195 protein-coding genes and 4 pseudogenes (2 of these 199 running past the window's edge) are annotated in these 230,686 nt (G+C 70.8%); 118 read left to right on the top strand and 81 right to left on the bottom strand.

Annotation, left to right across the window (positions count from 1 at the left end; all coding sequences use genetic code 11):
• The 4 genes in view from OG595_RS38595 to OG595_RS38580 are tightly spaced (at most 29 nt apart) and all read right to left on the bottom strand, a layout consistent with a single transcriptional unit that may run on beyond the window.
• Positions 1–256, bottom strand: the 5' end (the start) of a protein-coding gene (locus tag OG595_RS38595) for a DegT/DnrJ/EryC1/StrS family aminotransferase (RefSeq protein ID WP_329280425.1). 884 nt of this gene lie to the left of the window's left edge; 256 of the gene's 1,140 nt are visible here — the first part of the coding sequence; its start codon is at positions 254–256; its stop codon lies beyond the left edge, outside the window.
• Positions 253–1,248, bottom strand: coding sequence for an NAD-dependent epimerase/dehydratase family protein (locus OG595_RS38590; RefSeq protein WP_329280423.1), 996 nt, complete (start codon positions 1,246–1,248; stop codon positions 253–255). Before OG595_RS38590 ends, OG595_RS38595 begins: the two co-directional genes overlap by 4 nt.
• Before the next feature lie 29 nt (positions 1,249–1,277).
• A complete protein-coding gene (locus OG595_RS38585) occupies positions 1,278–2,333 on the bottom strand; it encodes a Gfo/Idh/MocA family protein (protein WP_329280421.1) in 1,056 nt (351 codons plus the stop codon).
• A gap of 23 nt (positions 2,334–2,356) precedes the next feature.
• On the bottom strand, positions 2,357–3,796 hold the full coding sequence (locus OG595_RS38580) for a sugar transferase (RefSeq protein WP_329280419.1): 1,440 nt from the start codon (positions 3,794–3,796) through the stop codon (positions 2,357–2,359).
• Positions 3,797–4,082: 286 nt separating this feature from the next.
• Here OG595_RS38580 and OG595_RS38575 point away from each other — a divergent pair, with 286 nt between their 5' ends.
• Genes OG595_RS38575 through OG595_RS38565 form a run of 3 tightly spaced genes read left to right on the top strand, consistent with a single transcriptional unit; the run spans position 4,083 to position 7,286 of the window.
• Complete coding sequence (locus OG595_RS38575; RefSeq protein ID WP_329280417.1) at positions 4,083–4,931, top strand: glycosyltransferase; 849 nt, start codon at positions 4,083–4,085, stop codon at positions 4,929–4,931.
• A 26-nt stretch (positions 4,932–4,957) separates the two neighbouring features.
• Positions 4,958–6,229: an MFS transporter gene (locus OG595_RS38570; protein ID WP_329280415.1), complete on the top strand. Its 1,272-nt coding sequence runs from the start codon at positions 4,958–4,960 to the stop codon at positions 6,227–6,229.
• A 34-nt stretch (positions 6,230–6,263) separates the two neighbouring features.
• A complete protein-coding gene (locus OG595_RS38565; RefSeq protein ID WP_329280413.1) occupies positions 6,264–7,286 on the top strand; it encodes a TolB-like translocation protein in 1,023 nt (340 codons plus the stop codon).
• A 55-nt stretch (positions 7,287–7,341) separates the two neighbouring features.
• Here the strand turns inward: OG595_RS38565 and OG595_RS38560 are convergent, their stop codons facing one another.
• The 5 genes from OG595_RS38560 to OG595_RS38540 form a co-directional block, all read right to left on the bottom strand.
• Positions 7,342–8,562, bottom strand: a complete 1,221-nt coding sequence (locus tag OG595_RS38560; protein ID WP_443073382.1) for an SGNH/GDSL hydrolase family protein — start codon at positions 8,560–8,562, stop codon at positions 7,342–7,344.
• Positions 8,563–8,596: 34 nt separating this feature from the next.
• The gene (locus OG595_RS38555; RefSeq protein WP_329280411.1) at positions 8,597–11,014 is read right to left on the bottom strand and encodes a glycoside hydrolase family 95 protein; all 2,418 of its coding nucleotides are present in this window, start codon (positions 11,012–11,014) and stop codon (positions 8,597–8,599) included.
• A 26-nt stretch (positions 11,015–11,040) separates the two neighbouring features.
• Positions 11,041–12,840, bottom strand: coding sequence for an alpha-galactosidase D (locus OG595_RS38550; RefSeq protein ID WP_329280409.1), 1,800 nt, complete (start codon positions 12,838–12,840; stop codon positions 11,041–11,043).
• 127 nt (positions 12,841–12,967) lie between these two features.
• Positions 12,968–14,176: an ROK family transcriptional regulator gene (locus OG595_RS38545; protein WP_329280407.1), complete on the bottom strand. Its 1,209-nt coding sequence runs from the start codon at positions 14,174–14,176 to the stop codon at positions 12,968–12,970.
• A gap of 93 nt (positions 14,177–14,269) precedes the next feature.
• Positions 14,270–15,757, bottom strand: coding sequence for an eCIS core domain-containing protein (locus OG595_RS38540; protein ID WP_329280405.1), 1,488 nt, complete (start codon positions 15,755–15,757; stop codon positions 14,270–14,272).
• A gap of 222 nt (positions 15,758–15,979) precedes the next feature.
• Between OG595_RS38540 and OG595_RS38535 the strand changes: the two genes are divergently transcribed.
• From OG595_RS38535 to OG595_RS38455, 17 genes are read left to right on the top strand one after another with little or no spacing between them, the layout of a single operon-like run.
• A complete protein-coding gene (locus tag OG595_RS38535; RefSeq protein ID WP_329280403.1) occupies positions 15,980–17,494 on the top strand; it encodes a phage tail sheath family protein in 1,515 nt (504 codons plus the stop codon).
• Between the two features lies 1 nt (position 17,495).
• Entirely contained in the window at positions 17,496–18,026 is a 531-nt protein-coding gene (locus OG595_RS38530) for a phage tail protein (RefSeq protein WP_329280401.1), read from the top strand.
• A 40-nt stretch (positions 18,027–18,066) separates the two neighbouring features.
• Entirely contained in the window at positions 18,067–18,771 is a 705-nt protein-coding gene (locus OG595_RS38525) for a hypothetical protein (protein WP_329280399.1), read from the top strand.
• Positions 18,768–19,577, top strand: coding sequence for a hypothetical protein (locus OG595_RS38520; protein ID WP_329280397.1), 810 nt, complete (start codon positions 18,768–18,770; stop codon positions 19,575–19,577). Before OG595_RS38525 ends, OG595_RS38520 begins: the two co-directional genes overlap by 4 nt.
• Positions 19,574–20,764, top strand: a complete 1,191-nt coding sequence (locus tag OG595_RS38515; protein ID WP_329280395.1) for a DUF4255 domain-containing protein — start codon at positions 19,574–19,576, stop codon at positions 20,762–20,764. The genes OG595_RS38520 and OG595_RS38515 overlap by 4 nt, the downstream gene beginning before the upstream one ends.
• Positions 20,761–22,851, top strand: a complete 2,091-nt coding sequence (locus tag OG595_RS38510) for an ATP-binding protein (RefSeq protein ID WP_329280393.1) — start codon at positions 20,761–20,763, stop codon at positions 22,849–22,851. The genes OG595_RS38515 and OG595_RS38510 overlap by 4 nt, the downstream gene beginning before the upstream one ends.
• Positions 22,848–23,174 (top strand): hypothetical protein, encoded by a 327-nt coding sequence (locus tag OG595_RS38505; RefSeq protein WP_329280391.1) that lies wholly within the window; start codon positions 22,848–22,850, stop codon positions 23,172–23,174. The genes OG595_RS38510 and OG595_RS38505 overlap by 4 nt, the downstream gene beginning before the upstream one ends.
• Positions 23,171–23,851 (top strand): hypothetical protein, encoded by a 681-nt coding sequence (locus OG595_RS38500; protein ID WP_329280389.1) that lies wholly within the window; start codon positions 23,171–23,173, stop codon positions 23,849–23,851. The genes OG595_RS38505 and OG595_RS38500 overlap by 4 nt, the downstream gene beginning before the upstream one ends.
• Positions 23,851–24,168 (top strand): LysM domain-containing protein, encoded by a 318-nt coding sequence (locus tag OG595_RS38495; RefSeq protein WP_329280388.1) that lies wholly within the window; start codon positions 23,851–23,853, stop codon positions 24,166–24,168. Before OG595_RS38500 ends, OG595_RS38495 begins: the two co-directional genes overlap by 1 nt.
• Positions 24,158–25,264 (top strand): hypothetical protein, encoded by a 1,107-nt coding sequence (locus OG595_RS38490; protein ID WP_329280386.1) that lies wholly within the window; start codon positions 24,158–24,160, stop codon positions 25,262–25,264. Before OG595_RS38495 ends, OG595_RS38490 begins: the two co-directional genes overlap by 11 nt.
• A gap of 40 nt (positions 25,265–25,304) precedes the next feature.
• Positions 25,305–25,895: a phage baseplate assembly protein V gene (locus OG595_RS38485; protein ID WP_329280384.1), complete on the top strand. Its 591-nt coding sequence runs from the start codon at positions 25,305–25,307 to the stop codon at positions 25,893–25,895.
• A gap of 10 nt (positions 25,896–25,905) precedes the next feature.
• Positions 25,906–26,253, top strand: coding sequence for a hypothetical protein (locus tag OG595_RS38480; protein ID WP_329280381.1), 348 nt, complete (start codon positions 25,906–25,908; stop codon positions 26,251–26,253).
• Positions 26,250–26,639, top strand: a complete 390-nt coding sequence (locus OG595_RS38475; protein WP_329280378.1) for a GPW/gp25 family protein — start codon at positions 26,250–26,252, stop codon at positions 26,637–26,639. The genes OG595_RS38480 and OG595_RS38475 overlap by 4 nt, the downstream gene beginning before the upstream one ends.
• The gene (locus OG595_RS38470) at positions 26,636–29,455 is read left to right on the top strand and encodes a putative baseplate assembly protein (protein ID WP_329280375.1); all 2,820 of its coding nucleotides are present in this window, start codon (positions 26,636–26,638) and stop codon (positions 29,453–29,455) included. Before OG595_RS38475 ends, OG595_RS38470 begins: the two co-directional genes overlap by 4 nt.
• Positions 29,456–29,461: 6 nt before the next feature.
• The gene (locus tag OG595_RS38465) at positions 29,462–32,068 is read left to right on the top strand and encodes a putative baseplate assembly protein (protein ID WP_329280373.1); all 2,607 of its coding nucleotides are present in this window, start codon (positions 29,462–29,464) and stop codon (positions 32,066–32,068) included.
• Positions 32,065–34,170: a hypothetical protein gene (locus tag OG595_RS38460; protein WP_329280371.1), complete on the top strand. Its 2,106-nt coding sequence runs from the start codon at positions 32,065–32,067 to the stop codon at positions 34,168–34,170. Before OG595_RS38465 ends, OG595_RS38460 begins: the two co-directional genes overlap by 4 nt.
• A gap of 9 nt (positions 34,171–34,179) precedes the next feature.
• Positions 34,180–35,472 (top strand): DUF6519 domain-containing protein, encoded by a 1,293-nt coding sequence (locus OG595_RS38455; protein WP_329280368.1) that lies wholly within the window; start codon positions 34,180–34,182, stop codon positions 35,470–35,472.
• 46 nt (positions 35,473–35,518) lie between these two features.
• Here OG595_RS38455 and OG595_RS38450 read toward each other — a convergent pair whose 3' ends face one another.
• The 3 genes from OG595_RS38450 to OG595_RS38440 form a co-directional block, all read right to left on the bottom strand.
• A complete protein-coding gene (locus tag OG595_RS38450; RefSeq protein WP_329280366.1) occupies positions 35,519–37,057 on the bottom strand; it encodes an eCIS core domain-containing protein in 1,539 nt (512 codons plus the stop codon).
• Entirely contained in the window at positions 37,054–37,266 is a 213-nt protein-coding gene (locus OG595_RS38445) for a hypothetical protein (protein WP_329280364.1), read from the bottom strand. The genes OG595_RS38450 and OG595_RS38445 overlap by 4 nt, the downstream gene beginning before the upstream one ends.
• A 61-nt stretch (positions 37,267–37,327) precedes the next feature.
• Positions 37,328–38,062, bottom strand: a complete 735-nt coding sequence (locus OG595_RS38440) for an AfsR/SARP family transcriptional regulator (RefSeq protein ID WP_329280362.1) — start codon at positions 38,060–38,062, stop codon at positions 37,328–37,330.
• A gap of 201 nt (positions 38,063–38,263) precedes the next feature.
• On the opposite strand from OG595_RS38440, the gene OG595_RS38435 reads away from it, so the two are divergent.
• From OG595_RS38435 to OG595_RS38425, 3 genes are all read left to right on the top strand, one after another.
• Entirely contained in the window at positions 38,264–41,110 is a 2,847-nt protein-coding gene (locus OG595_RS38435) for an AAA family ATPase (protein WP_329280360.1), read from the top strand.
• 392 nt (positions 41,111–41,502) lie between these two features.
• Positions 41,503–42,174, top strand: a complete 672-nt coding sequence (locus OG595_RS38430) for a response regulator transcription factor (RefSeq protein WP_329280358.1) — start codon at positions 41,503–41,505, stop codon at positions 42,172–42,174.
• Positions 42,171–43,280, top strand: coding sequence for a sensor histidine kinase (locus OG595_RS38425; protein WP_329280356.1), 1,110 nt, complete (start codon positions 42,171–42,173; stop codon positions 43,278–43,280). The genes OG595_RS38430 and OG595_RS38425 overlap by 4 nt, the downstream gene beginning before the upstream one ends.
• A gap of 105 nt (positions 43,281–43,385) precedes the next feature.
• Here OG595_RS38425 and OG595_RS38420 read toward each other — a convergent pair whose 3' ends face one another.
• The gene (locus OG595_RS38420; RefSeq protein ID WP_329280354.1) at positions 43,386–45,182 is read right to left on the bottom strand and encodes an ABC transporter ATP-binding protein; all 1,797 of its coding nucleotides are present in this window, start codon (positions 45,180–45,182) and stop codon (positions 43,386–43,388) included.
• A 104-nt stretch (positions 45,183–45,286) separates the two neighbouring features.
• Positions 45,287–45,475, bottom strand: a complete 189-nt coding sequence (locus tag OG595_RS38415; protein ID WP_329280351.1) for a hypothetical protein — start codon at positions 45,473–45,475, stop codon at positions 45,287–45,289.
• Between the two features lie 217 nt (positions 45,476–45,692).
• On the opposite strand from OG595_RS38415, the gene OG595_RS38410 reads away from it, so the two are divergent.
• Positions 45,693–46,961 (top strand): DUF418 domain-containing protein, encoded by a 1,269-nt coding sequence (locus OG595_RS38410; protein WP_329280349.1) that lies wholly within the window; start codon positions 45,693–45,695, stop codon positions 46,959–46,961.
• A gap of 231 nt (positions 46,962–47,192) precedes the next feature.
• Here OG595_RS38410 and OG595_RS38405 read toward each other — a convergent pair whose 3' ends face one another.
• From OG595_RS38405 to OG595_RS38395, 3 genes are all read right to left on the bottom strand, one after another.
• On the bottom strand, positions 47,193–47,951 hold the full coding sequence (locus tag OG595_RS38405; RefSeq protein ID WP_329280346.1) for an SDR family NAD(P)-dependent oxidoreductase: 759 nt from the start codon (positions 47,949–47,951) through the stop codon (positions 47,193–47,195).
• Positions 47,952–48,058: 107 nt separating this feature from the next.
• The gene (locus tag OG595_RS38400) at positions 48,059–49,030 is read right to left on the bottom strand and encodes an alpha/beta hydrolase (protein ID WP_329280344.1); all 972 of its coding nucleotides are present in this window, start codon (positions 49,028–49,030) and stop codon (positions 48,059–48,061) included.
• Positions 49,031–49,080: 50 nt separating this feature from the next.
• Positions 49,081–49,398 carry a putative quinol monooxygenase gene (locus OG595_RS38395; protein ID WP_329280342.1) on the bottom strand — a complete coding sequence of 106 codons (318 nt, stop codon included), beginning with the start codon at positions 49,396–49,398 and terminating at the stop codon, positions 49,081–49,083.
• Positions 49,399–49,560: 162 nt separating this feature from the next.
• On the opposite strand from OG595_RS38395, the gene OG595_RS38390 reads away from it, so the two are divergent.
• The 6 genes from OG595_RS38390 (at position 49,561) to OG595_RS38365 (ending at position 55,739) form a co-directional block, all read left to right on the top strand.
• On the top strand, positions 49,561–50,466 hold the full coding sequence (locus OG595_RS38390) for an AraC family transcriptional regulator (protein ID WP_329283521.1): 906 nt from the start codon (positions 49,561–49,563) through the stop codon (positions 50,464–50,466).
• Positions 50,467–50,966: 500 nt separating this feature from the next.
• Entirely contained in the window at positions 50,967–51,653 is a 687-nt protein-coding gene (locus tag OG595_RS38385) for an amidohydrolase family protein (protein ID WP_329280340.1), read from the top strand.
• Positions 51,654–52,197: 544 nt separating this feature from the next.
• A complete protein-coding gene (locus OG595_RS38380; protein WP_329280338.1) occupies positions 52,198–53,103 on the top strand; it encodes an NADP-dependent oxidoreductase in 906 nt (301 codons plus the stop codon).
• A gap of 82 nt (positions 53,104–53,185) precedes the next feature.
• Positions 53,186–54,247, top strand: a complete 1,062-nt coding sequence (locus tag OG595_RS38375; RefSeq protein ID WP_329280336.1) for an alkene reductase — start codon at positions 53,186–53,188, stop codon at positions 54,245–54,247.
• Positions 54,248–54,258: 11 nt separating this feature from the next.
• Positions 54,259–54,738 (top strand): MarR family winged helix-turn-helix transcriptional regulator, encoded by a 480-nt coding sequence (locus OG595_RS38370; RefSeq protein WP_329280334.1) that lies wholly within the window; start codon positions 54,259–54,261, stop codon positions 54,736–54,738.
• A gap of 311 nt (positions 54,739–55,049) precedes the next feature.
• The gene (locus OG595_RS38365) at positions 55,050–55,739 is read left to right on the top strand and encodes an SDR family oxidoreductase (protein WP_329280332.1); all 690 of its coding nucleotides are present in this window, start codon (positions 55,050–55,052) and stop codon (positions 55,737–55,739) included.
• Between the two features lie 302 nt (positions 55,740–56,041).
• Here the strand turns inward: OG595_RS38365 and OG595_RS38360 are convergent, their stop codons facing one another.
• Entirely contained in the window at positions 56,042–56,686 is a 645-nt protein-coding gene (locus OG595_RS38360) for a hypothetical protein (RefSeq protein ID WP_329280331.1), read from the bottom strand.
• A gap of 119 nt (positions 56,687–56,805) precedes the next feature.
• Between OG595_RS38360 and OG595_RS38355 the strand changes: the two are divergent.
• Positions 56,806–57,891 (top strand): annotated as a pseudogene (locus OG595_RS38355) (barstar family protein).
• Between the two features lie 149 nt (positions 57,892–58,040).
• Here OG595_RS38355 and OG595_RS38350 read toward each other — a convergent pair.
• From OG595_RS38350 to OG595_RS38340, 3 genes are all read right to left on the bottom strand, one after another.
• Positions 58,041–58,592 carry a hypothetical protein gene (locus OG595_RS38350; protein ID WP_329280328.1) on the bottom strand — a complete coding sequence of 184 codons (552 nt, stop codon included), beginning with the start codon at positions 58,590–58,592 and terminating at the stop codon, positions 58,041–58,043.
• Positions 58,593–59,293: 701 nt separating this feature from the next.
• The gene (locus OG595_RS38345; protein WP_329283519.1) at positions 59,294–59,806 is read right to left on the bottom strand and encodes a Fic family protein; all 513 of its coding nucleotides are present in this window, start codon (positions 59,804–59,806) and stop codon (positions 59,294–59,296) included.
• Between the two features lie 112 nt (positions 59,807–59,918).
• Complete coding sequence (locus OG595_RS38340) at positions 59,919–60,575, bottom strand: hypothetical protein (RefSeq protein ID WP_329280326.1); 657 nt, start codon at positions 60,573–60,575, stop codon at positions 59,919–59,921.
• 569 nt (positions 60,576–61,144) lie between these two features.
• Here OG595_RS38340 and OG595_RS38335 point away from each other — a divergent pair.
• On the top strand, positions 61,145–61,276 hold the full coding sequence (locus tag OG595_RS38335; protein ID WP_329280324.1) for a hypothetical protein: 132 nt from the start codon (positions 61,145–61,147) through the stop codon (positions 61,274–61,276).
• Between the two features lie 70 nt (positions 61,277–61,346).
• Here OG595_RS38335 and OG595_RS38330 read toward each other — a convergent pair whose 3' ends face one another.
• Positions 61,347–61,922, bottom strand: a complete 576-nt coding sequence (locus OG595_RS38330; RefSeq protein WP_329280322.1) for a PadR family transcriptional regulator — start codon at positions 61,920–61,922, stop codon at positions 61,347–61,349.
• 125 nt (positions 61,923–62,047) lie between these two features.
• On the opposite strand from OG595_RS38330, the gene OG595_RS38325 reads away from it, so the two are divergent.
• The gene (locus OG595_RS38325) at positions 62,048–62,440 is read left to right on the top strand and encodes a nuclear transport factor 2 family protein (RefSeq protein WP_057616073.1); all 393 of its coding nucleotides are present in this window, start codon (positions 62,048–62,050) and stop codon (positions 62,438–62,440) included.
• On the opposite strand, the pseudogene OG595_RS38320 reads toward OG595_RS38325, so the two are convergent.
• Positions 62,373–62,808, bottom strand: a pseudogene (locus OG595_RS38320) (ISL3 family transposase); the annotation flags it as partial. The gene OG595_RS38325 and the pseudogene OG595_RS38320 overlap by 68 nt on opposite strands.
• A gap of 201 nt (positions 62,809–63,009) precedes the next feature.
• On the opposite strand from OG595_RS38320, the gene OG595_RS38315 reads away from it, so the two are divergent.
• Positions 63,010–63,252 carry a hypothetical protein gene (locus OG595_RS38315; RefSeq protein ID WP_329280318.1) on the top strand — a complete coding sequence of 81 codons (243 nt, stop codon included), beginning with the start codon at positions 63,010–63,012 and terminating at the stop codon, positions 63,250–63,252.
• A 115-nt stretch (positions 63,253–63,367) separates the two neighbouring features.
• Here the strand turns inward: OG595_RS38315 and OG595_RS38310 are convergent, their stop codons facing one another.
• Both OG595_RS38310 and OG595_RS38305 read right to left on the bottom strand, forming a co-directional pair.
• Positions 63,368–65,044, bottom strand: coding sequence for a CocE/NonD family hydrolase (locus tag OG595_RS38310; RefSeq protein ID WP_329280316.1), 1,677 nt, complete (start codon positions 65,042–65,044; stop codon positions 63,368–63,370).
• A gap of 476 nt (positions 65,045–65,520) precedes the next feature.
• Positions 65,521–65,943 (bottom strand): YjbQ family protein, encoded by a 423-nt coding sequence (locus tag OG595_RS38305; RefSeq protein WP_329280315.1) that lies wholly within the window; start codon positions 65,941–65,943, stop codon positions 65,521–65,523.
• Between the two features lie 123 nt (positions 65,944–66,066).
• Between OG595_RS38305 and OG595_RS45495 the strand changes: the two genes are divergently transcribed.
• From OG595_RS45495 to OG595_RS38280, 6 genes and pseudogenes are all read left to right on the top strand, one after another.
• On the top strand, positions 66,067–66,150 hold the full coding sequence (locus OG595_RS45495) for a putative leader peptide (RefSeq protein ID WP_351276907.1): 84 nt from the start codon (positions 66,067–66,069) through the stop codon (positions 66,148–66,150).
• Between the two features lie 133 nt (positions 66,151–66,283).
• Positions 66,284–67,201 carry an ABC transporter permease gene (locus OG595_RS38300; protein ID WP_329280313.1) on the top strand — a complete coding sequence of 306 codons (918 nt, stop codon included), beginning with the start codon at positions 66,284–66,286 and terminating at the stop codon, positions 67,199–67,201.
• Positions 67,174–67,911, top strand: a complete 738-nt coding sequence (locus OG595_RS38295; protein WP_329280311.1) for an ABC transporter ATP-binding protein — start codon at positions 67,174–67,176, stop codon at positions 67,909–67,911. The genes OG595_RS38300 and OG595_RS38295 overlap by 28 nt, the downstream gene beginning before the upstream one ends.
• Before the next feature lie 79 nt (positions 67,912–67,990).
• Positions 67,991–69,028, top strand: a complete 1,038-nt coding sequence (locus OG595_RS38290; protein ID WP_329280309.1) for an ABC transporter substrate-binding protein — start codon at positions 67,991–67,993, stop codon at positions 69,026–69,028.
• Between the two features lie 116 nt (positions 69,029–69,144).
• Positions 69,145–69,675 (top strand): annotated as a pseudogene (locus OG595_RS38285) (LLM class flavin-dependent oxidoreductase); the annotation flags it as partial.
• 7 nt (positions 69,676–69,682) lie between these two features.
• Positions 69,683–70,780 carry an NAD(P)-binding domain-containing protein gene (locus tag OG595_RS38280; RefSeq protein ID WP_329280307.1) on the top strand — a complete coding sequence of 366 codons (1,098 nt, stop codon included), beginning with the start codon at positions 69,683–69,685 and terminating at the stop codon, positions 70,778–70,780.
• Positions 70,781–70,809: 29 nt separating this feature from the next.
• On the opposite strand, the gene mltG is transcribed toward OG595_RS38280, so the two are convergent.
• Together mltG and OG595_RS38270 are read right to left on the bottom strand one after the other, a co-directional pair.
• A complete protein-coding gene (mltG, locus tag OG595_RS38275) occupies positions 70,810–71,679 on the bottom strand; it encodes an endolytic transglycosylase MltG (protein WP_329280305.1) in 870 nt (289 codons plus the stop codon).
• Between the two features lie 65 nt (positions 71,680–71,744).
• A complete protein-coding gene (locus tag OG595_RS38270; protein ID WP_329280303.1) occupies positions 71,745–73,547 on the bottom strand; it encodes an ABC transporter ATP-binding protein in 1,803 nt (600 codons plus the stop codon).
• A gap of 94 nt (positions 73,548–73,641) precedes the next feature.
• Between OG595_RS38270 and OG595_RS38265 the strand changes: the two genes are divergently transcribed.
• Complete coding sequence (locus tag OG595_RS38265; protein WP_329280301.1) at positions 73,642–74,112, top strand: MarR family winged helix-turn-helix transcriptional regulator; 471 nt, start codon at positions 73,642–73,644, stop codon at positions 74,110–74,112.
• A gap of 104 nt (positions 74,113–74,216) precedes the next feature.
• Here the strand turns inward: OG595_RS38265 and OG595_RS38260 are convergent, their stop codons facing one another.
• Positions 74,217–75,650 carry a cation:dicarboxylate symporter family transporter gene (locus OG595_RS38260; RefSeq protein WP_329280299.1) on the bottom strand — a complete coding sequence of 478 codons (1,434 nt, stop codon included), beginning with the start codon at positions 75,648–75,650 and terminating at the stop codon, positions 74,217–74,219.
• 140 nt (positions 75,651–75,790) lie between these two features.
• The gene (locus tag OG595_RS38255; protein WP_329280297.1) at positions 75,791–77,428 is read right to left on the bottom strand and encodes a peptide-N4-asparagine amidase; all 1,638 of its coding nucleotides are present in this window, start codon (positions 77,426–77,428) and stop codon (positions 75,791–75,793) included.
• A 205-nt stretch (positions 77,429–77,633) separates the two neighbouring features.
• Between OG595_RS38255 and OG595_RS38250 the strand changes: the two genes are divergently transcribed.
• The 4 genes from OG595_RS38250 (at position 77,634) to OG595_RS38235 (ending at position 82,153) form a co-directional block, all read left to right on the top strand.
• Positions 77,634–79,448 carry an ABC transporter ATP-binding protein gene (locus OG595_RS38250; RefSeq protein ID WP_329280295.1) on the top strand — a complete coding sequence of 605 codons (1,815 nt, stop codon included), beginning with the start codon at positions 77,634–77,636 and terminating at the stop codon, positions 79,446–79,448.
• Positions 79,445–81,226, top strand: coding sequence for an ABC transporter ATP-binding protein (locus OG595_RS38245; RefSeq protein ID WP_329280293.1), 1,782 nt, complete (start codon positions 79,445–79,447; stop codon positions 81,224–81,226). Before OG595_RS38250 ends, OG595_RS38245 begins: the two co-directional genes overlap by 4 nt.
• Before the next feature lie 141 nt (positions 81,227–81,367).
• Positions 81,368–81,838, top strand: coding sequence for a DUF5709 domain-containing protein (locus OG595_RS38240; protein ID WP_329280292.1), 471 nt, complete (start codon positions 81,368–81,370; stop codon positions 81,836–81,838).
• 57 nt (positions 81,839–81,895) lie between these two features.
• On the top strand, positions 81,896–82,153 hold the full coding sequence (locus OG595_RS38235) for a type B 50S ribosomal protein L31 (protein WP_329280290.1): 258 nt from the start codon (positions 81,896–81,898) through the stop codon (positions 82,151–82,153).
• A 23-nt stretch (positions 82,154–82,176) separates the two neighbouring features.
• Here the strand turns inward: OG595_RS38235 and OG595_RS38230 are convergent, their stop codons facing one another.
• On the bottom strand, positions 82,177–82,971 hold the full coding sequence (locus OG595_RS38230; protein WP_164316531.1) for a metal-dependent hydrolase: 795 nt from the start codon (positions 82,969–82,971) through the stop codon (positions 82,177–82,179).
• Between the two features lie 145 nt (positions 82,972–83,116).
• Between OG595_RS38230 and OG595_RS38225 the strand changes: the two genes are divergently transcribed.
• Both OG595_RS38225 and OG595_RS38220 read left to right on the top strand, forming a co-directional pair.
• Positions 83,117–85,630: a DEAD/DEAH box helicase gene (locus tag OG595_RS38225; protein ID WP_329280285.1), complete on the top strand. Its 2,514-nt coding sequence runs from the start codon at positions 83,117–83,119 to the stop codon at positions 85,628–85,630.
• Between the two features lie 19 nt (positions 85,631–85,649).
• Complete coding sequence (locus OG595_RS38220; RefSeq protein ID WP_329280283.1) at positions 85,650–86,519, top strand: acyl-CoA thioesterase; 870 nt, start codon at positions 85,650–85,652, stop codon at positions 86,517–86,519.
• A 14-nt stretch (positions 86,520–86,533) separates the two neighbouring features.
• Here the strand turns inward: OG595_RS38220 and OG595_RS38215 are convergent, their stop codons facing one another.
• Together OG595_RS38215 and OG595_RS38210 are read right to left on the bottom strand one after the other, a co-directional pair.
• Positions 86,534–87,532, bottom strand: a complete 999-nt coding sequence (locus tag OG595_RS38215) for a DUF6397 family protein (RefSeq protein WP_329280281.1) — start codon at positions 87,530–87,532, stop codon at positions 86,534–86,536.
• Between the two features lie 127 nt (positions 87,533–87,659).
• Positions 87,660–88,073, bottom strand: coding sequence for a roadblock/LC7 domain-containing protein (locus OG595_RS38210; protein ID WP_329280279.1), 414 nt, complete (start codon positions 88,071–88,073; stop codon positions 87,660–87,662).
• 95 nt (positions 88,074–88,168) lie between these two features.
• Here OG595_RS38210 and OG595_RS38205 point away from each other — a divergent pair, with 95 nt between their 5' ends.
• Entirely contained in the window at positions 88,169–88,597 is a 429-nt protein-coding gene (locus OG595_RS38205) for a PPOX class F420-dependent oxidoreductase (RefSeq protein ID WP_329280278.1), read from the top strand.
• A 33-nt stretch (positions 88,598–88,630) separates the two neighbouring features.
• Here OG595_RS38205 and OG595_RS38200 read toward each other — a convergent pair whose 3' ends face one another.
• From OG595_RS38200 to OG595_RS38180, 5 genes are all read right to left on the bottom strand, one after another.
• A complete protein-coding gene (locus OG595_RS38200) occupies positions 88,631–89,236 on the bottom strand; it encodes a GTP-binding protein (RefSeq protein WP_329280276.1) in 606 nt (201 codons plus the stop codon).
• A gap of 234 nt (positions 89,237–89,470) precedes the next feature.
• On the bottom strand, positions 89,471–89,884 hold the full coding sequence (locus tag OG595_RS38195) for a DUF742 domain-containing protein (protein WP_329280274.1): 414 nt from the start codon (positions 89,882–89,884) through the stop codon (positions 89,471–89,473).
• 22 nt (positions 89,885–89,906) lie between these two features.
• On the bottom strand, positions 89,907–90,344 hold the full coding sequence (locus OG595_RS38190; RefSeq protein WP_329280272.1) for a roadblock/LC7 domain-containing protein: 438 nt from the start codon (positions 90,342–90,344) through the stop codon (positions 89,907–89,909).
• Positions 90,341–92,869, bottom strand: coding sequence for a sensor histidine kinase (locus tag OG595_RS38185; protein ID WP_329280270.1), 2,529 nt, complete (start codon positions 92,867–92,869; stop codon positions 90,341–90,343). The genes OG595_RS38190 and OG595_RS38185 overlap by 4 nt, the downstream gene beginning before the upstream one ends.
• Positions 92,870–92,931: 62 nt before the next feature.
• A complete protein-coding gene (locus tag OG595_RS38180) occupies positions 92,932–93,708 on the bottom strand; it encodes an MHYT domain-containing protein (protein ID WP_329280269.1) in 777 nt (258 codons plus the stop codon).
• A 144-nt stretch (positions 93,709–93,852) separates the two neighbouring features.
• On the opposite strand from OG595_RS38180, the gene OG595_RS38175 reads away from it, so the two are divergent.
• From OG595_RS38175 to OG595_RS38165, 3 genes are all read left to right on the top strand, one after another.
• Positions 93,853–94,461, top strand: coding sequence for a class I SAM-dependent methyltransferase (locus OG595_RS38175; RefSeq protein ID WP_329280267.1), 609 nt, complete (start codon positions 93,853–93,855; stop codon positions 94,459–94,461).
• A 132-nt stretch (positions 94,462–94,593) separates the two neighbouring features.
• Entirely contained in the window at positions 94,594–94,890 is a 297-nt protein-coding gene (locus tag OG595_RS38170) for a hypothetical protein (protein WP_329280265.1), read from the top strand.
• A gap of 135 nt (positions 94,891–95,025) precedes the next feature.
• On the top strand, positions 95,026–95,931 hold the full coding sequence (locus OG595_RS38165) for a hypothetical protein (RefSeq protein ID WP_329280263.1): 906 nt from the start codon (positions 95,026–95,028) through the stop codon (positions 95,929–95,931).
• 116 nt (positions 95,932–96,047) lie between these two features.
• Here the strand turns inward: OG595_RS38165 and OG595_RS38160 are convergent, their stop codons facing one another.
• Positions 96,048–96,230: a hypothetical protein gene (locus tag OG595_RS38160; RefSeq protein WP_329280261.1), complete on the bottom strand. Its 183-nt coding sequence runs from the start codon at positions 96,228–96,230 to the stop codon at positions 96,048–96,050.
• A 494-nt stretch (positions 96,231–96,724) separates the two neighbouring features.
• Here OG595_RS38160 and OG595_RS38150 point away from each other — a divergent pair, with 494 nt between their 5' ends.
• Complete coding sequence (locus OG595_RS38150; RefSeq protein WP_329280259.1) at positions 96,725–99,589, top strand: DEAD/DEAH box helicase; 2,865 nt, start codon at positions 96,725–96,727, stop codon at positions 99,587–99,589.
• Positions 99,586–100,938: an SWIM zinc finger family protein gene (locus OG595_RS38145; protein WP_329280257.1), complete on the top strand. Its 1,353-nt coding sequence runs from the start codon at positions 99,586–99,588 to the stop codon at positions 100,936–100,938. The genes OG595_RS38150 and OG595_RS38145 overlap by 4 nt, the downstream gene beginning before the upstream one ends.
• Before the next feature lie 64 nt (positions 100,939–101,002).
• On the opposite strand, the gene OG595_RS38140 is transcribed toward OG595_RS38145, so the two are convergent.
• Together OG595_RS38140 and xylA are read right to left on the bottom strand one after the other, a co-directional pair.
• Complete coding sequence (locus OG595_RS38140) at positions 101,003–101,707, bottom strand: hypothetical protein (protein WP_329280256.1); 705 nt, start codon at positions 101,705–101,707, stop codon at positions 101,003–101,005.
• A 386-nt stretch (positions 101,708–102,093) separates the two neighbouring features.
• Positions 102,094–103,260: a xylose isomerase gene (xylA, locus tag OG595_RS38135; protein ID WP_329280254.1), complete on the bottom strand. Its 1,167-nt coding sequence runs from the start codon at positions 103,258–103,260 to the stop codon at positions 102,094–102,096.
• Between the two features lie 202 nt (positions 103,261–103,462).
• On the opposite strand from xylA, the gene xylB reads away from it, so the two are divergent.
• From xylB to exaC, 6 genes are all read left to right on the top strand, one after another.
• Positions 103,463–104,908: a xylulokinase gene (xylB, locus tag OG595_RS38130; protein WP_329280251.1), complete on the top strand. Its 1,446-nt coding sequence runs from the start codon at positions 103,463–103,465 to the stop codon at positions 104,906–104,908.
• Positions 104,909–105,025: 117 nt separating this feature from the next.
• A complete protein-coding gene (locus OG595_RS38125) occupies positions 105,026–106,234 on the top strand; it encodes an ROK family transcriptional regulator (protein WP_329280249.1) in 1,209 nt (402 codons plus the stop codon).
• 217 nt (positions 106,235–106,451) lie between these two features.
• Complete coding sequence (locus OG595_RS38120; RefSeq protein WP_329280247.1) at positions 106,452–107,465, top strand: acetamidase/formamidase family protein; 1,014 nt, start codon at positions 106,452–106,454, stop codon at positions 107,463–107,465.
• Positions 107,466–107,564: 99 nt separating this feature from the next.
• Positions 107,565–108,164, top strand: a complete 600-nt coding sequence (locus tag OG595_RS38115) for an N-acetylmuramoyl-L-alanine amidase (RefSeq protein WP_329280245.1) — start codon at positions 107,565–107,567, stop codon at positions 108,162–108,164.
• A 106-nt stretch (positions 108,165–108,270) separates the two neighbouring features.
• Positions 108,271–109,551, top strand: coding sequence for a GAF domain-containing protein (locus OG595_RS38110; protein WP_329280243.1), 1,281 nt, complete (start codon positions 108,271–108,273; stop codon positions 109,549–109,551).
• Positions 109,552–109,794: 243 nt separating this feature from the next.
• Positions 109,795–111,318: an acetaldehyde dehydrogenase ExaC gene (exaC, locus tag OG595_RS38105; RefSeq protein WP_329280240.1), complete on the top strand. Its 1,524-nt coding sequence runs from the start codon at positions 109,795–109,797 to the stop codon at positions 111,316–111,318.
• Positions 111,319–112,181: 863 nt separating this feature from the next.
• On the opposite strand, the gene OG595_RS38100 is transcribed toward exaC, so the two are convergent.
• The 4 genes from OG595_RS38100 to OG595_RS38085 all read right to left on the bottom strand — a co-directional run bounded on the left by OG595_RS38100 (position 112,182) and on the right by OG595_RS38085 (position 115,821).
• Positions 112,182–113,129, bottom strand: coding sequence for a nuclear transport factor 2 family protein (locus OG595_RS38100; protein ID WP_329280238.1), 948 nt, complete (start codon positions 113,127–113,129; stop codon positions 112,182–112,184).
• Between the two features lie 63 nt (positions 113,130–113,192).
• Positions 113,193–113,906 (bottom strand): YceI family protein, encoded by a 714-nt coding sequence (locus tag OG595_RS38095; protein ID WP_329280236.1) that lies wholly within the window; start codon positions 113,904–113,906, stop codon positions 113,193–113,195.
• 91 nt (positions 113,907–113,997) lie between these two features.
• A complete protein-coding gene (locus OG595_RS38090) occupies positions 113,998–114,813 on the bottom strand; it encodes an SDR family oxidoreductase (RefSeq protein ID WP_329280234.1) in 816 nt (271 codons plus the stop codon).
• Positions 114,814–114,855: 42 nt separating this feature from the next.
• Positions 114,856–115,821 (bottom strand): SDR family NAD(P)-dependent oxidoreductase, encoded by a 966-nt coding sequence (locus tag OG595_RS38085; RefSeq protein WP_329280232.1) that lies wholly within the window; start codon positions 115,819–115,821, stop codon positions 114,856–114,858.
• A 106-nt stretch (positions 115,822–115,927) separates the two neighbouring features.
• Here OG595_RS38085 and OG595_RS38080 point away from each other — a divergent pair, with 106 nt between their 5' ends.
• The 3 genes from OG595_RS38080 to OG595_RS38070 all read left to right on the top strand — a co-directional run bounded on the left by OG595_RS38080 (position 115,928) and on the right by OG595_RS38070 (position 119,833).
• Positions 115,928–116,503: a TetR/AcrR family transcriptional regulator gene (locus OG595_RS38080; RefSeq protein ID WP_329280230.1), complete on the top strand. Its 576-nt coding sequence runs from the start codon at positions 115,928–115,930 to the stop codon at positions 116,501–116,503.
• A 1,155-nt stretch (positions 116,504–117,658) separates the two neighbouring features.
• A complete protein-coding gene (locus tag OG595_RS38075) occupies positions 117,659–118,465 on the top strand; it encodes an SGNH/GDSL hydrolase family protein (protein ID WP_329280227.1) in 807 nt (268 codons plus the stop codon).
• Between the two features lie 69 nt (positions 118,466–118,534).
• Positions 118,535–119,833, top strand: coding sequence for a DUF3533 domain-containing protein (locus OG595_RS38070; RefSeq protein WP_329280225.1), 1,299 nt, complete (start codon positions 118,535–118,537; stop codon positions 119,831–119,833).
• Positions 119,834–119,919: 86 nt separating this feature from the next.
• Here OG595_RS38070 and OG595_RS38065 read toward each other — a convergent pair whose 3' ends face one another.
• Positions 119,920–120,495, bottom strand: a complete 576-nt coding sequence (locus tag OG595_RS38065) for a PadR family transcriptional regulator (protein WP_329280223.1) — start codon at positions 120,493–120,495, stop codon at positions 119,920–119,922.
• Positions 120,496–120,917: 422 nt separating this feature from the next.
• On the opposite strand from OG595_RS38065, the gene OG595_RS38060 reads away from it, so the two are divergent.
• Positions 120,918–121,796 (top strand): alpha/beta fold hydrolase, encoded by an 879-nt coding sequence (locus tag OG595_RS38060; protein ID WP_329280220.1) that lies wholly within the window; start codon positions 120,918–120,920, stop codon positions 121,794–121,796.
• A 107-nt stretch (positions 121,797–121,903) separates the two neighbouring features.
• Here OG595_RS38060 and OG595_RS38055 read toward each other — a convergent pair whose 3' ends face one another.
• Positions 121,904–122,284, bottom strand: coding sequence for a nuclear transport factor 2 family protein (locus tag OG595_RS38055; protein ID WP_329280218.1), 381 nt, complete (start codon positions 122,282–122,284; stop codon positions 121,904–121,906).
• Positions 122,285–122,475: 191 nt separating this feature from the next.
• On the opposite strand from OG595_RS38055, the gene OG595_RS38050 reads away from it, so the two are divergent.
• The 3 genes and pseudogenes from OG595_RS38050 (at position 122,476) to OG595_RS38040 (ending at position 123,985) form a co-directional block, all read left to right on the top strand.
• Positions 122,476–122,949 carry an MOSC domain-containing protein gene (locus OG595_RS38050; protein WP_329283517.1) on the top strand — a complete coding sequence of 158 codons (474 nt, stop codon included), beginning with the start codon at positions 122,476–122,478 and terminating at the stop codon, positions 122,947–122,949.
• Between the two features lie 54 nt (positions 122,950–123,003).
• Positions 123,004–123,273, top strand: a pseudogene (locus OG595_RS38045) (transposase family protein); the annotation flags it as partial.
• Positions 123,274–123,736: 463 nt separating this feature from the next.
• Positions 123,737–123,985 carry a hypothetical protein gene (locus tag OG595_RS38040; protein WP_329280215.1) on the top strand — a complete coding sequence of 83 codons (249 nt, stop codon included), beginning with the start codon at positions 123,737–123,739 and terminating at the stop codon, positions 123,983–123,985.
• A 236-nt stretch (positions 123,986–124,221) separates the two neighbouring features.
• On the opposite strand, the gene OG595_RS38035 is transcribed toward OG595_RS38040, so the two are convergent.
• Positions 124,222–124,818, bottom strand: a complete 597-nt coding sequence (locus OG595_RS38035) for a TetR/AcrR family transcriptional regulator (protein WP_329280213.1) — start codon at positions 124,816–124,818, stop codon at positions 124,222–124,224.
• A 181-nt stretch (positions 124,819–124,999) separates the two neighbouring features.
• Here OG595_RS38035 and OG595_RS38030 point away from each other — a divergent pair, with 181 nt between their 5' ends.
• The 6 genes from OG595_RS38030 (at position 125,000) to OG595_RS38005 (ending at position 130,223) form a co-directional block, all read left to right on the top strand.
• Positions 125,000–125,524 (top strand): RNA polymerase sigma factor, encoded by a 525-nt coding sequence (locus OG595_RS38030; protein ID WP_329280210.1) that lies wholly within the window; start codon positions 125,000–125,002, stop codon positions 125,522–125,524.
• Between the two features lie 184 nt (positions 125,525–125,708).
• The gene (locus OG595_RS38025) at positions 125,709–126,131 is read left to right on the top strand and encodes a hypothetical protein (protein ID WP_329280208.1); all 423 of its coding nucleotides are present in this window, start codon (positions 125,709–125,711) and stop codon (positions 126,129–126,131) included.
• Between the two features lie 627 nt (positions 126,132–126,758).
• Positions 126,759–126,893 carry a hypothetical protein gene (locus OG595_RS38020; RefSeq protein WP_329280206.1) on the top strand — a complete coding sequence of 45 codons (135 nt, stop codon included), beginning with the start codon at positions 126,759–126,761 and terminating at the stop codon, positions 126,891–126,893.
• Between the two features lie 682 nt (positions 126,894–127,575).
• The gene (locus OG595_RS38015; RefSeq protein WP_329280204.1) at positions 127,576–129,018 is read left to right on the top strand and encodes a DUF1996 domain-containing protein; all 1,443 of its coding nucleotides are present in this window, start codon (positions 127,576–127,578) and stop codon (positions 129,016–129,018) included.
• A 183-nt stretch (positions 129,019–129,201) separates the two neighbouring features.
• Positions 129,202–129,810 (top strand): hypothetical protein, encoded by a 609-nt coding sequence (locus tag OG595_RS38010; protein WP_329280202.1) that lies wholly within the window; start codon positions 129,202–129,204, stop codon positions 129,808–129,810.
• Positions 129,811–130,100: 290 nt separating this feature from the next.
• The gene (locus tag OG595_RS38005) at positions 130,101–130,223 is read left to right on the top strand and encodes a hypothetical protein (RefSeq protein WP_329280199.1); all 123 of its coding nucleotides are present in this window, start codon (positions 130,101–130,103) and stop codon (positions 130,221–130,223) included.
• A gap of 243 nt (positions 130,224–130,466) precedes the next feature.
• On the opposite strand, the gene OG595_RS38000 is transcribed toward OG595_RS38005, so the two are convergent.
• Together OG595_RS38000 and OG595_RS37995 are read right to left on the bottom strand one after the other, a co-directional pair.
• The gene (locus OG595_RS38000; RefSeq protein WP_329283515.1) at positions 130,467–130,814 is read right to left on the bottom strand and encodes a DUF1330 domain-containing protein; all 348 of its coding nucleotides are present in this window, start codon (positions 130,812–130,814) and stop codon (positions 130,467–130,469) included.
• Positions 130,815–131,051: 237 nt separating this feature from the next.
• Positions 131,052–132,338, bottom strand: a complete 1,287-nt coding sequence (locus OG595_RS37995; protein ID WP_443073287.1) for a ferredoxin reductase family protein — start codon at positions 132,336–132,338, stop codon at positions 131,052–131,054.
• 300 nt (positions 132,339–132,638) lie between these two features.
• Here OG595_RS37995 and OG595_RS37990 point away from each other — a divergent pair, with 300 nt between their 5' ends.
• The 3 genes from OG595_RS37990 (at position 132,639) to OG595_RS37980 (ending at position 136,437) form a co-directional block, all read left to right on the top strand.
• Positions 132,639–132,881: a hypothetical protein gene (locus OG595_RS37990; RefSeq protein ID WP_329280194.1), complete on the top strand. Its 243-nt coding sequence runs from the start codon at positions 132,639–132,641 to the stop codon at positions 132,879–132,881.
• A gap of 141 nt (positions 132,882–133,022) precedes the next feature.
• The gene (locus tag OG595_RS37985; RefSeq protein ID WP_443073286.1) at positions 133,023–134,804 is read left to right on the top strand and encodes a serine/threonine-protein kinase; all 1,782 of its coding nucleotides are present in this window, start codon (positions 133,023–133,025) and stop codon (positions 134,802–134,804) included.
• A 445-nt stretch (positions 134,805–135,249) separates the two neighbouring features.
• On the top strand, positions 135,250–136,437 hold the full coding sequence (locus tag OG595_RS37980; protein WP_329280189.1) for an outer membrane protein assembly factor BamB family protein: 1,188 nt from the start codon (positions 135,250–135,252) through the stop codon (positions 136,435–136,437).
• A gap of 366 nt (positions 136,438–136,803) precedes the next feature.
• Here OG595_RS37980 and OG595_RS37975 read toward each other — a convergent pair whose 3' ends face one another.
• From OG595_RS37975 to OG595_RS37960, 4 genes are all read right to left on the bottom strand, one after another.
• A complete protein-coding gene (locus OG595_RS37975) occupies positions 136,804–137,736 on the bottom strand; it encodes a hypothetical protein (protein WP_329280188.1) in 933 nt (310 codons plus the stop codon).
• A 443-nt stretch (positions 137,737–138,179) separates the two neighbouring features.
• The gene (locus tag OG595_RS37970) at positions 138,180–139,517 is read right to left on the bottom strand and encodes a DUF4872 domain-containing protein (protein ID WP_443073285.1); all 1,338 of its coding nucleotides are present in this window, start codon (positions 139,515–139,517) and stop codon (positions 138,180–138,182) included.
• Entirely contained in the window at positions 139,451–139,600 is a 150-nt protein-coding gene (locus OG595_RS45490; RefSeq protein WP_443073381.1) for a carbamoyltransferase C-terminal domain-containing protein, read from the bottom strand. The genes OG595_RS37970 and OG595_RS45490 overlap by 67 nt, the downstream gene beginning before the upstream one ends.
• A 75-nt stretch (positions 139,601–139,675) precedes the next feature.
• Positions 139,676–139,873 (bottom strand): hypothetical protein, encoded by a 198-nt coding sequence (locus OG595_RS37960; protein ID WP_329280183.1) that lies wholly within the window; start codon positions 139,871–139,873, stop codon positions 139,676–139,678.
• A gap of 88 nt (positions 139,874–139,961) precedes the next feature.
• Between OG595_RS37960 and OG595_RS37955 the strand changes: the two genes are divergently transcribed.
• The 4 genes from OG595_RS37955 to OG595_RS37940 all read left to right on the top strand — a co-directional run bounded on the left by OG595_RS37955 (position 139,962) and on the right by OG595_RS37940 (position 144,261).
• Positions 139,962–140,366 (top strand): type II toxin-antitoxin system PemK/MazF family toxin, encoded by a 405-nt coding sequence (locus OG595_RS37955; RefSeq protein ID WP_329280181.1) that lies wholly within the window; start codon positions 139,962–139,964, stop codon positions 140,364–140,366.
• A 407-nt stretch (positions 140,367–140,773) separates the two neighbouring features.
• Complete coding sequence (locus OG595_RS37950) at positions 140,774–142,024, top strand: hypothetical protein (RefSeq protein ID WP_329280179.1); 1,251 nt, start codon at positions 140,774–140,776, stop codon at positions 142,022–142,024.
• 85 nt (positions 142,025–142,109) lie between these two features.
• Positions 142,110–143,603, top strand: a complete 1,494-nt coding sequence (locus OG595_RS37945) for a histidine kinase (RefSeq protein WP_329280177.1) — start codon at positions 142,110–142,112, stop codon at positions 143,601–143,603.
• Positions 143,604–143,607: 4 nt separating this feature from the next.
• Complete coding sequence (locus OG595_RS37940; protein WP_329280174.1) at positions 143,608–144,261, top strand: response regulator transcription factor; 654 nt, start codon at positions 143,608–143,610, stop codon at positions 144,259–144,261.
• Positions 144,262–144,440: 179 nt separating this feature from the next.
• On the opposite strand, the gene OG595_RS37935 is transcribed toward OG595_RS37940, so the two are convergent.
• Positions 144,441–145,397 (bottom strand): NAD(P)-dependent alcohol dehydrogenase, encoded by a 957-nt coding sequence (locus tag OG595_RS37935; RefSeq protein WP_329280172.1) that lies wholly within the window; start codon positions 145,395–145,397, stop codon positions 144,441–144,443.
• A 131-nt stretch (positions 145,398–145,528) separates the two neighbouring features.
• Here OG595_RS37935 and OG595_RS37930 point away from each other — a divergent pair, with 131 nt between their 5' ends.
• The gene (locus tag OG595_RS37930) at positions 145,529–146,446 is read left to right on the top strand and encodes a helix-turn-helix transcriptional regulator (RefSeq protein WP_329280171.1); all 918 of its coding nucleotides are present in this window, start codon (positions 145,529–145,531) and stop codon (positions 146,444–146,446) included.
• Between the two features lie 82 nt (positions 146,447–146,528).
• Here the strand turns inward: OG595_RS37930 and OG595_RS37925 are convergent, their stop codons facing one another.
• Positions 146,529–148,268 (bottom strand): pyruvate dehydrogenase, encoded by a 1,740-nt coding sequence (locus OG595_RS37925; protein ID WP_329280170.1) that lies wholly within the window; start codon positions 148,266–148,268, stop codon positions 146,529–146,531.
• A gap of 393 nt (positions 148,269–148,661) precedes the next feature.
• Here OG595_RS37925 and OG595_RS37920 point away from each other — a divergent pair, with 393 nt between their 5' ends.
• The 9 genes from OG595_RS37920 (at position 148,662) to OG595_RS37880 (ending at position 162,046) form a co-directional block, all read left to right on the top strand.
• Complete coding sequence (locus tag OG595_RS37920) at positions 148,662–149,597, top strand: metal ABC transporter solute-binding protein, Zn/Mn family (RefSeq protein WP_329280168.1); 936 nt, start codon at positions 148,662–148,664, stop codon at positions 149,595–149,597.
• Between the two features lie 20 nt (positions 149,598–149,617).
• On the top strand, positions 149,618–150,517 hold the full coding sequence (locus tag OG595_RS37915) for a metal ABC transporter ATP-binding protein (protein WP_443073380.1): 900 nt from the start codon (positions 149,618–149,620) through the stop codon (positions 150,515–150,517).
• Positions 150,514–151,395 carry a metal ABC transporter permease gene (locus tag OG595_RS37910; RefSeq protein ID WP_329280166.1) on the top strand — a complete coding sequence of 294 codons (882 nt, stop codon included), beginning with the start codon at positions 150,514–150,516 and terminating at the stop codon, positions 151,393–151,395. The genes OG595_RS37915 and OG595_RS37910 overlap by 4 nt, the downstream gene beginning before the upstream one ends.
• Positions 151,396–151,548: 153 nt before the next feature.
• Positions 151,549–153,111, top strand: coding sequence for an acyl-CoA carboxylase subunit beta (locus OG595_RS37905; protein WP_329283511.1), 1,563 nt, complete (start codon positions 151,549–151,551; stop codon positions 153,109–153,111).
• A gap of 118 nt (positions 153,112–153,229) precedes the next feature.
• Entirely contained in the window at positions 153,230–154,993 is a 1,764-nt protein-coding gene (locus OG595_RS37900; protein ID WP_329280165.1) for a fatty acyl-AMP ligase, read from the top strand.
• Entirely contained in the window at positions 154,990–159,006 is a 4,017-nt protein-coding gene (locus OG595_RS37895) for a type I polyketide synthase (RefSeq protein WP_329280162.1), read from the top strand. Before OG595_RS37900 ends, OG595_RS37895 begins: the two co-directional genes overlap by 4 nt.
• Positions 159,007–159,028: 22 nt before the next feature.
• A complete protein-coding gene (locus OG595_RS37890) occupies positions 159,029–159,967 on the top strand; it encodes an alpha/beta hydrolase (RefSeq protein ID WP_329280160.1) in 939 nt (312 codons plus the stop codon).
• A gap of 122 nt (positions 159,968–160,089) precedes the next feature.
• Positions 160,090–161,322 carry a PucR family transcriptional regulator gene (locus OG595_RS37885; protein ID WP_329280158.1) on the top strand — a complete coding sequence of 411 codons (1,233 nt, stop codon included), beginning with the start codon at positions 160,090–160,092 and terminating at the stop codon, positions 161,320–161,322.
• Positions 161,323–161,404: 82 nt separating this feature from the next.
• Entirely contained in the window at positions 161,405–162,046 is a 642-nt protein-coding gene (locus tag OG595_RS37880; RefSeq protein WP_329280155.1) for a cutinase family protein, read from the top strand.
• A gap of 116 nt (positions 162,047–162,162) precedes the next feature.
• On the opposite strand, the gene OG595_RS37875 is transcribed toward OG595_RS37880, so the two are convergent.
• The gene (locus tag OG595_RS37875) at positions 162,163–163,905 is read right to left on the bottom strand and encodes a hypothetical protein (RefSeq protein ID WP_329280152.1); all 1,743 of its coding nucleotides are present in this window, start codon (positions 163,903–163,905) and stop codon (positions 162,163–162,165) included.
• 107 nt (positions 163,906–164,012) lie between these two features.
• Positions 164,013–164,627, bottom strand: coding sequence for a hypothetical protein (locus OG595_RS37870; protein WP_329280149.1), 615 nt, complete (start codon positions 164,625–164,627; stop codon positions 164,013–164,015).
• Positions 164,628–164,868: 241 nt separating this feature from the next.
• On the opposite strand from OG595_RS37870, the gene OG595_RS37865 reads away from it, so the two are divergent.
• The gene (locus OG595_RS37865) at positions 164,869–168,069 is read left to right on the top strand and encodes a glycoside hydrolase (protein WP_329280148.1); all 3,201 of its coding nucleotides are present in this window, start codon (positions 164,869–164,871) and stop codon (positions 168,067–168,069) included.
• Positions 168,070–168,122: 53 nt separating this feature from the next.
• Here OG595_RS37865 and OG595_RS37860 read toward each other — a convergent pair whose 3' ends face one another.
• The 5 genes from OG595_RS37860 to OG595_RS37840 all read right to left on the bottom strand — a co-directional run bounded on the left by OG595_RS37860 (position 168,123) and on the right by OG595_RS37840 (position 175,599).
• A complete protein-coding gene (locus OG595_RS37860; RefSeq protein ID WP_329280146.1) occupies positions 168,123–170,270 on the bottom strand; it encodes a beta-L-arabinofuranosidase domain-containing protein in 2,148 nt (715 codons plus the stop codon).
• A 49-nt stretch (positions 170,271–170,319) separates the two neighbouring features.
• On the bottom strand, positions 170,320–172,266 hold the full coding sequence (locus tag OG595_RS37855; RefSeq protein ID WP_329280144.1) for a glycoside hydrolase family 127 protein: 1,947 nt from the start codon (positions 172,264–172,266) through the stop codon (positions 170,320–170,322).
• A 25-nt stretch (positions 172,267–172,291) separates the two neighbouring features.
• Complete coding sequence (locus tag OG595_RS37850; protein WP_329280142.1) at positions 172,292–173,113, bottom strand: carbohydrate ABC transporter permease; 822 nt, start codon at positions 173,111–173,113, stop codon at positions 172,292–172,294.
• 61 nt (positions 173,114–173,174) lie between these two features.
• Complete coding sequence (locus OG595_RS37845) at positions 173,175–174,137, bottom strand: carbohydrate ABC transporter permease (protein ID WP_329280141.1); 963 nt, start codon at positions 174,135–174,137, stop codon at positions 173,175–173,177.
• 130 nt (positions 174,138–174,267) lie between these two features.
• Complete coding sequence (locus tag OG595_RS37840) at positions 174,268–175,599, bottom strand: ABC transporter substrate-binding protein (RefSeq protein ID WP_329280139.1); 1,332 nt, start codon at positions 175,597–175,599, stop codon at positions 174,268–174,270.
• Between the two features lie 228 nt (positions 175,600–175,827).
• Between OG595_RS37840 and OG595_RS37835 the strand changes: the two genes are divergently transcribed.
• The 3 genes from OG595_RS37835 (at position 175,828) to OG595_RS37825 (ending at position 181,858) form a co-directional block, all read left to right on the top strand.
• The gene (locus tag OG595_RS37835) at positions 175,828–176,856 is read left to right on the top strand and encodes a LacI family DNA-binding transcriptional regulator (RefSeq protein ID WP_329280137.1); all 1,029 of its coding nucleotides are present in this window, start codon (positions 175,828–175,830) and stop codon (positions 176,854–176,856) included.
• A 175-nt stretch (positions 176,857–177,031) separates the two neighbouring features.
• The gene (locus tag OG595_RS37830; RefSeq protein WP_329280134.1) at positions 177,032–180,331 is read left to right on the top strand and encodes a discoidin domain-containing protein; all 3,300 of its coding nucleotides are present in this window, start codon (positions 177,032–177,034) and stop codon (positions 180,329–180,331) included.
• Between the two features lie 69 nt (positions 180,332–180,400).
• Positions 180,401–181,858, top strand: a complete 1,458-nt coding sequence (locus tag OG595_RS37825) for a family 43 glycosylhydrolase (protein WP_329283509.1) — start codon at positions 180,401–180,403, stop codon at positions 181,856–181,858.
• On the opposite strand, the gene OG595_RS37820 is transcribed toward OG595_RS37825, so the two are convergent.
• The 3 genes from OG595_RS37820 to OG595_RS37810 form a co-directional block, all read right to left on the bottom strand.
• Positions 181,830–183,026 carry a PP2C family protein-serine/threonine phosphatase gene (locus tag OG595_RS37820; RefSeq protein ID WP_443073284.1) on the bottom strand — a complete coding sequence of 399 codons (1,197 nt, stop codon included), beginning with the start codon at positions 183,024–183,026 and terminating at the stop codon, positions 181,830–181,832. The two genes, OG595_RS37825 and OG595_RS37820, sit on opposite strands and share 29 nt — an antisense overlap.
• Before the next feature lie 108 nt (positions 183,027–183,134).
• Positions 183,135–183,893, bottom strand: coding sequence for an IclR family transcriptional regulator (locus tag OG595_RS37815; protein WP_329280130.1), 759 nt, complete (start codon positions 183,891–183,893; stop codon positions 183,135–183,137).
• A gap of 72 nt (positions 183,894–183,965) precedes the next feature.
• Positions 183,966–185,039 carry a LacI family DNA-binding transcriptional regulator gene (locus tag OG595_RS37810; RefSeq protein WP_443073283.1) on the bottom strand — a complete coding sequence of 358 codons (1,074 nt, stop codon included), beginning with the start codon at positions 185,037–185,039 and terminating at the stop codon, positions 183,966–183,968.
• A gap of 211 nt (positions 185,040–185,250) precedes the next feature.
• Here OG595_RS37810 and OG595_RS37805 point away from each other — a divergent pair, with 211 nt between their 5' ends.
• The 7 genes from OG595_RS37805 (at position 185,251) to OG595_RS37775 (ending at position 194,703) form a co-directional block, all read left to right on the top strand.
• On the top strand, positions 185,251–186,177 hold the full coding sequence (locus tag OG595_RS37805) for a carbohydrate ABC transporter permease (RefSeq protein WP_329280128.1): 927 nt from the start codon (positions 185,251–185,253) through the stop codon (positions 186,175–186,177).
• Positions 186,178–186,180: 3 nt separating this feature from the next.
• Positions 186,181–187,128 carry a carbohydrate ABC transporter permease gene (locus OG595_RS37800; RefSeq protein WP_329280126.1) on the top strand — a complete coding sequence of 316 codons (948 nt, stop codon included), beginning with the start codon at positions 186,181–186,183 and terminating at the stop codon, positions 187,126–187,128.
• 102 nt (positions 187,129–187,230) lie between these two features.
• A complete protein-coding gene (locus OG595_RS37795; RefSeq protein ID WP_329280124.1) occupies positions 187,231–188,571 on the top strand; it encodes an ABC transporter substrate-binding protein in 1,341 nt (446 codons plus the stop codon).
• Positions 188,572–188,656: 85 nt separating this feature from the next.
• Positions 188,657–190,702, top strand: coding sequence for a beta-galactosidase (locus OG595_RS37790; RefSeq protein WP_329280123.1), 2,046 nt, complete (start codon positions 188,657–188,659; stop codon positions 190,700–190,702).
• 144 nt (positions 190,703–190,846) lie between these two features.
• Positions 190,847–192,898: an RICIN domain-containing protein gene (locus OG595_RS37785; protein ID WP_329280120.1), complete on the top strand. Its 2,052-nt coding sequence runs from the start codon at positions 190,847–190,849 to the stop codon at positions 192,896–192,898.
• Positions 192,899–193,013: 115 nt separating this feature from the next.
• A complete protein-coding gene (locus OG595_RS37780) occupies positions 193,014–193,379 on the top strand; it encodes a DUF779 domain-containing protein (RefSeq protein WP_329280119.1) in 366 nt (121 codons plus the stop codon).
• Positions 193,380–193,467: 88 nt separating this feature from the next.
• Positions 193,468–194,703: a phosphodiester glycosidase family protein gene (locus OG595_RS37775; protein WP_329280117.1), complete on the top strand. Its 1,236-nt coding sequence runs from the start codon at positions 193,468–193,470 to the stop codon at positions 194,701–194,703.
• 133 nt (positions 194,704–194,836) lie between these two features.
• Here the strand turns inward: OG595_RS37775 and OG595_RS37770 are convergent, their stop codons facing one another.
• From OG595_RS37770 to OG595_RS37750, 5 genes are all read right to left on the bottom strand, one after another.
• Positions 194,837–195,700, bottom strand: a complete 864-nt coding sequence (locus OG595_RS37770; protein WP_329280114.1) for a phosphatidylinositol-specific phospholipase C/glycerophosphodiester phosphodiesterase family protein — start codon at positions 195,698–195,700, stop codon at positions 194,837–194,839.
• Positions 195,701–195,937: 237 nt separating this feature from the next.
• Positions 195,938–197,056: an acyl-CoA dehydrogenase family protein gene (locus tag OG595_RS37765; protein ID WP_329280112.1), complete on the bottom strand. Its 1,119-nt coding sequence runs from the start codon at positions 197,054–197,056 to the stop codon at positions 195,938–195,940.
• On the bottom strand, positions 197,053–198,234 hold the full coding sequence (locus OG595_RS37760; protein WP_329280110.1) for an acyl-CoA dehydrogenase family protein: 1,182 nt from the start codon (positions 198,232–198,234) through the stop codon (positions 197,053–197,055). Before OG595_RS37760 ends, OG595_RS37765 begins: the two co-directional genes overlap by 4 nt.
• Positions 198,231–199,208, bottom strand: a complete 978-nt coding sequence (locus OG595_RS37755; RefSeq protein ID WP_329280108.1) for an NADPH:quinone oxidoreductase family protein — start codon at positions 199,206–199,208, stop codon at positions 198,231–198,233. The genes OG595_RS37760 and OG595_RS37755 overlap by 4 nt, the downstream gene beginning before the upstream one ends.
• Positions 199,209–199,337: 129 nt before the next feature.
• Positions 199,338–199,979, bottom strand: a complete 642-nt coding sequence (locus OG595_RS37750) for a helix-turn-helix domain-containing protein (RefSeq protein ID WP_329280106.1) — start codon at positions 199,977–199,979, stop codon at positions 199,338–199,340.
• 77 nt (positions 199,980–200,056) lie between these two features.
• On the opposite strand from OG595_RS37750, the gene OG595_RS37745 reads away from it, so the two are divergent.
• The 5 genes from OG595_RS37745 to OG595_RS37725 all read left to right on the top strand — a co-directional run bounded on the left by OG595_RS37745 (position 200,057) and on the right by OG595_RS37725 (position 204,841).
• Positions 200,057–201,010, top strand: a complete 954-nt coding sequence (locus OG595_RS37745) for an NAD(P)/FAD-dependent oxidoreductase (protein ID WP_329280104.1) — start codon at positions 200,057–200,059, stop codon at positions 201,008–201,010.
• A 55-nt stretch (positions 201,011–201,065) separates the two neighbouring features.
• Entirely contained in the window at positions 201,066–202,604 is a 1,539-nt protein-coding gene (locus tag OG595_RS37740) for an ATP-dependent DNA ligase (RefSeq protein WP_329280102.1), read from the top strand.
• Positions 202,601–203,095 carry an NUDIX domain-containing protein gene (locus OG595_RS37735; RefSeq protein WP_329280099.1) on the top strand — a complete coding sequence of 165 codons (495 nt, stop codon included), beginning with the start codon at positions 202,601–202,603 and terminating at the stop codon, positions 203,093–203,095. Before OG595_RS37740 ends, OG595_RS37735 begins: the two co-directional genes overlap by 4 nt.
• 86 nt (positions 203,096–203,181) lie before the next feature.
• Positions 203,182–204,576 carry an NADP-dependent succinic semialdehyde dehydrogenase gene (locus OG595_RS37730; protein ID WP_329280098.1) on the top strand — a complete coding sequence of 465 codons (1,395 nt, stop codon included), beginning with the start codon at positions 203,182–203,184 and terminating at the stop codon, positions 204,574–204,576.
• A 25-nt stretch (positions 204,577–204,601) separates the two neighbouring features.
• Positions 204,602–204,841: a DUF6213 family protein gene (locus OG595_RS37725; protein ID WP_189149781.1), complete on the top strand. Its 240-nt coding sequence runs from the start codon at positions 204,602–204,604 to the stop codon at positions 204,839–204,841.
• Between the two features lie 192 nt (positions 204,842–205,033).
• Here the strand turns inward: OG595_RS37725 and OG595_RS37720 are convergent, their stop codons facing one another.
• On the bottom strand, positions 205,034–206,260 hold the full coding sequence (locus OG595_RS37720; RefSeq protein ID WP_329280097.1) for an acyl-CoA dehydrogenase family protein: 1,227 nt from the start codon (positions 206,258–206,260) through the stop codon (positions 205,034–205,036).
• A gap of 170 nt (positions 206,261–206,430) precedes the next feature.
• On the opposite strand from OG595_RS37720, the gene OG595_RS37715 reads away from it, so the two are divergent.
• Positions 206,431–207,075, top strand: coding sequence for a TetR family transcriptional regulator (locus OG595_RS37715; protein WP_329280095.1), 645 nt, complete (start codon positions 206,431–206,433; stop codon positions 207,073–207,075).
• Positions 207,076–207,156: 81 nt separating this feature from the next.
• Here OG595_RS37715 and def read toward each other — a convergent pair whose 3' ends face one another.
• A complete protein-coding gene (gene def, locus OG595_RS37710; protein WP_329280092.1) occupies positions 207,157–207,702 on the bottom strand; it encodes a peptide deformylase in 546 nt (181 codons plus the stop codon).
• Positions 207,703–207,849: 147 nt separating this feature from the next.
• Between def and OG595_RS37705 the strand changes: the two genes are divergently transcribed.
• The 7 genes from OG595_RS37705 to OG595_RS37675 all read left to right on the top strand — a co-directional run bounded on the left by OG595_RS37705 (position 207,850) and on the right by OG595_RS37675 (position 215,824).
• Positions 207,850–209,088: a MurT ligase domain-containing protein gene (locus tag OG595_RS37705; RefSeq protein ID WP_329280090.1), complete on the top strand. Its 1,239-nt coding sequence runs from the start codon at positions 207,850–207,852 to the stop codon at positions 209,086–209,088.
• A gap of 37 nt (positions 209,089–209,125) precedes the next feature.
• On the top strand, positions 209,126–209,857 hold the full coding sequence (locus OG595_RS37700; RefSeq protein ID WP_329280088.1) for a type 1 glutamine amidotransferase: 732 nt from the start codon (positions 209,126–209,128) through the stop codon (positions 209,855–209,857).
• Between the two features lie 212 nt (positions 209,858–210,069).
• Positions 210,070–211,095, top strand: coding sequence for a 6-phosphofructokinase (locus OG595_RS37695; RefSeq protein ID WP_329280085.1), 1,026 nt, complete (start codon positions 210,070–210,072; stop codon positions 211,093–211,095).
• 123 nt (positions 211,096–211,218) lie between these two features.
• Positions 211,219–212,169 carry a cytochrome c oxidase assembly protein gene (locus OG595_RS37690; RefSeq protein WP_329280082.1) on the top strand — a complete coding sequence of 317 codons (951 nt, stop codon included), beginning with the start codon at positions 211,219–211,221 and terminating at the stop codon, positions 212,167–212,169.
• A gap of 204 nt (positions 212,170–212,373) precedes the next feature.
• Positions 212,374–213,699 (top strand): PASTA domain-containing protein, encoded by a 1,326-nt coding sequence (locus OG595_RS37685; protein WP_329280080.1) that lies wholly within the window; start codon positions 212,374–212,376, stop codon positions 213,697–213,699.
• A gap of 72 nt (positions 213,700–213,771) precedes the next feature.
• Positions 213,772–215,640 (top strand): serine/threonine-protein kinase, encoded by a 1,869-nt coding sequence (locus OG595_RS37680; protein ID WP_329280077.1) that lies wholly within the window; start codon positions 213,772–213,774, stop codon positions 215,638–215,640.
• 13 nt (positions 215,641–215,653) lie between these two features.
• Positions 215,654–215,824 carry a hypothetical protein gene (locus tag OG595_RS37675; protein WP_105969565.1) on the top strand — a complete coding sequence of 57 codons (171 nt, stop codon included), beginning with the start codon at positions 215,654–215,656 and terminating at the stop codon, positions 215,822–215,824.
• A gap of 79 nt (positions 215,825–215,903) precedes the next feature.
• Here OG595_RS37675 and OG595_RS37670 read toward each other — a convergent pair whose 3' ends face one another.
• From OG595_RS37670 to OG595_RS37655, 4 genes are all read right to left on the bottom strand, one after another.
• Complete coding sequence (locus OG595_RS37670; RefSeq protein WP_329280073.1) at positions 215,904–217,118, bottom strand: sensor histidine kinase; 1,215 nt, start codon at positions 217,116–217,118, stop codon at positions 215,904–215,906.
• Positions 217,115–218,878: a sodium/solute symporter gene (locus OG595_RS37665; protein ID WP_329280071.1), complete on the bottom strand. Its 1,764-nt coding sequence runs from the start codon at positions 218,876–218,878 to the stop codon at positions 217,115–217,117. Before OG595_RS37665 ends, OG595_RS37670 begins: the two co-directional genes overlap by 4 nt.
• Positions 218,879–218,977: 99 nt before the next feature.
• Entirely contained in the window at positions 218,978–219,343 is a 366-nt protein-coding gene (locus OG595_RS37660) for a hypothetical protein (RefSeq protein ID WP_329280069.1), read from the bottom strand.
• A gap of 17 nt (positions 219,344–219,360) precedes the next feature.
• Positions 219,361–220,128 carry a LytR/AlgR family response regulator transcription factor gene (locus OG595_RS37655; protein WP_329280067.1) on the bottom strand — a complete coding sequence of 256 codons (768 nt, stop codon included), beginning with the start codon at positions 220,126–220,128 and terminating at the stop codon, positions 219,361–219,363.
• Positions 220,129–220,228: 100 nt separating this feature from the next.
• Here OG595_RS37655 and OG595_RS37650 point away from each other — a divergent pair, with 100 nt between their 5' ends.
• From OG595_RS37650 to OG595_RS37630, 5 genes are all read left to right on the top strand, one after another.
• The gene (locus OG595_RS37650; protein WP_329280064.1) at positions 220,229–220,744 is read left to right on the top strand and encodes an Lrp/AsnC family transcriptional regulator; all 516 of its coding nucleotides are present in this window, start codon (positions 220,229–220,231) and stop codon (positions 220,742–220,744) included.
• Between the two features lie 124 nt (positions 220,745–220,868).
• On the top strand, positions 220,869–221,699 hold the full coding sequence (gene ddaH, locus OG595_RS37645; protein WP_329280063.1) for a dimethylargininase: 831 nt from the start codon (positions 220,869–220,871) through the stop codon (positions 221,697–221,699).
• Entirely contained in the window at positions 221,696–222,934 is a 1,239-nt protein-coding gene (rocD, locus tag OG595_RS37640) for an ornithine--oxo-acid transaminase (protein WP_329280061.1), read from the top strand. Before ddaH ends, rocD begins: the two co-directional genes overlap by 4 nt.
• A gap of 99 nt (positions 222,935–223,033) precedes the next feature.
• Positions 223,034–223,783 carry a 1-acyl-sn-glycerol-3-phosphate acyltransferase gene (locus tag OG595_RS37635; RefSeq protein WP_329280059.1) on the top strand — a complete coding sequence of 250 codons (750 nt, stop codon included), beginning with the start codon at positions 223,034–223,036 and terminating at the stop codon, positions 223,781–223,783.
• 107 nt (positions 223,784–223,890) lie between these two features.
• Positions 223,891–224,913 (top strand): NAD-dependent epimerase/dehydratase family protein, encoded by a 1,023-nt coding sequence (locus OG595_RS37630; protein WP_329280057.1) that lies wholly within the window; start codon positions 223,891–223,893, stop codon positions 224,911–224,913.
• A 78-nt stretch (positions 224,914–224,991) separates the two neighbouring features.
• On the opposite strand, the gene OG595_RS37625 is transcribed toward OG595_RS37630, so the two are convergent.
• The 5 genes from OG595_RS37625 to OG595_RS37605 form a co-directional block, all read right to left on the bottom strand.
• Positions 224,992–226,587, bottom strand: coding sequence for an alpha/beta hydrolase (locus OG595_RS37625; protein ID WP_329280055.1), 1,596 nt, complete (start codon positions 226,585–226,587; stop codon positions 224,992–224,994).
• A 195-nt stretch (positions 226,588–226,782) separates the two neighbouring features.
• Entirely contained in the window at positions 226,783–227,553 is a 771-nt protein-coding gene (locus OG595_RS37620; protein WP_329283506.1) for an urease accessory protein UreD, read from the bottom strand.
• The gene (ureG, locus tag OG595_RS37615) at positions 227,550–228,230 is read right to left on the bottom strand and encodes an urease accessory protein UreG (protein ID WP_329280053.1); all 681 of its coding nucleotides are present in this window, start codon (positions 228,228–228,230) and stop codon (positions 227,550–227,552) included. Before ureG ends, OG595_RS37620 begins: the two co-directional genes overlap by 4 nt.
• Positions 228,231–228,491: 261 nt before the next feature.
• Positions 228,492–229,157, bottom strand: coding sequence for an urease accessory protein UreF (locus OG595_RS37610; RefSeq protein WP_329280050.1), 666 nt, complete (start codon positions 229,155–229,157; stop codon positions 228,492–228,494).
• 27 nt (positions 229,158–229,184) lie between these two features.
• On the bottom strand, positions 229,185–230,686 hold the 3' portion of the coding sequence (locus tag OG595_RS37605) for an urease subunit alpha (protein WP_329280048.1). It continues 220 nt past the right edge of the window; only the last 1,502 of its 1,722 coding nucleotides appear in the window; the start codon falls outside the window, past its right edge; the stop codon is at positions 229,185–229,187.

The following is a 230,686-nucleotide window of genomic DNA, read 5'->3' as shown; positions in this document are numbered from 1 at the left end:
CGATGAACGACAGCGACGGCACCACGACCTCGTCACCGGGGCCGAGGCCGAGCGCGACGAGCGCCAGGTGCAGGGCGGTGGTGCAGGAACTGACGGCGATGCCGTGCTCGGCGCCCACCCGCTCGGCGAAGGCCTTCTCGAAGGCGGCGACCCTGGGTCCCTGGGCGACCCACCCCGACAGCACGGCGTCGGAGGCGGCCTTGGCCTCCTCCTCACCGAGCCAGGGGATCATCACCGGGATGCGGTCAGTGCTCACTTGGCGGCCTCCGCAGCGGCGGCGTCGGCGGCGCGCTCGGCACGCCACCACTCCACCAGGTCCTTGAGCCCCGTGCGCATGTCGATCCGGGCCGTGAAGCCGAGCCGCTCGGCGGCCCGGGTGGTGTCCGCGAGCCGCCGGACCACGCCGTTCACCGCGCGGGCGGGCCCGTGCTCCGGCTCCAGGCCGGAGGCGCCCATGGCCTCCAGCAGGCCGTCGGCGAGTTCGCGCAGCGAGGTCTCCGTGCCGCTGGCGACGTTGAACACCTCGTCCGTCACATCCGACTCGGCGGCCAGCACATTGGCTCTGGCGATGTCCCGGACGTCGACGAAGTCCATGGTCTGCGTGCCGTCGCCGAGGATCAGCGGCGGCTCGCCCGCCTCGATGCGCTCCATCCAGCGGATGAGCACCTCGGTGTACAGGCCGTGGATGTCCATCCGGGGGCCGTAGACGTTGAAGTAGCGCAGCGCCACGTAGTCCAGCCCGTACATGGCGTGGAAGCTGCGCAGCATGCCCTCGTTGAAGGCCTTCGCCGCGCCGTAGAACGTGTCGTTGTTGTACGCGTGGTGGCGCTCGGTCGTCGGGAAGGTCTCGGCCATGCCGTAGACGGACGCCGACGACGAGGCGATCACCTTGCCCACCCCGGCGTCGGCCGCGGCCTCCAGGACGTTGAAGGTGCCGTCGACCATGACCTCGTTGGCCAGCCGGGGTTCCTGCGCGCACTGGGTGATGCGGATCGCGGCGAGGTGGAACACCAGGTCGGCGCCCTCGGTGACCTTCCGTACGGTGGCCGCGTCCCGGATGTCGCCCTCGACGACCTCCACGACGCCGCTGGGCATGGCCTTGGCGAGGTTGGCCCGCCGCCCGCGCACGAAGTTGTCCAGCACCACGATCTCGCGGGCGCCGCCTTCGGCCAGGAGGTCGACGAGATTGGAGCCGATGGTGCCCGCTCCCCCGGTGACCAGGATCTTCTTGCCTCGTACGCTGCTCAACTGCCCTGCCTTCTCAGTGAATGGGAACGTCAACGCCCGGCGCGCAGGCCGACGACCGCGCCCTTGAATTCGAGACTCCGGGACGCCGCCTCAAGGATGTCCAGCACCCGCAGGCCCGCGCGGCCGTCGGTCAGCGGTGCCCGGCGCTGTCTGATCGAGTCGCCGAACTCGTCGACCATGCTGCGCAGCGCCTCCTTCTCGCCGATGGCGGGCGCGACCATGTCTCCGGAGCGGTACGACACGAGCATGTCCCGGCGCTCGTCCGCGCCGATCTCCTGGGGCGCGGACAGGTCCACCCCGCGGTCGAAGATCGCCACGCGCTGGGCGGGGTTGAGGTCGTCCCAGATCAGGGTGCGCTTGGCACCGCCCACCATGGTGGTACGGACCTTGGTCGGCGACAGCCAGTTGACGTGCACGTGGGCGATGGCCCCCGTGTTGAGCTGGAGCGTCAGATAGGCCACGCAGGCCTGTCCCGCGCCGATCGGGTCGGCCCCGTGGGCGGCGACGGCGACCGGCTCGACGTTGTCGGGGAGGATGAAGTCCAGGATCGACAGGTCGTGCGGGGCGAGGTCCCACATGACGTCGATGTCCTTCTGGACCAGCCCGAGGTTGATGCGGACCGAGTCGACGAAGTGGATCTCGCCGAGTTCGCCGGAGCGGACCAGCTCCCTGATGCGGCCCACGGCGGGCGTGTAGCAGTAGGTGTGGTCGCACATCAGGGTGAGCCCGCGCTCCTCCGCCTCGGCCACCAGGCGCACCCCGTCGGCGTAGGTCGCCGCGAGCGGCTTCTCCACGAGGACGTGCTTGCCGGCGCGCAGGGCGGCCAGGGCGATGTCGAGGTGGGTCCCGGCGGGCGTGGCCACGGCGATGGCGTCGACGGTCGGGTCGGCGAGTACGGCGGCGTAGTCCGAAGTGGCCTGGACGGTCGAGTAGCCGCCGAGGACCCGCTGGGCCCGGTCCACGTCGAGGTCGCACAGCCAGCGCAGCCGGAACTGCTCGCTGGCCTGGAAGTTGCGTACGAGGTTGGGACCCCAGTAGCCGGCCCCGACGACCGCGATCCCCAACGGCTCCGTGCCCTGCGTCACTTGGTTCCTCTTCCGTCGGTCCATCAGTAGGCCCCCGTTCCGCGCACCACCGCGGACCCGGTGCGCGCCAGGATCTCCAGGTCGAGACCCATCGACCAGTTGTCCACGTATCCGAGATCGAGCCGGACCGCCTCGTCCCAGGGCAGGTCGGAGCGTCCGCTGACCTGCCACAGCCCGGTTAGGCCGGGCTTGACGAGCAGCCGGCGCTTGACCTCCGGCGTGTACTCCTCCACCTCCTCGGGCAGCGGCGGACGCGGGCCGACGAGCGACATGTGGCCGCTGATCACGTTGATCAGCTGCGGCAGTTCGTCGAGCGACGTGCGGCGCAGCACCGAGCCGACCCGGGTGATGCGCGGGTCTTCCTTCACCTTGAACAACAGTCCGTCGCTGTTCTCGTTCAGGTGCTCCAGTTCCGCCCGGAGCGCCTCCGAGTCCGGCCGCATGGTGCGGAACTTGAACATGGTGAACTGGTCGCCGTACCGGCCCACCCGCTGCTGCCTGAACAACGTCGAACCGGGACTGTCCAGCCGGACGATCAGGGCGATCAGCAGCATGGGCAGCGCGAGGAGGGCCAGGAGCGCCGCCGCGAGCGCACGGTCGAGCAGCTCCTTGGGCAGCCGGGAGATCCGGGTCAGGTTCGGGGCCTCTATCCGCACCAGCGGCACCCCGTTGGTGGGGCGTACGGCCAGCCGGGAGGCGGACACGTCGGTCAGCACGGGGGCCAGCAGGAAGTCGACGCCCTGCACGGCGGCCGTCCAGGACATCCGGCGCAGGACGGAGGCGTCGGCGCCGGGGACCGGCACCACCACCACGGTGCCGATGCCCATGACCCGGACCACGTCCTCCATGTCCCCGATCCCGCCGAGGACGGGGAGCCCCAGCTCGTGGATCTCCGACCGGTTCTTCGGGTCGCTCAGGCACACCCCGGCGACGTGCAGTTCCTGTGAGCCGCCCCGGCGCAGTACGGCTACCAGTTCCACGATGCCGCGTGACGGCCCGACCAGGAGGGTCGCGCTCCGGTCCCGCCCGCGGGCCCATCTTCGGTGCAGTCGGCGCCGTAGTGCGTAACGGCCCGGGATGGCGATCACGGCAGTCGGCACCGCAGCCATGACCATGTCATGGAGAAGACCCTCGTCGTGCGCGAAGACGTAGTGCGTGCCCGCGGCCAGCGCCGGCAGCACGAGGGCGCCTCGGAGCACCCGTCGATACTCCTCGGTCCCCAGCCCCAGGGCGGTGCGGTCGTAGGAGCGATGGGCGGCCATGACCGCGATCCACATCGGAGGCAGCACCAGAGCCACCGCCCAGCGGCCGTACAGCGCGTGGATCAGGAAGCCGGCGGCAACGGCCGCGAGGCCGTCGGCGACCAACAGGGTGATCCGGTATTTGCGATCCCAACGTCTTCGGCGAGCTTCCGGAGTCCTGCGTTCCACAACCAGTTGCTCATGCGTGACCTCAATGGCCATGCTCCCCCCACCACATGCGCGGCTACCCCCCGATCGAAGTGCCCTCCACACAGCGACACTGGAAAGCGAGGGAGCGTCAGCGGTTCCCCAACCGCCTCATGCCCCCCAGCATGCTTTTGCCTACAAGTTCAAATTCGTGCAAAAAGCCACACCGTGACATGAAGTCAAGGACAGTTCCCCACCCAAACCGGTCCGGCGGCACTCAATCTAGACCACCAAACGCAATCACGGGAACGGTTGAACGAAACACACATCGCATTAGTGACACTGACGGCATACTGCCCACGTGACGAGCATCGTGATCCCGGCCCACAACGAGGCACAAGTCATCGGCCGACTCCTCGATTCGCTGGTGGCCGACTCCGCCGACGGCGAGACCGACATCGTGGTCGTGTGCAACGGCTGCACGGACGACACCGCGCGGATCGCGTCCGCCCGCGGACCGCACGTCCGCGTGGTCGAGATCCCCACCCCCTCGAAGCACGCCGCCCTGCGCGCGGGAGACGACCACGCGCGCGGCTTCCCCCGCATCTACGTGGACGCCGACGTCGTGATCACGGGCGCGGACGTACGGGCACTGGTCGAGCCGCTGAACGACGACACCTCGGACATCCTGGCCACCGCCCCCGAGCGGCAGATCCCGCTGACCGGCTGCGGCTGGCGGGTGCGCGCCTACTACCGGGTGTGGCAGCGCCTCCCCGCCGTGCGCGAGGGGCTGTTCGGCCGGGGCGTCATCGCCGTCTCCAAGGCAGGGCACGCCCGCATCGCCGCGCTGCCCCCGCTGATGGCGGACGACCTCGCCGCGTCCCTGGCGTTCGCCCCCCGGGAGCGGCTCGTGGTCGGCGGGGCCGGTGTCGTCGTCCACCCGCCGCGCACCTGGCGGGACCTGATGAAACGGCGGGTCAGGGCCGCGGTGTCCACCGCCCAGGTGGAGCAGCAGCAGGGCCCGGAGGAGGCCTCGGCGCGCACGAGCGTGGCGGATCTGAAAGCCCTGGTCCGCAGGGATCCGAAGCTCTTCCCGAGTGTCGTAGTCTTCCTCGCGGCGGCGGTCGCCGCCCGGCGGGCATCCAGAAAGGCCATCCGGGCTCAGGACTTCGGTACCTGGCTACGGGACGAGAGCAGCCGGCAGAACTGATCGCACCGCACCTGGAGTTCTCGATCATGTATCTCACCGACCGTTCCGCCCCCGCGCAGGCGGACACCGAACAGGGCCGAAGACGCGGCCCCGGGCACAAGGTCGCCCCGGTCGTGCTCGTGCTGGGTTCGGTCAGTCTGATAACCGACATCTCCTCGGAGATGGTCACCGCTGTTCTGCCGCTCTACCTCGTCACCACTCTCGGTTTCACCCCGCTGGTCTTCGGCACCCTCGACGGTGTCTACAACGGCGTCAGCGCACTCGTGCAACTCACCGGCGGCCACCTCGCCGACCGGGTGCGCAACCACAAACTGATGGCCGGGCTCGGGTACGGCCTGTCCGCGCTCTGCAAGCCGCTGCTCCTGCTCGTGAGCAGCATCGGCGCCCTCGGCACGGTCCTCGCCCTCGACCGGACCGGCAAGGGCCTGCGCACCGCCCCGCGCGACGCGATGATCTCCCTGTCCACGCCGTCCGAGAGGCAGGGCCGCGCGTTCGGCGTGCACCGGGCGATGGACACCACGGGTGCGATGCTCGGCCCGCTGGCCGCCTTCTTCATCCTGCGCGCGGCGACCGACGGCTACGACGCCGTGTTCGGCGTGAGCGCGTGCGTCGCCGTGCTCGGTGTGCTCGTACTAGTGCTGTTCGTACCGGGCAGAAAGCGGCTCGCGCAGCCGGACGAAGCGGGTGCGGCGGACGTCAAGCCGCCCGTGCGCGTTCGCGAAGCGCTGGCGCTGCTGCGTCTGCCGCGGCTGCGGGCGCTCGCGATCTGTGCCGCGCTGCTCGGCCTGACCACGGTCAGCGACGCCTTCGTCTACCTGCTGCTGCAACGGCGTGCGGGTATCGGCGACGAGTGGTTCCCGCTGCTGCCGCTGGGTACCGCGGCGGTGTTCCTGCTGCTCGCCGTGCCCCTCGGCGCGCTGGCCGACCGGATCGGGCGCCGCACCGTGTTCCTCGCCGGGCACGTGAGCCTGCTCACCGGCTACGCCCTCCTGCTGTGGGCCCCGGCCACGCCGGCCCTGCCCTTCCTCGTACTCGCCCTGCACGGCATGTTCTACGCGGCCACCGACGGCGTACTCCCGGCCGCCATGGCCGACATCGTGCCCGAGCAGCTGCGCGCCAGCGGCCTCGCCATCGTCGGGACCAGCCAGGCGCTGGCCCGGTTCTGCTGCTCGCTGGCCTTCGGCGCCGCCTGGACGGTGTGGGGCGACGGCCCGGCACTGGCCGGATCGGCGGTCGGTCTGCTGTGCTGCGCGGCTGTCGCGGGCATGGTGCTCCGGCCGAGCGGCGAAACCCGATGACCACCACCACAGTCACAAAGTCCCAGGGATCCACATGACATCGCTGCGCCGTCGCCTGCTCATACTCGTCACGGGGGTGCTGATCCTCTCGGGCGTGGCAACCGCCGTGGTCCTGCACGCCGCCGACCGCGCGGATCAGGCGAACCGGGCGCAGCCGGGCGGCCCCGCCGTCAGCACGGGCAGGCTGACGCTCGACCAGAAGAGCCGCCTGACGTTCGTCAACGCCGCCGCCGGCCCGCACCGCACCGCGGTCGCCTCGGTCCCGTCCACGGACCCCGGAGCCGGCCGGACCGCCTCCGACCTGAAGTGCGCCCGCTTCTACGCGGCGGCCGGCACCGGTATCTGCCTCCAGTCCGTCCCCGGTGTCCTCAAGCAGAGCAACCGCGCCCTCCTCCTCGACGCGAACCTCCGCACCCTGCGCACCTATCCGCTCGCGGGCACCCCCAGCCGGGCCCGGGTCTCGCCCGACGGCCGCTTCGTCGCCTGGACCGTCTTCGTCTCCGGCGAGTCCTACGCCTCCGCCTTCTTCTCCACCCGGACGTCGATCCTGGACACCCGCACCATGCGGCTGACGCCCAGCCTGGAGACGTTCTCCATCACCCTGGACGGCAAGCCCTACCGCGCCTCGGACGTGAACTTCTGGGGCGTCACCTTCGCCTCCGACGACGACACCTTCTACGCCACTCTCAACACCGCCAACAAGACCTACCTGGTGCGCGGTTCGCTCGCCGGGCGCAAGGTCACCACGCTGATCGAGAACGTGGAGTGCCCCTCGCTCTCCCCGGACGGAACGCGTGTCGCCTTCAAGAAGCGGGTCCTGTCCCGTACCGCCCTCTGGCACGAGTACGTCCTCGACCTGGCCACGCTGAAGGAGACGGCACTCGCCGAACGCCACAGCGTCGACGACCAGGCCACCTGGCTCGACAACAGCACCGTCGCCTACGCCCTGCCCACCGACGGCAAGGTCGGCAGCAGCGACCTGTGGACCGTACCCGCGAACGGCACGGGCAGCCCGCGCCTCCTGATCGCGGGTGCTTCCTCCCCGGCGCCGCTGTAGACGGCGGCCGGCGAGCCCGCCCGCGTCCAGGTGGGCGCGGGCTGGCTCGCCGGGGTCAGCGGGTGCCGCGGTCGCAGGAGAGGTCGGTGATCCGCACCGCGTCGGCCATCGCCTGCATGCCGGTGTCGTTGGGGTGCAGGTGATCGCCGTTGTCGAAGAACGGCAGGATCCGCTCGTGGTCGTAGGGGCTGCGCAGGACGCGGTCGAAGTCGGCGACGGCGTCGAACTCGCCGCCGGTGCGGATGAATTCGTTGACCTCCCGGCGTACGGCCTCGGCCGGCGCGTCCCACTCGTACCAGCCCTTGAACGGCCCGACCGTGGCACCCACGACGCAGACGCCGGCGGTGTGGGCGCGGTCGATGATCCGGCGGTAGCCGTCGATCAGGTCCGCGGCCGTGACTCCGGTGCGGGCCTTGATGTCGTTGACGCCCTCGAAGAGAAGGACCGTGCGTATGCCCGGGTGGGAGAGCACGTCCCGGCGCAGTCTGTTCAGGGCGCTCCGCCCGGCTCCGTCCGCCAGGACCTTGTTGCCGGAGATCCCCTCGTTGGCCACCCCCTCGATGTCCGTCCCGGCGGCTGTCCGGAGGCGGCGGGCCAGGTAGTCGGGCCAGCGGCGGTTGTGGTCGGCGGTGGACTGCCAGCCGTCGGTGACGGAGTCGCCCAGAGCGACGACCGCGCCGACATCCGGGCCCGTCCGTACGGTGACGGCGTCCAGGTAGAACCAGGAGCCGCTGGTGCCGGTCCAGTTGGCCGGACCCTCCTCCGCCACGTGGTCGCCCGCGGTGGTGTAGGACGTCTGCATGGCCATGCCGTGACCCGTCGCCGGGCCGCCGGCATCGGTCACGTACAGGCTGACCACCAGCGAGGTCGCGGCCGGCAGCCGTCCGGGCAGCGGATCACTGAGCACGGTCCCACCGGCGGGTACGGTGACGGCACTCTCCCCGCCGAACGCCAGTGACCGGTTACTGCCCCTGACCAGGGCGGCACCCTCCTTCTGCACGCCCGCGTACGCCCGGCCGAAGGTCAGGGGCCGGTCGCCGAAGGCGTTGGACAGGCGGACGCGCAGGTGGGTGCCGCCGACGCTGGTCCGTACGACGAGCCGGTAACCCCGGTTCGGGGCGGCCTCGCCGAGCCGGTCGGCGCTCGCACCCCAGGTGACGGTCTCGTGCGTCGCCGTGTGCGCGGGAGTCGTGGCAGGGGCTGCCGTCGCCGACGCGGTCAGCAACTGCGCGGAGGCGGTCAACGCGACGACCGTCAGGGCGAGTCGGCGCAGCATGCCCGTGACGCGGACGACATGGTGAGTCACCTCGTCACCGCCCGAGGCCGCGAAGCGTCACGGACCGGCCGGGCGACAGGGTGAGTCTCCGTCTCGTCGCCCCGTACGCCAGCGTGGTCGTGCGCCCGCCGACGCTCGTCACCGTGACCTCGGTCGGTCTGCCGTCCTGCCAGCTCAGGTCCACCGTGAAGCCCCCTCGTACGCCCACTCCCGTGATCGATCCGGACCCGGCCCAGGCGTCGGGCAGCGCGGGCAGCAGTTCGACATGGCCGGGGCGTGAGTACACCAGCATCTCGATCATCGCGGCGGGCGTGCCGAAGTTGCCGTCGATCTGGAAGATGCCGCGGCCCTGCTCGACCTGGTAGATGTCGAACAGGTTGGGCGCGGTGCCGTTGCTGCCGCCGACGGAGGGCCGCAGGTTGTTCACGACGAGCCGGTAGGCCCTGTCGGCGTCCTTCAGACGGGCCCAGCACAGGCCGCGCCAGGCGTTCGCCCAGCCGAAGCTCTCCATGCCGCGCGCGGTGAGCAGCGCGGTCGCGCCCTCGACGATCTCCTCGGGCGTCGAGCCGTCCGGGCGGATGCGGTCGCCGGGGAACAGCTGGACGAGCGGGGACAGGTGCCGGTGGGTGGTCTCCCCCAGGTTGTCGGGGGACATCCACTCCTCCAGCCAGCCCGTCCGCGGGCTCACCTGCGGCAGCCGGAGCCGTTCCTGAAGCCCCGCGACCGTCCGGGCGTACGCACTGTCCCTGCCCAACACCTCGCACGCCGTGCGGTAGTTGGCGAACAGGGCCCAGACCAGTTCCTGGGCGTAGGTGATGCCCTTGGCGTCGAGCGGGCCGTGTTCGGGCGACCAGTCGCTGTCGGCGACGAGGACCTCCCGTTTCTCACCGGTGACCGGGTCCATGACGGTAGTGGTCAGCAGCCTCGCCTCCCAGAACTCACAAGCCCCTTTTAGCATCGGGTGGATACGGGCGAGGTGGTCGCGGTCCTGGGTGAACTCGTAGTGCTCGTAGAGGGAGTTGCACAGCCAGGCGTTGCCCGCGGGGTGCCACCACCAGCCCATGCCGCCGTGGATGTTGGTGGATATGGCGACGGTCCAGCCCGCGATCCTCCCGCTGGAGTTGCGGTAGCGGTTGCGGGGGTCGTTGAAGTGGGTGCGGGTGAGTTCGGTCCACGAGGGCAGCTGGGCCAGGCAGTAGTCGGTGAAGGCGTCGAAGCAGTCGGGCAGGGCGGCCCGGTCGGCCATCCAGTAGTTCATCTGGAGGTTGATGTCGGTGTGGTAATCGCCCATCCAGTCGGGGTCGTTGCCGTCCAGCCACAGGCCCTGGAGGTTCAGCGGCAGACTGCCGCGCGAGCCGGCGATCATGAGGTAGCGCCCGAACTGCAGGTAGGACGCCTCCAGTTCGGGGTCGGGCATGCCATCCGTGTGGCGTGCCCTGATCCGCTCCCACGTGTCCAGGCCCCGTTGCAGCGCGGTGGAGGTGCCGAGCGACACGTCCATGCGCTCGAACAGCCGCCGGTGGTCTGCGACATGGGTGTGCAGCAGGATGCCGGCGGACTGCCTCGCCGCGTCGAGGACCTTGGTGCGGGCGAGCTTTCGGGGGTCGAGCGACGGATCGCGGTAGTCCTCGGCCGCGTCGGGCGCGTAGTCGGTGCCGCCGCTGACGATCACCGTGAGGCTCCGGCAGTTCCGGAAGGAGATCCGCGCCCCGTCGACGGCGACGGTTCCGCCGCTGCCGTACGCGGTGACGGCCGCCCCGTACCGCAGCCGGTTGGGCGACTCCGCGCCGAAGGACAGGTAACGGCCCGCCGCTACGCCCGTGGTGGTCTCCTCGTGGGTGCCGTCCAGGGCGATGTCGCCCGTGTAGTGCCCGCCGCCGTCCTGGGTGAAGTGCACGACGACGACGTCGTCGGGGGCGCTGGCGAACACCTGCCGCCGGTACGTCACACCGGAGCGCACATAGGAGGCGGTGACCAGGCCCTGGCGGAGGTCGAGGGCGCGACGGTAGCCGGAGACGGCCGAGAGGTCGTGGTCGGGTATGCCGACGGTCAGCTTGCCGAGCAGGGTGAACGACCCGAAGTTCTCGCGGGCGTAGGGGAACTGGCCGTCGTCGTCGAGGGTGGCGTTGCGTCCCCCGGTCCACATGGTGGCGTCGGTGATGAACAGCCGTTCCCGGCCAGGGTCGTTGCTCACCAGCGCCCCGAGGCGGCCGTTGCCGACCGGGAGGCCCTGGGTGATCATCGAGCCGTCGTCGGCGGGCGCCTGCCACCACAGTTCGGTGGAGTCCCCCTCGGGCAGCATCGGGGAGCGGGTGGGTCTCGCGGGTGCGGCGGAGGCGGTGAAGGCGGGGGCCCCGCCGAGGGCGGCGAGGGCTCCGGAAACGGCGGCGAAGGAGAGAAGGCCGCGGCGGCCGGGGAGGGGCCGCGGCGAATCGGGGCGTGGGGTGTCCATGGATGCGCTCCCTTGCGAGTCGGCCGTCAGGACAGGTTGGGTACGTCGACCCGGTCGATGTCCGGGGCGTAGCCGTCCCCGCTGTCGAACGTGATGGTGTTGGCGCCGGCCTTCAGGTCGAGCGGCACACTCACCGTCTCGACGGTCCCCCAGTCGCCGGTGGAGGGGAACCTGTGGCTGGTGGCCCCGCCGCCGTTGGCGGAGATCCGCACGGACCGCGCGTCACCGCTGACATAGGCGATGTCGACGACGTAGCGTCCCGCCTTCGCGACCCGGACGCCGTTCACGGTGAGCTTTCCGCCGACGTAGAGGTTGCCGACCTTCTTTCCTCCGGAGCAGGCGCCGCAGTCGGCCACCGAGGCGTTGCCGACGAGGGTGCTGGTCGCCGCCTCCGCCTCGTAGGCCGTCTTCGTCACGGCCGGGCCCTGCGGGGTGACGGTGAACAGCCGCGAGCCGTGGGTGGGCAGCGCCTGAGTGACCTTGTCCTTGTAGGTGCCGAGGTTCTCGTGGTTCCACAGGTCGCGGACCTTGGCCTTGCCGGAGAAGCCGAGGGTGGACCAGTCGGCGGTCACGGACGCGGGCGCGTTCCCGAGGTTGAACAGGGCGACCGTGAAGGTGCCGTCGGGGTTCCTGGCCGCCCAGACCTGCTGGTCGTCGGAGGGGGTGAGGGGCCTGGCGGGCGGGCTGGCGCCCTGGTTGACCGCGATGACCTCCTTGTTGGTGAGCAGGGAGAGCCCGTAGGAGTCGAGGCGCGTCAGGTCGTCACCGGTGTAGAGGGGCGACTTGGCGACGGCCCACAAGGTGGCGTAGCTCTGCCGTTCGGCCTTGGTGAGTCCGTCCATCTCGCCGTTGCCGACGTTGAGCGAGTCCAGGTCGTTCCAGCCGCCGGGGCCGGCGTGACGGGTCCAGGCCGGGGTGTCGTCCCAGCGGTCCTCGACGGAGTTCTCCCAGGTGACCAGGGTGTTGCAGTAGCACTCGACGTCGGTGTCGATGCGCCAGCCGTCCGAGTACCGCTTCCAGTCGGCGGCATGGCCGATGTCGAGGGACCAGGACAGTTCGAGGTGGATCGGCCGTCCGGTGGCGGTGATCGCCTTCTGCCAAGCCGCGACGTCGGCAACGTTGTCGTAGTTCTCACCGCTCTTGAACGAGCCGGGACCGACACCGTCCAGCTTGAGGAAGTCGTAACCCCAGTCGGCGAACAGCCGCGCCTGGGAGTCGACGTACTTCTGGGCACAGGGCCGAGAGAAGTCGATCTTGTACGCGCTGTCCCACCCGTTGGTGGTGCGCAGGTCGCCGTGGACGATGTCGGCGGTCGTGCAGTCCCCGGCGTTCCAGAGGGGAACCCTGCCCTCGCCGTACGCCTCCTTCTCCAGCCCGACCGGCAGATAGATTCCGGCCTTCAGCCCCTTGGCGTGGAGGTCGTCGGCGACGGCCTTCATCCCGCGGGGGAAGCGCCCGGGATCGGCGGCCTGTCTGCCGTACTGGTCGAAGCGGGGCTTCCAGCTCATGTCCCGCCACCAGCCGGCGTCGATGTTGACGTACTCGTAGCCGTACGGCTTGAGCCTGGTGGCGAGGGCGTCGGCCTGCTTCATGACGTTCTTCTCGGTCAGATAGCTGTAGTCGCCGTCCGGGTTGAGCCCCGGATACCTGGACGACTGCATGCTCCAACTCGTCCAGCCCATGTACGGCCGGCCCGTCGGCGCCGGGACGGCGTCCGCGACCGGGGTGGCCGTGGCGGCGGGGGTGAGTGCCGCCAGGGCGGCGGTCAGGGACAGGACGAGCAGTGCTCTGCCGGTGCGGCGGGCACGGTGGGGGGACAACCGCATGACTGATGACCTCCGGGTCGGTGAAGGACGTACGGGCTTTGCGGGTGCGGGAACGGTCCGGTTGCGGGCGCGCCGGATCGCGCGTCCGGGGCGGTGAGCCGGAACGGGCGGGCCTCGGCGCTCCGCGCTACTGCTCCTTGGGCGTGTCCGATCTGATGAAGGACTGGATGGCGGTGGCCGCCGCTCCGCGCGCCCACTCCTCGAAGGGCAGCGGGCGCGTCCTGACGTCGCAGCGCGCGGCGGCACCGAAGGCGGAGGCGGCGAAGGTGTCCCTGATCCGCTCGGCGAACAGATCGTAGGCGGCGAGCCCTTCGCCGGAGATGATCACTCGTTCGGGTCCGAGCAGATTGACCACGGACGCGATGGCCCGCCCGATGGCCGCGCCCGCGCGTGCGTACACCTCGCGGGCCCCGGGGTCCCCGCGGTGCGCGAGTTCCAGGGCTTCGGCCGCGTCGGCCACGTCGATCCCGGTCTCCGCCCGTACGTCGCGCACGATCGCCGAGTCGGAGGCGATGGCCTCCACACAGCCCCGGTTGCCGCAGTGGCACCGCGGGCCCGCCGGATCGAGCGGGAGATGCCCGATCTCACCGGCGACACCGTGCGCGCCGGACACCACCCGGCCGCCCACGACAAGACCGCAGCCGATACCGGCCCCCACCGTCACCAGCGCGAAGTCGGACAGACCCACGCCCGCGCCGAACCACTGCTCGGCGACGGTGAGCGCGCGGACGTCGTTGTCGACGGTGACCGGCAGACCGACGGTCATGGCGGCGAGGTTGGCGAGCGGGACGTCCCGCCACTCGAGGAACGGCGAGTACCGCACCATGCCCTCCGCGCGGTCCACCTCGCCGGAGACGGCGATTCCCAGGCCCCTGACCGGTACCCCGAACCCTTCGGCATCGGTGAGCAGTTCGAGGACGAGGCCGCTCAGGGTGGCGAGAACGCCCCCGGGCCGCCGGTCGCCGAGCGGGATGTGGCGGGCGACCCTGATGCGGCAGCACAGATCCGTCAGTACGGCGATGATCTCGTCGCCTGTCACCTTGACGCCGATGAACAGCGCGCGATCGCCGTCGACCCGCACCGGGTTGGCGGGCCGGCCGAGCGCCCGCCTGTGCTCCTCGTCGACGTCCTCCAGCAGGTATCCCGTCTCGATCAGAGGCCGGACGGCCTTGGTCACCGCCGCGGGAGACAGGGCGGCCCGGCGTGCGATCTCCGCCCGGGTGAGCGGGCCGTGGGAGAGCACGATGGTGAAGATCTGGGCAGCGGCGGGCGTATGGGCCGGGAACGTCTCGGAGGGCCGGGATGCCTCGGGGAGCGAGGACGAGGGCGGGCGCATGGCCGGAACGTACGGTTCATTCTTTTCTGTTGTCAATAAAATAAGCACGATTGCTGTGAAGTCGCTGTCCCTCCCTCCTCCGCCGGGCTCACGTCAACGTTGCGGAACCTTCCGCACCCGACCGGCGGCGACGAGTTCCCTTACGAGGTCGCGCACCGCCTTGCTCCGGCGGCCGGGCCAGTACGTCACTGTCCAGTAGTCCCGGATCCGTCCGCCCACCTCGTCCGGATGGACGGGCGCGCTCTCGGCCGGGGTGCCGTCGCCGATGGTGAGGTTCTGATTGGCCTCGGCGTAGCAGCGGTACATCTCGTGCTCCACCCGGTCGCCGACGTTCGCCAGGCCCTTGGCAGTCACCTCGTACCCTTCGGTGCGGACGGCGTCCAGCAGTTCCGTGGTCAGGGTCGTCCGGTCGACGTCCGTGAAGACGTGGCCCATGACGTAGGAACCGCCTTCGGAACCCTTGCCGGACGCCGTGGTGAACTCGCGGAGGGCGAAGTTCCGGGTGACGTGGCCGGTCGTCGTGTGGCCCCAGACGGAGCCGGTGCGGCCCTCGGTGACGAGCGCGTCGCGGACCGTCGCCGCGAGGGACGACTTCCCGCCGGACCGCATCGTGCCCTTCACCCAGTCCTCACCTGCATCGGGTTCGCGCCCCGCGTTGCAGGAGTACAGGACGACCGTGACATCGGGTGCGAGCGCCGGAGCGATGGACTTGATGACGGACGCGGCTGTCGAGCTGGAGATCCGGCCGAGACCACACCAGTTGCTCGTGCCGTGGGCGAAGACGGCCAGCGTGCGGACGGTCGCCGCCGTCGCGGCTCCGGGCGGTGCCCCCGCATCGAGTCGCGCCCCCGGACCCGGGTCCGGGTTCGGCCCCGCAGTCGCCTTCCTCACCGCCCTGCCGAGCAGAGTGCCGAGTGCCGTGAGCGTCGCGGCCAGCGGGTGGTCGTCGTCCGACATGGCCTGCCCGAAAACCGTGTTCGCCGCAGTCGCCGCCTTGCCGCCGACGGCCAGCGCCTGCTCCCGGACCGCCCACCGCTGGGCGGCGTTACGGGCCTCTTCGGCCTGGTCGGGCATGGGTGCGTAGAACGCGACGGCGACTCCCGACGGGAAGTCCCTCAACAGCCGCTGCCCGAGCGTGACTTCCGGGTCGGCCACCGGCGCCGGGGCGGGTGCGCCGGCGTCCTGGCACTGGACGGCCCGCGCCGGGGCCGCCGACTGCTGGACCACGTGGGTGAGCTCATGGGCGAGCAGTGCCTGTCCGCCCGGTGTGTCCGGTGCGTACTGGCCGGCGCCGAAGACCACATGGTCGCCGACGGTGTACGCCCGGGCGTGGGCGTCGGCCGCGAGGACGCCCGCCTCTCCGTCGCTGTGCACCCGCACCCGGCCGAAGTCGAAGGCGAACCGCGCGCCCATCGACCGCTGCTGCGCCGGAGCGAGCGGAACTCCGGCCGATCGCGGGGTGAGAGCGTGCGCGTGCCGCCTCTCGGACTCCGGTACCGCGTGGAGCGCGGAAGGGCGGAAGTCCGGGCCGCCCGCGGTGGCAGCCACGTCGGCCTCGTGTTCGGCCCGGTCCAGTGACACCGACCGCACAGTCGCCTCCAAGGGGTCGGGGACCACGACGGTGTGGGGAGTCTGCGACCGCGCACCTGCGGCCGTCAACCTCCGGCCGCCCCCTCAACACGCTTCCACATCACATGAGTTCGGCGTTGACACCGGGGTGACGGACCAGTGACTGGCGCCCACCACCATGCGAGCCACCGTACGGCGGTCCCATGCCGTCGGGTGAAGGAGGCCGAGGGCGCCATGACGACGCAATTCTCCTATCCCGGTGTGTACATCGAGGAGATCGAGAGCCCGGTGCGGCCCATCGCCGGTGCGGAGACATCCGTGACGGCGTTCGTGGGCGCGGCACTGACGGGGCCCTGGACGCCGACGGCCGTGGAGAGCTGGGCCGACTTCGAGGAACGGTTCGGCGGGCTGTGGGCGGACAGCGAACTGAGCTACTCCGTCTACCAGTTCTTCCTGAACGGCGGAAGCAGGGCGATCGTGATCCGTGTCGGTGACGCGGTGGCGTTCGCGGGGGTCGACCTGCAGAACGGGATCAAGCTCAAGGCGAAGGCGCCGGGCGCCGCGGGCAACGGCCTCAAGGCGACCGTGACGCTCGACGCCACGGACGCCAAGCGTTACACGCTGCTCATCTCCGCCGGGGGCACCTCGGAGTCGTACGACGTGACGATCGACCCCGCCCTGCGCAGCCGCTGGCTGGACCAGCAGTTGGCCACCTCGCAGCTCGTGGCGCCGGACACCGAGATCTTCGACAAGCTGCCGGACGCCGTCACGGACAAGGCGTTCGCCGACGGCAAGGACGGCGTCCTCAAACCCGAACACGTGCTGGGCGACGCCACGAAGGTGCCGCGCACGGGTCTCACGGCGCTGGCCGATGTCGAGATCTTCAACCTCCTCGTGATCCCTGCCCAGTTGGCCGAACCGGCGGGCACGGACGATCGCGACACCAAGTGGGCGCCGGTGATCGACGCCGCCGTCCGCCTGTGCGAGGAGCGACGGGCGATGCTGCTGCTGGATCCGCCGTTCGCCTGGGCGGACCCGGCGAAGGCGGTGAGCGGCGCCCGGGCCGGGATGCCGGTCACCGGGCTCGCCGGGCGCAACGCGGCCGTGTTCTTCCCGAGGATCCGGATCTCGAACCCGCTCGGCGGTGACGACCTGGAGGTCGGTCCGGCCGGCACGGTCGCCGGGGTGATCGCCCGCACCGACACCCGACGCGGGGTCTGGAAGGCTCCGGCCGGGACCGACGACGGCGGCCTGCTGGGGGTGCGTTCGCTCGGCTTCCGGCTGACCGACCAGCAGAACGGAGACCTCAACAAGCTGGGCGTGAACTGTCTGCGGACCTTCCCGGTCTACGGGAACGTGGTGTGGGGCTCGCGCACCTGCCGCGGCGGCGACGTCATGAGCGACCCCTGGAAGTACATTCCGGTCCGGCGGGTCGCCCTGCACATCGAGGAGTCGCTGTTCGTCGGCACCAAGTGGGTGGTGTTCGAGCCCAACGACGAGCCCTTGTGGTCCTCGATCCGGCTCAACATCGGCGCGTTCATGAACCGCCTCTTCCGGCAGGGCGCCTTCCAGGGGCGGACCGCGAAGGAGGCGTACTTCGTGCGCTGCGACGCGGGCAACAACCCGCAGGCCGACATCGACCTCGGCATCGTCACGATCGACGTCGGCTTCCAGCCGCTCCCGCCCGCCGAGTTCGTGCACATCCGTATCCAGCAGAAGCGCGACGACGCGACGGTCCAGGGGAGCTGAGATGGCGCAGTTCACGGTCAACGGAACCCGTCTGGACCCGTACAAGAACTTCAAGTTCCGGGTGAAGTGGGACAACCGGTATGTCGCCGGAGTGAGCAAGGTCAGCGCCCTCAAACGCACCACCGAGGTGGTGGAGCACCGCGACGGCGGCAACAACTCCAGTGCCGGCAAGTCGCCGGGCCGCACCAAGTACGAGCCGATCACCCTGGAGCGCGGGGTCACCCATGACCCGGAGTTCGAGCTGTGGGCGAACAAGGTGTGGAACTACGCCAACGCCCAGGCCGCGCCGGACCAGCGGGACCGCGAGGTCTCCCTTGCCGGGTTCCGCAAGGACCTGGTGATCGAGGTCTACAACGAGGCGGGCCAGAAGGTGCTGGCCTATCAGGTGTTCCGCTGCTGGGTGTCGGAGTACCAGGCACTGCCCGACCTGGACGCCAACGCCAACGCGGTCGCCATCCAGCAGCTGAAGCTGGAGAACGAGGGCTGGATACGGGACGTGAGCGTCACGGAGCCCAGCGAGCCCAATTTCTGACGGTACGTCAACATCCTTACCGGGAGAGGCGGGTGGCGGGATGAGTGCGGTGAGCGCCGGCGAGCTGCTTGACGCCTGGGAGGCGGGCTGGGGCCGCGATCCGCTGCGGCGCGGTCTGGCCCTGCTCGGCGCCGCCCGGCGCACCGCACCGGACGCCGTCGCCGACATGCCCGTGGGCCGGCGGGACCGGACCCTGTTCGCCTTGCGCGCGGCGCTGTTCGGCACCGCGGTGGACGCGGTGTCCCGCTGCCCCGAATGCGACACGGAGGTCGAAGTCTCCTTCGACCAGCAGGAGTTGCTTGCCCAGCTGGGACAGGCGCGCCCGGCGGCCGACGACGCGGTGACCGTGCGGGAGGGCGGCCGGGAAGTCCGGGTGCGCATGCCCACGAGCGCGGATCTGGCCGCCGTCCTCGACACCGGCGACCCGGCTCCCGAGGAGGCGCTCGTACGCCGCTGCGCTCCCGCCGGGGAACCGGTGCCGGCCGCCGACACGGTCGCCGAGGCGTGGGCGGCGGCCGATCCGCTGGTCGACGTGCGGCTCGGGGTCCGCTGCCCAGGCTGCGGCCTCGCCTGGGAGGAACCCTTCGACATCGTCGGATACCTGTGGGCGGAGCTGGACGCCTGGGGCCGGCGGACCCTGCTGGAGGTGCACGAGCTGGCGCGTGCGTACGGGTGGACGGAGGCGCAGACCCTGGCGCTGAGCCCGTGGCGTCGGCAGTGCTACCTCGGGCTGGTGGGCACATGACCGGCCCCCTGGCACGCCTCGTCGGCCGCAGCCGCTCCCCCGTGGCCGGCCTGCGCCCGCGCCCCGCCTCCCGCTACGAACGGCGGTCCCCCGCGGCCGGCCCACCGGTCCTCGACGGCGATCTCGAAGGCCACGCCGACGGCGACCTCGACGGCAGCGCGCCCCGTCCGGTCACCGAGCCGCCCCAGGCCGCGGAGCCCGCCGTACCCCGGCCCGACCTCACGGTGCGCGCACCCCGCACCGCCGAGCCCGGCGGCACCGGGCCCGGCGCCGCCGGCCTGCCGAGCCCCGACCGGCCCACCCGCGCCTTGTCCGCCGTACCGGCCCCTCCCGTCGCACGAGAGGGCGCGCCCGTGCGAAGTGACGGGCCGTCGCAGCCACCGGCCCTCCCGGTGCGCGTCGAGGCAACCGTGTCTCCGGCGGCCTCCCGGCAGACCGCACCCGAGCCGGGCCGGGCCGCTCCGGACCCGCGTACGAACCTCGTGCGGGACCCCGCGGACGAGCCCCCGCCGCCCACCCCACAGCTCCCTCGTGACGGTGCCCGGCGCACGCCCGACGTCCTCGGCCGGCCGCTCCTTCACGCGCACGCCCGGCTGCCCGCGCTCACGGCCGACCTGGCGTCGTCCACGGCTTCGGAGGCGGATCCGGTGGTCGTGGTCGAGGTGTCCATCGGGCGGCTGGACGTGCGCACGCCGCCCTCCCCGGCACCTTCTCGGGCGGCGGCACGGCCACCGGCCGTGCGGGCCGACCACGCCAGGGCACTGGAGAACTACCTGCGCCGCCGCGCCGAGGGGGAGCTGGGATGAGCAACTCCCTTGCCGTCGCCGCCGTGACCGCCACCCTGCGGGCACGGCTGTTCACCCGGCTCGGCGGTCCCCGGGTCACTGTCGCCCCGCCCAACAAGGCGCCCGACGCGGCGACCGGCGACCATGTGAACCTGTTCCTGTACCGGGCGGACCTCAACCCGGCCTTCCGCAACGCCGATCCGCCCGGCTGGCAGCCCGGCGAGTCACCGCGACCGGTGCTGCCGCTGGTGCTGCACTATCTGCTCGCCGCGTACAGCGACGACGAGGGCAAGGCGCACGAAATGCTCGGCGCCTCGATGCTGGCGCTGCACGACGCCCCGGTGCTGTCGGCGGACGAGATCCGGGCGGCGACGGCGACGGCCCTGCCGGGCAGTGATCTGCACCTGCAGCCCGAGCGCGTGAAGATCAGTCAGGAGACGCTGAGCCAGGACGACATCGCCAAGATGTGGACGGCGTTCGGGACACCGTTCCGGATGTCGTCCGCGTACCAGGTGACGGCCGTCCTCATCGACAGCGCGTTGCCCGGTGCCGCGCCCCTGCCCGTGCTGCGCCGGGGCACCGACGGCCGAGGGCCGCTCGCCCGGCCCGGCACGGGCTCGCCCGCGCTGCTCGGGATCCGCTACGCCGTGCCGGGGCAGACCGGCGCCCTGCCGGGCGAGCAGGTCACGCTGCTGGTGGAGCATCTGCCGGCCGTCTCCCTGACCGCTCGGCTTGAGCACCTGCGCGTGCCGCAGAGCGTGAGCGTCTCCCTGCCGGCCCCCGCCGCAGGGGATTCCGAGGTGGAGCTCGCACTGCCCGCCACGGGTCTGCCCGCCGGGCCGTGGGCAGTGGACCTGGGACCCCAGGGGGGCGGCTACCCCCGAACCAACGAACTCGTACTGGGCGTCGCACCGGAGGTCGACGCGCTCGCCACCGCACCGGCGGGTGGCACGCCGACGCGCACGAGGGTGACCGTGACGGCCGCTCAGGCGGTGCTCCCCGGACAGCAGGCCACGGTCCTGGTCGGGGCACGGCAACTGACCGTGGGCCTGCTGACCGCAGCCACCACGTCGGTCTCGGTCACCGCGGTCCTGCCGTCCGGGCAGACCCGGGTGCGGCTGCGGGTGGACGGCGTCGACAGCGAGATCGTCGACCGGGCGCGCGGCACGTTCCGGACCGGGCCGACGGTGGAGGTGACGATCCCGTGAGCCTCGGCGTCCCGGCCGACCTCCGCTGGGAGGAGGCCAACAACCGTTACCTTAAAGCCTCGTTGGCCTGGCTGCGGGCCCGGCTTGAGGCGGTGTCCCGGCTCGCGCCGGACGATACGCGCACTCCCCCGCCGGAGGCCGGTACCCGGCGGACCCGGCGGGGACGTCCGCCCGAACTGCCCCCCGCGGCCGCGGACACACGGGCCGCGGACGCCCTGGACCGCCTCGCCGCCGCACGGGAGGAGACCGCCGCCCCCTCGGACCTGGCGCCGCCCGCTCTGGTGCAGCTCGCGGAGCGGTTCGGACTGACCGACTTCGAGCGCGACGTGCTCCTCCTGGTCGTGGCCCCCGCCGTCGACCCGGGGGTCGGCGCCGCGATCGCCGCCGCGCACGCCGACCCGCAGGCCGGCGCTCCGACATTCGCGCTCGCCCTACAACTCTTCGACGACGCCCGCTGGGACGTCCTGTCGCCGCTGCGCCCGCTGCGCCGCTGGCAACTCGTCCAGGTCGCGTCCTCGCCCACCCAGCCGCTGCTCACGGCGCCGCTGGGGCCTGACGACCGGATCGCCAACCTGGTGCGCGGCCTCAACCACCTCGACGAACGGCTCACTTCGGTGCTCGAACCGGTCGCCGACCCGGCCGTCGGGATCACCTCGCCCGCCTCGGTCCGGCACGCCGAGGACGCGGTGGTGACGGCCGTGCTCGCCGACACACCCGACGGCCGGTTCCCCGTCGTGCATCTCGTCGGCGGCGACGCCGACAGCGCCGCGCTCGTAGCGGTCCGGGCGTTCGCGCGGCTGAGGCGCGAGCTGTACCGGCTGCGGGCGGAGCTGCTGGTGCGGGGCGGGCAAGGCCGGCAGGACCCGGACACGGTGGCGCTGCTGTGGCACCGGGAGAGCCTGCTGCTGCCGGTCGCGCTGCTGGTGGACGGCACCGACGCCGACCCGGGCGACCCGGCCCTGGCCACGGCAGTACGGCGCCTGCTGTCCCGCGGTGGCGGGCCCGCCGTGCTGGCGGCGCGTCAGGTGTGGCCGGTGGACGGGCGGGCCACGGCGGTCGTCGACGTCGACGTGCCGCCACCGGACGAGCAGCGCGCGCTGTGGGCGGCGGCCACCGGTCTGGAGCCCGACGGGGCGCCGGCCGAGCTGGCGGGGCAGTTCCGGCTGGGCCTGCCCGCGCTGCACCGGGTGGCCACCGCCCACCGGCCCGGTGCCGGCTCCGCCGAGGAGGCCGGTGTCCGGTTGTGGGCCGCGTGCCGGGATGTCGCCCGGCCCCGCCTGGAGTCGCTGGCGCAGCGCGTCGTGCCCCGCGCGTGCTGGGCGGACCTGGTGCTTCCGGAGCGGCAGATGGACGTACTGCGGAGGATGGCCGGCCAGGTGCGGGACGGCGCCACCGTGTTCGGGGACTGGGGCTTCGGCGGGCGGACGAACCGGGGGCAGGGCGTGACCGCGCTGTTCTCCGGTCCGAGCGGCACCGGCAAGACGTTCGCGTCCGAGGTGCTCGCCCATGAACTCGGCCTGGATCTCTACCGCGTCGACCTGTCCGCCGTGGTGAACAAGTACATCGGGGAGACCGAGAAGAATCTGCGCCAGGTGTTCGACGCCGCCGAGTCCGGGGGCTCGCTGCTGCTGTTCGACGAGGCCGACGCGCTGTTCGGGCGGCGCAGCGAGGTCCAGGACAGTCACGACCGGTACGCCAACATCGAGGTCAGCTATCTCCTTCAGCGCATGGAGGCCTACCGGGGGGTCGCCGTGCTGGCCACCAACCTGCGGGCGGCGCTGGATCCGGCGTTCCTGCGGCGGCTGCGGTTCGTCGTGGAGTTCCCGGTGCCCGGCGAGGAGGAGCGGCGCGCGCTGTGGGCGGCGGCCTTCCCGGACTCCGTGCCGCTCGCCGACGACCTCGACCTCGGGCGGCTGGCCGGCCTTCCGACGACCGGCGCGGCCATCCAGGCGATCGCGCTCGGTGCCGCCTTCCTGGCCGCGTCCTCCGGGCGACCCGTCGACACCGCGATGCTCCTCTCGGCCGCCGACGCGGAGTTCCGGAAGCTGGACCTGCCCCTGCCGGTGCTCACCGGGGAGGCGTCATGACGGTGCGGCGGATCGCGGTGCGCATCGACCGCGTGGTGCTCGACGCGGGCGTGGCCGAGGGCCGTTCGGTGGCCGAGATCGCCGAGGTGCTGGGCTCGGCACTGCGGGAGGGGCTCGTGGTACGGCAGGGTGTCGTGGCACCGGCCGTCACCCGCACGTCCTTCGAACGGCTGCGGGTGACGAGCGGGGGCGGCGGGCTCGACGCCGTCGCACAGGCTGCGTCGGAGGCCGTCGGGCGCGCGGTGGCGGATGCGGCGGGGTCCGGGCCCACGATCGCCGCCGGTTCCGCCCGCGGCACGGCGCGGGGCGGTGACCCGCGATGACCTCGTCCTTCCCGCCCGGTACCCCGGTCGTCCCCCGCGGAGCGATCGTGCTCCTCGACCCAGCCACCGGAGCCGTCCTCCGCGTGATCGCCCTGCAGTACAACCCGGACACCCTCACCCGCACCCTCCAGCCGCAGGGCGTCGGCGCGGAGGCCGGGGAGCGCAGTGAGGCGCTGCGGCTCAAGGGGCCCGCGCACGAGACGGTGAAGGTCGACGTCGAGCTGAACGCCACCGACCAGTTGGAGGACCCCTCCGCCACGGACGCGGACGCCGTGGCACGGCACGGCCTGCTGCCGGTACTGGCCGCGCTGGACCTGCTGGTCAACCCGACAGCGCGGGCGCTGCTCGACCAGGACGCCGCGGCCCGCTCGGGGGCGTTCGAGATCGCGCCGGTGGAAGCGCCGCTGACGGTGTTCGTGTGGAGCCGTGACCGTGTGGTGCCGGTGCGGATCACGGAGTTCACGGTCACGGAGGAGGCGTTCGACTCCCGGCTGCACCCGATCCGGGCCAAGGTCTCCCTCGGCCTGCGCATCCTCACCGTCGACGACCTGGGCTTCGGCCACCGCGGCGGCGCCCTGTTCCTCGCCCACCAGCGGCGCCGCGAGCAGCTCGCGGCCCTGCACCGCTCGGCCGGCCCGGCCACGGCGGTCCTCGGCACGCCACCGGGAGGCGGCTGATGTTCACCCCCGCGAGCCGCTACCACGGCGTCGAGGTCGCCCGGTACGAACCGCCGGACGGCGGCGACCCGATTCCGTACGTCCGCCGCAGACTGCTGCCCGACCCGGCCGCCCTCGCACCGGCCGGGTTCCACACGGTGGCTGAGGGCGACCGGCTGGACCGGATCGCCGCCGCCGCGTTCGGGGACCCGGAGCTGTTCTGGCGGATCGCTGACGCCAACCCCGTACTGGATCCTGCCGAGTTGACGGACCGCTCCGGCCGCCGTCTGCTGATCGCCCTGTCCGCCGCGGCCACCGGGAGCACCCGTGCCTTCTGAGATGCTGCTGGCTCTGCGGCTCGGCCCGGTGCTCGCCGAGCCAGTGCCGCGCGAGGTCGCCGACGCCCTGCTGTCGGTCCAGGTCACCGAGGGGCTCGGCCGGTCCGGCGGCTTCCAGCTGGAGTTCGCGACCGCCAAACGCTCCCTGCTGTTCGCCGAGTTGCTGCCGCAGGGCGCCCTGGACCCACCCGCCCGGGCACAGATCGTGCTCACCGTGCGCGGGCGGTCGACCGTGCTGATGGACGGCGTCGTCACCCGCCACGAGCTCGCCCCGTCCGCCGAGCCGGGCCAGGCGAAACTGACCCTCACCGGCGAGGACGTCTCCCGGATGATGGACGTGATCGACCTCAGCGGCGTCAAGTACCCCGGCCTGCCCCCGGAGGGGCGGGTCGCGGTGATCGTCGCCAAGTACACGACGTACGGGCTGGTCCCGGCGATCGCGCCGAGCGTGTTCATGGTGGCGCCCAACCCGCTCCAGGAGGTGCCCAGTCACCAGGGCACCGACCTCGCCTACGTCAGACAGCTGGCCGCGCAGGCCGGATACCAGTTCTTCGTGGCGCCCGGGCCCCTGCCGGGCGTGAACATCGCCCACTGGGAACCGCCGAACAAGCTGGGGCTGCCGCAGGAGCCGCTGCTGGTGAACTGCGACGCGGCGAGCAACGTCGAGAGTCTGTCGTTCTCCTTCGACGGTTTCTCCGCCACCCAGTACGTCGTGCTGATCCAGAACCCGGAGACCGGGTTACCGGTACCGGTGCCCGTTCCGGACGTCACCCCGCTCTCTCCGCCCATGGGCCGGCGCAGGCCGCTGCCGCTCAAGGTGGAACCGATCCGCGGGCCGGCCAAGCTGACCCCGCCGCAGGCCGCGGGGGTGGCCCTGGCCCGGGCCGCGGACAGCTTCGAGGTGATCTCCGGGCAGGGCAGCCTCGACGTGCTGCGCTACGGACAGCCGCTGCGTGCCCGGCGGCCGGTGCCGGTGCACGGCGCGGGCCGGGCGTACGACGGGACGTACTACGTCAAGAGCGTCACGCACTCCATCAGACGCGGCGCCTACACCCAGCAGTTCACCCTGACCCGCAACGCCTTCGGGCCACTGTGAGCCGGACGGCAGAGGACACGGCGCGAGGAGACGAGACGTCATGACGAACATTCACGACATCGGCCACGTGGAGTCGCCGGGCTTCTTCAGCCCCGCGCAGCGCGAGGACGCCGAGCCGCCGGGCGTGCGGCGCTTCTACGGCAAATACCGGGGCTCGGTGGTCGACAACGTCGATCCACTGGGCAGGGGCCGGCTGCTGGTGAGCGTGCCGGACGTGTTCGGGCTGTTCCCGACGAGCTGGGCGATGCCGTGCGTACCGCTCGCCGGGCTGCGGTCCGGGATGTTCGTCGTGCCGCCCCAACGGGCCGGCGTGTGGGTGGAGTTCGAGGGCGGCAACCCCGACCACCCGATCTGGACGGGCTTCTTCTGGGGCAGCCGCGCCGAGGCCCCGGCCACGGCCGGCACGCTCGTCCCCGGCTCCCCGGTGTTCGTCGTGGAGAGTGCGGGCAGGAGCAAGGTCGCCGTCAGCGACTCGCCCGTCGCTCCCATGAAGGGCGGCGGGGTGCTGCTTCAGTCGCCGTCCGCGTCGATCACCGTGGACAGCGCGGGCGTGACCATCACCGCGGCGAACATCAACCTGGTCGGCCTGGTGAACATCAACAACGGCGCGCTCGTCGTGAAGACGGCGTGAGGAGGCCGCCATGCCGGGATTCGCCCTCACCACGGCCGCCGCGCTGACCTGCGCGCATCAGGGGCAGGTCACGCTGACGCCCGGTCAGCAGCAGGTACTGGCCGGGGGTGCGCCGGTGGTGACGACGGCCGACGTGAACGTGGTCGCCCCCTCCTGTGTCCTGTCGTCCGCACAGCCTCCCAGCCCCTGTGTGAAGGTCGACTTCGGCCCGGCAGCGTCGACCCACGTCCTCGTGCGGGGCCGCCCGCTCGTGGTGCAGCCCGCCGGACCGGGCACGGGCCTGGGGCAGTCCGCCGCCCAGGCACCGCAGGGGCCGCCCGTGGTGTCGACGGTCCAGCAGCGGGTGGTGGCCACATGAGCGCGCACCCGGACGTGACGAGGACGCACCTCGACTTCCCCTTCCACGTCGACACGCGCGGCCGGTCGGCCGGCACGAGCGACGAGGACCATGTCCGCGACCTGATCGAGCAGTTGCTGTTCACCGTGCCGGGCGAGCGTGTGAACCGGCCGGACTTCGGCTCCGGAGCGCTCCAGCTGGTGTTCGCGCCGGGCGGCCAGGAGCTGGCCGCAGCGGTGGAGTACTCCCTCCAGGCCTCGCTGCAGCGCTGGTTGAGCGAGGTGATCCAGGTCGAGCGGGTCGAGGTGGAGTCCGAGGAGGCGGAGCTGCGGATCACCGTCGGCTATGTGCTGCTCGCGACGGGCGAACCGGGCACGGCCGTGGTGGAACGGGGGACGGGAACGTGACGGGTACACCCGATGTGCACCCCTGTCTGCCCGGTGAGCGGGCGGACCGGGCCCGCGAGAACGGGTTCGGCGCGGTGGTCGCCGTGGACGTCGACGCGCCCGCCCGCACCCTGCGCGTGCTGCTGCTCGGCCAGGCACCCGATCCGCTGCCGGGCGCCGGATGCGTGCGCGTCGAGGGACCGGGGCGCGCGGTGCGTGTCGTGAGCGTACGGGTAGAGGGCTCGCCGCCACCGACCCGGCGGGCCACACTGCTCGTCACCGTGGACCGGCTCGGCGACCGCTCGCCGTACACGCTCCGTCTGGTCGACCCGGACCGGCCGGGCGCTCCGTTCCCCGGCTTCGATCCCCGGCACAGCCGCGCGGAGTTCACCTTCACGGCGGACTGCGCCGAGGAGGCCGACTGCGCTCCCGAGGCCGACCGCCCGGCCCCGGCGGGACCCGTGCCCGCCCTGGACCACCTGGCCAAGGACTACGCGAGCTTCCGCCGGCTGATCCTCGACCGGCTCTCCCTCGTCTCGCCCGCCTGGGCCGACCGGGAGGTCCCGGACCTCGGCGTCACCCTCGTCGAGCTCCTCGCCCATGTCGGCGACCGGCTCTCCTACCGGCAGGACGCGGTCGCCACCGAGGCGTACCTGCACACCGCGCGCCTGCGCACCTCGGTCCGCCGTCATCTGCGACTGGTCGACCACCGCCTGCACGAGGGCTGCAACGCCCGTACCTGGGTACATCTGGCGGCCGAGGAGCCGGCGGTGCTGCGCGCCGACACGTACTGGTTCGCCACCGCGCTGCCCGACGCCGGCCCACTCGTCTCCGCGGCCCGACTGCGCGGCAGCACAGCACACTTCGAGCGGTACGAGCCCGTGGTCGCCGCCGATCTGGTGCTGCGCCCCGCTCACAACGGGATCCGGTTGTGGACCTGGGACGGCGAGGAGTGCTGCCTGCCCGCCGGGACGACGTCCGCGACCCTGGTCGACCCGGGCACCGGCAGCAAGCGCGCGCTGGAGCTGGCGCCCGGTGACGTGCTCGTCCTGGAGGAGGTACGCGGTCCGGTCACCGGCGTCCCCGGCGACGCCGATCCGCGCCACCGGCAGGCGGTGCGGCTGACGGAGACGGAGGAGATCACGGACCCGGTGCACGGGCAGCGGCTCCTGCGCGTGGCCTGGGCCGAGGAGGACGCGTTGGCCTTCCCGCTCGTTCTGGCCACCGTGGGCGGCGAGGGGTGCTGTCTGTTCGAGGACGTCGGCGTGGCCCACGGCAACATCGTGCTGGTCGACCACGGCAGCAGCGGCACACCTCCCCTCCGCCTCACCGCGCCCGCCACGGCCACGCGCCCGGCGGGCTGCGACGGCCCGGGCCGGCCCCGGCAGCCGGCCGAAGTGCCCCTGCGGTGGCTGCCCCGCCTGGACGCCGGTCCGCTCACCCGGCGCTCGCCCCACCCCGATCCGGCGCGCACGGCGACCGCGCAGGTACGGGCGCTGGAGGCCATCCCCGCACGGGCGGCGGAGGCGGTCGCGGACCTGTACCGGCGGGCGGGTGATCCGCTCACCGATGCCGACCTCGCCCTGGCCCGCACGCTGTGGGGTGCGCGCGCGGTGGCCGACGCCGGGCTGGAGACGGCACGCGACGCCGCACGGCGGAGGGCGGCGCTCGCACTGCTGCGGTCCCGCTCCGCCGCCCTGCTGGCCCGCCGCACCGCACGCCTTGCGCGGCTCGCCGCGCGCGCCCGCTCCGGCACCCCGCTCGACACCGACACCGCCGCCGAGGTCGCCGCGAGCTGGGGTGCCGCCCTGGCCGCCGGGCTCGACCCGGACGACCCGCGGGCCGCCGGGCCCGCCTCGGCCGCCCTCACCCAGGATCCGCGGGCCGCGCTCCCCCAGCTGACACTGACATCGGCCGCCGAGCACTGGGAAGTGCGGGCCGACCTGCTCGACAGCGGTGGCGACGACCCGCACGTCGTGGTCGAGGACGAGGACGACGGCACGGCCCGACTGCGTTTCGGCGACGGGCGGCTGGGGCGGGCGGTGACCGGCGGGCAGGCCTTCTCGGCGGCCGTGCGCGTCGGCAACGGCCCTGCGGGCAACGCCGGTTCGGACACGGTGGTGCATGTGGTGGTCTGCGCGCCGACCGACGCGCGCATCACCGCCGTACGCAATCCACTGCCCGCCACGGGCGGCATCGCGCCCGAACTCGTCGCCGACGCACGGCTGTTCGGCCCCACGCAGTACCGGCACCGGCTGGAGCGGGCGGTCACCGCCGACGACTACAGCGCGCTGGCGGGCGAGGTGGCCGGAGTGCAGCGGGCGGCCACCGACCTCGCGTGGAACGGGAGTTGGTACGAGGCCGACGTGGCGGTCGACGCGCTGGGCCGCGCCGATGCCCCGGCGGCGCTGCTGGAGGCCGTGCGCGACCGGCTCGAACGCGGCCGACGGATCGGTCACGATCTGCGGGTGGACGCGCCACGCACGGTCGCGGTGGACGTGGGGCTGCGGCTGTGCCTCGCGCCGGACGCGCGGCGGGCCGCCGTGGAGCGGGCGGTGCGCGCCCGGCTCGGCAACGGCATCGGGGGCCTGTTCCACCCCGACCGGCTGACCTTCGACAGCGATCTCCACGCGGGGCGGCTGGTCGCCGAGGCGATGGCGGTGCCGGGTGTGGTGGCGGCGTCGGTGGAGCGGCTGGGCCGTGCCGAGACGGCCGTACCGCTCGTGCCGGACGGCGGGGTGCTGGCCTTCGGGCCGTTGGAGATCCCGGCGGGCGGGGCGGATCCCGCGGGGCCCGGCGCCGGGGTGTTGCGGATCGATCTGGCAGGAGGACGGTGAACGCCCATGTGCGCCACGGGTGAGGGCAGGTGCCACTGCACGGCCGGGGCCACGACCCCACTGCCGACGGACAACCCGCCCGGCGCGGCGAGGCTGCGCGCCCGGGCCGGCACCCACGCCGCGTTCCTCGCGGCGATGACCCGGGCCCTGGCCGACTCCGCGCACCCCGAACTGGCCGGGCTCAGCACCCGGGACCCCGCCGACCCCGCGCTGGCCCTGCTGGACGCGTGGGCCTGCGTCGGCGACGTCCTCACCTTCTATCAGGAGCGCATCGCCGACGAGGGCTACCTCGGGACCGCCACCGAACGCCGGTCGCTGGTCGAGCTGGGCCGCCTCGTCGGGTACCGGCCGAGGCCGGGCCTGGCGGCGGACGGGTGGCTCGCCTACACCCTGGACCCCGACCCGGCCGACATGGAGGTCACGGTCCCCGCCGGGTCCCAGGTGCAGAGCGTGCCGGATCCGGGGGCGCAGCCCGTGGTGTTCGAGACGGCGGAGGAGCTGGTGGCGCGGCCCTCGTGGGGGGCGCTTCGGGTGCGGACGCGGCGGCCGATGCCGATGACACGGGAGTGCGCGCTGGGGCTGCGGGTCGTGTACGTGGAGGGGGTGAGCACCGGGGTCGCGCCGAACGACCGGCTGCTGTTCCACTTCGACGACCGCAGACAGCCGACGTTGCGGATCGTGGAGTCCGTCCACGCCGACGCCGTGGCGGGCACGACCGCCGTCGGTCTGGTGCGGATCTCCGACAAGTTCGAGACGGAGTGCCGGGCGAGCGTCGGGAGGACGGGGAGCCCCGCGTTCGTACGGCTCGACGTGCTGCGGGTCAGGGCCGCGCCGTTCGGCACCACCGCCCCGATGAAGCTCAAGTCCACCGGCAACACGGGAGCCACCGCCACAGCGGTCCCGGAGTTCGAGGAATGGCCGTTGGACCCCGCCCTCTACAGAGTGGGGCCGAGTGCCGAGGAGGAGCGGCGTCGGCTCTGGCTGGACGGGGACCATCCGCGGATCCTGCCGGGCAGCTGGATCGTCATCGAGTCGGCGGACGGCTGGGGCACGCCGTTCCGGGCCACCGGTGTCCGCAGCCGCGGCCTCGCGCGATACGGCATCACGGGCAAGGTCACCGTCCTCGATCTGCCGACACCGTGGTACGAAAACCCGGTTGAGGTTGAGGTTCCGCTGCTGAGTCTGCACCGGGACCTCACCGTCCACGCCCAGGCCGAGCCCCTCACCCTCGCCGACGGCCCCTTCACCGACGGGCTCAAGGGATCCGCCGTCGACCTGGACCGGGTGATCACCGCCCCGCCCCCGTCCCGCGCCGTCCTGATCAGCGGCACCCCCGTCGACGCCACCGAACCCACCGGCGAGATCGCCCACGTCCTGGCCGCCCGCACGGTCACCGACCCCAACCGGCCGGGCGCCACCCCGTACACCGTCCTCGAACTGGCCGCCGGGCTGCGCCACACCTACCGCCGCGACACGGTCACCGTGTGGGGCAACGTCGTACCCGGCACACACGGCGAGACCAAGGAGGAGCCGGCGCTCGGCAGCGGCGACGCGTCCCGGCCGAACCAGAGCTTCACTCTGGCCGCGCGCCCGCTCACCCACGTGGCGGCGCCCGACTCCGACGGCGGACAGGCCGAACTCACCGTCCGGGTCGGCGGGTCGGCGTGGTCCGAGACGGACGAGATCGCCCGCGCCGCCCCCGCCGAGCACGCGTACGAGCTGCGTACGGACGACACCGGCACCGCCACCGTCGTCTTCGGGGACGGCCTCCGGGGGGCCCGGCTGCCCACCGGCACGGCCGACATCGCGGCCCGCTACCGGGTCGGTCTCGGGCGCGCGGGCAATCTGCGGTCCGGGCAGCTGAGCCAGTTGCGCGCCAAGCCCCTCGGGATCAACGCCGTCGTCAATCCGCTGCCCACCGGCGGCGGCACCGACGCCGACACCGACGCGGCGCTGCGCGGCCGGGCACCGCTGCCGACGCTGGCGATGGACCGCCTGGTCGGCCTGCGCGACTACGCCGACTTCACGCTGGCCCGGGCCGGCATCGGCCGCGCGGTGGCCGCCCGGCTGACCGTCAACGGCCGCGAACTCGTACACGTCACCGTGGCCGGTGTCGACGACGCCGAACTCGACCCGGACGCGGCCGTCGTCACCTCCCTGCTCACCGCGTTCCGCCGCTACGGCGACCCGGGAGTGCCGACCGCCGTCGCGCCCCGCACCCGGTGGAACCTCGTCCTCCAGGCCCGCATCGGCATCGCCCCCGACCGCTCCGCCACCCTGCTGGAGCCGCGCGTCCGGGCCGAGTTCGAGCGCGTCTTCTCGTTCGGCGCACGGGAGTTGGGCCAGAGCGCGTACGTGGCGGAGGCCGTGGCCGCCCTTCAGGGGGTGCCGGGGGTGGTCTTCGTGGACGTACGACGCTTCGGCGCGACCCTGGGGAGGACACCGGCCGACGCGGCCGAGGTCACGGGGGTCGCGCAGCGCGTCCTGGCGAGCCCGGCCCGCGTCGAGGCCGGAGCGGCGCCGCCGACGGAGATCGTCCGTCCCGCGGATCTCGTCGTCGCCGCACCGGGCCTCGCGAGCTTCGTCGTACTGAACCTGGAGGTGGCCCGATGAGCAGCCCGCCCCCCGACCGTCTCTACGACCTGCTGCCCGCGGTCCACCGCGGCCGCGACGAGGAACAGGGCTTCCCGCTGCGGGCGTTGCTGCGGATCGTCGAGGAACAGGTCCGGGTGATCGAGGACGACCTGGACACCTGGTACGCCAACTGGTTCGTGGAGACGTGCGAGGACTGGGTGGTGCCGTACATCGGCGCCCTGGTCGGCATCCGCCCGCCGCCGCCCGGCAGTTCATCCGGCGCGGTCCGTGCGCTGTCGCCGCGCCGGGACGTGGCGGACGCTGTCGCGAACCGGCGCCGCAAGGGCGGTGCGGCGGCGCTGGAAGCCGTCGCCCTGGACAGTTCCGGCTGGCCCGCCCGGGCCGTCGAGCTGTACCGGCACCTGGTCCGCGCCCAGCACCTGCGACACGTACGGCCCGACCGCCCCGCCACCTTCGCCGTGCGCGACCCGCTGGCCTGCGCCCGGCTCGGCGGCCCCTTCGACGACGCGCCGCACCTCGTCGACGTACGGCGGCCGAACAGCGCGCAGACCCGCGGGCTGCACGGCATCCCGGGTCTGGCCCTGTTCGTCTGGCGGCTGCGGGCCTTCCCGGTGACCCGGGCGCCGGCGTTCTGCGTCGACCAGCGCTACAGCCGCTACCTCGTCAACGTCCTCGGTATCGACACCCGGTTGTTCGCCCCGGCACCGCAAGGCCCGGCGCCCGCACGGGTGTCGGGCCCCGGCGACGTGCCCCATCCGCTGGGACGGGAGGAGTTCGAGGCCGCCGTCACCGAGTACTACGGCCCCGGCAGAAGCCTTCAGATCTGGCGGGACGCCCCCGACAACCCCGTACCGGCGGAACAGATCGTCGTCGCCGACCTCACCGGCTGGCGCTACCGGCCGCGCCCCGGGCAGGTCGTGGTCGATCCGGTGCTAGGCCGGATCGCCTTCCCGGCGGACGAGGCCCCGGAGGACGGGGTGTGGGTGAGCTGGCACTACGGTTTCGCCGACGCGATGGGCGGTGGCGCGTACCGGCGCCCGGTCTCCCCGGTCGGCGAGCGCAGGCTGTACGCCGTCGGCGGCGAGGACGGTCTGGGCTCCGTCACGGCCGCGCTGCGGCAGTGGAGGGCGGACAGGACGGCGGACCCGTCCCTGCACGACGCGCTGATCGAGATCCGCGACTCGGCCGACTACACGGAGGCATTGCGGATCGACCTGGACGAGGAGGACCGGCTGGAGATACGCGCCGCACGTGGTGAACGCCCGGTCGTCCGCCTGCTCAACCAGAAGGCCAACCGCTTCGACGCGCTCACCGTACGGGCGACCGCGAAGAAACCCCCGCCCGGCACGGCCGCCGACTGCCCGCCACCGGCCGCCCGCCGCCCGCGACTGGTCCTGGACGGCCTCGTGGTCACCGGCCGCAGCCTGGACGTGGTCGGCCAGATCGGCGAAGTGGTCGTCCGCCACTGCACGTTCGTCCCCGGCTGGGAACTGGAGCACGACTGCCGCCCCCGCTGGGGCACCGAGCCGTCCGTCGAACTACGCCGCACCACGGCCCGGCTGCGCGTGGAGCACTCGATCGTCGGCACGATCGTGGTGGACCAGGACGAGACGAAGGGCGACCCGCTGACCGTCGAGATCCTGGACTCGGTCGTCGACGCCACATCCCACGACCTCCCCGCCGTGACGGCCCCCGAGGACCGCTTCGCCCACGCCGAACTGACCATGCGCCGCTGCACGGTCCTGGGCGGCATCCGTGCCCACGCCCTCGCCCTCGGCGAGAACAGCATCGTCACGGGCTGCCTGCACACCCTCCGCCGCGACACGGGCTGCCTTCGCTACTCGTACGCCCCGGTCGCGCACCCTGGCCCACCCCGCTACCGCTGCGTGCCGACCCCCGAGTCCGTCCGTCCGCACTTCACCAGCACCCGTTACGGCCACCCCGGCTACTGCCAACTGCACCCCGCCTGCGACCCGTCGGTCTCCGCGGGCGCCGAGGACGGCGCCGAGATGGGCGCCTTCCACGACCTGTACCAGCCCCAACGCCTGAGCAACCTCGTCGGCCACCTCGCCGAGTACGTGCCGCTCGGCGTCGAGGCAGCCGTCATCACCGCCACCTAGGGGGACGCCGTGCACGGTGACTTCTCGAACATCACCTTCTCGCCCGACCGCAACTACTCGACCGTGTTCGACCTTCAGGGACGCGTGGGCCTGGACGCCAACCGCAACGAACAGACGGCGATCCTGCTGCACTACCTGCGGACAGCGATGGCAGACCTGGTCGGCCCCCACGCCGGACCCGCCGCCAACCTGGGCTTCGAGATCTCCGACATAGGCACTGGCGGATTCTCCATCGGGTCGGGCCGCTACTACGTGGACGGCATCCTCGTCGAGAACCCCGGCAAGGTGACCTACGTCGAGCAGCCGCACGCGTACATCGACGCCGACGGCGCCGACAAACTGCCCTCGGGCAGTTACGTCGTCTACCTCAAGGTCTGGGAACGCCACGTCACCGAGGTCGAGGACCCGTCACTCCACGAACCCGCGCTCGGCCTGCACCAGCCCGACTCGGCGAGCCGCGCCCAGGTGGTCTGGCAGGTCCGGGCACTGCCGCTCAAGAGCCGTCAGAACCCCGTGCACCGGATCGCCGCCGAGCACGCGCCGGACCGGGGCACGGGCGTCCTCGACGTCCGCACCTCCCGCGACGACAGCACGTCGGACGACCCCTGCACGGCGTCGCCCGACGTGTCGTACACCGGCGAGAACCAGCTCTACCGGGTGGAGATCCGGCACGGCGGCACGGCGGCCGACGGCGCGTCATTCGTCTGGTCCCGGGACAACGGCTCGGTGATCCACCCCGTCCGCCCTCTCGGCGGCACCAAGATGCGGCTGACGTCACCGGCCCGGGACCGGCACACCGCTCTGGAGCCCGGCCACTGGGTCGAGGTGGTCGACGACGCGATCTCGCTCCGCCGCGACCTCGGCCTGCCCGCCGAGGCACCCCCGCTCCACCGGATCGACGACATCGACCCCGACACCCTGACCGTCATCCTCGCCACCACCCCCGACCCACCCCTCTCCCCCGACCGCTACCCCTACCTCCGCCGCTGGGACCACACACCCCCCGCCGACAGGACCGACGGCGCGATCCCGGTCGTGGAAGGCCCCTGGATCCCTCTGGAACACGGCATCGAGATCCGCTTCCACCCGTCCACGGCCAAGGAGCCGGCCCACGAGTACCGCTCCGGCGACCACTGGACCTTCGCCGCCCGCCGGACCCTCGGGACGGTCATCTGGCCGCATCCGGGCGGGAGTGCGCCGCACGGGGGGCGGTATCACCTGGCGCCGCTGGCGGTGGTGGCGGGGAGCAAGGTGAGTCCTCTGCGGACGTCGTTCGCGATGCCGTTGACGTCAGGTGTCTGAGGCCTGCGGCCAGTGGCCAGTGGCCAGTGGGCCGGCGTACCGGATGTCACCAGCGCAGGATCGGTGCGTTCGGCGCCATGACCGGCCCGTCACCACGCCGCCGTGCCGACTCGATGTCGCGAACGATGTTCTGCTCGTGGAGGGGGTCTCCGACGAGGTCCAGATTCCATTCGGCGATGGTGCCTACCACCTTTCCGAGCACCTCGGGCGCCAAGGAGCGCTGTTCGTAAACGAGCTGTTCCACCTCGGCGACGGCTTGAGGTATGTGTCCGATGGCCGTGAGGGTGGCCGCGTCGATGCTCTGCTGGTCGGGCAGCAGGGACTCGACCTCGCCCGGATCGGCGGGCCTGCCCTCACGGGCGGCCCTGAGCTGGTCACGCGACAGGAACACGGCGAGCGCCGCGAGTCTGCTGGTCTCGGGGGAGTCCTTGAGGTGCCCGTCGCCATAGGCGCGCCAGCGCATGCCGCGGGCGTTGGTGACGATGAACCCCTCCCGGTTCAGGCGGTCATGGATGTTCTTGAGGACGGGTCCGGCCAGTTTGCCCGCCGCGTCGATCAAGCCCAGGTGCAGCTGCATGCCGCCTCGGCGGGCGCGGATCGGATGCGTCCGCAGGTGGAGGGCGATCGCGGCCAGCACCTGCCTGCTGTCGATCACATGGCCCGCGGCGAACGCGTCGGTCAGATAGTGACCCGCTGCGGTGTCGAGGAACAACGCGGATTGATGGTCCGCCTCCGCGCCGTTCCGCCCCGCGGCCCGGGCCTTGGCCATCGCCTGCTGGTGCAAGGTGCGCCACATGGCACGGTTGAGACCGGCGAAGTGGGTGTCGTTGCGCGCCGCAAGTTCTAGATACCGTCCGCCGGTGGCGGTGTTGAAGCGCTTGTCGGCGTTCCCGGCCTTCCCCTGCCGCTCGTCGGCCATGATGCCGAGCAGTTCACTGATCTCCTTCTCAGGAGCCTTGGCAAGATCAGCGGGGCGTTCGTAGAAGTCCCCTTGCAGCGAGATGATCTGACCAGCCGTCAGCCCCCGCCCGTTCGGTCGGCCGGTGGCCGGATCCACCCGGCGGACGAGCGCTCCCGCGGCGACCGGATCGGCCTTGATCCTGGCGAGGAGTTCGTCCGGGTCGAGGCCGGACCGGACGGCCCAAGCCCGTCCGTCCGGGGTACCGAGATAGGCGGTCAGAGCCCCCAGATCACGGTCTCCGAGGTCCTGGTGTTCGGGTCCCCCGAAGCACCGCACCGCGGGACCGGTCGCCCCTTGGCCGTTCTGCCGTGCGTGGGCGAGTTCGTGGGCCAGGACACGACTGCCCACGGGGCTGTTCCAGTCGAGGGCGTCGGGGTCGAGTCCGATGTCGGAGCCGACCGTGAAGGCGGGGGTGCCCAAGGCTCGGGCGAGGCCGGCCGAGACGGTGTCGCTGTGGAGCCGGACGTCGGACAGGCCCCGGCCGGACATGACGGCGGGACCGGGCGACGGGCCGATGCCCACGGTGTGCCAGGTACGAGCGGCGGTGCGCTCCGCCTCGCGTTCGCCCGCGGCCTTGTCGCCTCCACCGCTCCCCCCGGTACGCGTCGACCGAGCGAAGATCATGTGTCACCTCGGCTCTCGTACGCCTCCAACCACTCGTCCACGACGTCCAGGACCGCCTGTCTGCCGACGACCAGGACCGGCTTGGCTGTTTGGGAACGGATGTCGTCGGAGCGCAGGATGCGGGCGCGCAGTGCCGGGGCGTCCCGGGTGGGTTCCAGCCACGCCGTGATGAGGAGGAGAGCGCCGGGGGTGTCCGGAACATGTTCCATGCTGGTCCGCTCGTCGAGGGAAGGGAGCCTCGCTGCACACGGGCAGGGTGGCCCAACGGCGTCATTCACGCGTCAACCGCATCAACCGGGCCTGCGTGGCAGTGGGGAACATGGCGACGAAGCGGGCGGACGGCTCGACGCCCAACTCGACGTCCAGGAGGTCCCGGAAGACCAGATAGTGCCGGACCGCCTCCAGCACGTTGTGCTCAGCCAGATGAACGGCGACAACGGCACGGTGCGCGCTCTCGCGCAGCGGCTCGACGCGCACGCTCTCCAGGGCCGCTTCCAGGGCCAGCGCATGGTGCCCCTCCGCAAGAAGCCGGTGGGCAAGCGCGTCCAAGGCATGGAGACGGAGCTGGCGCAGGCGTTCGCGTTCGAAGAGGACCCAGTCCTCGTCCCAGCCGGGCAGGAGGTCTCCGGCGAAGAACAGCTCCGGGGACGGTGCGAGCGCCAGCGGTGACGCATCGACCACGTGCAGGGCCGAGTCCATCAGAGTCCGGGCGTCCACCGTGACCGACTCGGCCAGCGAGAGGGCGTCGCCCGCGCTGCACACCAGCGGCTCCCTCCCCCGGTGCAACCGCCACAGCGCCGTCCGCAAGCTCCCGTGCGCCCGTTCCTCCGGCACGTCCGGCCACAGCGTCCCCGCGACCACCGTGCGGGTGCCGTGGTGGCGCAGGCCGAGGTAGGCGAGGAGGCGTTGGGCCGCGGTACCGACGTCGAGCACGGTGGGGCCGCAGGTCAGGGTGAAACGGCCCAGCAGGCACAGTCTGGGCGCGAACGTGTCGGCAGTGCTCATGGCGCCTCCCCCGACGCATCCCACGAGTCCGATCGATGCAACTGCACGAGAGGGTTCCGGCGCATCGGGGAACTCCCCATGTTCGTAAGGTTTTTCACGAAACGCCGAAGCCGGACAAAGATGTGCAATCGCTCACGCCGATCACCCCTACGGGAGCACTCTGGTGACGCGGCCCACGGCCGCGGGGCGTACGGGGGCGTCATGGACGAGACGACGGTCGTGACCGGCGGCGTACCGGGGGCCGGGACGGGCCCGGACGGGGACACCGAGTTCCCGCCGGTCGGGCAAGAGCGTGAACGGGCCCTGCTCGACGGGCTGCTGGATGCTCTGGCGGAGCGGGGCGGCGCCCTGCTGCTCAGCGGTGACCCGGGGATCGGGAAGAGCGTGCTGCTGCGGTACGCGGCCGACCACTGCCGTACGACCGTGTTGCGGGCCCGCGGTGTGGAGTCGGAGGCGGTGCTGTCCTACACCGTCCTCGCCGACCTGCTGCTTCCGCTGCGGCCGTACTTGAGCGAGCTGCCACCGGGGCAGCGACGGGCGCTGGAGGGCTGTCTGGCGCTGACGGACGTGGCGGGGCCCAATCCCTATGCGGTGTGTGCCGGGGCACTCGGCGTGCTGGCGGCGGCCGGTGAGGTGCGGCCGCTGCTGGTCGTCGTGGACGACCTGCACTGGGTGGATCCCGCGTCACGGCAGGTCCTGCAGTTCGTGGCACGCAGACTGACCACGGAGCGCGTGGCACTGGTCATGGCCATGCGGTCCGGGGACGAGGCGGACGGCGTGTGGACGAGCGTGCCGCGGGCCGTGCTGGGGCCGCTGGCCGAGGACGACTGCTGGACGCTGCTGCGACGGCATGGACTCGACCGTACGGATCCGGCGGCGGACCGGCTGGTCCGGCTGTCGCTGGGCAATCCGCTGGTGCTCGTCGAGTACGCGGGAACGCTCGCCCGGGCACGCGAGGCGGGCGCCGCGCCGTGGGACGACGTGTGGGAGGCACCCGGCCCCCTCGTGGAACGGGCCTGGCTGGGACAGCTGCGTGCGCTGCCGCACCGCACCCGGGAGGCGCTGGTGTACGTCGCCGCCTGCCGCACACCCGAACTCGCCCTGCTGGCGGAGGCGTTGGCGGCCGAGGGCATGGACCTGGACGCGCTGGACGCGGCCGAGCGGACCGGGCTGGTGCGGATACGGGACGGCGTGTGCGAGCTCCGGCATCCCGTGCTGCGGCCGGTCGTACTGGGCCAGTGCACCACGGCCCGCCGCCTGCGGGTGTACCGGCGGCTGGCAGCGCTGTCGTCCGACGGGCTGCGGACCTGGTATCTCGCCGCCGCCGCGCCCGGCCCGGACGAGACGGTCGCCGCGCGGCTCGCCAACGACGCCGAACAGGCCCGTCGGCGCGGTGCGTTGGCGGCCGCGGCATGCGCCTGGCACCGTGCCGCCGAGCTGTCCCCGGACCCCGCCGACGCCGCGCGCCGGCTGCTCGAAGCGGCCCGTGACGCCTTCTACGGCGGCACCACGCGCGACGCCGCCCGCTGGTGCGAACAGGCCCTCGCCCGCAGTCGCGACCCGCTGCTGACCGCCGACATCGAGCTGTTGCGCGGTCAGGCCTGCACCTGGCTCGGCGACCCGGCCCGCGCCCACCGGCTCCTCGTCGACGCCGCCCGCACGGTACAACCGGTGGACCGGTCCCGGGCCTGTCTCCTGTACGGTGCCGCGGTGGCGCCCGCGACGATGGACGGCAGACTTCGGCACGCATCCGACATCGCGGCACGGTGCCAGGAACTCGCCGACGGCGGCCAGGACACGCAGCGCCGGCACGCCGCCGTGATGCGGGCCAAGGCCCAGGCACTCGGCGGTGACGTCCCGACGGGACGCGCGGCGCTGCTCGCGCTCCTCGACGAGGGTCGCCGGTCCGGGGACGGCGACATGCCCCTGCACATCGTTCGCAGCCCCGCGGAACGCCAGGTCTCCATGGACATCGCGCAGGGCCTGGCCTGGACGGACGACGGCGAGGTCGCCCGGTGGGTGCTGGACGCGGTGATCGAGGGCACCCGGCGCGACGGTTCGCCGACGCTGTTGCCGTACGCGCTGCTGGGGCGGTGCGAGGTGGAGATGTGGAGCCGCTGGCCGAAGGCGCGTGCCGACGCCGTGGAAGCACTGCGCCGGGCCGAGGAGTTCGGGCAGCTGGCGATGTCGGGCTACGCCCTGATCCAGTTGGCCCGGCTGGACGGCCTGCGGGGCGACACAGCCGCCTGCGAGGAGCGGATCGCGCGGTACGAACGCTGGTGCGGCGGACGGCTGCGCGGTCTGGGCATGTTCGCGCGCGGGACGCTGGGATCGGCCGCGCTGACCGCCGGAGACCCGGGCGCCTGCCGTACGCACCTGGAGGCGGCCTTCCGGATGGCCGACGGGATGGGGCTGGTCAACCCGAACCTCATGCCGTGGGTGGCGGATCTGGTGGAGGCGTGTCTGCGTACCGGCGCGCGGGAGCGGGCGGTCGCGGTGACGGACTGGCTCGCCGAGCGCGCCGAGGCGACCGCGCTTGCGTGGCCCGCGGCCGCGCACGCCCGCTGCCGGGTGATGCTGGCGCAGACGGCGGACGAGGCCGCCGACTGGCTCGCCACCGCCGAACTGGCGCATGGCCAAAGGGAGATGCCCTTCGAGCAGGCGCGAACCCGGCTCGTCGGCGGCGAGGTCCTGCGCCGGTTCCGGCGCCCGTCGGCGGCGCAGGAGCCCTTGCTCGCCGCGCAACGGACGTTCAGCGCGCTGGGGGCACTGCCGTGGGCGGCGCGGGCCGGGGCGGAGGTCGCGGCCACCGGGCACCGCGCCACCGTCCGCCGGACCGGGCCGTCCGTGGTGGAGCTGCTCACACCGCAGGAACTCCAGGTGGCGCGCGCCATCGGCGAGGGGTTGAGCAACGTCGAGGCCGCCGCCTCCCTGTTCCTGTCCCGCAAGACGATCGAGGCCCACCTCACCCGCGTCTACCGCAAGTTGGGCGTCCGCTCCCGCACCGACCTGGCCCGCTGCATGGCACACGCCGGCGTCGTCGGGTGATACCTCAGCAGAGCCGGAGAACGAACACTGGACGCCCTGCGTCAGCGGTGTCATTTACAGCGGACCACGGGCGGGCGAGGCCGTCGCGTTCGCCCATGGTCCGGGAGGTCACGCCCCGGACCACGAGCCGGTGGCCGGCCGACATCGGCGTCCGACCGCCGCCACCGATATCACGCCGACTTCGATCGGCTTCGACCGGGTCCGACAGGCAGTACGTGCCGATCCTGGAGTGTCCGGCAGCAGGACGCGGTGTCCCTGCCGACCGGAGGGTGACACCCCGCCGTGTGGCTGGAGCTGCGGTTCGTCGGGCCGTGGGGACTCTGTGGGGCTCTAGGGTCGGGACGGCATGGGTTGCACGGCTGGATGACGGATGAAGGTGAGGCGGAGCGCGCGTGATCCGGGTAGTGGTGGTGGACGACGAGGCACTGGTCCGCTCGGGCTTCGAACTCATTCTCGGCGCCTCGCAGGACATCGAGGTCGTCGCGACGGCGGGCGGGGGCGACGCCGTGGAGACCGTCCGCCGGGTACGGCCGGACGTGGTGCTGCTGGACATCCGGATGCCGGACGTCGACGGGCTCACCGTCCTGCGTGAGCTGCGGGCTGACCCGGACGCTCCGGTGGTGGCGATGCTGACGACGTTCGACGCGGACGAGTACATCCTGACCGCGCTGCACTGCGGCGCGGCCGGTTTCCTCCTCAAGGACACCGAGCCGGAGCAGCTCGCCCACCTGGTGCGCACCCTCGCCGCGGGCGGTGTGGTGCTGTCCCCCAAGGCGTCGCGGACCCTGCTGCACAGCCACCCGGGCACCCGGACGGCCGTCGACGAGGAGGCTGCTCGCGTCAGGCTGCTCACCGTCCGCGAGCGCGACGTCCTCGTCCTGGTGGCCGAGGGTCTGTCGAACGCCGACATCGGGGCGCGCGTCCACCTGGGTGTCGGCACGGTCAAGGACCACGTCAGCGCGATCCTCACCAAGCTGCGGGTGACCAGCCGAGTGCAGGCCGCGCTGCTGGCGCAGCGGGCCGGACTGCTCGACGAGCGCCCGCGGCCCGAGGCCGGACGATGAACCGCGCACGCGTCCGGTGGCAGCGGGTTCCCGCTCCGGTCGTCGACATCGTCCTGGTGACGGTGGCGGCCGTGGATGTATGGCTGAACATGTGGGAGCACACACGGCTCGGCGTGGCGCTGGCCGCGGTCGGCTGCGCCGCGCTCGCCTTCCGGCGGCGGTTCCCGCTCGGCGTCTTCCTGCTCACCCTGCCCATCGCGCTGATGCAGGATGTCGCCGTCGCCGTGCTCGTGGCGCTGTTCACTCTGGCCGAACGCTCCCGCGACCGCCGTCTCCTCGCCGTGTGCGTCGCCCTGTCCGCCGTCGCGAGCAGCACTCCGTGGCCTCTGGCCGAGGTCGACCGGACCATGACGCTGGTCTTCTTCGTGTACGGCCTGGCGACCGCCGCGGCCCCCGTCCTCTTCGGCCAGCTTCTCCAGGCGCAACGGGACCTGGCGCGGCGGCTGACCGAGATCGAGGAGGCCAGGGAGCACGAGCGGGCCCTGCACGCGCAGGCCGTGCTCGCCCGCGAACGCGCCCAGCTGGCCCGCGAGATGCACGACGTGGTCTCCCACCAGGTCAGCCTGATCGCCGTACGGGCGGGTGCGTTGCAGGTCGCCACCGAGGACGCGGACGCCAAGGATGCCGCCCGCACGATCCGTTCGCTGAGCGTCACCACGCTCGACGAACTGCGCACCATGGTCACGTTGCTGCGCGCCTCCGGCGGCCACGCCACCGAACTCACCCCTCAGCCGACCCTGGCCGACCTGCGCAGACTCGTGGAATCCAGCGGCGCTCACGCGCAGTTGACGGGTGAACTCCCGCCCACCGTGGGCACACCCGCCCAACGGGCCATCTACCGCACGGTCCAGGAGGCGTTGACCAACGTGCGCAAGCACGCCCCCGGCGCCACGGCCCGCGTCGAGCTGTGGCAGCACGGCGACGACGTCGGAGTCACCGTCACCAACACCGCGGCCACACGCCCCTCCCTGTCCCTGCCCGGCTCGCAGCACGGCCTGGTCGGCCTGCGGGAACGGGCCGACATCCTGCACGGCACCCTGGACGCGGCCCCCACGGCGGAGGGCGGTTACCGGGTGCGGCTGCGGATTCCGCTCGGCGCGGACTGACCGGCCGGGGTCTCGCGCTGTCTGCGAAGGACGGCGAACTCGGTGCGCATGAAGGACCTTTCGCGGTCCTGGTGTCCACGGGTACCGGTGCGTGTGGTGGGTGGGTCATCGCGCGGGAGCCAGGAACTGGGTGGCCGCCAGCTGCCCGTACAGCGGGTCCTGGGCCACCAGTTCCTCGTGGGTGCCCACGGCCCGTACCCGTCCGGTGTCCATGACGATGATCCGGTCGGCGCCGGTCACCGTCGACAGGCGGTGGGCCACCACCAGCACGGTGGTCTCGCGGGCCACCTCCGCGAGGACGTCCCGCAACGCCAGTTCGTTGACGGCGTCGAGTTGCGAGGTCGCCTCGTCCAACAGCAGCAGCCGGGGCCGCCGCAGCAGGGCGCGGGCGATCGCGATGCGCTGCCGCTCACCGCCGGACAGCTTCGACCCGCGGTGTCCGACCGGGGTGTCCAGGCCGTGGGGCAGCCGACCGACGAGGGTGTCGAGCCTGGTCCGGGCCAGGACGTCGCGGATGTCGTCGTCCGTCGCGCCGGGCGCGGCGAGGAGCAGGTTCTCGCGCAGCGTGCCGGCCAGCACGGGAGCGTCCTGCTCCACGTATCCGATGGCGGACCGCAGCTCGGGCAGGGACCAGTGCCGTACGTCCTCGCCGTCGACCAGGACCCGGCCTCCGGTGGCCTCGTAGAACCGCTCGATGAGCGCGAAGACCGTCGACTTGCCCGCGCCGGAGAGACCGACGAAGGCCGTCGTCCCGGCGCCCGGTACCTCGAAGCTCACCTGGCGGTGGATGTACGGCAGGCCCGGACGGTAGCGGAAGGACACGTCCTCGAAGCGGACCGACGCCGGGCCCCGCACCCCGGTCCCCTGCCTGGGCAGAGCGCCCTTCGGCCGGGCGGGCGACTCCGTCGAGAGGCGTTCCACGTACGCGATCCGGGAGATCGCCGCCGCCCCCTCCTGGTAGTGGGACGCGGCCTCGACCAGCTTGGACACCGGTTCGATCAGGTAGAAGAGGTACAGCAGGAAGGCGATGAGGGTGGACACGGGGATCTCCCCGGACGCCACCCGTGCCCCGCCGACCGCGAGCACCGCGAGGAAGGCCAGCTGTACGGCGAGTTCGTCCGCCGAGCCTGCCACGGCCTCCCACTTCGCGCTCTTCACGCCATGCAGCCACGCCCGCCGTGCCGCCGCCTCCAGGTGGGCGGTCTCCCGCTCCTCGGCGCCGGACGCCTTCACCGTGCGAAACGCCCCGAAGACCCGCTCCAGCGCGACGGAGATCTCCCCGACCGCCTCCTGCGAGCGTTCGGTGGCGTGGGCGATTCTCGGCATCACCAGTGCGGTGGCCCCGCCGACCAGCGCGACCACGCCGAGTGTCACGCCCAGCAGTACGGCGTCCAGGAACGTCATCATCACGATCGCCGCCACGAAGGTCACCGCGCCCGTGGCCGCGGAGACGACCGCCTGGGTGCTGACCGCCCGCAGCAGCGTGGTGTCCGAGGTGACCCGGGACATCAGGTCGCCCGGCGGGATCCGCTCCCACTCCGCGATCCGCAGCCGCAGCAGCCGCCCCACAAGGGTGCGCCGCGCGGCCAGGACCACCGACTCCGCCGTCCGCTCCAGTACATACGCGCCGAACGCCTCGACCGCCGTGCCCAGCACCACCAGCACCGTGAGCGCGATCAGGATCCCGGCGACGGTCCCACCTGTCGTAAGGCGGTCCACCAGTGTCTTCGTGGCCAGCGGCTGCAGCAGTCCCCCGGCGGCCCCGATCAGGGCGCACAGCAGGCCGAGCGCGACGGCCCACCGGTGCGGCCGGACATGGGCGCACAGCGCCTTGACCGTCTCCCGGGCGGACAGGGAAGCCTCGCAAGGCTCATCCGTCGTCGGGGCGGATGCGGTGTTCACTGCGTTCCTTTCCTCTGCGGCCTGCTCTTCTGCGGCCTGCTCTTCCGCGGCCCGCCAGACACCGCATCGGCGGTCCGGCGCACCAGGGGTGAGCGCGTGTCGGCTCAGTGGCCGAGTCCGGCTGTCCTCGTGACGAGGGTGTGCACCAACGCTTCGGACACCTCAGGGCGGACGACGAACAGGACGAAGGCGCCGGCCGCGAGCGCCAGACCGAGGAATTCCAGGAACCCGCCCAGGCCGGCCGATGACCGGAGGGAAGTGTCGGTCTCCCTGTGTCGCGCACGGTGTGTCATGCCTCCAGCCTGGAAGCCCCGCCTCCCGGTGCCCATCCGGCAACCGTCGGGTCCACCCCCGCCGAGTGGCTGAGGAAGGAGCGGACGGCTGTCCGGTCGCGTCGTACCGGCCGGGACGTGACTCCCCGAGTAGCGGGGGCGTACCCGCCGACCGGCGGGGTCGTCACCGCGGCCTGCCGGATGGTCCGCCTCCGGATGTCCCCGCGAGATTCTCCGTATGACAAAGTCGCAGCCACTGCCGGAGACGTCAGCTCCGCAGGAGAACTCTCCTCCGCAGCCCCGCACCTCCCCCGAGTCCGCCGTGCCGGCCCCGCCCGGTCCTTCGACGGGACGCCTCGTCGGGGTCGACCTGGCCCGTGCGCTGGCGGTGTTCGGCATGTACGTCGTGCACATCGGTCCCCCGCTGTCGGCCACGAACGGTGTCGCCAGCTGGGTCCGGTACATGGCGGACGGTCACTCGTCGGTCCTGTTCGCCACCCTCGCCGGGTTCTCACTGATGCTGCTCGCCGGCCGCCGCGAGCCGAAGACCGGCCTGGCCGGCCGTCAGGCGAAGGCCAGGATCGCGATCCGCGCCGTGGTCCTGCTCGCGCTGGGCACCGTGATGGCGATGGAATACGGCGGAGTGATCATCCTCGGCTTCTACGGCGTCTACTTCCTGCTGGCCCTGCCCCTGGTGCGACTGCGCGCCAGGACCCTCGCGATCACCGCGGCCGCCCTTGCCCTCGTCACACCGCAGCTGGCGTTCGCCCTGAACTCGCTGCTCACCGAGCCGATCCGACAGAGCGTCAACGCCTACGACCCGCTCCACCGGCTCAGCGACGTGGGAGTGCTCGATCTGCTGTGCACCGGCTTCTACCCGGCGATCACGTGGATTCCGTTCGTGATCGCCGGTATGGCGCTGGCCCGCCTAGACCTGTCCGCGACCGCCGTCCAGTGGCGCCTGGCCGCGCTCGGCGCCGCCCTCACCGTGGCCGCGTACGGCATGTCCTTGCTGCTGGCCGGCAGGAACGCGCTGGACAGTTTGGCGGAAGGCGGTCCGTCGTCCGGCGGCTCCGGGGCGATGTCCGGCAGCTCCGGGTCGATGCCCCTCGACAGCGGGTCGTTCGAGCCCCAGGCATCGATGCTCCTGACGGCCGGGCCGCACAGCGGCACCACGTTCGACATCATCGGCAGCGTGGGAGTCGCGATCCTCGTGATCGTGGGCGCGACGGCGGCCATGGACCGCCTCCCGCGACTGCGCAGACTGGCCAACCCGGTCATCGCCGTGGGCACCATGTCCCTGACGGCCTACGTCGGCCACTTCGTCGTACAGTCCTGGCTGTCCGAGCTCGGGGTCGGGCCCGGCACCCAGCAGTCCTGGGTGCCGCTCCTCATGTTCGTCTTCGGGGCGATCGTGTTCGCCGCGGTCTGGTCCCGCTTCTTCCGTCGCGGCCCGCTGGAGTACCTGCTCAACGCCGCCACCAGGCCGGCGAAGCACCTCCGATGAGACCTGGCCGGGGTGGCTCGACCTCCACGTCCCGCCCCGGTCCGCCGTACGTCTGGCTCATCACGCGTAGGTGCGGGGCCCCGTCGCCGAGGGGTGCCCATGGAGTGCCGGCTGTCCAGGTCAGGGGCCGTTTCGGCGGGGCGGGGACCACTCCCGTGGGATCGCCGCCCCCCTACGCCCTGGGCGCGAGCCCCGTACCGGTCGGGCGCATGGTCGGCCGACGGGTCCCGGCTAAAGGTTGTAGCCGCCCGATACCTCGATGTTCTGACCGGTGACCCAGCGACTCTCGTCGGAGACCAGGGTGGCGATCATCGCGCCGATGTCGTCGGGCTCTCCGACCCGGCCGAGAGCGGTCCTCGCGGCGAGGGCCGGGACGACCTCGGGGAACCGGGTGAAGGCGTCGTCGGCGATCCGGGTGCGGGTCGATCCCGGCGAGACGGCGTTGACGCGGATGCCCCGCGCGCTGAATTCCTTGGCCATGTAACGCGTCAACACGTCCAGGCCGCCCTTCATGGACGCATAGGCCGAGTAGCCGGGCTCCAGGCCGACGACCGCCGTCGAGTTACTGCTCGTGTTCACGATGGCCCCACCGTTCGCCATCAGGGGCAGCAGCCTCTGCGTCAGGAAGTACGGCCCCCTGAGCAGTACCCGCATGAGCCTGTCGAACGTCTCCTCGGTCGTGTCCTCGATCAACGAAGTCTGCGCGAAACCGGCGTTGTTGACCAGGTAGTCGAATGTGTCACGTTGCCAGGTCCCGCGCAGTACGTCGGCCACCGTGTCGCGGAAGGCCGCGAAGGTGGCGGTCTCGCCGACGTCCAGCGGGATTGCGACGGCCGTGCCGCCCTCCTTCTTGATGGCGGCTGCCGTCTCCAGCCCTCCTTGCCGGTTGCTGCCGTAGGTCAGGACTACGCCGGTTCCGCGCCTGGCGATCTCGATCGCGGCGCTCTGTCCGATACCGGAGCTCGCGCCCGTGACGATGGCGACCTTCATGGTGTTCCTCCTGAACGGGATCGTGTGTCGGGGGTCGTGTGTCGGGGGTCGTGTGTCGGGGGTCGTGTGTCGGGGGTCGTGCGTGTGGGGTGGGTGAGCCGGTGGCGCTATGCGGCGGAGTCCGAGGGCAGAACCCGGGCCAGCCAGTCGGTACGGGTCCGGCGGGCCGTCGCCGAGATGTGCGCCTGCGGGTACAGCGCGTCGAAGCCGTGGAAACCGCCGGCCCAGACGTGGAGTTCGGCCTGGCCGCCGGCCGCCCAGATGCGGGTGGCGTAGTCGCCGACCTCGTCTCGGAACACTTCGGCGGACCCGGTGTCGAGGTAGGTGGTCGGCAGGCCCGAGAGGTCGTCGGCCAGCGCGGGTGAGACGTATGCGGGTACCTGGTCGTCGGTGAGGTCGCCGAGGACGGCGCGCCATCCGAACTCGTTCATCTCGCGCGTCCAGACGCCGGGCCCGTCGGAGTACTGGCGGCTGGAGGTGCTGGTGTTGCGGTGGTCGAGCATGGGACAGATCAGCATCTGCGCGGCGATCGCCGGGGTGCCGAGGTCACGGGCCATCAGGGTGACGCCGGCGGCGAGGCCGCCGCCCGCGCTGGCACCCGCGACGACGATCCGGGCGGGGTCGATGCCCAGTTCGGCGGAGTGCTCGGCGATCCAGAGCAGTCCCCGGTAACAGTCGTCGACCAGGGCGGTGCCGGTGGCCTCCGGTGCCAGCCGGTAGTCCACCGAGACCACGACCGCGCCGAGCTCGTCGAGCCACTCCAGCGGTATGTCGATCTGCGAGAAGCGGTCTCCCATGACCATCCCGCCGCCGTGCATCCAGTAGACGCAGGGTGCGGCGTCGGTGGTGCCGTCGGTGGTCGTGGGGCTGAACACCGACAGGGGGATCGGGACTCCGTCCTCGGCGGGCACGGTGATCTCGCGTCGGTCTGCCTGCCGGTGGGCGAGCAGGGACTCGACGGGGACCGAGGGGAGCTGACGCAGCTGCGCGAGCACTTCCGGGCTGAGCCGGGACATCAGCGGCATCTCGGCGAGCAGGTCACGGAGTTCGGGGTCGAGGGCGGGGCGTGCCGTGGTCATGGTCGTTGCCTTTCTTCGGGTGCTGCCGGCCGGGGGGATCGGTCTGGGGTTCAGAAAGCGGCCTTGCCGCGGACCGGGACGTAGTCGGTGTACTCGGACTCCTTGGCCAGCAGTCCGTCGATCTGCGCCACGATGGCCTGGGCGGCCTCGCCGGCGAAGATCCGGTGGTGGTCCTCCTCGCTGGTCCAGCCCTCGGTGACGTGGACGACGTCGGGGTCGGAGGCGGAGCGGGAGACGAGGTAGACCACGCAGTGCTCGCTCGCACCGGGGCTGCCCTCGTCCAGGCCGGTCAGCAGCAGGTCGACCAACCGGTCGCCCATCCGGGGCTTGGCGGTCAGGGTGGCGTTGAAGCCGTACTTGGCGATCATGGGGTCCTTCTTCTCAGTCGCTGGAGTGAAGTGACTCCATTCAATCGCTCTGACCTGCGAAAACGTTAGAACGATGCTCGCTAGGACTTGCACAATCCTCTCGACCGCAGGAGGCGGAGTACGGAATGGTGCTGCAATGGACGCATGCACCGCACGTACCGCGTGTACCTCGAAGAGCTCCGCAGCCTGCTCGACCGGCATGCCCGTCCCGACTGGACCACCGCCATCGACGGCGTTCTCATCTCGAAGGTCGACCGGCCGGATCCGCCGGCGCCCTCCATGTCCGGCACGGTCCTCGCCGTCATCGCCCAGGGCGCCAAACGCCTGGCCCTGGGCGACCGGGTCTACGAGTACGGCGCCGGGCAGTACCTGGTCGCATCGGTCGACCTGCCCGTCACGGGGCAGTTCACCCAGGCCGACCCCGAGCAGCCTGCGCTGGGCTTCGGCCTGGTACTGGAGCCGTCCGCCGTGGCCGAGTTGCTGCTGCAGGCCGGGCCCGGCGACATGCCCCGCACCGGCGGCGGCACACCCTCGGGGATCGCCGTCAGCGACGCTCCCGCAACGCTGCTCGACCCGGCGGTCCGGCTGCTGCGCCTGCTCGACGAGCCCCGCGACCGGGCCGTACTGGCACCGCTGGTCAAGCGCGAGATCCTGTGGCGCGTGATCACCGGCGAGCAGGGCGCGGCGGTGCGCCAGCTCGGCCTCGCGGACAGCGGCCTCAGCCACATCTCCCGGGCCGTGCGCTGGATCCGCGAGCACTACGCCCAGCCCTTCCGGGTCGAGGACGTGGCGCGGATGTCCGGTATGAGCGTCTCCGCCTTCTACCGCAACTTCCAGGCGGTGACCGCGATGAGCCCCATCCAGTTCCAGAAGCAGATCCGGCTGCAGGAGGCCCGGCTGCTGCTTGCCACCCACCCGGGCGACGTCACCGGAGTCGGCCACCGCGTCGGCTATGACAACCCGTCACAGTTCAGCCGGGAGTACCGCCGCCAGTTCGGCGCACCCCCCAGCCGGGATGCCGACCGTCTGCGTCACAGCGTGCACCCCTCGGCAGCTGCCCTTCCCTGAGCCGACTCGCCCGCCGAAAGGAATCACTCAAGGTGAGGCGAGGTGAGGACAGCCACGACGGCCGCACCCATGAGGGCTGGGACAGTCACGGCTGAGGTCGCTGTCCACGTGCAGCACGGCGTGTCCGTGATGGACAGCGGTCGCGCACACCACGAGATCGTTCGCTTGCTCCGCGTACGCCTGCTCCACCTGGGGCACAACTACGTGGCACCAGCCGGACCGGTCATCGGCGTTGTCGCCACCGACCAGGATCACGCTCACCCCTACCGACCGGTAGCCCACCGATCGGGCCCTCGCTAGAATCGAGGTAAGCGATCGCTTAGGCGCTGCGGTGGAGGTTCTTCCCGCAGCGGCCGGACGAAAGGGCCAGAACCGTGCCGGTCATCGACGCGTGGATGCAGCATCCGACGTTGCGCCACTCCAACCATGAGATGTTCGAGCCCTTGCGACGGTGGACAGGGCAAGGCCCCCTGGATGACGAGCTGCCGGCAGAGGTCACCGTGGCCGCACTGAAGGCGGCCGATGTGGAGACCGGCCTGTCCGCCGCCTGGTACGGACCTCAGGGCGCGCTGATCAGCAATGACGAGGTGGCCGCCTTCGCCGCCCGGTCGGGCGGCATGCTGCGCGGGGTGGCGGGCGTCGACCTATCCCGGCCGATGGAAGCGGTACGCGAGCTGCGGCGGGCGGTTCGGGAACTGGGATTCGTGGCCCTGCGGGTGGTGCCCTGGCTGTGGGAGCTGCCGCCGACCGACCGGCTCTACTACCCGCTGTACGCGGCCTGCGTAGACCTGGGAATCCCCTTCTGCACTCAGGTCGGGCACACCGGCCCCCTCAGGCCCTCGGAGACCGGGCGACCCATCCCCTACATCGACCAAGTGGCCCTGGACTTCCCCGAACTGACCATCGTCTGCGGGCACATCGGCTACCCGTGGACGACGGAGATGATCGCCGTCGCCGACAAGCACGAGAACGTCCACATCGACACCAGCGCCTACACCGCCCGCCGCTATCCGGCCGAACTCGTGGACTACCTGCGCGGTCGGGGACGTCGAAAGGTTCTCTTCGGCACGAACTATCCGATGATCACCCCCGTCCAGGCGCTGGAACACCTGGACCAACTGGGCCTCGACGAGGAAGCACGCGAGTTGTTCCTCTCCGGCAACGCCCGCCGCGTCTTCGCCCTGTAGGCACCCGGGACCCAGCACCTGCCGCCCCAAGGCGCGCAGGAGAGTCAGCGTGGTGGACGAGCCGCTTGGCGATGTCGCGCAGGCTTTATCTCCCCGTCGCGCAGGTGAAGGGCCGTGGGCAGCATGGACTCGTCGCTGACGCCCGCGCCATCGATGGTCTCGCCGCTCCCGCGGACGGACTCGCACCCTTCGAGGCGAGAGTGCGGTCGCGGATGCGCTCGCACTCCCTGCCGGACATCGCCACCAGCACCGTGAACACGATGCCAGACGGATCGCGCGAGCCCCTTCAACTCCCTGGCGAGGAACCCCTGGCAAAGCTGATCTTGAGGCTCCGATGTGCGCCCGCCTCTCCGATTCACCCTCAGCGAGGATGCGGCAGACGGTGACACCGAGGGCGACCGACCCTCACCCACCCCCCCCCGAAGCGAGCCGAGGTGGCCGCTGTCGCCCCCGCGTCAGCGAATACTTGGCTGGCCACATTATTGGTGCTACATTAATTATGTGGCCAGCCACACTTTTGGCGGCCGAAAAGAATGGAGTCATCATGAAAGCAATCGTTTTCGACCGGTTCGGCGGCCCGGACGTGCTGCACGAGGCGGACATCGAGGTCCCGCAGCCCGGCCCCGGCCAGGTCAGGATCCGTGTGAAGGCCGCCGGGCTGAACGCGCTGGACGGCAAGATCCGCGCCGGGATGATGGAAGCCGTCCGTCCGACACACTTCCCCGCCGTCCCCGGGGTCGAACTCGCCGGTGTGGTGGACGCCCTCGGTGAGGGCGTGAGCGGCATGGAGGTCGGCGATCAGGTGCTGGGCTGGTCGGACACCGGCTCGTACGCCCAGTACGCGCTGGCCACCGCCGTGGCCCCCAAGCCCGCCGGCCTCGACTGGCTGCACGCGGTCGCGTTGCCGGTGGCCGGCGAGACGGCCGAGCGGGTCCTGAACCAGTTGGCGGTCGCCGCCGGGGAGACCGTACTGATGCACGGCGCGTCCGGAGCGGTCGGCACCCTGGCGGTCCAGCTCGCCACGGCCCGCGGCGCACGCGTGATCGCCACCGCGGGCCCCACCAACCAGGACTACCTCACCTCGCTCGGCGCCACCCCGACCGTGTACGGCGAGGGCCTCGTCGAACGGGTGCAGGCGCTGGCCCCCGACGGTGTGGACGCGGTGTTCGACCTGGCCGGGAAGGGAGCCCTGGAGGACTCCATCACCCTGCGGGGCGGCACCGACCGCATCGTCACCATCGCCGACTTCGGCGCACGACAACTGGGCATCGCCTTCTCCCAGGGGTCGCCGGAACGCTCCACCGCCCGTTTGGCCGCCCTGGCCGAGGACGCCGCAGCCGGCAAGCTCGTCACCACCATCACCGCCTACCCGCTCGACCAGGCGGCCAACGCCCAGCAGATCAGCGACGCCGGGCACATGCGGGGCAAGCTCGTCCTGACCGTTGACTGAGCACGTCCGCCCACCGCCTCCCTACGACCACCCCCTGCCTTGTCGGTGACCGGCCGGCCACCGCCATATCGAAGGATTTCCCATGCTGGATTCCCTGTGGACGCCGACCACTCTCGGCGGCACATCTCTGCCGCACCGCCTGGTCATGGCCCCCATGACCCGTGACCGCTCCACACCTGAAGGGGTACCGACCGAGCTGAACGCCGAGTACTACGCACAGCGCGCCTCGCACGCGCTGGTCATCACCGAGGGAACCCAGCCCTCCGCCGACGGCCAGGGCTACCTCCTGACCCCCGGCATCCACAACGACCAGCAGATCGCCGGATGGCGCAGGGTCACGGACGCCGTGCACGCGGCCGACGGCCGGATCGTCATCCAGCTGATGCACACCGGACGCATCGCCCACCCCGACAACACCCCCCACGGGCGCCGTCCTGTCGCCCCCTCCGCGATCCGGCCGGCGGGCGTGATGTTCACCGCGTCCGGGCCCCAGGAGATGCCGACCCCCCGTGCCCTGTCGACGCAGGAGGTCGTGGCGACCGTCGAGGACTTCCGCCGCGCCGCAGCGGCCGCCGTCGCGGCGGGCGCCGACGGCGTGGAGATCCACGGCGCCAACGGCTACCTGGTGCACCAGTTCCTGTCCGACAACACCAATCAGCGCACCGATGGCTACGGCGGCTCGATCGAGGGCCGCATCCGCTTCGCCGTCGAGATCGCCGCAGCCGTGGCCGACGAGATCGGCGCCGAGCGCACCGGTATCCGTATCTCCCCCGCGAACCCCTACAACGACATCGCCGAGTCCGACACCGCCGAGCTGTATCCGGCGCTCCTGGACGCCCTGCGCCCCCTGGACCTGGCCTACCTTCACGTGTTGCACGCGGGCGACGAGGAACTGCTGGGCGTCCTGCGAGCGATGTGGCCGACCACGCTGATCCTGAACCGGGGCGGCACCGACCTGCCCGCCCGTGCCAAGGACATCGACAACGGCACGGCCGACCTCGTCTCCGTCGGCGCCCTCGCGCTCGCCAACCCGGACCTGGTCGAGCGGCTCCGCGCCGGCGCGCCGCTGAACACCCCCGACCCGGCGACCTTCTACGGCGGCGGAGCGGCCGGCTACACCGACTACCCCACCCACACCGGCTGAGGAACCGAACCATGGCCACCCCCGAACCCCGCATCCCCACGACGGCCGGCGCAGGACCGATGAGCTACGCGATCTTCCAACTCGCCCGCACTCACCGCGCCTACGCCGCCACCCTGCTGCGCGCGATGGACCTGCATCCCGGACAGGAACTCCTGCTGATGCATCTCCTTGACCGGGACGGCCAGTCCCAGTCCGAGCTGCTCGAATACCTCGGCGTGGACCACTCCACCATCTCCAAGGCGCTACGCCGCATGCAGGACGCCGGCCTCGTCGTCCGTGAGCCGGCCGCACATGACCGGCGCGTCATGGTGGTCCACCTCACCGACAAGGGCCGGGCGATGCGCGAGCCCATCGCGGCCCTGTGGCACGCCCTGGAGGAGACCTCCGCCCGGAATCTGTCGGAACAGCAGGCGCAGTCCTTCGTCGAGACCGCCTATGCCATCACCGAGGCGATCAACAGCCGCGCGCTGCCGGAAGAAGAGTCCGCCTGACTCCCCGGTGTGCGCCCCAGTGCCCCGTACGTCACACCTCACGTGAAAAAGGGGCACGTGGACTGGGGTGCACACCGTCCCGCATGCGCCACGACCACCACCAGGTCGGCCATGGCGCCCACCCCGTCCCGGCTGCCTTCGGACACGGCACGTTCCGCCGGCGAGCGCACCGCGGATCCGCCCCCCACCCCACCACCCACCCACGGCCCGCCCCCATCGGCCCGCCCGGCACGCAGGCGCCCATGTCCGCAGCCACGTCTGCTCCGCCCGCCAAGCCCCTCGCCGATGACCTGACGGAAAGTGAAACCCCCATGCCTGCCACCGACTCGACCACCCTCCCGGTCCTCGTCGTCGGGGCGACCGGCTCCCCGGGGAGCAAGGTCGTCGACGCACTTCTCAAACGCGGCAAGACCGTCCGCGCCATGGTGAGGCCGGCCGGCGACGCCGGCCGACTCGAAGGCCGGGGCGTGGAGATCATGCGTGGCGACGTGCTCGACATCGACTCGCTCGTGGCCGCCATGACCTGCGCCGACGCCGTCATCACCACCGCCGCCGGCTACACGCGCGGCGGCAGGAACGCCCACGACATCGACACCCTCGGCAACGCCAACCTCGCCGAGGCCGCCCATCGCACCGGCATCCGGCGATTCGTCCTGACCAGCATCCTCACCAGCGACCAGACACCCGATGTCCCGCACTTCTGGCACAAGAAGCTCGCCGAGGACAAACTCGAACAGCTCGGCGTCCCCTTCGTCGCCCCGCGCCCTGGGGCGTTCCTGGACCAGGTCGCCAGCATGGCGGGTGACCCGGTCGACAAGGGCCGCATGATGTGGATCGGCAAGGCCACCGTCCCGCTGACCTTCGTCCACACTTCCGATCTCGCTGCGTACCTGGCAGCCGCGGTCGACGCCAAGGCCGAGGCCGATGAGCGGATCGACATCGATTGGGACCGTCCGGTCAGCGTGCGAGAGGTCGCCGACGTGACGGGCAGCCGGGAGTGAACTCGCCGGCGCACTGGGCGTGCCATGGCCGAAAGGGAACCAGTTTCCCAGATCGGCTCCCTCCCCCATTCAGCACGTCCGGACCTTGCTCCCGAAGTCCCACCAGGACACTCACCCGAGGAAGTTCAACCGAACCTGCCGGTCGGGGTCGTCCTTGTTGGTGTCCACAAACCTCCGTCAACGCAACTGCCGCGCATACCTCACAGGGCAGCGACGCCGCGTGAGCGAGTCCGGCTTCGGCGTGGGTGAAGCCCTGCCTGCACGCCCGCGGCAAGGTCCACTGGAGAGGAGCCACACCCGGCTCAGCGCGGGTTCCGAGGAGATTCGTTGCGCAGCCTCCAGATTTCCTTCCACTGGCGGGTGTGATCGGCCGCCAACAGCGGGTCGGGCGCGTCGGCCCGCCGCACCGCGAGGCTGACCCCGCATCCCCTGCACAGTTGGTGGATCCGGTAGACACCGTCGTGCCAGGCGCTGGTGTTGTCCCGGCTTCCGCATACACGGCACGTCAGGGCAGGAGCTTTCGCGGGCGGGACCGCCGACCGAAGCACCCGCTCGACGACCACTGGCAGCGGCTCGTCGGGATGGAGTGTCGGCTCGGGACAGTAGGCGATGTTCCCCCACCCGTGCTGTCGGCCCCGCCAGGACTCGTCTGCCTTCACCTGCCGCATGCCACGCGCTTTGTCCGCTCGGCGACTGAAGGCGTAGGCACGTTCATCGGCGAGCCAGAGCTGTCGGGCACGGTGCAACTCCTCTACGGCCCGTATGAGCGAGTTCGGATCCTTCTCCAGATCCTTGGGGATACCCGCGCTGACGCAGAGGTAGTGGTAGGTGGCTCGGAAGCCGTAGGGCGCGAAGTGGACGAGGCAGGACCGCAGATTTGTATGCCGGACACGCACGGGCAGGACCTCGCCGTGGACCCGTCTCCGGTGCGTGTTGAAGCTGCTCATCCCAGGACGCTACGGCGTGGCGAGCACGGACAGCACTTCACTTTGGCGGCCCACGGCTTCACCCCGGCCGTGCGGAAAAGGGCTGCGCCGCGAAAGCCGGGTCCGGGCATGATTCCACCGTGCGTAAGGACCAGAGCGATCGCGGGCGGGCCCGATACACGCTGACCGGGACGGCGCACGGCCACGCCTGGGGCGTCTGCGCAGAAGCGGAAGGGCTGTTCGGGGAACCCCTGCGTGGGACATACGAGCTGTTCGGCTGGGTTGGCGAAGGAGCCGAGGTGCGCGGCTGGGCAGGCACCCGGGTGTGGCTGGTGCCGGAGGACGAGGCAGTCGGGCCCTGGCTGTTGGAGGACGCGGAGAGCGGAGGGCAACTGCTCGCGACAGACAGCCTCGTGCTCACCGGTCTGGACGACTACGAAGGTCCGCCCGAGGGGCACAGGGGTCCCGTCCGAGTGCACGACGGGCACCGGTGGCTGGGCTCCTGCCGGTAATTCACCCGTGTCCTGCCGCCCGAGCGGATGGCGCCCGCACTCGTCCTGCGGGGGCTCGCCCAGGGTGATCGGCTGCGGGCAGCGCTGACGAAGGGCACCCGGCGGGCGCTGGAACTGGAGGAGGCCGCCCTGGAGATACACGACGACCGGGGCGAGCCGCTCACCGAGCGACCGCTGTGGGCCGAAGTCAGCGCCTGGCACCCATCCTCCTACGGGACAGATCTGATCGACCTGGAACTCGACGGAGAACTCTTCACGCCCGTTGCCGATTACGCCCGGCCCATCTGGGAGCGCTGGTTCGCCGGGCCGCCGGACACTCTGAATACCTGGGCCGGCCTCGACACCCGCCGCCGCGGGGCCTGGCTCGATCTCGTCCGGGAACGGGCCTGCCGCCGCACCCACCACGACCGGCCCGCAGATCACGCCTACCAACTCGACGGCCGGCACATCACCGACGTACCAGGCCTCTACCTGGCGCTCGGCGAGGCGGTGAACGGACCGGGTGGCTACTTCGGCGGCGGTCTGGACGCACTCGACGACTGCCTGCGCGGCACCTTCGGCTACACCGCCCCCGCAACCCTGCTCTGGCGGGACGCCGCGACCGCACGCGAACACCTGTCCCGGACCCTCACACCGGACGGCCGGCCCTACGACCTGTTCGCCGGACTCCTCGATGTCCTGGCCGAGGGCGGCATGCACGTCAGCCTGGCATGAGCGATTCCCCGATACCAGGCACCGGGGCTGCCCACCACGTCCGACGTGGTACTGCCCAACAGGGCCCCTCTCTCAATGGCCCTGAGGGGCGTCGAGACGGCCACTCGCCACAGCAGCAGCCGCGTCCCCGGTCAGCCAAGAACACTGGGCTAGACGGTGACATGGGCGTAGACCAAGGGCGCGGCCACCTTGCTCTCGTCGACGGTCAGCAGGGCGGTTCCCACGGTGTCGCCCTGCTCGGGAATGTCCGCGTAGAGGCCGGCGAGGTGCCCCTTGGTTCCGATCTTCCAGGGAAGCTCGACGGAGTCGATGTCGTCCTGATCCAGGACGGCGTCATCGGCTGTCAGGTCTCCGGTGGTCTTGTCCAGCGAGGTCAGGAACCCCTTGAGGCCCGCAGGGGTGGTGCGGAAGCGCAGATAGAGGTCCTGGCTGCTCTCCGCGCTGCCGTCGCCCGGGACCACCAGGTAGGAGGCGTCCCGGGCACCGGCCGGCACCGCGAGCCGGAAGGTCTTCTGGAGCGCGGCGCCGGGGATCCCGTGGCTCTCCTTCGGAGGCTTCGGCAGCGCATTGTCCTTGAACCCGGAGAGCCCGAGTGGCGCAGCAAGGATCGCCCCGGCGACGACCAGGAACACACAGCAGGCCACTACCAGAAGCGCGACGGGCAGCCGCCTTTCGCGCTCCGGACTCGTCATGTCCGCCATCAGGGTTTCTTCCTCATAGTGGAGGTGCCTCGGACGTCGAAGTTCCGGGCAAGCCCGGTCGGTGACCCCCAGCTGGTCCCGGGCGTGACAGGTGAAGTTGCGTTCCAACAGGTCTGCGACGGATGGGGTGATGTGAATTTTGGCGCGGGGCGCCGGTTGCCGGGCAGGCCGTGCAGACCGGCACACTGCATCTGGAGTTCCACGGTGCCGTGGCTGACGTGAACGCTCAGCCCGAGACCGGGTTCGGCGTGGACCGGGCGTGAGCCGTAGGTGCCGCGGGAAACGGTGTGGACGCCCACCATAGCCTCGGTCGGCCAGGCACACTGGACCAGGCGGTTCGACTGCGGACGGCTGGGCCGGGCGTAGTACCCGGACTCGGCGACGTTCAGCAACCGGCGGGCCGGCTGCACCGGGAGGTGCTCACAAGCCATTGCACGGATGGCTTCGAACCGCTTTTTGGGGGACTTCACCTCACCCAGCAGTTCGGCAGCCCGACGGTGGATGGCCGACTCGCCCTCCAACTCGGCGATACGTTTGCGGCCACAGCGATCTCGGCGACCTTCCTTCCGGATACGACGAGATCGCGGACCTTACGGTGTCGGCGTACACATCCGCGTGCTCAGCCGCGTACGGCTGCGCGTATGGATGTACGTGCTCAACTCCTGGCCGGACCGGTCAAGGGAACCTGATCGGTTGCGGTCTCAGTGACGGGCTCTGGTCGCCCTGTGGTGCGTCGAGCGGACGAGGACGGAGACCAGGGAAGCCAAATCCGCCGCGCCGACGGCGTCGTCCGCGTAGCGCGTGGTCTGCAAGGGGCCGACCTGATCAAGCCGAACTCCCTCCAGCTCCAGGACATAACCGAGGGTGAGCATGGCGAGGCGGGCGTTGCCGTCCGGGAAGGGGTGGAAAAAGGCCACGTCAAGGTAGGCCCTGGCCGCACGGGAGGCCAAGGGGACTCCCGGGTCGGCGCTCTCGCGCAGACAGTCCTCGAAGTCCCGCCGGGTGTGTGGCGTGAGCGCGTAGCGTTCCCGGCCGCCCTTGGCGAAAGCATCGCCTTGCCGGAACGGAACCTCGGTCATGCCAAGGACAAGCCGCTGCCATTCAGCCAGAAGCGCCCAGGTGAGGGGGCGTCCACGAGATGCGTCCGCGCGCGACTGAGCCAGCGCCGCGAGCAACCGGTCGCCCCGAGCCGGATCTGAGCGACGGTCCCCCACATCGCACCAGATGCACAGGCCATCCACGGCCGCCTCGACCGGGGCTGGCGTCTCAGCGACCGCGAAGGCCCAGTCGATCTGGTTTCTGACATGGCACCAGGCAGCCAAGGAGTCAACGGTCACGGTAAGGCCGCTCACCGGTCAGGCCTTCGGCAAGATCCTCTCCCACGGCGTCGACCAGGGTCCGTGACGGCGTCGTCCAGCTCTTGAACCGTCCGCCAATCGCGGCGTCGACCGCGTCCTTCGCGGTCTCCGGCTCCATGCCCGTGGATGAGAGGAACCACGTCAGCACCGTGCGGCAGAGCCCGTACCAGCCGCATTCGGCACCCGTGCGGTCCACGACCACCGTCACCAGTCGGGTGGCCGCCCGTTCCAGGTGCCAGCTTCGATCCTCGGCATCCGCCCCGGCGGGCGGCGCCAACCGCGCGAACCGCTCGGCCAGCTCCTCCAGCCAGTCGCGCCACTCCAGAAGTGACGCGACGACCCCGGCGGCCGTCGCTGAGGGCTCGCCCACGGAATGGGAGGTACAGCACCAGCTGGTGACGACGCCACCACCACCTCCCTCGCCGACCGCCCAATGCCATCCGCAGGCCCATCGACCGTATCGGGCAGCCAGCAGCGCCGTGACCTCGGCGGTGAAGCGATGCCCCTCTTCCCACCCGGCACCGGCAGGAGGAACCATCGAGGCAATCACTGTGGCGACCCGAGAGCCCTCCTCATCGTCCCAGTCGAAGGCGATGAGGTCGGGATCGACGGCAGACCACGGCAACCAGGCCGGGGCGAGCTCGTAATTGACGGCCGTGGCGTTCCTCCAGAATCGGGCAGGTCAGGGCGACCGAGCGATCGTGCCAAAGGCTCGCGGCTTTGTCACACATGTTTCCGGCGCAGCCGATCCACTGTCATGGCGCGCAGCGTGACGCTGTCGGGTCACTCGCTCCGCGCGAGGCGGCGGCACCCGGCCAGGCACGTTCATCTGTGGGCGGCTGCACACTTTGAGGTGCACGCCGACATCCCTTCGCGTATTGCGCGCAACGCGTCTGCGGATCGTCGGCGACGTGGTCGTAGTCGTCGTGGCACTGCTGATCACCGTTGCTGCTGACCGACCCCGACCGGGGCACAGGTCGGGGACAGGCATCCGCTCGACTCCCACAGCGGCATGGGCACGTTGCGGATCCCCAGCCCGCTATTGCGCGACCCGGGTACAGAACCTGGCCCTCAGCAGCACGCTGATGCGAGTTCCAGCCCCTGCGCCGTCAGATCACCGACGTCGTCCGCTCCATCCTCTGCTACGACGCCCAGGGCGACGCCGGACTCCCCCGAAGCTGGGGATTCCTGGGCTTGGGACTCGCGGTCGCGTGCCCCTTCGGCTTCGCCTTGACCCGGTTCTACGACCGCAAGGGACTGCATCGCATTCCCGCCGACGAGGAACCGCAGCCGGTCCTCGCTCGGACGCAGACCGACGACCCCTGAGAGGCCGGGCTGCTCACGACCACCCAGATACTAACTTTGTTGACCAACGGCGTGGATGGGATCGTCGCGGTCAGCCGTCGGCCCGGAGCGCGGCCGTGCGCTGTTCGATCCTGCGCAGCGCCATGTCCCCCCACTGGAGGTTCTCCCGCTCGAACGACATCCCGCGCAGCAGGGTGAGATACGGGCCGATGCGCTCGGCCTCGGCGAAGTACGCCTCCTCGGAGCGCCCGTCGAGCAGGCGCCGCCGGAGCCGCTCGTAGCGGGCCAGCTTGGCGGTGGCCCACTCCATGCGCTCCGTGATGGCGGTCCGGACCGCTTCCATGTCCCCCGCGTCCAGGCACTGCACCTTGACAAGCAACTCGTCCCGGATTACCGCCGGTTTGACCAAGGACTCGGCGGTGTAGGCGTGGACGGCCTTCCGCCCGGCCGCCGTCAAGGAGAACAGCCGCTTGTTGGGGCGGCGCTTCTGCTCGACGACACGGGCCGTGACAAGCCCTTCGGTCTCCATGCGATCCAGCTCCCGGTAGAGCTGCTGAGGCGTCGACATCCAGAAGTTGGCGACCGTCGCATCGAACGCCTTCGCGAGGTCGTACCCGGACGCCTCGCCCTCCAACAGCGCGGCCATCACCGCGTTCCGCAAAGCCATGAAAGCAAGCTAACAGACTAATCAACAAAGTGACTAATAATCCACGACTCCCTGTAGACAAGGCTCAGGGGCCCCTCTAACCTCCAAAGCACCTATTCACATTTCTGAGTATGAGAGGTGGGCTCATGCACCCCTTCCGCAAGGCCGTCGAGAGTCGCGACCTGGACGCCGTGGCCGCCCTGCTGGCCGACGACGTCGTCTTCACCAGCCCCGTCACCTTCAAGCCGTACCCGGGCAAGGCCATCACCGCGGCGATCCTGCGCGGCGTGCTCCGGGTCTTCGAGGACTTCACCTACGTCCGCGAGATCGCCAACCCCGACGGCCGCGATCACGCCTTCGTCTTCACCGCCACCGTCGCCGGCAAGCAACTCCAGGGATGCGACTTCCTGCACTTCGACGACGACGGGAAGATCGACGAGTTCACGGTGATGGTGCGACCGCTCTCCGCCGCCCAGGCGCTCGGCGAGGCCATGGGCGCCCAGTTCGAGCAGATCGCCCGAGAGGCCGCCGAACAGTAACCACGGGCAGCACGTCGATCCGCTCGTACGTCTCGGCATCGATCACCAAGGCGGCACAGCGGTGCCGTTGGCGCAGAGCGAGGTCGTCGACGCCGATCACGCGGGGCGTCCGCCCGGTTGACAGCGGGATGCGCAGCAGGGCGCGCAGGGCCGTGCGGCGAACAGGCCCGCCGCGAGCATCGCCGGCGAGCGAGATCCGCCCGGCCCGCCAACTCCTGCACCAAAGCCCTGACTTACCTGGTCAGACGGACCGGGCGTCGCAGGTGACGCTCAATGGGTATCTGTGTGCGGAAGGGCTGCCGGCAGCCGGGAGTGGGACACACCAAGCGCCGCTGCCATATACGGACGTCGAGGACGCCTGCCCGTCCGCAGCCTCTGTTTGAGGGCGTTGCGCCGCTCAGGGCGGTTGAGCAACAGCCACCGGACGGTGCCGTGTTGCTCGTCGAGCAGAGGTTCCATGCCGTTCAACGTGGCTCCGGGGCGGCGTAGTTCGATGCGCCGGCGGTTGCACAGCAGGTAGCCCCGGGGCTTGCCGCTCGGGGCTTGGGCAGGGCGTCGATGAAGGGACCGTGGGCGGCGTAGTGGGTGGTCATGAACAGCAGCCGGAGTTCGGTGGCCACCCCTGGCAGCAGATCGAGCAGGCGGGTCACCTGCCCACTCGGCCCAGGACCTCGGTGCCGTACTCGACCGGACGGCCGCCGCCGGATCCGGCCCCGCAACCGCGGGCCGGCCGACCGGCCGAGCGGAACCTGGTCGGTCTGCTGACCAAGGAACCCTCACTGCGACGTCTGCCGAGGGGCAGGCGCCCGTAGGAGGTCATCGCCTCTGCGGCAGGATGCCTGCCTCCTTTCGACCGAGCCGGCATGGCCACTTCGGCCTCCTTGCCCACCGGAGCAACGGATCGGCAGGCTCTCCCGTCGCTCCCGGTCAGGCTGGAGGCACCACGGGCAGGACGATGCGGGAGGGGCGCGCGGGGTCGTGGAAGACCTGCTGCCGGGCCACTCGGGACGTGGTCGCGCTCTCCTCGGGTTCGCCCGTGTTCAGGTTGCGGTCCCAGCGGGGGAAGTTGCTGGAGGTGACCTGGACCCGTATCCGGTGACCCGCCCGGAAGACGATGCTGGTCGACCACAGGTCCACGACGTGTTCGGCCGCCTCGCCCGGTGTCGCCGCACGCACCCGCACGATGCCGTCGGCCACATTGCGGGAGACACCGTTCTCGTCGACGTCGCACAGGCGTGCCACCCAGTCGGTCGAGACTCCGTCCGTAGCGGCGAAGAGCACCGCCCGGACCCGGCCGGTCACCTCCAGATCCTCGGCGAGCGGTTCGCTGGTGAAGACCAGGACGTCCTCACGCGCCTCCACAGCCGCCTGATCCAGCGGTCCGGGGCGGAACTCGTCGGTCATCAGCAACGCGCCGCCGGTGGTGGGCACCGGATCCGCCGGGTCGTAGGCGAACTCCTCGGCCTGCTCGGCGACACCGGGCGGCTCCTGTGTCAGGCGTCCGCCCGCACGCAGGTGGAAGTCCGTGTCCACCGCCCGCGACAGCGGCCATTCCGTCTCCTCGCGCCACTGGTTGACGCCCATGACGAACAGCAGCACCGCGCCCGTGTCCGGCTCCAGAGCCTCCCCCTCGCCGAGCGTGCGCTGGAACCAGTCGAGCTGGAGGCCGTTCAGGGGTCCGCGCATGCCCATGAAGGCGGAGTTCGCGCTGAACCCGAAGTTGACGTCGCCGATGACGTGCTGCTGGTTGGTGTGACTCCACGGACCCATGATCAGCGTGGCGGACCGGCCGGCCCGGCGCATGGCGGTGAAGTTGTCGAGCGTGCCCTGGGTGAAGATGTCGTACCAGCCGCCGACCTGGAAGGTGGGCAGGTCGACCTCGTCGTGCCGGCCCGCGACCCGGGCCGTGCGCGTCCAGTCGGGCTCGCGCCGCGAACGCTCGTAGCCCAGCTCAGGAAGGTCGTGCCGGGCGAACGCGGGAAACCGCCCAGCCGGCAGCTCCCCGTAACCGCCGCCCGCCAGGCCGTCCAGATCCTGTACGAGACCGACGAGGCTGCCGCCGAGCGCGGCGGGGTCGGTGCTGTGTCGACGCATCAGCGCGTCGGCGCCCATCATGAGGGACCAGGGCGCGGTAATGCCGAGTTCGATCGCGCCGCCGCGCGTCCACAGGCCGTCGTCCGGGTCGGACCACGTGACCATCGGCGCGATCGCCTTCAGCTCCGGCGGCTTCGACAGCGCCGCCATCCACTGCGTGTTGCCGAAGTAGCTGGCGCCGATCATGCCGACCGAGCCGTTCGAGCCGGGCAGGGCAGCAGCCCACCGCACGGTGTCGTACCCGTCGCTCTCCTCGTACGTCCACGGCTCCCACTCCCCCTCGGAGGCGAACCGGCCCCGCGTGTCCTGGACGACCACCATGAAGCCCCGCCGAGCCGCCGCCAGGGGATCGAGGAGGACGATCGCCAGAGCCATCTGCTTGCCGTACGGCAGCCTGCTCAGGAGCACCGGCCACGGTCCCGTGCCGCCGGGCCGGTAGACATCGGCGCGCAGCACCGTGCCGTCACGCATCTCGGCCGGAACGTCGAACTCGATCTGGATCTCCGCCATGTGCTGCTCCTTTGCCTGCCACGACGCTGTGGGGCACATGGTCGAACGTGGTCGTTGTCCCGCACTACACCCGAACGGGGGTGACTACGGCACTCCCGGAACACTCACGCCACCGCGTTCAGTACGTCGCCCAGCACATCGGACCGTTGCAGGGGCGATGGAGTGGCCCGCTCCCGGCACCTGCGTGCGTTCTGACGCGCCGTCGACCGCATGTGCACAGCTCACAGCTGGTGCGTGGGAAGCGTCCACGCCCGGAGCCTCGCTCACCGCCCGGTCGGGACTTCGCGGCGCGCGAGGTCGACCGGCTCCCGGTGAAGGCGATCTGACCTGCGGCGACGCGCAGCGAGGGAGGTGGGATCGGGACTCACCGCGCGGGAACCCTGTGCTCCAGAGAGGCAGCAACGGCCGATCTCCCGTTTCGCCAGAGCGGAAGGAGGATCGGCGGCAGCACCCAGGACGACCCTGGTCGCCCTGGGTCATCCCAGGAAACTCAACCGCACTTGCCGGTTGGGATTGGAGATGTTCGTGTCCACCAGGCAGACCGACTGCCACGTCCCCAGCTCCAGCCGCCCGCCCAGTACTGGCAGCGTGGCGTGCGGCGGGACGAGGGCCGGGAGTACGTGGTCGCGGCCGTGGCCCGGGGTGCCGTGCCGGTGCCGCCACCGGTCGTCGGAGGGGAGCAGGGTGTGCAGCGCGGCGAGGAGGTCGATGTCGCTGCCCGCACCCGTTTCGATGACGGCGATTCCGGCGGTGGCGTGCGGGACGAAGATGTTGAGAAGACCGTCCCGGCCGCCCGCCACCTCCCTCAGGAAGGTCTCGCAGTCGTGGGTGAGGTCGGCGACCGTCTCCTCCGTGCCGGAGGCGATGTTCAGGACTCGGGTGGTGAAGGCGTTGGACATGCGCCCCATCATCGCGCGGCCACCGGGGGCCTTCCTCGGTCCTGCTCCCGCTCCTTGATACCGGGGGTCCATTCCGCGAGACACCATTGACCGTGGTCCCGTCACCTGGCTACTTTCGGCGGCATGTTGCGTTCAGCCATGCTCACCACGCGCGGTCACATCGACCTGCTGCGGGTGGCCTCCGCCGCGTGTCGCCGCGGCTGCTGACGCCTTCTCCCCTCTTCACGCCCGCCTGGGCACCGCCCAACCCGCACGTCCGCGATCTGTCCTGATCCGCTTCGGACGCGGCGGCGCCGAGGCACACCCACTCCCCGGTCGCTCTCCTCCTCGTGGAGCACTCATGAGCATCAGCCATGCCCCACCCGGCACCCCCAAGCCCGACATACCGACTAATTCGGGGCCTGGTGCGCCCGAAGCCGCAACCGGTGACACCGGTGACACGGAGCGCGACCTCCCCGACCTCGAACCCATCGTCCCCAGTTCCACGCGCCGCACGCGCGTCCCCCGCTGGCTGCGCCGCACGTCGGGCCCACTACTGCTCCTCGCTCTCTGGCAACTCCTCAGCAGCACAGGCGCGTTGACGGCCGACATCCTCGCCTCACCCGGGCGGATCGCCCAGGTCGGCAGTGATCTGATCGCCGACGGTTCACTGGGCAACGCGATGGGGACCTCGCTCCAACGGGTCGCCCTGGGACTGCTCCTCGGCACTCTCATCGGCACCGGACTCGCCCTCGTCTCGGGCCTGTTCCGTGTCGGCGAGGATCTCGTCGACGCACCCGTCCAGATGCTGCGGACCGTGCCGTTCGTCGGCCTGATCCCCCTCTTCATCATCTGGTTCGGCATCGGCGAGGCCCCCAAGATCGCGATCATCACCCTCGGGGTGACCTTCCCTCTCTACCTCAACGTCTACGCCGGGATCCGCGGCGTGGACGCCCAGTTGATCGAGGCCGGGGAGTCGCTCGGGCTGTCCCGGTGGGGACTGGTCCGGCATGTCGTGCTGCCGGGCGCGCTGCCCGGGGCGATGACCGGCCTGCGTTACTCGCTCGGCATCGCCTGGCTCGCCCTCGTCTTCGCCGAGCAGATCAACGCGGACTCAGGTATCGGCTTCCTCATGGTGCAGGCGCGTGACTTCCTGCGGACCGACGTGATCGTGGTCTGCCTCATCGTCTACGCGTTCCTCGGCCTGCTGGCCGACTTCGTCGTCCGTACCCTCGAAAGGCTGCTGCTGCAATGGCGACCCACGTTCACCGGACGGTGACCTCACCTGCCGTGCGGGTCGAGGGGCTGACCCGGTCCTTCGACGGCCGTGCCGTCATCGACAACCTTCGACTCGACGTCCGACCGGGCGAGTTCGTGGCCCTGCTCGGCCGCAGCGGCTGCGGCAAGTCCACGCTGCTGCGCATCCTCGCCGGGCTCGACCGTGACATCACGGGCACCGTCCTCGTACCGCGCCGCAAGGCCGTCGCCTTCCAGGCTCCCCGGCTGATGCCGTGGAAGAAGGTGTGGCGCAACGTCCTGCTCGGACTGCCGGGCAAGCCCGGCCGGGAGATCGCCGAGCAGGCGCTCACCGAGGTCGGCCTCAGTCATCGTTCGGACGTCTGGCCCAAGACGCTGTCCGGCGGTGAGGCCCAACGCGCCTCGCTGGCGCGGGCGTTGGTGCGTGAACCCGACCTCTTGCTGCTGGACGAGCCGTTCGGCGCGCTGGACGCGCTCACCCGCATCAAGGCGCAGCGGCTGGTCGGCGAACTCTGGCAACGCCGGGGCTGCGCCGTCCTGCTGGTGACGCACGACGTCGAGGAGGCGGTGCTGCTCGCCGACCGCGTCCTGGTGATGGACGAGGGCGTCATCGCGTACGAGACGACAGTCGGCCTGGACCGCCCGCGCGACATCACCGACCCACGCTTCGCCGAGTTGCGCGCCGGACTCCTGGAACGCCTGGGCGTCGACACAGCCGCCGAAGCCGCCTGAGCCCGAGCCCTCGCAACTCCCCTCCCTCCTCCCCCGGTTCGCCCTCTCCGCCGCACAGAAACGATCGGAACGAACGACCATGCGACGACACCTCGTCCCCGCCGCTCTGCTCCTCCCCCTCGCCCTCCTCGCCTCGGCCTGCGGCGGGAACTCGGCCGCGGACTCCTCCATCGGCTCCGGCAGCGGTACCGACGGCAAGGGGTCTCTCACGCTCAACGTCGGTGACCAGAAGGGCGGTTCGGAGGCCGTGCTGCGGGCCGCCGGGGAACTCAAGAACCTGAACTACAGGATCAAGTGGTCCACCTTCACCTCCGGCCCGCCCCTCCTCGAAGCCGTCAACGCCAAGGCCGTCGACATCGGCAGTGTCGGAAACACTCCGCCGGTCTTCGCGGCCGGCGCCGGGTCCAGGATCACCGTGGTGGGCGCTCTGCGCGGCGGTTCCCGGGGCGAGGCGATCCTTGTCCCCAAGGATTCGAGGCTCAAGAAGGCCGCCGACCTCAAGGGCAAGTCCGTTGCCGTGGCGCAGGGTTCGTCCGCGCACTACCAGCTGATCGCCTCCCTCAAGCAGACCGGGCTGACCCTCGACGACATCAAGGTCAAGTACCTCCAGCCCGCCGACGCGCTGGCCGCGTACACCAGCGGCAGCGTCGATGCCTGGGCGGTGTGGGACCCGTACACCTCGCAGGTGCTCAAGGGCGGGCAGGGACGTGTCCTGGCCGACGGCGAAGGGGTGGTCAACGGGCTCAACTTCCAGGTGGCGGCGCCCTCCGCACTGGAGGACGGCAAGAAGGCGGCGGCCGTCAAGGACTTCGTGGAGCGGCTGCGGCGTGCCCAGGACTGGGTGTACGCGCACCCGGAGGCGTGGGCCAAGGTGTGGGCGAAGGACACCGGGCTGCCGTACGACGTGGCGCTCGCGTCGGTGAACCGGTCCAACGCGACCCGTATCCCGGTGGCGATCGACGACGCGCTCGTCGCCTCCGAGCAGCGAATCGCGGACACGTTCACCGGCCTGAAGCTCATCCCGAACAAGGTCGACTTCGCGAAGTACGTGGACCGGCGCTTCAACGACGACCTGCCCCCGTCCACCACCGCTCCCCGCCCCAGCAAGGAGTCGTGAGCGCGCGATGACCGTCCGTCTCCACCGGATCGCCCACGGGCGGCGACGGCCGCACCCTCATGGACCGGCACCGGGTGCGAGGACGCCTGCCTGACGACCATGGCACTCGCCCGGCACAGCTGCGCTTCGGCGACCGCCTCGACCACCTTGACCACGACCGGCGCTACGCCCGCACCGACGAGTTCCTGTCCGTCGTACGACAGGCGTGGAGCGGTCGGCCGTACGACTTCGACGGTGAACACTGCCAGGTCGAGGACGGGCCGACGACCCTGCCGCCCGACCCGGTACCGCCGCTCTCTTTCGGTGGGTCCTCGGCCGCCACTGCTCCGGACGGGCGCCAGAGGCGGGCGTCGGTCTCGTGCGGGGCGGCCCGGACACCGCGCTCGTCGGCAGCCACTCCAAGGTCGCGTGGGGGGCACCTCCCACGCCCGTTCAGAACAGCGGGAGAAGGGCGAGGAGTACCACGCGCCGGGAGTCGAGCACTTAGCGCCCTCCGGCTCTCCGGCTCTCCGGCTCTCCGCATCTGAAGGAAGGATGAGGCGTACTGGTTCGGCGAGGGCGCAAGTCCGGAGCTGGCGGCTCGCGGGCTGCCGGAGCGCACCTGGGAAAAGTCGTCGCGGGAAGATCCTCGCCTCTCCCCCGGTTAGTAGAAGCGTGAACGATACCGGGATACGCGAGGGCGTACGAGAAGTCGATGTCGTCGTCATAGGCGCCGGCCAGGCCGGTCTGGCCGGCGCCTATCACCTGCAGCGCACCGGCTTCGTGCCGGAGCGCGACTTCGTCGTGTTCGATCACGCCCCGCATCCCGGTGGGGCCTGGCAGTTCCGCTGGCCGTCCCTCACCTACGGCAAGGTGCACGGGATGCACGCGCTGCCCGGCATGGAACTGACGGACGCCGATCCGGCGCGGCCGTCCGCCGAGGTAATCGGCGAGTACTTCGACACGTACGAGCGCACCTTCGATCTGAAGGTGCGCCGGCCGGTGGAGGTACGGGCGGTGCGCGAGGGCGTCGGAGACGGGCGGCTGCTCGTCGAGACCTCGGACGGTGACTGGTCCGCGCGAGCGCTGATCAATGCCACCGGCACCTGGGACCGACCGTTCTGGCCGCGCTATCCGGGCCAGGAGACTTTCCGGGGGCGGCAGTTGCACACCGCGCAGTATCCCGGGCCCCAGGAGTTCGCCGGGCAGCGGGTGGTCGTGGTGGGCGGGGGTGCGTCCGGTACCCAGCACCTGATGGAGATCGCTCCGTACGCCGCAGCGACCACGTGGGTGACCCGGCGTCCGCCGGTCTTCCGTGAGGGGCCCTTCACCGAGGAGTTCGGGCGGGAGGCCGTCGCCCTCGTGGAGGAGCGGGTACGCCAGGGGCTGCCGCCGAAGAGTGTCGTGTCGGTCACCGGGCTTCCCCTCAACGACGCGATCCGGCAGGCACGCGCCGACGGTGTCCTCGACCGGCGGCCCATGTTCGACCGGATCACCCCGGACGGGGTCGAGTGGGCCGACGGGCAGCGCGTCGACGCCGACGTGATCCTCTGGGCGACCGGTTTCCGGGCCGCGATCGACCATCTGGCACCGCTCAGGCTGCGCGAGCCCGGCGGCGGCATCCGTATCGAGGGGACGCGCGCGGTCGCCGACCAGCGTGTCCATCTGGTCGGCTACGGACCGTCGGCGAGCACCATCGGCGCCAACCGGGCCGGGCGGGCGGCCGTACGGGACATCAGGCGACTGCTCGACCAGGAGCCGGCCGCTGTCTGACGCCCCGTACGGTTTCGTGGCCCGTCAGGTCACCTGGCGGGCTGCCCGCTCTGCCGCCCCTGGGCCGGGCTCTTCTGGTTCTTCTGGTTCTGGTTGAACTCGGCGACGTTGCGCTGGTGTTCGGCGTAGTCGGCCGTGAAACGGGTGTCGCCGGGCTTGACGGTGACGAAGTACAGCCAGTCGCCCGGCGTCGGGTTGATGGCGGCGCGCATGGCCTCCTCGCCGGGGTTGGCGATCGGTGTGGGCGGCAGGCCCATGCGCTGGTAGGAGTTGTACGGGCTGTTCAGCCGGGTGTCATCGGCCGTCGTCCTGAGTGTGGACCGGTTCAGCGCGTAGTTGATGGTCGAGTCCATCTGCAGCGGCATCCCGCGTTCGAGCCGGTTGAAGATGACCCGGGCCACCTTCCCCATGTCCTGCTTGCCGGCGGCCTCGGCCTGGACGATGCTCGCGATGGTGACGGCCTGGTAGACGTTCATGGCGTTGCGCTGCGCCCCGGCGGTGACCGGCGGACCGCCGAACTTCTGGTTGGCGGTGTCGACCATGAACGACAGCAGGGATTCCGGGGTGGCCTTCTCCTTCAGCGGATAGGTCGCCGGGAAGAGATAACCCTCGGGGTTGCCCTCGGCGTCGGTGGGGAGTTTCAGCCGGGCCTTGCCGAGCGACTTCTTCGTGCTCCCGGCCGGCAGGGCGAGCGCCTTGTCGACCGCCTCGTACACCTGGATGGAGCGCCAGCCCTCCGGGATCAGGAGGGAGGTCGGCCGGGGGTCCCCTTCGCTGTCGACGCTCAGCAGCGGCACCGCCACGGCGGTGGCCGCGACGACGGCACCGGTCGCGATGAGGACGGCCCGGCCACGGCGCGTCAGGCGAATCGTTCTCCGTGACGGAGTGTTCATCTGCATGCGGGCACGGTAACCCGCAAAGCATCATAAACCCGACATATCTTCATCTTGTCCGACCGCACATGTCACCCGGTCGGCTCCAGTTGGGCGTCCCTGCGTACGAGGGCCGCGTACCGCCCGTCCTGCCGCAGCAGCTCCTCGTGCGTGCCCCGCTCGACCGCGTGCCCGGAGTCCAGGACCACGATCTGGTCGGCACCCCGGACGGTGGACAGCCGGTGCGCGATGGTGAGCGTGGTGCGGTTGGCCGACAGGGCGTCGATGGCCTCCTGGACGGCGTGTTCGGTGCGCGTGTCCAGGGCACTGGTCGCCTCGTCCAGAATGAGGACGGGCGGGTCTCGCAGGATCGTACGGGCGATGGCGAGGCGCTGTTTCTCGCCCCCGGAGAAGCGGTGGCCGCGCTCGCCGACAACCGTGTCGTACCCGTCGGCCAGGGACGAGATGTGGTCGTGGATCTGGGCCGCCCTCGCCGCCGCGTGCAGTTCCTCGTCGGTGGCGTCCGGTTTGGCGAAGCGCAGGTTGTCGGCGACCGTGGCATGGAAGAGGTACGTCTCCTGGGAGACGACGCCGACCGCGCGGGCGAGCGTGTCGAAGTCGAGGTCGCGGACGTCGACGCCGTCGATGGTGACCCGGCCGCCCGTCACGTCGTACAGCCGGGGCACGAGGTGGCCCAGCGTGGACTTGCCCGCGCCGGTGGGGCCGACGATCGCCAGGCTGCCGCCCGCCGGGACGGTGATGTCGACGCCGTCGAGGATCGGGCGGCTCTTGTCGTCGTAGCGGAACTCGACGTTCTCCAGGCGGACTTCACCCTTGATCGTGTCGAGGTGGATCGGGTTCTCGGGCTCGGTGATGTCGATGGGCAGGTCGAGGTACTCGAAGATGCGCTGGAAGAGCGCGAGCGAGGCCTGGATCTGGACGCCGGTGCTCAGCAGGCTGACGGCCGGCCGGAACAGTCCCTGCTGGAGGGAGACGAAGGCGACGAGCGTGCCGATCGAGACGGTCGGGCCGCCGAACTGGAGGGCGAGGCCCGCGGTCCAGTAGATGACGGCGGGCATCGCGGACATGACGATGCCGATGACGGCCATCCGCCAGCGGCCGGCCATGCTGGAGCGCACTTCGAGGTCGACCAGCCCCTCGGACTCCTCCGCGAAGGCGCGGGTGAGCGAGTCGGCTCGGCCCATCGTGCGGCCGAGAAGGATGCCGCTGACCGACAGCGACTCGGTGACCGTGGCGGCCATCGCCGCCATCTGTTTCTGGCGCTGGGTGGTGATCCGCTTGCGTTCGTTGCCGACGCGGCGGCTGATCCACACGAACACCGGCAGCAGGAGCAGCGAGACGACGGTCAGGCGCCAGTCCAGGGCGACCATCGCGACGATCGTGGCGACCACGCTGGTGAAGTTGGAGACGAGCGAGGTCGCGGTGGAGGTGACGGTGGCCTGCATACCGCCGATGTCGTTGGCGATGCGCGACTGGACCTCGCCCGTTCGGGTGCGGGTGAAGAAGGCGAGCGACATGCTCTGCAGCCGGCCGTAGACGGCGGTGCGCAGGTCGTGCATGACGCGCTGGCCGACGGTGGTGGAGATCAGTGTCTGCAGCACGCCGAGGACGCCACCGAGGACGGCGCTGACGATCATGCCGAGGGCGAGCAGGCTGAGCAGCCCGGTGCGGCCCTCGGGGATCGCGACGTCGAGGGTCTCCTTGAGGAGGAAGGGTGTCGCGACGGAGACGAGGGACGCCGCAGCGACGAGCAGGCCGACGACGGCGAGCCGGCCGCGGTAGGGGCGGAAGAGTTTCAGGATGCGGCGGACCTGGCGCGGCTGTTCCGCCGAGTCGGCGGACGGTGTCCAGGCGGGTTGGCGGTCGGGTTTCATGGGCTCCTTCGGGAGACTCGGCGATGACGATTGGCGGAGCATAGCTCATTGTTACCTATACTCACAATGAACTGCATCCTGATATTGTTCCCGCATGAGTTCCCCCGACGCCGACGGTCCGCTCGCCGACCAGTTGCTGAGCCTGACCCGCCGTCTGCACCGCAGCCACAAGCACCAGCTGGAAGCGCGCGGAGTCGGCATCACCCCGGCCCAGTCACGGCTGCTGCGCACCCTCTCGCACCACCTCCAGCACCACGGTTCCCCGCCTCGGATGGCCGATCTGGCGGAGCGCCTGGAGGTCGTGCCCCGCGCGGTGACGACGCTGGTGGACGCGCTGGAGGCGAGCGGCAAGGTGCGCCGGGTGCCCGATCCCGACAACCGCCGGGTGATCCGGATCGAACTCACGGACGACGGGCGCAAGGCGCTGAGCGAGCTGCGCGGAGCACGCAGGGCGGCGGCGGAGGAGATTCTCGCACCGCTGACGGACCTGGAGCGCAACGTACTGGGCGGGCTGCTGAACACACTGATGGACGGGGGCAGCGGGTCGCCCGAGCGGCGCTGCTAGGGGCCGGGGCGGCACCGTTCCCGCAGCGGAACGGGCCGTGGGTCCACCTCCGGAATGCTGGAGGTGGACCCACGGCCCGTTCGAGACGGCAGAGTTGCCGAAGGTCAGCTCGCGGGCTCCTTGGCTTCGGACACCTGGGCCGGAACCACCAGCGCCTTCGCCGCTTCCTTCACCTCCGCCGTTTCGTTCACGTCCGCCGCCTCCTGCACGTCCGCCGCTTCCGGCGCGTCGTCGTCCTCCGAGATCACGATCTCCCGGTCCAGCACCTTCTTGGCGCGCTCCAGATCCAGGGCACCCTCCCAGCGGGAGACCGCGAAGACGGCGACGCAGTTGCCGAGCAGGTTCGTGACGACGCGCATCGAGTCCATGATGCGGTCGACGCCGAGCAGCAGGGCGACGGCACCGGCCGGGATCGCCCCGAGCGAGGAGGCGGTCGCGGACAGGGCGAGGAAGGCCGAACCGGGGATGCCGGCCATGCCCTTGCTGGTGAGCATCAGCACCAGGATCACGGTGATCTGCTGACCGAGGCTGAGGTCCACGCCCACGGCCTGGGCGATGAACAGAGTGCCGATGGAGAGATAGAGCGAGGCGCCGTCGAGGTTGAAGGAGTACCCCGTGGGCAGCACCAGGCCCACGGCGTCGTCGCGGGCGCCGGCCTTGCGCAGCTTCAGCATCACGCGCGGCATCACGGACTCGGTGGACGCGGTGCCGAGCGCGAGGAGCATCTCCTCACGGATGTAGCGGAGGAACTTCCAGAGGCTGAGCCCCGTGACCATCTTGAGAGCGACGGCGAGCAGCGCGATGAAGAGCGCGGCAGCCGCGTAGCAGAGGATGATCAGCTTGGCGTAGGTCTCGATCACGCCGAGTCCGTACTGGCCGATCAGGACCGCCATCGCGCCGAACACCGCGATCGGGGCGAGCCGCATGATGAAGCCGACGACCGCGAAGATGATCTCCTGGGCCTGCTCGATGGCGGGCAGCACCTTCGGCACCTTGGTGTGGCCGAGGTGGAGCAGCGCGGCGCCCACCAGGCAGGCCAGGATCAGCACCTGGAGGAGTTCGTTCTCGGCGAAGGCACCGATGAAGCTGGTGGGAATCGCGTTGACGATGAACTCGGTCGTCGAGGGCAGCGAGCCACCGCCCGTCTTCGCGTCGATCGCGGAGGTGTCGAGCGTGGCCGGGTCGACGTTCATGCCCGAGCCGGGCTGGACGATGTTGGCGGCGAGGAGCCCGATGACCAGGGCGAGCGTGCTCGCCACCTCGAACCAGATCAGGGCCTTGAGCCCAATCCGGCCGAACGCCTTGAGGTCTCCGGCCTTGGCGATGCCGACGACGACCACGCAGAACACGAGCGGCGAGATGATCGTCTTGATCAGCCGGGTGAAACCGTCGCCGAGCGGCTTGAGATCCGTGGCCACGTCGGGCCACAGCTTGCCGACGACGATGCCGAGCACCAGCGCGACGGCAACCTGCGCGAACAGTGAGGTACGCAGTATGCGTGCGACGCGTCGCGGCAGGGACGGTACGGACTGCGGCACGAGCACTCCTCCAGGAAGTTTCTGGGATGCGGAAAAGTCCTTCCGCGTCGCACACTATTGAGGAGTCTTGGATCCCGTCTGCAACCTCCGTATTTCAGCGGTGTAAATCATCGGCCGTCCCCGCCGCGCCCACCGCTGTCTCAGCAGCCGTCGCGGTCCTCCGTGAGCACCCCCTGCACGGTCACCAGCGAGTGGTCGTGGCATCCTGCCGACCCGTACAGCCGGTAACGCTCGCTCGTCGTCCCGACGGCGTGGCGCTGGTCGCGCGGCACGTTCGCCGTATACGTGGCGTCGCCCTCGTACACGTCGTCGAGCCATGACCACGCCGTACGCCGGCCCGCGAACGTCTCGGTGACGGCCTCCCGGTCGCCGAGCGTGAGCACGGTCCGCAGCCGGTCGCCCGCGCCGAACGTGGTCGTGCCGTCCATCGTGTACGTCCGCTGCGTGCGGGTCGTCCTGGCCGGCCCGCGTCCGTCGACGGTCACGTTCTCGGCGTCCGTCCAGGTGGCGGTGAGTCCGTCGGTGTTCTCGCCGTCGGTCCAGCGGTGCACGGAGGTGTTGGCGAGGGCGCGGCTGACGGTGGTGACGACCCGGCCGTGCGAGGTGTCGACGTATCCGGCGACGGTCAGCCGGTGACCGCCGTCGGTGTCGAGGCGGTGCTGCTCGCCGGCCGAACCGGGCGTGTACACGGAGGAGTTGGCGAGGTCACCCGCACGGTGGGAGGTGAGCCCGCCGGTGACCCGCGCGCGCTCGGCGTCCTGCCAGACGAGGACGTTGACGGGGGTGCTCCAGCCCGCCTGGCCTTCCGGGACGCCGACGACGGAGACCTCCACGTCATGCGGCCGGCCGTCGTTGAGGAGCCCGGCGAACGGGGTCAGATCGTATTCGATCGGTTTGATGTCGAAGGCACGCGGCCCCGGAATCACGTACCAGAGAAAGGGGTTGGACCAGCCACCGGTCCACACGGTCGGGAACGGGGCGGCGATTCCGGCCAGTTGGCCGTCGACCTTGATCTGCACCTCGCGGTACGGGCCGTCCGTGGCCTTGCAGGAGTAGGGGGCCGCGTCGGGGACGGTGAGGTACCAGTACTCTTCGCAGCCGCCGCCGGAACCGGTCGCGTAGACCTCGGCGACGATGCGTTCGCTGTTGCGCGGGGTGGTGAGGGTGCCGTCCTGGAGGGTGAGGACCCGGTCCGGCGTGTCCTTCGCTTCGGGTGTCCCCGCCGCCTCGGCATAGAACGTCAGCGTGACCTTGACGTCGAGGACTCCGGTGTACGTGTCGTTGACAACGTTTCCGATGAGCATCTCGACGGGCCGGGCCTTGCTCAGGGTGTCGCTGTAGCGCGTGACGTCCTTCTCGACGGACCAGGAGATGCCGTCGGGCGAGGGCTGCGGAGTGGAGGTACGGAGGACTTCGACACCGCCGATGTGCAGGTAGCCGAGGCGGTCGTACTGACGCCCCTTGACCTTGCCGTCCATCCGCAGCACGACCTTGCTCCAGTTCGCGCCGCAGCCGCTCGGGGGTCTGTAGGTGCCCTCGTAGGGTGTGAAGTCCTTGAACTGGGCCTCGGCGAGGGTGACTTGGCAGGACCTGGAGCCGGTCGGCCGCGTGACCGGCGGCGCGGCGGTGACCGGGTCGTGCCAGTCGGTGCCGAATTCGGCGGGGACGTCGACCGGCTGGGCCGCCACCTCGGCCGACCGGGCGGGGTCCGCTCCCAGGAGGGTGCCCGCCAGGAGGGTCGCTCCGGCAAGCATGGACATGATGATCCGGCTTCTCATGGCCGGTGTTCTACGGGCAGTCGGCCCCGCGCGGCAATAAGGCGAACAACCGCCAATCGGTCCGAAACCACGCCTCTCGCCGGAAAACCGTTTGCCTCCGACCACACGGTGACGCGAACCTTTCACGGCCCGTTGTCGGCCTTCCCGGCCCCTCCCCACCCCCCACATCCACCCCCTCATGCGAGATGCGAGCCACTGGGACGTCATGAAGATCCAAGACCTTCCGTACCGAGACCCGGGTGTACCGGACGCACGCTCGGGCCCCAGATTTCTGTGGTGGCTCTTCCGCAACCAGCTCGGCGGCCAGCTCACCGCCCTCGCCTGGGGACTGGTGCACTTCGTGGCCGTCTCCGGACTGCCGTTCGGCGTCGGATTCGCCGTTCAGGCCGTCGTCGACCGCTCGGGCGAACGGCTGGCCCTCGCGGGCGGGCTGATGGTGCTGTGCGGCGTCGCCATCGCACTCGGCGACAGCATGCTGCACCGGGCCGCGGTCACCAACTGGATCACGGCGGCGGCCCGCGTCCAGCAGTTGCTGGCCCGCAGGACCGCGCAGCTGGGATCGGCCTTGACGCGGCGGGTCGCGGCCGGCGAGATCGTCTCGGTCTCCACGGGGGACGTGGAGAAGATCGGCTGGTTCGTGGAGGCCCTCTCCCGGTTCACCGCCGCGGCGGTGACCGTCGTACTGGTCTGCGTCGGCCTGTACGTCTATCAGCCGGCGCTCGGCATCGTTGTCGCCGTGGGCATCCCGGTCCTCGCGATCGCCGTGCTGCCGCTGCTGCCGCGCGCCACCCGGCGGGCCGACTTCCAGCGCGAGAAGGCGGGCCGCGCGACCGAACTGGCCTCGGACACCGTCGCGGGACTGCGCGTACTCCGTGGCATCGGCGGCGAGGAACTCTTCCTCGACCGCTATCGCCGGGCCTCGCAGGAAGTCCGCCACGCGGCGGTGCGCAGCGCCCGTATGTGGGCGCTGATCTCGGCGATCCAGGTGCTGCTGCCGGGTCTGCTGATGATCGCGGTCGTGTGGCACGGTGTGCACCTGGCCGGACAGGACCGGATCACCGTCGGCGAACTGGTCACCGTGTACAGCGCGGTCATGCTGCTGACGTATCCGCTGCGGCACTTCGAGGAGATCGCCATGGCGTACTCCTTCTCCCGGCCCTCCGCGAAACGGGCCGCGCGGGTGCTGTCCCTGGAACGCGCCACGGACACGACGGGCTCGCGCGAGGCGGTGGAACCCGCCGGGGATCTGTACGACCCCGCGACCGGGCTGCTGGCACCCGCCGGGCGTCTGACCGCCGTGGTGTGCGGCGATCCGGACGCGGCGGGTCTGCTGGCGGAGCGGCTCGGCGGACACCCCTCCGAGGAAGGCACGTCGGCGCTCCTCGGCGGCGTGCCGCTGGACGAGCTGCCGCTCTCCAGCACCCGCACGGCCGTCCTCGTCCAGGACAAGGACCCGGTGCTGCTCTCCGGTTCACTGCGCGAACTTCTCGACGTGCCCGCCTCGGGTGCGGTGAGCGCCGCGGAGGCGCTGGCAGCCGCACAGTGCGGAGACGTGCTGGAAGCACTCGTGCAGGGATCGCTGGACGCCGAGGACCCGCTGGACGCGCGCATCACCGAGCGCGGGCGGTCGTTGTCGGGCGGACAGCGCCAGCGACTGGCACTGGCACGGTCGCTGATCACGGACCCGGAGGTGCTCGTGCTCGATGAACCGACATCGGCCGTCGACTCGCACACCGAGGCACGGATCGCGGACGGGGTTCGGGAGTTGCGCACCGGCCGGACGACGGTCGTGTTCACCTCCTCGCCGCTGCTCCTGGACCACGCCGACCGGGTCGTCCTGATCCACGAGGGCGAGGTCGCGGCCGTCGGTGTGCATCGCGAACTGGTGCACAAGGAACCGCGGTACCGGGCCGTGGTGACCCGGGAGACCGAGGCGGAGGAAGCGATCGGCCGCGGGCTGGACGATCTGGATGACCTGGACGACCTGGACGAACTCAAGGAAATCGGAGAGACGGCATGATCGGCGTGGCGCCACCGGCGTACGACCCGGCGGCCCCGACAACGGCCAGCACGCTGCCGGTCGGCGCCCCCGCGACCGTACGCGCCTACGTGGCCGAACTGTTCCGCAGGCACTGGCGTGCCTTCCTGCTCCTGGTCACCGTCAACACGGTGTCCGTGGTGGCCTCCATGGTCGGCCCGTACCTGCTGGGCGACCTCGTCGAGCGGGTCTCGGACGACGCCCGTGAACTCCATCTGGAGCTCACCGTCGGCCTGTTCGCCGTCGCACTGGTCGTGCAGGCCGTGTTCGTACGGCAGGTACGGTTGCGCGGCGCGATGCTCGGCGAGCGGATGCTGGCCGACCTGCGCGAGGACTTCCTCGTCCGGGCGGTCGGGCTGCCGCCGGGTGTCCTGGAGCGGGCGGGCACGGGTGACCTGCTGTCCCGCATCACCACCGACATCGACCGGCTCGCCAACGCGATGCGCGAGGCGGTGCCGCAACTCGCCATCGGCGTGGTGTGGGCGGCGCTTCTGCTCGGCGGTCTCGTCGTCACCGCACCGCCGCTGGCGCCGGCCGTGCTCCTCGCGGTGCCGCTGCTGGTGGTCGGCTGCCGCTGGTACTTCCGGCGCGCGGCTTCCGGCTACCGCTCGGAGGCCGCGGGGTACGCCGCTGTCGCCGCCGTGCTCGCGGAGAGCGTGGACGCCGGGAGGACCATCGAGGCCCACCGTCTGGGCGAACGCCGGATCGAGCTGTCGGACCGGCGGGTCAGGGAGTGGACGGCCTGGGAGCGGTACACGCTGTGGCTGCGGTGTGTGCTCTTCCCCGTCATCAACGCCACCCATGTGACCGTGCTGTGCTCGGTGCTGATGGTCGGCGGGGTCTTCGTGCTCCAGGGCTGGATCGGCGTGGGCCAGCTCACCACCAGTGCGCTGCTGGCCCAGATGCTCGTCGACCCCGTGGGGATCATCCTGCGCTGGTACGACGAGCTCCAGGTCGCCCAGGTGTCGCTGGCCCGGCTGGTCGGTGTCCGGGACATCGAGCCCGACGCCGGTGACCCCTCGCTGGCCCCGGACGGACGGGACGTGCACGCGGACCAGGTGCACTTCGGCTACCGGGAGGGCGTCGACGTGCTGCGCAAGGTGTCCCTGGAGGTCGCACCCGGCACCCGGCTGGCCCTGGTGGGTCCCTCGGGCGCGGGCAAGTCCACGCTGGGCAGGCTGCTCGCCGGGATCTACGCGCCCCGGACCGGCCGCATCACCCTGGGCGGCGCCGAACTGTCCCGGATGCCCGCCGAGGAGGTCCGCTCGCACGTCGCGCTGGTCAACCAGGAGCACCACGTGTTCGTCGGGTCGCTGCGCGACAACCTGCTGCTGGCCCGCACGGACGCCGGGGACGCCGAACTGTGGGCGGCGCTGGGCGCGGTCGACGCGGAGGGCTGGGCCCAGGCGCTGGACGAAGGCCTGGACACCGAGGTCGGCTCGGGCGGGTTCGCGCTCACCCCGGCACAGGCGCAGCAGATCGCGCTGGCCCGGCTGGTCCTGGCGGACCCGCACACACTGGTCCTGGACGAGGCGACCTCGCTCCTCGACCCTCGTGCGGCCCGTCATCTGGAACGGTCCCTGGCCCGGGTCCTGGACGGCCGTACGGTCGTCGCCATCGCCCACCGGCTGCACACGGCCCATGACGCTGACGTCATCGCCGTCGTGGAGAACGGCCGGATCAGCGAGCTGGGCAGCCACGACGAGCTGGTCGCGGCGGACGGGGCGTACGCGGCGCTGTGGCGGTCGTGGCACGGGTGACACACCGGTGATCGGACAGCGGGGCGGAGTCGGGCCGGCTCCGTCCCGTTGCGCGGTCCCGGCGGTGGGTGGAACGCTGGAAGCGGCTGCCCGCCCATCCGGACGGCGCCGGGGCCGGTCCCGACCCACCTGGAGGTACCCGTGGACAGTGACGAGGGATGGGGAGACGACGTCTACCAGCCCGACGGATCCGAGGTTCAGGACGACGCGGGCCTTCTGGACGCCGAGGACACCCTGGTCACCGACGGGGTCGATGACCCCCTCGACCGTGGCTGGTCCCCGCCGGACCGGCCCTGGGCGGTGGAACGCACCGGTGTGACGGCGGCGGAACGCCGTCGGGGCGAATCCCTGGACCAGCGTCTCGCCGAGGAACTGCCGGACATCGTGGCACCGGACGGCGACGGCATCGGCGACTGCGCGGGCACGGACGGCGAGCCGCTGGACAACGAGGTGGGCTCGGCCCGCTCCGGTCGTCTGGTCGCCCCCAACGAAGGCACGCACGAGGACGGGGAGAGCGGGTTGATCGCCACCGACGTCGGGATCGACGGCGCCGCGGCCTCGGCCGAGGAGGCCGCGATGCACATCGTCGACGAGGACTCCCTGTCCGGCTGACCGTCCCCTTGGCGCAAGGGCCCGATGGGGCCGACAGTCCGAACGAGGAGTACACGCATGCAGCAGGACAAGCAGCCCGCCTACCAGCCGGTCGTCTTCCGGGACCGGACGGCCGGATACGCCTTCCTCACCAGGTCCACCGCGACGAGCGAACAGACCATCGAGTGGGACGACGGCGAGACGTACCCGGTCGTGGACGTGGAGATCTCCTCGGAGAGCCACCCGTTCTACACCGGCAAGGCCAGGACGGTGGACACCGAGGGCCGTGTCGCCGCCTTCGAACGTCGGTACGGCGGCGAAGAGGGCAAGAGCTGAGACGGCTGTCTCAGCTGCCGGCCTCAGATGAGGTTGAGCGCCGCCGCGCAGCCCACGCCGCCGAGCAACATGAACGCCGGCATGAGCACCTTCAGCTCGACCCAGCTGCCCGCCCGGAACCGCAGCGCCTTCGGCGGGCCGATCGGGTACCAGCGCTTGCGGCCGATCGGGATGGGCCACAGCACCGGGCAGCCGGACACCGTCAGCGCGTCCCCGATGTCGTGCACCAGCGCGCCGAGCACGATCGGCAGCCCAAGCCACAGATACGTCTGCCCCGGGTCCGTGAACAGCCAGTCCGCGCCGTTGCCGGGCTTGTCCAGGACGCCGGCCAGGATCCACGCACTGGTCGCTGCCAGCAGCCAGACCAGGACGTCGGCGCTGGAGCCGCGCGTCGCTCGCCACAGCAGGCCTTCGATGGCGAGCACGATGTGCACGAAGAGGATCGCCAGCACCGCCCAACGACCCCCGGCGATCGCCACCGCGGAGGCGCCCCCACCGGTCAGAACCGCCCACAGCCAGGTGTGCGTCAGTGTCCGGTGCCCGCCCGAGCGGCGCGGGTCGCCCTGCTTCTTCGTCGCCTTGTAGACGGCGTAGGAGAGCTTGTCGACGATCTCGCACAGGCCGCGCGAGATCGGCCCGAAGGCGTTCGAAATGGTCGCCGCCTTGTGGTCGAGGTCCGGGGCGAGTGCGGCACCGGCGCAGATCAGGGCACCCACCAGGAGCACCGGCCAGGGCATCGGCTTGCCGGCCGCGGCCGCGGCGGCTCCGACACCGAGCCACGCTGCGGCCCCCGAGAGTGAATGTGCTGGTCCCATCATGGCCGTGTTCCGCCCTATTCCTCGTACGCCGCTGTCCAGTTGACCGGGTGCGCTGACGCTCCGTCGGCGACACAGCGTAGCGGCCATGATCTTCGGACTGGCATCCGATTCCCCCTTCACCTGGGATCACAGGCAAGATGGGGGCGTGACCCTCATCGATCAGCTGCCGCAGACCGCAGACCCCGACGCCCTCTACGAAGCCTTCGAGTCGTGGGCGCAGGAGCGCGGTCTCACGCTCTACCCGCACCAGGAGGAGGCGCTGATCGAGGCGGTCTCGGGTGCGAACGTGATCGTGTCGACGCCCACCGGCTCCGGCAAGAGCATGATCGCGGCGGGCGCGCACTTCGCCGCGCTGGCCCGGGACGAGGTCACCTTCTACACCGCGCCGATCAAGGCCCTGGTCTCGGAGAAGTTCTTCGAGCTGTGCAAGATCTTCGGCACGGAGAACGTCGGGATGCTGACCGGCGACGCCTCGGTCAACTCCGACGCCCCCGTCATCTGCTGCACGGCCGAGGTGCTGGCGTCCATCGCGCTGCGCGACGGCAAGCAGGCGGACGTCGGCCAGGTTGTGATGGACGAGTTCCACTTCTACGCCGAGGCCGACCGCGGCTGGGCCTGGCAGATCCCGATCCTGGAGCTGCCGCAGGCGCAGTTCATCCTGATGTCGGCGACGCTGGGCGACGTCTCGATGTTCGAGAAGGACCTCACCCGCCGCACCGGCCGCCCGACCTCGGTGGTCCGCTCGGCGATCCGCCCGGTCCCGCTGTCGTACGAGTACAAGCTGACCCCGATGACCGAGACCCTGACGGAGCTCCTGGAGACCCGGCAGGCGCCCGTCTACATCGTGCACTTCACGCAGGCGCAGGCGGTGGAGCGGGCGCAGGCGCTGATGAGCATCAACATGTGCACGCGCGAGGAGAAGGACAAGATCGCCGAGCTGATCGGCGGGTTCCGCTTCACCACCAAGTTCGGCCAGAACCTGTCCCGTTACGTCCGGCACGGCATCGGCGTCCACCACGCCGGCATGCTTCCCAAATACCGCCGCCTGGTCGAGAAGCTGGCCCAGGCAGGCCTGTTGAAGGTCATCTGCGGCACGGACACCCTCGGCGTCGGCGTCAACGTGCCCATCCGCACGGTGCTGTTCACGGCGCTGACGAAGTACGACGGCAATCGCGTACGGACCCTGCGCGCGCGTGAGTTCCACCAGATCGCCGGCCGGGCGGGCCGCGCGGGCTTCGACACGGCGGGCTTTGTCGTCGCGCAGGCGCCCGAGCACGTCATCGAGAACGAGAAGTCGCTCGCCAAGGCGGGCGACGACCCCAAGAAGCGCCGCAAGGTGGTCCGCAAGAAGGCGCCCGAGGGGTTTGTCGGCTGGACGGAGAGCACCTTCGACAAGCTGATCACCTCCGATCCGGAGCCGCTGACGTCCCGCTTCCGGGTGACCCACACGATGCTGCTGTCGGTGATCGCCCGCCCCGGCAACGCCTTCGACGCGATGCGCCACTTGCTGGAGGACAACCACGAGCCGCGCAAGCAGCAGTTGCGGCACATCCGGCGCGCGATCGCCATCTACCGTTCGCTCCTGGACGGCGGCGTCGTCGAGAAGCTGGACGAGCCGGACGCGACCGGACGCATCGTGCGCCTGACCGTGGACCTCCAGCAGGACTTCGCGCTCAACCAGCCGCTGTCCACCTTCGCGCTGGCCGCGTTCGAGCTTCTCGACCCGGAGTCGCCCTCGTACGCGCTGGACATGGTGTCGGTGGTCGAGTCCACGCTGGACGACCCGCGCCAGATTCTCGCGGCCCAGCAGAACAAGGCGCGCGGTGAGGCCGTCGGGGCGATGAAGGCGGACGGCGTCGAGTACGAGGAGCGCATGGAGCGCCTCCAGGACGTGTCGTACCCCAAGCCGTTGGAAGAGCTGCTCTTCCACGCCTACAACACGTACCGCAAGAGCCACCCGTGGGTCGGCGATCATCCTCTCTCCCCCAAGTCCGTCATCCGTGACATGTACGAACGGGCCATGTCCTTCACCGAGTTGGTGTCCCACTACGATCTGGCCCGCACCGAGGGGATCGTTCTGCGCTATCTGGCGGGCGCGTTCAAGGCCCTCGATCACACCGTCCCCGACGACCTCAAGTCCGAGGATCTGCAGGATCTGATCGCCTGGCTGGGCGAGATGGTGCGCCAGGTCGACTCCAGCCTCCTGGACGAGTGGGAGCAGCTCGCCAACCCGGAGGTGATGACCGCCGAGGAGGCCCAGGAGAAGGCCGACCAGGTCAAGCCGGTCACGGCCAACGCGCGGGCCTTCCGTGTCCTCGTCCGCAACGCCATGTTCCGCCGCGTCGAGTTGGCCGCGCTCGACCAGGTGGAGGCCCTGGGTGAGCTGGACGCGGAGGCCGGCTGGGACGCCGACGCGTGGGGCGAGGCGATGGACAAGTACTGGGACGAGTACGAGGACCTCGGCACCGGCCCCGACGCCCGCGGCCCCCGGCTGCTGATGATCGAGGAAGAGCCGCAGAACAGGCTGTGGCGCGTCCGGCAGGCCTTCGCGGACCCGAACGGTGACCACGACTGGGGCATCAGCGCCGAGGTCGACCTCGTGGCCTCCGACGCGGAGGGCCGGGCAGTCGTCAAGGTCACCGCCGTCGGCCAGCTGTGAGCACAGGAGAATCGCACCCATGACGAACGCAGCCGAGAGACTCGTCGACCTGCTCGACCTGGAGCAGATCGAGGTCAACATCTTCCGTGGCCGCAGCCCCGACGAATCCCTCCAGCGGGTCTTCGGCGGCCAGGTGGCGGGCCAGGCCCTGGTCGCCGCCGGGCGCACCACGGACAGCGAGCGCCCGGTGCACTCGCTGCACGCGTACTTCCTGCGCCCGGGACGCCCGGGCGTCCCGATCGTGTACCAGGTCGAACGGGTCCGTGACGGCCGGTCGTTCACCACCCGACGGGTCACGGCCGTGCAGCAGGGCCGCACGATCTTCAATCTCACCGCCTCCTTTCACAAGCCCGAGGAAGGCAGCTTCGAACATCAGCTGCCGCCGGCCCGGAAGGTCCCCGATCCGGAGTCCCTTCCGAACGTCACCCAGGAGATCAAGGAGCATCTCGGCACGCTGCCCGAGCAGTTCGAGCGAATGGCGCGCCGTCAGCCCTTCGACATCCGTTATGTGGACCGATTGCTCTGGACCGACGAGGAGGTCCAGCAGTTGGAACCGCGCAGCGCGGTGTGGATGCGGACGGTCGGCCCGCTGGGGGACGACCCGCTCGTTCACACGTGCGCGCTGACGTACGCCAGCGACATGACGCTGCTCGACGCCGTTCGCCTCCCGGTGGAGCCCTTGTTCGGCCCACGGTCCTTCGACATGGCCTCGCTGGACCACGCCATGTGGTTCCACCGGCCCTTCCGTGCGGACGAGTGGTTCCTGTACGACCAGGAGTCCCCGATCGCGACGGGCGGGCGCGGACTGGCCCGCGGCCGCATCTACGACGTGGAGGGCAGGCTGCTCGTCTCAGTCGTCCAGGAGGGGTTGTTCCGGAAGCTGGGCTGAGAAGCCTCGTCCGATCACACTCGCGCGGGGCGCTTGCGGTCCCGGGCGGGGCGTGGGTTTCTGCCGCGCAGGCGGCTCAACAGGCCGCGGGTTCGCTCGGGTGCCACAGGGTGGCTGTTCTGGCGTGGGGGCACGGACCGCACAGTCTCCTGTGCGAGCTCTTCACACGGAGGCGGGACCGGTTCCAGCCTCGGGCGCGGTGCGGGTAGGTGGCAACGGGCCTCGGCAAGGGTTCCGGTCAGGTCTGCGCGGAGCCAGTCGATCTCGTCCGGGTCGTCCGCCGTCATGATCCGTTCGGCGAGACGGGCGGCGGGTGAACCCGGTACCCCGTGGGCCGGCTGTTCCGGCCGGAGGCGGTTCAGGTAGGCCCGTTCGTAAGGGTCGTTGACGATTTCCGCCACGTGGGCGGGGTCGAGGAAGGACGCTACGACGGCGGCCCGCGCCCACGGGTCGTCGGCCGGTCGGAGCAGGAATCCCAGGTGTCGTCCCCGCCAGTTGCGGGGTCGCAGGTCGAGGCCTGCTTCGAGTTGGTCCCGCAGGTTCGGGGAGGTTCGGCCGGTCAGCAGCGGGGCGGTGTCCTTGCCTGCGGCGAACTGCCGGAGTTCGTCGGCGAGATACAGCCAGACCACGGCCCGGTAGCGGTTGAGGTAGAAGGTCACCGGCGTCACCAGGCCCAGCCGCGCCAGGCGGGTGAACCGGGTGGGCGTCACGTCCATGAGCTTCGCGCCGTCCGCCGTACCCACCACTCGGACGCGTTCGCGCAGCGTTTCGGGGAAGTGCGCGTCGTTGCGCAGCCGGTCGATCTCGTCGCGGCCGACGCGTCGGCCGCCTCCCCCTTCGTCGGGAACGGTACGGACACACCCGAGGTGGACCGCGAGATCGAACTCGCGGCGTTTCAGTCCCAGTTCGCGTGCGGCGCGGCTCGGCGCGAAGGGCGCGCCGGAGGTGCGGAGCGTACCGGTGGCCGGTGCGGTGGACGTCTTTGAGGGTCGTGCGAGGCTGACGCCGGACATGGTCGGTCTCCCCCGTGGAGTGGATGGCCCGCGCCGTGTGCGCCGGCCTCGGGAAAAACCGTAGCCGGTTCACCGTCCGGACCGGCGAGCCTGTGGATAACTCTCCCCGGAAGGGGATATCCCCAGGTCAGAGGTCCGACGTCGGATTTTTCCCGGGTTGCCTGGCATCCACGTCGAGGTGTTCGCCGACCCGGTTGACGAGCAGAGTCATCTCGTAGGCGATCTGGCCGATGTCGGCTTCGGCGGCGCTGAGTACGCACAGACAGCTACCGGTACCGGCCGCCGTGACGAACAGCACCGCGTCATCGAACTCGATCATCGTCTGACGCACTTTGCCCGCGCCGAAGTGGCGTCCCGAGCCTTTCGCCAGACTGTGCAAGCCCGATGACACGGCGGCGAGATGCTCGGCGTCCTCTCGCCGAAGTCCTGTGCTGGCCCCTGTCACCAGCCCGTCGTTCGACAGGACCATCGCATGCCGTATGTGTTCGACACGCTCGGTCAGGTCGTCCAGCAGCCAGCCAAGTCCTTGGTTCTGCGCCATGTCTCTGAACTCCCCGTGATGCAGGTCCTCCAAGCCGAAGGATCCGGTCCGTCAGCCTTGCCCACGGCTGCTCTCCGAGCAAGCAGGATGGGTGCATGGCACAGAAGATGACTGACGAGGAATGGCGGGCCTTTGTCTCGCACGGCACCCGCACCGGAAAACTGTCGACCGTCCGAGCCGACGGCAGCCCGCACGTCGCCCCGATCTGGTTTCTGCTCGACGGTGACGACCTTGTGTTCAACACCGGCAAGGACACGGTGAAGGGGCGCAACCTGGCCCGCGACGGGCGGATCGCCCTGTGCGTGGACGACGACCGGCCGCCGTTCGACTACGTGGTGATTCAGGGCCGGGCGACGCTGTCGGAGGAACTCGACGACGTCCGTCACTGGGCCGCGCGCCTGGGCGCGCGCTACATGGGCGAGGACCGGGCCGAGGAGTTCGGCGCCCGCAACGGCGTACCGGGGGAACTCCTCGTCCGCGTGCGCATCGAGAAGGTGCTGGCGCAGACCGCCGTCGCCCACTGAGGGAGGACACGGCTCAGCCGCGTCCTCCTCGCGTCAGCTCACGGAGTCGAGCAGCCGGGCGGTGTGCATCCGCCCGGCGTACTCGACCAGTCGGATCAGCACCTCCTTGCCCGAGTCGCGGTTGCGGGCGTCGCAGAGCACCACGGGGGTGCCCTGGTCCAGGTCGAGGGCGCGCGACACGTCCTGGGCGCCGTAGGAACGGGCGCCCGCGAAGCAGTTGACGGCCACCACGAACGGGATGTGCCGGTGCTCGAAGTAGTCCACAGCGGGGAAGCAGTCCTCCAGCCGGCGGGTGTCCGCGAGGACGACGGCGCCGAGGGCGCCCTGCGACAGTTCGTCCCACAGAAACCAGAAACGGTCCTGGCCCGGCGTACCGAACAGGTACAGCGAAAGACCTGACCGGATGGTGATGCGGCCGAAGTCCATGGCGACGGTGGTCGTGACCTTCTGGTCCACGCCGTCGGTGTCGTCCACCAACTGGCCTGCCTCGCTCAGCAGTTCCTCGGTGCGCAGGGGTCTGATCTCACTGACCGCGCCCACCATGGTGGTCTTGCCCACGCCGAACCCGCCGGCGACCAGTATCTTCAGCGCCAGAGCGGACGTCTCGTCGTCCGTGGCGTCGGAGTGCTCGGAGACCATCGATCACTTCTCTCGGGAGGGCCGGCAACGGTCGACGTCCATTGGTGCGTGGCGCGCCCTCGCGGTGGGTCCGCGCGCGGCGTCACTGCGTGTGTGCGAGGTGAACATCATGGCAACCGCCGGTCCCCGCAGGGGGATTGGACCGCTATTAGAACGATGCGACCGGTTCGAACCCGTTCGGTGTCCGGAAGGGTGCACAACTCGGCGTGGTCCGGATGGTTCCGTGTCTCTCATCTACAGCGCCCTCAGTCCTTCGATCACCTCGCGCAGAATGCGCTCGTCGGGGAGCTGCGCGGGCGGTACCGGACGGCTGACCGTGACGCAGCCCAGCTCCAGGAGGTCACCCAGCAACACCCTCACCACCCCTACAGGGAGGTCGGCGCCCGCGGCGAGTTCGGCGACGGACTGTGTCTCCGTACGGCACAGGTCGATGAGCGCCCGGTGCTCGGGGCCGAGCGCGGTGTCGTCGTCCATGTTGGGCGCGCCCGTGTCCAGCGTGACGAGCGCGATCAGGTCGAAGCGCACCCCCGTGGGGCCGGGTCTGGTACGTCCGCCCGTCATGGCGTACGGGCGGACGAGGGGCCCGGCCTCGTTGTCGTACCACTGGCTGCCCGGCTCCCGCAGGGTGCCTGTCGTGTCCTCGGTCATCTGTGCGGACCGCCCTTTCGCCTCATCCCGCGGCGGGCGGGCGGCCCGCGGCCCGCGGCGCCGTATGAAGGTGCTCGCCCACTCGCTTCACCAGCCGTGCCATCTCGTACGCCACAAGGCCCATGTCGGCGGTCGCGGCGGTGAGCACCGCGAGGCAGGACCCGTCGCCCGCGGCGGCGACGAACAGGAAGCCGTCGTCCATCTCCACCATGGTCTGCCGCACGCCGCCGGCACCGAAGTGGCGGCCCGCGCCCTTGGCCAGGCTGTGGAAGCCGGAGGCGACCGCGGCGAGATGCTCCGCGTCCTCGCGTTTGAGATCTGTGGAGGCGCCCACCGCGAGTCCGTCGTTGGACAGCACCACCGCATGCCGTACCTCGCTGACGCGCAGTACCAGGTCGTCCAGCAGCCAGTCGAGTTCGCCGGACCGCCGATCCGCCCTCGTGCTCGGATCCTTGATCATGCGCGGTCTCCTTCGCTGCTGTCTCTGCCAGTACCGGCGCCTGGGGTGGCTCCTCGGCCGGGTGACCTGCCGCCGCCTCGCACCCAACCGTCGCGGTAGGCCACCATGCGGTCCCGTACGGCCTCGGGGGTGCGCTTCTCCTCGTTCCGGGAACCCGGCGTGCGGGCCGGCTCCTCGGGGCGCTGTTCGCGCAGTTGCGGAGCGAGGTGCGCCTGACGGACGCGGCGCGGGAGGTCGTCCGACTCCTCCGCGTCACCGGGGTTCTCGGGCGGACGGTGCAGTCGCAGGGCGGTGACTCCTGGTGGTGGGGTTTCGGGGACGGTCTCCGCCGGGGCCTGCGCGGGAGCCACCAGTGCGGGTCGGTCCGCCGATGCCCGGACCGGTTCCTGGTGCGGGGCGGCGGCAGCGGGCACGCGCGCGTACTCGCGTTCGACGGCCGGCTCCCGGTCCACCGCCGCGCGGGAGGAGCGTTCCGCCGCGCCACCGTGCAACAGGGCCGTGGGCAGCAGGACGACCGCGGTGGTGCCGCCGTAGGGCGAGGTCCGCAGGTGCACCTTGATGCCGTGCCGCGCGGCGAGTCTGCTGACCACGAAGAGGCCGAGCCGGTCGCTGTCGAAGAGGTCGAGCGTCTCGGACTGTTCGATGCGGCGGTTCGCCTTGGAGAGGGTCTCCTTGCCCATCCCGAGTCCCCGGTCCTCGACTTCCACGGCATAGCCGTTGCCGACGGGTTCGCCGGTGATGCGCACCCTGGTGTGCGGGGGCGAGAACTGGGCGGCGTTCTCGACGATCTCGGCCAGGAGATGCGTGAGGTCGGCGACCGCGGCCCCGGTGACGGACGCCTCGGGGAACTGGCGTACCTCCACGCGCGCGTAGTCCTCGACTTCGGAGACGGCGGCGCGGACCACGTTCGTCAGGGAGACGGGCAGCCGCCAGGCCCTGCCGGGCGCCGCTCCGGAAAGGATGATCAGGCTTTCCGCGTGGCGCCGCATACGGGTGGTGAGGTGGTCGAGCCGGAACAGGTCGCTGAGTTCGTTCGGGTCGTCGGACCTGCGCTCCATGCTGTCGAGGAGGCTCAGCTGGCGGTGGACGAGGACCTGGCTGCGGCGCGCGAGGTTGACGAAGACCCCCGAGATGCCGCTGGCCAGTTCCGCGCGTTCCACGGCGGCGCGCAGCGCGGCGCGGTGCACGATGCCGAGGGCCTCCGCGACCTGTTCGGTCTCGTCCTCGGCGGGCGGTCCGGGAGGTGCCTCGGCCCGGATGTCGATCTCCTCTCCCGCACGCAGTTTCAGCATGGCCTGCGGGAGTTTGTGGCGGGCGATCTCCAGAGCGGTGTTGCGCAGACTCACCAGCTCGACGACGAGACCGCGCCCGATGCGTACGGAGATCACCAGGGACGCGACGACAGCGGCCAGGCCGAACAGCACCGCCGCGCCCGCCGGGGTGAGCAGGCCCCGGGTGAAGGGGTCGGCCCGGTCCGCGACGTCGTGGCCCGCGTCCGCCTCGATGGCGCGCATACCGCCCTGCACGCGTGCGTGTGCCCTGGTCCAGGTGCCTTCGGGCGCGGCTGCGATCGCCTCGGCGCCCGGACGGGCGCCGAGCACCTTGTCCTCGACGGCGGCCACAGTGGCGTAGGCGGTGCCTGCCGCGACGTTCTGCCAGTTGGTTCGTTCCGGGCCACGCAGGTCCGAGGCGGTGGCTTGGAGGAAGGTGCGTCGGGTGTCGACGGCTCCGGTGAACAGCCGCAGCCGCTGTCCGTCGAGGCGCCCGGCGAGCCGCGCCCCGGCGAGAAGGGCGTCCTCCTGGGCCAATGCCTCTCCCGCGCGGGAGAATTCGAGCAGTACGCGCGCGTCGGAGCCGAGTTCGGCGTCCTGGATGCCGGTGAGCGCGCCGCCCACGGTGAAGGCCGCCGCGATGCTCCTGGTGTACTGCGCGTACGTCTCGGCCCATCCGGTACGGCGGTCGAGTACCGAGGTCCGCAGCGTGCGCAGTTGTTCGACGCCGGCGACGAAGGTCTCCAGGCGCTCCGCGACTCCTGCGGGCAGTTCCTCGCCGTCGGCGACGGTGTTGCTGCCGCCGAGGCGCAGCTTCGCCACGGTCCGGTCGGTGCGCTCGCCGAGCGCCCTGAGGTCGATGGCCGGGACGGCGGCGGGATCGGTGGCGTGGCGTACGGCGGCGGTGCGTTCGGCCTGGAGTGCGGCGACGACGGCGGCGACCGGCGCGCGCACCTGGGAGTCGACGCGCTGCAACTGCCGCAGCCGGGCGACGTCCTGGGCCGTGGTGACGGTGGCGTACGCCCACAGCGCGAGCAGGGAGACGACCGGCACCATCAGCAGGCAGACGATCTTGGCGCGGACGGTTCCTGGCCGCATGCGCCAGCGTCCCGCGCGCGTGGGTGCCTCGTCGGGCAGGACTCCGAAGGATTCCTCGGAGTCTTCTTCGGCCGGCGGACCGGCGTGCGCGCGGCGTCCGCGCGGCGGGGGCGCCGTCCCGGCGCCGGGTATCGGGGTCCTACGGGGTGTGCGCATGGCCTCCTCGCTCGTAGTGGTTGGGGGGTCTGTCGCGGGCGTCGCCGACCCGGCGCGCACGCCTACCGCGCAGCGACGCTGTCGACCGGCCGCTGGGCGGACGCGGATGCCTCGCGTTCCCCGGCCGTCGGCGACAGCGCGACGAACGCCGAGGTCAGGAAGAGATAGGACCCGAGACCGACGGCGAGGGGGAAGATGAACTGCATCGCCGTGGCCCCGGGCAGCGTCTCGCCGGAGGGCGTGACGTCCACGCTCACCGCGAACATCCCCGTGTAGTGCATGCTGCTGACGGCCGCCCCCATCACGAGCGAGGCGACGGTCACCGCGATCGGTGACTTGATGTTGAGAGCCGCCCACAGGGCGGCGGTGGCCGCGACGACGGCGATCACTACGGAGAGCGCGACGAGCGCCGGGTCGTACCTCACATCACCGTGCAGCCGTACCGCGGCCATGCCGAGGTAGTGCATGCTCGCCACGCCCAGCCCGGTGGTGAGTCCACCGACGAAGAGCGAGCGGGCCCGGTCGTGCCCGTAGCCGACGGCGAAGACCCCGGCGGAGACGACGGCCATGGCGACGAGGAGGCTGAGGATGGTCAGCGGCACGTCGTAGCGGATGTCGGTGCCGCGGACGCTGAAGCCGAGCATGGCCACGAAGTGCATGGTCCAGATGCCGGTGCCGATCGCCGAGGCCGCGGTGACAAGCCAGTTGCGGCGCGAGCGTCCGGTCGCGCCGAGCGCACGGACGGTGCAGCGCAGCCCGAGGGCGGCGCCTATGCAGGCCATCGCGTATGACAGTACGGGGGTCAGCCAGCCGAAGGCTGCGTGGTCCAGGTGTCCCATGACCACGGGACGCTAGTGGGGGCACGGGAGCACAAAGGGGGCGCATTTCGAAAGGTATTGAAATATGGCAGGGAATTGCGCCTGAACGATCGGCGTCGCGCTCGAACGTGTGCGCCGCGGGGTACTTCTCGTCCGTGCGGGATCATGCGGAACATGAGCGATGACCACACACATGTCCAGGAGTTCTTCGCCGCCCGGGCGGCCGACTGGGACAGCAGGTTCCCGGACGACGGTCCCGCCTACGCCGCCGCGGTCGCCGAGCTGCGACTGCGTGAGGGAGCCCGGGTGCTGGACGCGGGCTGTGGCACCGGGCGGGCTCTGCCGCCGTTGCGCGAGGCCGTGGGGCCCTCGGGAGTGGTCCTGGGAGCGGATCTGACCCTGGCCATGCTGGAGGCCGCGGTACGAGCCGGACGGGGCCGCGACGGGCAGTTGCTGCTCGCCGACGTGGCCGCGCTTCCGCTGCGTTCGGAGTCCCTCGACGCCGTGTTCGCGGCGGGTCTGATCGCACACCTGCCGCATCCCGGCGCGAATCTGCGGGAACTGGCGCGCGTGGTACGCCCCGGCGGCACCCTGGCCCTGTTCCATCCGATCGGCAGGGCCGCTCTGGCCGCCCGCCAGGGCCGGCGGATCACCCCGGAGGATCTGCGCGCGGAGGCCGTTCTCGGTCCGCTGCTGGCCCGTTCCGGGTGGCACATGACGTCGTACGTGGACGAAGACGCACGGTTTCTGGCGCTGGCCGTGCGACCGGTCTGACCTTGGGTGGCACGGGCGTACGGGCCGCCGCACCGCACCTGCCCTCTTCTGCCGCCGGAACTCCGTCTCTACGTTGGACAGCAGCAGATGAACGATCAACCGTGGCAACCACACAGGGGGAAGGCGGTCCGCATGTTCGGCGGTATCCGTAAATCGTTCACCGGTTTTCTCCGTTCCTGGCGCTCGGAAGAGAGCGCGGGACGGGAGAAGCGCACGCACAATCTCTTCGAGGCCGCTGCCGTGTATGTGTCGGCGTGTGCCGAGGACGACCAGGACCAGATGGACGAGGCCCTGGCCTGGGTGTCACCGGAGGCTCTGTCGTTCGGGGTGACCGAGCTGGCGTGCCGGGCCGTCATCGCCCTGGCCAGAGAGCGCGACGAGTCGCCGCGGACGGTCGCCCGGGAACTCCTCGGACTGCCGACGGCCTGACCGAAGCGGGTACATCCGGTCGATTCCCCCTGCCCGGCAGGAAAACAGCAGCTGCGGGTGGGGTGGGAGTCGTGACAACGGCCTTCCGGTCGGATTAGGGTGCGCGCCGATGGACGAACAGATGGGGAGGCTGGGATGGCAGAGACGGACGAGGGAGCCGTCGCCACCGCGGACGACGCGCTCTACGTGCTCACGGCGGTGCTGCTGACACCCGCGCAGTTCCCGAGCGTGCTGGGCGACGACTACCCGGAGGCATGTGCGGCGCTCGCGCTCGCTCCTCTCGCCGACGGATACGGCCTGGTGCTCGGCCAGGACGGTGACGGCGCGCGGTGGACGGTGGTCATCGACGACGTCTCCCTGGTCGCGGTCGCCATCGCGTCGTGGGACTGCGGCATGGAGTACGACCTGTCGCCCAAGGAACACACGGTCGTCGCGGCCCTGCCCGGCTGGCCTCTCGCGGTTGCCGTCGCGGCTCCCGACGTGCCCGCCCCGCACGACCCGGGCCCGGAACTCACGGACCGGCCGCCGCTCGCTCCGCCGGACACCGCTTCTTGGGGCCCGGCGCAGCGGCGTCTCGGCGCCGACGAGATCGCACTCCAGTGGGCGATCTGGCGCGAGCAACTCAGCGACGAGGACTTCACTCCTCCGGGGGGCAGTTCAGCGGCGCCCACAGCTGAGCAGGACGGCGCCGAGGCCGACCGCGATCAGGCTGTCGAAACACCGGAACCGGCCAAGGACACCGCTCCCCCGGCCGAGGGCACCGCGACCCGGCCCCGTGCCGGCATCCGGCGCGTCCTCGCGGAGGCACGCGCGTACGTGGAGACACCTCCGCCCCTCGGCCGCGTCCGCTCCTCCTTCGCTCCGGGCGACGCGCGGACACTACGCGCGGACGGCCCCGGGTGGTCGATGGTGGCCAGGACCGACGACATCGCCTTCGTTCTCCTCGACGAGGAGCCCGGAGAGGTGTTGCCGGTGGGCCGGGGCCCGGAGCTGCCCGCTCTCCTCGCAGCGCTGGACAAGATGGCCGTACGCCCCAGTTGAGCGCCACCGGCCGACCGCCGCCCGGGTGTCTTCGATTCCGGGCGGCGGTCGGCCCGCCGAGGGCAACGCCGGGTTTCAGCCGGAGTGCGGCACGCGCGACATCGGGAGGCGCCGCCTCAACGGCCTATCTCCTTGCGGGTGACGCGGCGCAGCCTGCGCCGCTGTGCGGGGTCAAGCGCCAGATAGGCGGCCGCCGGGACTCCAAGCACGATCAGCAGCGCGGCCCACCAGGGCAGCCAGATCCACAGGAGGATCCCGGCTGCCACGCCCCCTGCGGCGATCTTCGCGTTCCTCGACATAGGTGTCGCCTCCTTCGCGGCCAGTGCCGCTCTCTGTCATGAAAAACGGGTCCACGCCTCCGACAGTTCCGGATCGCGACCCTGAGACGTCCCTGAGACTCGACCCCTACTCGCCCCTGAGGGGCTCTCCCACCTCGTACATGTGCCGCGGGGTCTGCCCATACGAGTCGACGAGCCCCGTCTCCGTACAGGGATACCCAACTCACGGCAGCAGGCGCGCACTGTCGGCTGGGAAAGAGCCAGGCCTGATCATGGGGAAGCCGACGCCGAAAGCCCGTGCGATGCGATCCACCAGGAGCGGCTCGTCCCCGGAGGCAGGTCGGCGTGGAGCAGGCCGATCGCGATGCTCATGGTCTGTTGTCACCAGGGGGTGCTGGCTCCCCAGAAGAGGTGACCTGGGTCCTGGCTCAGGGATGTCGGGCAGGTCGCCGGGATGCTGTACCCTCGGCGACTCGAACCCCCGGTAGTCAAATTTGAGGAATGCGGCCACCGCTGTGCAGAGGATTCCCGCGGCAACACCCTCCGAGATCTCCGAACTGGCCCGCTGCTGTGCCGTGTTCGTGCCCGGCGATCCGGCCCGCACCGGCCGGGTCGCGTTCTGGCTGCCCGACGGTGGCACACCGCCCGCCGTGGCCGCCGGAACCGTCGAGGACCTGACCGTGATCCTCCCGGGCGACCAGGGCGTCGAACGGGCGCAGGTGACCGCTGTCATGCTCCCGATGCGTGCGGCGTTGCCGGTCCTCACGCGGGCGCGTGGCGCCGCTCAGGGGCACAGGGCGACGGCGTTCTGGGGTGCGGCTGCCGTTCTCGCCCTGCAACTGGCCGCGCGCGGACTCCTGTTGCCCGGCCTCTCCACGGGGGACCACGACGCCTGGCGGGCCGGACCGCTCGGCGCGGCGGACGTGGAGCGCGTCCGCGAACTCGCCGCCGCGATGCCCCCGGAAGCGCATGCCATGCCGTTGGAGGGCACGGAGCCGCCACGGCTGCCCGACCCGGAGCGACTGCTGCGTGCCTTCCTGGACGCGATGGCAGACGCCCTGCCACGCTCCCCCGCCGCCACGCTGGCCACCGGCGGGGTGGCCTACGCGGTGCGGGAACCTCAGCACGTGCCGGAGCAGCGCGCGTGGGCCGCCGAGGTCGCCGCCGGGCACGACGAGGGAGTGCGCATCTCCCTGCGAGTGGAGGTACCGGGGCTGGCGTCGGCCGGGGAGGACGAGACCTCCCTGCGGTTCCGGGCCGTGCTCCAGGTGCACAGTGTGACCGAGCCCGGGCTGGTGGCGGACGCTGCCGAAGTGTGGGCTCCGGCCGGCGTCCTCGGCCGCGCGTTCGGCCCCCGCGCGCGGATGGCCACCCTGCTCGCGCTGCGCCGCGCGGCGCGCACCTGGCCACCGCTCGCACCTCTGCTCTCCGCTGCCGCACCGGACGCCGTCGAACTGGCCGCCGAAGAGATCACCGAGCTGCTCGGGGAAGGCGCCCGCGCCCTGTCCGCCGGCGGGGTCGAGGTGCACTGGCCCAAGGAGCTGGCCCGCAAACTGACGGCCCGCGCGGTCGTCGGCCCACCCGACGACGACACGGGCCCCGGGAAACCATCGTCGGACACTCCGTCGTTCCTGTCCGCCGACGCGCTGCTCTCCTTCAACTGGTGGTTCGCGCTGGGCGACCAGCAGCTCACGCGCGAGGAGCTGGACCGTCTCGCCGAGGCGAACCGTCCCGTGGTGCGGCTGCGTGACCAGTGGGTCCTTGTCGACCCTCGGGAGGTGCGCCGCGCCCACGCGCAACAGGACCGCAAGATCACCCCCGTCGACGCCCTCAGCGCCGCCCTGACGGGCTCCACGGAGGTCGACGGTCGCCCGGTCGAGGTGCGGCCCACCGGGTGGCTGGCGGCCTTGCGGGACCGCATCTCGGACCCGGACGACCAGGACCCCGTCGGTCAGCCGGCCGCGCTCACCGCCACACTGCGCGACTACCAGCTGCGGGGCCTGAACTGGCTGGCCCGGATGACGTCCCTGGGTCTCGGCTGCTGCCTGGCCGACGACATGGGCCTCGGCAAGACGATCACTCTGATCGCGCTGCATCTGCACCGGCAGACCGACCCGTCGGCGGCGGGGCCCACTCTCGTCGTCTGTCCGACGTCCCTGATGGGCAACTGGCAGCGCGAGATCGAGCGGTTCGCGCCCGGTACGCCCGTACGCCGCTTCCACGGGGCGCGGCGCAGCCTGGAGTCCCTGGCCGACGGCGAGTTCGTACTCACCACGTACGGCACGATGCGCCTGGACGCGCGCCGGCTGGCCGAGGTGCCGTGGGGCATGGTCGTGGCGGACGAGGCACAGCATGTCAAGAACCCGTACTCGGAGACGGCCAGGGAGCTGCGTTCCATCGGCGCACGCGCACGCGTGGCGCTCACCGGCACCCCGGTGGAGAACAACCTGTCGGAACTGTGGGCCATCCTCGACTGGACGACCCCGGGCCTGCTGGGCCGGCTCGGCACTTTCCGCTCGCGGTACGCGCGGGACGTCGAAGGAGGTCAGGACCCGGCCGCAGCCGAGCGTCTGGCCCGGCTCGTGCGCCCGTTCCTGCTGCGGCGGCGCAAGTCGGACCCGGGCATCGCTCCCGAGCTGCCACCGAAGACGGAGACCGACCGTGCCGTGTCGCTCACCAAGGAACAGACAGGCCTGTACGAGGCCGTCGTGCGGGAGACACTCGCGGAGATCTCCGGCGCCGACAACATGGAGCGGCGCGGGCTGATCGTGAAGCTGCTGACCGGTCTGAAGCAGATCTGCAACCATCCGGCGCAGTTCCTCAAGGAGGACCGACCGAAAATCGCGGGACGCTCCGGAAAACTGGAACTGCTGGACGAGTTGCTCGACACCATCCTCTCCGAGGGAGCGAGCGTTCTGGTCTTCACCCAGTACGTGCGAATGGCGCGGCTCCTGGAACGGCATCTGGCGGCGCGCGGAGTGCCCACGCAGTTCCTCCACGGCGGCACGCCCGTCGCGGAACGCGAGGCGATGGTGGAGCGTTTCCAGGAGGGCGAAGTACCGGTCTTCCTGCTGTCCTTGAAGGCCGCCGGCACCGGCCTGAACCTGACCAGGGCCGAGCACGTCGTGCATTACGACCGCTGGTGGAACCCCGCCGTCGAGGCCCAGGCCACGGACCGTGCGTACCGCATCGGCCAGAACCGCCCCGTGCAGGTGCACCGCCTGATCGCCGAGGGCACGATCGAGGACCGTATCGCCGAGATGCTGAACCGCAAGCGGGCGCTGGCCGACGCGGTGCTCGGCTCCGGCGAGGCCGCGCTCACGGAACTGACGGACACCGAACTGGCCGACCTGGTGCGACTGCGGGAGAGCGCGCGATGACTCAGCACAACAGTGACCCGGCCGACGGAGACGAGCACAATGGTGACGACTACGACGGCGAGGGGTACGAGAGTGACGCGTCCGGAGCCGGCCTGGAGCGCACGTTCGCCCCGCTGCCTCCCCCGCGCGGGCGTGGTTTCGCGGAGACGTGGTGGGGGCGTGCCTGGCTGAAGTCGCTGGAGGACGCGGCGCTGGACTCCGAACAGGTGCGGGCGGGCCGCCGGCTTGCGCGCGCGGGCGCCGTGGGCGCCGTGTCGGTGCGCCCGGGACGCATCACCGCCGTCGTCCAGGACCCGGACCGCACCACGCACCGCTCCGACGTCCTGCTGCAGGAGCTGTCCGACGAACAGTGGGACCGTTTTCTGGACATGGCGGTCGAGCGGGCCGGTCATATCGCGGCCCTGCTGGACCGGGACATGCCCCCGCACCTGGTGGAGGACTCCGCTGCCGCCGGAGTCGAACTCCTGCCCGGCATGGGGGATCTGGAGCCGGAGTGCGACTGCGGCGCCTGGGACCACTGCGGTCATACGGCCGCTCTCTGCTACCAGGTGGCGCGGCTGCTGGACCAGGACCCCTTCGTCCTGCTGCTCATGCGGGGACGCGGCGAACACGCCCTGCTGGACGCCGTACACAGCCGTGACTCCGTGCCCGCCGACGAATCCGCCGGGCCGGAGGGCGTGGACGCGGCCGAGGCCTACGCGGCCGGGGACATCCTCCCCGCGCTGCCCGCCCCGCCCCGGCTGCCCGATGCTCCAGGGACACCACCGGCCCTGGACACCGACGTGCCGCCCGCGCCCGGAGTGGACCCCGGCGCGCTGGAGTTCCTGGCCGCGCGGACGGCTGTGGAGGCGCATCGGCTGCTTGCCGAGGCGCTCGGGGCCGGTCATGGACAGCAGCCGGTCGAGGCGGAGCTGACGACGGCTCAGGACGCGGTGCGACTGGCCGTGGACAGTCCCTCGGAGGCCGTTTCGGAGCGACTCGCGCAGGGGTCGGGGCGCGGCCGGGAGCAGTTGGCCGCGGCTGTTCGTGCCTGGGGGTTCGGAGGCGTGGCGGCGTTGTCGGTCCTGGAGGAGGAGTGGACGGTCGAGGGCAAGGTGCTCGCACGCGCGCGTGCCGCGCTCGACTCGGCCTGGGACGAGGACGAGCGGCCGGTGCTGCGGGTGGCGCGCAACCGGTGGACGGTGGTCGGCGCGGGAAGTCAGCTGCGCCTGGGACGTGACGGCCGCTGGTGGCCGTACCGGAAGCAGAGCGGCCGTTGGGTGCTCGCCGGACGGGCGGCTCAGGACCCGGGGACCGCACTGGCCTCGATGGAGCGCATAACCGCGGAGGAGCCGCCTCAGGGCCGGTGAACGTGAAGGGGATGCGGGCGACGGGACAGCGGCACGCACACGTGGACCGCGATCCGCCCGGCCCTCAGGTCAGTGGTGTCGTGAGTTTCCGGGTGTCGGAGCCCAGGTCGGCGGCCAGACTGCACGCGACCTTGTCGATGCCCAACAGGTAGCCCACGGTGTCCGGATACTGCACCAGGCTCCCCCTCACGGCACCGGCGGGCTGTGCTGCCGCCTCGCGTTCCAGGGATGGCCTGCACAGGGCGTAGGCGGCGTTCTTCAGGGCGACGTCCGTCGCGTAACGGCCTTCGAGTTCGGCCACCTTCACGACCTCGGCATCGTGCGGGTCCCCGCACTCGCGCTTCGCGGCCTGTCCGGGCTGGGCGGCGTCGGCGTCGAAGCAGTCGCCGGTTCGCAGCATGTAGTACGGCACTTCGTCGCCGGCCAGCGGGACGAGCGAGTCCAGGTCGCTCGGGAACTCGCTCGGCAGGTCGGTGGGGAACTCGGTCGGAAGCTCGGTGGGGAGCCCGGACGGCAATGTGGGCAGCTTGGTGGGAAGCCTGGTCGGCAGTTCGGTCGGGATGCTGAACGACGGGTCGGGGGTCCGGCCTGAACTCTGGCTGCTCCCGGGCGGGTTCTTGTCCGGGGTGTCGTCGCCTCCGGCGACCATGAGTACCACCGCGACGACGACTCCGACCGCGACGACAGCCGCGAGCAGGATGAACAGCGGGCTCGGACGCCTGCCGGGTCCTCGGTGTCCGCCCGGTCCGTCGGGCGGTTCGGGCGGCATCGGCGGCGGCAGCCAGCCCCCGCCGCCCTGCGTGGGAGGTCCGTGGCCTCCGGGAGGAGGACCGTAGCCACCATTGGCGTTGCCTTCATAGGGAGGGCCGTAGCCTCCCCCGGAGGGCGGGCCGAAGCCACCGCCCGGAGGCGGACTGTCTCCCGGCGGCCCGGGCGGCTGAGGCGGTACGGGCGGCATGGCCATACCGTCAAGACTCGCCGCGAACCGGTCAGCACGCGACCCTCATGCGGAAGTTGATACGGGCTCATGCCATGGACCGCACGATTCCGGAGAAATCCGCGCCAGGCCCGGTCACAGGAGATCCACCGGAGCACAGTTGTATGCACCAGTGACCGGGGACGCCCACCGACGGACAGGCGTCCCCGGTTCGCGATTCAGCCTCGCGCGCCCAGCAGGTGGTCCATGGCCAGCTGGTCGAGCTGTTCGAAGGCCATCCCGCGCGCGGCCGTCGCGTCCACGTCGAACTCCTCGAAGGCCGAGCGGTCCGCGAGCAGGCCCGCCAGACCGTCCGCCGCCGTCTGCTGCGCCAGCTCGTCCAGACGCGAGGCGCGCAGCGCCGCCTGGACCTCCGGGTCGGCGCGGAAGGCGGCCGCACGCTCCTTCAGGATGAGGTAGTTGCGCATGCAGCCGGCCGCCGAGGCCCACACGCCGTCGAGGTCCTCGGTCCTCGGCGGCTTGAAGTCGAAGTGCTTCGGGCCCGCGTAACCGGCGGTCTCCAGGAGGTCGACCAGCCAGAAGGCGGCACGCAGGTCGCCGGCGCCGAAGCGCAGGTCCTGGTCGTACTTGATGCCGGACTGGCCGTTGAGGTCGATGTGGAAGAGCTTGCCCGCCCACAGTGCCTGGGCGATGCCGTGCGGGAAGTTCAGCCCGGCCATCTGTTCGTGGCCGACCTCGGGGTTGACGCCGTACATCTCCGGGCGCTCCAGGCGCTCGATGAAGGCCAGGGCGTGGCCGACCGTCGGCAGCAGGATGTCACCGCGCGGCTCGTTCGGCTTCGGCTCGATGGCGAACTTCAGGTCGTAGCCCTGGGAGATCACGTACTCGCCGAGAAGGTCGAAGGCCTCCTTCATCCGGTCCAGAGCGACGCGTACGTCCTTGGCGGCGCCGGACTCGGCGCCTTCCCGGCCGCCCCAGGCGACATAGGTCTCCGCGCCGAGTTCGACCGCGAGGTCGATGTTGCGGATCGTCTTGCGGAGTGCGTAGCGGCGCACTTCGCGGTCGTTGGCGGTGAACGCGCCGTCCTTGAAGACGGGGTGCGTGAAGAGGTTGGTGGTCGCCATCGGGACGCGCATGCCGGTCGCGTCGAGGGCCTGGCGGAAGCGCTTGATGTGCGACTCGCGCTCGGTGTCCGAGGACCCGAAGGGGATCAGGTCGTCGTCGTGGAAGGTCACTCCGTGGGCACCGAGCTCGGACAGACGCTGCACCGTCTCGACCGGGTCGAGCGCACGGCGGGTGGCGTCGCCGAACGGGTCCCGTCCCTGCCAGCCGACGGTCCACAGGCCGAAGGTGAACCTGTCCTCGGGGGTGGGCTGGTAGTTCATGCCGCGGCTCCTTGCTTGCTCCGACTATTTCGTCATGGCGGTTTACAAATTAGTATGCGGGAGCATCTCTGGGAAGAGACAACGCGTCCCTGAAACGTTTCCCTGAGCAGAGACTGAGGGTGAGGACGGGTCGCCGCGACCCGGACAGGCACCGGAAAACACCAGGCCAGATCCCGCGGAGCCGCGGAAGAGGGAGAACCCGATGTCAGCAGCCGAGGGTCCGCTCGTCGTCGGCGTGGACACGTCGACCCAGTCCACCAAGGCGCTGGTCGTCGACGCGGCCACCGGCCAGGTCGTGGCGAGCGGCCAGGCACAGCACACCGTCACGACCGGGGCGGGCCGCGAGAGCGACCCGCGGCAGTGGTGGAACGCCCTGTGCGAGGCGCTGAGCCAATGCGGTGACGCGGCCCGCGAGGCCGCCGCCGTGTCGATCGGCGGCCAGCAGCACGGGCTCGTCACCCTGGACGCCCAGGGCGAGCCGGTCCGTCCGGCGATGCTGTGGAACGACGTGCGGTCGGCGCCCCAGGCCGACCGGCTGATCGAGGAACTGGGCGGAGCGAAGACCTGGGCGGAGCGCACCGGAAGCGTGCCGGGCGCCTCCTTCACGGTCACGAAGTGGGCCTGGCTGACAGAACACGAGCCGGAGACGATTCGCGCCGTCAAAGCCGTAAGACTCCCCCACGACTACCTCACCGAGCGCCTCACGGGTCAGGGCACCACCGACCGCGGCGACGCCTCCGGCACCGGCTGGTGGGCGTCCGGAACGGAGACGTACGACGCGGAGGTGCTCGCGCACGTGGGGCTCGATGCCGCGCTGCTGCCCCGGGTGGTCCGACCGGGTGAGGTGGCCGGGACCGTGCGTGACGGTCACGGCCTGCCCTTCTCCAAAGGCACCCTCGTCGCCGCGGGCACCGGGGACAACGCCGCCGCCGCGCTGGGCCTCGGGTTGCGCCCCGGCACTCCGGTACTGAGCCTCGGCACGTCGGGCACCGTGTACGCGGTCTCGACGCACCGGCCCGCCGACCCGACCGGCACCGTCGCGGGCTTCGCCGACGCGCGCGGCGACTGGCTGCCGCTGGCCTGCACCCTCAACTGCACGCTCGCCGTGGACCGCGTCGCCGCCCTGCTCGGCCTGGACCGCGAGGCCGTCGAACGCGGCACAGGAGTCACCCTGCTGCCCTACCTGGACGGCGAGCGCACCCCGAACCTGCCGAACGCCTCGGGGCTGCTGCACGGGCTGCGTCACGACACGACCGGCGGACAGCTGCTCCAGGCCGCGTACGACGGGGCGGTCCACTCGCTGCTCGGCGCTCTCGATCTGGTGCTCGACTCGGATGCGGACCGATCGGCGCCGCTGCTGCTGATCGGCGGCGGCGCGCGCGGTAGGGCCTGGCAGGAGACCGTACGCCGGCTGTCGGGGCGGCCCGCCCAGGTGCCCGAGGCCAAGGAGCTGGTCGCGCTCGGCGCCGCGGCACAGGCGGCGGGCCTGCTGACCGGCGAGGATCCGGCCGCGGTGGCCCGGCGCTGGGACACGGCCCGGGGGCCGGTCCTGGACGCGGTGGAGCGGGACCAGGCGACGCTGGACCGGATCTCCGGGGTACTCTCCGACGCATCGCCGCTGCTGGAGCGGGGGACAGACGCCCGCTGACGGCTCCGAGGGGCGAACGGGCGTCGACGGTGCCCAACCGCCGTCCGCCGAAGGACGCCGACGTTCGTCCGTCCACGAACGTCGGCTCACGGACACCCACGGAGGACTGACGGAGGCATGACCGCACCGCTGCACGAGGCCCGTTCGCCCGGCGCCGGCGCCCGGCTGCCCGACACCCAGCAGGGCATGCGCCGCCGCAACCTCGCGCGGGTGATGCACACCGTCAGCGCCGAGGGACCGCTGTCCCGTGCCGGGGTCGCCTCACGCATCGGGCTGACCCGGGCGGCGGTGTCGACGCTCGTGGACGAGCTGATCCGCTCCGGGCTGCTCGAAGAGCTGGGCCCCGAGCGGCCCGGCCGGGTCGGACGCCCCGGGTCGGCACTCGCCGTGAGCGGGCGCGGTCCGGCAGGGATCGGCGCGGAGGTCGGTGTCGACCATCTCGCGGTCTGCGCGGTCGATCTGCGGGGCGCGGTGCGGGCGCGCGCCGTGCGACACGGCGCCAACCGCGGGCGCTCCCCCGAACCGGTGATCGAGGAGCTGACCGGGCTGGTGCGGGAGGTGATCGCCGAGGTGGAGCGCGAGGGCCTGTGGCCGGCCGGCCTCGCGGTCGCCGTGCCGGGGCTCGTGGCCCGCGACGGGCGCACGGTCGTCCGTGCCCCCAACCTCGACTGGCACGACACGGATCTCGGCGCGCTCCTGCCCGCCGGGTTCCCACTGACCGTGGACAACGAGGCGAACCTCGGTGCGCTGGCGGAACTCTGGCTCGGAGACGGCACTCCGTCCGACTTCCTGCATGTGTCGGCCGAGATCGGTATCGGCGCCGCGGTGGTCGTGGACGGGCGGCTGCTGCGTGGAACCCGCGGGTTCGCGGGCGAGTTGGGGCATGTGCCGGTCCGTCCGGAGGGGCCGGAGTGCGCGTGCGGCGGGCGCGGGTGCCTGGAGCAGTACGCGGGCGAGGAGGCGGTGCTGCTGGCGGCGGGAGTCGAGCCGGGCGAGGACCGCGTCGGGCTGCTCGCGGAGCGCGCCGCCCAGGGGGACCCAGACGTACGGCGGGCTCTGGAAGGGGCAGGCACGGCTCTCGGTATCGCGCTGACCGGGGCGGTCAATCTGCTGGACCCCGAGATTGTCGTCCTGGGCGGTGCGCTGTCCGGGCTGGCGCCGTGGCTGCTGCCGTCGCTGGAGGCGGAACTGGCCCGGCGTACGGCGGGGCCCGCCTGTGCGGTGGCGGTGTCGCGGCTGGGCCCCGAAGGTCCCCTGCTGGGCGCCGCGCACTCGGTGGTGCGGGCGGTGCTGGACGACCCGGGGGCCGTGGCGGGGCGGGACTGAAGGGGCCCGACCAGCCTCGATCCACCGCACAGCACGCCGACGTCACCCGTTGGAGTGGCCGAGTTGTCCACAATCGCGCGGTCATCCACCGAAATCCATGGGCTCTTCCTGCCCGACCGCCAAGCGCCGTAGCGTGATCCACGTGAGGCGCGGCCCGCCATGGTGCCGGGTGGTGCGCGCCCTCCGCCGACCTTCCGCAGAACGGAGCTGTGCAGCGATGACCGATCTCAGGATTCTGACCGTGCGCCCCGAACCGGGCGAGTACGCCTGGACGTTCGGCGGCGCGCCTCCCGTCGCGCGAATCGCGCCGGGCACCGTCCTCGACCTGTACACGGAGGACTGTTTCGCCGGACGTGTGCGTTCCGAGAAGGATCTGGTGTCCGAGGTGTGCGAGTTCCCGTTCCTGAACCCGCAGACGGGTCCCTTCCATGTGGAGGGCGCGGAACCGGGCGACACGGTGGCGGTGCACTTCGTGTCCATCGAACCGGCCCGGGACTGGGCGGCGTCCACGACGGTCCCGCTGTTCGGGGCGCTCACGTCCACGCACACCACGGCCACACTGCAGCCGCCGCTGCCGGAGACGGTCTGGATCTGGCAGCTCGACCGGACGCGGCGTACGGCGCTGTTCCGCGCGCGGGACAGCGACATCGAGATCGAGCTGCCCATGGACCCGATGCACGGCACTGTGGGAGTGGCGCCCGCCAACCTGGAGGTGCGGTCAGCGCTGGTGCCCGACGCGCACGGCGGGAACATGGACACACCGGAGATGCGGGCCGGTGTCACCTGCTACCTCGGGGTGAACGTCGAGGGCGCGCTGCTCAGCCTCGGCGACGGTCACGCCCGCCAGGGCGAGGGCGAGACCTGCGGGGTCGCCGTCGAGTGCGCGATGAACACCGTGGTGATCGTCGAGCTGCTCAAGGGAGTCGCCACCCCCTGGCCGCGTATCGAGTCCGACACGCACATCATCTCGACCGGTTCGGCCCGGCCGTTGGAGGACGCGTTCCGGATATCCCAGCTCGACCTGGTGCGCTGGCTGGTGCGGGACTACGGGTTCAGTGAGCTGGACGCCTACCAGTTCGCGACACAGGCCGTCGAGTCGCCGCTGGCCAACGTCTGCGACACCAACTACACCTGCGTGGCGAAGATCCGCAAGGAGTGGCTGCCGGCCCGCGAGACCCATCGCGGGCTGCACGCACAGTTGCGCGAGACGGCGACGGCACTCCAGCGCTGAGCCGAGTCGTTCTCGGACGGCTGCATCCTCCCGGCACACCGACGCGTCTCATCAACGGTAGCCCCCACTCCCCTGCCCCCGTCGAAAGGCATTTCACGCATGGAGCGGACCAGGTCGTTCCCCAGCAGACGGCGGCTGTTGAAGAACTCGGCTCTCGCCGCAGGCTCCTACGCCCTTCTCCCCGCGCCCCGGGTCGCCGCCCAGCCCCGGTCCCTCGACTATCCGCTCGCCACGTGGGAACCGGCGACCACCGCCAACTACACCCCCTCCGACCACCCGGTGTCCCGGGTCCCCGACCTCGTCGTCATCCATGTCACCCAGACCTCCTACGCCAACACCCTGGCCGTCTTCCAGCACCCGGAGAAGAAGGTCTCCGCGCACTACGTCGTGCGGTCCGGCGACGGACACGTGGCCCAGTGCGTACGGGAGCACGACATCGCCTGGCACGCGGGCGACTGGAACCACAACCTGCGCAGCATCGGCATCGAACACGAAGGGTGGGTGGACCGACCCGGTTATTTCACGGAAGCCCTGTACGAGAAGTCGGCGGCACTCACCGCGACGATCTGCACGCGGTACGGCATACCGAAGGACCGTACGCACATCATCGGGCACTACGAGGTTCCCGGTACCGATCACACCGATCCCGGACCGGACTGGGACTGGACGCGCTACATACGCCTCGTCAACACCGCCTGAGCGGGACGGTGGTGCCGTCGGCCGTTCTCCTGGCGTCGAAACGGTTGTCCCCGTCCATCCACAGAGTGACGATGTCACCAGCCGCATCACCTTCCGGGAGGCCCAGTTGACCGATCCATGGGTGGCCCTGGAACAGGGAGCCGACCCCGTCGAACGGGGACGGGTACTGCGCCGCGCGCACGAGACGTTCACCGAGGCAGGGACGGTGACACTGCCGGTACGTTCGGTGGTGGCGGACTCCTGGAGACGTTCCGCACGAGCGGGGGTGGGGCCGGACTGCACGGCGAGCGTGGACCTGACGGACGGCGACCTCGGCGCCTACCGCGCGGAACACCCGCTTGCTCGGGTGATGCCCCTGTTCCGTGAACTCATGGGCACCTTCGCCGCCGACGGCGAGCATCTGCTCGCGGTGTGCGACGCGCAGGGCAGGCTGATGTGGGTCGAAGGACATCCGACCACCAGACGGCAGGCAGGGCGGATCAACTTCGTCCCGGGGGCGCGTTGGGCGGAGTCGGCGGTCGGTACGAACGCGCCGGGTACGGCGGTCGCCGTGGACCGGCCGGTGCAGGTGTTCGCGGCCGAGCACTTCATCCGTCAGGTGCAGCCGTGGACGTGCGCGGCGGCTCCGGTGCACGATCCGCGTACGGGACGGGTGCTGGGTGCCGTGGACATCACCGGCCGGGACGGGCTCGCGCATCCGCACAGCCTCGGGTTCGTGCAGGCGGTGGCGCGGGCAGCCGAGTCCCAGCTGGCGCTGCTCGCCCCGGCCGGCCCTGCCACGGACGTGCTCGAACTGACCGCGCTGGGCCGGGACGAGGCTCATCTGCTGGCCGCCGGGCGTGCGTTGCGGCTCAGTCGTCGGCACAGCGAACTCGTCGTCCTGCTCGCCCGCCACCCGGAAGGGCTGACCGGGGACGAGTTGCTGTGCGCGCTGTACGAGGACGAGTCGGTGACCCCGGTGACGCTGCGCGCCGAACTGGCCCGGCTCCGCCGTGTCCTGGCCCCGGGGTTGCTGGCGTCGCGGCCGTACAGGCTGACGGTGCCGGTCGAGTCGGACATCGGCGTCGTGGAGCGCTCGATCGAGACGGGTGCGGTCACGACGGCGGTGCGGGCCTATGCCGGTCCGCTGCTGCCCGGTTCCCGGGCTCCGGCGGTGGCCCGGCTGCGGCGCAGGCTCACCGACGGCCTGCGCACGGCGCTGGTCGCCCGTCGGGACCCGGACCTGCTGGCCGACTGGGCCCACGCGCCATGGGGCGAGGACGACCTCGCCGTATGGCGTGCGCTCGCGGCGGTGCGGCCGGCGGCGGCCGTACTGGCACGCCTGAACGAACTGGAGTCGGAACAGGCGGCGCCACGGGGTTGGGCACATCGGACCGCCCGGCGCTGACGGTACGCCGGTACCGGAGACCTGGAATGCGGGTCCTCCGGCTCACGTGGGTGTCCGGCACATGTCGGCACGCGCTGCGGCACCCTCGTAGGCTTCACGTGCCCACGGCTGACCCCGTACGCACCCGGCGCCTCCCCGTCCCCAGGCACTCGTGCGCAACCTGTCTGCAACCTCGGCGCTTCTAGCCTCGCGGCGAGAGCGGCCCAACGGCGGGCAGCTCTGCTGAAGGAGGCAGGCCACAGCATGACTCGTTACGCGGCGCCCGGTACCGAGGGCGCGATCGTCTCCTACCAGGCGCGCTACGACCACTTCATCGGCGGCGAGTACGTGCCGCCGGCCCGCGGGCAATACTTCGAGAACCCGAGCCCGGTGAACGGACAGCCGTTCACGGAGATCGCGCGGGGCACCGCCGAGGACGTGGAGCTCGCGCTCGACGCGGCACACGCGGCGGCGCCGGCATGGGGACGTACGTCGGTGACCCAGAGGTCCGACATCCTGCTGAAGATCGCCGACCGGATGGAGGCGAACCTCGAAGCACTGGCGGTCGCCGAGACCTGGGAGAACGGCAAGCCGGTACGGGAGACGCTCGCCGCCGACATCCCGCTCGCCATCGACCACTTCCGCTACTTCGCGGGCGCGATCCGCGCGCAGGAGGGGTCGCTCGGCGAACTCGACGACGACACGGTGGCGTACCACTTCCATGAGCCGCTCGGTGTGGTCGCGCAGATCATCCCGTGGAACTTCCCCATCCTGATGGCGGTCTGGAAGCTGGCGCCCGCGCTCGCGGCGGGCAACGCGGTCGTGATCAAGCCCGCCGAACAGACGCCGGCGTCTCTCCACTACTGGATGAGCCTGATCTCGGACCTGCTGCCGCCGGGTGTCGTGAACATCGTCAACGGCTTCGGGGTGGAGGCGGGCAAGCCGCTCGCGTCCAGTGCGCGGGTGGCGAAGGTGGCGTTCACGGGTGAGACCACGACAGGGCGGCTGATCATGCAGTACGCCTCGGAGAACATCAAGCCGGTCACGCTGGAGCTGGGCGGCAAGTCACCGAACATCTTCTTCGACGACGTGTGGGCGGCGGACGACGACTTCCGCGACAAGGCGCTCGAAGGCTTCACCATGTTCGCGCTCAACCAGGGCGAGGTGTGTACGTGCCCCTCCCGTGCACTGATCCAGCGCGGCAACTACAGCGATTTCCTCCAGGCCGCGGTCGCCCGCACCGAGCTCATCAAACCGGGGCACCCGCTCGACACGGACACGATGATCGGCGCGCAGGCCTCCAACGACCAGTTGGAGAAGATCCTCTCCTATCTGGACATCGGCCGTCAGGAGGGCGCCAGGGTCCTCACGGGTGGCGAACGCATCGAGTACGACGGTGAGTTGAAGGGCGGTTACTACGTCCAGCCGACCATCTTCGAGGGCGACAACCGGATGCGCATCTTCCAGGAGGAGATCTTCGGGCCCGTGGTGTCCGTGACCCCGTTCGACGACTTCGACGACGCGATCAAGACCGCCAACGACACGCTGTACGGCCTCGGGGCGGGCGTGTGGACCCGGGACATGAACACCGCGTACCGGGCGGGCCGCGCGATCCAGGCGGGCCGGGTGTGGACGAACTGCTACCACGCCTATCCGGCGCACGCGGCGTTCGGCGGCTACAAGCAGTCCGGGATCGGCCGCGAGAACCACAAGATGATGCTGGAGCACTACCAGCAGACGAAGAATCTGCTGGTGAGCTACTCGCCGAAGAAGCTGGGCTTCTTCTAGACACAGAAAAAGGGCGCCTGAACAAGGACGATGCCCTTCAGGCGCCCTTCGGGACGCACAACTAATCCGAGATTCGAAACGGGCTCCTACTTCCGATCTCTCCCACCTGTGTCGCCGGTCCGACCAGCAGTTCCGGGCCGTTTCCGGGCCAGAGTCAAGCTACGACACACTGCGCGTCGTCCCTCGGCGCAGCCCACCGCTGCATGGACTCCTCGATCAGCCGGTTGGCCAGGTTGCGCGTTTCGGCCAGGAACTTGGCGTAGTAGCGGAAGAGAACCTGGATGCCCTGCCCGGCGCGGCGTGCGCACTCCGCCGGGTCGACTCCGGAGGCCGGCCAGAACGAGATGCCGATGTTTCAGTCGGCGGCAGCCCGACAGGCGGGAGGCTGGGGAGGCCGCGCGGTGCCTGCCGGCTCCGCGCGGCCTCCCGCCGAATTGGACATGACGGTTTCCCGGTCGTCCGGCCCTCCACCGACTACTGCGCGAATGTAGTGGCAGGCCGTTTTGGATGGATTCGGTCATGGCAGGTATCGCAGGCCACAACGGCCCTGCGACGCCGGTGCGGAATTACCCGCGCCCGGTCAAAGGCCGCCATCCGGAATGTGCGAGGTCGGCGAGAGCACGGACATGACGCACTGGCACATTGCCCTCGCTCTCGCAGATATCGCAGATATCGCAACTGTCCGTCAGAGTCTCGCGATGGGTTCCTTCTGTGGATACTCCACCCGGACCGGCTGACGGTCGGCGATTTCCGCCGGCCTCTGCCGCTGGAGTGGGATCCCACCGAACCGTGCCACCAGCGGCTTCCCGCTCTTCCGATGCTTATGGCAAGCCCCCGTGGCAGGCCCTCGTAGCGGAATGGGCTCAGAACATGGTGTTGTCGTTGAGGGGAGGGGTCGACGGCACGTCCTGGACGGAGTCCCAGTGTTCGAGGATCTTGCCGTGCTTGCCGACGCGGAAAATGTCCACGACGGCCTGGCCGCGGTCCTCGGGGTTGAGGCGGTAGTGGGCGTGGATCGCCACGAGGTCGCCTTGGGCGATGACGCGCTTGCGTTCCACGATCAGGTTCGGGAACTGCTGGAAGAAGCCGGTGAACTGCTCGCGCAGGCCGGCCGAGCCGTTGGGGATGGTCGGGTTGTGCTGGTAGTACTCCGGCGTCAGGTACCTGACCGCTTCGGGGTTCTTGTCGACGAGGAGGGTGTCGAAGTAGGCGGTGGCCACCTTCTGGCTGAAGGCGGTCATCCAGCGGGGGCCGGGCTGGTTCGTGCGCGGCCGGCTGACCGTGCCGAACATGTCGTTGCCGTTGACGGTGGTCGCCGGTACGTCCTGGACCACGTCCCAGTGCTCGGCGATCATGCCCTTCCTGTCGAAGCGGAAGATGTCGACCACGGACGAACCGCGGGTGCCGGGTTCGTAGACCGGGTTGGAGTGGACCATGACCAGGTCACCCTGGGCGATGACCCGCTTGACGTTGTACACGTGGTCCGGGAACCGCGCGTGCCAGTCACGGATGAAGTTCTTGATGGCCTCCCGGCCGTCGGGGGCCATCGGGTTGTGCTGGATGTAGTCCGCACGGATGTACTGGTCGGCGACCTTGAGGTTGCCCTCTTCGAAGAGCTGCCTGAGTACGCGGACGGCGACGCGCTTGTTGCGCTCCTCGGCGTGGGGGTTCGCCTGCCGGGAGTCCGCGACGGTCAGGGAGGAGGCGGGAGCGGACGCCGTGGCGGCGGGCACGAATACGGCCATGGATCCGATGGTCGCCGTGGCCAGCAGAGCGGCGACGGTCCTCCTGGACAAGTGGGTCTTGCTCATGACGGTGTTCTCCAATACGGATGCGATGAGCGATGCGTTACGTGATGGCTGTGGGCGGTGGAATCACCCGGGGCTGAAGGCGAGGAGGAACTCGACGGTCCCCTCGTCCTCGACGGCGATCCCACCGAAGTTCGGTGCGTCGACGCCGTAGTCGGCGAAGGTGACGGGGATCGAGCCGTTCACGCGGAAGCCGTCGGCGGCGCGCTGGGCGTTGAGGTCGAACGTGACGGAATTGGTCTCGCCGTGGATGGTCAGATCCCCCGTGGCCTCGCCGGTGACCTGTTCGCTCCCGTCCGGCACCGAGCCGAAGTCCACGGGCTCGGTGAGCTCGAAGACGGCATTGGGGTACCGCTCCGTGTTCATGATCCGGCCGCGGAACTGGCCGTCGCGTTGGTCGGAGTCGCTCCGCACCGAGGCCAGGTCGACGGTGAAGCTCCCGCTCACAGCCCGGGTGCCCTCGATCTCCAGCTCTCCGGTGACCTCTTCGGTACGGCCCACGGCCGTGACGTTCTGGCCGAAGAGCACCTCGTCGACGCGGTAGCCGGCCTGCGAGCCGCTGCCCACCCGCCACGCGCCCTCGACGCCCTCCGGCGCCTGCTCGCCGGAGCCGGAGGTGGTCTCCGGCCCGTTCGGCGGACTGTCGAGTGACAGCGCGGCTGGTGGGTCGTCCTGGACGTAGTTGATGTAGACGTACGGGCCTCCGACGCCCACGAGGGCTGCGGCGGCAACGCCGACGATCAGCCAGCGCTTCCAGCGTCTGGGGGTGGTGCGTGCCATTGGTTCCTCCGGGATACAGATGATCGGGTCATTGATCTTGAAAGTTCAAGTATTGGGTCAGAAAGCACCCTGGGCCATGAATGCCGTGGGGTCAGCCGTGGGCTGTGAGGGAGACGTGCTCCCACTCGGCCCAGGTGGCCAGCTTGCGCGCGTAGTGGTCCTTGGCCAGCTGGATCGGCGGCCTGCCGAAGAACACCCGCAGCGGCGGGTTCTCGGCATCCACGATCGTCAGCAGGGCGGGACCGACGGCCTTCGGATCGCCCATGTCGGACAGGTCAAGGCCCTCGGCGAGGGCCTGGCGGACTCCGTCGTAGAGCGGGTCGGGCTCGGAGTTGACCGCGGAGGCGCCGGGCCAGTCGGTGGGATAGGGGCCGGGCTCGACCAGGGTGACCTTGATGTTCTGCCCGGCTACCTCGGCGGCCAGGGCCTCGGACAGCCCCTCCACCGCCCACTTGGAGGCGGCGTAGACCCCCAGACTCGGGAAGGAGAGCACGCCGCCGACGGAGGAGACCTGGACGATGTGGCCGCCGCCCTGGGCGCGCAGCAGCGGCAGCGCGGCCTGGGTGACCCACAGCACGCCGAAGAAGTTCGTTTCCATCTGGTCGCGTGCCTCGGCCTCGGTCAGCTCCTCGACCATGCCGAAGTGGCCGTAGCCGGCGTTGTTGACGACGACATCGAGTCGGCCGAAGTCCGCGTGGGCCTTGTGGACCGCGTCGAACGCGGCGGTCTTGTCGGTGACATCCAGGGGCAGTGCGAGCAACTGCTCGCCGTAGGCGATCGCGAGGTCCATCAGGGACTCCGTGTTCCGTGCGGTCGCGGCGACCCTGTCTCCGCGATCCAGCGCGGCTTCGACGAACGAGCGGCCGAAGCCGCGGGACGAGCCGGTGACGAACCAGGTCTTGGACACGAGAACCTTCCAGTGGGGAAAGGGAGTTGATGGAGTGGGAGGTCAGGCCAGGAGCAACTCGGAGACCTGCCACAGGAGCGCGGCCGCCTCCGGGTCCACGGCGTGCGCGGCGACCCCGGTGTTGGTGCCGGGCCGGTGCGGTTCGGCCTCGTCGCAGTCCTCGAAGTACCGGCCGGTGACACCGTCGACCACGGGCGACGCGGCCAGCAGCACCGAGGTCGCGGCGCCCTGCTCCACCGTCTTGAGGGACAGCTCGGGCGGCTGCGTCCCCTCACCGATCAGGGCCTGGAGGTGGTCCCCGAACTGCGCCATCTCGGCATCCCCGACATGACGCATCAGGTTGGTCCGGATCCCGCCGGGCATCAGCGCGTTGACCGCGATCCCGTCGTCGGACCAGCGTCGGCCGGCTTCGACCGCGAACAGCACGTTGGCCGTCTTGGACTGCCCGTAGGCGAGCCACGGGTCGTACGGCCGCTCGGTGAAGTGGAGGTCGTCGAAGACGACGGGTGAGAAGAGGTGTCCGCTGGAGCTCACCGACACCACGCGCGCACCGCCGGCCGCCGCGAGAGCGCCGTGCAGCCCGGTGGCGAGGGCGAAGTGCCCCAGGTGGTTGGTGGCGAACTGCAGTTCCCAGCCCTGCGGCGTCCGGGTCTCCGGAGTCGCCATCACGCCCGCGTTGTTGACGAGGATGTGCAGTGGCCCCTGCCATGCGGTCACGAACGCCCCGACGGACGCCGGATCGGTCAGATCCAGGGAGGCGACCGTCACCGCCTCGGAGCCGGTGGTGATCTTGACGTCCTCCGCGGTGCGGCGGCCAGCGGCCGTGTCCCGCACGGCGAGGACGACCTGCGCGCCGGCCCCGGCGAGCGCCCGGGCGGTCTCCACACCGATGCCGGAGGCGGCTCCGGTGACGACGGCACGGCGGCCGGTGAGATCCGTGCCCGCGATGACGTCGGCGGCCGTGGATCCGGCATGGAAGGAGGTGGTGATACGTGTGCTCGTGGTCATGTCCGCACGTGCTCCCGGTTTGCTACGATCGAAAAATCGGAGGCTCCTCCGTTTTGCTTGAACCTTAAGCGGAGGGCCCTCCGATTGTCCAGGAGGAAGGAATGCCGTGACCGGCAACACACGCGGACTGCGTGCCGACGCGCGCCGCAATCGGCAACGCCTGCTCGACGTGGCCGTAAGCGCCTTCTCCGAGCGGGGCACGGACGCGTCGCTCGAGAGCATCGCCAGAGAGGCCGGTGTGGGCATCGGCACTCTGTACCGGCACTTCCCCACCCGGGAGGCCCTGCTTGAGGCCGCATACCGCAACGAGGTCGCGCGGGTCTGCGACAGCGCCGAGGAACTACTGACTCAGTACCCGCCCGACCAGGCGATGCGAGTGTGGATGGACCGGTTCATCGACTATCTGACCACCAAGCAGGGCATGGCGGACGCACTGAAGGCCGTCATCGCCTCCGGTGACTCGGACCCGTTCACCGAGAGCCTGGACCGAATCAGCACGGCCATCAGCACGCTACTGAAGGCCGGGGCCGAGGCGGGCGTCCTGCGCTCCGACGTCGACCCCCTCGACGTCGGCTTCAGCCTCGGCGGCATCCTGCTGATCACCACCGACATGGGGCTGCGCGACCGCGCGGGCCGCATGCTCGATCTACTCCTCGACGGACTCCGCCACCGCACGGACTGAACTGGAGACCGCCTGCGACTGGGCGTACACATCAGCCGTTTCGACCACTTCGACGGCCCGACCACCCCATCGGCCCGGCCGCCCTCGGACCCGGGCCGGCCGCGGCATGTGCGGTCACGGAGGAGGCCGGCATCAGCCGGCTCTCCGTCATGAGGACCACTACTTCCAGATGGAGGAGTACGGGCTCACCGCGAACGAGCCGTGCTGGAGGGCTGCACCACCCTTGGCCATCTCGCGGCCCACACCTCGACGACCCGACTCGGGCCGCTCGTCACAGAGGTGACATACCGTCATCCGGACTGCTCGCCAAGATCGTCACCACACTCGACGTACTCTCCGGCGGCCGGGCCTCCCCCGGACTCGGCACAGCCCGGTGCCAACGTGAGCACACCGGCGCCAGAGTGCCGTTCCCCCCGACCGGCGAGCGCTTCGAGCGACTGGAGGAGAGCCGGCGCGCCTGCAAGCAGATGTGGACTGCTGCCGCAAGGTCGCGGCGACGACCTCGTCGCCCGAATGCGCCCGAGTCCCTGGAATCGCGACCTGGGCGGGCGCCACCGCGTTGACCGTGACCCGGCACTCGCCCAGCTCGCGCTCCATCACCCGGGCCATGCCGATGAGCGCGCCCCTTCCCGGCCACGTAGGCGATCTGGCCCGGCGCGCCGGTGAAGTAGATGCGGGATGCCACATTGGAGACGCGCCCGCGGTACGGGCTCTCGCGCAGCCACGGCGCGCACGCCTGCGTGAGCCGGGGGCATGGCGGCCTGGCAATAGGCGTTGTCGCCCGGGCCGTGGACGCCACCGGTGAAGGTGACCCGGTACGGGCGTTTCGGCGTGACACGGCGGGCGATGGTGAAGCCGGCCGCGTCCTCGTTGTGCATGCCGTTGACGACCCGGGCGCTCAGGCGCCGGCTCAGACCGTGGTCGGTGCTCAGGTCCGAAGAGCAATGGGCGGTGAGGTCGGCACGGGGCCAAGGCGGTGGACTGCGGCGGTGGACCGCCCTCGGCTGCCTCAGCTCCTGCCTGAACGGCATCACTTTGCAGGAAGGTGAGCCCGGCGGCTATTCTCATACTCAACAATACGACTAGGTGCCTAGTTGTTTAGCCATGGCCGTGTGCCACTTCTACCAGCAGCGTTGACGAGAGGCGGTCGGCCCCGTGTCGAGCAGTGGGTATCTGCGCTATGTCGCCCTGGGCGACAGTCACACCGAGGGGCTCGGGGACGGCGACGACGTCCGTGGTCTTCGGGGCTGGGCGGACCGGCTCGCCGAGCAGGTCGCCCGCCACAGCCCCGGCCTGCTCTACGCCAACCTCGCGGTGCGCGGCCGTAAGGCCGGTCAGGTGCGCGCCGAGCAGCTGGCTCCGGCTCTCGCGATGCGGCCCGACCTCGCCACCGTGGTGGCCGGGGTCAACGATGCGTTGCGCCCGGGCTGCGACCTCGACGAGGTGGCCGGCCATGTCGAGGCGATGTTCGCCGCTCTCACCGCGCAGGGTGCCACCGTCGCGACCCTCATGTTTCCCGATGTCGGGCGTATCACGCCGCTGGCCCGACCGATCGGTCACCGTGTTCTCGCACTCAACGCGCGTATCCGGGATGCCGCCGACCGCCACGGTGTGGTGGTGGCGGAGACGGCCGCTCACGCGGCGGCGACCGATCCGCGGTTGTGGAGTGCTGACCGGCTGCACGCCGGCCCACTGGGACACGCGCGCATCGCGGCTGCCGCGGCCCAGGCGCTCGGCCTGCCGGGCAGCGACGGCAAGTGGACCCTTCCCCTTCCGGCCGAGGGGACAGACGTCTCCGCCTGGAGGACCGTGGGCGCCGAACTGCGCTGGGCCGGCACCTTCCTCGGCCCTTGGGTCGGCCGCCGCATTCGTGGCCGCTCCTCCGGCGACGGCCGCCAGGCCAAGCGGCCGGCGCTACTTCCGGTGGCCGCGCCCACCGGGGACACCTCCCCAGCCGCATGAGGCTCCGCCCGCGACGACGCCGACGGCTCCTCCTGCTGCACTTCCCTCTTCCTCGTACCGGAGCTGGAAATGAGTAACGCCCACCCCTTCCGCGTCCTGCGCGCGAAGCGTCTGTGGATCGTCAACGGCGTCATCGTGGGCTTCGTGGCACTGCTGTTCACGGTGTTCTACGTCGGCGCCAACATCGACCCCGCCGGTCACCTGCACAATCTGCCCGTCGGCCTGGTCAGCGCCGATGAGGGGTCGAAGGTCGGTGGCAAGCAGACCGACCTCGGTGCACAGATCACCCAGTCGATCAAGAAGTCGTCCCAGGGCGGAGACAGGATCGACTGGAAGCTGATGGACGAGAAGGAGATGAAGGAGGAACTGGGCAAGGGCAAGCTGTTCGGCGCGCTCGTCGTGCCCCGCGACTTCACCGCCACTGTCGCCGCCCTCACCGGCTCCGGGGCGGTCGGCAAGCCCGTCCGCCCCACACTCACCGTGCTGACCAACCAGTCCGCCGGCAGCGTGGGGTCGAGCATGGCGCGGCAGGCCACGACGACGGCCGCGCAGTCGGCCTCCGCTCAGGTGGGTGAACAGCTGACCGCTCAGGCCGAGGCCGCACAGGCCCAGCTGCCCGCTGCCGCGCGCCTGCTGCTGGCCGACCCGGCGGTCGTGCAGATCGAGGACGGGCATCCGCTCGACTCGCACAGCGGCCTCGGTCTGAGTGCCTTCTACTACTCCCTCGTCCTCGTCGTCTGCGGCATGCTCGCCGCCAACGTCATCAGCGGCCAGGTGGACCACGCCCTCGGCTACACCCACAGCGACATGGGCCCGCTGCGGGTCCACAAGCCGCTGCTGCGCGCGACTCGCGTCCAGACCCTGTCCATCAGTAGCACGCTCATGATCGGTCTGTCCCTGCTCATGGGCAGCCTGGCCCTGGCCGGTGCAGTGGGCATCATGGGCATGGACGCCTCCCACCTGCCCCTGCTGTGGCTCTTCTCCGTGTGCACGATCGCGGTTGTCGGCATCGGCGGGCTCGGACTGCTCGCTGTGTTCGGCACGCCGGGGATGCTGTTCATCACGATCTTCTACATCGCCATGGCAGTACCGACGTCCGGCGCCACGGTCCCCCTCCAAGCCCTCCCCGGCTTCTACCGCGTCCTCGGCGAGTTCGAGCCCCTGCGCCAGATCACAGGCGCCGTCCGCTCCATCCTCTACTACGACGCCCAGGCCGACGCGGGTCTGACCCGGGGCTGGGTGATGCTGGGCGTGGGACTCGCGGTCGCCGGCCTCTTCGGCTTCGGCGTGACCCGGTTCTACGACCGCAAGGGACTGCATCGCATTCCCGCCGACGAGGAACCGCGGCCGGTCCTCACCCGGGCATAGTCCGAGCGCCGGTGGGGGGTGGGGGCTGGCACGATCGCCCCCACCCCCCACTTTGTTGACTGATCGTGCAGGTGGGATCGTCGCGGTCAGCCGTCGGCCCGGAGCGCGGCCGTGCGCTGTTCGATCCTGCGCAGCGCCATGTCCCCCCACTGGAGGTTCTCCCGCTCGAACGACATCCCGCGCAGCAGGGTGAGATACGGGCCGATGCGCTCGGCCTCGGCGAAGTACGCCTCCTCGGAGCGCCCGTCGAGCAGGCGCCGCCGGAGCCGCTCGTAGCGGGCCAGCTTGGCGGTGGCCCACTCCATGCGCTCCGTGATGGCGGTCCGGACCTCTTCCATGTCCCCCGCGTCCAGGCACTGCACCTTGACAAGCAACTCGTCCCGGATCACCGCCGGTTTGACCAAGGACTCGGCGGTGTAGGCGTGGACGGCCTTCCGCCCGGCCACCGTCAAGGAGAACAGCCGCTTGTTGGGGCGGCGCTTCTGCTCGACGACACGGGCCGTGACAAGCCCTTCGGTCTCCATGCGATCCAGCTCCCGGTAGAGCTGCTGAGGCGTCGACATCCAGAAGTTGGCGACCGTCGCATCGAACGCCTTCGCGAGGTCGTACCCGGACGCCTCGCCCTCCAACAGCGCGGCCATCACCGCGTTCCGCAAAGCCATGGAAGCAAGCTAACAGACTAATCAACTACTTGACTAATAGTCACACCTACCCTGTGGACAAACCCTAATGGGTCACCTACCACCTACCGCACCTATTAATATTTTTGACTATCAGAGTCGAGTTCACGCACCCCTCCCACAAGGCCGTCGAGAGCGGCGACCTGGCCAGAGGTGCCGCAGTAGGCCTTGAGTGCGAAATCCGCGACCACTGTGCGGATGACAGTCTCACGTCTCTCCTGTCCACTGGCCCTATGGCCGTGGCCGGCAGCCTCAGTCTTGCGCTCGGAAACCGATCGGTTTACGATGATGGAAACCGGTCGGTTTCCGCCGAATCCAAGGGCTGGTCCGTGGTCACGCCCCCTTCGGGCGGGCCCTGCCCGAATCACCCGTCCGCCGCAGTTCCCACAACGAGGAGCCAGCAGATGCCCAGCTCAGAGTCACGTCCCACGATTCACATCCCGGGGACCACCAGCCACACCCTCGCCCCGCGCACAGGACGCCACAGTCGTGAGGGGACCCTGCGCTACCTCAGAGCGGGCACCGGCGCTCCCCTGGTTCTGCTGCACACCGTGCGCACCCAGGCCGAGCACTTCCGCCTCCTCATCCCGCTGATCGCGGACCGGTACACCGTGTACGCCCTCGACCTGCCGGGGATGGGCTACTCCGAGATCGTGCCCGGGGCCTCGTACGACGAGCCCGCGATGCGTGCGGGCGTCGAGCGGCTCCTGACCGAACTCGACCTCCACGACGTGACGTTGGTCGGGGAGTCCATGGGCGCGGTGCTCGCCCTGACCGCCGCGGCCGATCTCCCGGATCGGGTACGACGCGTCGTGGCGGTCAACACGTACGACTTCCGTGACGGGATCGCCCGGTCCGGTCTTCTCGCCCGTGTGGTGGTCGGCGGCGTTCTCACTCCGGGGGTGGGCCCGGTGGTCGCCGGGGTGGAGCCCAAGCCCGTCGTCCGCAGGATCCTTCAGGGCGGGGTGGTCGACAGGACCGCGCTGCGGGAGGACTACCTCGACGAACTCCTCCAGGTGGGCGGCCGCCCCGGCTACTCGACCGTCGCCCGGGCCGTCTACCAGAGCCTGCCCAGCCTCATCGCCGCCCGCTCGCGCTACCCCGAGGTCAAGGCACCCGTCCACCTCGTCTACGGCGAGAAGGACTGGTCCCGTCCTTCGGACCGGCAGGCCAACAAGGAGCTGCTGCCGGCCGCCGACTTCACCCAGGTGCCGGGAGCGGGCCACTTCATCGCCCTGGAACGACCCGACGTACTGGCCGACGTACTGAACGCGGTGGCCTGACCGCCCAGCACGTGGTCGGCGACGTCAACTTCGGGTTCGCCGCGAGCTCCGCGTTCATGGACATGCGCGGACGTCCCATAACCGCACCGTTCTCTCGCCTGTCGTGGTTACTGTTCGGCGGCCTCTCGGGCGATCTGCTCGAACTGGGCGCCCATGGCCTCGCCGAGCGCCTGGGCGGCGGAGAGCGGTCGCACCATCACCGTGGACTCGTCGATCTTCCCGTCGTCGTCGAAGTGCAGGAAGTCGCATCCCTGGAGTTGCTTGCCGGCGACAGTGGCGGTGAAGACGAAGGCGTGATCGCGGCCGTCGGGGTTGGCGATCTCGCGGACGTAGGTGAAGTCCTCGAAGACCCGGAGCACGCCGCGCAGGATCGCCGCGGTGATGGCCTTGCCCGGGTACGGCTTGAAGGTGACGGGGCTGGTGAAGACGACGACGTCGGCCAGCAGAGCGGCCACCCCGTACACCTGCAACTGCAGGTGTACGGCCACGCCGCCGTGGCCAAGGGTGATGCGGCTAACGGGTGACCCGAGATTGATCGCAGGGTGCCGTGCGCTGAGGCTGCGGGCTGGGCTCGTAGCGAGTCATCGCTCGCGCATAGAGGGTCCGCAAGATGAGCGGGACGGTATCGGCAGTGAGCAGCAACAGCGAGTAGTCGTTCACCAAGCCCAACCGGGCCGGCATCACGTTGCTCGCCGGGCTCGGAGTGGAGGGAGAGGTGCACGCCGGTGTCACGGTCAAGCACCGCTCTCGTGTCGCGCAGGACCCTACCCAGCCAAACCTGCGCCAGGTCCACCTCGTTCACCAGAAGCTCTTCACCGAAGTCGGCGGAGAGGGGTTCAACGTGACACCGGGCGATCTCGGCGAGAACATCACCACGAGCGGCATCGATCTGTTCTGCCTGCCCGTCGGGACACGGCTGCGCATCGGCGACGAGGCGACCGTGGAGGTCACCGGCCTGCGCAATCCCTGTCTGCAGATCGATAATTTGCAGGACGGACCGCTCAGGAAGGTCGTCGGCCGCGACGAGGCCGGGAACGTCGTGCGCGAGACCGGAATCATGGGCGTCGTCCAAGCAAGCGGCGTGATCCGTCCCGGAGACACGATCACGCTGGAACTCCCGGCCGGGCGGCGTCGGCCCCTCGACCGGGTCTGACCTCCCCGCCCGAGCAGGCCCTGCCGCGTTGATGGCCGCGCGGGTTCTTGTGGTGTGAACATCAAGCAGGCCCGCGCAACCAAGGCTCATCATGCTTTCTGCGGCAACTCGTGCCAACATCTCTGCGAGTTGATCGAAGAGCTCGCGCCGTACTGCGAAGCCCACTGCGAGTCCGAGCGCCGCAAGCGGCGTGATGGTGCCCGGCAACGCGAGATCGGCGCCGACCCGAAGTGCGAACTGGTCTTCATCGACCGGGTGTTGGTGACACTGGTTCATCTGAGGACGGGCCTGACGCATGCGGCGCTGGGCGTGATCTACAAGGTGGGCTCCTCCACCGTCGGCCGGGTGATCAGCGAGATCCGACCGCTGCTGGCCACGCGCGGGTTCGCCGTGCCGGACCGGCCTGGCATCCGGCTGCGCACGCTGGAGGATGTGTTCGCCTATGCCGACGCCGAGGGCGTGACCTTGCGCATCGGCGGCATGGAGACCCAAGTTCGCCGCCCGAAGGGGGCCGCGTCGACAGGCGGGCGTTCATCTCCGGCAAGCGCAAGCAGAACACCGTCACGACGACCACGACCGGCGACCATCAGGGCCGGACCCTGTGGTCCGGTGCCGAGCGGCCCGGCCGGATGCATGACCGGAACGTCGTTCGGACCGAGGCATCGCGGAGCAGTTCCGCCAGTACCCGCAGGTCAAGGCCGAGGTCGAAGAGGGCTGGCAGGGCCTGGCCAACGGGTTCCCCAGCCAGATCTCGGCCCCGCCCAGGAGGCCGGAGGACATCGACAGCGTGCTGCTGACCGAGCGATACGGATGGCGCGAGATGCGCCGCCGCCAATCCTCCTGCCGGATCTGCGTCGAGCACACCAACGCCGAGCACCGCCAGTGGCGACCACTTCAGCGATACACCGGCCGCCGCGAGGACTACGGCGAAGTCCACCGAGCCATCGTCGGCATGGTCTCCGACCGCGCCGCCCAGCGGACGACCCACCACAAGCCGAGTACCGAGCTGGTGCACGTCCGCGTGACGGCCAGCTGAATCACCAACCAGCCGAACCGCCAGGCCAGCACGACCCAACCCCGATCGCGGGTCAGTCCGTAAGCGGTCTGGGCCGACTGGAGAAGGCTCTGGGGGACCGCTACCTACTGTCGGGCGCCGATGTCGACGAGACGACGGCCTTCCTGGCGCGCGGCACGCATGTCAACAACACCCCAACAGCCCCCCCTCGCTTGCGGGGAATCAGGGGCGGAGCCACCGGCATGAGGAGGGCACAGTCACGGCGCCTGCTCGAAAGGGGATGCGTCAGTGCATGCAGCCGCATCGAGCAGGGCGGTCACGGTGGGCGTGACGAGCCCGGTCAGATTGTCGGCGCCGATGCCGGCGCGGGCGCTGGCGCCGTCGAAGACCAGGCTGAGCTGCCGGGCCAGCAGTTCGGGATCTCTTGCCCCGCCCCGTTCGGCCTCGGAACGGAAAAAGGCCGTCAGGTTCGCTTTGATCTGGTGGGCCACCCGGCTCGCGGGGTGGGTCTGGTCTTTGAGCTCGATCTGAGCAGCCAGGTATCGGCAGCCTTGGAAGTCGGGCGCACCCGCCTGCGACTCCACCCGCTCGAAGACGTACAGGATCCGCTCGCGAGGGGAACAAGTATCGTCCGCCGGCGGCAGGGCCCTCGCTACGAAGGCAGCGGAACGCTCCTTCAGGCTCGCGGCCAGCAGTTCGTCCTTGCTCTCGAACAGCTGGTACATGGAGCGCTTCGACACCCCCGCCGCCTTGCACAGCGCTTCTACGCCCACATTGACGCCGTCTCGGTACGTGAGCGTGGCCGCTGCCTCCAGCAGCCGCTCTCTGGTACTTGGCCTCACTTCGGTGGTCATACCGCGAGGGTATCTCGATTCGGACGAAATGAAAACCGATCGGTTTACAGCGCTTTGGCGGGGCAGTCTTCGCGCCGCCCACAGGCCGGGAGGGCATGTGAGTACGGTCCCGCTACGCCGGGGCGGCGGTCTTCTGAGGCTTCGCGTCCGGGCGGAGACGCGCCCCGAGAAGCCCGCTTCGATGCGCTGGCGCGCGGTGGCAAAGCCGCTGCGCCGGTATCTGCTGCGCCGGGCGGACGCCGACGCGGCAGATGACATCCTCGCGGAGACGATGCTCGCGCTCTGGCGCCGCATCGAGGACGTGCCCGGGTTCGGGAAGGGTCACGTGACCGACCCCGACAGCATGCCGCCCTGGTGTTACGGCGTCGCACGCGGCTGCCTGTCCGACGCCCGCCGGGCGGACGGGCGTCGGCTCCGACTCGTGGAGCGGCTGACCCGTACCGCACCGCCGCCAACGCCCGGGGAAGTCGACCACCCCGAACTCCATGCCGCGCTCGGCACACTCGGCGCTCTGGATCGTGAGGTGGTGCTGCTCTGGGCATGGGAGGAGCTGACCCCGCGCGAGACAGCGGAAGTGACCGAACTGACCGCCAACGCCGTCAGCATCCGCCTGCACAGGGCAAAGAAAAGGCTCGCCACTCTGCTTGACCGAAAGAATGACGACAAGGCCGGACATGAGATGGATGGAGGAAGGAGCAACCGGTGAACGACGAAGAACTGCTGGCCAGGATCAGGGCCATCGACCCGGCGCGGACCTCTGATTCTCCCCAGCCCGACATCAACCGTCTCCTGGAGGCCACCATGACCGCCGACACCACAGTCCGCACCTCCCCCCGCACATCGGACCGCCCCCGCGCCGCCCCCTGCTGCTGGCCGCACCAGCCGCCGCTGTGCTCACGGTGGGAGCCGGCATCACCTGGGGAGTCACGGCGGCCCGCGACACTCCTCCGTCCGCGGCCGCCCCGCCGGCCCTGGCCGTCCAGCAGGACACGGGCGGCGGCCTCGCCACAGCGTGCGCCGAGCTCGACGTCTACACCCTGCGCCAGTACACGACCGCCTTCGAGGGCACCGTGACCTCCAGCGACGGCGACCAGGTCACTCTCCGGGTGGACCACTGGTACCGCGGAGAAGACGCCTCCACCGTGCGGCTCGACAACACCCACGAAGGACAACCGGAGTCATTCGGCCAGGAGTTCACCGTCGGCCAGACCTACCTCGTCTACGCCAAGGACGGCAAGGTCCCGGCGTGCTACGGCGATGCCGAGGCCACCCCGAAGCTACGGAGCCTCTACGACCGAGCGTTCGGACAGTGAGCCCACAAACTCGGCGGCTGATCCGTCCCGCAAGGCCTGCCGTCGCCTCGTTGCGAGGTTCAGCGGGAGCCGGTCGGTAAACGCGTCACCTCTCGCATCGCCCTGCCCGACGACCTGGGCGGGGACGGCACCGGACACCGCCCCCAGTAGCAGCCGGCGCTCGCCCTCGGCCCCCGCCCTTGCTGACGGCATATGAGAAGCGCCGCGCTACAGGGGGCGATGTCGGTGGGAGACAGGTCGGGGCGGGCACGGTGCCGGCGTGCGGGGTGGCGCCACCGGCCGCGGGCGACGTCGACGCCGAAACGCGACCGCTGGCCGGCAGGGGGGGCCGCGCTGTCCGGGCGGTCGGCCCTTCCGGAAGGCCCCACGACGGCTGGCCCGGCGAAGTCCGCTGGACGACTCGCCCGCCAGCTCCTCGAACAACCCGGACGCGGCCGTAACCAGCAACGGATTTACGCCCTCTCAGAATGAAGTGCGTTGTGCTGCGCGGCAGTTGGGTGATGTGTCAGCAGCATCTACCGGGTGACCGCTGACCCACCCAGCGGTGCCCGCCGAACCCACGGATACACCCCCTTGATACCCGCGGACCGAGCACGACTGTCGCGCAGGTCATCCTGACCCCGCGTTATGCCGAGAACCAGCGTGCAGAACGGGACGTCCGGCACCGTCGACGGCTTCCGCATCGGCAGGAACGGCTCCCTCACCAAGGTCACCACGGCCGCCGGACTGCCCCCCTTGCCGAGTCCGGCACGGAGGGCATAGCCGCGGTGCAGAAGCTGCCACCGCGGTCCAGCGCCGTGGAGACTCCTCTCCGGGGCGCCGAACCCGTTCGGACGACGTAGCACAGCTCGCCCCGTCGTCGGCGGAGGCCCGCCACTGTCCCGTACGACGGGCTCGGTGGCGGCCTCGGCCCGTGCAGTCCGGACTGCGCCTGCGGAACCAGGCAGGCGGCGAGCGCCGTCATGTCGGCGAGCGGCGTGGGCACGGTCGTCAGACGCGGAGTCACCCAGTCCGCGAAGGGCAGATCGTCGAAGCCGACCACGTGACGTCGTCCGAAATGCGCGGCCCGAGCGATGCGGCCGTGCGACAGGTGCCCAGCGTCTGATGGTTGCTGCCGGCGAAGACCGCCATCGTGCGGGCGGCGACACCAGCAGCTCCAGAGCGTGCTGGTGGGCGAGGCAGTGGGTGAAATCGTCGTAGCGCACAAGGCCCGGATCACATGGGATCCCGGCGTCTTCCAACGCCGAGCGGCGGATGCCGAGGCGGCGCAGCTCCTCGTGGCGGGCGGGGGGAGTCCGGGCGAGATTCAGGTCTTACGTGTCCATGACGCGCAGCGTGAACAGCTGCCAAGCGCCGACCACTCAGGTGAGGCTGGGGACATCCGGGCGGCGAGTGATGCGTATCGCCGCTGGGCCACGAACCACGTTGTACCTCGGGAGTTCTCATGCGAGCAGATCACAGGCGCGGCCGTAGCCGCCGCAACGCCGTCATGGCGGTCACGGCGCTCCTGGCAGGGGGCGGTGGCCTCGTAGCCGTGAACTACGCCGCCAACGCGTCCGACGTCACCGCCACCGCTTCTACGACGCGGTCGGCCCAGACGATCAGCTGTCCGGACGTGAAGGGCAAGCTGCCGACCGTCCCCCAGCAGGCACAGGCCGAGGTCGACCGGAACCTGCAACTGCTGGACCGCCAGACCGCGGAGGCCGACCGGCGGCTGGTCGACACCCGTGGGCAAGGGGGCCCGGACTTTGCGCAGAAGGCGATCCTCGGCCCTCTGACAGACAAGAGGAAGGCGACCATCGACCGGATCGCCATCGCCATCGGGCGGTCGGCCGCCAGGCCCACAGGGCTGGACGCTCTCGCCGCCTGCAACCTCGGCCTCGACGCACCCGGGACCCAGACATCCGGGGCCGGGGCCGCAAGCCAGAGTCCCGGCGGCGCCCAGGGCGAGGGAGGCGACTCCGGGCAGCAAGGAAACGGCTCCGGAGCCGCAGGACAGAGCAACGACGGGCCCACCGCGGCCGACTTCGTGGACATCACCAAGGTGGCCCCGAACGTGCCCAAGGTCCGCAGGCAGGCCGGCGCCTCGACCGGAGCCTTCACCTCCCGATGCGGAGTCAACAAGCAGGGACAGCACAACTCGGACAACGACATCGTGGCTCCGGGTGTCAGCAACGGCGCCCACCACGTCCACGACTACGTGGGCAATCGGAAGGTGGACTTCAACTCGACCAACGAGTCCCTGAGCGCCCAGGGCACCTCCTGCACCAACGGCGACCAGTCCGCGTACTACTGGCCCGTCCTGCGGGACACCACCCGTCAGGGTCCCGACGCAGGCGCCCTCGGCGGCGGCGCCGAAGGCAACAAGGGAGCCATCCTGGTGCCCGCGACCGTCACGATCACCTACCAGGGCAGCCCCACCGGCAAGGTGGTGGCGATGCCCCGCTTCCTGCGGATCATCACCGGCGACGCCAAGGCGTTCACCAACGGCACCAAGAACGCCAACGCCCACTGGAGCTGCACCGGCTTCGAGAACAAGGTCCAGCTCACCGACAAGTACCCGATCTGTCCCAGCGGCAGCAAGGTGGTGCGCAGCTTCGCCTTCCAGAGCTGCTGGGACGGCAGGAACATCGACAGCGCCGACCACCGCAGCCACGTCGCCTTCGCCGACGCAGGCGGCAACTGCGCAAGCGGCTTCAAGGCCGTCCCACAGCTGACGATGCGGCTCACCTACAGGACTCCTGCGGCCCCGAACTTCGCCGTCGACGGCTTCCAGGGACAGCAGCACAACGCCATCACCGACCACAACGACTTCATCAACGTGATGACCGACCAGCTCATGAACCAGGCCGTCTCCTGCATCAACTCAGGGCGCCGCTGCGGCTGACCCGACCGACCGGGCCGCCACCGGTCCTCCTCTCCGGCCTCACCGCAAGATCGGCGAGGCCGGTGTCGCGTCGGAGGGGGATCACCCCGGCGGGCGCCTTCCAGGGTTGCGTGGCACCACGCAAGATCTTACGAAGTCCTTACGCAGCCGTCTCAGGTGACGTAACACGCCTACGATCGCGGCGTGTTGACCATCCGGAACCTCACCCTCGCTACTGTCGCGCCCCTTGTGCTGGCTGCGGCGGGCGCCGCGCACCCGCATGGCCTGTCCAGGGCGACAGCCACGGACTGGACACAGTTGCACATCGCACTGCTGCCGATCTTTCCGCTGCTTACGCTCGGCCTCCTCGTGCCTCTGTGGCAGCGCCCCCGAGCAGACCTCGCGGGCTTCGCCAAGGTGGTGGCCTGGGCGAGTGCGTTCACCTACGCGGCCTTCTACACCGGTCTCGACGCGGTGGCCGGTATCGCTGCGGGAACCGCGGTCGAGCACGCTGCCGGGACAGCGAACATAGGGCCGATCAAGTCCCCGCTCTACGACACGGGTGAGTCGCTCGGGCAGATCGGCGCCTACGCCCTCATCGTCGCTGTCGTGGCCACGGCCGTCGCGCTCTTCCCGAAACACGGGGTGCGAGTCGTTCCCGGCACGATGGTCCTCCTGGTGGCCGGCTGGTCCTTCACGGACAGCCACATCTTCTGGCCCCGCGGCGTATGGACGATGCTCGGTTTCGCGCTGGGCTTCGCTCTGCTCGCCGCCGCGTCCAGAAGGAGTGAAACCGTTCCGCGCCGCGCCTGAGCGGACGGGACTTCCTCCCCCCACCCCGTCGTCCTCTTCCTGTTGAACTGTTCGGCTGTGCCATGTGGTATCCGCGCGACTCCCGTAAGGCATCGCCCTTCCGGCTGCCCGCAGCCACCGCGCACACTGCACCACGGGACAATCAAGATCCGGACCATAGGCGGACCAACCGAGCCGCAACGGCCTCTACTAAAGTGTCAACGCCGCCGCCGCTGCGCTGCGCAACTGGGCGATCAACCTCCACAAGGAGCTCGACGGCACCGGCGTCCAGGCCGCCCACGTCGATCGACGTGTCGATCGACATGTCGGTCATCCCCGACTTCCCGACAGCCCAGCCCGAGCAGATCTCCCCTGTCTACTGGGACCTGCACACCACCAAGCGCGACCAGGCCGAACTCGTCTTCGGCAGCTGACGCCAGGCCGCCTTCCGTGATCGCCCTTCACCGCACCTCGATCGCGCTGCGAAGTTCCGGACCACGGAGTTCCGGGCCGCGGCGCGATCGAGGAGAAGGGCGTCGCCAGTGAAGGCTTGAGCACCTCGACGAGACGTGCGGCACAGAGATCGACCAGCGCCGAGGCGACGCGCGACGCCTGAGCGCGGGACCTTCGCCGCTCCGTGGGCGCGGCCCGCCGCCGGTCACCCCGACCTGAGCGAGCTACTCGCCGTCCAGCGCTGCTCGCAGCATCTTCGCGGAACCAGTCGGGTCGTAGCCCTCTGGTACGCCATCCACCAGGATGATGTCGCCCTGGACGTGCCGCGAGCGCAACGGCGCGATCTCCTGGTACGCGGGCGAGTCCCACCAGGCCCGCGCCTCGGTGATCCCGGGAAACCCGATCACCACGACGCTCCCGGGCCAGCTGCCTTCTTTCACCTCGTGCTGCGTGAAATGCACGAGGAAGCGCCCGCCGTACGGCTCGAAGGTGGCGGGGATGCGCTCGATGTACTCGGCGATGTCCGGGTGCGGGGTGGCCTCTTGCAGGTGGGCGATGGCGTAGGCGGGCATGTTGTCCTTCCGGTAGGTCGGTCTCTCAGCCAAGGGAGCATGGCATGCCCGGCGAACGTGTTCCCGTTGGTGAACGGCCCACCAGCCGTGCGACACCAGCAGACGAAGAAGCTTCGTATGTCGTGGAAGAAGGAAATCTGGCCGCGGGCACGAGCACCGCAGTCGTGCTCGGAGCCGATCTGCGGCGAGGCTCCGGTGGGCGCGGGCGCGGGCGCGGCCGTCGGAGCCTCGGCGCTGTCAGGCCAGACCGAACCGCTCGGCGTGCACCTGCGGGTGGGGAACCTTCAGGCTGTGCAGGGCACTGAGCACGGCCGAGGTCATCGCGGGCGGGCCACAGACGTACACGTCACGTTCGGTGATGTCGGGGACAAGGGCGCGGAGATTCTCCGGTTCGAACGGCGGGCGGCCCTCCCCCCTGTGGCCGGTGAGCAGGTGCAGTCGTCCGCCGCGGTCCGCGACCAGGGTTCGTACCTCGTCGACGAGTACGGCGGTGTCCTCGCTGCGCGCCCGGTAGAGCACCACGACGTCGTCGGCAGGCTCTTCCTCCAGCAGGGCTCGAACCGGCGTGATCCCCACTCCTCCGGCGATCAGCAGGGCGCCGGGCCGTGTCCGGTGCAACGAGGTGAACGCCCCGTACGGTCCTTCGACGAACGCGCGGGTCCCGACCGGGAGGTGCCGCAGGCCTGCGCTGGTACTGCCGACGGCCTTGGCCGTGAGGCGCAACGTGCGGCCGTCGGGCGCCGCCGACAGCGAGAAGGGGTTGGCCAGCCACCAGTGGTTGTGCCCGGGGAATCGCCAGATGCAGAACTGCCCCGCCCTGGCAGGCAGCCTGTCGAGGTGGCGGCCGGTGACGTGCACCGACACCACGTCGTCCGACTCCGGCACCACGGCCACGACCTCGAACCGGTGATAGGCGTTGCGCCACAGCGGCATCACGATCCGCCCCGTGACCAGGGAACCGAACGCGAACAGCCACAGGGCCCACCAGTAGATCATCGCGGGCGTGGAGGAGCTGAACGTCGTGGTCTCCTGCAACTGGTGGACGAAGGCCAGCCCCAGTGCCAGGTACAGCAGAAGGTGTACACCGTGCCACGTCTCGTACCGCAGCCGGCTCCTCACCTGCCGGGCGGAGACCGCGGCGACCACGACGACGATCGCCGCGGCCAGCATCCCGAGCAGGGAGGCCGGCACTCCGGCAAGTGCGGAGAACGTCTTCGTCATCGACGCGTCATCGAGCCTCGCGTAGCCCAGCACCACCAGCACGGCGTGGGTCAGGATGGTCCACAGCAGGGAGAAGCCGACCCACCGGTGCCACACCGTCAACCGGTCCATGCCGATACGGCGGTCGAGCCACGGCAGCCGGGCCACCAGCAGCAGTTGGAACAGCATCAGCACGGCGGCATGCAGGCCGAAGAACTTGGCGACCGTGAGCACCCCGTTCTTGCCGGTCCCGGCTGTGACGAACAGGATCTCGACGATCACCAAGTTGACGACGACGAACGTCCACAGCGCCCGACGCGCCAAGACGACCGGAGGTATGGCCCCCTGTCGCACCCGTGTATTTGTAGCCTCCACCGCTTCCCCTCTTGTCCATGTGCCGCAAGGCCCCGGTTCCCGCGCGGTCGCGGGGAGCCTGGCTTCCCGGTCCGATGCGGCGCCCCTGAGCGGGGCAAGAGTACGGAACGCGGCGAGAAGTTGACCCTGGTTGGCCACAACTGTTCCTGTTCCGGGATCGGCACGCCGGTCGAACGGACCACTCGTGCTCCATGAGTTGCCCCGCACTCACCTCACGGGGCACCCGCTCGTCTCGTCGGCATCACCCTCATGAACCCCGCGGACAGCCGGCCCGGCAAGTCCGCCGCCCTTCGCGCCGGGGACGCCGGGGACGCCGAGGACGCCGAGGACGCCGAGGACGCCGAGGACGCTCACACGATGCGCGGGTCAGTGCCCTCGGCGAAACAGGAAGCACCCGATGCCCGTTGGCTTCCTCGCTCCTGCCGAGACACCCTCGGACGCTCACCGCAGGACTGGCCGCTGAGGTTCGGTACCGAGCCTCTGGGCCTCTGAGTCGCTGTGCCGCCGAATCACTTGCCGCCGGGGAGGGGGCCGTTCCAGCTCGGTGCCCGGCCGCGCGCCCGCTTCCGTTCGAACCGGTAGTGTCGCCGCCGCGCAGAGCGAGCTGACGCACACGGGGAGAGCGGGGCACGGATGCAGGTCCTGGAGCCGGGGGATCCGCGGCGGATGGGGGACTTCACGCTGATCGGCAGGCTGGGCGCCGGCGGAATGGGCCAGGTCTTCCTGGGACGTTCGGCGGGCGGTCGGGCCGCGGCGGTGAAGGTGGTCAGGGCGGAGCTGGCCGAAGTCCCCGAGTTCCGGGCCAGGTTCCGCCAGGAGGTCGCCGCACTGCATCGGGTGGGCGGTGAGTGGACGGCTCCGGTACTGGGCGCCGACACCGAGGCCGCGGCACCCTGGGTGGCCACCGAGTACGTGCCCGGTCCTTCACTGCACCAGGTCGTCGAGTCGGGCTACGGGCCGCTGCCCGAGGCCACACTGCATTCCCTGGCGGGGCGGCTCGCCCGTGTGCTGCGCGCCGTCCACGGCGCGGGCCTGGTGCACCGTGACGTCAAACCGTCGAACATCCTGCTGACCGTCGACGGCCCGCGCATCATCGACTTCGGCATCGCCCGGGCGCTCGACACCGTGGCGGGCAGTCTGCGTACCTCCACCGGGGTCGTGCTCGGTTCGCCCGGTTTCATGTCGCCGGAGCAGGTGCGCGGACAGCGGGTGACGCCTGCCGCGGACATCTTCAGCCTCGGCTCCGTGCTGGTGTACGCGGCGACGGGGAGGCTGCCGTTCGGCTCCGTCGAGCTGGGACTGCACGCGCTGATGTTCCGTATCGCCGAGGAAGAACCGGACCTCACCGGGGTCCCTCAGACGCTGGTCGGTCTGGTTGCCGCCTGTCTCGCCAAGGACCCGCAGCGGCGGCCCACAGCCGAACAACTCGCCGTCCACACCCGCACCGACGCGGACGACGGCCCTTGGCTGCCCGCAGAACTGCTGGCCGAACTCGGCCGGCTCGCCGCCCGGATACTCGTCGTGGAGACACCGCCGCAGGGATCGCCGGCGCCGACGCGGCCCAAGCGGTGGTGGCGGCCGGCGCTCGCCGGAGTGGTGGCACTCGCCGCGGTGGCCACGGGTACAGCGCTGACGCTGCTTCAGGGCGGCGAGAAGGACTCCGCGGCGGGCGGCGCACGCTCAGCGACCGCGTCAGCCTCTCACTCGGGGTCACCGAGTACCGAGCCGGGCATCACGGACGGGTTCGTCGGTGCCTGGGAAGGCGTACTCAAGGGCGATTCCGCACTGCCGAAACGGGTACTGCGGCTGGAAATCTCACCCGGCAGGCCGGGCGACAAGGTCGCCGCGTACATCGACACCGGCGGCGATCTGCAGTGCACAGGACGCGGCAGGCTGCTCTCCGCCGATGCCGACACACTGGTCGTCGGCGAGGGCCAGGTGACCGCGGAGGTACCGCAGGGACGCTGCACACCGCTCCCCCAGCAGACTCTCCGGGTGCAGTCGCGGGACGTACTGGTGTGGAAGTCCGGGGGCCTGACCGCCGACTTCTACCGGTCGGCCGACGGACGGAACGCGGTGCCGGACCAGTACGTCGGCGCCTGGGTACCGGCCAACATGACCTATCGGGAGAAGGAGTTGATCCGGATCACCCAGGGCCCGGTCGGGGGCCGCCTGGTGCGGATGTCGGTCACGGCGGCCGTGCAGGACGGCACGGAGCAGTACTGCGACAGCACCTTCGTCATCGGCGCCGTGTCCCCGGTGCTGGCGCTCAGCCCGGCGGCGTACACCGCGGAGTCGGGCAAGGACTGCCGCCAGCCCGACTCGGTCTCTCTCACCGTCGGCCGCGACGGCCGTCTGCTGCTGTTCAGCATGGACGCGGACGCGGAACCGGGAGAGTACGTACGGAAGTCCTGACCGCCGCCCGAGACCGCAGTGGCACCGCGCCAGGGCCGCCCGCAACGATCGGTTTTCGGACGCTACGTCCATCGGCTCTCTGACCGGTTCCCCAGCGAGCACGCCTTGCCGGCGCCGGACGAACTCCCCGAAACGCGCGGGCAGGTCCTGCGGCCGACCGACTCCATGCCTCGGTGCGCGCCATGCGCGGCCACAGCCGCTGTCGGCGCCCTCCGGACGGCTTCCCCCGCATGCGCCGCACGCGCCGAATCCGCCGCTGCCTGTACGTCGCGTCGCCCCGCCCCGATTTCCGGAGCGGGATCGCGGAGATCTCCAACTACGCAAAAATAGAAGGCGGTTGGGAAGTCCTTGCAGGACGATGAGCCTTGAAAGCGGGCCACCGCACCCAAGGCCGGTCCGCCCGCGCGCATCGCCACGGCGATGCCGGAGGATGAGGGATGTCTGAGTGAACCTTCGAAGAACCATCGCCGTCCTGTTCGGTGTGGCACTGTCGGTTCTCATGCTCGTGACGCCGGTCAGCGCGCAACCGATACGGACCGGAGTCTCGACCACCTACCAGATCAACGCCCGGCACGATGGCAGTCTCGTCGATACCGCTGTGGGCGCGCCGCCGCTCAGCAAGAGGTGGTCCCGCGACCTGGGCGGGAACGTCTCCTATCCCATCGTGGCCGGCGGGCGCGTCTTCGCCACCGCTGCCTCACCGAACGGGTACGGCACCGTCCTCTACGCCATCGACGCGGCCACGGGCCAGGACGCCTGGGCGCCCGTGGATCTCGGTGGCACCTACTGGTGGTCCGCGCTCGCCTACGGGGGCGATCGGCTGTACGCCCAGAACTACGACGGCGTGCTGACAGCGTTCGACCCGGCCAGCGGGAAGGAGATCTGGACCGTCACGCTGCCTGGGCAGTATTCCTTCACCTCGCCGCCCACTTTCGCCGACGGCGTGGTGTACACGGGTGGCTCCGGCTCGGGCGGCACCTTGTACGCGGTGGACGCTGTCGGCGGTGCGGTGCTCTGGACCCGGCCTGTGGCAAATGGGGACAACAGCTCGCCTGCCGTCACGGCCGACGGAGTCTACGTCTCCTACGCCTGCGAGCAGACGTACGCCTTCGCCCCCAAGTCGGGCGACCCGATCTGGCACCACGAGACGGACTGCTCCGGCGGCGGGGGCCGTACCCCGGTGCTCGCCGACGGCGGTGTCTGGGTTCGCGACGACGGCGGGATGGTCCCCTCGGTGCTCAACGCCGCCGACGGGAAGGTCCGCGGCACGTACGAGGCCGCGGGCTGGTCACCGGCACCGGCCTTCGACGGCCGCCAGGGCTACTTCGTCGATGAGGGCGTCCTTCAGAAGCGGCACAGCCGCACTCTGGCCACTCGCTGGAAGTTCGAGGGCGACGGCCAGATCAGTACGGCGCCGATCGTCGTCAACGGCTACGTCTACGTCGGCTCGCGAAGCGGCCGGCTGTGGGCGCTGAACGGTGCCACTGGGCAGTCTGTCTGGTCCACCGACGTCGGCGCGTCGATCGACGAGCCCGACGAGCACAACGTGTCCGAGCCACTGACCGGTCTCGGTGCGGGCGGCGGGCTCGTGGTGGTTCCGGCCACCAACCTGCTTGTCGCGTACGGGCAGTGAGTAGCGGGGGTGGCCACCGGTCCTGGCGGCCACCCCTGGCCTCGACCACCGTCGACCACTCCGGCGGTGGCTTTGGTGGTGGCTGCGGGGACGGGCCGGCATTCACGCGGAGGCCCCACGGCGGGGCTGGCTGCCGTGTCCAGGACGGGAGTTGAGTGTCCGTCACGGGTGTGGGGACGTCACCGAGGGGCATGGCGGCGCACCCTGCCCGTCGCGCCGCAGCGCCCCTGCCACGCTGTGGCCCGCGCCGGTGCGCTGCGCTGCGATCCCTGGGGCGCCGCCGATCGCGCCCTGACCTCGCCGTCCGCCTCCAGCCAGGTACCTGAGGGAGTGCAGACACCGCAGGTAGGGCAGCCGCACGAGGGCTCAGTCGTCGTTTCTGGTCTTCTTCTCGCTCGGCAGGAACCTCTGGCGTGCCCAGAGGCTCAGCAACGCCGTTCCGCCGACCAACAGCGGCACCGGGTCTCGGGCAGGTGGCGCCAGTACATGTCCCAGCACCGTGACCGTGCAGACCGTCAGGGGAATGAACGCCGCCGCACCCTCCATCCCCCATCGCAGCGCAGGCCGAGCGGTGCCCAGGACGCTCGCCCCGCCGGGCACCCAGGGGCCGACGGCAACCACCAGCAGTCCCGCGGTGGCGCAGGCGTCGACCAGCTGACCGGACATCACCTCAGGCCCGTCCGGGCCGAACGTCCACAGTCGCAGCGTGTCGCCGATCAGCACGAGGGACAACCCGACGATCCCGACCCACAAGGTGACTCTCTGGTCGCTCCGGACGAGACGGCGCAGAGCGAACAGGAAACTCAGGAACACGACCTCCGCGGCCCAGAGGACACCGACCATCCCCGCCCCCAGCCGCCAGCCGTCACCGGCCCCCCGCAGCAGGACCCATCCCGTCATGAAGACGGCCCCGGCTGTGACGAACCCGTCGAGCACGCGCCGCAGCAACACGTGCCGGCCTGTACCGGCATCGGCCGCGACCACCAGACCGGCCATCCCCAGGCCGACCGTCAGCGTCACTCCGGTGACCACCACCGAACCCAGCAACGACCGAGTGTCCCGTCCCGAACCCGGAGGCTGAGCCGACAGCACGGTGACCGCCCCGCGATACACACCCCCGGCCACCGCCGAACCCCCCAACAGCAGTAGACGCGTCCTCACCCGTCCACTCGCCCCCCACGCACGGGCCACCAGGGAGCCCGCCAGCCCCCAGCAACCGGTGGACGGCCCGAAGGCCATCATCCGTGCCGCCCTGCTCCCGGCCGCCCACAGCCCGCCGTACGTCAGCACTGTTCCCACAAGACAGGCCGCTCCCACCGCGCCCCAGGCCCACGCCCCGGTCCGACGACAGGAGCCCGCACGGACCCTGAGCACGTCCGGCGGCTTCCCCAACCCTGACATCAGGTGCGCCTTTCCACCGGTCCCCACCCGCAGGGCCTCCCCCACCACCCCCGGATTCGTTCAGAAACCGTAGAAGACCTGGCACCTGCCCCGAACCGAACCATCAGCTCATTCACCCGTACTGCGTACGGCAGGAAAGATCACCGGCCTTACGCTTCCCGCAGCCGACGCCGACAACCTCGCCGCCACCTGCACCCGTAGCGTCCAACGGGGCGCGGCCGGGGTAGCGGGGTCACCGTCGGCGCGGGGCTGGTACGTGCCGACCGTCGGCCGGCGGCAGGACGCCCGCGGGCCCGGATCCGCCGACCCGCCACCGCGGCAGAGGCGGCCGGTCGCGAGTGTCAGCTCGACAGTTCCATGAGGCGGCTCATCAGCCGCTGCTCCTCCTCGGCGGTCTCATGCACCAGCCTTGACGCGCTGTGGAGGGACTCCGGCGACGACTCGACTCCCGCCTCATTCAACAGCCCGGCCACCTCGGTCCACTTCTTCGACACCTCGCGGTACGCGTCGGAGACCTCCCGGAACGCGTCGATACCGGTGAGGTCGGCGGTCTCCGCCAAGAACTCCGCCCACATCGTGCGGAACAGGCCTCCGCCGGTTCCCGCGTCCTCCATGATCGTGCAGATCTCGGAAAGGCTGTCCGCGGGCGACTCAAGGTCGTCGAGCCACTGCGGAATGAGGTCGGCGACTTTGTGCATGCCCTTGAACCCGAAGTTCGAAATCGGCGGATTCAGAAAGTTCTCCGCCGACATTCTGACGCCTTTACGGGCGGCTTCCCCCAGATCAGGAAGGGCTCCCTGAGGGCGATCAAGGGTGAAGGCACGGTTACGCGAGCTCATCGGACCTCGCGCGTTTCGCGCGGTCGCGAGGGATTCACCGGAGGCCCACTGCAGGCCGAGCGGCTGAGTCTCGACCAGGGCGAAACGGTCGTCGTCGTACCCGACGCAAGCGACATAGTGGGCCGCGAACCGGAAGTCGTCCGTGGAGTGGTCGAGGAAGTAGCGGTCGAGTTTGAGGCCGACGACGGATCCGGAATCAAGCTCTCCCAGCAGCTGTTCCCTCGCCCGTTTCACCGAGGAGGTCTCGTGCACGGACAGCCGCAGGTTCAGCGCATTGGCGACATTGGCGGACAAGGCGTCCGGCTTGATCCGGCCACCGATGAACGGTGTCGGCATCTGCTTCGTCCGCCAGTAGATGAACGACAGGCCACCGGCGAGGCCGAAGACGAGTGACTCCGACAAGTCGATCTCTCGCTGCCGCAGAATATTCACGAGGGTGGTCGACTCGCAGTGTTTGCCGACGAATGGATCAGTCTCCAAAAGCGCCACTTGTTCGCGTCTCCCTTCCATCGCACAGATCGTAGCCCAACCCCCAGAAGTGCAATTGCGAACGATCGAGGTCGGAAAGGCGCTCACTCGCCCAAATCGCGCGACACCAGGAAGTTTCCGAGGAACAGATAATCCATCTCCGTCTTGAGGAAGAAGGACAGCGCATCCGTCGGCGAGCAGCGGATTGCTCCGCTCGGTGACCGTCTGGATCCGCGAGGTGCCGTCGACGTGGCAGGCACCCTGGATCATGTCCCGGCACTCGGGTCGCACCGCAACCACGAAGGTCATGTACGGCGAGGACTTCTTCTTGCCGAGCGCGAAGACGTCGGGCACGAGGTGTTCGAGGACCACGGGGCGAAGGGCCTGAACTGCTCGCGGTGCTTGATGCGTTCGTCGATGATCTCCTTGATGTCGGGGCACTTCGGATTGGCCAGGATGCTTCGGTTGGCCAGGGACGCGGCCGTACTCCAGACGCCCCTGGAACCACCCGACGACGCATCGCTCCCGCATCACTCGGCGAGGGTCCAGCAGTTCTGGCGTGGCAGGTCCGACAGCAGGCCGAGTACCAACTTCCAGGTTCGGCGCCGGAATTCGACCTGCGTGCACCGTCCCGCCAGCCGACTCGTCAGGCCCTGGAACACCTCCTCCTCCCAGTGGGCAGGGTCTACGCTGTGACCTGCGGCGACCGCGTGATCTTCAGTCTTCACACACCGATGATCAACGGTGGCCGCACCCGTCTCCACAGCGCGTCAGGCTCGCGCAGCGTCTGTCTGCCGTCCTGTGTCTGGAGGACTTGTGCAACGTGGCGAGGTCTGGTGGGTCCAGTTCGACGAGCGGAGGTTGGTCGTACTGCTGTCGGGAGACGACCCGTCCGGGATCCGGGTGATGCAGGTGGTCGCTCCGGCGGGCGTCGACATCGGCGGTCTGGGCATCGAAGTGATGGTGGGCATCGGTGAAGGGGTGCCGTTCGAAGGCGTGCTGCGGCTCGCGTTCCCGCGTCCGGGCTTCACCCCTTGCACATGGCTGACCACTGTGTCACGGGACGACCTGATGGAGCGGGCGGCCGTCCTGTCCTCGGCGAAGCTCAGCGAGATCGACGATGCCCTCCGACTCGCTGAACAAGCGCAGGAGCAGACCCCGGCGACGACCGCGAAGCTCAGCGAGATAAGGGACGCCCTCCGTCTCGGTGAACTCGGGTAGAGGGAGAAGGAGCGCAAGCGAGTACTTCCGCCCCCGGTGGTGCGCGGCCTCTGCGCGACGGTGGAACCGTGGTCGGAGCTCTGCCGGAAATGGTCCCGCTCAGCCGAGGGAGGGCTCTTCCGGCCAGACCGTCGAACCCGTCCACGTCCCGACCCGTCCCGTCCCCCGCACCGCCCCCGCGCCGTTCGGCCCCGGCACGGAGCAATGCCGTCAGGTTCGCTCGGCCTGGGGCGCCACCAGACTCGCGGGACGACTCTGCTCTGACGGTGTGTGCATGGGGGGCAGTGGTGTTGCGCAGCCGGTCGGCCGATCGGACCGGGAGTGTGGCCGGTCGGCCGATGCGGTGTCGCGAGGGCGGCGCCTAGCGTCGTTCCGACCAGGACACCGCGCTTCGAGGGGAATGCCCGATGGACCAGCGAGGAACGACCGCAGCACACGCCGACGACACGGCCGTGGTCGGGGCGACCACGGAGTTCGAGCCGGACGTCATGGACCTCCTCGTGGAGACGCTGCGTCGTGCGGTCAGGCTCGAGTTGCCGGCCGTGGGAACGGACACCCTGCTGGGCGCGCTCGTGATGGGGGACACGGACGCCGGTGCGGCGATCGCCCCGGGGATGCGGAAGGCCGGTTCGCTCAGCGGCGTCATCTCCGGCCGGGCGGGGCGGGGTTGGGTGAGCGACGACGAGGCGCACGGCGAGCCGGTCGCGGCCGGTGCGGCAGCCGATGCCACGGAGATCGATGCCGCGTGGCGTGAGGCACGGTGGCGCTTCGGCCTGGGTTCGCGCGGATCGGCTTCGGAGAGCAACCCGGTGCTGCCCCGGACGACCGGGGCGATGCGCGCGTGCCTGTGGCTCGCGATCAGATCGGCCCGCGCCGAGGGAACGATCTCGGTGCGCTGTCGGCATGTGGCCCGTGCCCTGCTGGACCTCCCGGACAGCAGGGCACGGGAAGCCCTGCTGCTGCAGAGACTGGATACGGCCGCCGCGGCAGCCGCGCTCGACGGCCTGGACGCGAACGCCCCGGCGGAGACCGAGGGACCGGAATCCCGCGGCGTCACCCTGCTTCGCCGGGCCGGAACACTGGGCAAGGACGGCAACCGCCTGACACGCGCGCTGACTTCGTGGACCTCCGGCTCCTCCGTGAACGGCTCACCGGTGCTGTTCGCGGTGTCGGTCGAGGCCGTACGGCAGGCGGTACGGAGCGGGCGCGGGGCGGCGGAGCCGGTGGATCTTCTGCTGGGGGTACTGGCCCTGGACCGGGCGCTGTCCGTTGCCGGGCGGGCCGTTCCCGGGAGTCCGGCGGCCTCCAACTCCGCTGCCGCCCTGCTGCGTCGGCACGGCGTGCGGCAGGTTTCCCTGGTCTCCTCGGCCTCGGCGATCCCGTCCGGCGCTGTTCCCGTCGGCCAAGGCGAGGGCGAGGGCGGCGGCAGTGTGCGGCTGTCCGCCTCCGCCGACCGGATCATGGCCCTCGCGCGGCTGTCCGCCGCCGAGCACGGCTCGCCCACGGTCGGTACGGTCCACCTGTTGTCCGCGCTGCTCGACGCGTCGGCGACGGATGCGGACGCCGAAGATGCCGGCACGGTCGTACGGCTGCTGGCCGCCGGTCAGGTCGATGTGGCCGCGCTGCGGGCAGAGTTGAGCCTTCGGCTGGGCGCATGACACCCGGGGGCCGCCATGCGACGGCCGCCGTCGCGACAGTTACCGTTCCTCCCGGGAGATCCACGGGGGCGGGGCAGGGGTGATCATGAGTCAGTCGGCCGACGAGGCACAGCCTCCGCGCCCGTCCGATCAGCTGGGGCGCACGCTTGCCGGTGTACCCCGGTGGGTGCGCCGCGAGACGGCCGCGATCCGGACCGGAGTACGTGCCGCCGAGCGCCGTACGGTCGTGGTGGAAGCGCTGGTCTGTGCCCTGGTGGCAGCCTTCTGCCTGTTGCCGTTGCTCCTCGCGCCCCCGGAACGGCCCGCGTTGGCGGTGTCGGAGGGGGTGTGGGCGGCCCTGATCGTCCCCGCTCGGCGCGGTCGCCCGGTCGCCGCCGTGCTGTGCGCCTCTTTGCTGCTCGTGGGTGCCAACGTATGGACTCTGGCGGTCGTGCCGTTGGTCGTGCTGTCCGCCACCCGTCGTATCGCACCGCCGCGGCGTCTGTGGCAGGTCGTCGGGGTGGCCTGCGCCGCCGTCGGTGCCCTGACCGTCGTCTCCGCTCTGGTCCGCTCCGACGCCCTGCTGCTGGAACTGGCCGGCAACGCGGTCTCGGCGGGGCTGCTCCTGCTGTTGCCCGCCCTGGCCGGGAGCCTGTTGGGGCGGCGCCGGCCCCTGGTCAGCCTGCTGCGGGAACGCAACGCCTATCTGGAACAGACCCGCACGCTGACCGCCGAGGCCGCCCGGGCGGAGGAACGAACCCGGATCGCGGGAGAGATGCACGATCTCCTGGGCCACCGGCTGAGTCTGATCTCGGTGCACGCCGGGGCACTTGAACTCGCCACCGCACGACAGGCACCCGCCCTCGTCGGACAGGCCGAGCTGCTGCGCACGACCGCCGGTACGGCCATGGGAGAACTGCGCGAGATCCTCGGTGTCCTGCGGCACGTGGACGTCGCTGATCCGACGGACGGGGCCGGGAACGAGAGGGGAACGCGGGCGGACATCACCGCACTGGTGACGGAATCCCGGCAGACGGGCAGCACCGTCGAGCTGGACTGGTCCGTTCCCGACACGGCCGAAGTGGGCCTCGCTACGCGTCAGGCGATCCACCGCGTGGTCCGCGAGGGGCTGACGAACGTACTGAAGCACGCGTCCGGCGCGCCCACCAAGGTGGAGGTCAAGAGCACGGGCGGTGGCATCGGGGTGTCCGTCACCAACGAGGCGCCGCGCACGGCGGGCCGCTCCCAGGGGGGAAGCCACAGCGGACTGGCCGGCTGCCATGAACGGATCTCGTTGCTCGGCGGCACGTTCGCGGCGGGCGCCCTGGCGAACGGCGGTTTCCGCATGGAGTCCTGGCTGCCCATCCATGGCACCGGAACCCTTGAATTCGCCTCGCCGGAGAGGGACTTGGCCGAGTCTCCGCCTGACCCGGCCCGCCTTCCCTCCGGCGGCATCGGGCGGGAAGGGTCCCGTGTCCCGTTGTCGGACGAGATCCTGACCTGGCCGCGGGTCCTGGGATCGGGGTGTGTGGCACTGCTCGTGGTCCTGCCGACCGCGGGCTTCCTCGTCGTACTACTGACGACGGCAGCCCTAAGATGAGCTGATGATCCGAGTCCTGATCGCCGACGACGAGGCACTGATGCGTGCGGGGATCCGGCTGATCCTGGAGAACGCCGAGGACATCGAGGTGGTCGCCGAGGCGGGTGACGGCCGGGAAGCCACCGCGGCCTGCCGCGCCCAGGACATCGACGTCGCCCTCCTCGACATCCAGATGCCTGTCCAGGACGGCATCGCGGCCGCCGAGGACATCGTCAGGCTCTCGCCCCGGACCTGTGTCGTGATGCTGACGGCCTTCGGCGAGGAAGCGAGTGTGACGCGCGCCCTGCGGGCCGGGGCCGGCGGATTCCTCCTCAAGGACACCGGTCCCGTCGAGCTGATCCGGGCCGTGCAACTCGCCGCGAGAGGTGAACCGGTCCTGGCACCCAGGATCACCCGGCAGCTGCTGGAACGGCATGTCCGGTCGGGCCGGGACGCCGAGGCCGCTCTGCGCAGGACCGATGAGCTGACTCCGGCCGAACGGGATGTGCTGCGGCTGCTCGGCACGGGCCTGTCCAACGCGGAGATCGCCGACCAGCTGTATCTGAGCGCCGGTACGGTCAAGGCGCACATCAGCCGGATCCTCACCCGCACCGGCTGCGCCAACCGCGTACAGGCCGCCGTCCTCGCGCACGACGCCGGGCTGCTCACCGATCGTTGAGCCGGTCCTCCGCGGCCCCGCGCAGACGGGCGGGGTGGCAGCAGAGTGGCAGTGGCACGGGACGTCGACGGACGCCGAGTCGCCACCGGACGGGGAGAGAGCCCGGGGATTCAGCCCGGAGACGGTGAGACGGCGGGTGTCCGCCCCGCGCATTGCCCGACCGCGGCCGAACCGGATCCTCACAGCCCGGCGGACACCGCGATCACGTGCTTGCCGACGCTGCCACCCCGCTCGAACGCCTGGTGCGCGGCGGCGATGTCCGCGAGCGGGTGGATCTTGTCGACCACCGCGCGCAGCGCTCCCGAGGCGACATGGCCGGCCAGATCGCGCAGCACGGCGGTGTCGGGATTGGCGCTGAAGGTACGGATACGGCGGGCACCGTAGACGCTGGAGGCCGCGATCGCGGCCAGGGCGGGGGCCGACAGACCGACGGTGACCATCCGGCCTCCCTTCGCCAACCGCCCCCGGTAGCAGTGCAGTTCCGAACCCACGGTGTCGATGATGACGTCGAAGGGGCCGATCCGGTCCGAGGTGGTGGAACCGTAGTCGAGGACCTCGTCGGCACCCAGACCGGTGAGGACCTGGGCGTGGCGGTCGCGGGCCAGCGCGGTCACATGGCAGCCCAGCGCGTGAGCCAGTTGCACGGCGGCCGTGCCGACTCCGCCCGCCGCACCGCGTATCAGGACCCGTTCGCCGCTCACCAGGTGCACACTGTCGCGCAGCGCCGTCAGCGCGGTCGTGCCCGCGACCACGAGTGAGGCGGCGTCGACCGACGAGAGGCCGGCCGGAACGGGTGCGACGCGGTCCACGGGGACCACGACGTACTCGGCGGCCCCGCCGACTGTGTGCCGCTGCCGCGGGTGCACCGTGCCCCACACGCGTTCGCCGGCCCGGACCCCTTCCACGCCGTCGCCGGTCGCGGTGACGGTGCCCGCGAAGTCCAGCCCCACTCCGATCGGGAAGCGGCGTCCCGACACGAACTTCAGCTCCCCGGCGCGGACGATCACATCGTGCCCGTTCACACTGGACGCCTCGACCGACACGAGGACCTCACCCGCGCCAGGAGCCGGGCGGTCCACGTCGTTGACCGCCAGGACGTCCGGGGCACCGTAACTCGTGATCTGAGCGGCCTTCATGTCGCTGTTCCTCTCGTGGACGGCTGTCGTTGCCCCGATCCTGGACCCCACCGGCGGTTTCACGGTCGTTCGCCTTTTCCTGGGACTGGCAGACCCACCCTGGCAAGCGACGCCCGGGGCATACTGCTGCCGTGACCGACGACCTCCTCGCCCCGGCCGACACCCCTGATCCCCGACGTGAACTCGCCGAGTTCCTGCGGACCCGCCGTACCCGGCTGCGGCCGCGGGACGTCGGCCTGGAACCCGGCCCGAGGCGGCGCGTCGCCGGGCTGCGGCGTGAGGAACTGGCCCTGCTGGCCGGGGTGAGCGCGGACTACTACCAACGCATGGAGCAGGGGCGCGACGTACGGCCTTCCGAACAGGTCCTGGACGCCCTCGCGCGCGCCCTGAACTTCTCCGCGGAGGAGTCGCGGCACCTGCACAGTCTCGCCGCCGCCGCGCGCACCCCCGCCCACCGACCGCGCCGGTACGTGCCGGAAGAGGTGCCTGCCACCACGCTGCGGCTGTTGCGCACCATGACCTCGCCCGCCGTGGTCATCGGCCGCTTCCTGGACGTGCTGGCCTGGAACCCGCTGGCCGGTGCCCTGTTGGGCGAGTTCACCCAGCGGCCCCGGACCGAGCGGAACCTGCTGGCTCTGCTGCTGCACCCGGAGGCCGACCAGGCCTGCCCGGAACGGGCGGCGACCGTGGGCGAGTTGACCGCGATGCTGCGCGCGCAGGTCGCCGCCGACCCGGGGCACCCGCGCGCCGTGCAGCTGGTCGGTGAACTCGCGGTCCACAGCGTCGAGTTCGCCACGATATGGGCTCGGCACGACGTGGCGGACACCACGCGGGGCCGGATGCGCGTCAACCACCCGCTGGTCGGGGAACTGAACCTGGACTGGGACGCCTACCCGATGCCCGGCGCCCCTGGCCCCGTGGTGATCGTCTACACGGCCGAGGAGGGCGGACCCGACGACGAACGACTTCAGCTGCTCGCCGGACTGCTCAACACCGCTGCTCCGTCCCTGACTTCCCGCTCGCGAGGCTCGGAGTCCGGACCGGTGTGATCAGGACGGCACCCCGCTCCCGGACTCCCCCGTACGGGCTCACCCGGTGCCAGTGCGCCGTTCAGGGCCCCCGATCGAGGCGTCAGGGCCTCGGGATGTTGCGCAGATTGGCCCTGGCCAGGTCGAGCATCTTGCCCACGCCCCCGTTGAGTACCGTCCTGCCTGCCGAGAAGGCGAATCCCTTCACCTGTTCACCGGAGATGTGCGGCGGGATCGACAGTGCGTTGGGGTCGGTGACCAGATCGACCAGGCACGGCCCGTCGTACGCCAGCGCCTCCCGCAGGCCGTCGCGGATCCGGCCGGGCTTCTCGATACGGATCGAGTGGATTCCTACCCCCGCGGCGATGGCGGCGTAGTCCACCGGCTCGTGGTCGGTCTCGTAGTCGGGCATGCCGTCGACCATCATCTCCAGCTTGACCATGCCGAGGGAGGAGTTGTTGAAGACGATCGTCTTCACCGGCAGGTTGTGCAGTTTGACGGTGAGCAACTCGCCCATGAGCATGCCGAGTCCGCCGTCGCCCGACATCGAGATCACCTGTCGGCCGGGGTAAGCGAACTGGGCACCGATGGCGTGCGGGAGAGCGTTGGCCATGGTGCCGTGCCGGAACGAACCGATCACCCGGCGGCGGCCGTTGGGCGTGAGGTAGCGGGCCGCCCACACGTTGCACATACCGGTGTCGACGGTGAACACCGCGTCGTCGGCGGCGAGTTCGTCGAGGACAGACGCCGGGTACTCGGGGTGGATCGGCACCTGGTGCTCGACGTCACGGGTATACGCGGAGACCACGTTCTCCAGGGACTTGGCATGGTGGCGCAGGGTCCGGTCCAGGTACGAACGGTCGCGCTTCGCCCCGATCAGCGGCAGCGCCGCGCGCAGCGTCTCCCCCACGTCGCCGTGCACGCCCAGCTCCAGCGTGGTGCGGCGCCCGATCCGCCCCGCGTCGTGGTCGATCTGCACGGTACGGGCCTGCGGCAGGAAGTCGTCGTACGGGAAGTCGGTGCCCAGCAGTACGACGAGGTCGGCCTCGTGCATCGCGTCGTAGCAGGCGCCGTAGCCGAGCAGTCCGCTCATGCCGACGTCGTACGGGTTGTCGTACTGGATCCACTCCTTGCCTCGCAGGGTGTGCCCGACCGGCGCGTGCACCCGGCCCGCGAGTTCCATCACCTCGGCGTGGGCGTCCCGTACGCCGGCGCCGCAGAAGAGCATCACCTTCTCCGCCGCGTCGATCTTGGCAGCGAGGTCGCGCACCTGCTCGGCCGGCGGTACGACCCGACCGTGGGCGGTGACGAAACCGCTCGTACCGGTGGGGTTGGCGGCGGGCGCGTGCGACAGGTCGCCGGGCATGACGAGCACCGACACTCCCTTGTCGGACAGCGCGCGCTGGACGGCGATCCGTACCATCCGCGGCATCTGGGACGGCTGGCTCACCATTTCGCAGTACTGGCTGCACTCGGTGAACAGCCGTTCCGGGTGCGTCTCCTGGAAGAACCCGGTGCCGATCTGCTTCGACGGAATGTGGGAGGCGATCGCGAGCACCGGGGCTCCGGAGCGGTTCGCGTCGTACAGACCCTGGATCAGGTGGGTGTTGCCCGGGCCGCAGCTGCCCGCGCACACCGCGAGCCGCCCGGTCAGCTGCGCCTCGGCCGCGGCGGCCAGTGCCGCCGCCTCCTCGTTGCGCACATGGATCCACTCGATGCCGTCGGTACGCCGGATGGCGTCCACGACGGGATTGAGGCTGTCGCCGACGACACCGTAGATGCGTTCCACTCCTGCTTGCCGCAGAACTTCGATCAGCTGCTGTGCCACGGTCGGGTTGCGCATCGGAGGCCTCCTTGAACGGGTTGCTCGGCAGTGCTGGGTCCAACCCGCGGCGGGAAGCCGGTCACCCACGCGGTCGCAGTCGCAGGCACGGGCGGTGCGAGTCAGGTCCGCCCTGATACCCGGTACCCACCGTCGCACACCCCCGCCCCGGTACATGATCGCCACGAGGCGGTCCCGACACCGCCCGGACTCCGGTGGAGATCGGGCGGGGCGCCCTCGTCGCCTCCGGGCTGAGGCACTGACCAGCGGAGCAGCGGATCGCCGGGGCAGTGGAGCGGTACGTCAAGTATTGGCAATGGTTTCCATTTGGATTGGAATCGGCCATGTTTTTGACATTCATTTCCATCTACTGTGGCGAGCACACCCTTGCTGACCCCCTGTCGTGGAGGATCCATGTCCCCGTCCCCGTCCCGGCGCCTCGCCCTGATCACCGGCGCCTCGCTGGCCCTCCTGGCGGGGTGCGGCAGTTCGTCGGACTCCGGCGGTGACGGGAGCGGCGCGCAGGAGCCGGTCGCCTCGTCCAAGGTCGCCGTGGTCGCCTCCACCAACGTCTACGGCGACATCGTCGAGCAGATAGGCGGCGCGAAGGTCGACGTCACGTCGGTCATCAGCGACCCCGAACAGGACCCGCACTCCTACGAGGCCAACACCCAGAACCAGCTGGCGCTGTCGAAGGCGAAGGTCGTCGTCGAGAACGGCGGCGGCTACGACGACTTCGTCGACCGGATGCTGAAGAGCGGCGGCTCCTCCGCCGAGGTCATCAACGCCGTCGAGGTCTCCGGGAAGACCGCCCCGAAGGGCGGCGAGCTCAACGAGCACGTCTGGTACGACTTCCCCACCGTCGCTAAGATCGCCGACCGTATCGCCGCCGCGCTGGGCAAGGCCGATGCCGACGACTCCGCCCTCTTCACCAGGAACGCCGAGGCCTTCAAGGCGAAGCTCACGGTGCTGGAGGCGAAGGAGGCCCAGATCAAGAAGGAGCACGCCGGCGAGGGCATCGCCATCACCGAGCCCGTGCCGCTCTACCTGACCACCGCGAGCGGCCTGGTGAACCGGACGCCCGAGCAGTTCAGCGAGGCCATCGAGGAGGGCGACGACGTCTCCCCCCGGGTCCTCCAGGCCACGCTCGCGGTGTTCAGCGACAAGCAGGTCGCGGCACTGGTCTACAACGAGCAGACCTCCGGCCCGCAGACCGAGAAGTCGAAGGCCGCGGCCAAGGCGGCCGGTATCCCCGTCGTACCCGTGACGGAGACCCTGCCGGCCGGCAAGGACTACCTGGGCTGGATGACCTCCAACGTCGACGCGCTCGCGAGCGCGCTCGCCAAGTGAGGCAGTCCTCCCCCGCCGCCCTGCCCCGTGCCCGCCAGGGTGAGGGGCGGGCCGGGGGCAGCGGGTCCTCCGGTGCGGTGGTCAGCCTGCGCGGCGCCGAACTGTCGTACGGCTCGCGGGTGGTGTGGCGGGGCCTCGACCTGGATGTGCGGCCGGGGGAGTTCCTGGCCGTGCTCGGGCCGAACGGTTCGGGCAAGACCAGTTTCGTCCGGGCCCTGCTGGGCCGGCAGCCGCTGTCCGCCGGCACGCTGACCGTCCTCGGCGGCTCCCCGCGCGAGGCCGGCCGGCACCTCGGGTACGTGCCTCAGCAGGCGGAGCTGTCCGCGCAGGCCATGCTGCGCGCCCGCGACCTGGTGCGTTTCGGCATCGACGGGCACCGCTTCGGACCCCGGCTGTGCACGGGCGCCGTCCGCCGCCGGGTCGACGAGATCCTCGCCTCCGTCGGAGCCTCGGCGTACGCCGACGTGCCCCTCGGCATGCTGTCCGGCGGCGAACGGCAGCGCGTCCGCATCGGCCAGGCCCTGGCGACCGACCCCCGCATCCTGCTCTGCGACGAACCCCTGCTCTCCCTCGACCTGAACCACCAGCGGGCCGTCACCGAACTCGTGGACGCCCGCCGCCGGTCCCACGGCACGTCCGTGGTCTTCGTGACCCACGAGATCAATCCGGTGCTCGGCCTGGTCGACCGCGTGCTCTACCTGGCGCCGGGCGGCCACCGGATCGGCACACCGGAGGAGGTGCTGACCTCGGAGTCCCTGTCGCGGCTGTACGGCACACGGGTCGACGTCCTGCGCGTCCAGGGGCGGGTCGTGGTCGTCGGCGCCCCCGACGGACCGGCCGCACCCCCTCATCACACCCACGACACCGTTCATGACACCGCCCGTGAGGCTGTCCTTCAGACCGAGGAAGTGCGCCCATGACGCTCTCCGAGGGGGTCTGGCACCAGATCTTCAGCTTCGAGAACTACGGCGAACTCCTCGTGCTGGTCCGCAACTCCCTCATCGCGGGTGTCGCGCTCGGCCTGGTCGGCGGTCTGGCCGGGGTCTTCGTCATCATGCGCGACCTGCCCTTCGCGGTGCACGGCATCAGCGAGCTGTCCTTCGCGGGCGCGTCGGCGGCACTGCTGCTGGGGGCGAACATCGTCGCGGGCTCGATCATCGGGTCGCTCCTCGCGGCCGGTGCGATCGGTCTCCTGGGCGCGCGGGCCCGCGACCGCAACTCGGCGATCGGCATCCTCATGCCGTTCGGTCTCGGGCTCGGCGTGCTCTTCCTCGCCCTCTACAAGGGCCGGGCGGCGAACAAGTTCGGCCTGCTCACCGGTCAGATCGTCGCCGTCGACACCCCGCAGATGACCTGGCTCCTGGGTACGTCCGCGCTGGTCCTGGTCGCCCTGGCCGTCATCTGGCGGCCACTGACGTTCGCCAGCGCCGACCCGGACGTCGCCGCGGCCCGTGGTGTGCCGGTGCGCGGGCTGTCGTTCGCCTTCATGATCGTGCTCGGCCTCGCCGTCGCGCTGTCGGTCCAGGTCGTCGGCGCGCTGCTGGTCCTGACCCTCGTCGTCACGCCCGCCGCGGCCGCCGCCCGCGTCACCGCGTCCCCGGTGCTGCTGCCGCTGCTCAGCGTGGTCTTCGCCGTGGTCTCCATCGAGGGCGGCATCCTGCTCGCCCTGGGCAGCAGCATCCCCATCAGCCCGTACGTCACGACGGTCTCGTTCACGATCTACGCCCTGTGCCGGCTGGCCGGCGGCTACCGCACCCGGCGGTGGGGAGACAGGAGGGCGGCCCCGCAGCCCGCCTGACACACCCCCTCTCACACCGGCCCGTCCCCGCACCACTTGTCACCCACGGACGAACCCCGGCCCCGCGGGACTCACCTCGCGCACAGAGAACGGCGATCGGCCCGGTCCCCTCCTTCGGCGCTGCCATATTCGAAAGCCACTTCGGAGGTGGCTGTGACGATAGAGGCGACAACATCCTGGGCCACACGCCTGCCCGACCGCACCGCCGACCGCATCACCGTTCTGGAGAGCCGGCGGTCGCAGGCGCTCACGGCGGACGGGCCGAGAAGACGCGGGGAGTTCGGCGCCCGGGAACGGATCGACCTGCTGCTGGACGAGGGCTCGTTCACGGAGACCGGGATGTTCGTCCGGGCGCGGCCCGCCGGGGACGGCGCCCGCCGCCCCTACGGGGACGGGGTGGTCACCGGGCACGGCATGGTCGACGGCCGTCCCGTCTGTGTGTTCTCCCAGGACTCCACGGTGTTCGGCGGGAGCATGGGCGAGGCCTTCGGCGAGAAGACGATCGCCCTGATGGACCTGGCGATGAAGACCGGCTGTCCGGTGATCGGGCTCAACGACGGCGGCGGCGCCCGCATCCAGGAGGGCGTCGCCTCGCTCGCCCTCTACGCCGAGTTGGTGCGCCGCAACGTGCAGGCGTCCGGGGTGATCCCGCAGCTCTCGGTCGTGCTCGGGCCCTGTGCCGGCGGGGCCGCGTACTCACCGGCCATCACCGACTTCACCGTGATGGTGGACGGCGCCTCGCACATGTTCGTCACCGGGCCCGACGTCATCGAGGCGGTCACCGGCGAGCGGACCAGCGCCGAGGACCTGGGCGGCGCCCGCACCAGCAACTCCGTCAGCGGCAACGCCCACTTCCTCGCCGCCGACGAGGTGGAGGCCCTCGACACCGTACGTGACCTGCTCTCCTACCTGCCCGCCAACAACCTGGAGCGGCCCCCGCAGTACGCACCGGCGCCGCCGCCCGCCGAGGTGTGTCTCGACGAGGTCGTGCCGGACCGGCTCGGGCAGGCCTACGACATGCGGGACGTCCTGCGCGCGGTCGTCGACGGCGGTGAACTGCTGGAGATCCAGGAGCTGTTCGCGCCGAACATCATCTGCGCGCTGGCCCTCGTCGAGGGCACCTCCGTCGGTGTCGTCGCCAACCAGCCGCTGCACAGTGCCGGTGTGCTGGACATCGACGCCTCCGAGAAGGCAGCGCGGTTCGTGCGGTTCTGCGACGCGTTCGGCATCCCGCTCCTCACTTTCACCGACGTGCCCGGCTATCTGTCCGGTGTCCGTCAGGAGCAGGCCGGGATCATCAGACGCGGCGCCAAACTGCTGTACGCGTACGCCGAGGCGACCGTCCCGAAGGTCACGGTCGTGGTGCGCAAGGCGTACGGCGGCGGGTACGCGGTGATGGGCTCCAAGCATCTGGGCGCCGACATCAACCTCGCCTGGCCCACCGCCCGTATCGCCGTCATGGGCGCCGAGGGTGCGGTCGGCGTCCTGCACCGGCGTGAGCTGGCCGCCGCCGACGACCCGGAGTCGCTGCGGGCCAGTCTGATCTCCGCGTACGAGAGCACGCACGGGACGCCCTACCTGGCCGCCGAACGCGGGTACGTCGACGCCGTCATCGCCCCGCGCGACACCCGCGACCACGTCTGCCGTGCCCTGCGCGCGCTGCGCGGCAAGCGGGCCCCGATGCCGACGCGCAGGCACGGCAACATCCCGCTCTGAACCTCTGCCCCTCTGACCTCCTGAGCCCCTGAGCGGCCCGAGGCCCCCCTCGGAGCAGTCCGAGCCGACCACGTCCCGCCCGTTCCCGCCGTTCCCGCGATGTGAGGAGCCATGCCCGATGGACAGCCGCCGCCCTCCGCTCGCCCCCGCCCACCGGAGTCTGCCGGAGTACGTACGGCACTGGGCCGAAACCATCCCCGACCGCCGGGCGTTCACGTTCGTCGACCATCCCGCCCCGCACTCGCGCGGCGTCCACCGCACCCTCACCTGGCGCCGACTGGACCTGCGCGTACGGGCGTTGGCCGCCCGCCTCGCCGAAGAGGCCGAGCCCGGTACCCGGGTCGCGCTGCTGTGCCCGCAGGGCACCGAGTACGTCACCGCCTTCCTGGCGGCGCTCACGGCCGGTCTGGTCGCCGTACCGCTCTATCCGCCCGGCCTCCCCGGGCACGGTGAACGGCTCGCGGCGGTACTGGACGACGCGTGTCCGGAAGTGATCGTGACGACCAGTCACATGCTCTCCGACGTAAGGGACTTCTGCGCCCACCTGCCGGTTCGGATCGTCGCCGTGGACCAAGTGCCCGACTCCGCCGCGGACCTGCTGTCGATCACACCGGACGACGACGCCATCGCCTACCTCCAGTACACGTCCGGTTCGACCCGTTCCCCGGCCGGCGTGGAGATCAGCCATGGCAACGTCGTCGCCAACGCCCGTCAGGCGCTGGGCGCCTACGGCCTGGACGAGCGACCGGCGACCTGTGTGGGCTGGCTGCCGCTCTACCACGACATGGGACTCGTCCTGAGTGTCGCCGCTCCGGTCGTCCAGGGGCTGCTGTCGGTGCTCATGGACCCGGTCGCGTTTCTGCACGAACCGGTGCGCTGGCTGCGGCTGCTCGCCGCGCATCCTCGTGCGCTGAGCGCGGCGCCCAACTTCGCCTACGACTACTGCGCTTCGGCCGTCACCGAAACCCAGAAGCGGAACCTGCGGCTGGACGGTGTCGCCGCGCTGCTCAACGGCAGCGAACCGGTCCGTCCCGGCACGGCCGACCGCTTCCAGGCCGCCTTCGCCGCCCAGGGGCTCGCGCCGGACACCCACTGTCCGTCGTACGGACTCGCCGAGGCCACCGTCTTCGTCAGTGCCGCCCGGCCCGGGGAACCGCTCAGACGGTTCGCGCTCGACCGCGACGCCCTCGCCACCGGGAAGGCGCTGCCCGCGCGGGCCGGTGATCCCAGAGCCGTGACGCTGGTCGGCTGCGGTACTCCGGCGGGCCAGCGGGTCCGTATCGCCGACCCGGCGTCCCGCGTCCGGCTGTCCGAGGGCGAGATCGGTGAGATCTGGGTGCAGGGTCCCAACGTGGGCCGTGGATACCGGAATCGGGACGGGCAGACCCTGCGGGTGTTCGGTGCCACGTTCGCCGACGACACGGCCGATGCCGGACGCTGGCTGCGCACCGGTGACCTGGGGACGTTTCTGGACGGGCAGTTGATCGTCACCGGGCGGCTGAAGGACCTCATCGTCGTCGACGGCCGCAACCACTACCCGCAGGACGTGGAGGCCTCGGTCCAGGACGCGGACCCGGCCGTGCGGCGCGACCGGCTCGCCGCGTTCGGTGTGCCGGTGGACACGGGCGAGCGGGTGGTCGTCGTCGCCGAGCACGTACGGAGCGTCGGCCTCGCCGAGATCGACGTAACAGGACTGGTGGGTGCCGTGCGCGCGGCCGTCTCGGCACGGCACGGACTGCGGCTCGCCGACATCGTCCTCGTGCCGCCGGGCACCGTGCCCCGTACGTCCAGCGGCAAGGTGGCCCGGGCGCTTACCAGGCAACGCTATCTGGCGGGTGCCTACACGCCGGAGCCGGCGCGGTCTGCGGAGGCGGGCGAATGAGGGGCGCCGACGAGGGCCCGATACGCCGGCTGATCGCCGACCGGGTCGCCACCTGGAGCGGCACGCCCGCCGAGGACGTGCCCATGGACCGGCCGCTCGCGGACCTCGGGATGTCGTCCCGGGACGCGGTCGTACTGGCCGGTGAGCTCTCGCGGGCGACGGGTCGTGAGCTGTCGGCGACGCTGCTGTGGGAGGCGCCCACCGGGGATGCCCTGGTGGCGCATCTGTGTCGCACGGAGCCGGGGACACGCACGGAGACCGGGGGCGGCACGCCGGACAGGGCAGCCCCTCCCCCGGCGGCGGCCGGTGAGTCCGTCGCTGTCATCGGGGTCGGCTGCCGGCTGCCCGGAGGCGTGCACGGGCCGGGCGACTACTGGCGGCTGCTGACCGACGGTGTCGACGCCGTCCGCCGGGTGCCCGAGGACCGGTGGCGCGACTTCGGCCCCTTCCCGCCCGACGACGCTCCCCTGTACGGCGGTTACCTCGACGACATCGCGGGGTTCGACGCGGACTTCTTCCGCGTCACACCGCGCGAGGCCGCCGTGATGGACCCGCAGCAGCGGATCCTCCTTGAGGTCGTCCACGAGACACTCGACCACGCCGCCGTCCCGGCCGCTTCCCTCGCCGGCAGTGCCACCGGGGTCTTCGTCGGCGTCTCCGCCGCCGAGTACGGCTCGCTCACCGGCGCCGACCCGGCGGCCGTCGATCCCTGGGCGCCCGCGGGCGGGGCGTTGAGCGTGACCGCCGGGCGGCTGGCGTACGTGCTGGACACCCGGGGGCCGAGCATGGCCGTCGACACCGCCTGCTCGTCCTCGCTGGTCGCCGTGCACCACGCCTGTGTCAGCCTGCGTGCCGGGGAGAGCGACACGGCGATCGCCGCCGGGGTCAACCTGCTGCTCTCGCCCACTGTCGGCGTGGCGTTCCGGCGGGCCGGGGCCCTCGCACCGGACGGGCGGTGCAAGCCGTTCTCGGCGGCCGCCGACGGCATCGGACGCGGCGAGGGCTGCGCGGCCGTACTGCTGAAGCGGCTGTCCGACGCCGAGCGGGACGGCGACCGCGTCCTCGCCGTCATCCGCGCCACGACCGTCAACTCCGACGGCCGCTCCAACGGCCTCCTGGCACCCAACCCGGCAGCGCAGAAAGCCCTGTTGGCCACTGCCTACGCCCGGGCCGGGCTCACCCCGGCGCACATCGACCTCGTCGAGGCGCACGGCACCGGTACCCCGCTCGGCGACCCGATCGAGGCGGGCGCGCTCGGTGCCGTACTCGGTGCGGGCCGCGACCCCGACCAGCCGCTGCTGCTCGGCTCCGTCAAGGGCAACCTCGCCCATCTGGAGGCCGCCGCGGGCATCGCCGGGCTGGTGAAGACGGTCCTCGCCCTGCACCACGACATCATTCCGCCGTCCCTGCACTGCGCGGACGGGAGTGCCCTGGACGACGAACGGCTGCGGGTGGTCACCGAGTGCGAACCCTGGCCGCGCTACGGCGGTACGGCCACCGCCGGGGTCTCCGGGTTCGGGTTCAGTGGCACCAACGCCCATGCGGTACTGGAGGAATGGCGGCCCGATGTACTTCCGCCGCCCCAGGAGGACGACCCGGTCGCCCGCCTCCGCCTCCACCTCCTCTCCGACATGGACACCGTCCGCCTCCGGGACACCGCGAACCGGCTCGCCGACTGGCTCGGTACGCCCGAGGGCAGCGCCGCGCCCCCGGCCGACCTTGCGCGGACGCTCGCCGGGCGCGTCGGGCGTGGTGCCGTACGCGCCGCGGTCGTCGCCCGTGACGGCACAGAACTCGCCGACGGGCTGCGGGCGTTGGGACAGAGGGAACCGCACGAGCGGGTCGTGACCGGCGAGCGGGATCTCGTCGGGCGCGGCCCGGTGTGGGTGTTCTCCGGGTACGGCAGCCAGTGGGTCGGCATGGGGCGTCGGTTACTGGCCGAGGAACCCGTCTTCGCCGCCGCCGTGGAGAAGCTGGACGCGCAGATCGCCCCGGAGTGCGGGTTGTCCCTGTACGAGCACCTGGCGTACGGCGGCGACCTCGACCGACTTGAGGTCGCCCAACCCGTCCTGTTCGGCCTCCAGTTGGCCCTCGCCGAGCTGTGGCGCGCGTACGGCGTCGAACCCGCCGCCGTCATCGGCCATTCCGTGGGCGAGGTGGCCGCCGCGGTGTGCGCGGGCGCGCTGGACGTGTCGGACGCGGCCCGGGTGGTCGCCCTACGGGCCCGGCTGCTCAGCGGGCTACGGGGCGGCGCCATGGCTGTCGTGGACCTCGACGACGATGAACTCGACGCCCTGGAGCGGGACTTCCCCGGCGTCTGCGTCGCCGTGCACTCATCTCCCCGGCAGAAGATCGTCGCCGGGGAGGAGCCGGCGGTGGCCCGGCTCGTGCGGCGACTGGAGCAGCGGGGGCGGACCGCTCGCGCCCTGCACGTCGTCGGAGCCGGGCACTCGCCCCAGGTCGAGCCCCTGCTTCCGGAGTTGGAGGACGCCCTGGCCGACATCAGGGGCGGACGGCCACTCGTCCCTTTCTACTCCACCGTCCTGGACGACCCGCGCGACGACTCCCTCTTCGACGCCGCCCACTGGGCGGCGAACCTGCGGCGGCCCGTGCGCCTGGACCGGGCCGTCGCGGCGGCCTTCGCCGACGGTCACAGCACCTTCGTCGAGATCTCGCCGCACCCGGTCCTGACCCGGGCCGTCCTCGACACCGCGCCCGGCGCCCTCGCCATCGGCACCCTGCGGCGGGACGCCGACGGTTCCGCCGGGTTCCTGACCCAGGTGGGAGCCCTGTACTGCGCGGGCGGGCGCCTGCCGTCGCCTCCGGGCCGGGTGATCGACCTGCCCGCGCCGCGCTGGCGGCACGTCCGGCACTGGTGGACGGACGGTCGTGCGGCGACCACGACGACAGTGGCGGCGCGGGCGGCCGTGGAAGGGCCCGGAGCAGCCGACGTACCGGACACGTCCGTCACCGGCCGGCTGTGTCATCACATCGCCGCCGTCACCGGCCACCCGGCGAGCCGCATCACGCCCTCCACCGCCCTGGCCGGCCTCGGCCTGGACTCCCTGATGGCCGTCCGCATCCGCACCGCCCTGCAGGGCGAGTTCGGCATCGAGCTGCCCCTGCGTGAGCTGCTCGGCGCCACCAGCGTCCAGTCGGTGGCCGATCGCCTCCGACAGACGCTCGCGGCAGGCGAGCCGGCTTTCCCCCTGCGCACCCTGCGCGCCACCGGGTCCCGCGCCCCGCTCTTCCTCGTCCACGCCGCCGGCGGCACGACCGACGTCTACCGGACGCTCGCCGAACGGCTCGGTGACGAGCGGCCGGTGTACGGACTGGAACGGCTCCCGGACGCCCGTACGGTCACCGAGAAGGCGCGCCGCTACGCCGAGGCTGTCGCTGCCGCACACCCCAACGGGCCCTGCCTGCTGGGCGGTTGGTCCTTCGGCGGCTTCGTCGCGCAGGAGACGGCACGGCAGCTCGCCGCCGCCGGACGGGACGTGGAGCTCGTGGTGCTCATCGACTCCGTACGGCCGCTCCCCCGGCCCGGCGACACTCCGGCCGGCCGGATGCGCGCCCACTTCACCGGCTTCGCCGGTCATGCCGCCGATGCGTACGGGGTCCAACTGGATCTTCCGTACGACGAGTTGCTGGCATTGGACGACGACGCCGAGCGCATCGACACCGTGCTGCGGGCCCTGCGCGAGGTCGCCGACGTACCGCCCGCCGCCCTGGAGCACCAGCGCTCCTCCTACCTGGACCTGAGGATCGGCGAGGCCCACCGACCCGGGCCCTACGACGGGCGGGTGGTCCTGTACCGGGCCACCGGGCCCGCTCCGCACACCGTGCGCGACCCGGCGTACGAACGGGACGACGAGGCGCTGGGCTGGGACGAGGTGTGCCCGCGCCTGACGGTCGTGCCGGTCGCGGGGCACCATCTGTCACTGCTCGACCCGCCGTACGTCGACGAGATCGCCGCCGGACTGCGGCGCGCACTCGACGAACTGAGCCGCTGAACCGGACGACGAGGAGCAAGTCATGGCCCATCCCAGCACCGGAGTGTCCCGACGCACCGTCACCAGAGCCGCGACGGCCGTGGGCCTGACCGCGCTGTTCGGCGGCAGAGCCGCCACCGCCCGAGCCGTGACCCGGCTCTCCGCCCGCACCGTGGACGTCTCCGTGGCGTCCACCGCGCTGGGCCGCAGCGCGCCGGTGCGGCTGATCCTGCCGTCCGGTTTCGGCTCGCAGACCGGACGGACCTACCCCGTGCTGTATCTGCTGCACGGCGCCCACGACGACTACACGTCCTGGACCCGGGAGACGGACATCGAGGCCTTCACCGAGGGCCGGGACCTGATCGTGGCGATGCCTGACGCGGGCCCCACCGGCATTCCCAGCGCCTGGCGCGGCGGCCCCGACTACGAGGCCTTCCAGCTCACGGAGGTGCCCGCACTGCTCGCCCGCCAGTACCGGGCCTCCGGTGTCCGGGCCGTCGCCGGGGTCTCCACCGGCGGCTACGGCGCGATGGCGCACGCGGCACGCCATCCGGGCATGTTCGCCGCCGCCGCCTCGTACAGCGGCATCCTCGACACGATGGCGCCCGGTGTGCCCCCGCTCGTGGACGCGATCGTGGCCCGCGAGAACCTGGCGCCCCGCTCCCTGTGGGGCAGCCCCCTCCTGAACCTCCTCACCTGGCGCGACTTCAACCCGCGCTCCCGCGCCGAGGGGCTGCGCGGCACCCCCCTGTACGTGTCCAGCGGCAGCGGGATCGTCGGCGGCACCGGCGACTGGCTGCCCGAGGCGCTGGAGAGCGCCCTGTGGCTCTCCGCGCACGCGTTCACCGACACGCTCGCGCTGCTCCGCGTCCCGGTCACGACCCACTACTACACGGGAGGCGGACACGGCTGGGACTACTGGAAGGGGGAGTTCAGCGCGTCCTGGCCGATGCTCGCCAGGGCGCTGGGGGTACCGGAGTGAGGCCGGTACCGTCGGGGCACGGAACGGAACGGAGGGGACGTCCGTCCAACCCGGGACTCGTCCCTCACCTCACGGGCACCAGCCCCCGGGTGAGCCGTTTCCGGGTGAATGGAGGGCCCTTGGTGGCGACCCCCGTCCCGCACGGTGCCCCGGACGGCTCCGGAGCCACCGCTGTGCCGCCCGAACTGGCCAGGATGCTGCGCGACCAGTTGGAGTCCGTCGCCGACGAGGTGGAGGAGGAGGTACTCGCGCAGGTCCCGGAGTACGCCGCCCGGTCGGCCGACGGAACGAGCCGCGCGCTCCTCAGATCGGGGGTCGTGCAGGCGCTCACCCTGTTCGTCGACCACATCGCCGACCCGGGCGCCCGGGGAGACTCGATCACCGCGATCTACCACGAGCTGGGGCGCGGCGAGGCTCTGGAGGGCCACAGCCTCGAAACCCTGCAGTCCGCGCTGCGGGTCGGGGGGCTGCACGCCTGGCGGCTGCTGGGCCGTACGACGGAGGAACTCGGCCTGGACTCCGCGGTCATGGCCGGGCTCGGTGAGCTGGCGTTCCGGACCGTGCACGAGGTCGCCGAGGCCGCGGCGGCGGGGTACGCGGAGGGACAGCTGCGCAGCACGGACGAGTTGGAGCGGCGCCGGGGCCGGCTGCTCGCCCTGCTGCTGGGCGAGCAGCCGGCCCCGGAGGCGGTGCGGGACCTGGCGCACGGCGCCCGGTGGTCGGTACCGCCGTACGTCGCGGTCGTCGTCCTCGCGGCCTCGCCGGACCAGCGGGAGGAGGAGCGGCCGTTGGCGGCTGCCGGGGCGCTGGTGGACATGGAGTCCCGGCCGCCGCGGATGCTGGTGCCCGACCCGGACGGCTCGGGCGGCTTCGGCGGCCGGGCGTTCGCCCTCGCGCTGCGGGGGCGGCCGGCGGCGATCGGGCCCTCGGTGCCGCTCACCGAGGCCGCCAGGTCGCTGCGCTGGGCCACCCGGGCCCTCGGGCTGATGGGGCGCGGAGTGCTCCCCCGGCAGGGGGTGGTGCGCTGCGCGGAGCACCTGTCGACCCTGCTGCTGCACAGCGACGAACCCCTGCTCGACCTGCTCCGGGCGCGCGCTCTCGCTCCCCTCGACGCGGTGTCGGAGCAGCAACGCGGCAGGCTCGCGGAGACGTTGCTCGCCTGGCTGCTCAGCGGCAGCAACGTGCCCGATGTCGCCGCCCGGCTGCACATCCACCCGCAGACGGTCCGCTATCGCCTGCGCCAACTGGAGAAGGTCTTCGGCGAGGCGCTGCACGACCCCGACGGCCGCCTGGATCTGATCCTGGCACTCACGTCGGCACAAAAGAACGAGGAATTCCTGAATTCCCGTCCATAACCCTCAGTGCGTCAACGCGAATACGTTCGGGACGTCCTTTCTCATAGGCGCTTGACCGCGCCCCACCCGCAAAGGATCCCCCATGCGTATCCGCTTCTGTCTTGCCGCGCTCGCACTTGTCGGCGGAGCCGGACTGACCACCCTCTCGGCGCCCCCCGCCACCGCCGCCGCCTGTAGTGACATCGACGTCGTCGCAGCTCGTGGCACGTTCGAGCCGGGCACCCTCGGCGCGATCGTCGGCGACCCGGTGTTTTCCGCCCTCCAGCGGAAACTGACGGGCAAAAGCCTGTCCAGCTACAAGGTGAACTATCCCGCGGACCTTTCCCTCACGTCCGCCGCGCAGGGAAACTCGGACCTGGTGAACCACGTCAGGAGCCAAGCGGCAGCCTGCCCGAACCAGCGTTTCGTGCTCGTGGGCTATTCACAGGGCGCGAACGTCGTCGACAACTCCATCGGAATCAGCAGCGCCGGCGCGGTGGTCGGCAGCCCGATCGTGGCGACCATTCCCGCCGCGCTGGAAGGGAAGGTCGCCGCGGTGCTGCTGTTCGGCAACCCGATCCGGGCCCTCGGCAAGAGCGTCACCGGCACCTACCAGAGCCGCACCATCGACTTCTGCGCCAAGGGCGATCCCATCTGCGAGAACGGCGGGGGCGATGTGCTGGCCCACCTCGGCTACACGGCCAACGCCGGCGCGGCGGCCGACTTCGCGGCGGGCAAGGTCTGAGCCGCCCGAAGCCGCGACCGTGCGGAACGCCGTACGGAGACCCGTACGGAAAGCCGTAGCGGCGGAAAGGGCCCGGGAGGAAATTACTCCCGGGCCCTTCTTCCATGGGAGGAAGCTCAGGGAGCTGTTCGGGGTTCCCGGGCGAACTCCGTGAGGCTCGTGGAGACGGGTTCCGGACGGCCGTTGTTCTGCGTGGGCGCGGCGGTCAGCACGTCGAGGTGCTGATAGCCGTCTGCGACCACGGGATCGAGGTCGGCGGGGACGCGGCCCGCCAGCAGTCCGTCGCCCGCGAGGACGGTGAGCGTCGGGTCGGCGGTGAGCCCGTCGGGGTGCACGATGAGCCGCTTCACCTGCGGGGAGGTGGCCAGTTCGAGGTCGGTGATCAGCTTGGTCGGGAAGTACTGCTCGGTGAAGTCGAGCGGCTGCGCGGCGAGACTGCGGGCCAGTTCCTGGATGTCGGTGACCTCCTTGGCCGCCCCGGTGAACGGCGTCCCGTCGGCCGACCGGTACCCGGGGTCGTCGGCATCGCCGACGCGGTCGTAGTTCCGCCAGGTGTAGAGCGGCCCGTGCGGCCGGTCCGGGATGGCCTTGTACGCGGTGCCGAACAGTCCCGGCTGCTCCTCACCGCCGTTGGCGACGGGGAAGCTCTTGTCCACGATCGGACCGCCGTCGAAGAACCCCACGCTGCTCTGCAGGAACGCCAGCGGTACGGAGTTGTCGTCCAGCAGCGCGCCGAGGACCGTCTCGTTGGTGAGCCGGAAGTCCTTCACCGCCGGGGAGCCCGTGAGGAAGGCGGCGGCGTCCTTGGCGAACAGGAAGCGGTTGGTCGCCTCGATGTTGAGATTGGCGGGCAGATAGGACGGCAGGTCGGCCTCGCCGTCCGGGTCCTGGATCGCGCCGACGCCCGCGATGGCCAGCAGGGTCATCGTCTCGGCGTTGAGCAGGACCGGCGCGGACAGTGAGCGCGGCAGCAGTCCGCTGTCGAGCCCGGCCTGCACGACGCCGTAACCGAGGCCGATGTCGGGCAGGTTGGTGTCGTCCGGGATGCTGCCGCTCAGGTCGGCGAGCGAGGTGGAGACGGTCGTGTCGAGGGCGAAGTAGCCCGCGCACTGGCGGTGTCCGGCGTCGGCGGTGGTGGCGGGGTCGCCGTCGAAGTCGGCGACCGCGAAGTACCCGGTGATCACACCGCCCAGGGAGTGCCCGCCGCACAGCACCTTCCGCTCGCGCAGTCCCTGGTCCGGCAACTCGGCGGTGAGCAGGGTGTACTGGTCGCGGACGGTCTGCTCGATGCCGAGCTTCGACAGCCACCCGAGCTTGTCGTTGCCGGCGAACCCGGCGAACGTACGGCCCGCGACCTGCTTGCCCCGGTAGTAGTAGTCGACGGCCGCGTGCTGGTCCCCGGAGTCGATGCCGGTGTGGTCCTCCATACAGTTGGAGCGCCGGTCCAGGGCCCAGAACTCGATGTGCAGGCCGCGTTCGGCAGCGCGCGCCACGGTGTTGCGGGCGACGCTATCGAAGGCTCCGGCGCCCTCCAGGATGCCCGGCTGGGCGACGAGGATCCGGTCGGCGTCGGCCGATTCCGTGGGTCCGCCGGAGGAGCGGTAGCGCAGGTACGACAGCCAGTCGCACGCCGCCGGCCTGGCCCCGAAGGATGTCGGCAGCGGCGCTTTCACCCGGACCACCGTCTCGGTCACTCCGGCGACCGCCGTGTTCGAGGACGCCACGGGGGCTTCGGTGCGTGTGCTCTCGCCGTGCGCCTCCGGGGCCACCACGGTGAGCGTGCCGGTGGTGAGCAGCACCGCGAGCGCGGTGCCGCTCACCCTCCTGGCGGACTTCCCTCTGCTGCGACTCGTATCCATAGCCGGACCGTAGGACCGCGCGGACCACGCGCTCAGGCGGTGCTCACAAGAACGCAGCTCCCGGTGGCACCTTTGTCATCAGGCACCAACCGGCTTTCTCCTGCCGTCTACAGTCCGTCGTTCTTCATGGCGGCGACGATCCGGACGTGGCGGTCGGCGGCGGTGCCGGACCACTCGTTCTCGTAGTTCAGACCGTAGGGCCAGAAGTGACCGCCGCCGGTGGACAGTTTGGCGCTGGAGCCGTCGAACTGCCGTACCAGCGCGGTGGCCTGGGAGCCGGTCCAGGTGCCGCTGCCGCCCAGGGAGGACCAGCCCGAGCTGGTGCCCACGCCTATGGTGTGGGCGATCTCGTGCAGGGCGGTCCGTTCGGTCATGTAGCTGCGGTTGCTGCCGAAGCGGATGGTCCCGTTGAGGCTGCCGTCCGCGGTGGGCACACCGGGTTCGTAGCGGACGGTGATGGTCTTGCCGAGGTCGCTGAGGTTGTTGTAGCGGGACACGGCGGCGTTCATGGCCGTGGTGATCAGGTTGTAGGCACTCTGCTGGTCCGCCGTGGGGTTGCTCGCCCGAACGAGGGACCAGGTGATGGTGGCCGCCGCGGCCCGCTCCCCGGCCACCGGGCCGGTCTGCGGGGCTGCCTGCGCGATGCCGGGTACTGCCAGCATCGCGGCTGCCAGGGCGGCCACAACCGCCTTTTTGTGCCAAGTGGCTCGCTGTGAACTCATGGGGGCTCCTGTGGGGGGATGAGCCGTCGGATTGGGGGACGACGGCGTCCTGAAAGCGCTTTCCCAGGTTGCCGGGAGGCTAGCCAGATGTTTCGGGCGCGTCAACGAACTGCGCCAAGTCCCTCCATCACAACGGACCTTGCACACCATCTTGACGTGTTCATTTTTGTCATCAAGCATGCCGTCAGCTCGATTCCTTCTGTTCGGTTCTGTTCGCCTCCTTGTTGTGGAAGGGAGTGCCGTGTCCTCTCGGCACCGCCATCGCATCGCCCGGGCCCTGGCCCCGACGGTCCCCCTGGTACTCGGCGCGGGTCTCCTGGTCCCACAACCCGCGGCGAGCGCGGAAGCGGCGGCGCAGAGCACGGTCACCGTGCGGATCGACCCGTCGTACCAGCAGCAGGAGTTCGAGGGCTGGGGAACGAGCCTCGTCTGGTTCGCCAACGCGACGGGCGGCTATCCGGAACCCGTCCGAAGACAGCTGGTGGACATGCTGTTCGGTGAGGACGGGCTCGATCTCAACATCGCGCGCTACAACATCGGCGGCGGCAACGCCCCGGGCGTCCGCACCGACTACATGAAGGCCGGCGCGACCATGGAGGGCTTCTGGAAGGCCCCCGCGGGCACCACCCAGAAGGACATGGACTGGTGGGACCCGAACGACCCGGAGGACTGGAACTGGGACGCCGACGCGAACCAGCGCTGGTGGGTGGACCAGATCAAGGACAAGGTCACCACCTGGGAGGCGTTCAGCAACTCGCCGCCCTGGTTCCAGACGGTCAGCGGGTACGTCTCCGGGGGCTTCGACTCGAACGCGGACCAGATCCGCGCCGACCGTGTCGACGAGTTCGCCGCCTATCTGGTGCGGGTGACCGAGGAGATGGAGAAGCGGCACGGCATCGAGTTCGACACCATCGACCCGCTGAACGAGCCCAACACCAACTACTGGGGAACCCAGTTGGGTGCCGACGGTCAGCCCACGGGCGGCCGTCAGGAAGGCGCGCACGCCGGGCCCGCGCTCCAGCAGAAGGTCGTCCTGGCCCTGGACAAGGCACTTGCCGGAGCGAGCACCGACGCGGCGATCTCCGCGATGGACGAGACCAACCCGAGCATCTTCACCCAGAACTGGAACGCGTACAGCGCCGAGGCCCGGGCCGCCGTCGACCAGCTCAACGTGCACACCTACGGCACCGGAATGCGCACCAGCGCCCGGGACATCGCCAAGGGCGCCGACCGGAAACTGTGGATGAGCGAGGTCGAAGGCACCTGGGGTACCGGGACCGACTTCACGAGCATGGAACCGGGGCTCGGCATCGCCACCCGGATGGTCGACGACATGCGTGAACTGGAGCCCTCCGCCTGGGTGTTCTGGCAGCCGATCGAGGACTCGATCCCCCAGGCGGCGGCCGGCAAGAACTGGGGCAGCATCCACGTCCCGTTCAACTGCACCGCGACGGACACCCTGGAGACCTGCCCGATCAAGGCCAACTCCAAGTTCCACACCATCCGCAACTTCACCCACTACATCCGCCCCGGCGACCACTTCGTGAAGACCGACGACGCGTCCACCGTCGCCGCCGTGAAGGCGTCCGGCCGTGCGGCGACGGCGGTCCACGTGAACAGCGGCACGACCGCGCGTTCCGTGACCCTCGACCTCTCACGCTTCGGCAAGGTCTCGCGGAAGGCGTCCGTGACGCCCGTGGTGACGAGCGCCGACGGCGCGCTGGTGCGGGGCACTCCGGTGCGGGTGACCGACCGGTCGGCGACGCTCACCGTCCCGGCGAAGTCGGTCACGACCTTCCTGGTCGAGGGTGTCGCCGGAGTGGCGAAGGACGCCGCCCTGGTCCAGCCCGGGCACGTCTACCGCCTCCAGGGCACCCAGAGCGGCAAGTCGCTGACCCCGTCGGACGACGGCACCGGCGTCGTCATCCGCACCACCGACGCAGCCGACTCCCAACAGCTTTGGTCCGTGCGGCAGTTGACGCCCGGAACCGAGAACCGCGAACGCTACGCCCTCACCAGCGCCACCACCGGCAAGCGGCTCGCCGTGCGTGACAACGCGGCCGTCCTGGAGACCCCGGACCCGGCGGCCGGTGAGCCCGACAGCGGCGCCCAGTGGATCCTGTCGACCACCGGCGACGGCACCTGGACGTTCGTCAACGCCGCCACCGGCCGCCTGCTCGACGTCACCGGTCAGTCCTCGGCGGACGGCGCGAAGGTGTCGACGTACACACCGACCTCGGCGTCGAACCAGCGCTGGTCGGTGCCCGACGAGACGGTACTGCGCACGGAGCCCGCGACGACGTTCACCGTCCCCGGGCTGCGGCCCGAACTGCCGAGGACGGTGACGCCGGTGTTCCGCGACGGCGCCCGCGGCACCCTCCCCGTCGTGTGGGACCTGCCGTCGGACCGGGCCTGGCGCAAGGCCGGGACCGTGCGGGTCCAGGGTGAGGCGACCGACGCGCTCGGGCGCACGATCCCCGCGAAGGCGGTCGTCACCGTCGACACGATCGCCTCGACCCTGCCCGGCCGGGCCAAGACGTACGTGGGCGGGCAGCCGGAGTTGCCCGGCACGGTGGCCGGCATCGGCGCGCACGGCGGCCGGACCGACCTTCCGGTCACCTGGGACGCGGCGCCCGAGGGGGCGTTCGGCGCGACCGGAACCGTCACCCTGCACGGCGTCGCCCGGATCGTCGGCGGCACCACGGCCGACGCGGCCGTACGCGTCCAGGTCACGGCACCGGTGACGGCGAACATCGCGCCCGACCCGGACGTCTCCGTCGCCGCCACGTTCACCGAGAGCGGGTACTCGGCGGAGCGCCTGCGCAACGGCGACCTGACCGAGAAGGCATGGTCGAACTGGAAGTCGGGGAACACCAAGAACCCCTCCGACACCATCACCTGCACACTGCCGAAGGCCCGCGACCTGAGCAGGGTCGTCGCGCACTTCTACCGGGACGGGTCCAACGCGTCCTTCCCCGCGAGCCTCAAGGTGCAGGTGCGGGCGGCCGGCGGCGACACCTGGACCGACGCGAGCGGCACCGTCCCGGTCGGGACCGAGGGCGCGCCGGTGATCGACGTACCGCTGACGGCGGGGCCCGCTGCCGGGGTGCGGGTGGTCATGACGGCACGTCAGGGCGGCTACATCACCATGAGCGAGCTCGAGGTGTACGCCAAGTCGCCCGGTGTCTCGGCGGATTCGGCCGCCGCGTCGATCGAGGTGGCCGGCGTGCCGGTGGCGTCCTTCGACCCGGGGACGACCGACTACCGGGTCAGGACCGGCGATCCGGCGCGGGCCGAGGTCACGGCGACGGCTCGCGACCCCTATGCGAACATCACGGTCGAGAAGGTCCACGAGCACGGCCGGACGCAGGCCGTCGTCACGGTGACCGGTGAGGACGGGACGCGGACGACGACGTACCGGATCACACTCGTACGACGCTGACGGCACGCTCCGGAGGGAGGGGAACCGTTGCCCGGTTCCCCTCCCTCCGGCCGTCAGCGCCTCAGGTTCGCCCGGACGGAGGCGGCGACGACCGCGTCCCGCTCGGCCCGGCTGAACAGGCCCTGGGACAGCCAGGTGTCGGCGAGGACCCGGACCGCGTCCAGGAAGGCACCCTGGGTGGCGAAGGGTGCCCGCGCCCAGAGCACGTCGAGGAAGGTCTGGCCGTCCGTGCGGGCGCGATTGGGTACGCCGGAGGTGGCCGTGCCGAACACGACGACGGGCTCGGAGCGTCTGAAGTAGGCGTGGTAGCGGGCGGTGTCCGCGATGTGGAAGGGCGCCAGGACCAGGCCGTGTGTGGTGAAGTGCAGCGGGCGGCCCTCGGGTCTGACCGAGGCGGCGAGGTCGCCCTGCAGGGTGAAGTCCTTGTAGAAGGAGAAGGTACGGAAGGTCGTGGCCTGGCTCCGGGCGACCAGCAGGACCGGGCCGTGGAACAGCGACTGGACCGTGGGGTCGTCCGGGGCCCGTTCGACGCGCAGCCGGTACGGGGTGGAGACGGTGATCCGGTCACCGCCCTGCCAGTTCCTGCTCAGGGTGAGGTAGCTGCCGGGCACGGCCACGGCCGGCTGCGGAACCCCGTTGACCGTGACGGTGAAGCCTCCCGTGGCCCACGACGGCACCCGGAGCTTGAGGTCGAAACTGCCGCCGCCCTCGCGCAACGTCAGGGTGCGCACACCCTCGGCCGGGTAGTCGCTCGTCTGGTCGATGACGAGGCCCCGCTCGGGCCAGCGCAGGGTGGAGGCGAGGTAGAGGTTGACGTACAGCGTGTTGCCGTCGGCGGAGCGGAAATACACCGAGTCCTGGTACTTGGTGTGGTTCTCCATCCCGGTGCCACCGCAACAGGTACCGGTGTTGTCGTACTCGCGCACGACTCCCGGGCCCATGCCGACGAAGTAGGTGACCTCCGGACTCGTCGTGCTGCGGGCGTCCCGGCGGGAGGCGAGGATGTGGTTGGTCAGGCCCCGTTCGTAGTAGTCCATATAGGCGGGGTCGGGGGTGTGGAAGAAGAGCTGCCGGCTCAGCTTCAGCATGTTGTACGTCGCGCAGGTCTCGGCGTTGTTGTCGGTGAGGGTCGCCGCTATCGCGTTCCGCGCGCGGAAGATCTCGCCCTGGCCGGTGCCGCCCAGGCTGTACGTCCGGGGGCCCGCGACCATGCCCCAGAAGTTGCGGGCGGCGTCGGCGTACCTGGCCGCACCGGTGTGGTCGAACAGCCTCATGTAGCCGGTGAACTGGGGGATGTGCTGGTTGGCGTGCCGGCCGTCGAGGATGTCGCGGTTGTCGGCGCAGGCGTCCAGTAACGCGGTGTTGTCGAAACAGCGGGCTGCGGCGAGGTGTTCCGCCCGGCCGGTGAGGACGTACAGGTCGGCCAGCACCTCGTTCATGCCGCCGTACTCGCCGGCGATGTAGATCGACCACATGCGGTCCAACTGCGTCTGGGGCAGGCGGCCGAGCCTGCTGTGCACCCAGTCGCCCATCTTCGAGGCGATCGTCAGGGCCTGCTGGTTGCCGGTGAGGGTGTGGGCGTCGAGGAGGCCGCGCAGGATCTTGTGGCAGGTGTAGTAGGGCGCCCAGATGGTGGGGTAGGTCGTGTAGCTCTCCAGCAGGATGAACTGTGTCTCCGGGTACGCGGCCAGGTATCCGGGGTGGCTGGGACGCGGCGATCCGTGGTCCGCCAGGGCCAGTTGGCACTCTCCGAGGGCGGTGACCAGGTAGTCCAGCCTGGTCTTCAGCGCGGCCTCCCGGGTGTCGGCGTACGCCTGCGCCACGAGGGTGAGGAAGTGACCGCCGAAGTGACCGCGCAGGTTGCCGTCGGCGGTCTCCCAGCCGCCGGGCGGCTGCGCACCCCGGGTGTCGAGGCCCGCGTTGGCCCGGAAGACGGCCAGGATGCGGTCGGCCGGGTAGGCCCTGGCGAACTCCAGCATCAGGTCGCGCTTGCGGCGGAACACGCCGTCGCCCAGGGTGACCTGGTCCAGGGGGAAGGGCTGTACGGACCAGGTGGCGGGCGGGGCGGCGACGGCGAGAGCGGTGTCCGACGCCGGCAGCGCGGGGAGAGCCGCGGCCGGCACCGCGTGCGCGAGCGGTGTGGCGGCCACGCCTCCGGCGGCAAGTCGCAACAGGGTTCGCCGGGTGGGCGGTTGGGTCATCTCGGGCTCCGATCGTGGGGTTCGGGGGCCTGGTCCGCGGTCGGCCGGATCACGTTTCCGCGGTCGGCAGCCAGACGCGCATCGTCGAAGGGCCGCGGTTCGCCCAGGAGTTGTAGGGGACGAGGACGATTCCCGCGGGCTCGGCGGTGGAAACGGTGGTTCGGTCCAGCGGCTGGTAGGGCCATGCGGGGTCGCCGGGACCGTCCTGTTCGACGAGTTCGCCCGGTGCGACCACGGTGCCGGTGCCCTCCGGCCCGTCCTCCGGCTCGGCGGACGGATCCACTCGTACGGCGTCCACCTCACGGCCGTCCGGCAGGTCCACGGACTCGGCACAGTAGACGAGCGGGCCGCGCTGGACGGCGACCGTGCCGCGTACGGCGTCGATGCGCGGGTCCGGGGCGATCCAGCGTGGCGCCACGGGAAGTTCGAGCCGGATCTCGTCACCGGGGAGGAAGAGCCGGGTGATCCCGGCCGTGCCCGGGTCGACCGTACGGCAGGTCCCGTCCGGGTCGACCAGGTAGGCGGTGGCGCCCTCCGTCCAGGCGGGGACGCGCAGCGACAGGGTCCAGGGGCGGGCCGGGGACGAGCGGTCGATCCGTACCGTCACGTTTCCGCCGGACGGGTAGTCGGTGCGGACGCGCAGGGCGATGTCCTGGCCGCCGGTGAGGGTCGTGGCGATCTCCGTGTCGGCGTACTGGTGGAGCTGGATGCCCTGGTCGTCGGCCGTGGCCAGATGGGCGGGGAGCTGGGCCAGGGTGCGGGCCACGTTCGTCGGGCAGCAGGACACCGCGAACCAGGGGGCGCGCAGGCTCGACTCGGCGCGCGGGCTCACCGCGTCGGCGGCGGGGGCGGGGCCCCGGTGGCGCCGGTGCAGGGTGTTGGCGTAGAAGAACGACCGGCCGTCCTCGGACGGGGAGGTGGCGACCACGTTGAACAGGGTCCGCTCGGCGAGGTCGGCGTAGCGCGGGTCGCCGGTGGCCAGGAGCAGCCGCCAGCCCAGCTGTACGGAGGCGACGCCGGCGCAGGTCTCCGAGTAGGCGCGGTCGGGCGGGAGGACGAAGTCGTCCCCGAAGGCCTCGTCCCGGTGGTGGGAGCCCATGCCACCGGTCAGATAGGTGCGCCGGGCGACCGCCGCCTCCCATTGCCGCCCGACCGCCGCGAGCAGTTCCTCGTCCCCGGTCTCCACTGCCACGTCGACCGCCCCGGACGCGAGATAGAGGGCGCGGACGGCGTGGCCGCGCAGCACCGTGGCCTCCCGCACCGGCAGGTCGTCCTGGTGGTAGACGCGGCCGAACTCGCCGTCGGCGAGGGTGCCGTGGCCGCGGCGGTCGATGAACAGGGCCGCCTGGTCGAGGTAGCGCTCCTCGCCGGTCAGCCGGGCCAGCTCCACGAGGGCCGTCTCGATCTCCGGGTGGCCGCAGACGCGCTCGATGCCGCCCCGGCCGAAGGTGGCGCAGATGTGGTCGGCGGCGCGTCGGGCGACCTTCGTCAGTTCGCCCTCGCCCTGGGCGCGGGCCTGGGCTACGCCCGCCTGGATCAGGTGCCCGTAGCAGTACAGTTCGTGACCCCATTCGAGGTCGCTGTAACGGGGCTGCTGTCCTGGGTGGCCGAAGGCGGTGTTCAGATAGCCGTCCGGTTCCTGGGCGGATGCGACGGCCTCGGCCAACGCGGCGACGTCCTGGTCGAGCGCGCCGCCGGTCCCGGCAGTGGTCTGCCAGGCCATCGCTTCGAGGAGCTTGTAGATCTCGGAGTCCGCGAACTCCCTTCCGCGCCGGTCCCGTTGGACTCGTCCCTCGGCGACGGCCCGGAAGTTGCCGGTCCAGCCGACGCGTTCCATCCAGTCACGGCAGTGGGCGAGGGTGGCGCCGGCGTTGACCTCCCGGCGCCGGGCCCAGAAACCGCCGGTGATCCTGACCTCGTCCAGGCCCAGCGGACGCAGTCGTCCCCGGGTCGGCGCCACGGGCAGCACGGTCGACAACTCTCGGTTATCGCTCACCAATTGATGCCTTTCATCCGGTTGGTCAGCCCTTCAGCGCGCCCGACATGAAGCCTCGTACGTAGTGCCGTTGCAGCAGCAGGAAGAGGAGGAGACAAGGCACGGCGAGGACCACCACACCGGCTTCGGTGGCGCCGTAGTCGACGGCGCCCATGCTCTGCTGCCGCAGATTGGCGACGGCCAGCGGCAGAGGTGCCTTCTCGCTGTCGGAGATGAGGATCAGCGGGGCGATGAAGTCGTTCCAGGCCGCGAGGAACGCGAACAGTCCGACGGTGATAAGCCCCGGTCGCACGGCGGGGAGCAGGATCCGGCGCAGTGCACCCGCCGTACCGCAGCCGTCGACGAGCGCCGACTCCTCCAGTTCGCGGGGTACCGCCTCGAAGGAGATCCGCATCATGAAGGTGGCGAACGGCAGTTGGAACATGGCCAGGACGAGGCTCAGCCCGACGAGCGAGTTCTGGAGCTGGAGCCGGCCGAGCAGGACGTAGAGGGGGATGAGGAGGGTGGCGTACGGGACCATGAGGATGGCCAGGGTCAGCAGGAACAGCAGGTTCTTGCCGGGGAAGTCGAAGCGGGCGAAGGCGTATCCGCCCAGCAGGGACACTCCGAGGGTCAGGGCGACGGTGAGCACGGAGACGACGGTGCTGTTGAGGAAGTACCGCCACAGGCCCGCGTCGTAGTCGAGGAGCGTCCGGTAGTTGCCGAGGCCGTAGCCGGACTCCTGTGCGGTACCGGGCTGGCCGCTGACCGAGGCCCAGGCGTTCCACACCAGGGGGAAGAGGAAGATGACGGCCAGTCCTCCGGCGACGACGTAGTAGGGCGTACGGCCGAGGGCGCGGGTCAGCACCGTGGTCTCCCTTCCGATGGCGTACCAGCTCTCATGACTCGTCGCCTCATGACTCGTCGCCTCATGACTCGTCGGCGCGGCGCAGGCCGCGGAACTGGAGGGCGTTGAGGAGGAGCAGGACGCCGAGCACGATCACCGAAAGGGCCGCCGCCGTACCGAGGTTCATCCGCTGGAAGGCCTCCCGGTAGATCAACTGGACGACGGTGACCGTGCTGTTGTCCGGTCCGCCCTTGGTGAGGACGAAGAACTGGTCGAAGGCGAGCAGGGATCCGGTCACGCAGAGCAGCAGTGTCAGCGCGAGGGACGGGCGCAGCAGCGGCAGTGTGATGGAGCGGAAGATCTGGCCCCGGTTCGCGCCGTCCATGCGGGCCGCCTCGAACACCTCGTGGGGGATGCGCTGGAGGCCCACGAGGAGGATCAGCATGTAGAACCCGGCGAACTTCCAGACGATGAGGAACACCGTCGACAGGAGGGCGGAGGTCGGGGTGCCGAGGAAGGACACGGGGTCGTCGACGAGGCCCAGGTCTTCGAGGATGCGGCTGAGGGGTCCGGTGGTGGGGCTGTACAGGCCCCAGAAGAGCAAGGACGCGGAGGCGAGTCCGAGGGCGCTGGGCAGGAAGTAGACGGTGCGGAAGAAGCCCGCCGCCGGGCGGGACTCCTGCACCAGCAGGGCGAGGAGGAGGGCCAGGCCGAGGAGGACGGCCGTGACGATCACCGTGTAGAGGAGCGTGAAGCGGACCGCCGGCCAGAACAGTGTGGTGTCGGTGGCGTCGGTGTAGTTCTCGGGGGCGTTGATCCCCCGGTCGCCTGCCAGGAGCGGCCAGTCGCTGAGGGACATCTGGCCGACGAGGAGTAGTGGGAGCAGGAAGAACACCGTGACGAACACGGCTGTGGGGGCGGCGTAGGCGAGGCCCTGTACTTTGCGCGACCTCCATCGGGGTGCGGCGGTACGAGACGGGGGGACCCGGGGTTCCGGCCGGATCCGGGGTTCGGCCGCCGTCGGGTCGGCCACCTTCACCTGCATGGCTCTCCTCTGCCGTGCGACGTGGACGTGGACGTGGGCCGGCTGTGCCGCTGAAAGGCAGGGGCGCAGCCCCGTCTTTCAGGGGCGCGGGGAACTGCGCGACCAGCCCCCACGCACCCGCGGCTCACACTCAGTCCGCCAGCGAAGCACTCACCGCGTCGTTGTCCTTGTCCACGTCCGAGCCGTCGCCGAAGGCTGCGTCGCGCATCAGGCTCAGCCAGGGGCCGTTGGGGTCGTTGAAGGTCTGGCCGAACTTCAACGCGTACGGGGTCCGGCCGACCGCCACCAGTTCGTTGATGGCCACCAGCCGCGGGTCCGCCTCGGAGTACTTGTTGGAGGCCAGGTCGGCGCGTGCCACCACGTCCTTGTGGGCGGCGACCACGTCGACCTGGGCCTGGTCGCCCACGGACCAGGCGAGGAAGTTCCAGGCCTGGTCGGCCGACTCGCTGGTGGCGGAGATACCGATGGCGTCGCCGCCGACGAAGGTGGACCTGCCGCCGTCGGGTCCGGGGATGGGCGCGACCCCGAGGTCCAGGTCCTTGGGCATCAGCCCGAGGGTGGTCGAGGGCATCGGCATGACGCCGACCTGCCCTTTCGGAAAGACGCCGGTCCAGGTGGCGCCGGTCTCGTCGCGGGCGCCGGGGGCGACGATGTCGTCGTCGACCCAGCCCCGGTAGGTGTCGTAGACCTTCTTCGCCGTGGCGGAGTCCAGTGTCGCCTCGGTGCCTTCCGCGTTCAGCACGTCCTCCCCCGCGGCCCAGATGGACGGCCACCAGGTGAAGACACCGCAGCCGCCGCAGTTGCCGCCGAAGAAGGTGCCGTTGACGCCGCCGCCGAGCGCGTCCACGGCGCGTGCCTGCTGGTCCCACTCGGCGAGGGTGGTGGGCGGCTTCTCGGGGTCGAGTTTCGCCTTCCGGTAGAGGTCCTTGTTGTAGAAGAGCACCGACAGGTCGAGGGTGTGCGGGACGACATACTTCCGGTCCTCGTACGTGCCCGCCTTGATGTGCGACTGGGCGAGGCTGTCGGCGAAGGGGAGGGCGTCGATGCGTTCGGTCAGGTCGGCGAAGAGCCCGCTGGAGGTGTAGTTCGGGACGAACACCACATCGGAGGCGAAGAGGTCGGGCAGGTCCTTGGAACCGGCCGCCGCGCCGACCTTCGCCTGGTAGTCGTCGGTGGGGATGACCGTCAGGTCGATGCGGTTCTTGTGGCCCGCGTTGTACGCCTTGACCAGGGCCTCGCTCTGCGGCCGGGTCGCCGCCCGGGTCCACATCGTCAGCGTGGCACCGTCGTCCCTGCCCGTGACGCCGGCCGCTCCCCCGCCGCCTCCTCCGTCGTCCGAGCCGTCGTCCCCGGAGCCGCAGGCCGTGACCAGGCTCGCGGCGGCGAGAAACGCGACGGTACCGGTGGCGAGTCTGCGGAGGTGTCCACGTCTGTTTCCACGTGGCCCGGTCGTGCTCCCCATAACGATCCCCCTCGTGTGGGTTCTGCTGGGTTCTGCGCCGGAAAGAAGCCGAAAAGGCTTTCTGAAAGTAGGTACTCGGCTCACGGCCCGTCAATCCCCTTGCACAGAAGGGAAGTCGGCGACCCCGCCGTGACGGCTGCCGAAACCTGTGAAACCGCGTGTGACGCACCCGGGCCGAAACAACTCGCGTACGGTTTACGCACGCAGGACGAGAGAAGGAGTTCACCCATGGCACAGGCCACCGGCCCCTCTCGTGCGCAACCCGCCACCCTGAGCGACGTGGCCCGCCTGGCGGGCGTGTCCATCGCCACCGCGTCCAAGGCGCTCAACGGCCGGAGCCAGGTGCGCGCCGAGACCCGGCAGCGAGTGGTCGACGCGGCAGAGCGGCTGTCGTTCCGCCCCAACCAGCTGGCCCGCGGCCTGCTCGCCGGGCGGACGGGCACGGTCGGTCTGCTGACCAGCGACCTGGAGGGCCGGTTCAGCATCCCGATCCTGATGGGCGCCGAGGACGCCTTCGGGGCGGGCGAGGTCGCCGTGTTCCTCTGCGACGCCCGTGGGGACGCGATCCGCGAACAGCACCATGTCCGGGCGCTGCTGGGCCGTCGGGTCGACGGTCTGATCGTGGTGGGCAGCCGGACCGACCCGCGTCCTTCGCTGGGCCGTGAACTCCCCGTCCCGGTGGTCTACGCGTACGCGCCCTCGGACGATCCGGCCGATCTGTCCATCGTCCCCGACAGCGTCGACGCCGGCCGGATCGCCGTGACACACCTGCTGGCGTGCGGCCGTTCCCGGATCGCGCACATCACCGGCGACCCCGGGTATCTCGCGGCGCGGGAGCGGGCCGAGGGGGCCATGGGCGCGCTCGCCGACGCCGGCCTGAGCCCGGTCGAGGATCCGAGGTTCGGCGCCTGGTCGGAGGGCTGGGGGCGGGCGGCCACCGCCCTGCTGCTCGACCGGCACCCGGAGGTCGACGGGGTGCTGTGCGGCAACGACCAGATCGCGCGCGGCGTCATGGACGTACTGCGCGAACGCGGCCGGCGGGTGCCTGAGGACGTGTCCGTCATGGGCTTCGACGACTGGCACGTCCTGACCTCCGGCGCCCGCCCACCGCTGACCAGCGTCGACCTGAACCTGGAGGAGGTCGGCCGGGCGGCGGCGCACGCCCTGTTCAGCGCGATCGGCGGGGCGCGGCGCTCCGGGACGGAGGCGCTGCCCTGCCGGGTGGTCATCAGGGGTTCGACGGCACCGCTGTCCTGAACCGGCCGATCCGCCCACTCGGCGAACTCGGGCCTCACCCAACCCTCTTGACACCTCATCAGCTCGCTCCTACGTTGCGAAAACCTTTCAGGTCTGTTTTCTGTGCTCTTCGGTTCATGAACGTCGGCGCCATCGCGACCACACGTCTGTCAGGCAACGGGACAGGGAGCCTCCGATGAGAAGACCGCACTCCTTACTGCTACGACGCCGGCGCACGAGAGTCCTGCTCGTCGCCCTGCTGCTCACCCTCGCCTCCGTCCTCACCGCGCCCCCGGCCGCCGCCGCGCAGACCATCGGGTTCCCCACGTTCAGCGGTCCCGCGGTCCCGGCCCCGCCCGTCGCCCAGACCACCGGCGACATGATGAAGGCCATCTACGACGCCGAGAGTTCCGGCACCGACTTCTGGATGGACCGGCTGCTGGCCCGCTCCGGCGACGACCCGGCCGGTCCCTGGCTGATGAGCCGTGGCCGCGGGCTCTTCATGAAGACCCACGACCCGGCGGTACTCGGTTTCGGCGGCCATGTCGCCTACTGGGAAAGCGTCAACGACCAGAACGCCTACAGCGTCGCGATCAGCCCGGGCACCTTCACCGAGCAGGTCTCCCAGCGCCGACAGATGCCCAGCCACTGGAACAGCGTCCACACCAGCGGCTCGGTCACGGTGAACCAGACCAAGTTCATCACCGAGAACAACGTGGCCGTGACCAACCTGTCGATCAAGAACAACGGCAGCGGATCGACGACCCTGCAACTGCGGGCGACCTCGCCGTACGCCACAACGGGCACCGGCAGTGAGCTGACCGGCCAGGCGAGCGCCTACAACAACCTGACCACGCTCCGCCCCCGCCTCACCGGCGACGGGTTCACGGTCACCAGCGGCGGCCTCAACCGTTCCGTGACGATCGCGGCCGGGGCCACGGTGACCGCAAAGGTGGTGATGGGCTTCGTCACCGACGAGATCCCCCAGTCGCTCACCGAGTACAACGCCTACGCGGGCTACTCCAACGCGACCGCCTTCGCGACGCACGTCAGGGCCTACAACCTGTGGTGGGCGCAGAACGTGCCCTACATCGACGTACCCGAACCGGCGATCAAGAAGAGCGTCTACTACCGCTGGTGGCTGATGCGCTTCAACAACCTGGACGCCGACATCCCCGGGCAGACCTTCCAGTTCCCGACGTCGACCGAGGGCGTCCTCGGCTACAACAACGCGATCGCGCTGACCCAGCCGATGCACATCGACGACCTGAAGTACCTGCGCAACCCGGCCTACGCGTACGGGGACTGGCTCAGTGCCGGCCAGACCTCCAAGGGCGGGCGCTTCCTCGACAACCCGGGCGACCCGGAGAACTGGTCCAACAGCTACACCCAGTACATCGCCGAGGCGGCCTGGAAGAGCTACCAGCTCCACGGCGGCCAGCCGGCCATCGCCGCCAGCCTGGCGCGCTACGCGGAGGGCGACGTCAAGGGCCAACTGGCCTACTACGACCACGACAACAACAAGCTGATCGAGTACGACTGGGGTGCGCTGACCGGCAACGACGCCGACGCGGTCTCCTTCCACTGGAAGCCCGGCAACATGGACCGCGCCGAGTCCGCCTACCAGTACAGCGGCGCGCTGGCCGCCGCGCAGGCCTACGAGGCGACCGGCAACACCGCCAAGGCGAACGAGATGCGCACGCTCGCGACGCAGATCAAGGACGCCATCGTCAACGTGCTGTGGAACCCCAACCGGCAGTTGTTCGAGCACCGGTTGAAGTCGACGAACGAGTGGGTGCCCTGGAAGGAGATCAACAACTACTACCCGTTCTCGGTCGGCGCCGTCCCCAACACGGCGACGTACAAGCAGGCCCTGCGACTGTTCGACGACCCGGCCCAGTACCCGGTCTTCCCCTTCTACACGGCCAACCAGGTCGACAAGAAGGCGGCGGCCGACGCCGGCGAGCCGGGTTCCAACAACTTCTCCACCATCAACTCCACGGTGCAGTTCAGGCTTTACTCGTCGGTGCTGCGCAACTACCCCAACTCGTGGATGAACGCCACCGACTACAAGAAGCTCCTGTACTGGAACGCCTGGGCGCAGTACGCCGGCGGCAACACCCAGTGGCCGGACGCCAACGAGTTCTGGGCCGACTGGAACGGCAGCAGCATCAACTACCGGTCCTGGATCCACCACAACATCCTGGGCAGCAGCAACTGGACGGTGGTCGAGGACGTCGCGGGGCTCCGGGCGCGGGGCGACGCCAAGGTGGAGCTCTCACCGATCGACATCGGCTGGAGCCACTTCACCGTCAACAACCTCCGCTACCGCAACGCCGATCTGTCCATCGTCTGGGACGACCCGGCCGACGGCGTGGTGCGCTACCCGGGCATCCCGGAGGGCTACTCGATCTACGTCAACGGCAACCGGGCCGCCACCGTCAGCTCCCTGGTGCCCTTCACCTGGGACCCGGCCACCGGTGCCGTCACCACGAGCGGCACGGTCACCTACAACACGGCGGTCGCCGGACTCCAGGCACCCAACCAGGTCGTCCAGAGCAGCCCCCGGATGGTCGACATGCTCGCCAAGGCCGGCGTGGACCTCACCGCCGACCTGACCAACCTGGCCTCCGGGGCGACCGCTTCGGCCTCCTACACCGGGTCCGGCAGCGCGGTCTCGGGCGCTGTCGACGGCTATCCGACCAACGAGCCGTTCTGGGGCGCCGGCGGCTCCCCGAACAGCCAGGACTGGTACGAGCTGAACTTCGGCACCGCTCGCACACTCAACGAGGTGCGCCTGCACTTCAAGGACAGCCGCCCGGCGAGTACGGCCTACCGGGCGCCGTCCGCGTACAACATCCAGTACTACGACGGCAGTTCGTGGGTGAACGCGCCGAGCCAGACCAAGACCCCGGCCGCGCCGCGCGCCAACTACAACCTCGTGCAGTTCCCGGCGGTCACCGCCCAGCGCATCCGCGTCCTGGCCACCAACGCCTCCGGCGCCAAGACGGGCCTGACCGAGGTCAAGGTGTTCAACCGGGGCGGCGTCCAGCCACCGCAGCCACCGGCCAACCAGGCTTCCTCTGCGACGCCCTCCGCGTCGTACACCTCCGCCTGGGAGAGCGTCGCCGCGGTGAACGACGGCGTCGATCCGCCCTCGTCGAACGACACGGTGAACCCGCGCTGGGGGACCTGGCCGGAGACGGGCCAGCAGTGGGCCGAGCTGACCTGGCCGACCGCGAAGACCCTGAACAAGGCCGACGTGTACTTCTTCGACGACGACCAGGGCATCGACATGCCGTCCGCGTGGAAGCTCCAGTACTGGAACGGCAGCGCCTACGTGGACATGCCGGGCGCCGGCGCCTACGCGCTGGCCAAGAACCAGTACAACGCCGTCTCCTTCACCGCCACCAGCACCACCCGGCTACGAGTGCTGCTCACCAGCACCGGCACCAGCTCCGTCGGACTTCTCGAAGTCAAGGCGTACGGACCCTGAAGGGATGTGCCTCACGTGACCCGATCCACCCGCTCCAGATGTACGGCCGTACTCGTCGCCGTGCTCGCCATGGTGGTCGCCCTCCTGGTGGCATCGCCGCCCGCGTCCGCCGCCGTCACGTTCAGTTCGACAGGCGTGAACCAGAACGGCGGCAACTGCCTTGACCTGCCCGGCGGTTCGACGACCAACGCCACCCAGCTGCGCGCGTTCACCTGCAGCTCCGGCGCCAACCAGAACTTCGGCTGGACCCCGGTCGCCGGGACGTCCGACACGTACACGATCACCACGCAGTCCGGTCAGTGCGTCGACGTCTTCGGGGCGTCGACGGCGGACAACGCCACGATCATCCAGTGGCCCTGCCACAGCGGAACGAACCAGCAGTGGCGGCTCGTTCCGGTGACGGTCTCCGGCACGGACAGGACCTTCAACCTGGTCTCCGTCAGCTCGGGCAAGTGCGTGACGCCCAGCGGCGGTTCGTCGGCCTCGAACACCAACCTGGTGCAACTCCCGTGTGCCACCGCGAACGGCAGGGTGTGGCGGCTGCCCGGCTTCACGAGCGGCGGCGGCACCGGTACGCACACGTTCACCAACCCGCTGTCCCAGCACGGGCCCGACCCCTGGCTGACGTACTACGACGGCTCCTACTACCTCGCCACGACCACCTGGAACTCTACGGTCACCATGCGCAGGGCAAGCACGCTCGCGGGTCTTGCCACGGCGACCGACCAGGTGATCTTCAACCTGACCCGGCCCAACGGGGCCGGCACGATGTGGGCCCCGGAGTTCCATCTGCTCGACGGCCCCAACGGGAAGCGGTGGTACTTCTACTACACGGCCGGGCGGGAACCGTACGACCTGGGCACCCAGCGCATCCATGTGCTGGAGAGCGCCGGCCTGGACCCGATGGGGCCCTACAGCTTCAAGGCCGACCTGCTCGACCCGACCCAGGACAACACCTGGGAACTCGACCCGGGCATCCTCCAGTTGAACGGCCGGCTGTACCTGCTGGGAACCTTCTACAACGGCTCGCAGCCCATGTTCATCCGGCCGCTGTCCAACCCGTGGACGGCGAGCGGCACCCGCCGGGTGCTGTCCACCCCGACCCTGAGCTGGGAGACGGTCGGCGGTGCGGTCAACGAGGGCGCCGAGGTGCTCCAGCGGGGCGGCAGGACGTTCATCGTCTACTCGGCCAGCCACTGCTCCACGCCCGACTACAAGCTGGGGATGCTGACGTACAACGGCACCGGCGACCCGCTCAACTCCTCCTCCTGGGTCAAGTCACCGAACCCGGTGTTCCAGCGGTCCAACGCCAACGGCGTGTACGGCCCCGGCCACAACGGGTTCTTCAAGTCCCCTGACGGGACCGAGGACTGGATCGTCTACCACGCCAACAACTCCACCTCCGGCGGCTGCGACATGAACCGCACCACCAGAGCGCAGAAGTTCACCTGGAACGCCGACGGCACACCGAACTTCGGTACGCCGGTCGCGCTCGGCGTCACACTGACCGCGCCTTCGGGCGAGTAACGGCCGGTTCGGAAACCGTGGTTCCAGAGCTTGAGCCTGTTGTTCCGCCCGCCGACGGTTCGGGAACCACCACTTCCCGGACCGTCGGTTTGCGGATGAGGAGCAGCGCCGCGTCGTCGTGGAGCCGTCCGCCCACGTGGGCCAGCAGTTCCTCGTGGAGTGCGTCGAGCGTGCGGGCGGGCTCGTCGCAGGCGTGCCGGGCCAGTCCTTCGAGGAGCGGGTAGAAGGCACGCCCCCGGTCACGGGCCTCGGTGACCCCGTCGGTGTACAGCAGGAGCTGGTCGCCGTCGCTGAAGGGCAGGATCTGGAGGTCGGGGACGTGCCCGGTGAGGGTGCGCAGTCCGAGCGGCGGGGCCGGGTGCGTGGGCTCCACCGTCATCAGGGCGCCCGAGGCGCGGACCAGCAGCGGGGGCGCGTGTCCGCAGTTCACCACTTCCAGGTGTCCCGTCCTGGGGTATCCGGCGACGACGGCGGTGACGAAGTCGTCCACGCCGAGGTTGCGGGCGAGGCTCCGCTCGATCCGGTCGACGACGGCGAGGAGATCGGGCTCGTCGTAGGCGGCCTCCCGGAAGACGCCGAGCACCAGAGCGGCGGTGCCCACGGCAGGCAGCCCCTTGCCGCGCACATCGCCGACGATCAGTCTCACCCCGTACGGCGTGGGTATCAGCGCGTACAGATCACCGCCGATCCGGGCCTCGGCCGCCGCCGCGCTGTAACGGACGGCCACCTGGAAGGGGCCGACCGTCGCCGGTACGGGGCTGAGGAGCGCGTGCTGGGCGGTCTCCGCGACCGAGCGGACCGCGTCGAGGACTCTTTCCCGGCGTCCGCGCAGCGCGCTGGCCAGGCCGCTCGCGAGGGTGACGGCGGCCAGTGCGGACAGTACGGCGGCCGGCTCGGGGCCCGGAACGCCGGACTTGTCACCGAGCGCAGCGGCGAGTGCTCCGGCGAGAAGGCCGACGCAGAGGACACCGCGCGGTCCGTTGGTGGTGGCGGCCAGTGCGGGCCCGGCGGCGAGCAGTGGCAGCCAGCTCGTCCCGGTTCCGCCGACGAGGTCGCCGAGGACGACGGCGGCGACGACCAGGACGGGCAGGGCGGGAAGCAGGGACGGGCGGTTCCTGGGGGCTCGCAAGGACCAGCGGTCTCCGCCTCGGTGTCGGGCCTGACTCATGTTCCGTCCGCAGTCCTCACCTGTGTACGGGGTGACTCCCCGAAATGCCTGTTTCGTCCAGGCGTCCAGGTAACGCGATCGGCCGGGGCGGCTACAAGAAGAGGATTTTCAGATAGTGAGCGAGAGACTCCTGGTCACACGGTCGGCGACCGGGATCAGCCGCGCCCGGATCTCCGGCAGCCGGGAGAGCCGGTCGGCCGGCATGGAGACACCGAGCGAGCCGAGCGTGTCACCCCGGTAGACGGGGACGGCGACACACACCGTGCCGAGGGCGTACTCCTCCAGGTCGGTGACGGCCGGGGCCACCGGTGAGGAGTCGATACGCCGGAGCAGTTCCGGTCGGCTGGTGATCGTCCGCGGGGTGAGGTCGTTGAGGTGGTGGCGGGACAGGTAGTCCATGCGGGCGTCCTCGTCCAGTTCCCGCAGCACGGACTTGCCCAGCGCGGTGGCGTGGCCCGCGTCCTCGAACCCCACCCAGAGGTCGACGCGGGGCGCCCGGGGGCCGTCGACGATCTCGGCGACCCGGATCTCGCCCTCCTCGTAGAAGGTGAGGTAGGCGGCGGTCGCCAGTTCGTCCCGCAGCGCGGCGAGTGCGGGGCGGACACGACTGAGCAGTTCCTGCCCGCCGCCCGCGATCTGCAACGACCGCACCTTGTCGCCGAGGATGAACCCGCCGTCGGCCAGTTTCCGCAGGTAGCCGTCGTGGACCAGCGTGCGCAGCAGGTGGTAGGCGGTGGCCAGGGGCAGCCCCGTCTCGCGCGCCAGCTGTTTGGCGGGCGCCCCGTTCGCGTGCGCGCTGACCGCCTCCATCAGCCGGAAGGCCCGCTGGACGGAGGTGATGAGCGTGGGGCCGTCGTGCGCAGCCATACGACCAGCGTGCGCCCGGCGCCCGGCCCGGGCAACGCGTGCGGGGTTCCGGCGGTGATCGGCCGGCGCCGGTCAGCGCGGCGGCGCCGTGCTGTTCCGCACGACCAGCCGCGTCGGCACCAGTGTCGTCCCGTGCTCCGTTGCGTCCTGCCGCATCTGCCGCAGCACACCCTCCACGCACAGCCGACCCACCTCCGCGAAGTCCTGGTGCACGGTGGTCAGCGGCGGCAGGAACGAGCTCGCCTCCGGGATGTCGTCGAAGCCGATCACGCTGACGTCCTCGGGCACTCTGCGACCGCTCTCGTGCAGGGCCCGCAGCAGCCCCAGCGCCATCTGGTCGTTGGCCACGAACACCGCCGTGCAGTCCGGCAGTTCGGCGATCCGCAGACCGGCGTGGTAGCCGGACTCGGCCGACCAGTCGCCGCGCACCAGGGGCGGTGCGATCCGGTCGGCCGCGAGGAGTTCGGCGCGCCAGGCGTCGGTGCGGCGCTGCGCGGCGTAGGAGCCCTCGGGGCCGGCGAGGTGCCAGACCGTGCGGTGCCCGAGGTCCAGGAGATGCCGTACGGCGGTCCGGGTGCCGCCCGCCTGGTCGGTGTCGACCACGGTGTAGCGGTCGCCCGCGTCGGAGTCGGCGACGACCACCTGGACGTGCGGCGGCATGGAGAGGGTCGACGCGTCGAGGAGGTGCACTTCGAGGATGACGATGACCGCGTCGACGGCCAGCTCACCGAGGCGCGAGAAGGCTCCGCGCACCTCGTCCTGCGTCGGTACGGCGACCGGCAGCAGGGTGACCGAGTACCCCTCGTGGGCCGCCGAGGTGGCGATGGCCTCCAGCGTGCGCACGTTGCCGGTGGTGGACAGGCCGAAGGTGATGACACCGATGGTGCGGAACTCACCGCGCTTGAGTGCCCGGGCCGCGCTGTTGGGGCGGTAGCCCAGTTCCTTCATGGCGGCGAGGACCTGCTGCCGTGTCTCCTCGTTGACGCCGGGGAAACCGTTCGACACCCGGGAGACGGTCTGCGAGGACACTCCGGCGACCCTGGCGACGTCCGCCATGGACGCGCTCTGTGTACGGCGGGCGGCCCGCTTCCTGGTGCGTGCGCGCGCCCGCGCCGGCTCGGCCGAGGTGCCGTCAGCTGTGTCCACCCGTCAATCCTCGCTCTCGGGTCCACAGTTGCGCCCGACGACCCTTGACCAGTGTCGGGGGAGCGGTGTAGACATGCCGCCATCAGATGTTTACGTAAACATAACAGCCGGTGGACCTCTCGTGGAGGTCTTGCGGACAGAGATGTTTACGTAAACATCGGGGCGGCGGCGGACCAGCGCCGGTTCCGAGACGGACGAGCGAGGCACGACAATGACGACCCTAGAACCGCCGGTGGCCGCGAAGCGCGCCCCGGCCCGGCCCGCGGCGAAGAGGGACCGCCGCTCATGGACGGGATGGGGGTTCATAGGTCCGTTCGTGGCGGTGTTCGCCCTCGTCTTCCTGGCACCCATCGGGTACTCGATCTATCTGAGCCTCTTCAGGGACCAGCTGATCGGCGGCACGAGTTTCGTCGGTCTGGACAACTACAAGCAGGCTCTGCAGGACGACCAGTTCTGGGACTCCCTGACCCGGGTGTCGCTGTTCCTGGTCATCCAGGTGCCGATCATGCTCGGCATCGCCCTGCTGATCGCCCTGGCCCTGGACAGCGGACGCCTCTTCGGCAAGGACTTCTTCCGCATCGCGATCTTCCTGCCGTACGCGGTGCCCGCCGTGGTCGCCACCCTGATGTGGGGCTTCATGTACGGCACCAAGTACGGCCTGGTGGGTGACATCAACACCGCGTTCGACGTCACGCTGCCCGACCCGCTCTCCAGCGACCTGGTCCTGGCGTCGATCGGCAACATCGTCACCTGGGAGTTCATCGGCTACAACATGCTGATCTTCTACTCCGCGCTGCGGGTCATCCCGCTCTCGCTCTACGAGGCCGCGGAGATCGACGGCGCCGGCCAGTTCCGCATCATCACGGCCATCAAGCTCCCCGCGATCCGCGGTGCCCTCGTCATCGCGACGATCTTCTCGATCATCGGCAGCTTCCAGCTCTTCAACGAACCGGCCATCCTGCGGCCACTGGCGCGCAACGCCATCACGACCGACTTCACCCCGAACTTCTACACGTACTCGCTGTCCTTCAACGGCCAGCAGCACAACTACTCCGCGGCGGTCGCCATCATCATGGGGCTGATCACCATGGTCATCGCCTATGTCGTGCAGCTCCGCGGCATGCGCAAGGGAGCGTGAACCATGAGCAGCTCCGTCACCACCACCTCCCCGGCCGCATCCGCACAGGCCACCGGCGGCTCCAGGGGCGCGCCCCGGCTGCGCACCCGCCGCCTGCACAACCCCGGCCGCCCCCGGCGCAGCATCCTGCTGACCGTGCTCACCGGCCTGATCCTGGTCTACACGGTCGTGCCCCTGATCTGGCTGGTCATCAGCGCCACCAAGACCCAGAACGGGCTGGCCAGTTCGTCCGGAATGTGGTTCAGCAGCGACTTCGCCCTCTGGCAGAACATCCACGACACGTTCACGTACCACGACGGCATCTTCGTCCGCTGGCTGCTGAACACCCTGCTGTACGTCGTGCTCGGCGCCGGCGGTGCCACCCTGCTGGCGATCCTCGGCGGCTACGCGCTGGCGAAGTTCACCTTCCCCGGCAAGCGCGCCGTGTTCGCCGTGGTCATCGGTGCCGTCGCGGTCCCGGGTACGGCCCTGGCGGTGCCCACCTTCCTGATGTTCAGCAAGATGGGGCTGACCGACACCCCGTGGGCGGTGATCATCCCCTCGCTCGTGTCGCCCTTCGGTCTCTATCTGATGTGGGTCTTCGCGTCCGAGGCCATCCCCACCGAGCTGATGGAGGCGGCCCGCATCGACGGAGCGGGCGAGATACGCACCTTCTTCCAGGTCGCCCTGCCCCTGCTCGCCCCCGGCACCGTGACCGTCCTGCTGTTCACCACGGTCGCGACCTGGAACAACTACTTCCTGCCGCTGATCATGCTCAAGGACCCCAACTGGTACCCGCTGACCCTCGGTCTGGACGCCTGGAACAACCAGGCCCAGACGATCGGCGGCGACGTCGTCACCAACCTGGTGATCACCGGTTCACTGCTGACCATCATCCCGCTGATCGCCGCGTTCCTGCTGCTCCAGAAGTACTGGCAGTCCGGCCTCTCCGCCGGAAGTGTCAAGGAGTGATCCACCCTCAGGCCCCACACCCCCCTCGGCTCCACCGCTTTTCACCCTCACACAGCATTCACCCTCACCCCGTCCCACCCACGAAGAAGTGGAAGCACCTCGATGCGTAGAACCACCGGCCGCCTGATGCGCGGCATAACCCTGCTCTCCGTCCTCGCCCTCGGCGCGACCGCCTGCGGCGGCTCCGACGACGACAGCTCGGACCAGAAGGGCGTCTCCGCCGCGGACATCCAGGCGGCCCTCGCGAAGGGCGGCACGGTCAATGTCTGGGCCTGGGAGCCCACGCTGAAGTCGGTCGCCGCCGACTTCGAGAAGAAGTACCCCAAGGTCAAGATCAACCTGGTGGCCGAGCGGTCCGGCGACAAGCACTACACGGCCCTGTCGAACGCCATCGCGGCCAAGAAGGGTGTCCCGGACGTCGCGCAGGTCGAGTACTTCGCGCTGAGCCAGTACTCGCTCACCAAGGGCCTGACCGACCTGGCCCCCTACGGTGCCGACAAGCTCAAGGCCAAGTACACGCCCGGCCCGTGGAACGCCGTGAGCGACGGCGACAAGGTCTACGGCCTGCCGATGGACTCGGGCCCGATGGCGATGTTCTACAACAAGAAGGTCTTCGACAAGTACAAGATCGCCGTCCCGACCACGTGGGACGAGTACGTCGAGGCGGCCCGCAAGCTGCACAAGGCGGACCCCAAGGTCTACATCGCCAACGACGCCGGCGACGCGGGCTTCACCACCAGCATGCTGTGGCAGGCCGGTTCGCGCCCCTACAAGGTCGACGGCACCAAGGTGACGATCAACTTCGACGACGCGGGTGCCAAGAAGTACACGGACACCTGGCAGAAGCTCATCGACGAGAAGCTCGTCTCGCCGATCAACGGCTGGACCGACGACTGGTACAAGGGTCTGGGCGACGGCACCATCGCGACCCTGACCACCGGCGCCTGGATGCCCGCCAACTTCGTCTCCGGTGTCCCGCAGGCGTCCGGCCAGTGGCGTGCGGCCCCGATGCCGGCGTGGACCAAGGGCGACAAGGCGAGCGCGGAGAACGGCGGCAGCTCGCTGGCCCTGCCCGAGCTGGGCAAGAACAAGGAACTCGCCTACGCGTTCGTCGAGTACGCGAACGCCGGTGACGGTGTGCAGACCCGTGTCGACGAGGGCGCCTTCCCGGCGACCACCGCGCAGCTCCAGGACCCGGCGTTCCTGAGCAAGAAGTTCGACTACTTCGACGGCCAGGAGGCGAACAAGATCTTCGCCGACTCCGCCGCCAACGTCGCGAGCGACTGGTCGTACCTGCCCTTCCAGCAGTACGCCAACTCGATCTTCAACGACACCGTCGGCAAGGCCTACGTCTCCAGCACGAAGCTCTCCGAAGCGCTGAAGACCTGGCAGGACGCCTCCATCAAGTACGGCACGGAGCAGGGCTTCACCGTCGAGAAGTAGCAGCTTGGCAGCAGCAGCCGAGGAGCGGCCGGAAGAGCGTCAACGCCGGCCGCTCCTCGTACCCCCCGTACCTGGAAGGACCACCATGACCTCCGCCTCCCCGTCCCGTCTGCCGTACGGGCCGGACGGTGACTCCGTGCCCCGTCTCGCGTACGGCGCCGACTACAACCCCGAGCAGTGGCCTCGGGAGGTGTGGGAGGAGGACGTACGGCTGATGCAGGAGGCCGGCGTCAACATCGTCTCGGTGGGGATCTTCTCCTGGGCCCGGATCCAGCCGGACGCGGACACCTGGGACTTCGGGTGGCTCGACGAGGTCATGGACCTGCTGCACGCGGGCGGGATCGGCGTCGACCTGGCCACCGCGACCGCGTCCCCGCCGCCGTGGCTGACCACCGCGCATCCGGAGATCCTCCCGGTGACGGCCACCGGCGAGACGGTCTGGCCGGGCGCGCGCCAGCACTGGCGTCCCACCTCCCCGGTCTTCCGCAGCCATGCCCTCGGCCTGGTCCGGAAGATGGCGGAACGATACGCCAACCACCCGGCCCTGGTGGCCTGGCACATCTCGAACGAGCTGGGCTGCCACAACATCTACGACTTCTCGGACGACGCGGCCCGCGCCTTCCGTGACTGGCTGCGCGCCCGCTACACCACCCTGGACGCCCTCAACCACGCCTGGGGCACGGCATTCTGGTCGCAGCGGTACAGCGACTGGGCGCAGATCCTGCCGCCCCGGCTGGCCGGCTCGCACCCGAACCCCACCCAGCAACTGGACTTCAAGCGGTTCTCCTCGGACGCGCTGAAGGACTACCTGGTCGCCGAGCGGGACATTCTGCGCGAGTACACGCCCGAGGTCCCCATCACCACCAACTTCATGGTGATGGGCGGCACGAAGGGCATGAACTACCCGGACTGGGCGGGCGAGATCGACTTCGTCTCCAACGACCACTACGTCCACCCCGGCCCGCAGGACCGCGACGAGCTGTCCTTCTCCGCCAACCTGACCAGCGGTATCGCGGGCGGACGCCCGTGGTTCCTGATGGAGCACTCCACCAGCGCGGTCAACTGGCAGCACGTCAACGTGGCCAAGAGACCGGGCGAACTGGCCCGTGACTCACTCCTCCACGTCGCGCACGGCGCCGACGCCGTGTGCTTCTTCCAGTGGCGCCAGTCGGCGGCCGGCGCGGAGAAGTACCACTCCGCGATGGTGCCGCACGCCGGCGCCGACAGCGAGGTCTTCCGCGCGGTGGCCGCCCTCGGCCGGACCCTGAAGGACCTGGCGCCGATCGCGGGCTCCGAGCGCGAACCGGCCCGCGTCGGGATCGTGTTCGACTGGGACTCCTGGTGGGCGAGCGAACAGGACTCGCACCCCACCGCTCTCCTCGACTACCGCCAGGAGGGCCTGAACTGGTACTCGGCGCTCCTCTCCCTCGGCATCCGGGCCGACATCGTCACCACGCGCACCGAGTTCAGCCGCTACGACGTGCTGATCACGCCGGTTCTGCACATGGTCCCGGCGACGCTCGCCAAGGAGCTGACGCGGTACGCGGAGACGGGCGGCCACCTGGTCACCACGTACTTCTCCGGTGTCGTCGACGAGAACGACCACATCTGGCTCGGCGGCTACCCGGGCGCCCTGCGCGACGTACTCGGCATCCGTGTCGAGGAGTTCGGCCCGCTGCTCGACGGTGAGTCGGTGGAGGTGGACGGCGGCGGTACGGGCACGGTGTGGACCGACCGCGTCGACGTGACCGACCCCGAGGTCGAGGTCCTCGCCCGCTACCGCACGGGCGCCTACGCGGGCCGCCCGGCCGTCACCCGCCGTACGACGGGCGGGGGTTCGGCGTCGTACGTCTCCACGCGCCTCGGTGCCGACGGTCTCGCGGCACTGCTGCCGGCGCTGCTCGCGCCGGCCGGTGTCGCCAGCGAACTGCCGGAAGGGGCCCGTGGGCGCGTCGAGTTGACCGTACGGCAGGGCGGCGGAAGCCGATTCCTGTTCCTGGTGAACCGGAGCGAGGAGGAGGTGCCGCTGCCCGGCCTCGACGGAGAGCGGCTGTCCGGCGGTACGGATCCCGACGGCGTCCTCGTCCTCGCCCCGAGGGAAGTCGCGGTACTGCGGCGGCCCAGCCCCTGAGCGACACCCCGCACCACACCCGCACCCCCCATGAACTCCCCTGATCCAAGGGGCACACCGTCGTGCCCCGTGTCCGTGCGCACGCGCGTACGGTGCGGGCACGGCGGTCCACCGCAGCGACCACATCTGAGTTGGGAGCACACGTTGGCACGCCGTACCCGCACGCGACGCCTTCTGGGAGTCGTCGGCATCACCGCTCTGGCCACTTCGGCCGCCCTGGTCAGCGCGCCGTCACCGGCCGCGCAGGCGGCGGTCGAGGCAGCGGCCTCGTCCGTCACGGTCACCCCCGACCCCTCCTACAAGCAGGAGAAGTTCGAGGGCTGGGGCACCAGTCTGGTCTGGTTCGCCAACGCGACCGGCGACTATCCCCCGGCGATCCGCGAGAAGCTCGCGAAGCTGCTGTTCGGCGACGACGGCCTGGCGCTGAACATCGCCCGGTACAACATCGGCGGCGGCAACGCCCCCGACGTGAAGGACTACCTGCGGGCCGGCGGGGCCGTCGAGGGCTGGTGGAAGGCGCCCGCGGGCACCACCCGCACGGACACCGACTGGTGGAGCGCCGACGACGCGGCCGACTGGAACCCGAAGGCGGACCAGACCCAGCGCTGGTGGGTCGAACGCATCAAGAAGGACATCACCCACTGGGAGACGTTCAGCAACTCGCCGCCCTGGTTCATGACGGAGAGCGGCTATGTCTCCGGCGGCTTCAACGCCAACACCGACCAGCTGAAGGCCGATTCGGTCGACGACTTCGCCGCCTACCTGGCGGGGGCGACGAAGCGGCTGGAGAAGGCCGAGGGCATTAAGGTCGACACCGTCGACCCGTTCAACGAGCCCAACACCGGCTACTGGAGCACCCGTCTGGGCGCCGACGGCCAGCCCGTCGGCGGCCGTCAGGAGGGCGCCCACATCGGCCCCGCCCTCCAGGAAAAGGTGCTCGCCGCACTGGCCCCCGCCCTGAAGAAGGCCAAGGTCAAGTCCGAGATCTCGGCGATGGACGAGACCAACCCGTCCATCTTCGCGAACAACTGGAACTCCTACTCGCAGGCGTCCAAGGACCTCGTGGACCAGATGAACGTCCACACCTACGGCACCGGGCAGCGCACCACCGTGCGCGACCTCGCCAAGGCGGCCGACAAGCCGCTGTGGATGAGCGAGGTCGAGGGCGACTGGGGCGACGGGCAGAGCTTCACGGACATGCGTCCTGGTCTCGGCCTCGCCCAGCAGATCGTCAACGACCTGCGCGAACTGGAGCCCCAGGCCTGGGTGTTCTGGCAGCCGGTCGAGGACTACGACAACATGAAGCCCGGCGGCGAGTCCGCCAAGGGCGGCAACTGGGGCAGCATCCAGCTGTCGTTCAGCTGCAAGAAGACGGACACACTGGCCTCGTGCCCGATCTACACGAACACCAAGTTCGACACCGCCCGCAACTTCACGCACTTCATCAAGCCGGGCGACAAGCTGATCAAGGTGGACGACACCTCCAGCGCCGCCGCCGTGACCAAGGACGGCAAGGGCGCCTCGGTCGTCCACGTCAACAGCACCACCGCGGCGCGTGACGTCACCATCGACCTGTCCAAGTTCCGCACCATCAAGGGCAACGCGACCGTCACGCCGACCGTGACCAGCGCCGACGGCAAGCTCAAGCAGCAGGCCCCGGTCAAGGTCGTCGACGGCAGGGCCACGTACACCGTTCCGGCCCAGTCCGTGACCTCCTTCGCCGTGAAGGGCGTCTCGGGTGTCGCGAAGAACGCCGGCCTGTTCAGCAAGGGCCACTCCTACACGCTGACCGGTGTGCAGAGCGGCAAGGCCGTGACGGTCGGCGCCAACGGCACGAACCTCGTCATCGGCTCGGCCAACGGCACGGTCGCGCAGCAGTGGCAGCTCGTCGCCCGGCACGGCGACAAGGGCGCCCGCCAGCGGTACGTGTTCGCCAACCCGGCCGAGGGCAAGCGACTGGCCGTCCGCGACAACGTCCCCGTGGTGGAGCCCGACACGGGCAAGCGGGATCCGGCCACCGAGTGGATCATGTCGACCACCGGTGACGGGACCTGGACGCTGATCAACGTGGCCACCGGCCGACTCCTGGAGGTCGGCGGCCAGGCGACCAACGAGGGTGCCGCCGTCACCACGTGGATCGCCAACTCCGGCTCCAACCAGCGCTGGAGGGTCACGGACGTGACCGACCGGAGCTGACCCGGCAGTTCGTCCACGAAGGCCGCCTCCGCGTGAGGCGGCCTTCCGCGTGTCCGGGGCACCCGGGACGGGGCCCGCAACCCTCTCGCAACGTCCCGCGCGGTCCACTGGGACCGTGGACACGCCCGAGAAGGACCCGCGCGTCGAACTGACCCCGGCCGCCGCCGAGCTGCTGCGGCGGCTGCACGCGATGCACGGCCCGCTGATGTTCCACCAGTCCGGCGGCTGCTGCGACGGCAGCGCGCCCATGTGCTACCCGGCGGGCGAGTTCCGGACCGGCGGCTCGGACATACTGCTCGCCGAACTGGTGATCGAAGGTGTCCCCGAACCGGTGACGTTCTGGATGTCGCGCAGCCAGCACGAGGTGTGGAGTCACACGCGGCTGATCGTGGACGTCGTACCGGGCCGGGGCAGCGGTTTCTCACTGGAGGCGCCCGAAGGAGTGCGTTTCCTGATCCGCTCCCGGGTCGTCGACACCTAGCCTCCGGCGCGCGCCCTCACGGCTCATCACCGTCTGGTGTGCTCCCCTTGCGCCCTGCCACAGTTGACGGGACATCAGGGGGGTCTGGATGGGCGGAAGCGGACGGTTCAGAACGGGCAGAGCAGCAGTCTCCTTGCTCGCGGTACTCGGAACGCTGGCCGGCGCGGCCCTGACAGGGGCGGCACCGGCCAGCGGCGCGCCGAGGGCCGCCCAGATCGCGCCGGGCGTGCGCTATGCGCAGTTCGACATCGTGGCGGCCAGGGGGGTGACCCACGCCCACCTGCTGAGCGTCGACCTCGGCAACGCGCGGGTGCGGGTCAACCTGCTCTACGCGGGGGCGGTGGCGGCCCGGGCCGCCGTCTCCAGGCTGGCCGACGCCAAGGGCGCCGTCGCGGGCGTCAACGGTGACTTCTTCAACATCAGCGAGGTCCAGCATCCCGGGGTCGCGGCCACGGGCGCGTCCGTGGGCCCGGCGATCGCGAGCGGCACGGTGCTCAAGTCGGCGGTACCGAACGGTCAGCGCTTCGGCCCCTCGATGCCGCCCGGTGTCACCACCGGGGCCGTCCTCGGCGTGGGCACCGACAGGAAGGCCCGGCTGGACAACCTCGCCCTGTCGGGCAGCGTCGGTACGCCCGTGGGCCGGTTCACGCTCGGCGGGCTCAACCAGTACGCGCTGCCGGTGGGTTCCATCGGCGCGTTCACCCCGGCCTGGGGCAGCGTCTCCCGGGCCCGGGCGGTGTGCGGCACGGACACCGACCGGGCCGCGCCGTGCAGCACGGACACGTACGAGGTGACGGTGCGGCGCGGCAAGGTGGTCCGGACGGCGGACTCCCCCGGCGGCGGTGCCATCGCCACCGACACCACGGTCCTGGTGGGCCGGGAGGCCGGCGCACGGCAACTGCGGAAACTGCCCGTCGGCGCGCCGGTCACGGTCAGGAGCCGTCTCGTGTCGGCCACGAGCCGCATCCCGTACCGGTTCGCCCTCGGCGGCTACCCGGTGCTGAAGGGCGGCCGGCCGCTGACGGGCCTCGACAACAACACCGCCGCCGTACGGACCGCCGCGGGCATCGCGAACGGCGGACGCAAGCTGCTGCTGCTCGCGGTGGACGGTGCGCCCGAGTACCGAAGCGGCCTGACGGTCGCCGAAGTCGCCACCACCATGCGGAAGCTGGGCTCGGTCGACGCCTTCAACCTGGACGGCGGCGGCTCCACCACCTTCGTCGCCAGAGCTCCGGGCGCCAGCCGGGTCACCGTACGCAACCATCCGACCGGCGGCGCCGAACGAGCCGTCCCGAACGGCATCGGGGTCTTCTCGATCAGCTGAAGCCCACGTTCACACACTGCCCCGGCTCTCTGTCGCGGCAGGACCTGCCGGGGGGACGACAGCGCACAGCGGTCGAACGTCCGTGAAGCTCAGCCCACTTCGTCCGGGAGGCGGGCATGCCCTCTGGCGGGTCCTACGGCGCCCTGTGGGCGTCGAGGAACGCTTCGAGCCCGGCCAGGTCGTCCGTGTTGAGATGGTCGACGCCGGCGGCGAGGAGTTCGCCCCACAGCGCGTCCCGGGCGGGACCGGCCGCATCTGGTGTGGCCCAGAAGCGCACCCGCTGTCCGTGGGAGTGGGCCGCCGACACGATGCCGTTCAGCCGGGCGCGCTCGGCGCCGGGAAACGGACCGGCACCCAGCCAGGTGAAGTTGAGCGTCCAGTTGTCGGAGATCAGCGGCACGAAGGAGGCCGGCGCCGAGGTGCCGAGGTCGGCGAGGCGCCCGTCGTAGAAGGCCCGCCGTACGTGCTGTGCCTCCATGGGCACCCTGGCGGCCCGGTCGCCGGAGATCACGGCGGTGACCGGCCCGGGGCGGACGCGACCGTGGGCGTAGGTGGTGAACAGGCCCGGGTAGCGGCGGAGACGGCGGTCGAGTTCGAGATACGTCGACGAGCCCTCGGTCTTGATGTCGATGAGGAGCTGGAGCGGACGGCGGTAACCCCGGTACACGGAACCGTGGTTGGCCTTCACCCGGGCGGCGAGGGTGTCGAGGTAGAGCGATTCGAGGGTACGGGCGGGGTCCAGGTCCGAGGGATCGTGGGCGACGAGGAGCTGGTCGCCCACGAGACAGATGTCGGCCTCGACGCTGCCGAAGCGGTGGTCGAGGGCGTCGAGGAGGGGGCGGGGATGCTCGTAGTCGTTGTGCGCGTGGGCGCGCCACAACGGGATTGGACCGTACGTCGGTTCGCCCGCGAGGGCGCGCGCTGCGGGCAGTACGGCGGTGCCCGCGAGGGCGGCACCGAAGGCGGTGAGAGCTCTGCGACGGGTGGTGAGGGCCATGCGCTGCCTCCCTGGCTGGAGTTCATGTGGGGCTGACTCTGGAGCTGACCGAGGAACGACGCTGCCGCGAGTATGCGGGTCGGGTGGGGCCCGGCAGCAGGGCCCGGCAAGGGAGTTGGCCGACTCGCCGCTGTGCGTTCATGGCTGCCGCAGTGCGTTCATCTCATACGCGCCGCGCACACGAAGAAGCCCGCCCCCTCGGACAGCGGGGCGGGCTTCGGCCGTACGGGGTGTACGTCAGGGGGCACGCAGGCCGACCAGCTCGGCGAGTGCCGCCCGGTGGCCGCCGGCCGTGCCGTAGGCAATCGAGTCGGCCTTGGCGCGCTTGAGGCACAGGTGGGTCGGGTGCTCCCAGGTCATGCCGATGCCGCCGTGCAGCTGGAGCGCCTCCTCGGCGGCGCGGACGGCCACGGGAGCGGCGTACGACTGGGCGACGGCGACCGCGATGTCGGAGTCCGCGCTGCCGGTGGCGAGGGCGTCCGCCGCGCTCCGGGCAGCGGCGCGCAGGCCGACGACCTCCAGCCAGAGCTGGGCCAGCCGGTGCTTGACGGCCTGGAAGCCGCCGACAGGCCGGTTGAACTGCTTGCGGTCCTTCAGATAGCGCACAGTCTCGGTCAACGCCCAGTCGGCGAGCCCGAGTTGCTCGGAGGCGAGCAGCCCGGCCCCGGCGCGCAGCGCACGCCGTACGGCGGGTTCGGCGTCGCCGAGCAGGCGGGCCGAGGCTCCGTCGAAGGTGACCGTGGCGACCGGCCGGGTGAGGTCCAGGGAGACCTGCGGGGTGACGGTGACGGCGTCCGCGGAAGTGGACACCGCGTAGAGCCCGCCGTCGTCGGCCGGCACCAGCAGGACGTCGGCGACCGTCGCGTCCGCGATGCCCGTCAACTCACCGTGCAGCAGGCCGCCTTCATGCAGGACGACCTTGTAGGCGCCGCCGGGAGCCACGTTCAGCGCGACGGCGAGGGCACCGACCGTCCGGCCGGAGGCCAGCGCGGCGAGCAGCTCGCCCGCCGCGTCGCCCGTACCGGCCAGCAGCGCCTCGGTGGCGACAACGGCACTCGTGAGATACGGGACGGGTGCGACGGCGCGCCCCAACTCCTCCAGAACCACAGCGACTTCGCGGTGCGAGGCGCCCTGGCCGCCCTGCTCCTCCGGCACCAGGAGACCGGCCAGGCCCATGCCTTCGGCGAGGGACTTCCACAGGGAGAGGTCGTGCGGGGCGCCCGTCTCCATGCGGGTGATCACGCCGGCCGGATCGCAGTGGTCGGTGAGCAGATCCCGGACGGCGGCGCGCAGCGCCTCTTCCTCCTCCGAGTACAGCAGGTCGGGCTCGGTGCTCGCGGTGCTCGGCGTGCTCATCGGGCGAGGTCCTTCCAGGCGACGTCCTTGTCGGTACGCGGTTCGCTGGGCAGGCCCAGGACACGTTCGGCGACGATGTTCAGCAGGACCTCGCTGGTCCCGCCCTCGATGCTGTTGCCCTTGGCACGCAGGTAGCGGTAGCCGGCGTCACGGCCGGTGAAGTCCACCAACTCGGGCCGGCGCATGGTCCAGTCCTCGTACAACAGGCCTTCCTCGCCGAGGAGTTCGACCTCCAGGCCGCTGATCTCCTGGTTGAGGCGGGCGAAGGAGAGCTTCAGGCCGGCGCCCTCCGGGCCGGGCTGGCCGGCGACGAGCTGCTGACGTGTCCGCTCCCCGGTCAGCCGAGCGACCTCCGCCTCCACCCACAGCTTCAGCAGCCGCTGGTGCAGATCGTGGGTGCGCAGCTCGGGGCGTTCGCGCCACGCCTCGGCGACGGGCCCGATCATGCCGCCCTCGCGCGGGATGCGCATACCGCCGATGGCCACACGCTCGTTGTTCAGCGTGGTCTGCGCGACCCGCCAGCCGTCGCCGACCTCGCCGAGCCGATGGGCGTCGGGGATGCGGACGTCGGTCAGGAACACCTCGTTGAACTCGGCCTCGCCGGTGATCTGGCGCAGTGGCCGCACCTCGACACCGGGGTCGGTCATGTCGCAGAGGAAGTAGGTGATGCCCTTGTGCTTGGGCACGTCGGGATCGGTGCGCGCGATGAGGATGGCCCAGCGGGCGAGATGCGCGCTGGACGTCCACACCTTCTGCCCGTTGACGATCCACTCGTCCCCCGACCGCACGGCCCGCGTGCCGAGCGCGGCGAGATCGGATCCGGCGCCCGGCTCACTGAAGAGCTGGCACCAGACCTCCTCCCCCACCCACAACGGCCTCAGGAACTTCCGCTTCTGCTCCTCCGTGCCGAAGCCGAGGATGGTCGGCGCGGCCATTCCCAGGCCGATGCCGATGCGCCGGGGGTCGTTGTCGGGAGCCCCGGCAGCCGCCAACTCGGCGTCCACGACGGCCTGGAGGGTGCGCGGCGCACCGAGCCCGCCCAGCCCTTCCGGGTAGTGCACCCAGGCGAGCCCGGCATCGAAGCGGGCCTTGAGGAAGTCGAGCCGGTCGGTGTCGGCGGGCGGATGGGCCGCCAGCAACTCCCTTGTGAGTCGGGTGAGTTCAGCTGCGTCGGTCATGCGGCGGCTCCGTTCTCCAGCGAGGGCAGGACGGCGACCCGGCCGGTGGTGACACCGTCGGCGACGCGCTGCACGGCGGCCGAGGCCCCGCTCAGCGGCACGCGCTCGCTCACCAGCGGCTTGATCGCGCCCCGGGCGGCCAGCTCGGTGAGCTGCTCGTGGCAGTGCTGGACCAGCTTCGGGTTCTTGGTGGCGTACAGGCCCCAGTGCAGGCCGAGGATCGAGTAGTTCTTCACGAGGGCGTGGTTGAGCCCGGGACTGGGAATGGCCCCACTGGCGAACCCGACGACGACGATCCGCCCCTCGAAGGCGACGACCTTGGTGGACTGGGTGTAGGCCTCCCCGCCGACGGGGTCGTAGACCACGTCGACACCGCGCCCGCCGGTGGCTTCCTTCACCGCCCCGACGACGTTCTCCGTACGCCGGTCGATGACGACGTCGCAGCCCAGCTCCCGCGCCACGGACACCTTCCCGGCCCCGCCGACGACACCGATGACGGTGGCCCCGGCGGCCTTCCCGAGCTGTACGGCGGCGCTGCCGACCCCGCCCGCGGCGGCGTGCACGAGCAGTGTCTCGCCGGCCTCCAGGGCGGCCCGCCGGTGCAGTCCGAACCAGCCCGTCTGGTAGCCGATGAGGAGGGAGGCGGCCTCGGCGTCGTCCAGCGACTCGGGGGCCGTGAACAGCCCGCGCGGGTCCGCCACCACGTACTCGGCGAAACCGCCGTACGGCAGCACGGGGTTCCCGATCACCCGGCGGCCGTCCTCCGTCTCACCGCAGATCTCCACCCCGGGGGTGAAGGGAAGCGGCGGCCTGATCTGGTACTCGCCGCGGCACATCAGGACGTCCGGGAAGTTGATGGTCGCGGCACGCACCTTCAGCAGCACCTGGCCCTCGGCGGGCACCGGCCGCTCCACCTCTCCGAGGACCATCACCTCGCCCGGCTCACCGTTCTGGTGCACTTGCCATGCCTGCATGGGGGGCCTCCACGGGACTGTGCTCGTCTTGTCCGACTGACCGGGCTCGACCGCATACTAAGCGGTCGCTTGCAGATCAGGGAACCGGCGAGAACCGTTCCGCGGCAGTCGCGTACGTCACGGTCCACGTCATGATCGCGGCTCTTTCCCACGGGCGGGCCGCGCCCGTACGTGCATCCGCTCCCCCTGCGGGCCGAACAGGCTGAGGAACTCCGCGGGCCCCTCCCCCACCGCCCCGAACCAGTGGGGCACCCGGGTGTCGAACTCGGCAGCCTCCCCCGGCCCGAGCACCACGTCGTGCTCACCGAGCACCACCCGGAGCCGCCCCGACAGCACGTACAGCCACTCGTACCCCTCGTGCGTCCGCGGCTCGGGCTCCTCGTGGATCACCGGCAGGATCACCTTGAACGCCTGGAGCCCGCCCGGCTGCCGGGTGAGCGGGAGATACGTCCGTCCGTGGCGCACGATCGGCTTGGCCCGCACCCGGGGATCGCCGACCGGCGGGGCGCCGACCAGCTCGTCGAGCGCCACGCGATGCGCACGCGCGATCGGCAGCAACTGCTCCAGGCTGGGCCGCCGCAGCCCCGACTCCAGCCGCGACAACGTACTGACGGAGATACCGGTCGTGGCAGACAGCCCCGCGAGGGTCACTCCGCGCTCCTTGCGGATCCGGCGCAGCCGGGGCCCCACCTCCGCGAGGACCTGGTCGGTGTCCTCGTCGGCCGGGGCGTCGGTCCGGGAAGCGGTCGTCGAAACGGGCGTGGCATCCATACGGGTATTGCAGTTTCGGCAAAGAGGTTTGTCAATGCGGCAGCGAACGAGCGACGGTCGGGGTGGAGGTGGTCACCATGACCGCAGAACACAGGACCGACAGGTACGAGGTCGTCGTCATCGGAGGCGGCGCGGCCGGACTGTCCGCCGCGCTGGTCCTCGGCCGGGCCCGCTGCCGCACACTGCTCGTCGACGCGGGCGAGCCGCGCAACGCACCGGCCGCACACATGCAGGGCTATCTGTCCCGCGACGGCATGCCCCCGGCCGAGTTCCTGGCCGTGGGCCGCGAGGAGATCGCGCGGTACGGGGTGGAACTGGTCCGGGACAGGGCGGTGGACGTCACCAAGGGCGAGGACTTCACGGTGACGCTGGCGAACGGTGACCGGACGGTGCACGCCGGGCGGCTCGTCATCGCCACGGGATTGCGGGACGAGCTGCCGGCCGTACCGGGCGTGGCCGAGCGCTTCGGGCGGGACGTGCTCCACTGCCCGTTCTGCCACGGCTGGGAGGTACGGGACCGGGCGTTCGGGGTGCTCGCCTCGGCCCCGGCGAGCGTGCACCAGGCGCTGCTGGTGGCCCGGTGGTCGAAGGACGTGACGCTGTTCCTGCACACCGTCGCGGAGACGGAACTCACCGACGAGGACCTGCGCAGGCTGGCCACGGCGGGCGTCGCGGTGGTCCCCGGCGAGGTCGCGGCCCTGACGACCGACGACGACCGCCTCACCGGTGTGCGCCTCACGGACGGCACGGTCCATGCCCGCGACATCCTGTTCGTCGCCCCGCGCGCGGTTCCGCGCAACGCCCTCTTCGCGACCCTGGGCGCCGAGCTGACGGAAACCCCGTTCGGGACGTACCCGAAGGTCGATGCGACGGGTCTGACGACCGTGCCCGGCGTCTGGGCCGCGGGCAACGCGATCGGCTTCGCCGAACAGGTCGTCCACGCGGCGAGCGGCGGCTACCGCGCGGCCACGGCGATCGTGGCGGACCTGGTGTTCTCGGCCCTGGACCCCGTCGGCCCGTCCGGCGTCTGAGAACAGGGCCCGCTTCCCGGATGTGGATCCGCCACCCCCGTTGCACCATGGCTGCATGCTGCTGACCCGGCTCGCGCACGTGTCCCAGGAGGTCGCCGCCACCTCCGCCCGGTCCCGCAAGATCGCCCTGCTCGCCGAGCTGTTCCGGGACGCCGACGCCGACGACGTGCCGATCGTCATCCCGTATCTCGCCGGACGCCTGCCACAAGGGCGGCTGGGGATCGGCTGGAAGGTGCTGGACCAGCAGGTCGCCGGCGCCGCCGAGCCCTCGCTCACCGTACGGGACGTCGACGCCCGCCTCACCGCCGTCGGCGCGGTCACCGGATCCGGCTCGCAGGCCGAACGCAGGAGGCTGGTGGGCGAGTTGCTGGCGGCGGCCACCGCGGACGAGCAACGCTTCCTGTTCGCTCTGATCACGGGTGAGGTACGGCAGGGCGCCCTGGACGCCGTGGCCGTGGAAGGGCTGGCGGCAGCCACCGGCGCACCACCCGCCGACGTACGGCGGGCGGTGATGCTCGCGGGCGCGATCCAGCCCGTCGCACAGGCGCTGCTGGCCGAGGGGCCGGCGGCCCTGGCCCGTTTCCGGCTCACCGTCGGCCGCCCCGTCCTGCCGATGCTCGCCCACAGCGCCTCCTCGGTGGCGGAGGCCGTCGACAAACTCGGCGCCTGCGCCGTCGAGGAGAAGCTGGACGGCATCCGGGTCCAGGTCCACCGCGACGGCGACGATGTACGGATCTACACCCGCACTCTCGACGACATCACCGACCGCCTGCCCGAACTGACCACCGCAGCAATGGCGTTGAGAGGCGAGCGGTTCATCCTGGACGGGGAGGTGATCGCCCTCGACACCGCCGGGCGCCCGCGTTCCTTCCAGGAGACCGCCGGTCGTGTCGGCTCCCGCGTGGACGTGGCGACGGCGGCCCGGGAGACACCCGTCTCCCCCGTCTTCTTCGACGCGCTGTCGGTCGACGGCCACGACCTCCTCGACCTCCCGTTCACCGAACGGCACTCGGAGCTGGCCCGTCTGGTCCCCGAGCCGATGCGGGTACGGCGCCTGCTGTCCGGCGGCGCCGCCGACCTCCCCGCCGCCGAGAGGTTCCTGGCCGACACCCTCGCGCGCGGCCACGAGGGCGTCGTGGTCAAGGCCCTCGACGCCCCCTACAGCGCGGGGCGCCGCGGTGCGGCCTGGCTGAAGGTCAAGCCCGTCCACACGCTCGACCTGGTGGTGCTGGCGGCCGAGTGGGGCCATGGCCGCCGTACCGGCAAGCTCTCGAACCTCCACCTCGCGGCCCGCGACTCGGACGGTTCCTTCGCCATGCTCGGCAAGACCTTCAAGGGCATGACCGACGCGATGCTGACCTGGCAGACGGAGCGGCTCCAGGCGCTGGCCGTGTCGGACGACGGCCGGGTGGTGACCGTACGCCCGGAACTGGTCGTCGAGATCGCCTACGACGGCCTCCAGCGCTCCACCCGCTATCCGGCCGGCGTCACCCTCCGCTTCGCCCGCGTCGTCCGCTACCGGGAGGACAAGACACCGGAAGAGGCGGACACCGTACGGAGCCTGCTGGCCGCGCACCCGGAGGCGACCCGGTGACGGAGACGACGAAGGGGAAGGGGAGGCGCAGCGCCGGACTCCTGCTGTTCCGCCGGCGGGCCCGGCCCGGTCAGGCGCTGGAGGTGCTGCTCGGTCACATGGGCGGGCCCTTCTTCGCCCGGCGCGATGCCGGGGCCTGGACGATTCCCAAGGGCGAGTACGAGGACGGGGAGACGGCCTGGGACGCGGCGCGCCGCGAGTTCCGGGAGGAGCTGGGGCTGGCGCCGCCCGACGGCGAGGCCGTGCCGCTCGGCGAGGTCCGGCAGGCCGGCGGCAAGGTCGTCACGGCGTGGGCGATCGAGGCGGACCTCGATCCGGCGGCCGTGGTGCCGGGCACGTTCAGGATGGAGTGGCCCAGGGGGTCCGGGCGGGAGCGGGAGTTTCCCGAGCTGGACCGGGTGCGGTGGTTCGGCCTGGAGGAGGCCCGGGCCGTGATCGTGACGGCTCAGACGGGGTTTCTGGATCGTCTGACGGAGCACTCGGGGCATTGAGATCGTGTCGGTGGGCGGCGTACGCGTTGCGGGGGCCATCGGCGCGCGGGAAGGTCGAAGGACAGCCCTCAACCTGGAGGCACGGCATGCCCATCGCGACGGTGAACCCGGCGACCGGCGAAACACTCACGACGTACGAGGCCATGGACGGCGAGGAGATCGAGCGCAGGCTCGGGGCCGCCGAGGCCGCCTTCCGCACGTACCGCACGACCGGCTTCGCCGAGCGTGCCCGGCTGCTGGGCCGGGCCGCCGGTCTGCTGGACGAGGACCGGGACGACATCGCCCGCACCATGACGGTCGAGATGGGCAAGCCGGTCACGCAGGCCCGCGCGGAGGCCGCGAAGTGCGCGAAGGCGATGCGCTGGTACGCCGACCACGCCGAGGAACTCCTCGCCGACGAGGAGCCCGCCGAGGCGGACGTCAAGGACTCCGGGGCCTCCCGCGCCGTGGTCCGTTACCGTCCGCTGGGGCCGGTGCTCGCGGTGATGCCGTGGAACTTCCCGCTCTGGCAGGTGATCCGCTTCGCCGCGCCGGCGCTGATGGCGGGCAACGTGGGCCTGCTCAAGCACGCCTCGAACGTGCCGCAGACCGCCCTCTACCTGGAGGACCTGTTCCGTCGGGCGGGTTACCCCGAGGGCTGTTTCCAGACGCTGCTGATCGGGTCGGGCGCGGTCGAGGAGATCCTGCGCGATCCGCGGGTACGGGCGGCCACGCTCACCGGCAGCGAGCCGGCGGGGCGCGCGGTGGCGTCCGTCGCCGGGGACGAGATCAAGAGGACGGTGCTGGAACTGGGCGGCAGCGACCCGTTCATCGTCCTGCCGTCCGCCGATGTCAAACGGGCCGCTCAGGTCGCGGTGACAGCGCGTGTGCAGAACAACGGGCAGTCGTGCATCGCCGCGAAGCGGTTCATCGTGCACACGGACGTCTTCGACGCGTTCGCGGAACGCTTCTCGACCGCCATGGCGGCGCTGAAGGTCGGCGATCCGCTGGCCGAGGACACGGAGGTCGGGCCGCTCGCGAGCGAGCAGGGGCGCGACGAGCTGGAGGCGCTGGTCGACGAGGCCGTGGAGAGCGGCGCGACGGTTCTGTGCGGCGGCGAACGCCCCGAGGGTTTCACGGACGACGGCTGGTACTACGCGCCGACGGTCCTCGCCGACGTCACGCCCGAGATGCGCATTCACCAGGAGGAGACGTTCGGCCCGGTCGCCACGCTGTACCGCGCCGCTGATCTGGAGGAGGCGTTGGCGATCGCCAACGACACGCCTTTCGGCCTCAGTTCCAACGTGTGGACCCGCGACGAGGCCGAGGTGGACCGTCTCGTACGGGATCTGGAAGCGGGCGGAGTCTTCGTCAACGGGATGACCGCGTCCCACCCGGCGTTCCCGTTCGGCGGTGTCAAGCGCTCCGGGTACGGGCGTGAGCTGTCGGGGCACGGAATCCGCGAGTTCTGCAACATCACGACGGTATGGCACGGAGCGTGAGCGTTCCGCGGCTACGATCCCCCCTGTGAACCGCGAAGTGACTCTGCCTCTGATCGTCGACGACCGCGGCACGTTGCAGGTTGCCGCCTCCGACGTCAGCAAACTGCTGCGCACGGTCGGGGGCCGCTGGCTGCATCTGGTGGAGGCCGGCCAGGACGGCCTCGACGAGGACACCGTGGCCGCCCTCACCATCGAACTGGCCAAACTGGCCGACCGGATCGACGTGGCCTGCATCGCCCACAGCAGCGGGAGCGCCTCCGGCTGAGGTGAGGGATGCGCCGTGGGGGCGCGGGTTTCGTTCCGTCCACCGGTCAGCTGTGGCTGGTCGCGCAGTTCCCCGCGCCCCTGCGAATCGCCCCGCGTCCGAAACGTCGAAGAGCTGCCCCACCCAGAGGCGCGGGGAACTGCGCAGCCACGACGCACCCGCAGCCCGAAGCAACACCGCACCCCAACGGCGCTACCGAATCGGCATCCCCGACAAGGTCCGCGCGATCACCAACCGCTGGATCTCACTCGTGCCCTCGAAGATCGTGTAGATCGCCGCGTCCCGGTGCATGCGCTCGACGGGATACTCCCGTGTGTATCCGTTCCCCCCGAGTATCTGGATCGCCTGCCCGGTGACCTTCTTCGCCGTCTCGCTGGCGAACAGCTTCGACATCGACCCCTCCGCCGCGGTGAACGGCTTCCCGCTGATCGCCATCCACGACGCCCGCCACGTCAGCAGCCGCGCCGCGTCGATGGACGTACGCATGTCGGCGAGCTGGAAGGCGACGCCCTGGTTGTCGATGATCGGGCGGCCGAACTGCTCACGGGTCTTCGCGTAGTCGAGGGCGACCTCGTACGCGGCCCGGGCCGTACCCACCGCCATCGCGGCCACCGCGGGGCGGCTCGCCTCGAAGGTCGCCATCGCCGCGTTCTTCACCCGCTCGCCGCCGGACTTCGCGCGCTCACGGGCCCGGGCGAGGCGCTCGTCGAGCTTCTGCTTGCCGCCGAGGAGGCAGGAGCCGGGGATGCGGACGTTCTCCAGGACGACCTCGGCGGTGTGCGAGGCCCGGATGCCGTGCTTCTTGAACTTCTGGCCCTGGGACAGGCCGGGCGTGTTCGGCGGGACGATGAAGGACGCGTGGCCCTTGGAGCCCAGGTCGGCGTCGACCACGGCGACGACGACGTGGACGTTGGCGATGCCGCCGTTGGTCGCCCAGGTCTTCGTGCCGTTGAGGACCCACTCGTTCTTGGCCTCGTCGTACACCGCGCGGGTGCGCATGGAGGCGACGTCGGAACCGGCGTCGGGCTCGGAGGAGCAGAAGGCGGCGACCTTGACATCGTTGGCGTCGCCGTACATCTGGGGGATCCAGGTGCCGATCTGCTCCTCGGTGCCGTTGGCGAGGACGCCCACGGCGGCGAGGCCGGTGCCGACGATGGAGAGGGCGATGCCCGCGTCACCCCAGAAGAGCTCCTCCATGGCCATCGGGATGCCGAGGCCGGTGGGGTCGAAGTACTGCTGGGCGTAGAAGTCCAGGGAGTAGATGCCGACCTTCGCGGCCTCCTGGATGACCGGCCAGGGAGTCTCCTCGCGCTCGTCCCACTCGGCGGCGGCGGGACGGATCACGTCGGCGGAGAACCCGTGGAGCCAGTCACGGACCTCTTTCTGTTCGTCATTGAGCTCCATGGTGAATTCGGCCATGACCCCTCCATCGCTGCACTAGCATGTTACCTAAGGTAACTGGAGTCTGTTACCCGCCGGTAGGAAAAGTCAACTCCCGGACCCCGGTCGGCAACCCGTTCGATGGGCATGGACCGATCAGTGCTAGTTTGCGCAAGCGTCACCGAAATCAGCACGGGTGGGGAGAAACCATGGACACCACGCAGCAGACCGATCAGCAGCGGTCCGCCGACCGCCGCCGGCGCGAGCTGCTGGAGGCCGCGGACCGGGTGGTGCTGCGCGACGGTCCCGGCGCCTCGATGAACGCCATCGCCGCCGAGGCGGGCATCACCAAACCGATCCTGTACCGGCACTTCGGCGACAAGGGCGGACTCTACGCCGCTCTGGCCAAGCGGCACACCGATGCGCTGCTCAACTCGCTGCGGGCCGCGCTGGACGCTCCGGCGGAACGGCGGGAGCGGGTGGAGGCCACGCTGGACGCCTACCTCGCGGCGATCGAGGCGCGGCCCCAGGTGTACCGGTTCCTGATGCACCCCGGGGACGGCGTGTCACCCGGCGACCCCGGGTTCGATGTGAGGAAGCACTCGCTGCCCCTGCTGCGGCTGATGGGCGAGGAGTTGGCCCAGGTGATCGAGGACCGGCTGGACCTTGGCCCCGGCAGTCAGCAGCTGGCCCGGGTGTGGGGGCACGGCATCGTCGGGATGATGCATGCGGCCGGGGACTGGTGGCTGGGTGAACGGCCCTGCTCTCGGGCCGAGTTGGTGCGGAGTCTGGCTGATTTGCTGTGGGGGCGGCTCGCTGCCGCCGGCGATCGCGTGGGGGGTCCGGGGTTCTGAAGGGTTGCTCGTCGTCCGCGGGCCGGTGGGGGCTTGTCGCGCCCACGCGGCGGAGCCGCCCATGTCACAGCCCCGCGCCCCTCAGAGTCCCCGGTGCCAAGAAGCTCGGGTTGCCTGGCGCATGAGTTTCTTGTGGCGCCGGCCCGTCAAGCGGTCCGCGTACGTTCGGCCCTCCAAGTGGTCGCACTCGTGCTGGAGGCAGCGGGCGAAGAAGCCCGTGCCCTCGATCCGCACCGGCTCCCCTGCCACCGTGAAGCCCTCGACCACCGCCTCGTCGTACCGCTCCGTGCCCGCTTCCAGGCCCGGGAGGGACAGGCAGCCCTCCGGACCCCGCAGGACCAGCCCCGTCGCCTCCACCAGGCGGGGGTTGACGACGTGGCCGACATGGCGGGTGTCCTCGTCGTCGGGGCAGTCGTATACGAAGACCCTCAGGGGCCTGCCGATCTGGTTCGCGGCGAGGCCGACGCCCTGGGCGGCGTACATCGTCGCGAACATGTCCTCGACGAGCCCGGCGAGTTCGGCGTCGAAGTGTGTCACTTCCGCGCAGGGGGTGTGGAGAACGGGGTCTCCGAGCAGTGTCAGGGGGCGGACGCGCCCCCGGGTGCCCGGGATGGAGCCTGGTCGCATGGCCGCAAGGGTACGGTCACCCATGTCGCGCGGGCGCCGTGGTGGTGCCGCGATGCGGATCCGGTGTACGGATCTCGATAGGCTGAGGTCCACACCACGTGGCCGGAGGCACAGGCGCGGCGCGTACGCAAGGAGGATCGAGATCTGATGGCAGGCAACTCGGACCCGCTCACTCCGCGGGCCAAGCTGGCCGTGACGGCCGGCAAGGCCGTGGCGGCGGCATCGCGTGCGGCAGGGCGCGGCAGCGGATCGGTGATCGGCGGCAAGGTAGCCCTCAAACTCGACCCAGACCTCCTCGCCCGGCTCGCCCAGCACCTGGACGTCATCCTGGTGTCGGCCACCAACGGCAAGACCACGACCACGCGGCTCATCGCGGAGGCCCTGCGTGCCGCCGGGCCGGTCGTGTCGAACGCGCTCGGCGCCAACATGCCCGCCGGCATCACCTCGGCGCTGGCGGGCGGCTCGGACGCCAAGTTCGGGGTCATCGAGGTCGACGAGAAGTACCTCGCCGGCGTCGCCCGCGACACGGACCCCAAGTGCATCGCACTCCTCAACCTCTCCCGCGACCAGCTCGACCGCGCCGCCGAGACCCGCATGCTCGCGGAGAACTGGCGTGAGGGGCTCGCCGGTTCGAAGGCCGTGGTCGTCGCCAACGCCGACGACCCGCTGATCGTGTGGGCCGCCTCCTCCTCGCCCAACGTGATCTGGGTCGCCGCCGGGCAGATGTGGAAGGACGACGCCTGGTCCTGCCCGTCCTGCGGTGGCGTGATGCAGCGCCCCGGCGACGACTGGTTCTGCGGTCAGTGCGGTTTCCGCCGCCCGACGCCGAGTTGGGCGCTGTCCGGCGACCACGTGCTCGACCCGCACGGGTCGGCCTGGCCGATCCACCTCCAGCTGCCGGGGCGCGCCAACAAGTCCAACGCCGCCGCGTCCGCCGCGGTCGCCGCCGTGTTCGGCGTACCGCCGCAGGTCGGCCTGGAGCGCATGTACCAGGTGCAGGCGGTGGCCGGACGGTACGACGTCGTGCAGTTCATGCAGCGCGATCTGCGGCTGCTGCTCGCCAAGAACCCGGCAGGCTGGCTGGAGACGTTCTCGCTGATCGACCCGCCGCCGACCCCGGTCATCCTCTCGGTGAACGCGCGGGGTGCCGACGGCACCGACACCTCGTGGCTGTGGGACGTCGACTACACGCAGCTCACCGGGCACCCGATCTTCGTCATCGGTGACCGCAAGCTCGACCTCGCGGTGCGCCTGGAGGTGGCCAACCAGCACTTCCAGGTCTGCGAGAACGCCGACCAGGCCGTGCAGATGGCGCCGCCCGGCCGGATCGAGGTCATCGCGAACTACACCGCCTTCCAGGATCTGCGCCGCCGCGTCGGCAACTGACCACTGCCGCCAACCGACCACTGAGGACGATCACTTCATGAGCGACAACCAGCTGCGTCTGGTGTGGATCTACCCGGACCTGCTCAGCACGTACGGCGACCAGGGCAACGCGCTCGTCGTGGAACGCCGGGCCCGGCAGCGCGGCCTCGACGTGGCCCGGCTCGACGTGCGCAGCGACCAGCCGATCCCCACCTCCGGCGACATCTATCTGATCGGCGGCGGCGAGGACCGGCCGCAGCGGCTCGCGGCGGAACGTTTGCGCCGCGACGGCGGACTGCACCGGGCCGTCGGCAACGGCGCGATCGTGTTCTCCGTGTGCGCCGGCTACCAGATCCTGGGCCACGAGTTCATCAACGACCTCGGCCAGCGCGAACCCGGCCTCGGGCTCCTCGACGTGGTCTCGGTGCGCGGCGAGGGCGAGCGGTGCGTGGGCGACGTACTCGGGGACATCGACGCGCGCCTGGGTCTGCCCCCGCTGACCGGCTTCGAGAACCACCAGGGGGTCACCCACCTCGGCCCCACCGCCCGCCCGTTCGCGAAGGTGCGGCTCGGCAAGGGCAACGGCACGGGGGACGGCACGGAGGGCGCGTACAACGACACGGTCTTCGGTACGTACATGCACGGCCCCGTGCTCGCCCGCAACCCGCTGATCGCGGACCTGCTGCTGAAGCTGGCCCTCGACGTCAACGCGCTGCCGCCGACCGACGACCGCTGGTACGAGGCGCTGCGCAACGAGCGGATCACGGCGGCGCAGCAGCAGCCCGCCTGACCTGCGTGCTCCCCCGCTTCCGCCCCGACCTGTACACCCGCTGTACGCGTCGGCGCCACCGGCCCGTCTGACGGGGCATCCGCACAGGTGAGCGCGGGTGTCCAGCACGCGGACGGGTGCTACGGCCCTGGTCCCCGCCGCCGGTATGGTGGCGGGGATCGAGCCGGACAGCGTGGTCCGGTCCCGGCCCACGTGGAGAAGGTTTTCGGGCGATGCGCATTGGTGTCCTGACGTCCGGCGGCGACTGCCCCGGCCTGAACGCCGTCATCCGGTCCGTCGTGCACCGCGCCGTCGTGGACCACGGTGACGAGGTCATCGGCTTCCGGGACGGCTGGAAGGGCCTCCTGGAGTGCGACTACCTCAAGCTCGACCTCGACGCGGTGAGCGGCATCCTCGCTCGCGGCGGCACCATCCTCGGCTCCTCGCGGGTCCGTCCCGAGCATCTGCGGGACGGCGTGGAGCGGGCCAAGGGCCATGTCGCCGAGCTGGGGCTCGACGCGATCATCCCGATCGGCGGCGAGGGCACGCTCAAGGCGGCCCGGCTGCTGTCCGACAACGGCCTGCCGATAGTCGGCGTACCGAAGACCATCGACAACGACATCGCGGTCACGGACGTCACCTTCGGCTTCGACACGGCCGTCGGGGTCGCCACGGAGGCCCTGGACCGGCTGAAGACCACCGCCGAGTCCCACCAGCGCGTCCTGATCGTCGAGGTCATGGGCCGCCACACCGGCTGGATCGCCCTGCACTCGGGCATGGCCGCGGGCGCCCACGCCATCGTCGTACCTGAACGCCCTTTCGACATCGCGGAGTTGGCCGCACGCGTCGGCGCGCGCTTCGAGGCGGGCAAGCGGTTCGCGATCGTCGTCGCCGCGGAGGGCGCGAAGCCGCGCGCGGGCTCGATGGAGTTCGACGAGGGCGGCAAGGACGTGTACGGCCATGAGCGCTTCGCCGGGATCGCCCGGCAGCTCTCCCTCGAACTGGAGGAGCGGCTCGGGAAGGAGGCCCGTCCGGTCATTCTGGGGCATGTGCAGCGGGGCGGGACGCCCACGGCCTACGACCGGGTGCTGGCCACGCGATTCGGGTGGCACGCGGTGGAGGCTGTGCACCGGGGGGAGTTCGGGCGGATGACCGCGCTGCGGGGGACGGACATCGTGATGGTTTCGTTGGCCGAGGCCGTGGAGACGCTGAAGACGGTTCCTGACGCCCGGTACGCAGAGGCCGAGTGCGTGCTTTAGTCGTTGACCGTTGTTCGTCGGGTGCGGGTCCGCTGTGGCTGATCGCGCAGTTCCCCGCGCCCCTGAAGGCCCTCCCCCGCCCCCGGTCCAAGTCGTTACCGGGGGCGGTTCTACTCTGGGGGGATGGAGCACAACGGGCACGGTACGACCATGGATCTTCCACCCTTCACCCTGGGGCGGGGGCTCGGGTGGTCCGCCGACCCGTTCTTTCTGGTCGCCTGTCTTGTCGGCCTCGGTCTGTACGCGTGGGGGGTCGTGCGGCTGACCCGGCGTGGGGACGAGTGGTCCGTCGGGCGGACCGTTTCGTTCGTGCTCGGTGTGCTGACCGTCATGCTCGTCATGTGCACCCGGCTCAACGACTACGGCATGGTCATGTTCAGCGTGCACATGGTGCAGCACATGGTGATCAGCATGGTCTCGCCGATTCTGATCCTGCTCGGCGCGCCGATCACGCTCGCGCTCCGGGCACTGCCGGTCGCCGGCCGGGGGCGGAAGGGGCCGCGTGAGCTGCTGCTGGCGTTGCTGCACAGCCGGTACATGCGGATCGTCACGCACGCGGCGTTCACCATTCCGCTGTTCATCGCCAGCCTGTACGTCCTGTACTTCACGCCGCTCTTCGACTTCCTGATGAGTTCGAAGGCCGGGCACATCACGATGATGTGTCACTTTCTCGCCGTCGGACTGATCTTCTTCTGGCCGATCATGGGCGTCGACCCCGGCCCGAACCGGCCCGGCTATCTGATGCGGATGCTGGAGCTGTTCGCGGGCATGCCGTTCCACGCGTTCTTCGGCATCGCGCTGATGATGGCGTCGGAGCCGATGGTCGAGGCCTACCGGAACCCGCCCGCCTCGCTCGGCATCGACGCGCTGTCCGACCAGAACGCGGCCGGCGGGATCGCCTGGGCGTTCAGCGAGATCCCGACCGTACTGGTGCTGCTGGCGCTGCTGTTCCAGTGGTACAGCTCCGAGCAGCGGCAGGCCAAGCGTCAGGACCGGGCCGCCGACCGCGACGGCGACAAGGAACTCGAGGCGTACAACGCCTATTTGGCCTCACTGAACGCACGTGGGCGCTGAATCAACTTTTATTCCCCTTGCCTGAAACACATTCGCATTCAGTAGCATGGACGTGACGTATCCGCCGGGGGGAGCGGTATGACACTTCACGCTTTCAGGAAACCTGGTCCGCAGCGGCTTGCCGTCGCACTGTTGTGCGTTCTATTAGCCAGCAGTTGCGACAGGGAGATACCGCCGACGGTGGTGAAGGCGGTGGCTTCGGGGGTGCCCTCCCTAGCGCCGTTCTTCGACGAGAACAGCGGCCTGGGGCATGACGCCCAGGTCCGTTCCCAGCCCGCACACGGCAGCAGCCTGCAGCAGGGCAGCACGCCCGGCCTGTACGGGGGCACGAGGAAACCGACGGTCTGCGACGTCGACCGGCTGGAAAAATTCCTCACCGACCCCAGGAACAACAGGAAGGCCCAGGAATGGGCACGTGTGGTCGATATTCCGCAGAGTGGGATTCCCGCCTATCTCGACCGGCTCACGCCGGTTCTCCTGCGCCACGACACCCTCGTGAAGAATCACGACTACAAGAAGGAAAAAGCGGTCCCCTACGACGCGTTGCTCCAGGCGGGAATCGCGGTTCTCGTCGATGAGGCGGGAGTTCCCGCCGTGAAGTGTTCATGCGGAAATCCGCTGAAGCCGTTCAAGGGTGCCACGAACCGGATTTCCGTCGAGTTCGAGGACGGCAACAGGAAGTGGAGCGACTACGACGCCGACGAGGTCGTGCTCGTACGCCCCGCGCCCAGCAAGGTCGACCGGTTCGCGCTGATCGACGTGGACGAACCGGAGCGGGGCATCTACCGCCGAACCGGGACCAGGGGCGAGGCCGACAAGGTCTTCGACACGCGCGAGCGGCACCCGGTACCGCCCCTCGCCGGGACGACCTTCGGCGCCGCGAGCAGCCGGCTGACGACCCTGGGCCTGGCGACGGCGTACGACAGCGCCGGGCTGCCGCCGTCCGACGCCACGGTCACCGGGTCGGACCCGGGTCCGGGGACAGCGCTTCCCTTCGGCTCGTACGTGAGGCTGAACGTGCGCATCGAGTCCGGATCGCCGGACGACGGGAGCGGCGGCGGCGGAAACGGCGGCACGACTCCCTCCGGGACGGGCACAGGGCCGGGATCGGGGTCGGGGTCGGGGTCGGGGTCGGCGCCAGGTTCCGGGCCGAGTTCGGCTCCGGGGTCCGACACTCCGTCACCCGGCGGGAGCGGCCCGTCGGCTCCGTCGACCGCTCCCCCGGTGTCTCCGCCCTCGTCCGGCGACGAACCCACGCCGAGCGCGGCTTCCGAGCCGCCCTCGTCCGATCCCGCACCGTCGGGCCCCAACAGCGGCACCCCCGACACCGGCCCCACCAGTGAGGCACCCTCCTCCGAACCACCCCCGCCTCCCCCGCCCCCGCCTCCTCCACCGCCACCGAGCGACCCGCCCAGCGCGCCATCGGAAACCACCGGCGCACCCCCCGACCCACCACCCCCCGAGCCGAGCGACCCGCCTCCGACGACAGCCACAGCATCGGAAACGCCGGGCGCGCAACTCGCCCCCTAGGGGCGCGGGGAACCGCGCGACCGGCCCCCACGGGCCCGCGGCCAACGATCCACCCAACAGCGGAGTCACCGGATGCCATCAGGACCACCCACATCGGGAGTGGGCCGGGTCATAGCCGGCCGATACCTGCTGCTCAACCGACTCGGCAGCGGCGGCATGGGCCACGTCTGGCTCGCCCACGACCAGAGACTCGCCTGCGAGGTCGCCCTCAAGGAGATCGTGTTCCGTGATCCGGGCGAGGCCACCGCGGAGCGCACCGCCCGGGTCGCCCGGGCCCGCGCCGAGGCCCGCCACGCGGCCGTGCTGCGCGGCAACCCGAACGTGGTGACCGTGCACGACGTACTGGAGCACGAGGGACTGCCGTGGATCGTCATGGAGTACGTGGCGGGCGCCCTCGACCTGCGTGACCTGATCGGTATGCGCGGTCCCCTCGCACCCGCCGAGTGCGCCCGTATCGGCCTCGCCGTCCTGGACGCGCTGACGGCCGGTCACGAGCAGGGCATCATGCACCGGGACGTCAAGCCCGCGAACATCCTGCTGGCGCCGGACCGCACCGGGACGCCGTACGCCCGGATCCTGCTCACCGACTACGGCATCTCGGTGCAGCCGGACGCGGGCGAGACGCGGTACACGCTGACGTCCGCCCTGATCGGCACAGCCGGCTATCTGGCACCCGAGCGTGCCACGGGCGGGCCGCCGACCGCCGCCGCCGACCTGTTCTCGCTGGGCTGCACGCTGTACTGCGCCGTCGAGGGCGTCGGGCCGTTCGAGAGGGACACGCATCTCGCGGAGATCACCGCGGTGGTCATGGAGGAGCCCCGGAAACCGGAGCGGGCGGGCGCGCTGGGACCGGTGCTGGAGGCGATGCTCGCCAAGGACCCGGTCCAGCGGATCACGGCGGCCCGCGCGGAAGCCGCCCTGCACCGCATCGTCACACCCGAGGTCGACGCGTACGAGCGCACCAGGACGGACCCGGGGTCGATGCCCCCGTGGGGTGCGCCGGAACACCTGAACGGGCACCAGTACGTGCCCGCACCTGCCCTGCACCAGCCCACGGACCCGGCCGCGTACCCGCCCGGCCCCCGCCCGCCCGTGCCCGTGCCGCCGCCTCCCCGGCGCACCCGGGCGCTCCCGGCAGCCCTGGGCGCCCTGCTCGGGGTCGCGCTGGCCGGTCTCGGGCTCTGGTTCACCCTGGGGAACCCGACGGACAGCGGCGACGAGCGGACCGTGCAGAAGCCGTACGGCGACCCCGTCGGTCTCGCCGCACCCCTGTCGGAGGGCGACTGTGTGATCGCCGACTGGCCCGGCGGCACGCGCTTCCAGGGGACGCCACGCCTGACCGTGGACCCGACCTGCCGGGACGCGCCGCCGGACGGTCAGGTGCTGGCGGTCGTGGAGGCCGGGTCCGCCGCCGAGGCGCGGGAGCAGGGGCCCGCCCGGTGCGAGGAGCGGACCCGGGATCTCCGGGAGAAGCTGGCGGACGTACGCGGGTATGCCGTCGTACCGGCCGAGGGCGGCTTCGCTGCCGCCGACGGACGTACGGCCTGTCTGCTGCTCGGTGCGCACGGGCCGGTGTACGGGCCGTTGGGGCCGTACCGCGAGCCCGGGCAGGCGTTCCGGGACACGGCCACCATGCAGAAGCGGGACTGTCTCCAGGCGCCCTCCGGGCGGGAGGCCCGGCTGATCGCCTGCACCGAGCCGCACGACGAGCAGGTCCTCGGGTTCGCCCGACTGGACGCCGGTGTCCCCTTCGACAAGGCACGGGACATGTCGGACGCGGCCTGCGCGAAGGACGTGCCGCCGGCCGACTACGGCTTCGACCCGTCGGTCTACGAGGCCGGGTCCTGGACGAGCGGTGGAGCGTGGGACTCCGGAACGCATTTCGTCGTGTGCACCGTTCGGAAGCAGAACGGGGGCACCATGGAGGGAGAAGAGCCATGAGGAGGGTGTTGCGATGCCCGGTTCCACGAACGGTTCCACGAAGACCATGGGGGTGCTCACCGTGGGCGGGCTCGTCGTGGTGACGGCCTACACGGTGGCGCTCGGCAGCAACGGCTGGCTGTGGTTCGGCTGGGTGGTGCTGGGTCTGATCACTCTCGGGATGGTGGTCAGCCGGCCCACCTGATGCCCGTCCACCCGATGCCCGTCCACCCGAATGGATCAACGTCAGTGGTGGCGCAGTGGTGGAGCGGTGGCGGGTCGGGTCAGTTCTCGAAGAGCCGGCCTGCCGAGTGGACGCCCGGCTGGTACTTCGGCAGCCGGGCGGTGATCTTCATGCCGGCGCCGAGGGCTGTCTCGATGACGAGGCCGTGGTCGTCCCCGTAGACCTGGCGGAGACGGTCGTCCACGTTCGAGAGGCCGATGCCGCCCGACGGGCTGACCTCGCCCGCGAGGATACGGCGGAGCAGGACCGGGTCCATGCCGGCGCCGTCGTCCTCGATGACGACCAGGGCCTCGGCGCCCGCGTCCTGCGCGGTGATGCTGATGTGGCTCTTGCCCGCGAACGCCGCCCTGCCCTCCAGGCCGTGTTTGACCGCGTTCTCCACGAGGGGCTGGAGGCAGAGGAAGGGCAGGGCGACCGGGAGGACCTCGGGGGCGATCTGCAGGGTGACGGAGAGGCGGTCGCCGAAGCGGGCCCGGACCAGCGCCAAGTAGTGGTCGATGGCGTGGAGTTCATCGGCGAGGGTGGTGAAGTCGCCGTGCCTGCGGAACGAGTAGCGGGTGAAGTCGGCGAATTCCAGGAGCAGTTCGCGGGCGCGCTCGGGATCGGTGCGCACGAACGAGGCGATCACCGCGAGCGAGTTGAAGATGAAGTGCGGGGATATCTGGGCGCGAAGTGCCTTGATCTCGGCCTCGATGAGGCGGGTGCGGGACTGGTCCAGGTCCGCCAACTCCAGTTGGACGGAGACCCACCGCGCGACCTCCCCCGCGGCGCGGACGAGGACCGCTGACTCGCGGGGCGCGCAGGCGACGAGGGCGCCGTGGACGCGGTCGTCGACGGTGAGGGGGGCCACGACGGCCCAGCGCAGCGGGCAGTCCGGGGAGTCGCAGGTGAGGCGGAAGGCTTCGCCGCGCCCGGATTCCAGGGGTCCGGCGAGGCGTTCCATGATCTCGGCGCGGTGGTGTTCGCCGACGCCGTCCCAGACGAGGACCGACTTCTGGTCGGTGAGACAGAGGGCGTCCGTGCCGAGCAGGGTGCGCAGCCGTCGGGCCGAGCGGCCCGCGGTCTCCTCGGTGAGGCCGGCGCGCAGCGGGGGCGCGGCGAGGGAGGCGGTGTGCAGGGTCTCGAAGGTGGCGTGCTCGACGGGGGTGCCGAGGCCGCCGAGGCGTTCGGGGCGGGCGGTGCGCCGGCCGAGCCAGAAGCCGGCGGCCAGCAGCGGGAGGACGGCCACGCAGAGGCCGGCGAGGAATCCGCTCACGGCCGGGTCACCTCCGTACGCGCGCCTCCGGAGAGACCGTGGCCGCCGTGGCCGCCGTGTGCCCCGGACAGTTCCTCCGGCAGGTGGAAGCGGGCCAGGATGGCCGCCGTACCGGCCGGGACGCGGCCCGGGGTGGCCAGGGACACCAGAACCATGGTGAGGAAGCCCAGGGGCACCGACCAGAGGGCGGGCCAGGCCAGCAGGGCGTGCAGGGCGCCCGTGCCCGGGAAGCCCGCCATGGTCGCGGCCACGGCGAGGAGCGCGGAGCCCCCGCCGACCAGCATCCCGGCGGCGGCGCCCGGCGGGGTCAGCCGGCGCCACCAGATGCCGAGGACGAGCAGCGGGCAGAAGGAGGACGCGGACACGGCGAAGGCGAGCCCGACGGCGTCGGCGACGGGGAGTCCGCCGACGATGGCGCTGGCGGCGAGCGGTACGGCCATGGCGATGACCGTACCGAGCCGGAAGTGCCGTACGCCGCGCGAGGGCAGGACGTCCTGGGTGAGGACGCCGGCGACGGCCATGGTGAGCCCCGACGCGGTGGACAGGAACGCGGCGAAGGCGCCGCCCGCCACCAGCGCGCCGAGCAGATCGCCCCCGAGGCCGCCGATCACTCGGTCGGGCAGCAGGAGGACGGCGGCGTCGGCGTCGGCGGTGAGGGCCAGTTCGGGGGCGTAGAGGCGGCCCAGGGCCCCGTAGACGGGCGGCAGGAGGTAGAAGGCGCCGATGAGGCCGAGGACGGCGACCGTGGTGCGGCGGGCGGCGACGCCGTGCGGGCTCGTGTAGAAGCGGACCACGACGTGCGGCAGGCCCATGGTGCCGAGGAAGGTGGCCAGGATCAGGCCGTACGTGGCGTACAGCGGGCGTTCCTCGCGGCCCTCGGCGAGGGAGGTCGACATGCCGCCGTTGGTGCCGCGGTCGGCCTCGGGCACGGCGGCGCCCTTGGCGAAGGTGAGGCGGGTGCCCCCGTCGATGTGATGGGTGCCGGCGGGGAGGTGGAGGACCTGGTCCTGGTGCGGGCGGCCGTCGACCGTGCCGGTCACGGTGACGGTGAGCGGGGCCTTGAGCCTCAGGGCGAGGTCGCCCTCGACGCGGACGACGCGCCGCTCGCGGAAGGTGGCGGGTTCGTCGAAGGGGCGGCTCGGGGCACCGTCGCCCTGCCAGGCGAGGACGAGGAAGAGGGCGGGGACGAGGAGCGCGGTGAGCTTCAGCCAGTACTGGAAGGCCTGGACGAAGGTGATGCTGCGCATTCCTCCGGCGGCGACGGTGGCGACCACGACGACGGCGACGATGACCCCGCCGGCCCAGTCGGGCGCGTCGGTCAGTACGGCCAGCGTCAGCCCGGCGCCCTGGAGCTGGGGCAGGAGGTAGAGCCACCCCACACCCACCACGAAGGCCCCGGCGAGCCGTCGTACGGCCTGGGAGGCGAGGCGGGCCTCGGCGAAGTCGGGGAGCGTGTAGGCGCCGGAGCGGCGCAGCGGGGCGGCGACGAAGAGAAGCAGCAGGAGGTAGCCGGCGGTGTAGCCGACGGGGTACCAGAGCATGTCGGGGCCCTGGACGAGGACCAGCCCGGCGATGCCGAGGAAGGAGGCGGCGGAGAGGTACTCGCCGCTGATCGCGGCGGCGTTGAGACGGGGGCCGACGGTGCGGGAGGCGACGTAGAAGTCGGAGGTGGTGCGGGAGATGCGCAGGCCGAACGCGCCGACGAAGACCGTCGCCACGACGACGAGGGCGACGGCCGGGACGGCGTAGTTCTCGTTCATACGGAGTTCTCGTTCATACGGAGTTCTCGTTCATACGGACCGGTTCCCGTTCATGCGCCCGTCCCTGTTCCCATTCCCGTTCGTGTTCCCGTTCATGGCTCAGCGGTCCTGGTCCTCGACCAGCCGGACGAAGTCCCGCTCGTTGCGTTCGGCGCGCCGTACGTACCAGCGGGCGAGCAGTACCAGGGGCGTGTAGAGGCCGAAGCCGAGGATCAGCCACTCCAGTCGGTGGGCTTCCGGCATCGCCGCGAAGAGCAGCGGCAGCGGGGCGATGAGCAGCGCGAGGACGGCGAACACGGCGAAGGCGGCGCGGAGTTGGGAGCGCATCAGGGAGCGGACGTAGGTGTGGCCGAGGGTGGTCTGCTCGTCGATCTCGGTACGCGGCCGGTAGTAGCCGGAGCTCCGGCGGGTGCGCCGGGGAGGACCGGTGACGACGACCCGGCGTTCGGAGGGGTCCTGGGGCATGGGTGGGGCTCCGCCCTTCAGCTCGCGGGCCGGCGCATCAGCAGGTCGCGCAGCTCGCGGGCGTGCCGTCGGCTGACCTGGAGTTCCTCGGCGCCGACCAGGACGCTCACGGTGCCCGCGTCGAGGCGGAGTTCGCCGATGTGGCGCAGGGCGACGAGATGGCGGCGGTGGATGCGCACGAACCCGCGGGCCCGCCAGCGCTCCTCCAGGGTGGAGAGCGGGATGCGTACGAGGTGGCTGCCCCGGTCGGTGTGCAGACGGGCGTAGTCGCCCTGGGCCTCGACGTGGGTGATGTCGTCGACGGCGACGAAGCGGGTCACTCCGCCGAGTTCGACGGGTATGTGGTCGGGGTCGGGTTCGTGCACGGGTATGGGCGCGGGGACGGGCGGGGCGCCGGTCCGCAGTTCGGCGGCCCGGCGGACGGCCTCGGCCAGGCGTTCCTTGCGTACGGGTTTCAGTACGTAGTCCACGGCCTTGAGGTCGAACGCCTGGACGGCGAAGTCCTCGTGGGCGGTGACGAACACGACGAGCGGCGGCTCGGCGAACCCGGTCAGGAGCCGGGCCAGGTCGAGGCCGTCGAGACCGGGCATGTGGATGTCGAGGAACACCACGTCGATGGCCTCGGGTCCGCCGGGCCCCGATTCCAGGGCCCGATTGATGCGCCGCAGGGCCTCGGTGGCGTCACCGGCGCCCTCCGCGCTCCCGATCCGTGGATCCGCGTGCAGCAGATACAGCAACTCCTCCAGGGAGGGGCGTTCGTCGTCGACGGCGAGGGCGCGCAGCATGAAGGTGGAGTGTAGGTGGGATTCGTACCTGTGCCCATGCGCCGGGCGCGCAAGCCGCCGACACGCGCGGTGCCCGCCGGTCGCTGGATACAGTGCCCGGATGAACAGCAGGCCGGCGCCTTTCGACGAGCTGGACCGGAAGATCATCACCACTCTGATGGCGAACGCCCGTACGAGCTTCGCCGAGATCGGCGCGGCGGTCGGGCTGTCGGCCACGGCGGTGAAGCGGCGGGTGGACCGGCTGCGTGAGACGGGTGTGATCACCGGGTTCACGGCGACGGTGGAGCCGTCTGCGCTCGGCTGGCGCACGGAGGCGTACGTCGAGGTGTACTGCGAGGGCGCGGCGCCGCCGCGGCGGCTGGCGGAGGTCGTGCGCAACCATCCGGAGATCACGGCGGCGATGACGGTGACGGGTGGCGCGGACGCCCTGCTGCATGTGCGGGCCACGGATGTGGGGCACTTCGAGAACGTGCTGGAACGCATCCGCAGGGAGCCGTTCATCCGGAAGACCGTCAGCTACATGGTGCTGTCCCATCTCCTCCCGGAAAGCCCGGAGGCGGGCGCCACCCACCCCGCTCCGAACACCACTTCGGGAAACGCATCAGACCTGCGCTGAGGTGGCCAAAGACGCAGGATTCCTGCGCGGACACGCAATCGTTGTCGCTTGTCGGGCGCAGGGCTCAGTTCCTACCGTGGTGTGCATCCCACTGGAACATTGCAGGAAGCGGAGGAACCCCTCTGTGCCCGAAAGCCGTGTGCCGCGCCCCCGGCGCTTTCTCGTCTGTGAACCCAGACATTTCGCCGTGCAGTACGCGATCAACCCCTGGATGAACCCCGACACCAGGGTGGACGTGGATCTGGCCCAGGAGCAGTGGCGCTCCCTGATCAGCGCCTACCGCGCCCATGGCCACACCGTGGACACCGTGGAACCGGTCGCCGGCCTGCCCGACATGGTGTTCGCCGCGAACTCGGCGGTCGTCGTCGACGGCCGTGTCTTCGGCTCCTCCTTCCACTCCCCCGAGCGCCGCCCCGAGTCGACCGCCTACGAGACGTGGTTCAAGTCGGCGGGCTTCGACGTGTACCGCCCCGAGTCGGTGTGCGAGGGCGAGGGCGACCTGGTCCCGGCCGGCCGCTGGATCCTGGCGGGCACGGGCTTCCGTACGACCCGCGAGGCCCATCACGAGGTGCAGGAGTACTTCGGTGTCCCGGTGATCGGCCTCAAGCTGACGGACCCGTACTTCTACCACCTGGACACGGCACTGTTCGTCCTCGACGAGGGCGACGACAGCCACGACGGGAACATCGCGTACTACCCGGACGCGTTCTCGCCGGGCAGCCGCGAGGTGCTGGCGCGGCTGTACCCGGACGCGGTCGTCGCGACCCGCGAGGACGCGATGACGTTCGGGCTGAACTCGGTCTCGGACGGCCACCGCGTCTTCATCGACCCGGGCGCCACGGCCCTCGCCGCAGAACTGACGCGCCACGGCTACCTTCCCGTCCCCGTCGACCTGTCGGAGTTCCGCAAGGCCGGCGGCGGCATCAAGTGCTGCACACAGGAGATCCGCTCATGACCGCACCGACGAGCACAGACACGGGCACGCACACCTCCGCCGAGCTGATCCGCGCCGAGGAACCGGTCCTCGCGCACAACTACCACCCGCTTCCCGTGGTCGTGGCACGCGCGCAGGGCGCCTGGGTCGAGGACGTCGAGGGCCGCCGCTACCTGGACATGCTGGCCGGCTACTCGGCCCTCAACTTCGGCCACCGTCACCCGGCGCTGATCGAGGCGGCCCACCGCCAGCTGGACCGCCTCACCCTCACCTCCCGTGCCTTCCACAACGACCGTCTCGCCCGGTTCGCCACCTCCCTGGCCGAGTTGACCGGCCAGGAGATGGTCCTGCCGATGAACACCGGCGCGGAGGCCGTCGAGAGCGCCATCAAGGTGGCCCGCAAATGGGCGTACGACGTGAAGGGCGTCCCCGCCGACCGGGCGACGATCGTGGTGGCGGCGGACAACTTCCACGGCCGTACGACGACGATCGTCAGCTTCTCGACCGACGAGACGGCCCGGGCGGGCTTCGGCCCGTTCACCCCGGGCTTCCGGATCATGCCCTACAACGACCTGGCGGCGCTGGAGGAGGCGATCGACGAGACGACGGCGGCGGTCCTCCTTGAGCCCATCCAGGGCGAGGCGGGCGTCCTGATCCCGGACGACGGCTATCTGACCGGCGTCCGCGAACTGACACGCCGCAAGGGCTGCCTGTTCGTCGCGGACGAGATCCAGTCGGGCCTGGGCCGCACCGGCCGCACGCTGGCGGTGGACCACGAGGGCGTCGTGCCCGACATGGTGCTCCTCGGCAAGGCCCTGGGCGGCGGCATCGTGCCGGTGTCGGCGGTCGTCGCACGCCGGGACGTCCTCGGGGTGCTGCGGCCCGGCGAACACGGCTCGACGTTCGGCGGCAACCCGCTGGCCGCGGCGGTCGGCCAGGCCGTGGTCGAGCTGCTGGAGACCGGCGAATTCCAGCGCAGGGCGGCCGAGTTGGGCGTCGTCCTGCGCGCCGGACTGACCGGCCTGGTCGGCAAGGGCGTCGTCGGCTTCCGGTCGCGGGGGCTGTGGGCGGGGGTCGACGTCGACCCGGCCATCGGGACCGGACGGGAGATCAGCGAGCGCCTGATGCGGAAGGGCATTCTGGTCAAGGACACCCACGGATCGACCATCCGGCTGGCACCGCCGCTGACGGTCACCGGGGAGGAACTGGAGACGGCTCTCGGTGTTCTGGAGGAGGTACTGACGCAGGGGGCCTGATACAGGCCAAGTGACGACAGAGCGTGACACCCGAAGGGTGACGTCCGACGACGGCCGCGCCTAGACTGATCGCCTTCAGGGGAACAGAGGAGCGCCGGAGTGTTCTATTACGTGCTCAAGTACGTGTTGCTCGGTCCACTGCTGAGACTTGTCTTCAGGCCCCGGATCGAAGGGCTTGAGCACGTACCGTCGTCGGGCGCCGCGATCGTGGCCGGCAATCATCTGTCGTTCTCGGACCACTTCCTGATGCCCGCGATCCTCAAGCGCCGCATCACCTTCCTCGCGAAGGCCGAGTACTTCACGGGGCCGGGGGTCAAGGGGCGGCTGACCGCCTACTTCTTCCGCAGTGCCGGGCAGATTCCGGTGGACAGGTCCGGCAAGGAGGCGGGGCAGGCAGCGATCCGTGAAGGGCTGGGGGTGCTGCGGAAGGACGAGCTGCTCGGTATCTATCCGGAGGGCACCCGGTCGCACGACGGAAGGCTGTACAAGGGCAAGGTCGGGGTCGCCGTCATGGCTCTCAAGGCCCAGGTGCCCGTCATTCCCTGCGCGATGATCGGCACCTTCGAGGCGCAGCCGCCGGGCAAGGTCATCCCGAACGTCCATCCGGTGGCGATCCGCTTCGGCAAGCCCCTCGACTTCTCCCGCTACCTCGGGATGGAGGACGAGAAGGCGGTGCTGCGGGCCATCACCGACGAGATCATGTACGCCATCCTCGACCTCTCCGGGCAGGAGTACGTCGACCAGTACGCGGCCGTCGCCAAGAAGGAGGAGGCCGAGCGGAAGGCCGCCGAGAAGAAGGCGGACAAGGAGCGGCGGGAGCGCAAGTTCCCGCGCATGCCGCTCAGTTGACCGTGCCTTCACGGCCCGCGGTTGACGTGTGTCGTCGGCCGGCGCGGGCGATCTGCTGACGGCAGATCCGCAGCGGTCCGGTCGGCGGCGGCGGATACCGTCACTCCATGAGACGAGCTGTGGTGATCGGGGCGACCGGGCAGATCGGGCGGGTGGCCGTGGGGGCGCTCGCCCGCGACGGGTGGGAGGTGACCGCCGTCTCGCGGGGCGGCGGCCGGGACGGGACCTGGCCGGACGAGGTGCGGGTCACGGCAGCGGACCGGGCCGACGACACGGCGCTCGCGGCTGCCGTGGGCGACGGGTGCGACGTCCTGGTGGACATGGTGGCCTACGGGCCCGAGCACGCCCGGCAGCTGGCCGGTCTCGCCGGGCGGGTCGGGTCGGCGGTGGTGATCTCCAGCGTGTCCGTGTACGAGGACGACAAGGGTCGGAACTTCGACACGCAGGAGGAGCCCGACGGCTTCCCCCGGTACCCGGTGCCGATCCCCGAGGACCAGCGCACGGTCCGGCCGGGCGAGAGTTCGTACAGCACCCGGAAGGCGGGCCTCGAACACGAACTCCTCGCCGTCGGCGACCAGCTGCCGGCCACGCTGCTGCGGGCGGGCGCGATCCACGGGCCGTACTGCCGCACTCCGCGCGAGCTGTACTTCGTCAAGCGCAACCTGGACGGGCGGCGTCGGCGGGTCCTCGCGTACGGCGGCGGGAGCCGATTCCATCCGGCGGGCGTGCACAACATCGCCGAGCTGATCCGGCTGGCCGCCGCGCGGCCGGGTGCCCGGGTACTGAACGCCGTCGATCCCGAGGCGCCCACGGTGGTGGAGATCGCCGGGGCGATCGACGCCGTGATGGGGGTCGAGGTCGAGAACGTCCTGGTGGACGGTCCGCCCCCGGTACCCGGCGTGGGCGACACCCCGTGGTCGACCCCGGTGCCCGTGGTGTGCGACATGTCCGCCGCCGAACGGGAGTTGGGCTACCGGCCCGTCGTCACGTACGCGGAGAGCCTGCCGGAGACCGTCGCCTGGATCGAGGGGCGGCTGGCCGGGCGGGACTGGCGGGAGGCGTATCCCAAGATGTACGAGACGTACGGCGACCTCTTCGACTACGCGGCGGAGGACGCCTGGCCCGCGTGACGGGAAGGGGCGGCCGGAGAATTCTCCGGCCGCCCCTCACCTCGTACCACGACCGACCGCTACGAGCTGCGGCTGCGGTTACGGCTTCGGTGTGGCGTGCGGGGTGCAGGTCACGTCCGCCGCGTCCACCTTGCCGGTGAGCAGGTAGGTGTCGACCCGGGCGTTGATGCACGGGTTGACGAGCCCGGTCACGCCGTGGGAGCCCGCGTCCTTCTCGGTGATCAGACGGGAACCCTTGAAGCGCTTGTGCAGTTCGACGCCGCCCTCGTACGGGGTGGCCGCGTCACGCTCGGACTGCACGATCAGCACCGGCGGCAGGCCCTTGCCGGACTTCACGTTCACCGGGGTCTGCTGCTTGACCGGCCAGGTCGCGCACGGCAGGTTCATCCAGGCGTTGGCCCAGGTCAGGAACGGGTAGTCCTTGTGCAGCCGGGTATTGTCGCGGTCCCACTTCTTCCAGCTGGTGGGCCACTTGGCGTCGGTGCACTCGACGGCCGTGTAGACGGCGTTGCCGTTCTCGGAGGTCGCGTTGCCCGCGGTGTCCGTGAGGTCGGGGGCCGCCGCGTCGACGAGCGCCTGGGTGTCACCCGCGAAGTACTTGCTGAACACGGTGGCGACCGGAATCCACGACGAGTCGTAGTACGGGGCGCCCTGGAAGAATCCGATCAGTTCGGCCGGTCCGACGAGCCCGCCGATCGGGTTCTTCTTCGCGGTGGCCCGCAACTCCAGCCACTTCGCCTGCACCTGGGCCCGCGTGGTACCGAGGTGGAAGACGGCGTCGTTCTTGGCGACCCAGTCCTGCCAGTCGTTCCAGCGCATCTCGAAGGCGACGTCCTGGTCGAGGTTTGCCTCGTACCAGATCTTCTCGCGCGACGGGTTGACGACGCTGTCGGCGATCATGCGGCGGACGTGCCCCGGGTAGAGCGTGCCGTAGACGGCCGCGATGTACGTCCCGTACGACACTCCGAGGAAGTTGAGCTTCTTCTCCCCCAGCGCGGCACGGATGACGTCCAGGTCGCGCACGGTGTTCGGCGTGGTCATGTACGGCAGCATCTCGCCGCTGCGCTCGTAGCAGCCCTCGGCGTACTCGCGGGCCGACTTGCGCTGGGCGCGCTTGTCCGCCTCCGAGTCCGGCACCGGGTCGGGCTTCGGGGCCTTCACGAACTCCTGCGGGTCGACACAGGAGATGGGCGCCGAGTGGCCGACTCCGCGCGGGTCGAAGCCCACGAAGTCGTACGCCTTCGACACGTTGGTCCACAGCGGGTTCTTCGTCGTGACCCGGCGCGGGAAGCGCAGCCCGGAGCCGCCCGGCCCACCCGGGTTGTAGACGAGCGCGCCCTGCCGCTCGTCCTGTGTCCCCGTGCTGCCGATTCGGTCGACGGCGAGCTTGATCTGCTTGCCGTACGGCTTCGCGTAGTCGAGCGGCACCGTGACCCAGCCGCACTGGATCGGCTTCTCCAGGCCCCAGTCGGCCGCGCAGTCCTGCCAGTCGATGCCCGCCTTCGCGGCCCGTGCGGCGGCGACGGCCGCGCCGCGCGTCTCACGGTCCTGGCCGTGGCGGGCGTCCGCGCTGGCCGATGGCGCCGCGACGGCGCCGGCTATCAGGGTCGCCGTGACAAGTGCTCCGGCTGAACCGAGCGCGGCGGCTCGTTTCGTCGGTCGCGTGCCTCTCAAGTGGGACCTCCCCGTACGTAGTTGCTCTCGGTCGGTGACGGGCCCGATCCTCGCCGCTGTGCAGGACCTGTGAACAGGGGGTGGACGGCGTTCTTTACCAATCCGATAAACGGTGAAGAGAGTTACGCTCAGCGGACATTCAGTGCGGTGTGTGGATTTGGCGTGACCGGCGGACGTGCCGGACCTGCCGGGCGATCAGCCGATACGGGACGGTTCCAGGGCCGCCAGCGCCTCGTCCAGCACCCGGCGCAGCCGCAGCGCGTCGGGCGCGACCGCGGTCACCAGCGCGGCGGGCCCGGCGAGCGGCATGAGCGCGGCACCCTCCCCCAACAGCCGGGACTCGATCGGCGCGTCCGCGAACTCCGGCCGTACGACGACGAGTTGACCGAGGGCGCGATGTCCTGCCAGTACGGCGGGCCCGTCCCAGCCGCCCGGCGCTCCGGGACCGCAGGACAGCTCCTGGTCGAGGAGGACGCGCCCCCCGACCCGCACCGTGAGCCGGCTGCCGAGCCGTCCGGGTTCCTCACCGGAGCGCCCGAGCACCTGCTCCTCACGGAACACGAGCCGGGCGCCCGGCGCGAGGTCGACACGCGTGGCGACGTACAGCTCGCTGCCCTGGGCGCAGATCAACTGCTCGGGCAGCCAGCGGAGTTCACCGCCGTCGGCGACAGCGATCCGGACGTCGTAGCGGGCCTCGCCCTTCGCCTGGCCCGGCAGCGCGATGGTGGCCGCGGCGGACGCCAGATGCAGCCGGGCGCCCTGAGCCACCTCCGCCTCGACGGTGAAGTGGTCACCACCGAGGGGGCCGCTCATGGCGCCGACCAGCATGACGCGGGCCTCGTCGCCGTGTGCGCGGATACGGCGCAGTGCCAGCGGGCCGTCACCGTCGAGCACCGGCAGGGCGGTACCGCCCCGGCCGTCCGCCCGGGCGACGATCCGGGCGGTGGCCCGTACGCCGGTGGTCATGCCGTCCACGCCGCGAGCTGCGCCCGCACCCACGCGGCGACGTCCCCGACCCCGGCCTCGCTGCGCAGCGACTGGAAGACGACGGGCATCTCCCCGCGCGCCGTCTTCGCGTCGGCGGCCATCCGGGCGAGGTCGGAGCCGACGTACGGCGCGAGGTCGGTCTTGTTGACGACGAGCAGGTCGGCGGTGGTGACGCCAGGACCGCCCTTGCGCGGGATGTCGTCGCCGCCCGCGACGTCGATGACGAAGATCTGCGCGTCGACGAGGCCCTTGGAGAAGGTGGCGGTCAGGTTGTCGCCGCCGGACTCGACGAGCACGATGTCGAGCGGCCCGACCTCGTCCTCCAGGTCCTCGACGGCTTCGAGGTTGGCGGAGATGTCGTCGCGGATCGCGGTGTGCGGGCAGGCGCCCGTCTCGACGGCGGTGATGCGCTCGGGCGGCAGCACGGCCTCGCGCAGCAGGAACTCGGCGTCCTCGCGGGTGTAGATGTCGTTCGTGACGACCGCGAGGGACAGTTCTTCGCGCAGGGCGCGGCACAGGGCGGCGACGGTGGCGGTCTTCCCGGACCCCACGGGCCCGCCGAGGCCGATACGGAGGGCGCGGCGAGCGCCGTCGGGACGGTGCGCGTCCGCGCTCACGACTGCGCCGGCCTGGGCGTGGGAGTGGTCGAGGTGCATGAGATACGGCTCCGATTCCTGGTCTCTGTGTGCTGTGGCGTACCCGAGGCGACTGCTCGGTCCCTTCTTCGCCCCCCGCCGCCCCTACCCGTCCCGTTCCTGGGGGCTGCCGCCCCCAGACCCCCGCTTTCGGCCCTGAAGAGGCCTCGTCCTCAAACGCCGGACAGGCTGAAATCCAGCCCCTCCGGCGTTTGAGGAGCGGAAGTTCGGGGGCAGCGCCCCCGATACGGGACGGGTAGGGACGGCGGGGGCGAGAAACCCTTACGACGCGAACAACCGCACCGCCCACCCCGCATGCCCCTCGGCACTCACCTCCAGCATCGGCGCAGAAGCCGCCGGCAACGCGTCCACCTCACCCCCGGCCGCCGCCTCCACCGCCCGGTCCACCACACGATCCAACTCCGGCGCCAACCGCGCCAGCACCCCCGTCGCATCGAACGGATCAAGGCTCAGCAACCGCACAACCGCCGTCGCAGGCCCGCTGACGCACTCGTACACCGAGCAGTACGCCGCGTCCTCCGGCCCCAGCCCCGCCGCCCGCGCAGCGAGCCCCAGGACCACCGGCTGATGCGCCCCCTTGGGGAACTCCCGTGCCAGTGCGTCGAGTTCGGCCGACGGCCAGGTCGCCCGCGCGGCTCGCGTCAACTGCCGCCCCAGCTTCCGTGCGGCGGCGCGCAACGCCGGTGACGGCGTCCGCGCGTCCGCCGCGCTGTCGAGCGCGACCGGATCGACGCCACCGGCCGCAGCGGCGGCCAGCGCCGCCGACACCAGCCCCGTCGTGTGCAACCGGCCCCGGCAGAACTCCTCCAGGCTCGCGGCCCCGGTGACACGCCCCGCCTTGACGGCTGCCTCGGCCCCGCCGGAGTGCGCGTGCCCTCCGGCGGGAAAACGGCCGTCGGCCAGGACGAGCAGTGCTGCCCTGCTCATCGGAACCTCCCCATCAGTTCCTCCTCATCAGAAGAGGAAGTACCGCTGCGCCATGGGCAGTTCGGCGGCCGGAGTGGCCTCGACCAGCTCCCCGTCGATGTGCACGGCGAAGCTGTCGGGGTTGATCCGTACGTCCGGTCGCGCGTCGTTCTCCCGCATGTCGGCCTTGGTCACCGCACGCGTCGACTCGATCGCGACGAACCGCTTGCCGAGCCTGAGCCGTTCGGGCAGCCCGTCCTCGATCGCCAACTGGGCGACGAAGTTGAACGAGTTGGACGCCGGTGCGCGCCCGATCGCCCCGAACATCGGCCGGGGCAGGATCGGCTGCGGGGTCGGGATCGAGGCGTTCGCGTCGCCCATCTGCGCGTACGCGATCTGCCCGCCCTTGATGACGAGATGCGGCTTGACCCCGAAGAAGGCGGGTTCCCAGAGGACCAGGTCGGCGAGCTTGCCCTTCTCCACGGAGCCGATCTCCCGCGCGAGGCCCTGTGCGAGGGCCGGGTTGATCGTGTACTTGGCGACATAGCGACGTACTCGATGGTTGTCGGCGCCGCCGTCGCCCGGCAGGGCTCCCCGGCGCCGCTTCATCACATGGGCCGTCTGCCAGGTCCGCATGATGACCTCGCCGACCCGGCCCATGGCCTGCGCGTCGGACGAGATGATGGAGATCGCGCCGAGGTCGTGAAGGATGTCCTCCGCACCGATCGTCGACGGCCGGATCCGGGACTCGGCGAACGCCAGGTCCTCCGGCACCGCCGGGTTCAGATGGTGGCAGACCATCAGCATGTCGAGGTGTTCGTCGGCGGTGTTGACGGTGTACGGCCGCGTCGGGTTGGTCGAACTCGGCAGGACGTGCGGCTCGGAGACCACCGACATGATGTCCGGCGCGTGCCCGCCTCCCGCACCCTCGGTGTGGTACGCGTGGATGCCGCGGCCGGCGATGGCCGCGAGCGTGTCAGCGACGAAGCCGGCCTCGTTGAGGGTGTCCGTGTGGATGGCGACCTGGATGCCCGTGCGGTCGGCGACGGTCAGGGCCGCGTCGATGGCGGCCGGGGTCGAGCCCCAGTCCTCGTGGATCTTCAGGCCGAGGGCGCCGCCGCGGATCTGGGACAGCATCGCGTCGTGCGAGACGGTGTTGCCCTTGCCGAGCAGGCCGAAGTTGAGCGGGTACTGCTCCATCGCCTCCAGCATCCGGGCGAGGTGCCAGGGGCCGGGGGTGACCGTCGTCGCCTTGGAGCCCTCGGCCGGGCCGGTACCGCCGCCGACGAGCGTCGTGACCCCGGACGCGAGCGCCTCGTCGGCGATCTGCGGGCAGATCAGGTGGACGTGCGCGTCGATGGCGCCCGCCGTCACGATCCGGCCGTTGCCCGCGATGATCTCGGTCTCCGGACCGATGACCAGGTCGGGGTGGATCCCGTCCATCGTGTCGGGGTTGCCCGCCTTGCCGATGCCGGTGATCCGGCCGTCGCGGATGCCGATGTCGGCCTTGACGATGCCCCAGTGGTCGACGATCACCGCACCTGTGATGA

It is taken from the genome of Streptomyces sp. NBC_01451 (assembly GCF_036227485.1).
In the GTDB taxonomy this organism is placed as follows: domain Bacteria; phylum Actinomycetota; class Actinomycetes; order Streptomycetales; family Streptomycetaceae; genus Streptomyces.
This window is presented reverse-complemented; position numbering and strand designations above follow the sequence as displayed.

Coding starts and splice junctions, on each gene's coding strand:
- def (WP_329280092.1), bottom strand. CDS start 207,702: ATGCGACCAGGCTCCATCCCGGGCACCCGGGGGCGCGTCCGCCCCCTG.
- OG595_RS38425 (WP_329280356.1), top strand. CDS start 42,171: ATGAACCGCGCACGCGTCCGGTGGCAGCGGGTTCCCGCTCCGGTCGTC.
- OG595_RS38230 (WP_164316531.1), bottom strand. CDS start 82,971: ATGATGGGACCAGCACATTCACTCTCGGGGGCCGCAGCGTGGCTCGGT.
- OG595_RS37700 (WP_329280088.1), top strand. CDS start 209,126: ATGAGCGACAACCAGCTGCGTCTGGTGTGGATCTACCCGGACCTGCTC.
- OG595_RS38545 (WP_329280407.1), bottom strand. CDS start 14,176: ATGCGCCCGCCCTCGTCCTCGCTCCCCGAGGCATCCCGGCCCTCCGAG.
- OG595_RS38065 (WP_329280223.1), bottom strand. CDS start 120,495: ATGGCTTTGCGGAACGCGGTGATGGCCGCGCTGTTGGAGGGCGAGGCG.
- OG595_RS37795 (WP_329280124.1), top strand. CDS start 187,231: ATGCGTAGAACCACCGGCCGCCTGATGCGCGGCATAACCCTGCTCTCC.
- OG595_RS38410 (WP_329280349.1), top strand. CDS start 45,693: ATGACAAAGTCGCAGCCACTGCCGGAGACGTCAGCTCCGCAGGAGAAC.
- OG595_RS38435 (WP_329280360.1), top strand. CDS start 38,264: ATGGACGAGACGACGGTCGTGACCGGCGGCGTACCGGGGGCCGGGACG.
- OG595_RS38580 (WP_329280419.1), bottom strand. CDS start 3,796: ATGGCCATTGAGGTCACGCATGAGCAACTGGTTGTGGAACGCAGGACT.
- OG595_RS38565 (WP_329280413.1), top strand. CDS start 6,264: ATGACATCGCTGCGCCGTCGCCTGCTCATACTCGTCACGGGGGTGCTG.
- OG595_RS38195 (WP_329280274.1), bottom strand. CDS start 89,884: ATGACCGAGGACACGACAGGCACCCTGCGGGAGCCGGGCAGCCAGTGG.
- OG595_RS38200 (WP_329280276.1), bottom strand. CDS start 89,236: ATGGTCTCCGAGCACTCCGACGCCACGGACGACGAGACGTCCGCTCTG.
- OG595_RS38570 (WP_329280415.1), top strand. CDS start 4,958: ATGTATCTCACCGACCGTTCCGCCCCCGCGCAGGCGGACACCGAACAG.
- OG595_RS37875 (WP_329280152.1), bottom strand. CDS start 163,905: ATGGATACGAGTCGCAGCAGAGGGAAGTCCGCCAGGAGGGTGAGCGGC.
- OG595_RS38125 (WP_329280249.1), top strand. CDS start 105,026: ATGACCGCACCGCTGCACGAGGCCCGTTCGCCCGGCGCCGGCGCCCGG.
- OG595_RS38505 (WP_329280391.1), top strand. CDS start 22,848: ATGACGGTGCGGCGGATCGCGGTGCGCATCGACCGCGTGGTGCTCGAC.
- OG595_RS38245 (WP_329280293.1), top strand. CDS start 79,445: ATGATCGGCGTGGCGCCACCGGCGTACGACCCGGCGGCCCCGACAACG.
- OG595_RS38440 (WP_329280362.1), bottom strand. CDS start 38,062: ATGAGCACTGCCGACACGTTCGCGCCCAGACTGTGCCTGCTGGGCCGT.
- OG595_RS38255 (WP_329280297.1), bottom strand. CDS start 77,428: ATGAGAAGCCGGATCATCATGTCCATGCTTGCCGGAGCGACCCTCCTG.
- OG595_RS38060 (WP_329280220.1), top strand. CDS start 120,918: ATGCCCAGCTCAGAGTCACGTCCCACGATTCACATCCCGGGGACCACC.
- OG595_RS38000 (WP_329283515.1), bottom strand. CDS start 130,814: ATGCCCGCCTACGCCATCGCCCACCTGCAAGAGGCCACCCCGCACCCG.
- OG595_RS38450 (WP_329280366.1), bottom strand. CDS start 37,057: ATGATCTTCGCTCGGTCGACGCGTACCGGGGGGAGCGGTGGAGGCGAC.
- OG595_RS37940 (WP_329280174.1), top strand. CDS start 143,608: ATGATCCGAGTCCTGATCGCCGACGACGAGGCACTGATGCGTGCGGGG.
- OG595_RS38100 (WP_329280238.1), bottom strand. CDS start 113,129: ATGAGCAAGACCCACTTGTCCAGGAGGACCGTCGCCGCTCTGCTGGCC.
- OG595_RS38400 (WP_329280344.1), bottom strand. CDS start 49,030: ATGACCACGGCACGCCCCGCCCTCGACCCCGAACTCCGTGACCTGCTC.
- OG595_RS38185 (WP_329280270.1), bottom strand. CDS start 92,869: ATGCGCACACCCCGTAGGACCCCGATACCCGGCGCCGGGACGGCGCCC.
- OG595_RS38265 (WP_329280301.1), top strand. CDS start 73,642: ATGAGTTCCCCCGACGCCGACGGTCCGCTCGCCGACCAGTTGCTGAGC.
- OG595_RS38525 (WP_329280399.1), top strand. CDS start 18,067: ATGAGTGCGGTGAGCGCCGGCGAGCTGCTTGACGCCTGGGAGGCGGGC.
- OG595_RS38205 (WP_329280278.1), top strand. CDS start 88,169: ATGGCACAGAAGATGACTGACGAGGAATGGCGGGCCTTTGTCTCGCAC.
- OG595_RS37815 (WP_329280130.1), bottom strand. CDS start 183,893: ATGGCTGCGCACGACGGCCCCACGCTCATCACCTCCGTCCAGCGGGCC.
- OG595_RS38460 (WP_329280371.1), top strand. CDS start 32,065: ATGAGCAGCCCGCCCCCCGACCGTCTCTACGACCTGCTGCCCGCGGTC.
- OG595_RS37655 (WP_329280067.1), bottom strand. CDS start 220,128: ATGCTGCGCGCCCTCGCCGTCGACGACGAACGCCCCTCCCTGGAGGAG.
- OG595_RS38305 (WP_329280315.1), bottom strand. CDS start 65,943: ATGTCCAACGCCTTCACCACCCGAGTCCTGAACATCGCCTCCGGCACG.
- OG595_RS38405 (WP_329280346.1), bottom strand. CDS start 47,951: ATGAAGGTCGCCATCGTCACGGGCGCGAGCTCCGGTATCGGACAGAGC.
- OG595_RS38550 (WP_329280409.1), bottom strand. CDS start 12,840: ATGCGGTTGTCCCCCCACCGTGCCCGCCGCACCGGCAGAGCACTGCTC.
- OG595_RS38235 (WP_329280290.1), top strand. CDS start 81,896: ATGCAGCAGGACAAGCAGCCCGCCTACCAGCCGGTCGTCTTCCGGGAC.
- OG595_RS37650 (WP_329280064.1), top strand. CDS start 220,229: ATGAACAGCAGGCCGGCGCCTTTCGACGAGCTGGACCGGAAGATCATC.
- OG595_RS38475 (WP_329280378.1), top strand. CDS start 26,250: ATGAGCGCGCACCCGGACGTGACGAGGACGCACCTCGACTTCCCCTTC.
- OG595_RS38555 (WP_329280411.1), bottom strand. CDS start 11,014: ATGGACACCCCACGCCCCGATTCGCCGCGGCCCCTCCCCGGCCGCCGC.
- OG595_RS37840 (WP_329280139.1), bottom strand. CDS start 175,599: ATGGGGAGCACGACCGGGCCACGTGGAAACAGACGTGGACACCTCCGC.
- OG595_RS37860 (WP_329280146.1), bottom strand. CDS start 170,270: ATGACCCAACCGCCCACCCGGCGAACCCTGTTGCGACTTGCCGCCGGA.
- OG595_RS38445 (WP_329280364.1), bottom strand. CDS start 37,266: ATGGAACATGTTCCGGACACCCCCGGCGCTCTCCTCCTCATCACGGCG.
- OG595_RS37630 (WP_329280057.1), top strand. CDS start 223,891: ATGAGACGAGCTGTGGTGATCGGGGCGACCGGGCAGATCGGGCGGGTG.
- OG595_RS37895 (WP_329280162.1), top strand. CDS start 154,990: ATGAGGGGCGCCGACGAGGGCCCGATACGCCGGCTGATCGCCGACCGG.
- OG595_RS37775 (WP_329280117.1), top strand. CDS start 193,468: ATGGGCGGAAGCGGACGGTTCAGAACGGGCAGAGCAGCAGTCTCCTTG.
- OG595_RS38215 (WP_329280281.1), bottom strand. CDS start 87,532: ATGTCCGGCGTCAGCCTCGCACGACCCTCAAAGACGTCCACCGCACCG.
- OG595_RS38530 (WP_329280401.1), top strand. CDS start 17,496: ATGGCGCAGTTCACGGTCAACGGAACCCGTCTGGACCCGTACAAGAAC.
- OG595_RS38140 (WP_329280256.1), bottom strand. CDS start 101,707: ATGCCGCCCGAACCGCCCGACGGACCGGGCGGACACCGAGGACCCGGC.
- OG595_RS37745 (WP_329280104.1), top strand. CDS start 200,057: ATGACCGCAGAACACAGGACCGACAGGTACGAGGTCGTCGTCATCGGA.
- OG595_RS37790 (WP_329280123.1), top strand. CDS start 188,657: ATGACCTCCGCCTCCCCGTCCCGTCTGCCGTACGGGCCGGACGGTGAC.
- OG595_RS38310 (WP_329280316.1), bottom strand. CDS start 65,044: ATGGCGGAGATCCAGATCGAGTTCGACGTTCCGGCCGAGATGCGTGAC.
- OG595_RS37665 (WP_329280071.1), bottom strand. CDS start 218,878: ATGAACGAGAACTACGCCGTCCCGGCCGTCGCCCTCGTCGTCGTGGCG.
- OG595_RS38365 (WP_329280332.1), top strand. CDS start 55,050: ATGCCTGCCACCGACTCGACCACCCTCCCGGTCCTCGTCGTCGGGGCG.
- OG595_RS38380 (WP_329280338.1), top strand. CDS start 52,198: ATGAAAGCAATCGTTTTCGACCGGTTCGGCGGCCCGGACGTGCTGCAC.
- OG595_RS45495 (WP_351276907.1), top strand. CDS start 66,067: ATGTTGCGTTCAGCCATGCTCACCACGCGCGGTCACATCGACCTGCTG.
- OG595_RS37765 (WP_329280112.1), bottom strand. CDS start 197,056: ATGAGCACGCCGAGCACCGCGAGCACCGAGCCCGACCTGCTGTACTCG.
- OG595_RS37805 (WP_329280128.1), top strand. CDS start 185,251: ATGACGACCCTAGAACCGCCGGTGGCCGCGAAGCGCGCCCCGGCCCGG.
- OG595_RS38515 (WP_329280395.1), top strand. CDS start 19,574: ATGAGCAACTCCCTTGCCGTCGCCGCCGTGACCGCCACCCTGCGGGCA.
- OG595_RS37835 (WP_329280137.1), top strand. CDS start 175,828: ATGGCACAGGCCACCGGCCCCTCTCGTGCGCAACCCGCCACCCTGAGC.
- OG595_RS38350 (WP_329280328.1), bottom strand. CDS start 58,592: ATGGCGGACATGACGAGTCCGGAGCGCGAAAGGCGGCTGCCCGTCGCG.
- OG595_RS38180 (WP_329280269.1), bottom strand. CDS start 93,708: ATGGGACACCTGGACCACGCAGCCTTCGGCTGGCTGACCCCCGTACTG.
- xylA (WP_329280254.1), bottom strand. CDS start 103,260: ATGAACTACCAGCCCACCCCCGAGGACAGGTTCACCTTCGGCCTGTGG.
- exaC (WP_329280240.1), top strand. CDS start 109,795: ATGACTCGTTACGCGGCGCCCGGTACCGAGGGCGCGATCGTCTCCTAC.
- OG595_RS37770 (WP_329280114.1), bottom strand. CDS start 195,700: ATGGCCCTCACCACCCGTCGCAGAGCTCTCACCGCCTTCGGTGCCGCC.
- OG595_RS38120 (WP_329280247.1), top strand. CDS start 106,452: ATGACCGATCTCAGGATTCTGACCGTGCGCCCCGAACCGGGCGAGTAC.
- OG595_RS38300 (WP_329280313.1), top strand. CDS start 66,284: ATGAGCATCAGCCATGCCCCACCCGGCACCCCCAAGCCCGACATACCG.
- OG595_RS37730 (WP_329280098.1), top strand. CDS start 203,182: ATGCCCATCGCGACGGTGAACCCGGCGACCGGCGAAACACTCACGACG.
- OG595_RS38500 (WP_329280389.1), top strand. CDS start 23,171: ATGACCTCGTCCTTCCCGCCCGGTACCCCGGTCGTCCCCCGCGGAGCG.
- OG595_RS38395 (WP_329280342.1), bottom strand. CDS start 49,398: ATGATCGCCAAGTACGGCTTCAACGCCACCCTGACCGCCAAGCCCCGG.
- OG595_RS37740 (WP_329280102.1), top strand. CDS start 201,066: ATGCTGCTGACCCGGCTCGCGCACGTGTCCCAGGAGGTCGCCGCCACC.
- OG595_RS37820 (WP_443073284.1), bottom strand. CDS start 183,026: ATGAGTCAGGCCCGACACCGAGGCGGAGACCGCTGGTCCTTGCGAGCC.
- OG595_RS37825 (WP_329283509.1), top strand. CDS start 180,401: ATGGTGGTCGCCCTCCTGGTGGCATCGCCGCCCGCGTCCGCCGCCGTC.
- OG595_RS38070 (WP_329280225.1), top strand. CDS start 118,535: ATGAGTAACGCCCACCCCTTCCGCGTCCTGCGCGCGAAGCGTCTGTGG.
- OG595_RS38360 (WP_329280331.1), bottom strand. CDS start 56,686: ATGAGCAGCTTCAACACGCACCGGAGACGGGTCCACGGCGAGGTCCTG.
- OG595_RS37760 (WP_329280110.1), bottom strand. CDS start 198,234: ATGACCGACGCAGCTGAACTCACCCGACTCACAAGGGAGTTGCTGGCG.
- OG595_RS37945 (WP_329280177.1), top strand. CDS start 142,110: ATGAGTCAGTCGGCCGACGAGGCACAGCCTCCGCGCCCGTCCGATCAG.
- OG595_RS38535 (WP_329280403.1), top strand. CDS start 15,980: ATGACGACGCAATTCTCCTATCCCGGTGTGTACATCGAGGAGATCGAG.
- OG595_RS37845 (WP_329280141.1), bottom strand. CDS start 174,137: ATGCAGGTGAAGGTGGCCGACCCGACGGCGGCCGAACCCCGGATCCGG.
- OG595_RS37990 (WP_329280194.1), top strand. CDS start 132,639: ATGAACCCCGCGGACAGCCGGCCCGGCAAGTCCGCCGCCCTTCGCGCC.
- OG595_RS38165 (WP_329280263.1), top strand. CDS start 95,026: ATGGCAGAGACGGACGAGGGAGCCGTCGCCACCGCGGACGACGCGCTC.
- OG595_RS38115 (WP_329280245.1), top strand. CDS start 107,565: ATGGAGCGGACCAGGTCGTTCCCCAGCAGACGGCGGCTGTTGAAGAAC.
- OG595_RS38375 (WP_329280336.1), top strand. CDS start 53,186: ATGCTGGATTCCCTGTGGACGCCGACCACTCTCGGCGGCACATCTCTG.
- OG595_RS37610 (WP_329280050.1), bottom strand. CDS start 229,157: ATGAGCAGGGCAGCACTGCTCGTCCTGGCCGACGGCCGTTTTCCCGCC.
- OG595_RS37925 (WP_329280170.1), bottom strand. CDS start 148,268: ATGCGCAACCCGACCGTGGCACAGCAGCTGATCGAAGTTCTGCGGCAA.
- OG595_RS38520 (WP_329280397.1), top strand. CDS start 18,768: ATGACCGGCCCCCTGGCACGCCTCGTCGGCCGCAGCCGCTCCCCCGTG.
- OG595_RS38415 (WP_329280351.1), bottom strand. CDS start 45,475: ATGACACACCGTGCGCGACACAGGGAGACCGACACTTCCCTCCGGTCA.
- OG595_RS38290 (WP_329280309.1), top strand. CDS start 67,991: ATGCGACGACACCTCGTCCCCGCCGCTCTGCTCCTCCCCCTCGCCCTC.
- OG595_RS37720 (WP_329280097.1), bottom strand. CDS start 206,260: ATGGCCGAATTCACCATGGAGCTCAATGACGAACAGAAAGAGGTCCGT.
- xylB (WP_329280251.1), top strand. CDS start 103,463: ATGTCAGCAGCCGAGGGTCCGCTCGTCGTCGGCGTGGACACGTCGACC.
- OG595_RS37950 (WP_329280179.1), top strand. CDS start 140,774: ATGGACCAGCGAGGAACGACCGCAGCACACGCCGACGACACGGCCGTG.
- OG595_RS38170 (WP_329280265.1), top strand. CDS start 94,594: ATGTTCGGCGGTATCCGTAAATCGTTCACCGGTTTTCTCCGTTCCTGG.
- OG595_RS37920 (WP_329280168.1), top strand. CDS start 148,662: ATGTCCCCGTCCCCGTCCCGGCGCCTCGCCCTGATCACCGGCGCCTCG.
- OG595_RS38480 (WP_329280381.1), top strand. CDS start 25,906: ATGCCGGGATTCGCCCTCACCACGGCCGCCGCGCTGACCTGCGCGCAT.
- OG595_RS37880 (WP_329280155.1), top strand. CDS start 161,405: ATGCGTATCCGCTTCTGTCTTGCCGCGCTCGCACTTGTCGGCGGAGCC.
- OG595_RS38250 (WP_329280295.1), top strand. CDS start 77,634: ATGAAGATCCAAGACCTTCCGTACCGAGACCCGGGTGTACCGGACGCA.
- OG595_RS37800 (WP_329280126.1), top strand. CDS start 186,181: ATGAGCAGCTCCGTCACCACCACCTCCCCGGCCGCATCCGCACAGGCC.
- OG595_RS37910 (WP_329280166.1), top strand. CDS start 150,514: ATGACGCTCTCCGAGGGGGTCTGGCACCAGATCTTCAGCTTCGAGAAC.
- OG595_RS37900 (WP_329280165.1), top strand. CDS start 153,230: ATGGACAGCCGCCGCCCTCCGCTCGCCCCCGCCCACCGGAGTCTGCCG.
- OG595_RS38295 (WP_329280311.1), top strand. CDS start 67,174: ATGGCGACCCACGTTCACCGGACGGTGACCTCACCTGCCGTGCGGGTC.
- OG595_RS37675 (WP_105969565.1), top strand. CDS start 215,654: ATGCCCGGTTCCACGAACGGTTCCACGAAGACCATGGGGGTGCTCACC.
- OG595_RS38210 (WP_329280279.1), bottom strand. CDS start 88,073: ATGGCGCAGAACCAAGGACTTGGCTGGCTGCTGGACGACCTGACCGAG.
- OG595_RS38485 (WP_329280384.1), top strand. CDS start 25,305: ATGACGAACATTCACGACATCGGCCACGTGGAGTCGCCGGGCTTCTTC.
- OG595_RS38020 (WP_329280206.1), top strand. CDS start 126,759: ATGCCGAGAACCAGCGTGCAGAACGGGACGTCCGGCACCGTCGACGGC.
- OG595_RS37870 (WP_329280149.1), bottom strand. CDS start 164,627: ATGAGTTCACAGCGAGCCACTTGGCACAAAAAGGCGGTTGTGGCCGCC.
- OG595_RS38465 (WP_329280373.1), top strand. CDS start 29,462: ATGTGCGCCACGGGTGAGGGCAGGTGCCACTGCACGGCCGGGGCCACG.
- OG595_RS37755 (WP_329280108.1), bottom strand. CDS start 199,208: ATGCAGGCATGGCAAGTGCACCAGAACGGTGAGCCGGGCGAGGTGATG.
- OG595_RS38095 (WP_329280236.1), bottom strand. CDS start 113,906: ATGGCACGCACCACCCCCAGACGCTGGAAGCGCTGGCTGATCGTCGGC.
- OG595_RS38085 (WP_329280232.1), bottom strand. CDS start 115,821: ATGACCACGAGCACACGTATCACCACCTCCTTCCATGCCGGATCCACG.
- OG595_RS37695 (WP_329280085.1), top strand. CDS start 210,070: ATGCGCATTGGTGTCCTGACGTCCGGCGGCGACTGCCCCGGCCTGAAC.
- OG595_RS38175 (WP_329280267.1), top strand. CDS start 93,853: ATGCGGAACATGAGCGATGACCACACACATGTCCAGGAGTTCTTCGCC.
- OG595_RS38325 (WP_057616073.1), top strand. CDS start 62,048: ATGCACCCCTTCCGCAAGGCCGTCGAGAGTCGCGACCTGGACGCCGTG.
- OG595_RS38220 (WP_329280283.1), top strand. CDS start 85,650: ATGACGAACGCAGCCGAGAGACTCGTCGACCTGCTCGACCTGGAGCAG.
- OG595_RS38190 (WP_329280272.1), bottom strand. CDS start 90,344: ATGATCAAGGATCCGAGCACGAGGGCGGATCGGCGGTCCGGCGAACTC.
- ureG (WP_329280053.1), bottom strand. CDS start 228,230: ATGCACCTCGACCACTCCCACGCCCAGGCCGGCGCAGTCGTGAGCGCG.
- OG595_RS37750 (WP_329280106.1), bottom strand. CDS start 199,979: ATGGATGCCACGCCCGTTTCGACGACCGCTTCCCGGACCGACGCCCCG.
- OG595_RS37985 (WP_443073286.1), top strand. CDS start 133,023: ATGCAGGTCCTGGAGCCGGGGGATCCGCGGCGGATGGGGGACTTCACG.
- OG595_RS37715 (WP_329280095.1), top strand. CDS start 206,431: ATGGACACCACGCAGCAGACCGATCAGCAGCGGTCCGCCGACCGCCGC.
- OG595_RS37830 (WP_329280134.1), top strand. CDS start 177,032: ATGAGAAGACCGCACTCCTTACTGCTACGACGCCGGCGCACGAGAGTC.
- OG595_RS37620 (WP_329283506.1), bottom strand. CDS start 227,553: ATGACCACCGGCGTACGGGCCACCGCCCGGATCGTCGCCCGGGCGGAC.
- OG595_RS38330 (WP_329280322.1), bottom strand. CDS start 61,922: ATGGCTTTGCGGAACGCGGTGATGGCCGCGCTGTTGGAGGGCGAGGCG.
- rocD (WP_329280061.1), top strand. CDS start 221,696: ATGACCGCACCGACGAGCACAGACACGGGCACGCACACCTCCGCCGAG.
- OG595_RS38495 (WP_329280388.1), top strand. CDS start 23,851: ATGTTCACCCCCGCGAGCCGCTACCACGGCGTCGAGGTCGCCCGGTAC.
- OG595_RS38145 (WP_329280257.1), top strand. CDS start 99,586: ATGACTCAGCACAACAGTGACCCGGCCGACGGAGACGAGCACAATGGT.
- mltG (WP_329280305.1), bottom strand. CDS start 71,679: ATGCAGATGAACACTCCGTCACGGAGAACGATTCGCCTGACGCGCCGT.
- OG595_RS37680 (WP_329280077.1), top strand. CDS start 213,772: ATGCCATCAGGACCACCCACATCGGGAGTGGGCCGGGTCATAGCCGGC.
- OG595_RS38270 (WP_329280303.1), bottom strand. CDS start 73,547: ATGAAACCCGACCGCCAACCCGCCTGGACACCGTCCGCCGACTCGGCG.
- OG595_RS38370 (WP_329280334.1), top strand. CDS start 54,259: ATGGCCACCCCCGAACCCCGCATCCCCACGACGGCCGGCGCAGGACCG.
- OG595_RS37890 (WP_329280160.1), top strand. CDS start 159,029: ATGGCCCATCCCAGCACCGGAGTGTCCCGACGCACCGTCACCAGAGCC.
- OG595_RS38030 (WP_329280210.1), top strand. CDS start 125,000: ATGCGCTGGCGCGCGGTGGCAAAGCCGCTGCGCCGGTATCTGCTGCGC.
- OG595_RS38035 (WP_329280213.1), bottom strand. CDS start 124,818: ATGACCACCGAAGTGAGGCCAAGTACCAGAGAGCGGCTGCTGGAGGCA.
- OG595_RS38560 (WP_443073382.1), bottom strand. CDS start 8,562: ATGCTGCGCCGACTCGCCCTGACGGTCGTCGCGTTGACCGCCTCCGCG.
- OG595_RS38160 (WP_329280261.1), bottom strand. CDS start 96,230: ATGTCGAGGAACGCGAAGATCGCCGCAGGGGGCGTGGCAGCCGGGATC.
- OG595_RS38015 (WP_329280204.1), top strand. CDS start 127,576: ATGCGAGCAGATCACAGGCGCGGCCGTAGCCGCCGCAACGCCGTCATG.
- OG595_RS37660 (WP_329280069.1), bottom strand. CDS start 219,343: ATGCCCCAGGACCCCTCCGAACGCCGGGTCGTCGTCACCGGTCCTCCC.
- OG595_RS37705 (WP_329280090.1), top strand. CDS start 207,850: ATGGCAGGCAACTCGGACCCGCTCACTCCGCGGGCCAAGCTGGCCGTG.
- OG595_RS37690 (WP_329280082.1), top strand. CDS start 211,219: ATGGAGCACAACGGGCACGGTACGACCATGGATCTTCCACCCTTCACC.
- OG595_RS37935 (WP_329280172.1), bottom strand. CDS start 145,397: ATGAAGGCCGCTCAGATCACGAGTTACGGTGCCCCGGACGTCCTGGCG.